This window comes from Xanthomonas maliensis (assembly GCF_009192945.1).
GTDB lineage: Bacteria > Pseudomonadota > Gammaproteobacteria > Xanthomonadales > Xanthomonadaceae > Xanthomonas > Xanthomonas maliensis.
The window spans coordinates 1-226,597 of sequence record NZ_NSET01000021.1 but is presented as its reverse complement, the minus strand read 5'-3'; the positions used below and the strand labels follow the sequence as shown (position 1 = coordinate 226,597).

Sequence of the window (226,597 nt, the reverse complement as noted above, 5' to 3'; positions counted from 1 at the left end):
CGCTGGTGAAGAAGGCCGACGAGTTGCTGACCACCAAGTACATCATCAAGAACGTCGCCTACCGCAACGGCAAGACTGCGACCTTCATGCCCAAGCCGATCGTCGGCGACAACGGCAGCGGCATGCACGTGCACCAGTCGCTGGCCAAGGGTGGCAACAACCTGTTCTCCGGCGACGGCTACGGCGGCCTGTCGCAGCTGGCGCTGTGGTACATCGGCGGCATCTTCAAGCATGCCCGTGCGATCAACGCGTTCGCCAACTCCGGTACCAACAGCTACAAGCGCCTGGTGCCGGGCTTCGAAGCGCCGGTGATGCTGGCCTACTCGGCCCGCAATCGCTCGGCCTCGTGCCGCATTCCGTGGGTGTCCAACCCGAAGGCGCGCCGCATCGAGATGCGCTTCCCCGATCCGTTGCAGTCCGGCTACCTGACCTTCACCGCGTTGATGATGGCCGGCCTGGACGGCATCAAGAACCAGATCGATCCGGGTGCGCCCAGCGACAAGGACCTGTACGACCTGCCGCCGGAAGAAGAGAAGCTGATCCCGCAGGTGTGCTCCAGCCTGGACCAGGCACTGGAAGCGCTGGATCAGGACCGTGAGTTCCTCAAGGCCGGTGGCGTGATGACCGACGACTTCATCGATGGCTACATCGCGCTGAAGATGCAGGAAGTCACCAAGTTCCGCGCGGCCACGCATCCGCTGGAGTACCAGCTGTACTACGGCAACTGAGTTCCACCGCGGCGGTGGTGGAGGTTTCCCCTCCCACCTCTCCCACCGCCGCACATGTTCGATGACCGACGGCGTGAGCCGGCGGTCGAAGAGAAGTTGAGAGAGACCGGATCGCGCTGCGCGGGCCTGACCTCTCCCACGAGGCGGATGCGCCGCATCCGTCGGGGTCTGCGCACGTCGCGAACGTTCGGATGCCGGGGTTGGCATCCAGGTGAATGACACCGCCGGTTGGCGCAATGCCGGCCGGTTCCTTCCACCATTCGGGGTATGCGCATGAAATTGATCACCGCCATCATTCGGCCGTTCAAGCTCGACGAGGTCCGTGAGGCCTTGTCCGCTGCCGGCGTGTCCGGTATCACCGTCACCGAGGTCAAGGGCTTCGGGCGGCAGAAGGGCCACACCGAGCTGTATCGCGGCGCCGAGTACGTCGTCGACTTCCTGCCCAAGATCAAGATCGAAACGGTGGTCACTGACGACCGGCTGGACGCGGTGGTCGAAGCGATCCAGAACGCGGCCGGCACCGGCAAGATCGGCGACGGCAAGATCTTCGTGACCGCGATCGAGCAGGTCGTGCGTATCCGCACCGGCGAAATCGGCGCCGATGCACTCTGAGTCCATCCTCCCCGGAGTCCTTATGAAGACAGGTCTTTTCGGCGGGTGGAAAGCCCGCTTCTACAGCGTCTGCCTGCTGATGCTGGTCAGTGCATTGCTGGCGCTGGCCGCTGGCAATGCGTCCGCACAATCGAGCGCCCAGCTCACGCCGTTGCCGACCGAGCCGGTCACCACCGAACCGCTGCCGACCGCGGCGCCGACGCCGGCCCCGGTCGCTGCCGCGCCGGCGGCTCCGGTGGTGGAGAAGGGCGATGTCGCCTGGATGCTCACCTCGACGTTGCTGGTGCTGCTGATGGTGGTGCCGGGCCTGGCGTTGTTCTATGGCGGCATGGTGCGCGCCAAGAACGTGCTATCGGTGCTGATCCAGGTCGCGGTGGTCTTCGCGCTGTTGACCGTGCTGTGGGTGATCTACGGCTACAGCCTGGCCTTCTCGGGCGAAGGCGCATGGGTCGGCAATCTCGACAAGGCCCTGCTCAAGGGCGTCACCATCGAGAGTCTGGCCGCGACCTTCACCAAGGGCGTCAGCCTGCCCGAATACGTGTTCGTGGCGTTCCAGGCGACCTTCGCCGGCATTACCGGCGCACTGATCGTCGGTGCCTTCGCCGAGCGCGCCAAGTTCGCCGCGGTGCTGCTGTTCTCGGTGATCTGGTTCACCTTCGGCTACCTGCCGTTGGCGCACATGGTCTGGGCGACCGGTGGCTATCTGTTCGGCCTGGGCGCGCTGGATTTCGCCGGCGGCACCGTGGTGCACATCAATGCCGGGATCGCCGGCTTGATCGGTGCGTACTTCGTCGGCAAGCGCGCCGGCCTGGGGCGCGAGGCGATCAAGCCGCACAACGTGACCTTGACCTTCGTTGGCGCCTCGTTGCTGTGGGTGGGCTGGTTCGGCTTCAATGCCGGCTCCAACCTGGAAGCCAATGCCGGTGCGGCGCTGGCCTTCCTCAACACCTTGCTCGCCACCGCCGCCGCCATCCTGGGCTGGTCGCTGACCGAGAAGATCGTCAAGGGCAAGTCCTCGGCGCTGGGCGTGGCGTCGGGCATGGTAGCCGGCCTGGTCGGCATCACCCCGGCCTGCGGCACGGTCGGCCCGTTCGGCGCCATCGTCATCGGCCTGGCCGCCGGCGTGCTGTGCGTGTGGGGTGTGACCGGTCTCAAGCGCCTGCTGGGCGCCGACGACAGCCTGGACGTGTTCGGCGTGCATGGCCTGGGCGGCATCATCGGCGCGATCCTGACCGGCGTGTTCTCGGCTGCGTCTCTCGGCGGCCAGAAGGGCGGCGACTACGACATGGTCCACCAGGTCGGCATCCAGGCGCTGGGTGTGGCGATCACCGTCGGCTGGATTGGCGTGGTCTCGGTGGTCGGCTTCCTGGTGGCCAAGCTGGTGTTCGGTCTGCGGGTGACCGAAGAGGCCGAGCGCGAGGGCCTGGATATCACCTCGCATGGCGAGGCCGCCTACGAGTCCTGAGCCTGTCTGCCCGCGGCCAAGGTCGCGGGCGCTTCACGGCCTGCCCGGCATGTCGGGCAGGCCAGCCCGGCGCCACGCGCCCGGCCAACGCAACGCATCGAGGTGCCCGCATGACCTGCCCCACGCCTAGCGCCGATGCGGCCGGCCGTCATTTGGTTCGCGCCGGGCACCGCGTCGCTTCGCATGTGGCGACCGACGCGCCTGGTTTGCTGGTTTGCACTAAATTGGTGCAATGACGATGACGCCTTCTACTCCCACGCTCGACAGCCTCGGCACGCCGGTGGCCTGGGCCGATCGCGACGGTCGCGTGCGGGGCGTGAATCCGGCGTTCGCGCGCTGGCTGGGCGTCAGCGCGCGGCGGCTGGTGGATCAGCCTTTGGCGGCGCTGGAGGTCCAGGGCGATGCGCTGGCGCGTTTCCTGCTCAACGATGAGCGCGACGTGCTGCGTCTGCACCGGCTGGCGCTGAGCCTGCCCAACGACACACCGCGCTTTGCCGAGGGCTGGCTGTCGCGGCTGGACGACGGCGGTTGGTTGCTGGAAATCCATCCCGTCGACGAGTTTCCCGCGCTGGATCCCACCCATGCCTTGCCCAACGCGCTCGGTGCCGCGCTCAAGGGGCTGGCGCATGAGCTGCGCAATCCACTGGCCGGACTAAAGGGTGCGGCGCAACTGCTGGCGCGGCGGGCGGCGGGCCGCGACGAGGACGAACGCGAGCTGATCGAGCTGATCGGCGCCGAGATCGAACGCCTCAACACCTTGCTCGAACGCCTGCTCTCGCCCACACCGCTGCGCCCGCACGATCGGCTCAATATCCACGTGGTGCTTGAACGGGTGCTGCGTCTGGCCGAGGCCGAGGGTGGCTGGTCGGTGCAGGTGCAGCGCGATTACGACCCCAGCATCCCCGACATCCTCGGCGATGGCGATCGCCTGACCCAGGCGGTCTGGAACCTGGTGCGCAACGCCTTCCAGGCCGGTGCCAGCCGGGTGACCTTGCGCACCCGGGTCGAGCACGGCCAACGCATCCGCGATCGCGTGCATGCGATGTCGTTGCGGCTGGAGATCGTCGACGACGGTGCCGGTGTCCCGGAAGAGTTGGCCGAGCATCTGTTCCTGCCGCTGGTCAGTGGTCGTGCCGAAGGCAGCGGCCTGGGGCTGGCGCTGGCCCAGCAGGTCGCGCGCGAACACCACGGCACGCTGACCTACCGCTCGCGCCCAGGCCATACCGTCTTCACCCTGCTGCTGCCCGAGCTGGCGGGCGATCACGACAAGGAACACGCGCATGCCTGAGACCGCCGCCCACCGCATCTGGGTCGTCGACGATGACCGCTCGGTCCGCTTCGTGCTGTCGACCGCGCTGCGCGATGCCGGCTATGCCGTGGATGGCTTCGAGAGCGCTGCCGCGGCCCTGCAGGCATTGGCGATGCGTCCCACGCCGGATCTGTTGTTCACCGATGTGCGCATGCCGGGAGAAGACGGGCTGAGCCTGCTCGACAAGCTCAAATCCAGGCATCCGCAGCTGCCGGTCATCGTGATGTCGGCCTACACCGACGTCGCCAGTACCGCCGGCGCCTTCCGCGGTGGCGCGCATGAATTCCTTTCCAAACCCTTCGATCTCGACGATGCGGTGGCCTTGGCGGCGCGCGCCTTGCCCGATGCGGATGCGGAAGCGAGCGACGAGGACGGGCCGGGATCGCTGCCGGCCGAAGGCTCGGCCGCGTTGATCGGCGACACCCCGGCCATGCGCGCGCTGTTCCGCGCGATCGGCCGGCTGGCGCAGGCACCGCTGTCGGTGTTGATCAACGGCGAGACCGGCACCGGCAAGGAACTGGTCGCACGCGCCTTGCACAGCGAGTCACCGCGCGCGCGCAAGCCGTTCGTCGCGCTCAACACCGCCGCGATCCCGGCCGAGCTGCTGGAAAGCGAATTGTTCGGCCACGAGACCGGCGCCTTCACCGGTGCCACCAAGCGCCACATCGGCCGTTTCGAGCAGGCCGATGGCGGCACGCTGTTCCTGGACGAGATCGGCGACATGCCGTTGCCGTTGCAGACCCGTTTGCTGCGCGTGCTGGCGGAAAACGAGTTTTTTCGGGTTGGCGGGCGCGAATTGATCCGCGTCGACGTACGGGTGATCGCCGCCACCCACCAGGACCTGGAAGCGCTGGTCGAACAGGGGCGCTTCCGTGCCGACTTGCTGCACCGGCTGGACGTGGTGCGGCTGCAGCTGCCGCCCTTGCGCGAGCGCCGCGGCGACATTGCCCAGCTGGCGGAGAACTTCCTGGCCATGGCCGGCCGTAAACTCGATATGCAGCCCAAGCGGTTGTCGGCCGCTGCGCTGGACGCACTGCGCCACTACGATTGGCCGGGCAACGTGCGCGAACTGGAAAACGTCTGCTGGCGGCTGGCAGCGTTGGCGACCGCTGACAGCATCGATGTGGTGGATGTAGAGGCGGCATTGACGCGGGGCGGGCGACGCACACGCAGCGGCCGTGGCGAAGAGCAGTGGGATGCCTTGCTGGCCAGCTGGGCCGCGCAACGGCTGAGCGAAGGCGCCCAAGGCCTGCATGCCGAAGCCCGCGAACGGCTCGACAAGACCCTGCTCGAAGCTGCGTTGCACCTGACCCAGGGCCGCCGCGCCGAGGCCGCCGCGCGCCTGGGCCTGGGCCGCAACACCGTCACCCGCAAGCTCGGACCGGGGCGCAAGCGACGCTGATCGCGCGCGGCGTGCAGTGGCGGCAGCGAGCCCTTGCCTCCTAGGTGGCCGGCTCAGCCAGTCGCCGGCGATGCCGCGGTTCGCTGCAGCCCACCACGCAACGGCGCGGTGCCGAGGAGAGGCTGCTGTCGCGCTGCACAGCGTTGCGCCGTTCGTGCGCCAGACGGATACGCCGCCATCTGCATCGGCGTGTGCCGGCGTAGATCATGGATGTGCAGCAGTGTGGTCACCCGCGCAAGGCGCGTCAGCAGTAATGAGCGCGGATCGATCATCCACGCGCTGACCGCTGACCGCTGACCGCTGACAGGTCGTGGCATCGCAAGCGCTTCGGTCGCTGCCAGCAGTCGCAGCGCCTGCCAGGACCGCGCCACCTTGCCATGACGCACTTGCCGTGACGAACAGCGGTATCGGGCCATGCGGTCGCGCCATCCACGCGTGGCAGCCATCCGTCCGACCGCAGTCATCGGCGCGCACGCGAACTCCTGCAGCTTGCATGACGCACGACAGCAAGGCAGTTGCGCGGGGCGGCGTTTAGACTGGCGCGCCCGGCCGTGTCTTCATGAGACTTGTACGGCCGCCCCTCTAGCGTGGCCCTATCCAGGAGATCGTCGATGCATCACCGGTTGTATGCGCTCATCGCCAGCACGGCCGTGCTCGCTGCCTGCAGCAGCACGCCACCTGCACCGCCGCCGCCACCTGCGCCCACGCGCGTGGTGCCGGCACGCGCGGTGCAGCAGGCCGAGGCGGTGCTGGCATCGGCCTCCGGCAGCTTGGTGAGCGGGCGGGTCGTACTGGTGCCTGCGCTGCATGGCATCCGCGTCACCGGTACCGTCGGTGGACTGCAGCCGGGCGCGGTTGCCGGCTTCCATGTGCACGAGCGCGGCGATTGCAGCGCTGTCGATGCCAGCAGCGCCGGTGCGCATTTCAACCCGACCGGCGCGCCGCATGGCCGCGCCGGCAGCAGCGCGCATCATCTGGGCGACCTGGACAATCTCCGCGCAGACGCCGAAGGCGTGGCGCATGTGGACATGATCGTCGCCGGCATCAGCCTCGGCGATGCGGCCGCTGGCGACGTGGTCGGCAAGTCGCTGGTCGTGCACGCCGACGCAGACGACTATCGTAGCCAGCCCAGCGGCAACGCTGGCGCGCGCCTGGCCTGTGGTGTCATTCGCGTCAGTCGCTGGGCCGCTGCATCTACACCGCCCTGAGCCGGGCATCCCCTGGCCGCCGCGGTGGCCGCTTCCACAGGAGTTTTCCATGCGCATCGTTAAGACCACTCTGTTTCTGGCCACGGCACTGGCCTTGACCGCGTGCAAGCGCGAGGAACCGGCAACACCCGAACCGTCGCCCGCGCCGCAAGCCGGGATGCCGGCCGATGCCGCCCATGGTGGCGAGCACGCGGCGGCGATGGTGAGCGAGGCCACCGCAAGCACCACCGCGACCGCCGAACTCAAGCCAACCCAGGGCAATGAGGTCAAGGGTACGGTGACGTTCAAAACCGTCGATGGCGCATTGCGCGTCACTGGCCAGCTCAGCGGCCTGAAGCCCAATAGCGAACACGGCTTCCATATCCACGAGAAAGGCGATTGCAGCGCGCCGGATGGCAGCAGCGCCGGCGGTCATTTCAATCCCGCGCAAACCGACCATGGCATGGTCAGCAACGATCCGCACCACGGCGGCGACATGCCCAACATCAAGGCGGATGCGCAAGGAAATGCCAGCATCGACGGACCGGTATCGAGCAACGTCAACCTCGGCAAGGCCGACCAATACGATATCGCCGGGCACGCGGTGATCGTGCATGCCGATCCGGACGACTACAAGACCCAGCCGACCGGTAACGCCGGTGGTCGTCTGGCCTGTGGCGTGATCACCACCGACAACGCGCCTGCGCCGACCCGCTGAGGCCATCAGCTCCGGACAACTGCGTGCGGCGCCTGCAGCAGCAGGCGTCGCGGCGGCCGGATGCGCGCTGACAGCGATGCACACGCGTCGATCGATGGCTGCTTGCAGCGCATCGGCACGCGGCCGCCAGCCTCAATCGTTTGGCCACAGACCAGGCGTGGCCAGCTCCAAGATGTCCGTCGGGATCGCGAACGTAGAGGCTGTGGCCACCGGCCGGCCAATGCGTACGGCCCTCGATCGCGATATGGCAGGCGGCCAGATGCGCTTCCCAGGCCTTCAGTGCATCGCTGGCGATCGCCAAGGCGTAGTGCTGATGGCCGCTGCCATCGTGCGGCGGAATCGTCCCGCCCGGTAATTGCACCGTTGTCGTCGTGCTGCCGCGTAGGAATAGCAACAACACCTGACCTGGCGCGATGGCATAGGCGGCCATGCGCGCATCGCGGTGCATCGGGCGCAGACCCAGCACGTCAGCGTAGAACGCGCAGGCCCGTTCCAGCTCGGCCACATACAGCCCGGTCTCCAGCACGCCTTGCAGGGCAGGTGCGCTGGCGACCGGTGCGGATGTCATGCTGCAAGTGTCATGCTGTCAGCGCCTGGCGCGGATTCTGGCCAGGCGGGACGTGCACGTACAGCACTGGCAGGCCGTGCGCTTCCAGCACCGCGGCCATCTGGCGCTGACGCGCGAGATAGTGCTCGTAGACGCCGCGCAGGCGATCACAATCGGCGCGATCGTGTGCGTAGTAGTCGCACCAGTCGGCTGGATCGAGCAGGGCGATGCGGACCTCGTCATCGTGATAGCGCAAGACCGGTTCAGGCCCTTGTTGCAGCCATTCTTCGCTGCGCGGAGCCAGCAGTGCGGCCTCGATCAGCGGCCACAACGGTGCCAGGCCCTGATTGTCGTATTGCATGGACACCATCGCCGCCAGGTCGTGCACCGTCAGATAGCGCGCGTGTTCGATGCGTGCGCCGAAGCTCTCCTGCGCCAGCAGCGCGGTGTCGGCCTGCGCCATGCCTTGCGCCAACAGCAGCTCTTCCATCGCCTCGCTGACGGTCGCCAGCGTCTGCGGCTCGCCGCTGAGCAGGAACGGCAGCACCCGCAGATTGCCGCCGGCCAGCGTCGCTTCGGCCTGGAACGGCAGCGGAACCTCGCCCTGTGCATCGGCACCAAAGGCCAGCACGCGCGGGCCATCCTCGCTGCCGGGTGCGCGTGCGCGCAATTCGTCCAACCGGCGATGCAGTGGCCAGCCCGGGCGCAGTACCTCGGCCGGATCGAAATGCGCCAGAGCCACGCTCAGCTCCAGGTCGCGCACCTCTGGAATCCACTGCGCCAGGTCGCGGCCGATGCGCTCGGCCAGCATGCCGGCTTGCGCCGGTGCCAGGGCAGCGCGCTCGGGTGCGGTTCCGCCCGTCAGTTCCAATGCCAGGACACCCATGGCGGTCATGCCGTGTTCGGTCTTGCTCATGATTTGCGGTTGGCCCATCACCGGCTCGCAGCTACACTGCGGCCATTATGCCTGTCCGTCCTGTGCAGGCCATGTCCCGAGTCCTTCATGCCTGGTCAACCGATGCCCGCAGCCCGTCCCGTCGCCATCCTGGGCGGCGTCCGTATCCCGTTCTGCCGCCAGAACACCGCTTACGCGGACGTCGGCAACCTCGGCATGTCGGTCCGCACGCTGGGCGCCCTGGTCGAGCGCTTCGGCCTGCATGGGCAGCAGTTGGGCGAAGTGGCGATGGGCGCGGTGATCAAGCATTCGTCGGACTGGAACCTGGCGCGCGAAGCGACGCTGTCGTCCGGTCTGTCGCCGCTGACGCCCGGCATCACCTTGCAGCGCGCCTGCGGTACCAGCCTGGATTCGATCATCACCATCGCCAACAAGATCGCGTTGGGCCAGATCGATTCGGGCATCGGCGGCGGTTCGGACACCACGTCCGAAGTCCCGATCGTCTACGGCAAGAAGCTGCGTGCGCGTCTGCTCGCCGCCAATCGCGCCAAGACCACCGGCGACAAGGTCAAGGCCTTGCTGCGCGGGTTCAAGCCTGGCGAGCTCAAGCCTGAGTTTCCTGGTGTGGCCGAACCACGCACCGGCAAGAGCATGGGTGATCACTGCGAGGACATGGCCAAGGAGTGGAACATTTCGCGCGATTCGCAGGACGAGTGGGCAGTGGCCTCGCACCACAAGCTCGCTGCTGCTTATGAGCGTGGGTTCTTCGATTCCCTGATCGCCCCGTTCCGCGGCGTCTCGCGCGACAACATCCTGCGCGCAGACACCTCGCTGGAAAAGCTCGCCACCTTGCGTCCGGCATTCGACAAGATCTCCGGGCGCGGCACGCTGACCGCGGCCAACTCCACGCCGTTGACCGATGGCGCTGCCGCGGTGCTGTTGGCCAGCGATGCCTGGGCGCAGGCCCATGGCCACACGCCGATGGCCTATCTGCGCGATGCGCAGGTCGCCGCAGTGGATTTCGTCCACGGCGAAGGCCTGCTGATGGCGCCGACCATCGCAGTGCCGCAGATGCTGGCGCGCCATGGCCTGACGCTGCAGGATTTCGACATCTACGAAATCCATGAAGCGTTCGCCGCCCAGGTGCTATGTACGCTGCGTGCCTGGGAAAGCGAGGATTACTGCCGCAACCGGCTGGGCCTGGATGCGCCGCTGGGCCGCATCGATCCGGACAAGATCAATCCGCTGGGCTCCTCGTTGGCCACCGGCCATCCGTTCGCCGCCACCGGCGCGCGCGTGGTGGCGACCGCTGCCAAGCAGCTGCAGGAGCGTGGCGGTGGGCGTGCGCTGATCTCGATCTGCACCGCCGGCGGCATGGGCGTGGTGGCAATCGTCGAGCGCTGAGGCGGCGTCGCTGCAGCGCGATTGCGCAGCGGTATATCGGGCTTGGGCAAGCGATCGGCTGCCGCGCATTTCTCGGCACGCGCACGCGCGTGTCCGCAGGTCGGCGATGCGGTGCGTGGCTCGGCAACGTTGAACTGACTACACGCACGGTGTAGCGAGCGTGAACGCGGTGCGTGGTCAGCATGCCGTATTTCGATCGGACGCCACGAGGCGCCGAGCGCGCTTGACCGATCAGCGACGAGGCCTGTTTGTGCGACGCCAAGGTCTGCGAGTGGACCACGACGATGTGACATTTACGCGCGCCCTACCGCCGCGGAGGGGCCGCTGTGTTCGGCTGCCTCTCGCCACCGCTGCGCACCACGGGGGGGCGAGCAGCGGCGTCGGCGATCACGGCAGGCGATCGTCCGGCGTCAGCGGATCGATCGGAGCGGTCGGCCCAAGCTGCACGATCGGCGCGGGCCCCGGATGCTGCGGCAGGACCTCGTGTACCGGCTCCCCACGTGCGGCACGCAGCGCATTGGCGTAGCAGTGCTGCGCCGACAGCAAGTCGCCAGCGGCGGAGAAGCCATGGCCCAACTCTTCCCAGGCATCGCTACCGGCGCCATTGGCGATGGCGCGGTGCAGGAATTCTTCGGCCTGCGACCACTGCTGCTGATGGCGTGCCAGCCGCGCCAGGGTCAGCAGCAAGCCGGGGCTGTCCGGGTACTGGGTCAGCCAGCGCTGCGCGCTGGCGCGGCGCGAATCGTATTTCTCCAATGGCAGCAGGCCGTACAGGCGCACCAACGATTCGTCCCACTGCGCATCCAGCGCCTGTTCCAGGCTGTGGACGGCAGCATCGTCCCAATGCAGCATGGCGGCGCGCTGGGCGTAGGCGGCCACCACGGCCGGCTGCGTACGCAAGGTCTTGGGCAAGGCTTCCCAGCGCTCGGCCAGCGCATTGGCATCGCTCGCCTGGGCCAGCGTCTGCTCGGCCAGCGTGGTCTCCAGCGCGGCATAGGCGGCTGGCGACAGCACCGCCTGCTGGCGCAGCGCGCCGAGCTGACCATAGGCTTCGTCGGCGCGCCCGATCTGGGTCAGCGCATGCGTGCGCAACAATAAACCGCGCGCCGGCAGTGGCTGTGCGGCGGCACTATCCAGCGCATTGATCGCATCGACCGGACGCTGTCGCGCCAGCAAGCGTTCGCCCTGCAACAGGGCATGGGCGGTGGCATCGCGTTCGGCCAACTGCTGGGCCAGCGCATTGGCGGCGGCTTCGTCGCCACGGGCGTCGGCCACGCGCACCGCACTGGCCAGTGCGATTCCGCTGACTTCTTCATCCTCGCTGGCGTTGACCAGCAAGCGTTCGGCACGCTGCCATTGTCCGTGATCGGCGGCGCGCAGGCCCTCGAGCAAACGCGCGCGGCCTTTCTTGCGACGGTACTTGCCCCATACCCGGAACGGCAGGCTGACCAGCGTCCAGAGTAACCACAGCAGCAACAGGCCGATGACCAGGATCAGGACCGCCTGCGGCATCGCTGCGCGGTAGTCGTTGCCGCCGACGCTGATCACGACCGTGCCCAGGTCATAGGTGGTCTGGTGTGAGAGCCATTGCGCGGCCAGCACGCCCAGTGCCACGGCGATCAGCAGGATCAGAACGGTACGCAATGCTTTCATCGGGTGGATCTCCCTTCACGCATGGCCTGCAATTGCTGCAGGGTGGTGCCCAGTTCCGGCAGGGACGGGCGCGGCGATGCCTGTTGCGCAGCGCGCAGACGCGCGCGAATTTGCCGCCGTTGCGGCGTCTCCGGCCATAGCCGGGTGGTCCAGGTGTCCACCCGGCGCAATGCCCGCGCCAGGCCGTCGGCGTCGCCGCGTTCGGCCGCTGCGCGGGCCAGGCTGATTTCGATCTGCAAGGCGTCGCGCGCTGCCGCGCGATCGCCTGCGGTCAGCAGGTTCTGGCCCCGGCTGGGATGGATTTCCACCAGTGGCGCCAGTGCTTTCTGCCACCAGGGTTGGGTGGCCAGGCGTTGTTGCTCGGTCTGCTCGGGCAGTCGCTGCAGGTCGTTGGCCAACTGGTCCAGTGCCTGCCCCAGCTGCGCCTGCGGCCCCGGACCCAGCTGGTCCAGTGCATTGCGCTCCTGTGCCAGGGTCTGCCGCAGATTGAGATAGCCCGGATCGTCGATGCCATTGAGCGCACCGCTGGCCAGCGCATAGGCGCGGCGTGCACCGTCCGCATCGCCGGCGATCGCCAGCCGTTGCTGGCCGAGCCGCAGCAGTGTTTCCACCTCATCCAGCCGCAAGGCCTGCGCACCGTGTCGATTGGGATCGGACAGCCGCTGCACGCTGTCTTCCAACAGGGCGCTGCGCTGGCTCAGGCCGAGCATTTCGTCGCGCAGAACACGGTTGGTGGCGGCGGCATCCTGCAGGCGCTCGTTGGCCAGCCGCTGGTCGCGACGCAAGGTCGACAGCAGTTGCTGGGTGTCCTCCCAGCGCTGTTGCTGCGCCTGCGCGTCTTCCGATTGCGCGAGCTGATAGCGCTGCCAGCCGCGCCAGCCCAGATAGCCTGCCGCGCCCAACAGCACCACGACGACCGCAAGCAGCCACCAGGCCAGGGGAACGCGGCGCGTGCGAGCAGGCGATTCGGTCATGCGGGGGCATCCTCGTGCGGTCACGGCAGGCGCGGGCGCGTGCCATCCGGTACAGCATGGCGTGACGCAATGCACGCCCGCAAGCTGCGCTCGGGTCCGCAGTTCAGCAAGATCGCGGCGGCGTCACGATCGCCGCCGCCGCACGGGCCAGCTGCAGTGGCAACGGGCCCTCTGCCCGCTGTACGTCGACGAAGCCAAGCTGATGCGCGTGTGCACAGAGTCGATCGCTGGACGCCACCAGTGGGCGCTGCTTCAGCGCCTCGGCCAGCGGCGCCGGCAACTGCTGCAGGACCTGGGTCAATGCCTCGCCACTGCTCACCGCGACCACGCAACGGGGCAGTGCCTGTTCCAGTGCGCGCACGGCCGTGTGGCGCAGGTGCAGCGGCTGACGGCGATACACCTCGGCGCGCAGGATGTACGCGCCACGCTGCTCCAGTGCCGGCGCCAGCAGGCCACGTCCTCCGGGCGCGGTGACCAGCCCAACGCTGGGCAACGGCGCCTGCAGCAGCGACAAGGCCAGCAGGCCTTCGCTGTCCATGCGCGTGGGCCGGACCACCTCGGTCACGCCGACGGCCTGCAGCGCGCGCGCCGTGCCTTCGCCGACGCTGATCCACTGCGACTGTGGCGGTCGTTGCAACGGAATCAGCCGATGCGCCGCGAGCACGGCCGCAGGGCTGGTGAACAGTACCAACGGTGCCGCCAGCGCCTGCTGCAGCGCTGCGCGCGCTTGCGGCGTCTGCAGCGTCTCGATTCGCCAAGGCGACATGGCCAGCACGCGGGCTCCCAGCCGGGCGGCGGCACGCCGCAGCGGCGCGTGCTCGCCGCTGGAGCGCAGCGAAATCAGGGTCCAGGCGCTGGCGGGTGCTGACGTGGGATCGGTCATATGGCGATTATGCGCATGTGCCGGCACGGTGCAGCTTGCACGCGCTTGGAGACACCGCCGCCGCGGCAACCACGGCGACGGGAGTGGCTTGGGCTTGCGCAAAGACCAGGGGTGGGAAGGGTAACTTCTTGAAATCCCCGCGGTTCCGGCGAGCATCGCGGCATTGCCAGCGAACCGGAGTGCCCGCGTGATCACGTCCTACGTCATCAACATGCAACGCAGCGGCGAGCGCATGCGCGCCATGGCCGCGCGCATGGACGCACTGGGATTGCCGTACGAACGGCTGCCAGCGGTCGATGGTGCCGAACTGACCGATGCGCAGGTGGCCGAGTTCATCGCCGCACGGCCATTGGAAGGCTCCGGCGACAGCTTCAGCAGTGGCCCGCGGGTGTGGACCCGGGCCAACATCGGGTGTTTCCTGAGCCATTACGCGGCCTGGCAGATCGCCGCCGACGCCGCGGCGCCGTATACGGCCATCTTCGAAGACGACATGCACCTGTCCGATGTGCTGCCCGCGTTGCTAAAGCAGACGCAGTGGCTGCCCGGCGGCTGCAGCGTGGTGCGGCTGGAGCCGTCCTACAACCGGGTGCGGCTGGGAGCCAAGGTGACCGACGTGGCCGGCCGCGCGCTGCGGCGGGTGGAACCGTCCCCGCATCAGCATTGCTGGCCGGTCTGCGCCGGTGCGCTGATCCTCAGCCGCGAGGCCGCGCGACGCCTGCTGGCCGCCGAGGCGCGCTGGCACACCATGGCCGACATTTTCCTGTTTGGCTGGAACGAGTCGCCGATGGCGCGCCAACTGCAGACCTATCAGCTCAGCCCGGCCGCCTGCATCCAGGACAAGTTTTTCCACGCCGCACCCGAACAGATCGTCTTCACCAGCACCATCGATGCGCCGTTGACCGCTGTTCAGAAGCAGCGCAGCGCGCATTGGAAAGCCAAGGCGACCGCGGCGTTACGGCTGGCCCAGGGCTACCGCAAGGTGCCGTTCGCCCCCTGAGCGCGGCGTTGTCACCGGCTGCGGCGGCGAGCGCTGCCACACAACCGTCATGCAGTGCACAAGAGGTTGACTACAGGAGTACGGCATCATGCCCGCCCCATCGTCGCCTGCCGTCCTTGCCGAATGTCCGCTTCCTCGCTTGCGTCCGCCCTGCAATCCCTGCAAACCCAGTTCGCCGCCATGCCGCCGGTCCTGTCGATGGGCGTGGCCGTCGATGGCCTGCATGCCGGAGCACTGCGACTGCGTGCTCCGCTGCAAGTCAACGTCAACGACAAGGCCAACGCCTTCGGCGGCAGCCTGGCCTCGCTGATGACGCTGGCCAGCTGGGGATGGCTCACCCTGCAGCTGCAACTGGCCGGGCATCCGTCCGAGGTCTACGTCGCCGATAGCCAGTTGCGCTACGTCGCGCCGGTCTACGAAGACCTGGTGGCCGATGCGCAGCCGGCCGAGCCGGCCGGCTGGGACAGGTTTCTGGCGACCTTCCGCCAGCGCGGCAAGGCGCGCATCGACATGCGTGCGCAGATCGCAGTGGCCGCCGGTGCCGCTGCCGCAACCCTGAGCGGACGGTTCGTGGCCTTCCCGAAGCGGTACGATGCGCCCTGAGATCGGGGGGAATCGGTATGCGTGGGTTGATCGGATGGATGCTGTTGCTGGGGCTGGCGACAGTGAGCGGGATCGCCACGGCTGGCAGCCGTGCACAGGCGCGTGCGCTGGAGCAGACCCAGTCCGCCTATGCCGCGGCGATTCGCTGGAGTGACTTCGACGCCGCCCAGGCCTTCATCGAGCCGGAGTATGCGCGGACGCATCCGCTCAGCGATCTGGAGCTCTCCCGCTATGCGCAGGTGCAGATCTCCGGCTACCGCGAAGTGCGGGTTGGCGAGGATCCGGCCGGCAACCTGCGGCGGGAGGTCGAACTGCGGGTGATCAACCGCAATACCCAGGCCGAGCGGACGGTCCGCAGCACCGAGATCTGGCACTGGGACGCGGAGGGCAAGCGCTGGTGGCTGCTCAGCGGGCTGCCCGACCTGTGGCAGGGCCAATAACCCCAACTGGTGGTCGCGCAGGCCAGCTGTGCGACAATTCCCGCCCGCTTCATCGACCCTGACCCCGTGAATTTCGAAGAGCTGCAGGCCTTTGTCGGCCGCAACCCCATGCTGTCGCTGGCCCTGGTGGGCCTGACCATCGCCATCATCGTCACCGAGGTTGCGCGTCTGTTCCGCGGCTACCGTGCGCTCAAGCCGGCCGAGTTGACGCGCCTGATCAACAGCGAGAACGCGCTGGTGGTCGACGTCTCGCCCAGCGCCGATTTCGAGAAGGGCCACATCGCTGGCAGCCGCAACCTGCAGATGGCCAAGTTCGATCCGGCTGCCAAGCCGCTGGCGGCCGCCAAGGCCTCGCCGGTGGTGGTGGTCTGCCGTAGCGGCACCACCTCGGCCACGGCTGCCAAGACCCTCAAGAAGGCCGGTTTCGAACAGGTCTATTGGCTGGATGGCGGCGTTGCCGCCTGGCAGGCCGCCGAACTGCCGCTGGTCAAAGGGCGCGCCTAGTCGCCTTGTGCGGCCCTGCCGCAGCCCCCATTGGGGACGTGAGATACTGCTTCTTTCACGTCCGCATCACTCACCGCTGTATCCATCGCACCGTTTCTGGAGTTTGGAATGTCCGACGAAATCATCAACGGCGCCGCTGCGCCTGCCGACGCCGCCGCTGGTCCCGCCTTCACCATCGAGAAGATTTACGTCAAGGACGTGTCCTTCGAGTCGCCGAACGCCCCGGCGGTCTTCAACGACGCCAGCCAGCCGGAGTTGCAGCTGAACCTCAATCAGAAGGTGCAGCGCCTCAACGAAAACGCCTTCGAAGTCGTGCTGGCGGTGACCCTGACCTGCACCGCCGGTGGCAAGACCGCCTACGTGGCCGAAGTGCAGCAGGCGGGCGTGTTCGGCCTGGTCGGCTTGGACCCGCAGGCGATCGACGTGCTGCTCGGCACCCAGTGCCCGAACATCCTGTTCCCCTACGTGCGCACCCTGGTCAGCGATCTGATCCAGGCCGGCGGCTTCCCGCCGTTCTACCTGCAGCCGATCAATTTCGAAGCGCTGTATGCCGAGACGCTGCGTCAGCGTTCGCAGCAGGGCGACACCTCGCTGGCCGATTCCGAGCCGGCCGGCAACGCCTGAGCCTTGCCTGATCGACGAATGAGCGATTCGAAAGCCAAGATCGCCGTTCTCGGCGCCGGTTCCTGGGGCACGGCCCTGGCGGCGCTGATCGCCCGGCACGGTCATCCGACCGTGCTGTGGGGACGCGATGCGGCGATGGTGCAGACCATCGACCGCTCGCACGAGAATTCCCGCTATCTGCCCGGCATTCCCTTGCCCGACAGCCTGCGTGCGACCACCGACCTGGCACAGGCGCTGGATGGCGCCGGCTGGATCCTGGTGGTGGTGCCCTCGCATGCGTTCACCGAAACCGTGCGGCTGGTGGCCCCGCTGCGGCCGGCCGATGCCGGCGTTGCGTGGGCGACCAAGGGCTTCGAGCCAGGCTCAGGGCGCTTCCTGCACGAGGTCGCGCGCGACATTCTCGGTCCCAGTGTGCCGCTGGCGGTGGTCACCGGTCCGTCCTTCGCCAAGGAAGTCACGCTTGGCCTGCCCACTGCGATCACCGTGCACGGCGACGATGCGAGCTTCGCCCAGGTGGTGGCCGACGCGATGCACGGCCCGACCTTCCGCGCCTACACCGGCGATGACATGGTCGGCGCCGAACTCGGTGGCGCGATGAAGAATGTGCTGGCGGTGGCCACCGGCGTGGCAGACGGCATGCAATTGGGCCTCAATGCCCGCGCCGGCCTGATCACCCGCGGTCTGAACGAAATGCTGCGCTTGGCGGCGGCGATCGGTGCACGCCCGGAAACCCTGATGGGCCTGGCCGGCCTCGGCGACCTGGTGCTCACCTGCACCGGCGATCTGTCGCGCAACCGCCGTCTGGGATTGGCGCTGGGGCGCGGACAGAGCCTGGCCGATGCCGTGCGTGAGATCGGCCAGGTCGTCGAGTCGGTGCAGACTGCCGACGAAGTGATGCGGCAGGCCGAGCAGCACGGCATTGAATTGCCGATTTCCAATGCGGTGCGCGCGGTGTTGCATGGCGAACTATCGCCGGAAGCCGGCCTGAAGGGACTGCTGGCGCGCGAGCGCAAGCCCGAATACCCGCAGACCTTGTTTACCTGAGCGCCGGCCGGCGCCGTGGCCGCGATCTCACCAACGCCCGGCATGCCGGGCGTTGCTGTGTGTGGGCCTGACGACGACATGCCGATGCGGACGCGGCGTCCGATAGCGCGTCAGACCCCGTGCGGCTTGTCGCGAGTACTGCAGTGACGGTGTTGCGATGGCGCCGAGCACACGCCGCTGCGTTCGCGCGATGTAGGAAGCGGTCAATGCAGTTGCTTCGACCACGCGTGTTCGAGTGCGTGTGTCCGTGCAGCGGTCCGGTTCATCGCAGCGAACGCTGGTGAGAAGGGCCAAAGAAAGAAGCCCGGTCGGGGGACCGGGCTTCCAATGCAGCGCGGGAGAGAGGTCGCGCTGCAGTTACTCCATCATCGTCTTACCAGCTGAAGCGCGGGCCAACCGACCATTCCTTGTTGCCATCGCGGTCCATCCGGATGTCGCCGTTAATGCCCCAGTTACGGTTCAACTTCACCTGCGCGCCCAGACGGCCGTAGACCGTGCTGTCCAGGTCGATGCCGCGCTTCTTGGAGAAATCTTCGTAACCGGCCAGCGCGTACACTTCGAAGTGCTCGCCGAAGGCGTTACGCAGACCGGCTTCGACGCTGTAGCCGTCGAAATTGATGTTCGGGGTGTCCAGATCCAACTTGCGGTAGGCGACACGGGCCACGAAGTCGGTGCTGGTGGCGATCTCGTGGTTGAAGCCCACGCCGACGCCCCACTGCTGGAAGTCCGAGTCGGTGTTTTCGAACAGGTTGTTGTTGTTGTCGGCGTTCTGCTTGCTGTAGTCGCCGAAGACATGGAAGTTCGGAGCAACGGCATAGGAGGCCTTCACGCCCCAACCGTCGGCGTCGCGGCCATCGGTCGGCGTGCGCACATAGTCGCCTTCGACGAAGTTGTAGGACAGATTTTCTGCGGCCGAAGCCGCAAACGGCAGCGCTGCGAGAAGGCCGAGGGCGAGCAGAGAAGTCTTCATGATCGAGATACCTGTACTTATTGGTTTGGGCCGGCGCTGTGGCGAATGCCGTTCGCTGCCGAGATGTAAATTCTCCGTTATGCGCTGGAACACGGCCTGAATTTTGAACTGTCTGGTGCATGAATCATCGCGCCAGGTTCAGTTGCGCTTCCAGGTCTCAACAAGCCTTTCGCAACGCGGTGCCGCTCACCAGTGTCGGCGTCGGTGCTCGCTTCGACAACGATCAATCGCCGCATTTGGCTTGATTGAACGAAACGAACAGGCGACCCGCGTCGACGAGCTACACGCGGCAATCAGATACGCTGCAGACCTACCGATCGGGCAGCAGCAGGGCGAGTCATAGGGCAAGCCGAGGGCCTGCGTGATCCAGTAAGTCGTGCTGCGTCGCCCAAGCCTGAGGCCCCAGCTGGCGCGCCTGAGCATGCAGAAGACGACGTACTGGAACCGGTAACGCAATGCCGGCGGTCGTTGGAGCAGGTCATTGCATTGCGCTTCTGCGGCTGTCACGAACGTCGATCACTGCCACGAGTGCTCATTGCACCTACTCTGATACCGGCTTTTTGCCAGTGGCGCGGGTGAAATGATGCGCTGTGCTGCGTCGGCGTGGTACCTGCAGTTCTCGAAGCAGACCCAAATGAAGGCAGCTCTCCAACGAGTACCCGTCTGCCTGCTGCCACCGTGTCACAGAGCTTCTGGTTCGGCTCCGGTAACTACTTCGCATTGGCGACACCACCTGGCATCTCGGCTGGTGTTCCAGTGACGAATACGGATCCGACGCACGCTACGGGCGCTATTCCTTCGATTTGGCGCAGACCGAGGGATTGCCGTATCGGCAACGGCAGCGAATGGCATGCGTGCGTTGAGCGAGCACGCGCCTGGGCCGGCGGTAAGCTGTTGTTGGGCGTCTCCGTACTTGCTGGCACGATCCAAAATACCCAGATGCAATGGGGCACGCTACCGGTACCGCGTGCCTGGTAATCGCATTGCGCTTGCTGTCTTCCAGGCGCCGTTCGAGATCGCTGCAATCGCGGTCGATCCTAATCTGTCGCTGTCGCTACCATCGCGCCCTCTGCATTGCGGCGCTGCGACCAACGTTTGTAGTCGAGCGGCGACATGCCGATGAGTTGCGAGAAGGCGCGGCGGAATGCGGTGTCGTCGGTGTAGCCGCACTGGGAGGCCACTTGTTTGATGCTGGCGCCGGGAGTGTCCAGCAGCATGCAGGCGGTTTCGATCCGCACGCGGGTCATGAAGGCCTTGGGGGATTCATTGACCAGTTCCTTCAAGCGGCGGTGCAGGGTGCGCTCGCTCAGGTGCAGCGCCTTGGCCAGCGCTTCGGCGGTCAATCCCGGCTGGGCGTGACGGACGAGTTGTTCGGCCTGCAGCAACAGCGGATCGGCGGTGTTGACGAAGCCGCGCGGTGCATAGACCACTTGCGGCAGCGATTGGCTGTCGGCCACCGAGATATCCGACGCCAGCTTGGCGACATCCGCGCCGGCATGGCGGCGGATGACATGGAGGGCCAGATCGACCCAGGACAGCGGCCCGCCGGTGGTCACGATGCCGTCCTGTTCTTCGACCGCGGTACCCCAGGCGACCAGCGCGTTGGGAAAGCGCCGTTTGAAGGCGTGATGCAGCCACCAGGTGGTGGTACAGCGCCGGCCATCCAGCAGGCCGGCCTCGCCCAGGATGAAGGTGCCGGCGCATGCGGCGCCAACGGTGACGCCTTGGCGGTGGCAATGCTGTAGCCAGGCGGCGGCGCGTTGGATGGAGGGCGACAGCGGCGGTAGGCCATCGGGGCCCAAGGCCATGCCGGTGACCAGCACCACATCGCAGTGCGCCGGATCCGGAAATGCGCCGTCGACCGGAATCCGACGGCCTTGCGGGTCGTGCAGGGGCTGGCCGTCTGCGCTGACGATGCGTGTCTCGAAGCTCAGGCCAGTGGGCAGCACCAGTCCCTGGGTCGCTTGCTCTGGCGGCGCACGCAAGGCCTGCTGGGTGATCCAGAACAGGTCGGACAAGCCGGCGATCGCCGACAGCAAGCTGCCGTCGACCGCGACGATGGCAATGCGCATGCGCTGTTCCGGAGAGTGAAGGGCTGGTGGCGAAGTTTGCATGGCCTCTGTCTGCTTTGCCATCTGATGCCGAGCGCAACCGCTCCCTAGACTGCCTCCCCATCGAAGACGGCGAGTGGTACCCATGACCTTCCTGCGCGGCCTTTCTCTCCCGCGGCAACACCTGCGCAGCTGGATGGCTGCACTGTGGCTCGGCCTGAGCGTGAGCAGCGCGCAGGCGCTGGCCGCCGAAGGCAGCGACCGGATCGATCGCATCGTGCTGGTGCATGGCGCCTTCACTGACGGCTCGATCTGGGCGCCGGTCATCAGCCGCTTGCAGGCGATGGGGTATCGGGTGACGGCCGTGCAGATTCCATTGCAATCGCTGGCCGACGACGTTGCCCACGTCGCGCGTGTCTTGCGTCGGCAGGACGGGCCAGTGCTGCTGGTCGGCCATTCCTGGGGCGGGGCGGTCATTACCCAGGCCGGTAATGCAGCCAATGTTGCAGGACTGGCGTATCTGTCTGCGCTGGCACCGGACAGCGGCGAATCGGTCGCCGGCCTGTTGCAGCGCTTGGGGACGCCCATGCAGGGTTTGCAGCCGGATGCGGACGGTCTGGTGTGGCTCGACGATGCCAGGCAGTTCCGGCAGCAACTGGCCGCTGATCTGTCGCCCGCGCGCGCACGCGTGCTGGCCGCGGTGCAGCAGCCGATTGCCGCGCAATGTTTCACCGCACCGGTGACCCAGGCGGCCTGGCGTCACAAGCCCAGTTGGTATCTGCAGACCGAAGACGATCAGGCGCTGCCGTTGGCCGCGCAACATGCGATCGCACGCCAGATGGGCGCTCACGTGCTGCGCCTGCCCAGCAGCCACCTGTCCATGCAAGCGCATCCCCGCGCGGTCGCGGCGTGGCTCGATCGAGCCGCCCGGCAGGCTGCGCATCCGGCATCGCCGCAGACCGCGCACTAACCCCTCCACCCACGCATGAGGCATCTTGATGAAGATCTTGCACATTGATTCGAGCATTCTTGCCGCCGACTCGGTTACCCGCGAGTTGACCGCCGCTACCGTCGCCAGGCTGCGGACGGCCCATCCTGCCGCCAGCGTGACCTATCGCGATCTGGTTGCCGACCCGATCAACCATCTGACCGGCGCGATCGCCGCTGGCTTTCGCCCCACCGGCGTGGACCACTTCGACGCGGCCACGCTTCGCGAACATGCAGTCTCGCAAACGCTGCTCGACGAATTCCTTGCCCACGACGTTCTCGTGATCGGTGTGCCGATGTACAACTTCTCGCTGCCCAGCCAGCTGAAGGCCTGGCTGGACCGGCTGGCCCAGGTCGGGCGCACCTTCAAATACACCGAAACCGGGCCGGTGGGGCTGGTTGGGGGCAAACAGATCCTGCTGGCATCAGGACGCGGTGGCTTCTACGCCGAGGGGCCGCTGACAGGAATGGACTTCCAGGAGCGCTACCTGCTCGCCTTCTTCCGTTTCCTGGGAATTACCGAGGTCCAGGTGGTGCGAGCGGAAGGGGCTTCCAAGGGACCGGCGGTCAGGCAGGCCGGGCTGGAGCGCGCGCACCTGGCCATCTTCGATGCGCTGGCGCAGTTCCAGGCGCGCTGACCCCTGCTTCCACCTGAGCGGAGACCATCATGCTCTTTGCCGTGACCTTGACTTATCTTCGCCCCGCGCCACAGATCCAGTTGCAACTAGACGCTCACAAGCAGTGGCTGCAACGCTACATCCAGGCAGGAACCATCCTCGTTGCCGGCCCGCTGCACGCGGAGGTGGGCGGTTTCATCCTCGCCCACGCCCCGGAGACGATGCAGGTGCGCGCGATGCTGGCACAGGATCCGTTCGTCATTCACCGCTTGGTTGAGGTCGACATCCAGGCCTGCGAGCCGGCGATTCGCGCGGTCGAATTTCCCGCTGCCTGGGCAGGGGCCGCCAAAGCCGTCCAGCCGCTCTGAGCAGCGTACCCCCAGCGCCCCGCGTCCGGCCCTAACCATGCCACCACATGGCGCAAACAGGCCGGTTGCGAGGATGCTGCCACCGAGACGGTGGAGTGGAACGTGGCGAAGAAGAAGACGGTGGCACGCTACCTGGCCGAGACCCTGGAAGCAGCAGGCGTGGCGCGCATCTGGGGTCTGACCGGCGACAGTCTCAATGGTCTGACCGATGCGCTGCGCGAGATGCAGACCATCGCGTGGATGCATGTGCGGCATGAGGAGGTCGCGGCATTTGCCGCCGGCGCCGAGGCCGCAGTGACCGGCCAACTGGCGGTCTGCGCCGGTAGCTGTGGCCCAGGCAACCTGCACCTGATCAATGGTCTGTTCGATTGCCATCGTAGCCGTCAGCCGGTGTTGGCGATTGCCGCGCATATTCCCTCCTCGGAGATCGGCCTGTCCTACTTCCAGGAGACCCATCCGCAGGAGCTGTTTCGCGAGTGCAGCCATTTCGTCGAATTGGTGACCAACCCGGCGCAGCTGCCGGAAGTACTGCACCGCGCGATGCGCACCGCCATCCTGCAGCAGGGCGTGGCGGTGGTGGTGCTGCCCGGCGATGTCGCCCTGCTGGAGGTGGACAAACACCTGCCGGTGGCGTGGCCGCCAGTGCGCGCGCCACGCCTCTTGCCTGCGGCCGACGACGTACAGCAACTGGCCGAGCTGCTGCAGCAAAGCGAGGCGGTGACGCTGTTGTGCGGGAGTGGCTGTGCCGGCGCGCATGATGCAGTGGTGGCGCTGGCCGACACCTTGGGCGCACCGATCGTGCATGCCTTGCGCGGCAAGGAGCATGTGGAGTGGGACAACCCCTTCGATGTCGGCATGACCGGGCTGATCGGCTTCAGTTCCGGCTATCACGCCATGCTCAATTGCGACACCTTGTTGATGCTGGGCACCGATTTCCCGTACCGACAGTTCTATCCCAAGGATGCGACCATCGTGCAGGTGGATCGCGATCCCGCCGCCTTGGGGCGGCGCACGCCGCTGCAGCTGGGCATCGTCGGCGATGTCGGCGAAACCATTGCGGCGCTGCTGCCGCAGTTGCAGCGACGCGAGCAGCGCGGCTTCCTCGACAAATCGCTGGCGCATTACCGTAAGGCGCGCGAAGGATTGGACGATCTGGCGGTGCCGTCGGCGCCGGGAGAGCCGCTGCATCCGCAATTCGTCACCCGCCTGATCAGCCAGATCGCCGACGAGGACGCGGTGTTCACGTGCGATGTCGGCACGCCCACGGTGTGGGCGGCGCGCTATTTGCGCATGACTGGACGCCGGCGTCTGCTGGGATCCTTCAACCATGGTTCGATGGCCAACGCGATGCCGCAGGCGTTGGGGGTGCAGGCCGCCTGCCCGGGCCGGCAGGTGATCTCGCTTTCCGGGGACGGCGGCTTTGCGATGCTGATGGGCGATTTCCTCTCGCTGGCGCAATTGAAGTTGCCGGTCAAAGTGGTGGTGTTCAACAACGCATCGCTGGGCTTCGTGGCAATGGAGATGAAGGCGGCCGGCTATCTGGATACCGGCACCGATCTGCAGAATCCGGACTTTGCGGCGATGAGCAATGCCATGGGTATCCTGGGCATCCGCGTGGATGACTCCGAGCAGTTGGAGCGTGCGCTGCGGCAGGCGTTTGCGCATTCGGGCCCGGCGTTGGTGGACGTGCGTATCGCCACCCAGGAGTTGGCGGTCCCGCCGGCCATCAAACTCGAGCAGGCCAAGGGCATGGGCCTGTACCTGCTCAAGGCCGTCATGAGCGGGCGCGGCGACGAAGTACTGGAGCTGGTCAAAACCAACCTGCGCTGATTCAGTTGCGCGCGCGCACACTGGAAGGCCCTCTTCAGGCCGCTTCGCCTATGCCCCGTTCGCTGCTACGGCAACTGCTGCTGATCTGGATGGTGGTCGTGGCGGCCTGCGTGGGCGTTGCCAGCGTGTTGTATGGGCTGTATCGCCAGACCGAGGGCGTGCGGCTGGAGGAGGCGCGACAGCAATTGCACGGGCAATGCGAGCGGATCGTCCAGCGCTATGCCGGTGCCAGCGAGGCGGCCCGCAAAGGTGACGATGGGGTAGGCCTGGCAGCGGTGGTGGTGCACTTGGTGCTGGCCGATGCCCCTGGTGTCGAAGGCGGTGTCTGGGACCTGCACAAAGGCTTCGTTGCCTATGCGTACCCGACCTACGACGGCAGCGATCACAAGACCGATATTCCTGCCGCCGAATGGCTCACCATCGTCAACACGGCGCGGCAGAGCGTGAGCGGGAAGAATGCGACACAGTACCGTCGCGATGGTCGCCGCGAGGTACTGTTGATCAGCGCCTGCCCGCTGGCATCCAACAGCGCGGCATGGACGATGACGCGGGTGCCCGCCAGCACGGCCGATGCCTGGCGGCCGTTGGTCGTCGGCATGCTGCTGATCTTCGCGATGGTGACCGGCTCGGCGATTGCGTTGGGTGTGGTGGTGCGACGCTGGAGCCAGCGCTTGCAGCGCATCCAGCAGGCGTTGGCCGCCGACAGCGAGACGCCGCATATCCCGCCGACAGGTGCGCCCGAGCTGGATCGGCTGGGCGCGGCGGTCAACGACTATGCGCAACGCAACGCACAGGCGTTGGCCCAGACCCGCCGTCTGGCCGACGAGCTGTCACGGCACGAACGGCTGGCCGCGCTCGGGCGGATGACGGCCACCGTGGCGCACGAGATCCGCAACCCGATTGCCACCATGCGCCTGGCAGTGGAGAACGAGATCGCCCAGCGCGACGCCACGCCCGACACTGCGGCGCATGCCGAGGTCATGCTGGCGCAGATCCGTCGCCTGGACGGGGTCGTCGAGAGCCTGCTCGGGATGGTGCAGCCGATCCGTCTGCAACTGGAGACGGTGGTGGTGCAGGAGTGGTTGGCAGGGCTCTTGGAGCCGGGCACGTTGCCACCGCAACTGCCAGCGCCGCACCTGCAGCTGCCGGCGGCGCCGCTGCGCTGGATGCTGGATCCGCAGCAGCTGGGGCGCGCGCTGCACAATCTGTTGCGCAACGCCGTGCAGCATGCCGATCCGGGCAGCGAGGTGACGCTGCAGGCGGCAGAGGCCGAAGGCATGTTGCAGCTGCAGGTCTCCAATCATGGCGCGGCGATCGCCGAGCCGATCGCCGCGCATCTGTTCGAGCCGTTCGTCAGCGGGCGCAGCGACGGCAATGGCCTCGGCCTGGCGCTGGTGCGCGAGATCGCGCGCGCGCATGGCGGCCAGGTGCGCTATGCACATCGCGACGGGCTCACCCATTTCATCGTGGAGTTGCCATGGCGCGCATCCTGATCATCGACGACGATGCGGCGTTTCGCGCGACCCTGCAGGCCACCTTGCGCTCGCTTGGCCACACGGTGGTCGCCGCCGACAACGGGCCGGACGGATTGGCGCGACTGAGCGAAGGCGGCATCGACATGGCGTTCGTGGACTTCCGCATGCCGGGCATGGATGGCATCGACGTGCTGCGTGCGCGCCTGGACGATGTGCAGGCGCGCCAGGTGCCGCTGGTGATGTTGACCGCCCATGTGTCCAGCGGCAACACCATCGAAGCGATGACGCTGGGCGCCTTCGATCATCTGGTCAAGCCGGTGGGCCGCGCCGACATCATCGAGGTGGTGCAACGCGCGCTGCTCAGTCGCGCCGATGCCCAGGCCGCGGCGACAGAAACGCCGTCTGCGCCGGCCGAAGATGACGATGCGCTGGTGGGGCACAGCCCGGCGATGCGCACCGTGCACAAGCGCATTGGATTGGCGGCTGCGTCCGATCTCCCGGTGCTGATCACCGGGGAAACCGGCACCGGCAAGGAATTGGCGGCGCGCGCGCTGCATCGCGCCAGTCCACGCGCAAGTGCGCCATTCGTTGCGGTCAATTGCGCGGCCATTCCGCTGGAGCTGATGGAAAGCGAGTTGTTCGGCCATCGCAAGGGTGCCTTTTCCGGCGCCAGCAGCGACCGTCTCGGTCTGATTCGCGAAGCCGATGGCGGCACGCTGTTTCTGGACGAGATCGGCGACATGCCGTTGCCGATGCAAGCCAAGTTGCTGCGGTTCCTGCAAGAAGGCGAGGTGACGCCGTTGGGCGGCAGCGGCCCGCAGAAAGTCGATGTGCGGGTGCTGGCCGCGACCCATCGCGACCTGGCGGCCTGTGTGGCCGAGGGACGCTTTCGTAGCGATCTGCGTTACCGCCTCAACGTGGTGCCGATCGAACTGCCGCCGTTGCGCGAGCGTGGCCAGGACATCCTGCTGCTGGCGCAGCACTTCCTTCGCGCCGATACGGCGCGTGCGCAGAACCTGTCGGCGGCTGCGCAGGAGCGTCTGCTCGCGCACAGCTGGCCGGGCAACGTGCGCGAGTTGCGCAATGTCATGCAACGCAGCCAGGTGCTGGTGCGCGGCGGCTGCATCGATGCGGCGGACCTGGACGAGGCACTGGCCGAGGCCAGCGAGTCGCCGCCCGCTGTCGCGTCGGAGCTCACCGGGACGCTGCCCGAGGCAGTCGCCCGGCTGGAAAAGCAGATGATCCAGGCGGCCTTGGCGCAGAGCCAGGGCAACCGCGCCGAGGCGGCGCGCCGGCTTGGAATCCATCGGCAACTGCTCTACCGCAAGCTGGAGGAATACGGCCTGTGACGGGCTGCTGCAGGTGTCTCCAAAGCAGACAGATTGGATGAAATGCAGACGGTTCCGTCTCCTGGGAAGCCTGGATAAGTCCTTTTAAAACAATAGGTTAGTGGTTGGCACGGATGCTGCTTTGGTATTGGCACGCGGCCCCTTCCCGCCGCGCTGGAGACATCCCCATGATGCGTCAGACCGTTCTTGCAATTGCCCTGGCTTGCACTATCGGCGCCGCCGCCGCGCAGGTTGGCGCCCCGCCGCCGCCGCCGGCTCCCAATGGCCCGATCGGCGGCCCTCCGGCCCCGCCGACCCCAGTCGCTGCCACGCCTGTCAGCGTGAGCGGCACCGTCGAGCGGTTCATGCTCAATCCCAATGGCGACGTCGATGGCCTGTGGCTGCGCGACGGCACCCAGGTTGGGTTTCCCCCGCATCTGTCCACCGAGGTGAAGGCGGCGGTGCGTGCCGGCGACAACGTGTCCGTGCAGGGCTTCCGCCTGGGTAATCTGCCGGTGCTGCAGGTCAGCTCGATCCGTTCCAGCCGGAGTGGCCGCGAAGTGGTCGATCGCCCGCCCACCTTCGGCGCGCCGCCGCCGCCGCCGCCGACCCCGGGTCAGCTGACCCCGCTGCAGTCCGACGGCACGATCCAACGCCTGGTCTATGGGCCTGCCGGCGAGGTCAATGGTGCGCTGGTCAGCGACGGTACGGTGGTGCGGATGCCGCCCCACCTGGCGTTGCAGTTCTCCGATCTGCTGCGCGTGGGCGCGCCGCTGAGCGCGAATGGCTTCGGCGTCGCCACCCCGGACGGCCGCGCGATCGAGGCCACCCAGCTGGGGCGTGACCGCTCCTCGCTGCGTGCGCTGTTCACCGCGCCGCGTCCGGACGGCCCGCTGCCGCCACCGCCGGGCGCTCCGGTCCCGCCGGCCGGTCGTTGAGTCGCACTGCACGCTTCCCGTTGTTCGTATCTGCCGCCGGCCACGCACCCGCGTGGTCGGCGGCCCGACCGGCATCGCCGGTTCTTTTCGGAGTATTCCATGCATTGGGTCGATCCTGATTTTCTCCCCGAAACCCGTGGCACGCTGGCGCGGTTCCTGCTCAATCCCAAGGCCGATATCGATGGCCTGCTGTTGGCCGATGGCACCGAAGTCCACACCCCGCCGCACCTGTCCCAGGCCTTGCACGCGGCGCTCGCGCCAGGTGCACGGCTGACCGTCCGCGGGCTGAAGCCGCGCGGTGTCGACATGCTGGTGGCGTTGGCAATCGATCCGGAAGGCGGCGCGCGCATCGTCGACGACGGTCCGCATGCGGTGCACGGCAAGCCCAAGCCCAAACCGCCGGCCCCCCCGGCGGGCAAGCCGCAGCGCACGCGCCACGCCGGCACCATCGCCCGCCTGTTGCATGGGCCGCATGGTCACGTGCATGGCGTGTTGCTGGACGACGACGTCACGGTGCGCTTCCCGCCGCATGCCGGTGAGCAGTTCGCCCGCCAGTTGGAAGTCGGCAAGTCCTTGACGGTGGATGGCGACAGCAAGGACACGCCTCACGGTGTGCTGATCCACGCCCATGCGTTGGGCGGCAAGACCGGGACGCCCACCGCGATCGCCGCGCCACGCGGCCCCGACGGCAAGCCGAAACCCAAACCCAAACCGAAGCACTAGGAGCCCGCACGATGTCGCCGCCGCGCTGCCGTTACCAGCCGATCGCCCCCGTCGCACCCTCGGTGCGCGCATGCTGCTGGACGCAGCGCGGCCCACGCAGGGCTGATTCATGAGCCGGCGCACGTCGCGCGCGCCGGGCACGCGGGCGTTGGAGGCGCTGCATTTCAGCGTCGCCGACGTGCAGGACGGGCTTGGGCCGTTCCTGAGCGTGTTTCTGCAATCCAAGGGCTGGTCGGTGGCGGCAATCGGTACGGTGATGAGTGCCGGCGGCATCGCCGGCATGCTCGCCACCACGCCGGCCGGCGCATTGGTCGACGCCACCCGTCGCAAGCGCGCGGTGGTACTGGTGGGATGCGTGGCGATCCTGTTGACCACCGCGCTGATCTGGCTGCAGCCCAGCTTTACCGGCGTGGTCGCAGCGCAAGTGATGGCGGCGCTGGCGGCGGCCGGCATCGGCCCGGCGCTGACCGGCATCACGCTGGGACTGGTGCACGCGCGCGGGTTCGATCATCAGCTGGCGCGCAACCAGGTCGCCAACCATGCCGGCAACGTGTTGGCAGCGGTGCTGGCCGGATGGCTGGGATGGCGCTTCGGGTTCGCCGCGGTGTTCGTGCTGACTGCGGTGTTCGGTGTCCTGGCCATCGTCGCGGTGCTGCTGATTCCGGCCTCGGCGATCGATCATGCGGCCGCGCGTGGATTGGGGCAGCATGCAGGGGATGCTGCCGTGAGCGGATGGCGGGTGCTGCTGACTTGTCGGCCGCTGGCCGTGCTGGCGGTGACGCTGGCGCTGTTCCATCTTGGCAATGCGGCGATGTTGCCGCTGTACGGCATGGCGATTGTCGCTGCGCATGCCGGCGACCCCAGTGCGTTGACCGCCACCACGATCGTGGTGGCGCAGGCCACGATGGTGGTGGTGTCCCTGGTCGCCATGCGCTGGATCCGTCTGCACGGGCATTGGTGGGTCTTGCTGGTGGCGTTTCTGGCGCTACCGTTGCGCGCGCTGGTGGCCTCGTCGCTGATCCACGCCTGGGGCGTGTTTCCGGTGCAGATCCTCGATGGTGTCGGCGCCGGCCTGCAGGCCGTGGTCGTGCCGGCGATGGTGGCACGGCTGCTGCAGGGCACCGGACGCGTGAATGTTGGACAAGGCGCGGTGATGACGGTGCAAGGCATCGGGGCGGCGCTGAGTCCAGCTTTCGGTGGCTGGCTGGTGCATCTGTATGGCTACCGGACGGCCTTCCTGGCCTTGGGCACGATCGCCCTGCTGGCTGCTGCCCTGTGGGTCGCCTGTCGCGGCATGCTGCTGGATGCCGCGCGCACGCCCACGCCCGCGGTGGCCTGAGGGCGCGTTCAACGGCCGCCGGCGAAGTCCCATTGGCGCCACGCCTCGAACACCATCACCGCCACGGTGTTGGACAGATTGAGACTGCGGTTGTCCGGGCGCATCGGCAGGCGCAGCCGATGGTGTGGCGGGATCGCTTCCAGCACCTCGCTCGGCAGGCCACGTGTCTCCGGTCCGAACAGGAAGGCATCGCCATCGGCGAACCGCGGCGTGTCGTAGCGCACCGTGCTGCGGGTACTGAGGGCGAACAGCCGCGTGGGCGCGATGGCCGCCAGCGCGGTGGGCAGGTCGGCATGCACCTGCAACTGAGCGTATTCGTGATAGTCCAAGCCGGCGCGCTTGAGCTGCTTGTCGCTGAGGTCGAAGCCGAGCGGCTCGATCAGGTGCAGGCGCGCGCCGGTATTGGCGCACAAGCGGATCACATTGCCCGTGTTGGGCGGAATTTCCGGTTGAAACAGGATGACGTCGAGAACGGGAGCAGGCATGCGCGCAGTGTAGCGGCGCGCATGCCGTTAGCGGCCGATGCTGGCGCCGATCAGCGCTTCCAGTTCGCTCGGCGACGGCTGCAGGTGCGGCACCGGCAGTTTGACGATGACCTGGCCGACCAGCGCACCGAAGGTGGCGGCTGCCTGCGAGGCGACCTGCGTGTCGGCGGTGCCGCGGGTCAGGACCGACGCGCGCTGCTCGGCCGACGGACGCACTTGCACGGCGGCCAGGGTGGTGATGCGCGGGGCACCCAGTTCGGCCAACTGGTCGGCCGAGGGGCGGACTTGCACCGCCGGCAGGGTCGGGATCGTGCTGTTGCGCTCCACGATCTGCTGGGCGAGCTGGTCGGCCGAGGGACGCACCTGCACGGCTTCCAGGGTGGTCACGGTGCCGGCGTGGGCAACGCCGACCAGGGAGCTGCCGGCGATCAGGGCGGTGGCGAGGGCGATGCGCAGGGTGTTGGCGTTCATGGCGAGGTCTCTTGGTGTGGGTGAGAAGTGGTGTGGTAGTAAGGTAGTACACCGCTTTGGTAAGCGCAAGGGCTTTGATGCGTTTTCGGTTTCTATTAAGCTTTTATTCACATTGGCGCCGCGCGGACGTTGGCTATTGGTATCTGAGCAATCGGTGTGCCAACTGCAAGTCACTGTTTCAAAATGACTTTTCGATTCCATTGGTGTCCGAGCGCGGACAGTCGGACGGTTCAACGCGCGATCGGACGTCCAGATGACGCCGCCAGCGGCTCCAGACAGCGGCCCGTCTTCGCCGGTTCAGCTATCTGCGGCACAATCCGGGCTTTCCACCGGAACCCTTCCCATGCGCCTACCGCTGCTGTCGTTGCTGTTCGTCACCCTCGCTGCGGGGTGTACCTGGGTCCCCATCGAGCAGGGCGGCAAGGCCGTGCGCGTGCTGCCGCCTGGCCCGCCGCCGGCCAACTGTCAGCAGCAGGGCGAGGTGGTCGTCACGGTCAAGAGCAAGGTGGGCTTCTACAACCGCAACCCGCTGCGGGTGCAGGAAGAGCTGGAGACCCTTGCCCGCAACGAGGCCCCCAGCGCCAACGCCAATGCGGTGCAGGCCCAGGGTCAGCCGGCCGATGGCAGCCAGCGATTCAGCGCATTTCGCTGCGCTCCGCGCTGAACGGTTATGCCGGGGCGAGGGGGTGGCAAGTGTAAAGATGCGGTAAAAGCAGCCAGCAGCTAGAATGGCGCCCCCTCGCCTGACGCCATGGCGCTACTTCGATGCTCTTCCAGAATGTCTCCATCGCGGGACTGGCGCATGTTGATGCGCCGCACACGCTGACTTCCAAGGAAATCAACGAGCGCCTGCAACCCACCTACGACCGTCTCGGGATCAAGACCGACGTTCTGGGCGATGTTGCGGGCATCCATGCCCGGCGCCTGTGGGATCAGGACGTCCAGGCGTCCGATGCAGCGACCCAGGCGGCACGCAAGGCGCTGGCCGATGCCGGGATCGGCGTCGAGCAGATCGGTCTGCTGGTCAACACTTCGGTCAGCCGCGACTACCTGGAGCCGTCCACCGCCTCCATCGTGTCCGGCAATCTGGGCGTGGGCGACCATTGCATGACCTTCGACGTCGCCAATGCCTGCCTGGCCTTCATCAATGGCATGGACATCGCCGCGCGGATGCTCGAGCGTGGCGAGATCGACTACGCGTTGGTCGTCGACGGCGAGACCGCCAATCTGGTCTATGAAAAGACCCTGGAGCGCATGACCTCGCCGGATGTCACCGAGGAGGAATTCCGCAACGAACTCGCCGCGCTGACGTTGGGCTGCGGCGCCGCCGCCATGGTGATGGCGCGCGCCGAGCTGGTGCCGGACGCACCGCGCTACAAGGGCGGGGTGACTCGCTCGGCCACCGAGTGGAACAAGCTGTGCCGGGGCAATCTGGACCGCATGGTCACCGACACCCGCCTGCTGCTGATCGAAGGCATCAAGCTGGCGCAAAAGACCTTCCTGGCCGCCAAGCAGGCGCTGGGCTGGGCGGTGGACGAGCTGGACCAGTTCGTCATCCACCAGGTCAGCCGGCCGCATACCGCCGCCTTCGTGAAGTCCTTCGGCATCGATCCGGCCAAGGTCATGACCATCTTCGGCGAGCACGGCAACATCGGTCCGGCCTCGGTGCCGATCGTGTTGAGCAAGCTCAAGGAGCTGGGCCGCCTGAAGAAGGGCGACCGCATCGCGCTGCTGGGCATCGGCTCCGGACTCAATTGCTCGATGGCCGAAGTGGTGTGGTGATCGCGCGGGCGCATGCCCAGCGCTGCTGATGCACGACCCGACGCCTGCGCCATCGCGACGCAGGCGTCGTTCTTTCTGCGGGTGACCCGATGACAGCTTCCCTTTCGCACCGCCTGCCCGGCTATCCCTTCACCCCGCAACGGCTGCAGGTACGCCCCGGCGTGACGATGTCGTATCTGGACGAAGGTCCGCGCGATGGCGAGGTCGTGGTGATGCTGCACGGCAATCCGTCGTGGAGCTATCTGTGGCGGCATCTGGTCAGCGGGCTGTCCGATCGCTACCGCTGCATCGTGCCGGACCATATCGGCATGGGCCTGTCCGACAAGCCGGACGATGCGCCCGACGCGCAGCCGCGTTACGACTACACCTTGCAGTCGCGCGTGGACGATCTGGACGCGTTGCTGCGGCACCTGGGCATCAGCGGCCCGATCACCCTGGCGGTGCACGACTGGGGCGGCATGATCGGGTTCGGCTGGGCGTTGTCCCATCACGCCCAGGTGCGTCGGCTGGTGATCACCAACACCGCCGCCTTCCCGTTGCCGGCAGCCAAGCCGATGCCGTGGCAGATCGCGATGGGGCGGCACTGGCGGCTGGGCGAGTGGTTCATCCGCACCTTCAACGCCTTCTCCGCCGGTGCCTCCTGGCTGGGCGTGTCGCGGCGGATGCCGGCGGACGTGCGCCGCGCCTACGTGGCACCGTACGACAGCTGGGCCAACCGCATCTCCACCATCCGCTTCATGCAGGACATCCCGCTGTCGCCCGCGGACAAGGCGTGGTCACTGCTGGAGCGCGCCGCGCGCGCCTTGCCGAGCTTTGCCGACCGTCCGGCCTTCATCGCCTGGGGGCTGCGCGACATCTGCTTCGACCAGCATTTCCTCGCCGGTTTCCGCGCGGCCCTGCCGCAGGCCGAGGTGACCGCCTTCGAGGATGCCAACCACTACGTGCTGGAAGACAAGCACGAATTGCTGGTGCCGGCGATTCGCGACTTCCTGCAACGCCATCCGCTGTAGCGCGCTGCGCTCAGTTGGCCGGCAGCGGATTGCGCTCGGCCTCGGCCACGCCGACCCAGTCGGCTTCGGTGAGCGCATGCAGCCCGTGCGCCAGCCGCGACTTGTCGCATTGCGCACTGCGCTGGCCGAACTCCAGCGACGCCGGCACCGCCGCACATACCGAGGGTCGTCGATCGTGGATGGTGCAGCGGCTGTAGCGGCCGATCTCCGCATCCAGCGCGATGCAGCGCGGCTGCGATTGCGAGGTGCCGCGCATCACCCGCTCATGGGTGCGCAAGGCCTCGGTCAGTTCCAGCGGCACCTGGCCGCCCAGCGCGGGGTCGGCCTCGCTCCAATGGAAGCTGACGCGGAAGTAGGCGCAGCAGGCGCCGCAGGTAAGGCAGGGGTGTGCCATGGGAAGCCGGGCCTTGCGCGGCAGGACAGACAGGAAAGCGCGGCATTCTGACCGAACCGTGGCGCGAAGCAAGCGCACCGGCGGCCGATGGATTAGCGGTTCACCAGGCGCGCGAGCGCCGACAGGACCAAGGGTGTCCCGAGCCGCAACCCGGCGATGGCGCCAAGCGGCGAATAGATCAGCAGGCCCAGACCAGGCCTTCTTCGCACGCTCTCCAACGGTGGAAGACGCAGAGCGCGCCGCGCTGGAGCAGCTCGGCGAGCGGCAGCACCCGCATGCCGGCCACCCCCAGCAACGGCCCGACCAGCACTGCCAGCCCCCACTGTTGCCCACGCGAGAGTTCCATCGTCCCAGCCCCTGCATCCGCGGCCGGCGCAATCGCCAACACGATATCCGTGATAATTGCGCGATGACCACTTCGTGCAATATCGCCGCCAGCTTGCCGCGCCTGGCGCGCGAGCGTCCCGATCAGATCGCCATCCGCTGCCCCGGGCGGCGCGGCGCCGACGGCCTGGCCGCCTACGATGTCACCTTGAGTTATGCCGAGCTGGATCGCCGCAGCGATGCGATCGCGGCCGGTCTGGCCGGCTACGGCATCGGGCGCGGCGTGCGGGCGGTGGTGATGGTGCGGCCGTCGCCGGAATTCTTCCTGCTGATGTTCGCCCTGTTCAAGGCCGGCGCCGTGCCGGTGCTGGTGGACCCGGGCATCGATCGGCGTGCGCTCAAGCAATGCCTGGACGAGGCCCAGCCGCAGGCCTTCATCGGCATCGCCCTGGCGCAGCTGGCGCGTCGCCTGCTCGGCTGGGCGCGCTCGGCGCGGCGGATCGTGGCGGTCGGCGGCATCTACGGCTGGGGCGGCGCCACCTTGGCGCGGATCGAGCGCAACGGCGCCGTGGCCGGCCCGCAACTGGCCGATACCGCGCCAGACGAGGTGGCCGCCATCCTGTTCACCAGCGGCTCGACCGGGGTTCCCAAGGGCGTGGTCTATCGCCATCGGCATTTCGTCGGCCAGATCGCCTTGCTGGGCGGTGCGTTCGACATGCAGGCCGGTGGCGTGGATCTGCCGACCTTCCCGCCGTTTGCGTTGTTCGATCCAGCGCTGGGGCTGACCTCGGTGATCCCGGACATGGATCCCACCCGCCCGGCCAAGGCCGACCCGCGCAAGCTGCACGACGCGATTGCCCGCTTCGGCGTGACCCAGCTGTTCGGCTCGCCGGCGCTGATGCGGGTGCTGGCCGACTATGGCCAACCGCTACCCGGCGTGCGGCGGGTCACCTCGGCCGGTGCGCCGGTGCCGCCGGACGTGGTGGCGGCGATGCGTCGCCTGCTGCCGGAGGATGCGCAATTCTGGACGCCGTACGGTGCCACCGAGTGCCTGCCGGTGGCCGCCATCGAGGCACGCATGCTGGAATCCACCCGGGCCGCTACCGAAGCCGGCGCCGGCACCTGCGTCGGTCCGGTCGTGCCGCCCAACCAGGTGCGCATCATCGCCATCGACGATGCGCCGATCGCCGAGTGGAGCGACGCGCGCGAATTGGCGGTGGGGCAGGTCGGCGAAATCACCGTGGCCGGGCCAACCGCCACCGACAGCTATTTCAATCGCGAGGCGGCCACGCGCATCGCCAAGATCCGCGAACGCCTGGCCGATGGCAGCGAGCGGATCGTGCATCGCATGGGCGATGTCGGTTACTTCGATGCGCAGGGGCGGCTGTGGTTCTGCGGGCGCAAGACCCAGCGCGTGGAAACTGCGCAGGGGCCGCTGTATACCGAGCAAGTGGAGCCGATCTTCAACGCACTGCCCGGCATGCGGCGCAGCGCCCTGGTCGGCATCGGCGAGCCGGGCCGGCAACGGCCGGTGCTGTGCTATGAGCAGGATGGCTATGCCTGGATGTCGAGCCCATTGGAGCAGGAGGATTTCGAGCAGCAGCTGCGCGCCACCGCCGCGGCGCATCCGCATACCGCCGGGATCGTCGATTTCCTCAACCACCCTGGGTTTCCGGTGGATATCCGCCACAACGCCAAGATCGGGCGCGAGAAACTGGCGCTGTGGGCCAGGGATCAGGTGCACTGAGCGCACGCCATGAACGAGCGCTACCGGCTGGACGATGTGCGCATCGATGTACAGCGGCAGTGGGTCGAGCGCGATGGTGTGGCGCTGGAAGTGAGCGGGCTGAGTTTCCGTCTGCTGCATTACCTGTTGCGGCAAGGACAGAGGGTGGTCACCTTTGATGAGCTGATCGCGCAGGTCTGGGCACCGGCGCTGGTCAACGAAGAAACCGTCACCCAGCGCGTGCGTCTGCTGCGGCAGGCGTTGGGCGATACCTCGCGGCAGCCGCGGTATCTGCGTTCGGTGCGCGGACAGGGCTATCAGTTGTGCGCACCGGTGCAGCGCGAATCCGATGCCGATCCGGTCGCCGATGCGTCGGCGCAGTCACGGCGTGGACGGTGGCGGGTATGGGCGATGGCGGCCTGCGTGCCAGTGGCGTGCATGGCCGCGCTGCTCTGGTATCGGTCGGCGACCCCGCCACTGCCGCAGTCGCCACTCTTGCAGCGTGCCGACTATTACGCCGGAATCGGCCAGCGCGACAACACCCTGCGTGCGATCGCGCTATACCAGCAGCGTCTGCAGCAGGCGCCGGAGGATGTTGCCGCGCTGGTCGGCCTCAGTCGTGCCTACAGCGTGCGTGTCTGCCAGTACGATGGCGATGCGCAGTTGGCGACCCGCGCGCGGCAACTCGCCGCGCAGGTGGTTGCCGCGCACCCAAGGCTGGCCGCGGCGCATGCCGCACTGGGATATGCAGACGATTGCCGCGGCCACAATGCCGCAGCCTTGGCGGAATACGAGCGCGCGCTGCAACTGGATCCGAGTGCCGATGCAGTGCGCGGCTCGGCCGCGCATCTGTACGAGCGGCAGGGGCGATTGGTGCAGGCGCTGGCGGCCAATCTGCAGATCACCGATCCGACGCGGGTGCGCTTCCTGCCGATCCAACTGGCCAGCAACCTCGACCTGCTCGGCTATGGTGCCGCTGCGGAGGCGCGCTATCGCGAGAGTTTCCAGCTGTATCCCGACAGTGCCTTCGTCAATCTGGCCTGGCCACGTTTCCTGTTCGCGCACGGCCGCCAGGCCGAGGCGCAGGCGGCACTGGATCAGGCGCTGACGCGCGGCACCGCGCACGCCGACCTGTTCCTGCTGCAGGCCGAACTGGCGCTGGCGCGTGGCGACCCGACACGGGCACGGCAGGCCAGCCTGCAGGCGCTGCGCCTGCGACCACAGAGCAGTCTGGCCCAGACCGTGGTCTGGACCCTGCAGGCGCAATCGCCACCTCCGGTGGCGCAGCTGCGCGCACGCGCGCAGGCATTGCTGGAGAGCGTGGCACGCGGTGCCGATCCGGTGGATGCGCTGGACGCCGGATTGCTGTTGCAATTGGCCGGTGCGCCGGACGACGCGCTTGCGGCCTTGCAGCGGGCGTGGAGCGCCGGGTATCGCGACAGCGCCTACCTGCGGGTGTCGCCGTTGTGGACACCGCTGCGCGTGCGACCGGCATTCGCCGCCTTGTTGGCGCAGATCGATGCCGACGTCGCCGCGCAGCGGGCGCAGGTGCGCCGCGCTGGCCTGTTGCCGCCGGATGCCGACGTGACGGCGGCGCGGTGATCTGCACGCTGCGGTCGTAAGGACGTGGATATCTGATCCGCCGGGCGGCGCGCTTGGTCAGCGCGCCAAGCGTGCCGACCGCCTGTGCGTGATCGGCACCGAGCTGTTACAGCGAGGCGAGCATGCGCGCTAAGGCAGCGCCTTGAGCACGTAGTCGGTCAGCAGCGCCTGCGATTGCGCATGCATCTGCGGCCGGTTGTAGGCACGGCGGGTGATCACCACGACCAGGCGCTCTTCCGGCAGCACGAAGACATCGTTGCCGCCGTTGCCGGACATCGCCCACACCCCGCGCGCGACGCCGCGGACCGGAAAGCGGAATCGCCATAGCTGATAGCCGTAGTCGGCATCGTCGCGGGCCTGGGCATGCACCTGCGTCATCGCCGCGATCCACGCGGCCGGCAGCACCTGCCGACCCTGCCAGCGGCCTTGATCGAGCAGCAACTGCCCGAACTTGGCCAGATCGCGGCTGCGATAGCGGGTACCGCCGCCGCCCATGCCCACGCCCTCTGCCGACCGCAGCCAATGCGCATCGACGATGCCCAGCGGTCGCTCCAGGGCCTGCGCGGCGAAGTCCTGCAACGGCTGCCCGGTGGCCTTCTCCAGCACTGCGCCGAGCAGGAAACTGCCGGCAGTGCAGTAGGAGAAGGCGCGGCCGTACGGACTGTCCTGCGGGCGCCGCATCCACGGCGCATAGCCCTTGATCGGCAGGTCGAGCGCGAACTGGGTCCAGTCCGCGCTGACATACATGCGTTCCTCGTTGCCGGTGGAGAAGGCGTTGTCGTCGTCGCATTCCCATTGCGAGCTCATCGTCAGCAGATCTTCCACGGTGATCGCGCGCTTGCGCGGGTCGTCGTGCAGCCACTGGCGGTCGCTGAAATAGGGATACACCTTGGCCTGCACACCGGGCAGCTGGCCGCGGGCGATCGCCGCACCGACCAGTAGCGCGGTCACGCTCTTGGTCGCCGAGCGGGCGTCGTGCAAGGTCTGGCGGTCGGCGCCACCGAAATAGTGCTCGTAGACCAGCGCGCCGTCGCGCACGATCAGGACGCTGCTGGTGTCCGGCGCCTTGCCATCGGCAATGGCCTGTTCCAGGCCGGCGAGGGTGGCCAGGTGCCAGCCTTGGGCGCCGGCATCGGCCACCGCCCAGCCGTCGTCCAGCGCCGGTGGGGCGGTCGCGCTGGACGACGTCACGGCAGGGGCTTGGGGAAGGGCGAGCGCGAGCGCGGCACAGAGCAGCCAGGGCAAGGGCGACATGATGGAACTCCGGTCGGAAGGGTGCGCGCACTGCGCCATGCCCCGTGCTGAAGTGCCTGATGCCACGATGAAGAATTATGAAGTCCAACAGGATCAAGGCCTTGCCGCGCTGCCTGGGCGGTCGCGCCAGGCCGGCATCGCCTTCGCCAGCGGCCCCGGCTATCGTGTGCGCCCTGGTGCAAGCGGTAGGACGCGATGAAGATTGTGGTGACGGGCGGCGGTGGTTTCCTGGGCCAGGCGCTCTGCCGCGGGTTGGTTGCGCGTGGGCATCAGGTCGTCAGCTACAACCGCGGCCACTATCCGGCGCTGCAGGCGTTGGGGGTCGCGCAGGTGCGCGGCGACCTCACCGACGCGCCCGCGCTGCAGCATGCATTGGCTGGCGCCGATGCGGTCTTCCACAACGCTGCCAAGGCTGGCGCCTGGGGCAGCTACGACAGCTACCACCAACCGAACGTGGTGGGCACGCAGCACGTGCTCGACGCCTGCCGCGCACACGGCGTGACGCGACTGATCTACACCTCCACGCCCAGCGTGACCCACCGCGCCACCCACCCGGTCGAAGGCCTGGGTGCCGACGAGGTGCCGTACGGAGATGACCTGCGCGCGCCATACGCGGCGACCAAGGCGATCGCCGAGCGCGCGGTACTGGCGGCCAACGATGCGCAGCTGGCCACCGTCGCATTGCGTCCGCGGCTGATCTGGGGGCCGGGCGACAACCATCTGCTGCCGCGGTTGGCGGCGCGCGCGCGCGCTGGTCGGCTGCGGCTGGTCGGCGATGGCGGCAACCTGGTGGACAGCACCTATATCGACAACGCCGCGCAGGCGCATTTCGATGCCTTCGATCATCTGCATCCCGGCGCTGCCTGTGCGGGTAACGCCTATTTCATTTCCAACGGCGAGCCGTTGCCGATGCGCGAGTTGCTCAATCGCTTGCTGGGCGCGGTGGGCGCGCCGCCGGTGACGCGCAGTCTGTCGTTCAAGACCGCGTATCGCATCGGCGCGGTGTGCGAAACGCTATGGCCACTGTTGCGTCTGCCTGGCGAAGTGCCGCTGACGCGCTTCCTGGTCGAGCAGCTGTGCACGCCGCATTGGTACAGCATGGAGCCGGCGCGGCGTGACTTCGGTTATGTCCCGCAGATCAGCATCGCGGAGGGATTGCGCCGGCTGGCATCCTCATCTGGCGGCGACATCTCCATCACCGATTAAAGACCGGCAAGTCCACAAGATACGCCTGCGCCGATTCGGCACGACAACTTCTGGACACTTGCCATGCTGCATTACGCCATCATCTTTTTCGTCATCGCCATCATTGCCGCCGTGCTGGGCTTCAGCGGCATCGCCGGTGCGGCGACCAACATCGCCTGGATCCTGTTCGTGGTGTTTCTGATCCTGGCCGTGATCTCGATGTTCCGCCGCGGCCGAGTGTAGTCGGCACGCCGGCTCGCAGTCGCGTCGCAGCCGGTGGCAGCGGCCCGTCTCTTCGGAGGCGGGCCGTTTGCGTTAGTGGCACCGCATGAGCGCAACGCAATGATTGCTCACAATGGATGAGTTTGCTTGTGGGCCGAGACGTCGCCATCGCGCTGCGGCCGTCGATTCGCTAGGCTGCCCGCGCCCTTCCTTGCCTGCCTGTCGGCGATGGCTCCCGCAGTGCGAGAACATCAGACAACCCCGGTAGATCAGCATGACCCCTCATGACCGCGCAAGCCATCTTGAAACCATCAAAGCCTTTGTCGAGGGATCACTCCCTGCACAGGACTTTGTGCGGTGGCTATATGAGTCCCCCGATTTACCGGAGTGTCTAGACACGGACTTCGTTCTGCCGGACTACGTTGTCGAACCCACCCTGCATGCGTTCCTCATTGTGCAGGACTACGCCAGTGCCGAGTCGCTGTTCAATACGCAGGCACTGCTCTCGGAATTTCTCAACAGCCAGGCCGTCGCCCATACAAAGGACCCACGGTACGAGCGGCTGTTCAATCTGCTACTCCAGGCGCAACCGAAGTGGTTGAGATTGACGGGCGACTACCTGGCTAACGTTCTGAATGGTCAATCCGATGATCATCCCAAGGCAGAACTCAGCAGGTTGAAGGCCAGAATCAAAGATGACTTCCGCTATCTGAAGAGGCCGCCCAACTGGCTGCAGTCGCCGGACTGGCCAATTGAAGAGGGCAAGCCCTTGATATTCGTCGGCCAGATCGATACCACTGGCCTACACCATGACAGCTCGCACGCCTATGTCTTTTTCAATCCAGACACACAAGGGTTTGTGACGTTGGGTCAGCGCTGTTGAGTGGGGGCGATGTCGGGAAGCCCGGTGCAGGTCCGGCGCGTTATCGAGACGGGTCCGTTGCACCGAGGAGCCGACGATCTGCAGTGGCGGATGAGTCTGCTTGTGCACTAGCGCCTCGTCGATCGTGATGCCGACCTGCCGCGGATCGGAGCTATACGCGCTGCCGCCTAATGCGATGGCGCGATCACGCTGCGCAGCAGGCGATCGTCGGCATGTCGCTCCAGCGCCAGCTCGATCAAGCGGGTGATCAGGCTGCGATAGTCCAGTCCGCTGGCCTCCCATAGCTTGGGATACATGCTGATGCGGGTGAATCCCGGCAGCGTATTGATCTCGTTGACGACGATGCGGCCATCCGCGCACAGGAACACGTCCACCCGCGCCATGCCGGCGCAGTCCAATGCCCGATACGCCTGCAGCGCGACCTGCTGGATGCGCTGCTGCGTCTGCGCATCGATGTCGGCGGGAATCACCAGCTCGGCACCGTCGGCGTGGATGTATTTGGTGTCGTACGAATAGAAGGCATCGTGCACCACCACCTCGCCGCAGACGCTGGCCTGCGGTGTGTGATTGCCGAGGATGGCGCATTCGATTTCGCGCCCGGCGATGGCGGCTTCGACCAGCACCTTGTGGTCGTAGCGCAGTGCCAGTTCCAGCGCCGGCCGCAGGGCGTCCGCGCTGCGGACCTGGCTGACTCCGACCGAGGACCCCTGGTTGGCCGGTTTGACGAACAGCGGCAGGCCGAGCTGCGCGCTCAGCGCCTCCGTGTCGGCCTGTGCGACCTCATGACGGTTGAAGCAGACGAACGGCGCAACGGCCAGGCCGGCATCGCGCAGCACCCGCTTGGCCATGTCCTTGTCCATCGCGACCGCCGAGCCCAGCACGCCGGAGCCGACGAAGGGCAGGTTGGCCATGCGCAGCAGACCTTGCAAGGCGCCGTCTTCACCCAGCGTGCCGTGCACGATGGGCAACACCACGTCGATCTGCGCCAGTGCCTGTCCGGAGTCGACCGCCTGCAGCTGCGCCTGTTCGGCGCCGGGCAGCACCGCCAACGCCCGCCCGCTGCGGTGCAGGGCGATGCGCGCCGGATCGTCGGCCGCCAGCAGGAAGCCATCGGCGGCACTGAGATGCCATTGGCCTTGCTTGTCGATGCCGATCAGCACGGGTTCGAACCGTGCCGGGTCCAGCGCCTGGAGAATATTGCGCGCCGATTGCAGCGACACCTCGTGTTCGGCCGACTTACCGCCGAAGATCAATCCCACCCGCAGCTTGCGCATTGCCTCTCCATCCGTCATGCCAGGCGGCAAGGATGCCTGCGCGCGATGGAGGCCGAAAGTGCGACGCCGGCCGGCTGTCACACGCCGGGGCGGTAGAATGGCCCGATGGCTGCCTCCTTCCTCGATTCGCTCAAACCGCTCGCCGGCCGCGCCTTGCAGGCCGCACTCAACCGCGCCCTGGCGCTGGATCCGGATACCCGCGATGCCTTGCTGCCGCTGGAAGGGCAACGCATTGCCGTGACCCTGGAGGCACCGGCGCTGGCCTTGCAGATCCAGGTGCACGATCGCGGCCTGCTGGTCGGGCCGGTGGATGCCAGCCAGGAGCCGGACCTGGCGGTGCGCAGCAGCCTGGCCGGCTTGCTCGGGCAATTGCCGCTGCTGGCCAACGCGCGCCGCCAGGGCGCGCCGGCGGGCCGGCTCAAGGTGTCCGGCGACGCCGAGTTGGCGCGTCAGCTGCAGCAACTGGCCGGCCGCTACGATCCGGACTGGCAGCTGCCGTTCGTGGCGGTGTTCGGCGAGATCGTCGGTGTGCAGGTGGCCATGGCAGTGCGCGCGGCGTTGCTGCAGGCGCGTCGCAGCGCCGCCGACCTGGCCCAGAGTGCGGCCGAGTACGTGACCGAGGAATCGCGCGATGTGGTGCCGCGCGCCGAGCTGGATGCCTTTTACGACGATGTCGATGCGCTGCGCGACGACGTCGAGCGTCTGGCGGCACGTGTGAGCCGCCTGGGTCAGCCAGGAGCGTCGGCATGAAGGCGATCGTGCGGGCCAGCCGGATCGGCCGGGTGATCCTGCGCTACCGCCTGGACGATCTGCTGCAGGGCACACCGGCCGAGCGCTGGCTGCGCCTGGCCAAGCCGTTCGTCCCGCGCGCCAGCGCCGAGATTGCTGCGCAGTCGCGCGGGGCGAGGCTGCGTCTGGCGCTGCAGGAGCTGGGACCGATCTTCGTCAAGTTCGGGCAGATCCTTTCCACCCGGCGCGACCTGATTCCGCCGGACGTGGCCGAGGAGCTGACCCTGTTGCAGGACCGGGTCAAACCGTTCGACGGGCAGGCTGCGCGCTTGATCGTCGAGCGCGCGCTGGGCCGGCCGATCGACGTCGCGTTCGCCGCCTTCGACACCACTCCGCTGGCCTCGGCCTCGATCGCCCAGGTGCACGCGGCCACGCTGCCGCCGGACACCGACGGTGTCCGGCGCGAGGTGGTGGTCAAGGTGTTGCGGCCGGACATCGAACGGCAGATCGATGCCGATATCGCCTTGCTGCGTTCGCTGGCGCTGCTGGTCGAACGCACCCACCCGCGCGCCGACAAGATCCGCCCGCGCGAAGTGGTGGCCGAGATCGAGTCCACCTTGTCGGCCGAACTGGACCTGCAGCGCGAAGGCGCCAACGCCAGCGTGTTGCGGCGCTTCTGGCAGGGCTCGGACGACCTGTATGTGCCGGAGGTGATCTGGTCGCATACCGCCGAGCGCGCGCTCACCCTCGAACGCGTCTACGGCATTCCGTCCGACGACATCGCCAAGCTGGATGCCGCCGGCATCGATCGCAGCGCGCTGGCCGCCAAGGGCGTGCGGGTGTTCTACACCCAGGTCTTCCGCGACAACTTCTTCCATGCCGATGCCCATGCCGGCAACATCTGGGTCGACAGCGATCCGCAGCGGCGGCTCAATCCGCGCTTCATCGCGCTGGACTTCGGCATCATGGGCCAGCTCTCGCAGGAAGATCAGTACTACCTGGCCGAGAACTTCATGGCGATCTTCCACAAGGATTACCGCCGCATGGCCGAGTTGCACGTGGAGGCTGGCTGGATGCCCAGCAACGTGCGCATCGACGAGCTGGAAGCGGCCGCGCGCTCGGTGTGCGAGCCGTATTTCACCCGGCCGTTGTCGGAAATTTCCTTGGCGCAGGTGCTGATCAAATTGTTCCGCGTGGCGCAGCGCTATGAGTTGACGCTGCAGCCGCAGCTGATCTTGCTGCAGAAAACGCTGCTCAATATCGAAGGCGTGGGCCGGCAACTCGACCCCAAGCTGGATATCTGGGCAGTGGCGCGACCGGTGCTCGAACGCATCCTGCGCGAGCGTTACAGCCCACGCCGCGTGCTGCGCGAACTGAGCAAGCGTCTGCCAGAGATCATGACCCATGCGCCGGACATGCCGCGGCTGGTGCACAGCTGGCTGAAGCAGCAGGTGGAAGGCCGTCATCAGATCGACATTCGCTCGCCCGAACTGCTCGCCCTGGACCTGAGCCTGCGCAGGTTGCAGACGCGCGTGGTCACTGCCATCACCGGCAGCGGGTTACTGGTCGTCGCGGCTGTGCTCTACGGCCTGCATCCGGATGGCTGGTATCTGGGCACGGTGCCGGTGTGGAGCTGGATCAGCGGCGGCGCCGGTTCGGCAGCGCTGCTGGTCGCCTGGTTGCGGCGCTGAAGCACTCAAGCACCGCGACAGGTAGCCTGCCGCATCCGGCTGGGTAGCGGCAGCGCCTACAGCGGCATGATGACGAAGCCGTCCCCTGCGAGGTGGTGATGATCGATCTGCAGGCATTGAAAGACGACCTGGCACGGTTCGGTAGCGACAACGATGCGCACCAGCTGGAGTATGGCCGGCGCATGCTCAATATCACGCCCGACACCGGGCAATTGCTGGCCGTACTGGTCCGTGCCACCGCTGCGCGGCGTGTGCTGGAAATCGGCACCTCCAACGGTTATTCGACGCTGTGGCTGGCCGAAGCGGCCGTCGCAATCGGTGGGCACGTCACCACGGTGGAGCTTGCGGCCGACAAGGTGGCCCTGGCGCAGGCCACGCTTGCACGCAGCGGCCTGGCGGCGTCAGTGGATCTGGTACACGGCGACGGCGGCACGTGGCTGACCCAGGCCGCCAGTGCCAGCATCGATCTGGTCTTCCTGGATTCGGCGCGTGGCGAGTACGTGCGCTGGTGGCCGGCATTGCGCCGCGTGCTGCGCGGCGGTGGCCTGCTGGTGGTCGACAATGCGCTCTCGCATGCCGACGAACTGGCGCCGTTCACCGCGCTGCTGGCTGACGATCCGGCAGTCACCTGCAGCGTGGTGCCGGTGGGCAAGGGCGAATTGCTGGCGGTGTGCGGTGCGGCTTGAGCCTATACCCGCCGAGCTGCCACGCCCTTCGCCTCAAGGCGCATGATCGGCATGCGCCATACGGCGCGGCGGCACAGTGGCATGCGGTGTCGACCACGCGGATAATCCCCCGGTGAGCATCGCCCCCGACCCGTTACAGATCCTCTACCAGGACGACGCCCTGGCCGTTGTCGACAAGCCTGCCGGTCTGATGGTCCACGACAGCAAGCTGGCCCGCGGCGAGGACGACTTCCTCGCCGACCGCCTGCGCGAGCAGTTGGGCCGGCCGATCTTCCTGGTGCATCGCCTCGATCGCGCGACCAGCGGTTGCCTGCTGCTGGCGTTCGATCGCGAGACCGCCAGTGCGCTGGGCAAGGCGCTGATGAGCGGGGACGTGCAGAAGGAGTATCTGGCCGTGTGCCGCGGCTGGCCGGCCGAGCTGCGATTCAGTGTCGATCACGACCTCGACGGCGGGCCCGGCAAGCCGGTCAAGAAGCCGGCGATCACCCATTTCCAGCGGCTGGCCACCGGCGAGTTGCAAGTGCCGTCCACCGGCTTTGCCACCTCGCGCTACGCCCTGCTGCGCTGCCAGCCGCAGACCGGGCGCTTTCGTCAGATCCGTCGGCATCTGAAGCACCTGTCGCACCATCTGATCGGCGATACCAGCCACGGCGACGGGCGCCACAACCGCACCTTCCGCATGCTCGGCATCCACCGCATGTTGCTGCATGCCGAGCGGCTGGGATTCGCGCATCCGCACGATGGCCGGCGGCTGCTGGTGTGTGCGCCGCTGGAAGGCGAGTTCGCCAAGGCCTGTGCGCTGTTCGACTGGGCGACGCCGCCAGCGCCGGAGGCGGTCGCGGCCGCCTGAGCTGGCATGCAGTGGCGACCGGCATTGCCGGCGATCACCGCGGCGTCTTGCGACCGGGCGATCGCCGCAGTGGTCAGGGCTTGGCAGGCGCCGCTGCCGGCGGGGGTGTGTTGACGATCTGCTCCAGGTCCTTCTGCAGGTCCGCGAACAACGGCAGCATCCGCTGCTGGATCGCGACCATCAGGTTCTGGGTCAGCGCCGGGGTCTTGTCCAGCAGGCTCTGCCCGGCCGAACTCTCGTAGAACTCGGCCATCGCCAGCACGTCCTCGCGCGAGAACGACCGTTTGTACAGGTCCACGTACATCGGCCGCAGCTCGGACCACGACAAGGCCTTGCGGATGGTCTGGCGGGTGCGCTCCTGGATGCGCTGCAGCTGCGCCTGCTGTTGCGCGTCGAGCGAGCGCTGGGCGGTGAGCTGGGCGAACTGTTGCTGCTGCATCGCCTCGATCTGCGGCAGCATGGTGTCGAGCATGGTCTGCGCACGCGAGGCGGCCAGCAGCCGGTTGATCTCGGCATCGCTGGGTGGCTGCGCAAACGCGCTCGGCGCGATCAGCAGGGCCAGCAGGCCGAGGCGGTAGGCGTGCGCGCGCAGCGCGGCGAAGGGGGCAAACGCGGTCATTGGCAGCATCCTGCAGGGGGAACCGCTCGCAGCATACGGGAGCGGCCGTTGGCGCGCGCGGCTACGCCGGTCCCGATACAATCCCGCGCATGGCCAGCGAACCGATCCAGATCACCCCGAGCCTGGCGATCCCGCCCAGCGAGCTCGTCGAGCGCTTCGTGCGCGCGAGCGGGGCCGGCGGGCAGAACGTCAACAAGGTGTCCACCGCGGTGGAATTGCGCTTCGACGTGGCCGCATCCACCGCCTTGCCCGAGCCGTTGCGGGCCCGGTTGCTGTCGCGGCGCGATCGCCGCATGACCGCCGAAGGCGTGTTGGTGATCGACGCACAGCGCTACCGGACCCAGGAGCGCAATCGTGACGACGCCCGCGAACGTCTGGCCGCGATCATCGCCGCCTGCCTGTCGGTGCCCAAGCGGCGCATCGCCACCAAACCGAGTCATGGTGCCAAGCTGCGACGGCTGGATGCCAAGCGTGAGCGCAGCCAGATCAAGCGTGGACGCTCGGCGTCCCACTGGGAGTGAGTGTGAGTCCTGTCGAACCTGCATTGCCGCCCGTGGCCGAGGCGGACATCCTGTTGCAACCGTCGCCGCCACGGATGCCGCGCGCCCACGGACGGTTCATCCGTTGGCTGGGCCGGACCGCGCTGCGGGTGACCGGCTGGCGCCTGCGCGGGCGCCTGCCCGACGAGCCCAAGCTGGTGATGATCGTCGCCCCGCATTCGTCCAACTGGGATGGCTTCCTGGGCTTTGCGGCCAAGTTCGCGCTCGGCTTCGAGGTACGCGTGCTGGGCAAGGCGCAGCTGTTCTGGTGGCCGCTGGGTCCGCTGTTGCGCAAGCTCGGCGGCATCCCGCTGGACCGCAGTTCGCCCCAGGGCACGATCGGCCAGGCGGTCCGGCTGATCCGCCAGTCCGAGCAGATGTGGTACGTGATCACTCCGGAAGGCACGCGCAAGCGCGTGGAGCAATGGAAGGCCGGTTTCTGGAAGATCGCCTCCGATGCCAAGGTGCCGATCCTGCCGGTGTATTTCGACTATCCCAGCAAGACGATCGGCATCGGCGAGCCGTTCTGGACCGGTACCGACATGGCCGCCGACATCGCCGCCGTCCGCCACTGGTACCGCCCCTGGCGCGGCAAGCATCGCGATACGCTGTGACGCGGCGCCTGCCTGCATTTCCGGCCATCGGCCGCCCCGCACGAGCAATGCCATGACCGTCCTGTGTGCCCGCCTGCTGACGTTATCGCTGTGCCTGGGTCTGGCGCTGCCGGCGCTGGCCGTCGAGCCGATGCTGGTTCTCCATGGCGGCGCCGGGGTCGAGAAGGCCGGGCTCAGTGCCGACGAACAGGCGCAGGCGCATGAGGCGATGCGGCGTGCGCTGCAGGCCGGGCATGCCGTGCTGGCCGACGGTGGCAGCGCGGTCGATGCGGTGGCGGCCACCATCACCGTGCTGGAGGATGCGCCGCAGTTCAACGCCGGGCGCGGGGCGGTGTTCACCCATGACGGCAAGAACGAGCTGGATGCGGCCATCATGGACGGCGCCAGCGGCAAGGCCGGCGCGATCGCCGGCGTGCATACGGTGAAGAACCCGATCCAGCTGGCACGGCGCGTGATGGACCGCTCCAAGCACGTGATGCTGGTCGGTGCCGGTGCCGAGCAATTCGCCCGCGAGCAGGGCATCGCCCTGGTGGATCCGGCCTACTTCCGCACCGACAAGCGCTGGCAGCAATTGCAGAAGGCCTTGCGTGCCGAGGCGGGCGACCGCCAGGCGCAAGCGGAGTTGGAGCTGGAGACCGCCAAGCACTTCGGCACGGTCGGCGCGCTGGCGCTGGACCGCGCCGGTCGCCTGGCCGCTGGTACCTCCACCGGCGGCATGACCAACAAGCGCTATGGCCGGGTCGGCGACGCGCCCATCATCGGCGCCGGCACCTACGCCAACACCCAGTGCGCGGTGTCCGGCACCGGCTGGGGCGAGTACTACATCCGCGCCGTGGCCGCCTACGACATCTGCGCACGGATGAAGTACGCCGGGCAGAGCCTGCAGCAGGCGGCCGAAACGGTGATCGACCAGCAGATTCCCGCCGCTGGCGGCGATGGTGGGGCGATCGCGCTGGATGCGCAGGGCAACGCGGCCTTCCCGTTCAACACCGAAGGCATGTACCGCGGCTGGATCGGGACCGATGGCGTGCCGCATGTGGCGATCTTCAAGGACGAGACGCTCTAGAGCGTTGGATGCCCGTCGAGATGAGAGGCGTTGGCCGTCGGCGGTGCGGCGCGCGCGCCGCACCGACCTGCGTCGTCCGGGGACTCCAGCGGTCGCGCTCGCCCATCCAACGGCACATGCCAGCACCGTGCAAACCCGCTAGGGTGCGCGATTGCCGTACCCCAACCATCAGGAATCCCACGCATGTCGCGCCCCGTCATCCTGGCTGCCGCCATCACCCTGGCGCTGGCCGCCTGTTCTGGACAACCGTCGCCTGGTAAGGAGGCCACCGTGCCCGAGAAGACTCCCGCCGCGCAGGCCCCGCAAGCCAGCGAGAACCCGCTGCTGAGCGCCAGCGCGTTGCCGTTCCAGGCGCCGCCCTTCGACAAGATCCAGGACAGCCATTACCTGCCGGCCTTCGACGAAGGCATGCGCCAGCACCTGGCCGAGATCCGCAAGATCGCCGACAGCAGCGAAGCGCCTACCTTCGCCAACACCATCGAGGCGATGGAGCGCAGTGGGCAAACGTTGACGCGCGTGTCCAGCGTGTTCTTCGGCGTGGTCCAGGCCGATACCAGCGATGCACGGCAGAAGATCCAGGAACAGGTCGCGCCCAAGCTGGCCGAGCACCAGGACGAGATCCACCTCGATCCCAAGCTGTTCGCCCGCATCAAGACCTTGTACGACCAGCGCGACACCCTGAACCTGGATGCCGAGCAGAAACGCCTGCTGGAGCGCCAATACGACAGCTTCGTGCGCGCCGGCGCACAACTGTCCGATGCCGACAAGGCCACCTTGCGCAAGCTCAACGTCGAGGAGACCACGCTGTCCACCCAGTTCCACACCCGTCTGGTGGCCGCCACCGCGGCCGGTGCGGTGGTGGTGGACGACAAGGCCAAGCTCGATGGCCTGAGCGATGGCGACATCGCCGCCGCTGCCGATGCGGCCAAGGCCCGCAAGCTCGACGGCAAGTACTTGCTGGCGCTGCAGAACACCACCCAGCAACCGGTGCTGGCCTCGCTGAAGGATCGCCAACTGCGCGCGGAGGTGCTCAAGGCCTCGGAAACCCGCGCCGAGAAGGGCGACGCCAACGATACCCGCCAGACCATCCAGCGGCTGGCGCAGCTGCGCGCGCAGAAGGCCAAGTTGCTGGGCTTCGACAGCTACGCCGCCTACAGCCTGGGCGACCAGATGGCCAAGACGCCCGACCAGGCGCTCAAGCTGCTGACCGACACCGTGCCGGCCGCCACCGGCAAGGCGCGCCGCGAGATCGGCGAGATGCAGAAGGTGATCGACGCGCAGAACGGCGGCTTCAAGCTCGCTGCCTCGGATTGGGACTTTTACGCCGAACAGGTGCGCAAGGCCAAGTACGACCTGGACGAGTCGCAGATCAAGCCCTACTTCGAGTTGGACAACGTGCTGCAGAACGGCGTCTTCTACGCCGCCAACCAGCTGTACGGTCTGACCTTCAAGCCGCGTACCGACATCCCGACCTACCACGCCGACATGAAGGTGTACGAGGTCTTCGATGCCGACGGCAAGTCGCTGGCGCTGTTCTACACCGACTACTTCAAGCGCGACAGCAAGTCCGGTGGCGCCTGGATGGGCAATTTCGTCGAGCAGGACGGCCTGACCGGCGCCAAGCCGGTGGTCTACAACGTCTGCAACTTCACCAAGCCGGCGGCTGGCCAGCCGGCGCTGCTGAGCTTCGACGATGTCACCACCATGTTCCACGAGTTCGGCCATGCGCTGCATGGCATGTTCTCGCAGGTGAAGTACCCGTCGCTGGCCGGCACCAACACCTCGCGCGATTTCGTCGAGTTCCCGTCGCAGTTCAACGAGCACTGGGCCTCCGATCCCAAGATCTTCGCCCACTACGCCAAGCACTATCAGACCGGCGAAGCCATGCCGGCGGCGCTGGTGGAGAAGATTCGCAAGGCCAAGACCTTCAATAGCGGCTATGCGACCACCGAGTACCTGGCGGCCGCGCTGCTGGATCTGGCCTGGCACACCCAGCCGGCCGATGCGCCGTTGCAGGACGTCAGCAAGTTCGAGGCCGATGCGCTCACGCGCTTCAAGGTCGATCTGGCCGAGGTGCCGCCGCGTTACCGCAGCACGTATTTCGACCACATCTGGGGTGGCGGTTATTCGGCCGGCTACTACGCGTACTTCTGGTCGGAAGTGCTCGACGACGATGCCTTCGAGTGGTTCAAGGAGCATGGCGGGCTGTCGCGCAAGAACGGCGATCTGTTCCGCGCCAAGATCCTCTCGCGTGGCAATACCGTCGACCTGGCGACGCTGTATCGCGATTTCCGCGGCAAGGATCCCAGCGTCAAGGCGCTGCTGGAAAACCGTGGCTTGACCGAGTAAGCAGCGACGCTGCGCTGACAATGGCTGCACGGAGACCGTGCAGCGTGCAGATCGAAACGGGATGGCCATCGGTCATCCCGTTTTCGTTCGTGCGGATCTGCCAGCGCTTGTCTTGCGTGCGCGAATGGGCGGCACACCGTCCAGGAACGGTGTCGGCCAGCACGAGCGCCACACCACAGAAAGCGTGGCTGTTGCGATGCCTTTACCGGCGCAGCGCAGTGCCGGCCGGCAGGACCTACAGACGCAGCCCAGGGCGACGCGTCCGCCGCCCCGACGGCATGATCAGAACGCCACGCCCGTCAGCGCACACGCCGTCTCCCACAAACGTGCCGCCACCTGCCGGTCGTGCGCCTGGCGGCCGATCTTGGCCGGCGCCGGGTGGCCTTTCAGCTCGAACAGGTCACCCGGTCCGCAGTAGCCGCCAGGCTGTGCCTGCGGCGCCGTTGCCGCATACAGTGTCGGTAGCGCACCCGCGCTGGCCGAATGGCCGAGGTAATGGGCCATCAGCCCAACCGCCACGCCGCTCGCGCTGCGCCGTCCAGCGCCGTCCGGCCCGTTGGCGATCAAGGCGGTCTGTGCGATGCCCGGATGCGCGGCGAGTGCGCGCACGCCCCAGCCATGCGCGTCGCTGCGGCGCTGCAATTCCAGGCTGAACATCAGCATCGCCAACTTGGATTGCCCATAGGCCTTCCAGGGACGGTATGGGCGTTCGCTCTGCAGATCGTCGAAATCGATCCGCGCCTGGCGATGCGCCAGGCTCGACAGGTTGACCACACGCGGTGCCGACGCCGCACGCAGCAAAGGCAGCACCTGCGCGGTCAGCGCGACATGTCCCAGGTAGTTGCTGCCCAGTTGCAGCTCCATCCCGTCGGCGGTGGTCTGCCGTTGCGGGGGCGCCATCACGCCGGCGTTGTTGATCAGCAGGTCCACCGCAGCGTGGCGCGCGGCCAGCCGCTCGGCGAATGCGCGCACCGACGCCAAATGCGCCAGGTCCAGCGCCTCCACACACACGTCCGCCTCCGGATGCTGGGCAAGCAGGGCCTGGCGTGCCGCTTCGCCCTTGTCGGGGTTGCGTGCGGTCAGCACGACACGGGCGCCGGCACCGGCCAGGGCAAGCGCGGTTTCGTACCCCAGCCCGCCGGGACTGGCGCCGGTCACCACGGCCACCCGGGCCCGTTGCGACGGTAGATCGGCCAGCGTCCAGCCGCTCATGACGCCAGCACCAGCGTTTCGGGCAGCGTGCGCCACCAGCGTTGATCGGTGTCCGGGCGGCGCACGTTCACCCGTTCGCCCATTTGCGGGATGGCCAGCGGTACCTTGGCGGCCGCCGCCAGCGCGACGATGCGCTCGAACGGTTCGGACCAGACATGCAGGGCCAGGTCGAAGGTGCCGTTGTGGATCGGCAACAAGCTGCGCCCGCCGAGATCGACGAAGGCCTGCATGGTCTGCTCCGGCTGCATATGCACGTCCGGCCACATCGCATCGTAGGCGCCGTTTTCGATCAGCGCCAGGTCGAACGGCCCCAGGCGCTGGCCGATGGTCTTGAAGTGCGGACCGTAGCCGCCGTCGCCACTGAAAAACAGGCGCAGGTCGTCGTCCTGGATCGCCCACGAGCACCACAGCGTGCGGTCGCGGTCGAACAGGCCGCGTCCAGAAAAATGTCGCGACGGGGTGGCGGTCAGGGTGATGCCACTGACATCCACCGACTGCCACCAGTCCAGCTGCTGCACCTTGGCCGGATCCACGCCCCAGCGCACCAGCAGGTCGCCCACGCCCAGCGGAGCGACGAACACACCGACTCGGCTGGCCAGGGCGCGAATGGTGGCGCGATCCAGATGGTCGTAGTGGTTGTGCGACAGGATCACGCCCGCCAATGGCGGCAGATCGTCCAAGGCGATGGGCGGCGCATGGAAGCGCTTCGGTCCGACGAACGGGACGGGCGAGGCGCGCAGGGAGAACACCGGGTCGGTCAGCCACAGGCCGCCCCGCAGTTTCAGTAGCACAGTGGAATGGCCCAGCCGGAACAGGCTGCGGTCGGGCGCATCTCGCAGCTGCGCCGCAGTCAACGGCACTACCGGCAGCGGCTGCGACGGTACGGCGCGCGCAGGCTTGTTGAACAGCACTTCCCACAGCAGGCGCACTCCCGCCAATAGGCCGGGCTGGCTGAGCGCGGTCGGCAGCGCATTGCGGAAGCGACCATTGCGAAACTGCGGCGAGGCGGCATACGGGGCGGTGCTCGGAGAGGTGGAAGAGCTGGACACGTGTGTCTCCATGGGTGAACGGCATCAGGCGACGGGCGATCTACACTACACAGTGTAGTTTTATGTTGGGAAATGTAAACTGCCCGGTGTAAAATTTCGCTATGTCGAGTTCATCTCCCATCGCAAAGACGCCGGTGCGGCTGACCGAGCGCAAGCGCCAGGCCATCGTCGAGGCGGCGATCGCCGAATTCCGCCAGTACGGCTTCGAGGCCACCAGCATGGACCGCATCGCGGCCAGTGCCGGCGTGTCCAAGCGCACCGTCTACAACCATTTCCCCAGCAAGGACGCGTTGTTCGACGAGATCCTGGTGCAGCTATGGCAGCGCAGCCTGGACACGGTCGGTGTGCCTTATGCCCCGCAGCAGCCGCTGCGCGCGCAGTTGCTGCAGTTGCTGCAGCAGAAGCTGCAGATGTTCGACGATCCCGCCTTCCTGGGTCTGTCGCGGATGGCGATGGTCGAGGGCCTGCGCGCGCCCGAGCGTGCGCGCGACCTGGTCGCGCGCCTGGGCAGCAAGGAGGAGGGCACCCTGGTGTGGTTGCGTGCGGCGCTCGCCGATGGGCGGCTCAAGCCACTGCAGCCCGAGTTCGCCGCGCAGCAGCTGCAGGCGCTGATCAAGGGCTTCGCGTTCTGGCCGCAGTTGAGCATGGGCCAGCCGCCGCTCAGCCCCGCGCAACAGGCCGAGGTCGCCGCGTCGGCGGCCGACATGTTCCTCGGGCACTACGCGCGCGATCCTGATTAGCGCGGCCGCATCGCCGCGCGTGTGCAGTGGGCATCAGCCCTCGCACCACACCGCCAGCTCGTAGCCGTCGCGGTCGGCGAAGTGAAAGCGGCGCCCGCCAGGGAAGTCGAACACGGGGCGCACGATGCGGCCACCGGCGGCTTCGATGCGGGCCTGGGTGGCGGCGAGATCGTGGGAATACAGCACCACCAGGGCGCCGCCGGGCTGCGGCGTGCCGTGGAAGAAACCGCCGCTCAGGCGGCCGTCGCGGAACTCGCAGTAGTCCGGGCCGTAGTCCTGGAACGTCCAGTCGAAGGCCTGGCCGTAGAAGGCCTTGGCCACGGCGATCGCGGCGACGGCGAATTCCAGGTAGTCGATGCGGTGATGCTGGTTGGCGTGGGACATGGGCGGCTCCTGTGGACGAGCCGCCAGTGTCCCGCGCAGCGGCGCGCCTGGCTTGGCGAAAACGGCCAACTCAGCGTGCGTGGCGCCGCACCAGTTCGCGCGGACTGAGCCCGGTCAGTTGCCGGCTGTCGCGCACCAGGTGCGGGGCGTCGCCATAGCCGGCCTCGAATGCCGCCGCGGTCAGGCTGGGGTGCTGGCGCACCAGGCCCAGGAAGCGCTGCAGGCGCAGGATGCGCGCCAGTGTCTTGACGCCGTAGCCGAACGCCTCGTGGCTGCGTCGCCGCAATGTGCGTTCGCTGATGCCGAGCGTGCCGGTCAACACGGCCAGCCGCGGCGGCGTGCTGCCGGCCAGTTGCGCGAACAGCCAAGCCATCGCGCGATCGGCCTGCAGCGGGCGGCTGGCGCACAGCGCGTGCAAGGCCGCCAGTGGGTCGGCGGCCTCTTCCAGTCGCGCCTGCCAGTCGTGGCCGCGGACGCCCCACAGCGCGTCCAGCGGCACGCGCTGGTCGGCGATGGCCTGCAGTGGCACGCCGAGCAGGCTGGCGCCGGCCCCAGCGGCCAGGCGCACGCCGCTGAGCACACTGCCAGGTGCCAACGTGGCGTCGGTGGCGCGGTGGTCCGGTCCGGCGACGAACAGCACCCGTCCGTCCCAGATCAGGTCGACGCAGCCGTCGGGCAGCACCTGCGTCGCTGCGGTGTCGGCCTCGCCCTGGCGGAAACGCCAACTGCAGCGCAGGCGCTCGCGCAGAACCAGTGGTGCGTCGACTTCGGCGTAGCGGGAGGGCAGGGACACGGGCGGTCGGCGTGCAGCGGGCGTGCCGCCACCGTAGCAGAGCCCAAGGGCGCCGCTGCCGCGCGCTGCCGTGGTGCGGCTACCGCTCCGACGGACCGCTCTCGTCGTAGCCACGCGGGGTGAACAGGTCCGGCTGGATCAGTTCGATGAAGGCGCGCGCCTGGGCCGACAGGACCTTGCCCTTGCGTACCACCACGCCGTAGCTGCGGGTTGGGAAGTAATCCTTCAGCGAGCGGGTGGCCAGCTTGTCGCGGTCGGCGTCGGTGAGACAGATCGCGGTGACGATCGAGATGCCCATGCCCATCGCCACGTATTGCTTGATGACTTCCCAGCCACCGACTTCCAGGGCCACCGTATAGGGCACGCGTGCCTGCTGGAACACCAGGTCCACCAAGCGGTAGGTGACCTGCCGGCGCGGCGGCAGGATCAGCGGATAGGGCGACAGATCCTGCAGCGAGACACTGGACTTGGCGGCCAGCGGATGATCGGGCGGAGTGATCAACAGCTGTTCGAAGCGATAGACCGGCGCGTAGTTCAGGTCGGCCGGGACGTCGAGCATCGAGCCGATCGCCAGGTCGACCGCATCTTCGCGCAGCAGATCGGTGCCGTCGGCGCTGATGGCGTTGTGCAGGGTCAGGCGGACATCCGGATGCCGGGCGCGGAAGTGCTCCACGATGCGCGGCAGCAGATACAGGATGGTGGAGCTGTTGGCGGCGATGTTGAGCTCGCCGGCGTCCAGGCCGCGCACCTTCTCGCGGAAGCTCGCCTCCAGCCCATCCAGGCTCTCCACCAGCGGCAGGGCCATGTCGTACAGCAGTTGGCCCTCGCGACTGGGCGTGAGCCGCCGTCCCGCACGCTCGAACAGCGGCACACCCAGGTCACGCTCTAAGGCCTGCAGCTGCAGCGTCACCGCCGGCTGGCTGACGTAGAGCGCCTCGGCAGCCCGCGACACCGACCCCAGGCGGACCGTCTGGCAGAACGCCCGCAGCGGTTTGAGCCGATCGGATTTGTAGGAAAAACGAGGGCTTGGCGCCATCGGCGTGTACGAGAAGTCACAAGTATAAAGTCAGCTTATTTACACCATTGCGAAAACTGCTTTGTCAAATAACTGATCCCGAGCGACGGTGGAGTCCCGGATACACAGGACCCCCACCTATGTCTGCCACCGCACTCGCTTCCCGTCCGCTGCGTCAGGCCACTCCCGGCCTGGCGTTGACCACCCAGATCGCCGGCCAGGCCGAGCTGCTGCCCGCCGGCGCCCTGGCCCTGCTGGTCTCCCTGCACCGTGCCATCGAGCCGGCGCGCCAACAGCGGTTGGCCGCTCGCCAACGGCGCCAGGCCGCCTTCGACGCCGGCCAACTGCCGGATTTTCGCGCCGACACCCTGGCCATCCGCGATGGCGACTGGACGGTGGCTCCGCTGCCGGCGGCGCTGCTGGACCGTCGCGTGGAGATCACTGGGCCGACCGATCCGAAGATGGTCATCAATGCGCTGAACTCCGGCGCCAAGGTGTTCATGGCGGACTTCGAGGACGCCACCGCACCGACCTGGCGCAATCTGCTGACCGGCCAGCGCACGCTGGCGGCGGCGGTGCGTGGCGACCTGCAGTTCGCCGCGCCCAGCGGCAAGCAGTACGCCTTGCGACCCGAGCACGAACGCGCGGTGCTGATCGTGCGCCCGCGCGGCTGGCATCTGGACGAGAAGCATGTCCTGGTCGACGGCCAGCCGATCGCCGGTGGCCTGTTCGATGCGGCACTGTTCGCCTTCCACAACGCCCGCCTGCTGATGGCCAAGGACCGCGGCCCGTATCTGTACTTGCCAAAGCTGCAATGCATGGAGGAGGCGGCGCTGTGGGAAACCGCACTGGCGCATATCGAAGCCATGCTCGGCCTGCCGCATGGCCAGATCAAGGTGACCGTGCTGATCGAGACGCTGCCGGCGGTGTTCGAGATGGACGAAATCCTGCACGCCTTGCGCAAGCGCATCGTCGGCCTGAACTGCGGCCGCTGGGACTACATCTTTTCGTATCTGAAGACCTTCCGCGCGCATCGCGACCGCGTGCTGCCCGAACGCGGCCAGGTCACCATGACCCAGCCGTTCCTGAAGGCCTATTCGGAACTGCTGATCAAGACCTGTCATCGGCGCGGTGCGCATGCGATGGGCGGCATGGCCGCGCAAATCCCGATCAATCACGACGAAGCCGCCAACGAGCAGGCGATGGCGCGCGTGCGCGCCGACAAGCTGCGCGAGGTGAGTGCCGGCCATGACGGCACCTGGGTCGCGCATCCGGCGCTGATCCCGGTGGCGATGCAGATCTTCGACGAGCACATGCCCGGCCCGCACCAGCAGCACGTGCTGCGCCATGACGTGCAGGTCAGCCGCGAGCAGTTGATCGCCCCGTCGCCAGGCAACATCACCCGTGCCGGTTTCGAGAGCAATGTCGAAGTCTGCGTGCGTTACCTGGCCGCGTGGCTGGATGGCAATGGCTGCGTGCCGATCCACAACCTGATGGAAGACGCCGCCACTGCCGAGATCAGCCGCGCGCAGTTGTGGCAGTGGTTGCATCACGGTCAGCGGCTGGACGATGGCACCGCCATCGATCTGCCGCTGCTGCAGGCCAGCCTGCGCGCGTTGCCTGCACGGCTGGGTGCGGCGGGCAGCTTCGTCGGTGCCGCCCGCGTGCCGGAGGCGATCGCCTTGCTGGAAGACCTCAGTCGTGCCGATGGACTGGCCGATTTCCTCACCGTACCGGCCTACCGTTTGATCGACTGATCCATCGTCCGCGCCGCTGACGCGCGCGGCTCCACCGCCACCTTTTTCGCTGCCGGGCGCCCCACAGGCGTCCAGGCCGGCCGCTGGCCGCGCGTTGCCCGGCCACTCCCTCCGTTGCATCCGCCGTGTCCGACTCCAAGGAGAACGCAAGATGAGCAGCAATCTGCAGACCGCCGAACAACTGCAGCAGCAGTGGGCCAACGACCCGCGTTGGGCCGGGATCACGCGCAACTACACCGCCGCCGACGTGGTGCGCCTGCGCGGCACCGTGCACGTCGAGCACTCGCTGGCGCGACTGGGCGCCGACAAGCTGTGGACATCGCTGCACTCCACGCCGTTCGTCAACGCGCTGGGTGCGTTGACGGGCAATCAGGCCATGCAGCAGGTCAAGGCGGGCTTGAAGGCGATCTACCTGTCGGGCTGGCAGGTGGCAGCCGATGCCAACCTGGCCGGGCAGATGTATCCGGACCAGTCGCTCTACCCGGCCGATTCGGTGCCGGCTGTGGTCAAGCGCATTAACAACACACTGTTGCGTGCCGATCAGTTGCATCACGCCGAGGGCGACGATTCGATCGACTTCCTGCAGCCGATCGTCGCCGACGCCGAGGCCGGCTTCGGTGGGGTGCTCAATGCCTTCGAGTTGATGAAGGCGATGATCGAGGCCGGTGCCGCCGGCGTGCACTTCGAAGATCAGCTGGCGTCGGTCAAGAAGTGCGGCCACATGGGCGGCAAGGTGCTGGTGCCGACCCGTGAGGCGATCGAAAAGTTGAATGCCGCGCGCCTGGCGGCCGATGTGCTCGGCGTGCCGACCGTGTTGATCGCCCGTACCGATGCCGAAGCCGCCGACCTGATCACCAGCGACGTCGATGCCAACGATCGCCCGTTCGCCACCGGCGAGCGCACCGTCGAAGGCTTCTTCCGCACCCGCAATGGCTTGCAGCAGGCGATCAGCCGTGGCCTGGCCTATGCGCCCTATGCCGATCTGATCTGGTGCGAAACCGGCAAGCCAGACCTGGAGTTCGCCCGCCGCTTCGCCGAGGCGATCCATGCCAAATTCCCCGGTAAGCTGTTGGCCTACAACTGTTCGCCCAGCTTCAATTGGAAGAAGAACCTCGACGACGCCACCATCGCCAAGTTCCAGACCGAGTTGGCCAGCTACGGCTACAAGTTCCAGTTCATCACCCTGGCCGGCTTCCATGCGCTGAACCACAGCATGTTCCAATTGGCACACGGCTATGCGCGGCGACAGATGAGCGCCTTCGTGGAATTGCAGCAAGCCGAATTCGCTGCAGCGGATCTGGGCTTTACCGCGGTCAAGCATCAGCGCGAGGTCGGCACCGGCTACTTCGACGCGGTGACTCAGGCGATCCAGCAAGGTCAGTCATCCACGACGGCCTTGCGCGGTTCCACCGAAGAAGCGCAGTTCCGCAGCGACAAGGCGGCCTGAGCGAGCTCTTGCCGATCGGTCATCCAGCCGGGTTCGGACGTGTCCGAACCCGGCTTTTTTGAAGGCGACCCGACGATTCGTCTCTAGGTGCGCGAGACTGGGTGTGATCTGGTTGTGAACGGAAGGTTCATGTACGATGGCGCCACGGATCGACGCTGCAGGTCGATCTAAGGGGCGCAAATGACTTGCCATCACACTGCCGGCGCAGTCGCAGCGACGGGTAGCGTTGTCAAAACGCTGACCGATGGATTGCATGCGCTGATGACCGCCGAAGAGCTTGCGTTCTTTGCGCGCTTCGGACGGACGCAGGATGTGTTGGCTGGGCAGGTCTTGTTCGAGCGCGGCACGGTGGGCACGCAGATGTACATCGTGCTCAGCGGCCAGATCGATCTGGACTTCGGCGAAGACCTGACACTCAAACACCTGGGCCCGGGCGAATTCTTCGGCGAGCTCGGGCTTCTGATCGGCGATCACGCACGCAGTGCCGGTGCCATCGCCGCCAGCGACAGTCGTCTGATCGAACTGAAGCATGCCGATTTCCAGCGCCTGGTCGATCACGATCCGGGCACGGTGGCGCATTTCCTGCGCCGCTCGATCGTGCGGGTGGTCAACAACGAACAATTGCTGATCCGCCAGCTGCGACGTCGCAACCACGATCTGGAGGCGGCGCTGGACAATCTCTACGTCACCTCGCACCAGCTCAACCACACCGAAGAGCTCAGCCGCACCGACGAGTTGACCGGCCTGCAAAACCGTCGCGGGCTGACCCTGCATCTGCAGGAGTGCCGCCGCACCGGCGCCTCGCCGGGCGTCGGGCTGATCCTGCTGGACTGCGACCGTTTCAAGCAAATCAACGATCAGCATGGCCATCTGGCCGGCGATCGCGTGTTGCAGAACGTCGCTCACGCGCTGCGCTCGGTGATCGCCGAAGGCGACCTGGCCTGCCGGCTGGGTGGCGACGAGTTCTGCGTGCTGGTGGCGCAAGGGTCGCTGGAGCTGGTTCGGCACATCGCCGAATCCATCGTCAACGCGGTCGAGGTCCGGCAAGGCGCCATGGCCGACGCGCAGCACGGCTGCTCGGTCAGCGTGGGCCTGTGCACCATCGATGCATCCACCTCTTACAACGATTGGTATACCCGCGCAGACGCTGCCTTGTACGAGGCCAAGCGGCAAGGGGGCAATCGTCTGCATGTGTTCGATCCGTTGCCGTCGGACAAGCGCTAGCGATGACCGTGGGTACGCAAGCACGCAAGGAAGCGGCTGCGGAAGCGATCCAAGCGCCGCGTTTGCGCACCTTGCTGCTGACCGACCTGTGCGACTCCACCGCCATGGTCGAGCGTATCGGTGATAGCGCCGCCGCCGAACTGTTTCGCGAGCACGATCATCTGGTCGTGCGGCTGCAGCAGCGGTGGCACGGCCGGCTGATCGATCGTTCGGATGGATTGCTGTTGTTGTTCGAACGGCCGATCGATGGCCTGGGATTCGCGCTGGATTACGCCCAGGGCCTGCTGACGTTGGGCAAGCGCCGCAACCTGCAGCTGCACGCCCGGCAGGGGCTGCATGTCGGCGAAGTGCTGACCTGGCGCAACAGTGACGAAGCGGTGCAGATCGGGGCCAAGCCGCTGGAAGTCGAAGGACTGGCCAAGCCCACCGCCGCGCGCTTGATGTCGATGGCCCGTCCCGGACAGATCCTGCTGTCGGCCGTCGCCGAATCGCTGGTGCAGCGCGCTGCCCGCGAACTGGGCGAACGCGCCGAGCGTCTGCTGTGGAAGTCGCACGGCCGCTGGCGTTTCAAGGGCGTGCCGACAGGGATGGAGATTTACGAGGTTGGCGAAGTGGGATTTGCGCCGCTGCGCATGCCCAGGACGTCTGCCAAGGCTTGGCGCGAGATTCCGTTATGGCGCCGTCCGTCCGCCTTGATCACCGAGACGGTGGTCTTCGCCGCTGCCGCATTCCTACTGTGGTTCTTCACCAGGCCGGAACCTGCGATTGCGTTCTCCGAAAGGGACTGGGTGGTCATGGGCGACCTGCGCAACCTGACAGGCAACGCAACGCTCGACGGGGCGGTCGATCAAGCATTCCGCATCAGTCTGGAGCAGTCGCGCTACGTCAATGTCCTCAGTGACGACAAAACCCGCGGTTTGCTTGGGCTGATGCGCAAAGATCCGAGCAAGGATTTACTGGACCGGGGGAATGCCTCAGCAGTTGCACTGCGTGCCGGCGCTCATGCCGTGCTGTTGCCGTCGATCGCGGATGTCGGCGGACGCAAGCGGTTTTCGGTCGAAATCATCGACCCGCGGACTCAGCAAACCCTGGCGGTGAGCTCCGCGTATGCGAACAATCGGTCCGTGCTGGATGCGGTCGATACGGTGACGGGCGACCTGCGCCAGCAATTGGGTGAAACCATCGGTAGCGTGCGTGACAACGCGATGCCGCTGCCGGAGGTCACGACCGCCAGCATGGATGCCTTGCGCGCTTTCGCCCTGGGTCAGAAGCGCTATTTCAAAGGCGATCCGCAGGGTGCGCTCGGTTTCTATAGCAGCGCGACCGATATCGACAGCAACTTCGCCCTGGCGTGGCTCGGTCAGGCGAGGGCGAATTTCCTCCTGGCAGACTATCCGCAGGCGAACCGGGCGTTGCGAACAGCCCAGAACCTGACCTCGCGGCTACCGGCGCGTGAGGCCATGTACGCCAAGATACTGAGCATCCGTCTTGTGGATCCGTTCGCAGCGGCCGACGCCTGGGCCCAAATGGCTGAGCTTTATCCCGACTATCAACCCGCACTGAATAACGCTGCACTCAGCTTCTACACCACTAATCGCTTCAAGCAGGCTATGCCGTATGCAAAAGCCTCAGCAGAGAGCAAGGTGGATTCTTCCTCGGTGGCCAAAGACATATTTGGAAGAATTCTGTTTGCACTCGGCGATTACGTTGGTGCAGATCGCGCGTTTAAAGCTGCCGCCGATGGCGGGTATGCATCGGCCACGGTACGCCGCGCTGCGGTTGCGGCAGCAAGACGAGATTTCCAGTTGGCAAAGCAGCTGCTGCAGCAGGTGGACCCGAATGACTTCCATGCTGATATGACGCGCGTGGCGATCGCAATTGATGCAGGTGAGGCGACTTACGCCCTGGCGTGCGCGGAGCGCGGGATGGCCGCGAGCGATCAGCAAAAGGGATTTAATCGCCTGAGTTATTACGTGCCGCTGGCAACTGCCCACCTGGCTGCGGGTGACGACCTTTCCGCGTCGAAGGTTGCGCGTGAAGGGGCAAAGCTTGCGGTAGCTGCGCTACGGAGTAACCAATTAATGGATGCAACAGACGACGTCGTTACTGCGCTGGCCGCGGCCTTGATCGCATTGCGCGCAGGTGACAGCTCTGGCGCAGCGACCATTGTGCGCAGCATCGAAGCCAGTGGAAGGGCGCCAGATAATCGACCGGTCAGGGAATTCAGTGCGGTGGTTGCAGCTGAAAGCCTTACCGCTGCTCACCATCCAGACCAGGCGCTAAAGCTGCTTGAGCCATTTTTGGATGATGCCTCGCGCTTCCAGACGCGAGTCGCTGCCATGAAGGCAGCCCAGCAACTTGGTGATGTTGGTCGTGCGCGTCTGCAAGCAGGATGGATCGCCGGGCGCGCGGGCTTGGCATATGCGGAAGTCGAATGTGGTTACTGCCTACAGTCGCTCAACGTCATTGATTTAAAGGCCATCACCGCCCAGGTTGGGGCCGAAAAATGATCCTATTGGAGTCACCGACGTCCTTGTCAGAAGCAAGTGGATCGACGGATTAAGGCGTAGACGCCAGGAGGCCGTTGATTAATTCTAATGACGCGCCTAGTGAAGAAATGACAAGCTGGCTTACTTCAGCGTTCGTGGTACACAAGATGTCCCACTGCCGATACTGGGCACGGTCTGATTGATGCCCTTGATTAGCATCGCTTGAGTCGCTTCGAGGGCGGCGGCGATAGCTGCTTTATCGGCCAGCTTGATGTCTTTGCAGCATTCCTTGGCGAACACTTCAAGGTCGTCACCAGGCACTGGCGTATAACCAGCCTGCAAGAGTGCGGCTACGGTATCGCTAACGAACAGTGCGCGGAACGCATCGTCAGTGGACAGGAGATCGACAAGATTCTTGGCGACTGCGGGTTGCATCGTAAGCATCGGTGCTCCAAGGACGACGAAAGGAAGATTAGAATGAGCGCGTCAAACGTGCTGCAACTATAGCCAGTTGCGGAGCTTCTGCAACAGCATTCTGGTGCTGGCGATGTTTACGACTACAAGGTGTCGCCTTCCTATGGGCTTGCCTTCAACTTAGTAGGTAGGACCGAGGAATTTTGATGCGTATCAAGCGATGTGCGGTGCTCCTGTTGGAGCCGAGCGAGAAGGTAACGTTCGCGGTTGAATCTCTGTTGCGCGGGGGTAATGGACTGTGCCATGAATTACAGTGGTTGGCCTTGGCGCCACATCTGGATGCACCGGTGCCAGTGGATGGACAGGAGCGCGAAGCGCTTGGGTTGCTGAGTGCGAACCGCTGGACCGAGCGGTCGTCCTTAGACTGCGACGCAGCGGTCGTCGATCGCTTGATCTCGGTGGGTCTGGTGTTGGACGAGTCGCAACCCGAATCTTCAGCCGCGCTGCAGGACAACAGGCTGCGGGCAGCACACTGGCATCCGCTCGCGGCCGTGCTGCATGCCTTCACCCGCTGGGAGGGGGTCGATTCGGTCAAGAATTCCCAGGATTCGGGGACCGAGACGATAGAACAAATGCGGCGGACGCTTGGGCCCCCTCCGGCGGAAGCGGAGGAGCGCGCTATCGCCGCCGACCAGGTAGTGACGCTCCCGACGGTCGTCTATGGCGATTTCGATGCGCTGCTCGGGCGCAGGGTTACTTGCCGCAACTTCGACCTCGATCGTGCGCTGCCCCTCGAAACCCTCTCCCACATGCTGCAGCGTGTTTTCGCCGCCAAGTCGAGCATCAAGATTGGGGAGGACCTGGTGTTCCTCAAGAAGAGTGTTCCTTCCGGCGGCGGCTTGCATCCGATCGAGGCCTATCTGCTCGTGCAAAACGTGGTCGGATTGGCGGCGGGTGTCTATCACTATCGTGCCGATACACATGTCTTGGAGCGATTGCCGGGGATCGACTTGACGCGCACGTTCGTCATGGAAGCCGTCGGGCAGCAGCACTGGTTCGCCGATGCGCAGGTGCTGGTCGCGCTGGTGCCGCGGTTCGCGCGCACGTTCTGGAAGTATCGGCAGCATGCGAAGGCCTACCGGGTGATTGCGATGGAGGCTGGTCACCTGTCGCAAACGCTCTACTTGGCTGCGACGGATCTTGGGCTGGGCGCCTTCATCACGGGGGCGATCAACGAGAAGTACCTGGAGCGTGCGTTGTCCTTGGATCCCATCACGCAAGGCGTCTTGGCGGTGTGCGGGTTCGGCCTGCGCGGTGCGCACATGGTCACCACGGAGCTGGATCCGGATGGAAGGATCTGGTCGTTGCCGGACGGCGACCCAGAACAGACTTCGGCAGTGGATATCGAAGGTGCCGACTCGGGTCCCTTGCGCGGATAGCGAATTGGCCGGGCCTATACGGCGATGACCGATGCGCGCATCAGGTGTCGCGCACCGTGCAACGCGCATGGCGTAACGTCTCCGGACGATGGGGTACGCCGTGCGATCTCTCTAGAGGATTCGCACGGCATACCATCGCAAGCCTGTCGAGGTCTGCGCCTTCCTTGGACCCGACGTCGCTACCGCTTGATCGCCTGCGTATGCGTCTTCAAGGCCTCGCTCAGGCCGTTGATCTTGTCGGCGCCTTCCGGCACGGTGATGCTGGAGCCTTCCAGATCCGCACCGATCGGTTGTAAGCGACCGCCCAGGCATTGGCTCAGGAAGCTTTCGGTCACTGCGTTGAACGCCTTGCTGTTTTCCGGGCGGCGGAAGCCATGGCCTTCGTCCGGGAACAGCACGTAGGTGACCGGAATGTTCTTGGCCTTCATCGCATTGACGATCTGGTCGCTTTCGGCCTGCTTGACCCGAGGATCATTGGCGCCCTGACCGATCAACAGCGGCTTGCTGATCTTGTCGACATGGGTGAGCGGGGAGCGTTCGGCCAGCCACTGCTTGCCGGCTTCGGTAGCGGGGTCGCCCATGCGCCGGGTCAGCTGCTTGTAGAAGCTGGCCCAGTACGGCGGTACGGTGCCGAGCAAGGTGTTGAGATTGGCCGGGCCCACGATGTCCACGCCGCATTTGAATGCGTCCGGGGTAAAGGTCATGCCGACCAGGGTGGCGTAGCCGCCGTAGCTGCCCCCCATGATGGCGACGTCATCCGGCTTGGTGACGCCTTGCTTGACCGCCCATTGCACCGCATCGAGCAAGTCGTCATGCATCTTGCCGGCCCACTCGCCATTGCCGGCATTGGTGAAGGCCTTGCCGAAGCCGGTGGAGCCACGGAAGTTCACCGATAGCACCGCATAGCCACGGTTGGCCAGCCATTGCTGGTACGGGCTGTAGCCGTAGCTGTCACGTGCCCACGGGCCACCGTGGACGAACAGCACCAACGGCACCGGCTTATCGGCCTTGCCGTCATGGTTGGTATCGGCTTCGGCGGGCAGGGTGAGGTAGCTGACCAGCTTGAGGCCATCGCGTGCGGTCAGCTCCTGCGGCCACATCGGCACCAGCGGCTTGCCATCCAGTGCAGGTCGCGCGGAGAACAGCTTGGTCAGCTTGCCGCCATCGGCGCGGTCATAGCGGTAGTAGGTGAGCGGGGTTTCTGCCGCGGAATAGCCAACGATCCAGATGCGGTCATCGAGCGTGCGCGCGGCCACGCTGGCATCGCCGCCGCCGAGCGACTTGAGTTTCTGCAGATCCGCGGCAATGCCGTTATCCAGCGGCTTCCACTCCTCGCGCAAATAGTCGGTGGACACCGCTTGCATCGCGCCGGTCTTGGGGTCGTTCAAGGTGGCGCCGACATCGGCGTGCGGGTTTTCGAACAGCAACGTACGCGCATTGCTCGTGGTGTCGATGGCGTACAGCGCGGCGGTATCGCGGTTGCGCGAATCCTGCATGTACAGCGTCTTGCCATCTTCGGTCAGGCCGTCTGGCGCAGTGTTGGAGACATCCTCGAACGGAATCCGGTCCACGCTCTTCCAGCGGTGGCCATCGGGCACCAGCAGCTCCCTGCCGGCATCGTCCGTAGCGCGGGTGGCGTAACGCAGCCGGTAGTCGCCGTCGAGCAGGTACGTATCCAGGCTGTCGGTATTCTTCTGCACCAGCGTGCGCGTGCCGGAGGCCAGGTCCACGCGATACAGGTCGTGCCACTTGGCATCGCGATCGTTCATGCCAACCATGATCGATTCGGGATGCTGTGCGCTGACCCGATACACCTCGGCATTGGTCTTGTCGAACGGGGTAAGATCCTTGCTGCTGCCATCGGCCAGATTGACCGAGTACAGATGGAAATCCTCATCGCCACCGTTGTCGCGCAGGTAGAGCAAGGTGTTGGCTTGATAGGTCCAGAAATAATTGCGGATACCGCGTGCGGTGTCCTTGGTGATCGCGCGTGCCTGATCGGGCGCATCCACCGGTGCAACCCAGACATTGAGTACGCCCTCCAGTGGCGCCACCCAGCTGAGGTATTTGCCGTCGGGGCTGATGCTGACATTGGCACGCTCGGGATTGCCGAACAGCGCATCGCGGGTGATCAGCGCAGGCGGCGCTGCGGGTGCCGCCGCCGCTGGCGCAGGCGTTGCAGCCTTTTCGGGGGCAGACCCGGCATTGTCCCCGCAGGCAGACAGGGCGAGCAGCATGCTGGAAACAAGAATCAGGCGTTGCATGGGGCCTCCGATGGCAATGCGGCCGGGCCGGCCGATGTGCCACGCTAACGGCGGCACGCGCGCAGGCGAACGTGCCGTTGGTCACCCTCGCATGCGCCGTTACGCAGAGGTGGACACAAATTCCACCAGCGCCGCACCGTCGGCCACCAGATCGCCTTCGGCCACCAGGTACGCCTGCACGGTGCCATCGCTGGGTGCATGCAGGGTGTGCTCCATTTTCATCGCTTCCAGTACCACCAGGGCCTGTCCACGGGCGACTGGCTGACCCACCGCTGCGGCCAGCGAAACGATCCGGCCTGGCATCGGCGCGGTCAGCCCACCCTGGTCCTGCGCGGGTTGATCGGCTTCCAGCAGCGCATCGTGGTGTCGGAAGGCTGCGCGTTGGCGTTCGCCGACCAGGGTCAGCAGGGTGTCATCGCGTAACGCCTGCGCGTGCCATTGCCGGCCGTCCATCTCCACGCGCAGCGCTGTGCCATGCAAGTGGTAGCGCAATGTATGCGTTTCGCTTGCCGAGGTGACGTGCCAGTCATTGGCATGTCGGCGCACATCGAGTGAGCGGCGCTCGCCGTTTGCCTCCAGGATCACCCGCTGCGCCGCATGCGCACCGATGCGCCACCCATCATGATGCTGCCACGGCGAGTACGGATCGGCCGGATCAACTGCCGCCGCCGGCAATGCATCGGCAATCAACACCGCCGCCAGGCACCACCATGCGCTGTCGGGGCTGCGCGCTTCGGGAAACAGGACGGCGTGTTCGCGCTCGATCAGGGCGGTGTCCAGATTGGCGGACGCGAAGGAATCGGTTGCGACCAGCCGCGACAGAAATGCCCCGTTGGTGGTCACGCCCACTGCATGGAACTGCGCCAATGCGGCGCGCATCCGCGCCAGCGCAGCGGAGCGGTCGTGATCCCACACGATCAACTTGGCGATCATCGGATCGTAGTAATGGCTGATGGTGTCGCCCTGCGCGACGCCGGCATCGACGCGGACATGCCGGCTCTCGTTGGGCAACTGCAGCTGGCGCAAGCTGCCGATCGAGGGCAGGAAGCCACGATCGGCGTCCTCGGCATACAGACGCGCTTCGATGGCATGACCGTGGATCTGCAGATCCTGCTGCGCGCAGGGTAGGGCCAAGCCAGCCGCCACCCGGAGCTGCCACTCGACCAGGTCGGTGCCGGTGATCAGTTCGGTGACCGGGTGCTCGACCTGCAGCCGGGTGTTCATTTCCATGAAATAGAACCCGCCGTCTGGGCCGACGATGAATTCCACCGTGCCCGCGCCGACGTAGCCGACCGCACGTGCGGCATCGACCGCGGCCTGGCCCATGGCCGCGCGTCGTGCTTGGCTCATGCCTGGGGCGGGCGCTTCCTCCAGCACCTTTTGATGGCGTCGCTGCACCGAGCAGTCGCGCTCGAACAGATACACCACCTCGCCATGGGTATCGCCGAACACCTGAATCTCGATATGACGCGGACGTTCGACGTATTTCTCCACCAGCACGTGTGCGTTGCCGAACGCCGACTGCGCCTCGCGCTGGCAGCTGGCCAGGGCCTCCTCGAACGCCTCGCCGGCATCGACCCGGCGCATGCCCTTGCCGCCGCCGCCGGCACTGGCCTTGATCAACACCGGATAGCCGATTGCATCGGCCTGCGCGCGCAGATGCGCCGGCGCCTGTTCGTGACCGTGGTAGCCCGGCGTCAGCGGGACGCCGGCCTGCTGCATCAGTGCCTTGGCTGCGCTCTTGTCGCCCATGGCGCGAATCGCCGCCGGCGGTGGTCCGATGAACACGACCCCGGCCTGCGCGCAGGCCTCAGCGAAGTCGGCGTTTTCCGACAGAAAGCCATAGCCAGGATGGATGGCCTGCGCGCCGGTGGCGCGCGCGGCAGCCAGGATCGCCTCGGCGCGCAAATAGCTCTGCTGTGCAGGCGAGGCGCCAATGTGCACGGCTTCGTCGGCCAGCCGCACGTGGCGCGCATCGCGGTCCGCATCCGAGTACACCGCCACCGTGGCGATGCCCAGCTTGCGGCAGGTGGCGATGACGCGGCAGGCGATCTCGCCCCGATTGGCGATCAGCACCTTGGCGAAGTAGCGCGGGTCGCTGGAGCCGGTGGAAGCATGCGCGGTCATGAGCAGGATCTCGGCAAGTCGCCGCAATGGCGGATGATCTGGCGACCGGTCGGTCGGCGGGTCGGGAAGGTCGGTGTCGCGACTAAAGCGTGTGCCGGTGTGGCGTGCTGGAATGCTTGGCTTCTACCGGCGCGCTGCCGACGTATCAGCCGCTGGTCGCAGGCGCGCGCCGATGAACCGGCGGCCGCAATCGACGCGCAGCCGTCGTGGCGGTGGGTTGCGACGGCGGCAAGCCGCACACTGCGCGCGCAGAAGCAAGCCGGCCTGCGTGCGGGCTCCATCGCCTCACATCCGGAACACGCCGAAGCGCGTGGCTGCGATCGGCGCATTCAAGGCAGCCGACAAGCCCAGGGCCAGCACGCGCCGGGTGTCGGCCGGGTCGATGACGCCGTCGTCCCATAGCCGTGCGCTGGCGTAGTAAGGGTGGCCTTGCTGTTCGAACTGTTCGCGGATGGGCGCCTTGAAGGCGTCCTCCTCCTCCGCCGACCATCCGCCGCCCTTGGCCTGGATGCCGTCGCGGCGCACCGTGGCCAGCACGCTTGCCGCCTGCTCTCCGCCCATCACGCCGATGCGCGCGTTCGGCCACATCCACAGGAAATTCGGCGAATAGGCGCGACCGCACATGCCGTAGTTGCCGGCACCGAATGAGCCGCCGATCACCACGGTGAACTTGGGCACCTGCGCGCAGGCCACCGCCATCACCAACTTGGCGCCATCCTTGGCGATGCCGCCGTGTTCGTACTTGCGACCGACCATGAAGCCGGTGATGTTCTGCAGGAACACCAGCGGAATGCCGCGCTGGCTGCACAGCTCGATGAAGTGCGCCCCCTTGAGCGCCGATTCGGAGAACAGGATGCCGTTGTTGGCGACGATGCCGACCGGGTAGCCATGCAGGTGGGCGAAGCCAGTGACCAGGGTGCTGCCGTAGCGTGGTTTGAACTCGTCCAGGCGCGAATCGTCGACGATGCGGGCGATCACCTCGCGCACGTCGAACGGCTTGCGCGTATCGGCGGGAATCACGCCGTACAGTTCTTCGGCTGCATAGCGCGGCGGCAATGGTGCGCGCACCGCCAGCGGAGCGGCGGGCTTGCGCCAGTTGAGGTTGGCGACGATGGCGCGAACGCGCGCCAGCGCCTGCAGGTCGTTCTCGGCGAAGTGATCGGCAACGCCGGAAATACGCGTGTGCACATCGGCGCCGCCCAACTCCTCCGCACTGACTTCCTCGCCGGTCGCCGCCTTCACCAGCGGCGGGCCGCCGAGAAAGATGGTGCCCTGCTCGCGGACGATCACCGTCTCGTCGCTCATCGCCGGGACATACGCGCCGCCGGCCGTGCACGACCCCATGACGCAGGCGATCTGCGGAATGCCCTGCGCCGACAGCGTGGCCTGGTTGTAGAAGATCCGCCCGAAATGGTCGCGATCGGGAAACACCTCGTCCTGCAGCGGCAGGAAGGCGCCACCGGAGTCGACCAGGTAGATGCAGGGCAGGCGGTTCTGCTGGGCGATCTCCTGCGCGCGCAGATGTTTCTTGACCGTCATCGGATAGTAGGTGCCGCCCTTGACGGTGGCGTCGTTGGCCACGATCACGCATTCGACGCCGCTCACCCGGCCGATGCCAGCCACCACGCCGGCACAGGGGACCTGATCGTCGTACATGCCATGTGCTGCCAGTGCGGCGATTTCCAGCAGTGCACTGCCTGGATCCAGCAGTGCGTCGATGCGCTCGCGCGCCAGCAGCTTGCCGCGCGCGGTGTGTTTGGCACGCGCGGCCTCGCTGCCGCCGAGCGCGGTCTGCGCCAGCGTGCGGCGCAAATCCTCCACGACGGTGCGCAATGCGGCGGCGTTGTGCTGGAAGCTGTCGCTGCCGACCTGCAGCTGGCTGGTGATCACGCTCATGGGACCTCCGTCAGGCGGTGCGTTCGAACAGCTCGCGGCCGATCAGCATGCGGCGGATCTCCGAGGTGCCGGCGCCGATTTCGTACAGCTTGGCATCGCGCCACAGGCGCCCGGTGGGATAATCGTTGATGTAGCCGTTGCCGCCCAGGATCTGGATCGCCTGGCCGGTCAGCCAGGTGGCCTTCTCGGCAGCGTAGAGAATGGCGCCAGCGGCGTCCTGGCGGGTGGTGCGGCCGGCATCGCAGGAGCGCGCCACGGCGTAGACGTAGGCACGGCAGGCATTGAGGCCCACGTACATGTCGGCCAGCTTGGCCTGCATCAGCTGGAAGCTGCCGATCGGTTGGCCGAACTGCTTGCGCTCATGGATGTAGGGCAGCACCACGTCCATGGCAGCGGACATCAGCCCGAGCGGGCCACCGGCCAGTACCACGCGCTCGAAATCCAGCCCGGACATCAGCACGCGTACGCCGCCGTTGACCGCGCCCAGCACGTTCTCGGCCGGTACCTCGCACTCGTCGAACACCAGCTCGCAGGTGTTGGAGCCGCGCATGCCCAGCTTGTCCAGCTTCTGTGCGGTGGAAAAGCCGGCCATGCCTTTTTCGATGATGAAGGCGGTGATGCCGCGGGCACCGGCGCTCGGATCGGTCTTGGCGTACACCACCAGGACGTCGGCATCGGGACCATTGGTGATCCACATCTTGCTGCCGTTGAGCACGTAGCGGTCGCCGCGCGTCTCGGCGCGCAACTTCATCGACACCACGTCCGATCCGGAACCGGTCTCGCTCATCGCCAGCGCGCCGACGTGCTCGCCGCTGCACAGTTTGGGCAGATAGCGCTGCTTCTGCGCATCGCTGGCATTCTTGCGCAACTGGTTGAGGCACAGGTTGGAGTGGGCGCCGTAGGACAGACCGATCGCGCCGCTGGCGCGGGAGATCTCCTCCATCGCCACCACATGGGCGAGGTAACCCATGCCGCTGCCGCCATAGGTGTCTTCGACGGTCAGCCCGAGCAGCCCTTGTTCGCCGAGCTGGCGCCACAACGGGGTAGGGAATTGGTTGTCCTGATCGGCCGCTTCGGCAAGCGGGGCGATATGGTGGCTGGCGAAGGCCGCCACGCTTTCGCGCAGCAGATCGATCTCCTCGCCCAGCTCGAAATTCAGGGACGGCACATGCATACAGCGACTCCACAAGGATGCGGGACGTGCCGGAGGGAGGCGGTGGTGACCGCGCGGCGTTGTGCGCAGCGTAGCGGTCCTGGAAAAAAAAGTGAACTAAAATTCAAAAATTGAACTACAAATCACACCTATGGCTTATCGACGCTCCGCCCTGATGGAAGAACGCCTGGCCGGCAATCGCGAGCGCATCCTGCGCGCGGCGCGCGGGTTGATCGCCGCCGGCGGCTACCGCAATGCTCCCATCACCGCGGTCGCGGCGGCTGCCGGGGTGTCCACCGGGCAGATCTATCGTCATTTTCCGTCAAAAGCTGACTTGTTCGTCGAAGTTCTCAATGCGGCCGTCCAGCACGAGCTGACCGTGTTGGGCGCTATCGTGCAGCAGCCTGGCAGTGCCAGCGCACGCCTGCGGCTGGCGATCGCGACCTTCGTGCGGCGTGCCCTGGCCGGCCCGGCGTTGGCCTACGCCTTCATCGCCGAACCGGTGGAGGGCGAGGTCGATGCCGAGCGCATCCGCGGCCGACGGCTGTTTGGCGAGGTGTTCCGCAATCTGCTTGCCGAGGGTGTCGATACCGGCGAGTTCGCCGAGCAGCCGCTGGATGCGGCGGCTGCTTGCATCGTTGGTGCCTTTACCGAGGCCCTGGTCGGCCCGATCGCGCCCAGCCGTGGCGATCGCCAGCAGGGCGATCAATTGGTGGAGGCCATCTGCGGGTTCTGCCTGCGCGCGGTCGGCGCCAGCGAAGGACGCTAAGTCGCGGCTGACCCCGGTTGGCGCTGTGCGTTCTTGTTTCCGATTAATGTGCGTATACTGTGCAAAACAAGGGAGCCGCACATGGTTGCCGTCCTCAATCCTCTGGCCTTGACCGAGCGCCTACGCGTTCCTGGCCGGACCATCCTGTCGCCGACCGCGATGGCCGGCTTGCTGGACCTGTCGCAACAGGAACTGGCCGAGCTGGCCGGTGTGCATCGCAATAGTCTGCGAGTGCATCCGGAGAGTCCACGCGTGCAGGACTTGCTGCGCAATCTATCGCGCTTGCTGGTGGCCATGGCACAGATTCAACCGGACGAGCGCCAGCTGGTCTTCCATCTCAAGAACACGCCGATTCCCGCGTTCGAATTCGCCACCTTGCTGGAAGTCGTCAAGCAGGGCCGTACCGACGACGCCTTGACCTATCTGCGCACCGTGGCTGCGGGAGCCGCTGGTTGAGGCTGAGCGCCCCGGCCGCGTGCACGCTGTATCGCGCCTTCACCCCGCGTTGGGCCGCCGAGCCGCTGAGCGGTGCCGGTGCGGCGCGCTCGGGCGGGCGCTTCAATCGCTTTGGACAACCTGCCCTTTACCTTGCGATGGAGCTGCAAACCGCCGCCGCCGAATATGGGCAAGCGGCACCGTTCCTGCCGCCGTTCACCCTGGTGACCTATGCCGCGCAGTTGCCGGCGCTGGCCGATCTGCGGCTGCTCGATGCCGACTGGGACCCGCTGTGGGCCGACTGGGCCGAGGATTGGCGCAAGGCGCTGGTCAACAAGGTCGAGCCGGTCAGTTGGGTGTTGGGCGACCTGCTGCGCGAGGCCGATATCCCTGGCGTGATCTTTCCCAGCGTGGCGCTGGCCGGTGGCGTCAATGTGGCGCTGTTCCTGGACAGGGTGCCGCCCGAACGCGTGCTGCAGGTGCTCGACGATGGTCGGCTGCCACGCGACGGCCGGAGCTGGGAGGTTCCTCCGCAGGCGCCGTAGGGCGCTGCGACCGCGTGGCTCAGCGCAACAGCAGCGTGGTGACCGCCGCCAGCAGCGGTGCGGCGACGGCTGCCGGCACGATCAGCCTGCGCCGATACGGCAGCAACCACAGCGCCAGCAACGCCGCGGTGGCGGTCAGCGTTCCCAGCCACAGCAGGCTGCCGATCCCCCAGCCTTGCGCGTGGACAGCCAGGGCGAAGGCGAGCAACAACACCAGCCAACCCAGCGCCCGCAATCGCTTGGCGCCGGCGGTCGTCGGTGTGCGTGCGCGGACCTCCACATGGTGCTTGTCCATCGCCAGGCACAACGCGACCAGGGCGGAAAAATTCAATGCCAAGACCGGTAGCGCGTTCATGCGCCCTCCTGTGCCGGCAGGTCGACGGGTGGAGTGGCGGCGGCAGCTGCGCGCGCGCGCCGCGCGGCTGCCGGTTGCGGGGCCTTCCAGCGGTGCAGCCGCCAGCCGGCCACGCCCAGGCACACGCCCAAGCCCAGGCAGACCAGGTCGACGCCGGCCAGCGCCCATTGCCCTGCCGGCAGCGTCGTGCCCAGATGGATCGAGGTGGTCGCAGCGTTGAGCAACGGGACCAGCGCGAACAAGGCCGCGCCCAGATACAGCTGCCAACTCCACATCGCTCGCCGCGGCCAGACGAAGGCGGCCAGCAGCGCGCCGCCCCAGGCAACGAAGAACAGATGCGCTTCCATCGCCGCACGCTCCGGCAACGCGATCGGCAGCAGGCGATTGGCCCAGAAGAAGCTGGCAAACGCGATCGGCAGGCCGGCGACGGTGCCGATGTTGAGCGCGTCGACCAAGCGCAGCCCAAAGCCGATGCGCCCGGCCTTCAAGTGCCGGGGACGCTCCTTCACCGCCCACATGACCACGCCACTGGCCACCATCAGGCAGCCGAGCAGGCCGGAACCGAAGAACAGCAGGCGCAGGCCGCCGCCAGCGAAGTGCGCCACATGCAGGCCCACCATGACCCCGCGGGTCTGGCTGGCCGCTCCCGGTGCGCCGCTGCGTTGCAGGCGTTGGCCACTGACCGCGTCGTAAAGCAGCGACGGCGCATCGACCGATAACGCGTCGGCGCGCTGGATCACTGCCACCGCAGCGTGCGCATCGTTGGGGGCGCTGACTGCCACTCCCCCGATCTGCCCGCCACGCAGATCGTTGCGTGCGCGTTCGACGAATTGCTCCAGTGGCAGCATTCGCGCGGGCGTGCCGGCCGCTGCGCGCGTGTCGGCAACGCGATTGGCCGCCTCTTCGTAGAAGTGCATCTCGCCATCGGGGTACTGCGCCTTGATGCCCCATGGCAGGTACATGAACATCAAGGTCACGATGCCGGTGTAGGTGATCATCGCGTGGTAGGGCAGGGCGGTGACGGCGCTGACATTGTGGAAGTCCAGCCACGAGCGCAGGCCTTTGCCGGGGCGGAAGGTGAACAAGTCCTTGAAGATTTTCTTGTGGGTGATCACGCCACTGATGATGGCCACCAGCATGAACATCGCGCAGAAGCCGACGATGTAGCGTGCCCACACCACTGGCAGGTAATGCAGGTCGAAATGCAGGCGGTAGAAGAACTCGCCGCCCAGCGTGTCGCGCGCGGCGATCGGCTCGCCGTTGGCCGGATCGACGATGGCCGTGCCATACGCTGCGCGCGTACCCCACGCAGCACCGGCCGCAGGTGCAGGGTTCTGCCAATACATCGACAGCACCGGATTGCGTGCCTCCGGCAGGGTGATGTTCCAGCTCACCGCATCGGCGGCATGCGTCTGCAGGTAGCGCTCGGCACTGCGCAAGGCGGTCTGCTGACTGACCGTGGTGGTGGGCAGCTCCGGGCGCATCCAGCGACTGATCTCGTCGCGGTAGTAGCTGGCCGTGCCGCCCATGAAGATCAACAGCAGCACCCAGCCGACCAGCAGGCCGGTCCAGGTATGCAGCCAGGCCATCGACTGGCGAAAGCCCTGTTTCACGCGGCACTCCGTTGCAGCCACGCGGCCAGCGCGAACAGGATCGCCGTCGGCACGGTGATCCCCCAGCATGCCCGCCAGACGCTGGCGGTGGCGAATGCCCACAACGGCGCACACGCGCACACCACGATGCCGACCAACATGCTGGTCAGCACCGCTTCGCTGCGTGGCATCGGCAAGGCCAGCGCCAGCAGCAGATTGGTGGCGCTGGCCAGCGCATAACCGCCAACGATCGCCACCAGCGTGCGCGCAAGCACGCCCAGCCAGGGGCGCTTGAACCAGGGCAGCGACGATGACATGGCGGCGGACATCGAGCGGCGGAGATTATTCGGCCAGGAACGTCAGGGTGCTGATGTGGTGGACCAGGCTGACCGGCTTGCCGCCGACCTCGCGGCTGACCGGTTCCTTGTGGCTGACCACCAGGATGTGGCGGCCGGAACGCAGCGCAGGCAGCGTCACCTTGCCCTGTGCGTCGGCGACCAGCGTCTTCTGCCATTTCTGCGGATCGATGAGCGTCACCTCGGCCTTGGCCAACGGCGCATTGCGGTAGAGCACGCTCAGCGTGTCGGCATTGGCAGCGGTGGGCACCAGCTCCAGGTCGAGCTTGGCCGAGGGCGTGGTGCGCCCGGCGCGGGCGTAATAGCTCACCGCCTCGTAGCTGCCGGACTCGCCCTTCCAGGGCTCGAACACCGCGTCGTCGCGCAACCAGGCATCGCCAGCACCGGACAGCGGCGCGGTGAGGTAGTCGCTGCCGCGCTGCAGCGGGCCGGCTTTGCCGACGCTGCCGAACACGCTGGGTCTGGTCACGCGCTTGATCTCGTCCTGGCCATGGTCGAGCGTTTCCTGCGCCGGCTCGCCGAAATAGATGCGCACCGGGCCGCTGCCATCGCGTTCGATCCAGATTTCATGCGCATGGGCGGACAGGCTCAGGCTGGCCAAGGCCAGGCAGGACAGCAACAGGGATTTCATCGCGGGCTCCTCCAAAGACGGGACCGGTCTGCCACGGCGCGTGGGTCCGGGATTATTGGGAATGATACGCAATTCCAGCAACGACACCAGCGCACCATGCGGCATTGCCGCAATTTCCGCTGGGTGCCGGTGCCGATGTGTCGGTCTGATGCGCTGTAATGCGCACGCCGTGCGGCTTACGTGCGTTGCACGCCGCAACAGTGGTCGGAGCGGTGCGCACTGTGCTTATACTCCGGCGTCAGCAGAGGTCCCGACCAATAAGCCAGGAGTGAGCGCGTGCGGAATTACGACCTCGAGTTCCTGAAGAAATTCTCGATGGTGATTGGATTGCTGGTACTGATCACCCTGGGCTTGATCGCCCTGGCCGCCTACCTGCAACGCGTGATCCCCGACGAAGTGTCGCCCACTGCCGCCAAGCGCGTGCAGGAACGTATCGCACCGTCCGGCGCCGTCTATGCCGGCACCACCGGTGCCGCTGCACAGGCCGCCGCACAAGCGGCCGCGCTCGCCAAGGCCGCGTCGCAGACCGCCTACGGTGGCACCACCGATGGCAAGACCATCTTCAACAACCTGTGCACGGCGTGCCATACCAATGGCGTGGGCAAGGCGCCGACGCTGGATCATTCGCACTGGGATGCGCGCATCGCGCAGGGCAAGGACACCTTGTACAAACATGCCATCGAGGGCTACACCGGTCCGGACGGTGGCATCATGCCGCCGAAGGGCGGCAACCCGGCGCTGACCGAAGAGCAGGTCCGTGCCACGGTGGATTGGATGCTGTCCAACCTGAAGTAAGCCCCCGAGCCGTGTCGCCAGACGCCGCCTTCCGGGCGGCGTTTGCGTTTGTCTTCCCAGCCTTTGGAGTCTTTGATGGTGCGTCGTTCGCTGGCCGTGCTCGGCCTGATCAGCCTGCTCAGTCCTCTACTCTGCCATGCCGCCGATCCGGCGCCGCAGCGGCTGTCCATCGCCGACGTGCAGGGCGAGGACACCCGCAGTCCCTTCGATGGGCGGCGGGTGGAGGTGGAGGGCATCGTGACTGCCGATACCCGCGTCGGTCTGGGTGGGCTGTTCGTGCAGCAACCCGGCAGCGAGCCGCGCCGCTCGCACGGTCTGTTCGTCACCGGTGCCGGCAATGCCGAACTGGCCGTGGGCGATCGCGTGCGCATCGTCGGTACCGTGCGCGAGGTGAGCGCCGGCGGCGATGGGAGTCTGACCACGGTGGACGCCGAGACGATCGAGCGGCTTGCCAGCGGCCAGCCGGTCCCGGTGCGCATGCTCAGTGGCCCGCCGGCGAACTGGGAGGCGTTGGAGGGCGAGCATGTGCGGATCCCGGTGCTGACGCTCAACGGTGGCGATCGCTTGGCGCAGGATGGCGAATTGGTCGCTGCTTTCGGTGGACGCTTGTGGCAACCCAGCGAAGTGGCGGCCATCGGCAGCCCTGCGTTCGCGGAGGCAGAACAGGATGTGGCGCGTCGTCGGGTGTTGCTCGACGATGGCCGGCGTGGCCGTGCGGCCAAGGGCGCCGGCTACCTGCCTGGCGATGCCGAGTTGCAGGTCGGCAGCTTGCTCAAGGGTATCGACGGCATCGTCGATCAACGCTACGACGGCCGCTACCGTATCCAGGTGCTGGCGCCGCTGACGCTGTCCCGGCAGCCGATACCCGCCGCGCCGCAGGTGGCGGGCGATCTGCGTATCGCCTCGTTCAACCTGGAGAATTTCTTCAATGGCGATGGCCGCGGCGGTGGCTTTCCGACCAAGCGCGGCGCGCGCACGCCGGCGCAATTCCATGCTCAACTCACCAAGTTGGTGGCGACCATCGTGCCGTTGCAGGCCGATGTCGCTGCGCTGATGGAGCTGGAGAACGACGGCTATGGGCCCGACGCCGCGCTCGCGCAATTGGTCGATGCGCTCAACGCGGCCGGCCCGCACAAGGACTGGCACTTCGTCGATGCCGGCAATGGTCCCGGCCAGGACGCCATCCGGGTCGGCATCATCTATCGCAGCGGCGAGGTCACTCCGGTGGGCGCGCCGGCCACCCTGACCGGCGGTCCGTTTGAGGACCATAGCCGCGTGCCGCTGGCGCAGGCGTTCCGGAGCAAGCGCGGCGCGACCTTCGTGATGGTGGCGACCCACCTCAAGTCCAAGGGCTGCGGCAAGGCCAGTGGCGCCGATGCCGACCAGGGCGATGGCCAGGCCTGCTGGAATGCCACGCGCACCGAGTCGGCCAAGCGGCTGCACCAGTGGCTACAGACCGATCCGACCCATGCGCAGACCCGGCTGGCGGTCATGCTCGGCGACTTCAACGCCTATGCGATGGAAACCCCTGTGCGCAGCCTGCGCGCCAGCGGTTGGCAGGATGCCTTTGCGGTCGCCGGGGTCAGGCAGCCCTACAGCTACGTCTACAACGGGCTGAGTGGGCGGCTGGATCATGCGCTGCTGAGCCCGGCGATGGCCAAGCAGTTGCGCGGCGCCGCCGAGTGGCATGTCAACGCGGACGCGATGGACGATGCCGGTTACGCGGAACGCAACGTGCCTGGCCCGTGGCGCAGTTCCGATCACGATCCGTTGCTGTTGGGCTTCGCGCTCTAACTCGCCCAGCGCAGGCGCGTGCCGAAGGGCGCGCCTGCGTGGTACCGACGTGGCGCCGCTTGCGCGACGGTGAGTGGATGGGGTGCGCCCTCTGCCTGTGCCGCCCATGCCGTTGCCACACGATGTCGTCGCGATGCACGGCCTCCCGACCGGCGCGCATGGCGTCTGTGGCATGGATCTGACGCCAAGCTGCCGCTACGCGGCAATCCATGCCCGTCACCGCTGCAGTGGCGTCACCGCGGGTTGCTGGACCGCTCGCCTGACCGTGGTCGGTGCCGGCACGCTGGCCGGCCACGCCAACGCAGGTTGAGCAGATGCGCGCTGGCCAGCAGCAGGCTGCCGCCGACGGTGATGCGGGTTTCCAGCCATGGCGGGACCTGCTCGCTGGCACCCAGCACCAGAGCGGCCAATCCCAGGATCGCCAACGTCCAGACCGCCAGCGGCAGGGCCTGGCGACGATGGGTGCTCCATAGAGCATAGCCACTCAGCGGGACGGCGAGGGTGGCGAACACCACGTGCACCCATTCGGCCTGGCTCCATGTCCCCAACAGTGGCAGCGCGCTGGCCAGCAGCGGCAGCGCCAGGCAATGCAGCAGGCACAGGCTGGACAGCGCGATGGCCGAGCCATCCAGCAGGGCGGTGGGGGGGCGCATCGATCGTGCTCCAGGGCGCAAGTGTTATAGAGTAACACTTTTCACTGAGGCCACGCGTATGCCCCTTTCTCCGCCGCGCGACCCGCGCCTGCCTGTCACCGTGCTGTCCGGCTTCCTGGGTGCCGGCAAGACCACCCTGCTCAACCGTCTGCTGCACAACCGCGAGGGCCTGCGGGTGGCGGTGATCGTCAATGACATGAGCGAGGTCAACATCGATGCGCAACTGGTGCGCGACGGCGGCGCTGCGCTGCGCCGTACCGAGGAGACCCTGGTGGAGTTCAGCAACGGCTGCATCTGCTGCACCTTGCGCGACGATCTGCTGCAGGAAGTGCGTCGATTGGCCGAGCAACGCCGTTACGACTATCTGTTGATCGAATCGACCGGCATCGCCGAGCCGATGCCGGTGGCGGCCACCTTTGCGGTGCGCGATGCCGATGGCTTCAGCCTGTCGGATATCGCCCGGCTCGACACCATGGTGACGGTGGTCGATGGCAGCCGGTTCCTGGACGATTTCGGCTCGGCCGCGACGCTGGCCGAGCTCGGCCAGCAAGCCGGTCCGGACGATACGCGCGGGCTGGTGCAACTGCTCGGCGAACAGGTCGAGTTTGCCGATGTGCTGGTGATCAGCAAGTGCGACCTGATCGACCCCGCCCAACGCGCGCGCCTGCATGCCGTGCTGCGCGCGCTCAACCGCCAGGCACAGATCGTCGAGGCGCAGCGCGGCGAAGTGCCGCTATCGGCCCTGCTGGACACTGGACGTTTCGATTTCACCCGCGCCCAGCTGGCACCTGGCTGGATGCAGGAACTGCGCGGCGAGCACACCCCGGAGACCGAGGAATACGGCATTACCAGCTTCGTCTACCGCGCGCGCCGGCCGTTCCATCCGCAGCGGTTCGCGCAACTGGTGCACAGTGGTCTACCGCAGGTGATCCGCAGCAAGGGGTTCTTCTGGCTGGCCAGTCGCATGGATTGGGTGGGCGAATTGTCCAGCGTGGGCGGGGCGACCCAGACCCATGCCGCCGGCTTCTGGTTCGCTGCGCGTCATCGTGTCGATGCGCAATGCGTCGGCCAGCCGGTACAGACCGGGCCGACGCCGCTGCCGTACACGGATCTCGGCTGGCAGCGTCAGCAGACCCGCTGTTGGACCGCACCGCTGCCGGAGGTGCACGAGGTCGGCGATGCCGGCGAATACGCGGCGATGCAGCGCTTGTGGCACCCGCTCTGGGGCGATCGTCGACAGGAGCTGGCGGTGATTGGTGTCGACATGGATGCGCCGCGCACGCGCGCTGCGCTGGATGCCTGCCTGCTCAGCGACCAGGAATTGCGACAAGGCCCGATCGGTTGGCTGGACTTGCCCGACCCGTTTCCGCACTGGGCGCGTTGAGCGGACCGCCGCCGGAGCGTGCGCCTTTAGCGCGCGCTCCAGGCGATGAGTCCGATCGCCAGCACTGACAGCCCCAGCCCGATCCGGGTGGCCGGCGTGGTGCGCTCGCCGAAGGCGGCAATTCCGACGATGGCGCCGAGCGCGACCACGCCGATATTCATGGTCGCGAACACAGTGGCCGGGCTGTCGGGAAGAGACTGGTGCGCACGCACGTAGAACAGGATATTGCCGAAGTTGAGCACGCCCAGCAGCAGGCCGGCAGCGAGGCTGCGGAGATCCGGCCGGCGCGCTGCGCGCGGACGCAGGCACTGCGCGCCCAGCAGCCAGACGAAGGCCAGCACAAAACACAGCGTCAGCGCGGTCAGCGACGGCGTGCCGGAGCGCGCCACCGTCTTCAGCAATACATCGATCAACGCAAAGCCGGCCCACACGCCGAGCAACCACGGCCAAGCGCGCGCTGGCACCTCGTCGTTGCCGCGCGCAACCGATGCCGGCGCGGTCGTGCGTGGACGTTGCACGATGCCGGCCATCGCCAGCACGCCCAAGACCAGGCCGGCCAGTTTCTCCGTGCTGGCGGTTTCGCCGAACAATACAAAGGCGGCAGCCAGCGATAGCAGCAGCGACAGCCGTTGGGCGACATCGCTGCGCACGATGCCGGCGCGTTGTACCGAACCCGCCAGCACCAGGAAAATTCCGGGCAGCGCCAGCGACAACGCAAACAGCGCGCCCCAGGGCGTATGCGGATCGCGCAGCGCAGCGAACGATGGCCGCAGCAGCAGTGCGGCCAGCACGCTGGCCATGGCGTAGTTCCAGGCGATCGCCTGCATCGCGTCGATGCGATGGCGTGGCGCCAGCTTCAGCAGGACCGACACCAACACGCTGCAAAGGACGGCAAAGACCAGGAAGTGCATGGGCAGGACGCTGAAGTGTGCAGGCCGGGCGATGAAGCTGGCCGGCGGGGCGGCTATTATGACGCGATGTCCAATCCCTCATTTCCCACCGAATCCACCGCACTGACGCTGGACGGGCCAGTCGGTCCGCTCGAGGTGGCCGTCGACCTGCCTGAGCCGGACGTCATCCCGCAAGCGATCACGGCCATCGTCTGCCATCCGCTCTCTACCGAGGGCGGCAGCATGCACAACAAGGTCGTCACCATGGCGGCGCGCGCGCTGCGCGAGCTGGGCATCACCGTGGTGCGATTCAACTTCCGCAGCGTCGGCGGCTCGGCCGGCAGCTTCGATCACGGCGAGGGCGAGCAGGAGGACCTGCGCGCGGTCACCGACTGGGTGCGTCGCCAGCGTCCGCAGGATGCGCTGTGGCTGGCCGGTTTCAGCTTCGGCGCTTATGTATCGCTGCGTGCGGCCGAGGCCTTGGCGCCGCAGGCGCTGATCTCGATCGCACCGCCGGCTGGGCGCTGGGATTTCAGCGATCTGCAGCCGCCGGAGCAGTGGTTGGTGATCCAGGGTGATGCCGACGAGATCGTCGATCCGCAGGCAGTCTACGACTGGCTGCAGACGCTGGAGCAGCAGCCCGAGCTGGTGCGTATGCCCGATACCAGCCACTTTTTCCACCGCAAATTGATCGACCTGCGCGGGGCGATCCAGCATGGTGTCCGGCGTTGGTTGCCGGCCGCAGTCTGACCGCGGCATGGCCCATGCGCATCGCCTGGCGATGCGCCGTTGAGCGGGCAAGGCCGCCGCCGGCCCGCGGAGAGACACGATGAGTGACATGACCCCTTCGCAGCGCTACGCCGCCGGCGTGCAGCGCGGCGACTGGCGCGCCGATCCGGCGCAGCAGCCGGCGCTGGCCGAGCTGGATCGGATCCACGAGGCGCTGGTGGACAGCGCGCAGGACGGCTGGCTGGATCGCCTGTCGGCATTCTGGAAGAAGCCCGAGCCGGTGCGCGGGCTGTATTTCTGGGGCGGAGTGGGGCGCGGCAAGACCTTCCTGGTGGACTTGTTCTACGACGGGCTGCCGATCAAGCAGAAGTACCGCACGCATTTCCATCGCTTCATGCGCGGTGTGCACGAGCGGCTGCGCGAGCATGCCGGCCAGAGCGATCCGTTGGCCAAGATCGCCCAGGAATGGCGCGAGAATCTGCGCGTGCTGGTGCTGGACGAGTTTTTCGTCACCGACATCGGCGATGCCATGTTGCTGGCGCGCCTGCTGGAGCGGTTGTTTGCCGAAGGGGTGACTCTGGTCACCACCTCCAACACCGCCCCGGACAATCTGTACGCCAACGGCCTGCAGCGCGACAGTTTCCTGCCGGCGATCGCGCTGCTGCAGAAGTTCTGCGTCGAGCTCTATGCCGAAGGCACCGAAGACTACCGCATGCGCGCGCTGACCCGCTCGCCGGTCTACCGCACGCCGCTGGATGCGCAGTCCGACCCGTGGCTGGCACAGCGCTGGGCCGAACTCAGCGGCAATGCCGAGGCGCGCGCCGGCAATATCGAGATCGAAGCGCGCAAGATCGCTGTACGTGCACGCGGCAAGAGCATCGCCTGGTTCGACTTCACGGCCTTGTGCGAGGGGCCGCGCGGGCCCTCGGATTACATCGAGATCGCGCGCGAGTTCACCACCGTGTTGTTGGGCGGCATCCCGCACTTCGATCGCATGAACGAGGACGCCGCGAGGCGCTTCGTCAATCTGATCGACGAGTTGTACGACCGCCACGTCAACCTGGTCTGCACGGCGCACGCTGCACCGCCGGGCTTGTACAGCGGCCAGCGCTTGGCCGGCGCGTTCGAGCGCACTGCCTCGCGGCTGATCGAGATGCAGAGCGCCGAGTACCTGGCGACGGGCCACCGCGCCTGAGCGCGATCAACGGGCGCGGCGCTCAGTGCGCCGTGTCGGCTGCGCACAGCCTGGCCACAAAGCGCGGCATCAGGCCGGCACCGGCGATTTCTTCCAGATAGGCCTCACCCGGGCAACTGGCGCCATTGCGTTGCGCGCAGCGCGCCGGGCCATCGCGATCCTGCGGCAGTTGCCGATCCAGCCGTTGCCGCTCGGCGGCCGACAAGGCGTCGCGGAAGCGCTCCTCGGCATCGAGCAGGTCGGCCGGCGCCAATCGGTCGATCGCCATCGATGGACACTGGCGTCCTTGCTCGGCCTGAAGCGCCTGCATTCCGGGGCCGATGACGCTAGGTCCGACGGCCACCGTCTTGCTGGGCGTCGACGCCAATACCGGCATGCCCAACAACAACGCCAGCACTGCCAGCACACCGAGAGGGCGACGCATGGGGCTTCTCCACACAGGGTTGCCCATCCTAGGACGAGGCTGGCGAGACACAGAGGACACCGCCTGCCGACATTCAGCCAATAGCAGGCTCGGACAAATAAATCGCTTGCTATTTAATTTTCTGCGATCTAAATTAGCCGCATGGAACGCAGCGACACTCCCACCGAAGCCGCTCTGCTCAAGCTGGACAACCAGCTGTGCTTTGCGCTGTATTCGACGAATCTGGCGATGCACAAGCTCTATCGTGGCCTGTTGAAAGACCTGGAGCTCACCTATCCGCAGTACCTGGTCATGCTGGTGCTGTGGGAACAGGACAGCCGCAGCGTGTCGGACATCGGCCAGCGTCTGTCGCTGGATTCGGCGACGTTGACGCCGCTGCTCAAGCGGCTGCAGGCTGCCGGCCTCGTCAGCCGGACGCGAGCGGCCAGCGACGAGCGCCAGGTCATCGTCGCTCTGACCGATGCCGGACGCGCACTGCGCGCCAAGGCGGGCAAGGTGCCAGCGCAGGTCTTCTGCGCCTCTGCCTGCTCGTTGGAAGAATTGCGTCACCTCAAGCAGTCACTGGAGCAGCTACGCTCCAATCTGGAGACCGTTTGACGGGCACACCACCCAAAAACCGTCAGATAAATATAGCGCACTATTTAGTAGTGTATTAATCACCGCGCAATCGCGCTCACCCTGGAGAACCACCATGGCCTCACCCGAAAAGATCCTCTACACCGCCCACGCCACTGCGACGGGTGGCCGCGAAGGCCGTGCCGTGTCCTCGGACAAGGCGTTGGACGTCAAGCTGTCGACCCCGCGCGAGCTGGGCGGCGCCGGTGGCGATGGCACCAATCCCGAACAGCTGTTCGCTGCCGGTTATTCGGCCTGCTTCATCGGTGCGATGAAGGCGGTGGCAGCGCAGGACAAGCTCAAGCTGCCGGGCGAGATCAGCATCGATGGCAGCGTCGGCATCGGCCAGATTCCGGGCGGCTTTGGCATCGCGGTCGAACTGCGTATCGCCGTGCCGGGCATGGACAAGGCCGAGCTGCAGGCGCTGGTCGACAAGGCGCACCAGGTGTGCCCGTACTCCAACGCCACCCGCGGCAATATCGATGTGACCCTCACCCTGGCCTGATCGCTGCGTGTGCCTGCATCGCGCCGCCGGCGCGATGCAGGCACGACCTCACCGCTATCGTCCCGCGTCGAACGATCGACCGGATGGGTCGCTGGCGGTACGTGTTGGCCTTGTGGCCGTGGCCGCTGCTCGGACACATCGGCCGCTGTCGAGATGACGCCCCGAGCGGGTGTCTTCCGTTCGCCTGTCGCCCGTGCCGCTGGCCGCATTCAGCGGCACCAAAGATCGATCCGCCGCATGTGATGCGCAGTCGCCTTCACATGATCGGCGCCCCAAGATGCCCACCTCCGTTCGCGCCGCTGCAGGACCTCCCTGGCAAAGCGTGAACCCTGTCTGAGATCGCTGCACTGACGTCGCCCAAACGTCTGGCTCACCGAATTCTCACGGGGTATGGTGAAGTATGTTGCATAGCAGCATCGGAGGTCGGCAATGCTTGATTCACGCATCGAGAAAGTGGACAGGGCACTCACCGAGATCGCCCAGGATCCCTCGGAAAAGCTGGCGCTCTGGCAATGGGCGTGCCGGGAAATGTTGCATGAGACCTTGATCGGCATGCACCAGCTGTCGCATCTGGCTGGCATCGCCCAGCATGTGGCCGACGACTGGCGGGCACCGGTGGATGTGATCGCGCCGGAGAAGCCGTATCTGGCGCCCTCGGCATTGGCCGACCGTCGCTTGCCGCAGGTGCTCGACGGCCTGGGCAATGCACAGGACGCAGGCGACCGCGCCCAGCTCTGGCGCCTGCGCTATGCCAGCTTGATCACCGCGACCTTGCAGGGCATGCAGGCGTTAGCGGACAAGCACCGTCTCGACAGGCAGGCGGTTGCAGCCGGTTTGCCGCACTGACGACAATCCGTGGATACCGCATTGGCGGTGTCCCTTGCCGATGGCCTGGCTAGCGGGCGCTAGCCGACCACTGCCACGGTAGCCCAGGGCGATTCCGCCTGGGCGCAGGCGTGCCATCCTGCCCGCTTTCAATGGCGCACTGCGGATTCTTCTAGATGATGCCAGGCGTGGCGCACGATCCATCGTGCCTGGTCCCAGGGAATCGTCAGCATCGGCAACGCACGGTAATAGCCATCCTGCAGTACGCGGTACAGCTGCGCTTCGCTGGCGCGCGGATAGGCCAGATAGATGTCATAGCCCAGCGTCAGCAGACGGGCGTAATCGCCAAATTCATAGCCGCCGAGATGGCCCTCGGCATGCACGTTGCGCCAATAGGCGAGTTCGGCATCGACGTCGAAACGGGAACTGCGGCGGGTCTGAACGGACGTGGTCTGCATCGGTCGGACTCCGTGAGTGGAACGGCCCCTGTGGCGGCACCCTAGCAGCGCTCATCACCTGCAAGCCAGCACGCGGCGACGAGCGGTCGCGCGCCGAGACCTGCACCATCGTTCGATGGCGCAGGACACGTTCGAAACGAGGACTCAGTCCCAGTCAGGAGCGATGGCGCGCGGATTGGCCAGCCGCTGCCCGCGGTCCAACGTGGCGATCTCGGCCATGTCCTGCGCGCTCAGCTGCAGCTGTTGTGCTTTCAGGTTGCTTTCCAGATTGGCCCGCTTGGTCGAGGACGGGATCACCGAATATCCCTGCTGCAGCGCCCAGGCCAGCGTGACCTGCGCAGGCGTGGCGTCATGGCGTTGGGCAATGGCCTGGATCACCGGATCCTTCAGCACCTCGCCGACCGCCAGCGTCATGTACGAGGTCACATGGATGCCTTGTTCGCGCAGAAAGGCGATCAGCGCACGATTCTGCAGGTAGGGATGCACTTCGATCTGGTTGGTGGCGATCGCCTCTGCACCGAGGATGTCGATCGCCTCGCGCATCAACGCGATGGTGAAATTGGACACGCCGATCGCGCGCGTCAGCCCGTCTCGCTGGGCATCGGCCAGGGCCTGCAGATACTCGCGCATCGGCACCTCGCCCTTGGGCGAAGGCCAATGAATCAAGGCGAGGTCGATATGGTCGGTGCCGAGCTTGTGCAGGCTCTCCTGCAGGCTGGCCCGCAGCGCATCGCGCTGGAACTTGTCGACCCAGATCTTGGTGGTCAGGTAGATCTGCTCGCGCGGCACAGGCGCCGCGGCAATGGCCTGGCCGACCTGGGCTTCGTTGTCATAGATCTGCGCGGTGTCGATCGCGCGATAGCCAAGCTCCAGCGCGTGACGGACCGAGTCGATGACGACCTGATCCTTGAGACGAAACGTGCCAAGGCCGAAGGCGGGGACAGTCATGATGCTCCTTTGCGTCAGGGGAAAGCGGGGCAGGGTGGCGGCGCTCAATCCAGCGCGACGACCACCTTGCCGAAGTTGTCGCCGCGCAGCAGGCCGATCAGGCCTTGCGGTGCGCTATCCAGACCATGCAGCAGATGCTCGCGGTAGTGGATGCGGCCCTCGCGTAGCCATTGGCCCATCTCGCGCACGAAGGCCGGCATCAGGCGAATGAAATCCTGCTGCAGGAAGCCACGCACGGTCAGGCGCTTGCGCAGCATCAAGCCCATGAAGTCCGGCAGGCGGTCGGGGCCGGGCAGCGTCTGGCCGCGACGGTTGTAGGTGGCGACCATGCCGCAGACCGGCATGCGGGCAAACGTGTTGAGCTGCGGCAGCACGGCATCGAATACCTTGCCGCCGACGTTTTCGAAATAGATGTCGATACCGTTGGGGGTCGCGGCGCGGAGCTGCGCTGCGAAGTCCTCCGCACGGTGGTCCAGCGCAACGTCCACCTGCAACGTGTCGCGCAGGTAGGCGACCTTTTCCGCACCACCGGCAATGGCGACCGTCCGCAAGCCTTGCAGGCGCGCCAATTGCGCAACGGTTGCGCCGACCGGCCCGCTGGCCGCGGCCACCACCAGCGTTTCGCCGGCCTGCGGCTTGCCGATCTCGTGCAAACCGGCATAGGCGGTGAAGCCAGGCATGCCATAGACACCGAGTGCGGTACTGGCCGGCACGCCCTGCTCCTTTGGCAGCTTGCGCAGCGGCGCAGCGGGCGTGAGCAAGGTATGCGTCTGCCAGCCGCCGGGCAGGACCAACAGATCGCCAGCCTGGTAATCGGGATGATGCGATTCCAGTACCTCGCCAACGGTACCGCCCTCCATCACCGCATCGATGGCGACCGGTGCCGCATAGGAAGGGCCATCGTCCATGCGTCCGCGCATATAGGGATCCAGCGACAGGAAGCGGTTGCGGACCAGGATCTGATCGTGGCCGGTTGCCGGCAGTGCGACGTCTTCCAGGCGAAAATTGTCGGCGGTCGGTTCGCCTTGTGGGCGTGACGCCAGGACGATACGGCGGTTGATGACGGGGGACATCGGAACTCCTTGCAAAAAAACGCGGGTGGGCGCGAAGGCGCGCCACCCAGGGTGAGGTCGTCAAGCGCGCACGCCGGCCTGCGCGTCCAGCGGTGGCTCAGACAGCGGCGTCCGAGGCCTGCGCGCTGGCATCGTCGAGCTGGGAGATCTGCGCCTGACTCAGCGCGATGCGCGCCGAAGCGAGCACATCGTGCAATTGCTCGACGCTGGTGGCGCTGACGATCGGGGCGGTCAGGCTGGGACGCGCGATCAACCACGCCAGCGCAATCTGCGCAGGCGTGGCCGTGTGGCTGGCGGCGATATCGTCCAGTGCTTGCAGAATGCGCAAGCCACGTGGATTGACGTATTGCTTGACCACCGCCGCGCCGCGCGCGGTGCTCTTGCCGGCATCGTCGGCACTGCGGTATTTGCCGCTGAGAAAGCCGCTGGCCAACGAGTAATAACTGATCACGCCCAGTCCGCGCTCGCGCACCAGCGGCTCCAGTTCCGCTTCGTAACCGGCGCGATCGTAGAGGTTGTATTCCGGCTGCAAGCTCTCGTAACGCGGGAGCGCATATTGCTCGGAAACATCCAGCGCATCGCGCAGGCGTGCAGCGCTGTAATTGGATGCACCGATCGCGCGCACCTTGCCTTGTTCGATCAAGCGGCCGAACGCGGCCAAGGTCGCCTCCAGCGGGATCGACTCGTCGTCCTCGTGGGCTTGGTACAGATCGATCACATCGGTCTGCAGACGACGCAGCGAATCCTCCACCGCCGCGGCGATGTTGTCCGGCGATAGTCCGGGATGCTCGCTCCACTTGGCGACCTTGGTCGCGATCACGACCTGGTCGCGCTTGCCGCTGCGCGCCAGCCAGCGGCCGATGATGGTTTCCGATTCGCCCCCGCGATTGCCGGGCACCCAGCCGGAATAGGCGTCGGCAGTATCGATCAGGTTGAATCCCGCATCGACGAAGGCATCGAGCAAGGCGAACGAGGTCGCCTCGTCGGCACTCCAGCCGAACACGTTACCGCCGAAGACGATCGGTTGGATCTGCAGGCCGGAGCGGCCAAGCGCACGGGATTGAGGCATCACACGGCTCCTGTTGCGAACCGGCACAGGATAGTCATCGCCACCTAAGTTGCGTGTGATTCGGGGCGTGGATGCAGCGTTCCGTCCATCGCGCTGCTCGACTCACGTGAATTGAACGGGTGCATCACACCCATCTACAGCGCCGGCCCATCGCCGCCGCCCGTGGCCGCGGTCACGTGCTAGGCTCGCGCTACTTTTTCCGCGGAGGACGCTGCAATGATCGGCAACAAGCTGGCCTGTGCATGTGTGATGAGTCTGGCAGTGGCACTGTGCGTGCCGGAAGCGGCAGCCACCAAACCCGCCGATACCGCGAGTCTGCCGGCACCGGACGCCGCGCTGCAGGCGGCAATCAATGGTAGCTGGCGCGACCAGGTCTATGCCAAGCGCGACATCTATCGCCATCCGGGCCAGACCCTGGCCTTCTTCGGCATCAAGCCCACCCAGACCGTCATCGAGATCACGCCCGGGGGCGGTTGGTATTCGGAAATCCTGGCGCCCTATCTGCGCGAGAAGGGCAAGTATGTGGCGGCGGTCGTCGATCCGGGTGCGGTGCCGGAAGGTCGCAGTCGCGATTACGCGCAGCGCGCGCGCGACGAGCTGGAGAGCAAGCTCAAGGCCAAGCCGCAGATTTATGGCGCGCCGACCATCGTCGCCTATGCGCCCAGTGCGCCGGTGTTCGGGGCGGACAATTCCGCCGACCTGGTGCTGACCTTCCGCAACGTGCACAACTGGCGCATGGCCGGCAACGCCGAGGCGATGTTCCAGGGCTTTTACAAGGTGCTCAAGCCGGGTGGTGTGCTGGGGGTGGTGGAGCACCGCGCCAAGGCCGATGTACCGGCCGACGACAAGAGCGGCTACGTTGGCCAGGCACAGGTGATTGCGATGGCCGAAGCCGCCGGTTTCAAGCTGGCGGGCAAGAGCGAGCTCAATGCCAATCCGCGCGATACCAAGGACTACCCCAACGGGGTGTGGACCTTGCCGCCGAGCAATAACCACGAGAAGGCCGACGACGCCAAGTATCAGGCGATTGGCGAGAGCGACCGCATGACGCTCAAGTTCGTCAAGCGCTGAGCGCTGGCAGGTCCCGATCGTGCTGGCGCGTGGGGGCGTGTGCGACGGCCCGCCCCCGCGTGCGCGTGTCAGGCACACGGCACCGACGCTGTCGCATTGCGGTTCGAATGCTTTGTTGTTGACTCATTGCCCGTGATGGACCGCGCATGCTGGTGCTGTTGAACAAACCCTATGGCGTGCTATCGCAGTTCAGCGATCGCTCGCAGCCACCACGGCGCACCCTGGCCGAGTTCGGATTGCCTGCTGAGATCTATCCGGCCGGGCGGCTGGACCACGACAGCGAAGGCTTGTTGCTGCTCACCGACGATGGCGCACTGGCGCACCGCTTGACCGATCCTCGGCACAAACTGCCCAAGACCTACTGGGTGCAGGTCGAGGGGCAGCCGCAGCCGAGCCAGGTGCAGGCGCTACGCGACGGCGTGCTGCTCAACGATGGCCCAACCCGTCCGGCCAAGGTTCGCGCGCTGGAACCGGCGCCCACGCTGTGGCCGCGCGATCCGCCGATCCGTGTACGCAAAAGCGTGCCCGACAGCTGGCTGGAGCTGACGATCAGCGAGGGACGCAATCGTCAGGTGCGCCGGATGACCGCGTCGGTCGGTTTACCCACGCTGCGATTGGTGCGGGTGGCGATCGGCGACTGGACGCTGGAGACCTTGCAACCGGGCCAGTGGCGTGTCGCGCAAGCACAGGCGATGCAGTCGCCGCGCCAGCCGGATGCGGCGCGCAGACGGCCGCGACGCGTGCGCTAGCCTCTGCATGCGGAACGGTTGCTCGCCGTCAGCGCAGCAGCGCAGGCCTCGATCGAGCCAGTGATGTGATGGGCGCGCCGCAGACGTGGGGTGCGTGGCTTGCAGGATGCATTTTTGGTGGCGTGCAGGGAGGCAATCCTGTCGCGTGCTGTGATCTGCGAGCGCTGGTGATCGCATGCGATCGGCAGGTCACAAGCGCGAAGGGCTGCTGCCCGGCCTGCGCGGTTGCAGCGCTGAGGCCACGCCGCCGAGCGAGGCCGGAAACGACAACGCCACGGCGCGAGCCGTGGCGTTGCCTGATGCAGTGACAGCTTTCGGAGCGAGCGACTTACTCGATGCCGTCGCTCGGCGTCACCGCATTGCGGCGCTGAAACGCGGCCCGGCGGGCGTTGGCGTTGCCAGCGCTGTCGCGGTCCAGACGATGCACATTGCCGCCGATCACGTCCTGGTCGCGCTTGCGCTTGCGATAGACGGCATAGCCGATCAGGCCCAGGCCAGCGACCGCGGCGGCAACCGTCACCGCAGGATTGCGCTTGACCAGGCGGGTCGCCGCCTTGCTGCCGGTCCGCACCGCACCGAGGGCAGCGCCGGTCTTGAGCCAGTCGCTGGCGCCCGGGCCAAGGTGGCGCAGGCTATTACCCGCATGACGGGCCTGGTCGCCGGCGTTCGAGGCGGCATGGCGCAGGTGGTCGCCCGCCGTGCCTGCCAGTTCCAGGGCGCGTTCCAGCGCGCGTTCGGTGATCACAGTCAGCTTGCTCATGGGGGCGGCTCCTTTCTGAGTATCGTGGCCGCAGTCTGTGGGGTCGGACGTATAAAGGGTGTCAGCACAGGCCCGGCGATTTGGCTGCCGTTCGGAAAACCACGCGTGCGAGCTCAGGTGCCACGCGGCTTGGCGCGGTGGGTGGCAGTGGCGGTCCAGGGATCGTCGGGCCACGGATGCTTCGGATAGCGGCCCTTCATTTCTTTCTTCACGTCGGGATAGGTGTTGGCCCAGAAGCTCTTCAGATCCTGGGTGACCTGCAGCGGACGGCCACCGGGCGAGAGCAGGTGCAAGGTGAGCGCAATGTGGCCGTCGGCCACCCGGGGACTGTCGGCCAACCCGAACAGTTCCTGCAGCTTGACCGCCAGCACCGGCGACAGCGGCTGACCGAGGTGGTCGAGCGCATAGCTGATCGGCCGCTCCATGCCCGAGGGCACGCCGATCCGCGCTGGCGCGTGGCGATCGATGGCCTGGCGCCGCTCCCACGGCAGCGCCGCCTTGAGCGCATCGCCCAGGCTGGCTTCGTCCAACGCGTCCAGCCGGGTCTTGCCGACGAAGGCGGGGCGCAGCCAGTCGTCGAGCGTGGCCAGCAGGGCATCGTCGGACAGGTCCGGCAGCGCCAGCTCGGGCATCCAGGTACGGAGCGACTGCACCCGCGCGCGCCATTGGCGTAGCCCTTCGGTCCAGGGCAGCGCGTCCAGGCCGAGCTGGCGCACCGCCTCGGTGAGCGCGCCTGCCGCCTGCGCGGGATCGACCCGCCCGGCCGGGCGGCTGTCGAGCACGATGCGGTCGAAGCTGGATTGCCGGCGCGCCACCAGCGCACGTTTGTCGGCATCCCACAGCACCACGTCCTGTTGCACGAAGCGGTCGGGGAAGGTCTGTCGCAGGTAGGCCTCATCCACCGGCGCACCCCGCAGCAACAGCGCGTCCTTGGCCTCGTGGCGGAGCTCGCTGATCACCAGCCAGGGCTCGCCGCGCAGGTCGCTGTGCTCGAACAGGCGCGCGCTGCGGCCATTGGCCAGCAGGTAACGCAGCGGATCGCCGGGATGGCGTGCGGCGATCCGATCGGGGAAGGCATGCGCCAGCAGATCGCCGAGCGCATGTGCCTCCACGCTGTTCGGTGGCGCCAGGTCGCAGCGCAGCCGGCGCCGCCATTGCTTGGCCGCACTGTCGATCGCCGCCAGTGCGCTGCGGCTGGCCTCGGCACCGCTGCGCCCGTGGCGGAAGCCGGCCAGCGCACGCCAGCGCGCCGCCAGCGCATCGCCGCCCTGCCGCAGCGGGTCGCGGGCTTCCAGCAGCGCCGCCAGGTCGCAGGCCAGCGCCAGCCGTGCTGGCGCGCCGGCTTGCGCCAGCATCGCCGCCAAGCGGGGATGGGTGCCCAGCGCCAGCATGCGTCGCCCCAGCGCGCTGATTCCACCGGCCGCGCTGAGGGCACCCAGCCGCTGCAGCAGTTCGCCGGCAGCGGCCATCGCGCCGGCCGGTGGCGGATCGACGAAACGTAGCGCCGTGCTGCCCCAGGCCGCCAGCTCCAGTGCCAGTCCGGCCAGTTCGACCTGGCCGATCTCGGCGCGCCGCTGCGGCTCCAGCCGCTGCGATTGCGGCCACAAGCGGTAGGCCCAGCCGCTGGCGACGCGGCCGGCACGGCCGGCGCGCTGGTCGGCCGAGGCTTGCGAAATGGTGACCACGTCCAGTCGCGAAAACCCGCTGTTCGGGTCGTACTGCGGCTCGCGCGCCTGGCCGCTGTCGATCACCACTCGCACGCCGGGCAAGGTCACCGAGGATTCGGCGACATTGGTCGCCAACACCACGCGTCGGCGACCCTGCGGATCGGGCTGCAGCACCTGGCCTTGTGCTTCCACCGACAACTCGCCGTGCAGCGGCAGCACCTGCAGCGCCGGGTCCAGCGCGCTCTGCAGTACGCCAAGCACGCGCGCGATTTCGCGTTGACCGGGCAGGAACACCAGGACATCGCCGGGATGGGTGGTGAGCGCATGTTCGACCGCACGCCGCGTTTGCGCTTCCAGCGCCTCGTCGCGCCGTGCGGGGAAATGCGCGATCTCCACCGGGAAGCTGCGTCCGGCGCTGCTCAGCCGTGGAGCCTCCAAAAACTCGGCCAGGCGCTCGCCGTCGAGCGTGGCCGACATCACCACGATACGCAGGTCGTCGCGCACCTGTGCCTGCACATCCAGCGCCAGCGCCAGCCCGAGGTCGCCGGCCAGATGGCGTTCGTGGAATTCGTCGAACAGCAGCGCGCCGACCCCCTCCAGCATCGGATCGTCCTGCAGCATGCGGGTCAGGATGCCTTCGGTGACGACTTCGATCCGGGTGCGCGCCGAGGTCTTGTTATCGAAGCGGATGCGATAGCCGACCGTCTCGCCGACTGGCTCGTTGAGCTGGCGCGCCATGAACTGCGCGGCGCTGCGCGCGGCGACCCGGCGTGGCTCCAGCATCACGATGCGGCGCCCGTCCAGCCAGGGTGCATCCAGCAGGGCCAGCGGTACCTGGGTGGTTTTGCCGGCGCCGGGCGGTGCTTCCAGCACCAGGCGCGGGTGGCGGACGAGACTGGCGCACAGCTGCGGCAGCAGCGGCGAGATCGGAAAGGCGGGAGCATTCATGCGCGGCAAGGATAACGGGCCGCACCGGACCGGCGCGACGCCGCCCCTGCGCATCAGCGCCACTGCGGCGGCTGGCCGTTGCGGCGGTATGCCGCCGCGCCCAACGTCGCTGGCGCGGCGTGGCTCAGCCGGCTTCGCGCATGCGCGCGGTCAGGCCCTTGAGGAAGGCGCGCAGCAACTGGTCGCCGCAGGGCCGGAAATTCTTGTGACCAGGCTGACGGAACAACGCCGACAACTCCGGCTTGGACAGCGGGAAGCCGGCGCCGGCGAAGATGGCATGCATGTCCAGGTCCTTCAGTTCGAAGGCCACGCGCAGCTTCTTCAGCACCAGGTTGTTGTTCACCCGCGTCTCGATCGGGCGCGGCGGCTGGCTCTCGTCGCGGCCGCGGAAGCGCAGCACCAGGCCATCGAGGAAGCGCGCCAGCATCGCGTCCGGGCAGGCTTCGAAACCAGGCTCGTCCTCCTTCTTGAGCCAGGCCTGCACCTGCGGCCGCTCGACGGCGTAGTCAGGATCGGCCTGCCGGGCGATGTCCACCACCCGGTCCTCGCTCAGATCGAGCATGTAGCGAATGCTGCGCAGTACATCGTTGTGGATCATGTCGATTCCGGGGCCCGGCCGCTTGCCGGAGCGCGCCATTGTACCGGCCGCCGGTGACAGCCGGTGTGTGCGCCGTGGTCCGTCGACGCCGATGCTGCGCTCAGCTGCCGCGATAGGTGGAATAGCCATAGGGCGAAAGCAGCAACGGCACGTGGTAATGGCCCGGCTCAGCGATGCCGAAGGCGATCGGAATCAGGTCGAGGAAGGGAGGCTCGGCCAGCGGTACGCCGGCAGCGCGCCAATATCCGGCAACCTCGAACTCCAGGCGATACCGGCCCGGCGGCAGCGCCAACGCCGCCAGGGCCGGGCAGCGCCCGCCGGCATCGGTGATCCCGTCGAACGCCAGCTGGTCTCCGGCAAACAGCCGCAGCACGATGCCGGCCGCGGGGCGGCCGCGGGCGGTATCCAGCACGTGAGTGGATAGTGTGCTCATGCCACCGCCTGGGTCGGCTGCGGCCATTGGCCGACGAACTCGGCCTGGTCGTAGGCCAGATAGCGCTCGACGATGCTCTGGCGGTCGTCGACGAACAACTGGTCGGCCACTGCGCGCGCCAACCGCGGCAGCGCGACCTTCAGGCCAGACAATGCAGCGGCCGATGGACCATGGTTGATCAGCGCCGAATAGTTGAAGGCGAACAGGCCATGCAGTGCGGCAGCGTCGTCGTCGCTACGCGGCAGCAGCTCGAAGCCCGGGCCGAGGTAGGGATGGGCGTCGAGCATCGCGTTGGCCTGGCCAGCCGGTGGTCGATAGCGGTCGGCCCAGCAGGCGATGCGCCCGGACAACGCGGCCAGCTCCGGACGCAGCTGCGGATCGGTGACCAGGCCGGTGGCGATGGCCAGGAAATCGAAGTGGTGTTCGCCCTGCGGGGTGCGCACCACCACCGCGTCGTCGCGCTCGACCAGCGACAGCCAGGGCGCGCCCAGATGCAGCGAGAATCCCGGCTGCGCACAGGCGCGCTGGAAGGTGTCGTTGGTCGGCGGCTGGTTGTGCGCAAAGAAGCTGGCCATCATCCGGTACTTGTCCGCATCCGGCAGCGCCAGGAAGCGCGGAATGATGCCGGCCTGCTCCATGTGACGGAACGGATTGATACGCGGCAGTTCGCTGCGGCGGACGAACACCTCTGCACAGGCGGCGCCTTGCTCCAGCGCATGGCAGGCGTTGTCGAACGCCGAGGCGCCGCCGCCGAGGATGCCGATTCGCCGGCCCGCCAGCGCGGCGTAATCGATGTGGCTGGAGGTGTGCGCATAGCGCTGCGCCGGCAGCGCCTGCACGATCTCCGCCGGAACCTGCCATTGGCCGCCGCCCTGGATGCCGGTGGCCAGGATCAGCTTGCGCGCGAGCAGCGGCGCGCCCATTGCCAAGTGCAGCCGGTGGATGCCAGGCGCCACGTTGGGCTCGACCCGCGCCAAGCGCGTGTGATTGCGGACCGGTAGCCGCAGCACCGTGCGGTACCAGCGCAGATAGTCCATCCAGCTGCCGCGCGGGATCTTGTCCAGCGCGTCCCAGCTGGCGGTGCCGTGCTGCGCTTCCCACCAGGCGCGAAAGGTCAGCGCCGGTATGCCGAGATCGATCGAGGTGATGTGCTTGGGCGTCCGCAAGGTCTGCATGCGCGCGTAGGTCACCCATGGGCCTTCTAGCCCCGGCGGGTTCTCATCGATGACCAGCAGGTTGTACACGCGCTCGCGCTGCAGTGCGAAAGCTGCGCCCAGGCCGCTCTGGCCGGCGCCGACGATCACCGCGTCGTAGACATGCCCGGCCGGGTGCACGCGTGCCTGCACCCAGGCTTCGCCCCCGTGAGCCAATTGCTGCAGTTCGCGTGCGAGTTCGCGTTCGAGTTGGGCCAGGCTCATGGCAATGCCTCCAGGCGCAGGTGCACGATCTTGCCGATCTCGGCGATGGCGGTGGCGATCTCGGTATCGGGTGAGGATTGCAACCGACGTTCCAATGCTTCCAGGATGGCCGCTTTGTCGTGCAGCCGCACGCAGATCACGAACGGAAACCCAAAACGCTCGCGATAGGCATGGTTCAGTGCGTGGAAACGCGCGAACTCGTCCTCGCTCAAGCGATCCAGGCCGGCCGCCGCCTGCTCGGCCGCCGATGCGGCCGTGAGCGTGCGATCGACCATCGCCTTGCCGGCCAGTTCCGGGTGGGCGCGGATCAGCGCGAGCTGATCGTCCAACGACGCCTCCCACACCACCTGCATCAAGCCGCGATACACGTCGTCGAACGGACGTCGTTCCACGGCGCGCTCGACCACCCATGGCGAATGCTCGAACAGCGCGCGGTAGCGCGCCACGAACGCGGCGGCCTCCAGGCTGTTGTGCTCGACCAGGCTCATGGTGGGTGCACCTGCAGCCAATGGCGGGCGATATCGATGCGACGCGCGACCCACGCATCGCCGCTGGCGAGCACGTGGTCGATGAAACGCGCCAGCGCCGCCGCGCGTGCCGGCCTGCCGGCGATGCGGCCATGCAGGCCGACCGAGAACATGCGCCCACCCTCACTGCGCAATTGTTCGAAGCCATCGCGCAGGTAGCGGAAGAACGACTCGCCGTCGGCGAATCCGTTGTAGGCGACGAACTTCATGTCGTTGGCGTCCAGGGTGTAAGGCACGATCAGCTGCGCGCGACCATGGCGACGGTCGTAGTAGGGCAGGTCGTCGGCATAGCTGTCGGCGTCGTAGAGAAAGCCGCCGTCCTCGGCGATCAGCCGCGCGGTGTTGGGGCTGCTGCGGCCCTGATACCAGCCCAGCGGCCGGGCGCCGGTGATGCGGGTGTGGAGGGCGATCGCCTCGGCGATGTGTGCGCGTTCGACGTCTTCGGCGATGGTCTGGTAGTCGATCCAGCGCAGCCCATGGCTGGCGATCTCCCATTCGGCCGCTTGCATGGCGGCGACCGCCTCCGGATTGTGGGCCAGGGCGCTGGCCACCGCGAACACCGTCACCGGCACCCTGCGCGCGCTGAACAGCCGGTGCAGCCGCCAGAAGCCGGCACGGCTGCCGTATTCGTACAGGCTTTCCATCGCCATGGCGCGCGCCGGATGCGATTGCGCGCCGACCATGTCCGACAGGAATGCTTCGGAGCCGGCATCGCCATTGAGCACGCAGTTTTCCGCGCCTTCTTCGTAGTTGACGACGAACTGCACGGCGATGCGCGCACCGCCAGGCCACTGCGCGGGCGGTGGAGTGGCGCCGTAGCCGACCAGGTCGCGCGCCGCGCTCATGTCACCGGCTCCATGTGCCAGGCGGCCAGCGCGGCGTCCACGGCCAGCCCCGGGGTGCAGACGTGGCCCTCGGCGCGCAGCACCGCTTCCAGTGCGGCCAGGGTGAGCAGCACCTTGTGCTTCATCGCGTTGTAGCCCATCGCACCGATGCGCCAGATGCGCCCCTGCAGCGGCCCGAACGCGGTGCCGATCTCGATCTCGAAATCCTCGCGCATGCGCCGCCGCACGGCCTCGCCATCGATGCCGGCCGGGATCACCACGCCGGTGACGTTGTGCATGCGTTGCGCATCGTCGCCGAAGACCTGCAGCCCCAGTGCACGCACGCCGGCCACCACCGCGCGGCCGGCGGCGGCATGACGGGCGAAACGCGTCGGCAGGCCTTCCTGCAACGCGACACGCGCGCACTCGCGGGCGGCGTACAACATGCTGGTGGCCTCGGTATGGTGATTCAGGCGCTTGTCCGACCAGTAATCCATGATCATCGCCAGATCGAAATAGTTCGAGCCGATGCGCAGGCCGCTGCCATCGGCGATATCGGCACGGGCGATACCGCGCTCGACATGGCGCCGCGCGAAGATCGCCTCGGCCGCCTGCGCGGAGACCGTGATCGGCGCCGAGCCGGATGGCCCACCCAGGCACTTCTGCAGGCCGCCGGTGACCACGTCCACGTCCCAGCGGTCGCTGGCGATCTCCATGCCGCCGAGGGTGGCGGTGGCATCGACGTAACTCAGCGCGCCGGCTGCACGACACAGCGCACCCAGGCCATCGAGCGGTTGCGCCATGGTGGTGGATGTATCGCCATGCACGGTGGCGACCACGCTGGGCGCGACCCGTTCGATCGCATCGGCGATCGCCGCCTGCGGCACCACCTCGCCCCAGGGCGCGTCGACGCTCTGCACCTCTGCACCGATGCGCTGCAGGATTTCGGTGAGCAACAGGCCGAAGCGGCCGAAGTTGATCACCAGCACGCGGTCGCCCGGGCGCACCAGCGACACCAGCGCCGCCTCGATGCCGGCGCGGGCGGTGCCATCGACCATAAAGGTCCAGCGGTTCTCGGTGCCGAAGAGCGGCCGGTACAACGCCATCACCTCGTTCATGTAGGCGGTCATTTCCGGATCGAATTGGCCGAGCAGGTCGGCCGCCATCGCGCGCAGCACCCGCGGATGGGCGTTGACAGGACCCGGCCCCATCAGCAACCGTTGCGGTGGATCGAGTTCGCCAAAGGTATGCAGATGCCGCAGATCAGGTGACAAGAGACGCTCCCAGGTGATCGATGAAGTGGCGCATGACCGCCAACGCGACCTCGGCATCGGCCGGGTCGACATGTTCGTCCGGATGGTGGCTGATGCCACCGGCGCAGCGCACGAACAGCATCGCCGTCGGGCACAGTGCGGACATCACCATCGCATCGTGGCCGGCACCGGAGACCAGCCGACGTACCGGCAGTCCCTGCGCGCGCACCGCGGCCTCCACCTGTGCCACCAGGGCCGGTGCGCAGGGACTGGCCGGCAGCGCCTGCACGGTCTGCACTTCGACACCCACGCCACGGGCGTCGGCAATGGCCTGCAGGCGCTGCTGGATCTGCGTGGCGGCAGCATCGCGGACATCGGCGCTGGCCGCGCGCACGTCCAGCGAGAACTCCACCCAGCCGGGCACCACATTGGTCGCTCCCGGGCGCAGCGCCAGTCGGCCGACGGTGGCGACCAGATCGTCGCTGCCCGCACGTGCCACCGCTTCGGCGGCAAGCACGCCTTCGGCGGCCGCAGCCAGCGCGTCCTGGCGCAAGTGCATCGGGCAGGTCCCGGCATGGCCGGCCCGGCCGTGCACGCGGACCTGCAGGCGCAGCTGTGCGGCGATGCCGGTGACGACGCCGACCGGCAGCGCTGCCGCCTCCAGCACCGGTCCCTGCTCGATATGCGTCTCCAGATAGCCGATGACCTCATGCGGTCGCCGTGCGGCCTCGCCCAAGCGCGCGGCATCCAGACCCCAGGCGGCCAGCGCCTGCGGCACGCTGATGCCTTCGCTGTCGCAGATCGCCTCCAGCGCGGTTGGCGCCAGGGTGCCCGCGACCGCGCGACTACCGAACATCGAAGCCGGAAAGCGCGAGCCTTCCTCGTCGCCGAACCCGAGCACCTCCAGCGCGAACGGCAGGCGTCGATCCTGCGCATGCAGGGCGGCCACGCACTCGATCGCCAGCATCACTCCCAGCGGCCCATCGTAATAGCCGGCGTCGCGCACGCTATCCAGATGGCTGCCGAGCAGCAGGGCCGGTGCGCCTGGCTGGGCGCCCTCGTAACGGCCAATCAAGGTGCCCAGCGGATCGAGGCGGACCTGCATGCCGGCACCTTCCATCCACTCGCCGACCTGGCGGACGGTGGCGCGATGGCCGGGACTGAGCCAGCCGCGAAACAGCCCGCGCGCACTATCGCTATACGGCGCCACGCCCAAGCTCACGCAACGCGCGACCGCGCGTGCGCCAGCGGTCAGGGCGGCGTCGCCGGCAGTGGGGCAGGACTGGATGGCGACAGGCATCGACAAGACCGATCATGGCCCGCGAGACATCGACGACAGTCCGGACGCGGGCGGCAGGGGATGGCTCGACTATAGGGAGACGCCACTGTCGCCATCAACGAGTTTTTTCGCGCGGTCGTGCTGCAAAAAATGCAACGGGTGGGCCGTTGATCGACGTGGATGCCCCGTGCCGGGTGCGGTCGCTGATGTGCGGCGTGCGGATGCGGTGTGCCGTGCTGTCGTGGTCTGCGGAGCAACGCCGCAAGCCGGTGGCGCCTGGTGCTTATGCGTTGGCTGCTGCACCTGCGTGTCGCCTCCCATCGTCCCTCGCCCCGGAGGTGGTATGACGTCGCTCTCGTCGCTGTTTGTTGCAGCGCTTGCGCTGCAGGCTTTCCTGCGTTTGCCGTCGGGACGTCCTCCTCGCCGCTGGAAGGGCGCTGGCCGCTGCAGACCGCCGGCCTGACCATCCAGCCGTCGAGCGCCCCAAGCAGGTCACGTTGGAGTTCACGCGCGCCGGCAGCGACAAGTGGCATTCGCACGCAGAGATCGTCTTTCAGGACGGCGAAGTGATGAGCGCCGATGCCACGCCACCCCTGGATGGGACGCCCACACCGATGACTGGCAACGACGACGCCAACGTGACGACCGTGCGGATGCCGGCACCGAACACGCTGGTCATGCAACGGGTGGACCACGGCACGCCAACGTCCACGCGGATCTCCACCGTGGCCTCCGACCGCACCACCATGACCGCAACCAAGGCGTATCTCAGCCACGACGGACAACCGTTGTTGCCGTACAAGTGCATTCCCGAGCCGGTGATCGCTCTGGCAGAGCGGTGGCGCCGATGCACCCGCCATCACTGGGGAGCGTGCGGACCGCCGCGCCGCAACCGGCTCGCGGCGATCACCGAGCAAACATCGACGCTCCGTCGATCACGCGGTGTGCGTCGCGCGCGCGGCCGCGTTCGCCATCGGCGCCTCGCCTGGTAGAGAACGCTGCTGACCGCTTGTCGACGGGCGCACCCGCATTGTCCGGATCTTTGCTCAGGAGACCGCCATGTCGCATCACGTCGCGTCCCGCGTCAGCTTCGCAACCCAGCAGGTCGGCGAGGTCGAGGTGTTCTACCGCCAGGCCGGTCCGCGCGATGCGCCGGTGCTGTTGCTGCTGCATGGCTTTCCCAGTGCCAGCCACATGTTCCGCGACCTTATCCCGCTGCTGGCCGATCGCTATCGGCTGATTGCCCCGGATCTGCCCGGCTTCGGCAATACCCGCGCGCCGGCGCGGGGTCAGTTCGACTACAGCTTCGACACTCTCTACAAGATCATCGAGGGCTTTACCGAAGCGCTGGATCTGCAGCGCTACAGTCTGTACCTCTTCGACTACGGTGCGCCGGTTGGACTGCGCCTTGCGGTGGCCAATCCACACAAGGTCAGCGCCATCATCAGCCAGAACGGCAATGCCTATCTGGAAGGCTTCAGCGATGCCTGGGGCGAGTGGCAGGCCTATTGGCGCGAGCCCACGCCGGAACATCGCGAGGCGTGCCGCGCGTCGTTGTCGCCACAGACCATCCGCGACTGGCAGTACGGCACCGGTGCCGACCCGCAGCGGCTCTCGCCGGATGGCTACACCCTGGATATCGCCTACATGGCACGGCCCGAGGCCGAAGAGATCCAGCTGGACCTCATCCTGGACTACCGCAGCAATGTGGCCGCCTATCCGCAGTTTCAGCAGTACTTCCGCGACCATCAGCCGCCGTTGCTGGCGGTGTGGGGACGTCACGATCCGGCCTTCCTGCCGGCAGGCGCGCAGGCCTATCGCAAGGACTTGCCGCATGCCGAGATCCATTTGCTGGAGGCGGGTCACTTCGCGCTGGAGACGCACGCGCCGGAGATCGCGCAATGTATCGGGGAGTTTCTCGCACGCGTGCCGGCTGGCAGCGCATAACGCAATCGCTTGCGGTCGCGGCGACACCGCTGCGCACGTGCTGGACACCTAGACCACGTCCACTGCTACGGTAACCCGTTCACCACCACAGGGGATCGGGTCATGACGATGTTGCGCCATTGGCGTCAGCTGTTGGTGTTTGTCAGCGTGTTGCCCGGCTCGGTGCTCTGCGCCACGCCCGACGGCGGCTATCGGCAGCCACCGGAGCCGCTGCTGAGTGTGATGCGGGCGCCGCTCTACCCGTTGCCACGACCGGATCCCACCGGCACAACCCTGCTGTTGGCGCAGCGGACGCAGTATCCGCCGATCGCCCGTGTGGCCGAGCCGTATCTGAAGTTGGCCGGAGTACGGGTGGAGCCGCGCACGCACAGTCGGCACGACATGTCCAAGGGCTACGGCATTCGCACCTGCCTGGCAGGCCTGACCCTGGTGGACATCGCCAGCGGCAGGCAAACGGCGTTGGCGCTGCCTGCCGATGCCTGTCCATCGTTGCCGGCCTGGTCGCCGGACGGACGCCGATTCGCCTTCGGCAATACAGCGGCGGACCGCGTCGAGCTGTGGATCGGCGATGTCTCCAGCGGTCGCGCGCAGCGCGTTGAGGGCGTGCAGTTGAATCCGGTGCTGGGCGGCGAGATCCGGTGGTTGGGCGGCAGCGACACCCTGCTGGTGAAGGCGGTGCCACCGGACCTGGGCGCTGCGCCGCGCACGGCGGACGTGCCGCTCGGGCCGCAGATCAAGGAGACGATCCAGGGCAAGGGCGAGAGCAGTACGTACGAAGCGCGCGACACCTTGTCCAGCCCGGAAGACGAGGCCCTGTTCACCTACTACGGCACCTCGCAACTGTTGACGGTCAACGCGGCCACCGGCGCTGCCACCAAGGTGGGTGCGCCCGCGGTGTACTCGGAGGTGGACGCTGCGCCCGATGGGCGCCATGTGCTGGTGCAACGCCTGCGGCAGCCATATTCGTATGTGACCACCTACGAGCGCTTTGCGCATGATGTCGCCGTTCTCGATCTGCGCGATGGCAGGTTGCAGGTGCTGGCCGATCTGCCGGTCGCCGACCGCGTGCCGGTCGAAGGTGTGCCGACCGGGCCACGCGCCTATTCCTGGCGTGCCAACCAGCCAGCCACCCTGGTGTGGGCAGAGGCGCTGGATGGTGGCGACTGGAAAACCACGGTGCCAGCACGCGACAAGCTGCTGACCTGGTCGGCGCCATTCACCGGCAAGCCACGCGAACTGGTGCGCGTGCGTCAGCGTTACGCCGGCCTGTCGTGGTTCGCGCAAGGCGGACAGACCCTGCTCGACGAGTACGACGAAAACCGCCACTGGCGACGGACCACGCTGCTGGACGCCGACCATCCCAGCAAGCCAGGCAAGGTGCTGTTCGATCTCTCCAGCGACGATCTCTATGCCGATCCCGGGACGCCGGAGCTGCAGATGCTGGCCAACGGACAGCGAGCCGTGCGTGAGGTGCAGGGCGCGATCTTCCTGAGCGGGCAGGGCGCATCGGCCACTGGCGACCGGCCCTTCCTGGATCGCTACGTGTTGGCCACGGGCGCCACGACACGGTTGTTCCGCAGTGCGGCCGATGTGGACGAGCTGTTCTTCTTCTTCGCTGGCGATACCTCGCGTCTGCTGACCTGGCATCAATCGCTGACCGATCCACCCAACGTGTATCTGCGCACCCTGGGGCAGCCGCTGCCCGATGCTGCGGCAGGCGAGGCCGCCTACGCCTCCACGGCCGTGGCCGTCACCCATTTCCCCGATCCGACCCCGGTGGTGCGGCAGATCAAGAAGCGCCTGGTCAGCTACAAGCGCAAGGATGGCGTGGAATTGTCGTTCACCCTGTACACGCCGCCTGGCTATCGCGAAGGCACGCGTATCCCGGCCATTCTCTACGCCTATCCGCTCGACTATGCCGACGCCTCCAAGGCAGGGCAGGTCAGTGGCGCCAGCGAACGCGACTTCACCCGGCTGAGCAACTACCAGCTGCTGTTGCTGGCCGGCTACGCCATCATCGACGAGGCGGCGTTCCCGATCGTCGGCGATCCCAGGACTGCCTATGACACCTATCTGCAACAGCTGGTGGACGATGCGTCTGCGGCGGTCGACAAGGCGGTGGAGATCGGCGTGGTCGATCGCGATCGCATCGGCGTCACTGGACACAGCCATGGCGCGCTGATGACGGCCAATCTGTTGGCGCACACCGATCTGTTTCGTGCCGGAGTGGCCACCAGCGGCAGCTACAACAAAACGCTGACGCCGTTCGGTTTCCAGAGCGAGCGGCGTTCGTTCTGGACCGCGCCGCAGGTGTATGCCCAGGCGTCGGCGTTCTTCCATGCCGACAAGATCAACGAACCGTTGTTGATCGTGCACGGCATGGACGATGCCAATCCCGGCACCGAAACCACGCAGGCGCCGCGCCTGTTTCAGGCGATCCGCGGCAACGGCGGCACCGCGCGGCTGGTCTTGCTGCCGTACGAGCCGCATTGGTACACCGCCCGCGAATCCAATGAGGACCTGGTCGCCGAGATGCTTGCGTGGTTCGACCGTTACGTCAAGAACGCGCCGGCGCGGGCATCGTCATCCGCCGGTCCGCATGCCGCTGCCGGTAGCGGCTGACCGACGGTGAGAGGCACGCTACCAGCCCGCTGCTGCGCCATCGCAGCGCGGATCGCTGGCACCGCTGAGCGTGCCGTCCAGCGCGCGCACGAGCGCGCCGGCATGCCCCATGACCGCGCTATAGGCCGGCACGTGTTCGACGACGTGGCCGGCCGTGCGCAAGGCCTGCACCACCGCAGGATCGAAGCGGCTTTCCAGTTTCAAATTGGTGCTGTCCTCGCCCCAGGTGCGGCCGAGCAACCAGCGCGGCGCGCTGATCGCCTGCTGTAACGGCATGCCGAAGCGCGCGTAGCGACTGAAGATCGCTGCCTGCGTTTGCGGTTGCCCCTCGCCGCCCATGGTGCCGTAGGCCATGACCCGGCCATCGTCGAAGCGTGCCAGCGCCGGGTTGAGGGTGTGGAAGGGTTTGCGTCCTGGCGCCAGCGCGTTCCAGCCCGCTGCGGCCAGGCGAAAGCTGCTGCCGCGGTTTTGCCAGGTGATGCCGGTGCGTGGCAGCACCAGTCCGGAACCGAATTCGAAGTAGGTCGACTGGATGCAGCTGACGGCCTGGCCGTGGCCATCGATGGCACCGAACCAGACCGTGTCGCCGGCCTGGGAGGGCTGCGGCCAAGGAAGCGCGCGCATTGGGTCGATGCGCGCGGCCAGCGCGTCGAGCGCGCTGGCGTCGTCGAGCAAGGCCTGCGCATCGAGCGTCATCCAGGCCGGGTCGCCGATGTGTGCGTCGCGGATCAGGAAGGCCTGCTTGGTCGCCTCGATCAGCCCGTGTAGATGCGCGTAGCTGTCGACGGCATCGACCTGCAGGCGGTCGAACAGCGCCAGGATCAGCAGCGAGGCCAGGCCCTGGGTGGGCGGTGCGTGGTTGTACAGGCGCGCGCCGGCGATGGCGACCGATAGCGGGGTGCTGGCCTCGGCACGGTGATCGGCCAGATCCTGTGCCAGCAGCGGACTGCCCAGCGCGTGCAGATCGGCGGCGATGTCGGCGGCCAGCGCGCCGCGGTAGAAGTCCTCCAGACCGTCGCTGGCCAGGCGATGCAGCGTGCGTGCGAGCTGTGGCTGCCGCAGTCGCGCACCTTCCTGCAGCGGCACGCCCTGCGGTGCGAAGATCTGTGCGTAGGCGCCAGGCTGGGCGCACAGTTCGGCGTGCTTGGTTGCAGCCACCTGCGCGCCGCCCGAGGTGATCGCCACGCCGTCGCTGGCATGATGGATCGCGTCGCGCAGCAGCCGTTGCAGCGAGAGACCTGCGCCGCCGTGTTGCAGTGCCTGTGCCCAGCCGGACACGGTTCCGGCCACCGTGTTGGCAGCTGCGGGTCCGCGCCAGGGAATGCTGGCGTGGTCGCGATAGAACGCCAGCGTCGCGGCCTGCGCCGCGCGTCCGCAGGCATCGATGGCATGCACACGGCCGTCCGCTTCATGGATCAGCCAGAAGCCGTCGCCGCCGATGCCGGTCATGTGTGGGTACACCACCGCCAGGCAGGCGGCAGTGGCCACCGCTGCCTCGATGGCGGTGCCGCCATCGCACAGCACGTCGCGCCCGGCCTGCGCGGCCAGGTGATGCGGGGCCACCACCATTCCGCGATGCGCGTGCGTGGTGTGCAGCATCAATGCGCCTGCGCGGGAGGACTGAAGGCCAGCAGGCCGTCGCGCTCCAGCTGCGCAGCCAAGGCGAACAGGCGATCCTCGCGGCCCGGTGCGGCGATCAGCTGCACGCCCAGCGGCAGCCGTCCCGGACGCGGTAGCGGAGCGGCCAGCACCGGACAGCCGGCCAGGCCGAGCGGCTGGGTGAGCACGCCCAGGTTGGCGCGTGCGGACACCGGCAGCCCATCGATCTGGATGGTGTCCTGGTCGATGCGCGGCGCCACGCAGGGCACGGTCGGGGCGATGAGCACGTCCACCGTGTCCCACAATTGGCGCATGGCACCGACGAACCAGTGCGCGAAGCGCTGCGCATCGGCCACCGCGCAGGCAGGCAATTGCAGGCCTGCGAGCAGGCGGTCGCGGGTCGCCGGATCGAACTGTTCGGCATGCGTGCCCAGGCTGGCACGATGGCGATGACCGCCCTCGGCGGCGGTGAGCACGAAGGCCGCTGCGCGCGCGCGCTCGGCTTCCGGTAACTCGACCACCTCGCTGCTGCGGCAGCCGCTCAGCACCGCGGTCAGCCCGTTCTCCAGTTCCGGATCCAGATTGCGCTGGAACCAGCCACCCAGGCGTGCCACCCGCAAGCCAGCGCTGTCGCAGCAGGGCACCGACGTGCCGAGCATCACCTCGTACACGCGGCGCAGATCGGCCACGCAGGTGGCGAACGGCCCCACCACGTCCAGCGCATCGACGAACCCGAACACCCCTTCCAGCGGCAGGCTGCCATGGGTGGGGCGCAGGCCGTAAACGCCGCAGAGCGCCGCCGGCACGCGGATCGAGCCATTGGTGTCCGAGCCGAGCGCGAATGGCACCAGGCCCGCGGCCACCGCGGCTGCCGAGCCGCCGGACGAGCCGCCGGCCAGATGCAGCGGATCGTGCGGGTTGGCGGTCGCGCCGTAGTGCGCGTTGACGGTGGCGAAGCCGTAGGCGAATTCGTCCATGTTGGCGGTACCGACCAACACTGCACCGGCATCGGCCAGGCGCTGCACCACGGCGGCGTCGCGGCTGGCCGGCGGACAGTGGGCGCGGACTTGCGCGCCGGCGGTGGTGACCTGGCCGGCGATGTCGAACAAGTCCTTGACCACGTATGGCACGCCCGCCAGCGCGCCGCCGTCGCTACCGCCCGCCAGCGCCGCCTGCACGCGCGCCGCATCGGCGGCCGCACGGGCCGGCAGCAGACGGGTGATCGCGCGCAGGTGGTCGTTGGCCTGGTGGATGCGGCTCAGCGTTTGCGTGGCCAGACGCGCGGCCTGCGCTGGCTGGCTACGGGTCTTGGCGACGATGGCGGCCAGGTGTCCGCGTGGGCCGCCGGTGTCGGCCGCCGCGTTGCGCGGGGCGCTGAAGCCGGACAGCAATTGTGCGTGGCCGCGCAGGATATCGGCGTTGCGTGCGATGCCGGCCTGCCACTGCATGGGGATCTGCATGGGTTACCTCTGTGAGGAGAACGGGGCGGTGTGCGCAAAGCGAGGATCACAGCATGTTGGCGACCGACACAGGTGTCATTTTGTCTCAGCGTCGCGGTGCCGGCGGCGTGGGTGAGCGACGATCGCCGTGCCCGTTCGCCGCTGGGGCGCAGCGTCATACGGGCGCGGAGCCGACCTCATGGTAACGGCGCACCGACCGCCGGCGGTTGCGCAGCCGTCAGGCGGTCGACCAGCAGCTGCTCGAACGCTGGCACGTCGACCGCATGCACCACCGTCTGCGCCTGTTCGCCCAGGCCGGGCTGGTAACCCGGTGCCCACGACAGGATGTCGCCATAGCCGGCATCGAAGGCCGTATTGGTATCCACGTACAACGTCTCGGTGCGGGTGGCCAGCGCCGGTTGCAGCCATACCGCGGTCGCCAGTTCATCCCACATCGGGAAGCCCGGTTCGCGGCGCCGCAACGCTTGGCCGATCGGCGTATCGGCCGCGCTCATGCGCGCCAGCAGCGCCGGGGTGAGTTCGGTGGCGGTGGACGGATCCACCGGCACCATGGTGATCTTGCGCCACGGCGCGCGCATGACGATGCGCGCGGCCTCCGGATCCCAGCGGATGTTGAATTCGCGCCGTGGCGAGTTGACGAACTCGCGGGCGAATTGCTGCGCGCTGACGCTGTCGCGCTGTCGGCGCGGATTGAGGCTGCCGCCCATGTAGACCAGCTCGCGCGCCAGCGTGGCGAAGCTCGGATCCAGCGACTGCGCCAGCGCCAGGTTGGTCATTGGGCCGGTGGCGACGATGCTGATCTCGCCAGGATGGGCGCGCAGCATGCGCAACATGAAGAGCGCGGCCGGCTCGTCGGCCGGGCGCACCACGCTGGGGTTGCCCAGCGGCAGGTCGGGCACGACATCATGGGCGTGGTAGCGCGGCGCACTTTGCACGGTGTCGCCGTCCACCCATCGCCGTGTCCACGCGCCCTTCCACACCAGCTTGCCGTAGAGCGCCTCCCAGCGTTCGGTGGCCAGCTCGCTATTGAGCAGCGGATGCACCGGCCCCGGCAGCACCGGGATCTGCGGCTGGCCCGCCAGTTCGAGCAAGCGGCAGCTATGCGCCAGCACCGCGTCGCGCCAGATGTTGCCGCTGACCGCACTGATGCCGAGCACCTCGACCTCGGGCGATTGCAGCAGCAGCAACTGGGCGGGCGTGAAGCCGTCGATGTCGTCTTCGAGGATGACTTTGCGTCTAGAAGTGGGCGAGCTGGAGGTCATGGCGTCGAACGGAGCGCGGGAACGATCGGAGTGAGCGGACGTTGCGGTGCAATGCGATGCCGCAGTGGGGACGCGCGCGCACGCGGCGGGTCGATGGCGGCGTCGCCTGCGCAGCCATCGACGTGGTGTCCAGACGCGCCAGCCGGTTGCGGGATTGCACCCATCGCCAGCGACGGCGTTGAGCCCTGCCGCGGCAGGGCCTTGGGCACGCACCGTGCTGAAGTCATTGCGGTGGCCCGGCGAGCAGGTCGCGTTCGTAGCGGACCAGCGCCTGCTCCAACTGCCATTGCTGTTGCGCCTTGACGCTGCCCTGGCGGAAGCGCCGGCAGGCGGCCTCATCGCGCTCCTCGGCCAGTGCGCGGGCACACGCCGCGACGGCGTGGCCGTCGGCGCTCCACAGATCGGCGCCCGGCAGAAAACTGTACCGCAGGCCATTGCGCGCCAGTTGTTTGAGCGTCGGGTAATCGATGCCTTTTTCCTGCATGGCCCGTTGGTATTCGTGGGTCATGTCCGAGCGCGCCACCCCGGCATCGTCGGTGGACAGCACCACCGGCACGCCGGCGCGCAGATACAAGGCCAGCGGATGGGACGCGCCGCGCACGCCAAGGATCACATCGTTGCTGGTGAGGTTGATCTCCACCGCCACCTGCATGCGCCGCATCTGCTGCAGCAATGCCGCCGGCGCGTCTTCGTAGGGCAGGTCCACGCCGTGACCGATGCGGCGGGCGCCGGCATCCACCGCCTGGCGGATATGCGAGCGCAGGTGTGCCGGCGGCACCAGGCCCAGGCTCAATTCGCCGGCGTGCAGGCTCAGCGGCACGTTGCGATAGCGCTGGGCGAAGAAACGGAACATCGCCATATGGCGCGTGTAGTCGGCCAGGGCCACCGGGTTGTCTTCGGGGGCGACGATATTCACTGCGACCGCGCGGCTGCCACCCGCTGCAACCAAGGCATGCGCCAACGCCATCTGTGCGAACACCTGCGGCTCCGGCAGCACGCGCAGCACATAGGGCAGATAGCGGTAGTCGACTGCACAGCCTGGGCGCGCCTGCGGTTGTCCGCACTGCAGCCGCGTGCGGACGTCGGCATCGAGGCTGGCGAGGTCGCGCTGCGCGTCCTGCACCAGTGCCGGCAAGGCGTCCTGCAGTTCGCGCAGATTGGCGGCATCGTCCTCGCCATGCCACGGCAGGCTCCGCATGCGCTTGGCTACCTGTTCCATCTGCGGTGGATTGGCGATGATTTCCACGTAGGGCACGCGGTCGCGCGCGGCCTGTTCCAGCACCGCACCCAGGGTGTCGGCGACGCGCGCACGCACCACCGCGTCGAACTTGCCGAAGGTGCTGAAGAAGCGATCGTGCCCGGATGCCTGCGGTTGACCGGGCACGTAGTTGCGGGTGGACAGGGCATCCACCAGGCGGGCGTACAGCGCGGCATCGCGCGCGGCCAATCCACGCGCAGGTTGCTGGCCGTCGGTGCAGGGCGGTGCGCGCAGGCTCACGTCGTCCAGCTGCACGCAGGCGCCGTCTTCGTCGGCCCAGCGCAGGTAATCCTCCGCATAGACCGAGCCGGAAAGATGGTTATGCAGATCGCCGCCCTTGGGCATGGCCTGGAGCAGGATGCGCAGTTGCGCGGGTCGTGCGGCGGCCTGGCGGAAGATCGCTGCGACCTGCTGCTCGCGCGTCGGCGCCGCAGTCGGGCGTGCCTGCGCCAGCGTCGGCAACAGCAGCCAGAGGGTGAACAGCAACAGGCGGTGAGGCGTCGGCATGCAGGCAGGGACTCGCGAAGGTGGGCGATGCGGCGAAGCCGCAGACAGGACGGGCCGGCAACGCGCGGCGGACAGAACGACCGCAGCGTCCGGCGCTTGGCCTGAGTGGCATCGTAACCGCTGCGGCAGGGGCATCGCGCGCGTCTGGCTGTCGTCACCAGCGGGCCTGCTGCTCATTCCATTGCGAAACGCAGCAAGAACAGGCCGGCGATCACCCAGGTTGCCGGATGGACGCCGCGCCAGCGTCCACGGCACAGCTGCAACGCGGCGTAGCTGACAAAGCCCAGCGCCAGGCCGTTTGCAATCGAATACGTCAGCGGCATGGCCAGCATGCACAGACTCGCGGGCAGGGCGTCGCCAACGTCGTCCCAGCGGATATGGGCGCATTCGCGCAGCATCACCGAGGCCAGGTAGATCAGGGCCGGTGCGGTCGCGTAGGCCGGCACCATGGCTGCCAATGGCGAGAACAGCAATGCCAGCAGGAACAGCGCGGCGACCGTCAGCGCCGTCAGGCCGGTGCGTCCGCCGGCCTGCACGCCAGCGGCGCTCTCCACGTAGGCGGTGGTGCTGGAGGTCCCCAGCAGCGCCCCGGCCACGATCGCGGTGCTGTCGGCGAGCAGGGCGCGATCGAAACGCTGCCGCTGCTCGGCCGTGCGCAGCAGCCCGGCGCGCTGCGCCACTCCCATCAAGGTGCCGGTGGCATCGAAGATCTCCACCAGCACGAACACCAGCACCACGTGCAACAGCGCGGTGACTGCACCGCTGCCGCCCTGGCGCTGCAGCGCACCGAGCGGGTCCAACTGCAGCAAGGTTGGCGCCAGGCTTGGCGGCCGCGCCAGCACGCCCTGGAACTGCACCAGTCCCAGCGCCAGTGCGGCGACGGTAACGGCGAGGATGCCCAGCAACATGGCCGCGTGCACACGCCACAGCTCCAGCGCGCCGATCAACAGCAGGCCACCCAGCGCCAGCAGCGGCTCGGGTCGGTGCAGGTCGCCCAACGTCAGCAGCGTCTGCGGATGGGCCACGATCAGCCCGGCCTTCTGCAGACCGATCACGGCCAAGAACAAGCCGATGCCGGCCGCGATGGCGCTACGCAGTGGTGGCGGAATGCCATCGACCAGCCAGCGTCGCGCGCCGGTCAAGGTGAGCAGCAGGAATACGCCGCCGGACACGAACACCAAGCCCAGCGCCTGTTGCCAGGAATAGCCCAGCGCGCCGACCACGCCGAACGCGAAGAACGCATTCAGGCCCATGCCGGGCGCCATGCCGATCGGATAATTGGCCAGTAGCGCCATCACCAACGATCCCAGCGCAGCGGCCAGGCAGGTCGCGACGAACACCGCACCATGGTCCATGCCGGTGCTGGCGAGGATGTCGGGATTGACGAAGACGATGTAGGCCATCGTCAGGAAGGTGGTGAACCCGGCCAGCACTTCGGTGCGCACATCGCTGCCGTTGGCAGCCAGGGCGAAATCGGGCCAGCGCATTAGCAGCGGTGCGGCGCAGACGCGGTGCATGCAAGGAACGTGGACATCGACTGGCCTCTCGTCGGAATGGAAGCACGGACGCGCCGCGACGGCACGCTGCTGCGATCTTGCCCCCACACGGCAGCGCATGCCAGCCGCACGCTAGGCGGCCGATCGCGTTTCGCGTGATCGCGTTGGCGCCGATGAACGGGCGCGCACGGCCATCCATCGCGCGCACGCGCGATTGGCGTGCGCGCCGAGGGGTGCGCCTTAACCTCACAGGGCCAGCACCAACCTCGGCGAATGGCTGCGCGAGCAGCACAGCGTCATCTGGTGGTGGCTGGCGCGCTCGGCATCGCTGAGCACGCTGTCGCGATGGTCGGGCATGCCGGCCAGCACGCCGGTCAGGCAAGCGCCGCACATCCCTTGCTCGCACGACAGTGGCACGTCGATACCGGCGTCCAGCAGGGCGCTGGCGATGCTGCGATCGGCCGCGACCTGCACCACGCGGCCGCTGCTGGCCAGTTCGACCTCGAACGCGGCGTCGGGCTCGGTGCCTGGGGTGGCGACGGCAGAAAAATGTTCGCGATGCAGCTGCGCGTCGGTCCATCCATGTCCGCGCGCCACCTTCGTGGCGTACTCCATGAAGGGCGCTGGACCGCACAGATACAGATGGTCGCGCGGGCCGACCTGCCGCAGCGCGGACGGCACTTGCACACGCAGGCTCTCACCGGCCTCGCTCGGGTGCAGGTGGACCTGGCCGTGCGCGAAGCCTTGCTGCAGCCGTGGCAGAAAGGACAGCTCGGCCTGCCGCCTGACGTAGTAATGCAGCACGAAACGCTCGCCGCCGGCGTCCAGCGCCTCGGCCATCGACAGCAGCGGGGTGATGCCGATGCCGGCGGCCAGCAATACGTGGCGATCGCCCGGGTGCAGGGGAAACAGATTACGCGGGCTGGAGATGCGCAGCCGGTCGCCGGCGCGGACCCGCTCGCACAGATGACGCGAACCGCCCCGCGAGGCTTCTGCCAGTTTCACGCACAGCAGGTAATGATCGCGCGCGTGTGGCGCACTGGCGATCGAATACTGCCGCACCAGGCCATCGGGCAAGTGCACGTCCACGTGCGCGCCAGCTTCGAAGGAGGGCAGCGCATGCGCGATCGGCTCCAGCCGGAAGGCACGCTGACGATGGCCTTGTTCGGTCACTGCGGCGACGCGGACCTCATGCAGGTTCATACCGCCTCCAGAAGGTTCAACGCAGGAAGAAGTCGCTATAGCCCTGGTTGCGCAAGGCCCGGCGGTAGGCGATCGAACTGCGGTCGGCGGGGATGTGCACCTCCAGCAGCGGGTCCAGCGGCAGGTATTCGGGCCGTTGCGCTTCGACCATGGCACGGTCTTCCTCGAACACCCGCAGGTTGAAGGCATGCACGTCCGCCACCGGCAGATGGGTGTCGAAATTGCGGGCGATCGGCACCAGCAGCCGGGTGCGGTGCTTGGAGACCGGGCTGGCGGCATTCATGATCACCAGCCGCTTGCCGGGATGCGGAAAGTGGATGGTCAAGGTGGCGGTGAATGGCAGGTGCACTTCGAAGTGGCGCAACCACTGGAAGTCCGGCGGAATCTCCGGCAACGGCATGTCCACCGAGAAATTGGCCACCGTGCTGTAGTAGTCGGCATTGAACCCGGTGGGCGTTTCGCTGGTGGTGTAGGCCGGCACCTCCTGCTTGTCGGGTTGGGCAAAGGTGGCGGTGTGCACGAAGGCGAAATGCGCCACATCGATGAAGCCTTCCAGTTGCCGCGCTGCGCTGCCGGCGATATCGAAACCGGGACAGACGATCTGCTGGAAGCCCGGATCGTCCCAATGGGGCATCGGCGGCAGTTGCACCTCGGCCGCCTCCACGCCGGCCGGCTTGGCCAGGCAGACCCAGATCAGCCCGTAGCGCTCGGCCACCGCGTAGGTGTGCAGGCGCATCTTGGCGGGAATGTTCTGGCTGGGGCTGGCGGGGATGTGGTTGCAGCGGCCACCGGCGCCGAAGCGCAGGCCGTGATAGGCGCAGACCACGCCGCGGCCATCGGCACGGCCCATGCTCAACGGCACGCCGCGATGCGGGCAGATATCGCGCGCGGCCACCAGGTCGCCGGCCACCCGGTACAGCACCAGCGGCTCGTCGAGCAGGGTGGCCTTGAACGGCGCCTCGCCCACCTCGCTGCTCAGCGCCACCGCATGCCAGTGCTGCGCCAGGCGTTGCCAGTCGGCGGCATCGAAGCTGCAGTGCACGGGGGGAATCGGGGCGGCGACATCCATCAGGGCGGTCTCGAGCATCTGCACGGGGACGTGCCGATTGACTCTAGGAACGGCTGGGTGTGTGATCAAACGCCGTTTTTCAGTCTCGCCGATGCAAAAAATGCAACGCGACCCCGGAGTGGCCCGATGCTGACCTTCTCGCGCTTCACCCGTTACTTCATCGAAGTGGCCCGCTGCGGCAGCATCCGCAAGGCCTCGGAGGTGCTGCACGTGTCCGCCTCGGCGATCGACCGGCAGATTCTCAAGGCCGAGGAGGAGCTGGGCGCACAGCTGTTCGAGCGCCTGCCCGGGCGGCTGCGCCTGACCGCCGCTGGCGAGCTGCTGCTGGTGGATGTGCGGCAATGGGAGAAGGCCTATGCGCGCACGCTGGAGCGCTTCGACGAGCTGAAGGGCCTACGCCGCGGCCATGTCGAGATCGCCATGATCGATGCCCTCAGTGAGGGGTTGGTGCCGGCAGCGGTGGCTGCGCTGGTGCAGGACTATCCAGGCGTCACCTTCAACCTGTCCACTGCGCGCAACCAGCAGGTGATGGACATGGTGACCTCGGCCGACGTCGACATTGGCCTGCTGCTGGACCCAGTCAGCAGCGTGGATCTGGAGGTGCGCGCGTTCGCCGACGTGCCGCTGGGGATCGCCATGCCGGTCGGTCATCCGCTCAGCACCCGTGGCGCGCTGCAGCTGAGCGAGACGCTGGAGCATCGCCTGCTGCTGCCGGCGGCACCGTTGATCGTCGGCGAGCATGCCAAGGTGCTGTACCAGCGCCAGCACATCGACGTGAAGCGGCTGACCCATTGCAACGATGTGCGCACCCTGCGCGGACTGGTGCGCGCAGGAGCGGGGGTGGGCCTGATGTCGTGGCTGGACGCCGCGCCGGACGTGGCCGAGGGCCGCCTGGCCTTCGTGCCGTTTCGTCAGCATCTGACCACGCCGATGACCCTGGCCTTGTGCGTGGCGCCGCAGCGCCAGCTGTCGCGTTCGGCACAATTGACGATCCAGGCATTGGCCGCGCGGATCGAGGCGATGACGATTCCCATGCCGGCCTAGAACGGGTGATGGACGTTGAGGTGGTTGTGAAGCATCTCACAGTGCATCACACGCGCTAGCGGGCGCGCTGCACGCTGGCAGGCGCTGCGTCAGATGGCTGCGCGCCAGACATCCGTGACGCGTGGGGGGCGTGCCTTTCTGCACGCATCGCCAACACGCGTGCAGCGTCATTGCCGGTTCTCTCGCGCCCCATGCCCAAGGTGCCGTCATCACCGCCGGGCCGTACAATCAGCGCTGTTCCTGAGGCGATACCCCGTTCCATGCAGTTGATCGACATTGGCGCCAATCTCACCCACGACTCCTTCGATCGCGATCGCGACGCAGTGCTGCAACGCGCCCATGCCGCCGGCGTGGCGCAGCTGGTGATCACTGGGGCCAGCCGCGAGCATTCCCCGCTGGCCTTGCAACTGGCACAGCAGCATCCCGGCGTGCTTTACGCCACGGCCGGCGTGCACCCGCATCATGCGGTGGAATACACCGACGAATGCGACCGCGAAATGCGAGCCCTGCACAGTCACGCCGAGGTGGTGGCGGTGGGTGAGTGTGGGCTGGACTATTTCCGCGATTTCGCACCGCGTCCGGCGCAGCACAAGGCGTTCGAACGGCAGCTGCAATTGGCCGCCGAGATCGGTAAACCATTGTTCCTGCATCAACGCGACGCGCATGCCGACTTCCTGTCCATCCTGCGCAGCTTCGATGGCAAGCTGGGGGCGGCCGTGGTGCATTGCTTCACCGGCACGCGCGAAGAACTGTTCGACTACCTGGATCGCGACTACTACATCGGCATCACCGGCTGGCTGTGCGACGAACGGCGCGGCGCACACCTGCGCGAGCTGGTGCGGCATATCCCCGCCAATCGGTTGCTGATCGAAACCGACGCGCCATACCTGCTGCCGCGCACGCTCAGGCCGATGCCCAAGGATCGCCGCAACGAACCGATGTTCCTGGCGCATATCGTCGAAGAGCTGGCGCGCGATCGTGGCGAAGACGTCAGCATCACAGCGGCCAACAGCACGGCGGCGACGCGCACGTTCTTCCGCCTGCCGGAGCCGGCGGTCGCGAGCTGAGCGATGCGAGGCGATGTCGACCGCATCCGCCGTCCGCCGGTCTCACAGCTGTTCGGCCAGCTCCCATAGATGCCGCACCAACGGCGTGGTGTCGTGCGCTCCCGGGCACGCCGCCAATGCCAACCGCGCCAGCGGCATGCGGCCTTCGATATCGAGATAGCGCACGCCCGCTCGCTGCAGCTGCGCGGTGGAGGCGGGAACCACCGACACGCCCAGCTCGGCCGCCACCAGATTGATGATCGAGGACATCTGTGGCGCCTCCTGGGTGATGTGCAAGGTCACCCCGGACTCGCGGCAGGCGGCGAGAATTTCGTCGTACAGGCTCGAGCCGAAGCTGCGCGGGAACAGGATGAAGGGCTCGCCGGCCAGCGCCGCCAACGGGGCACTGTCGCGCGCGGCCAGCGGATGCGCGGCGGGCACGGCGATCTTCATCGGCTCGTCGGCAAAGCGCAGCAACTGCAGGTCTGGCGGCGTGCTCAGGCCGTAGCGCACGAAGGCCGCGTCCAGGCGACCGTCGACCAGTCCTTGCAGCAGACTGGTGGTGTTGGTCTCGTCGAGCAGCAGCTCCACCTGTGGCCAGCGCCGACGGAAATCGCGGATCAACCGCGGGACCACCGGACTGAACGCGGCCGAGGCGGTAAAGCCCAGGCGCAAGCGGCCGGACTCGCCACGCGCGACCCGGCGGGCAGTTTCGGCGGCGCGGTCCACGTCGGCCAGCACCCGTCGCACTTCGCCCAGAAAGGCGGTCCCTGCCGGCGTCAATTCCGCGCCGCTGTGCGTGCGGCGGAACAGCGGCGTGCCCAGCTCGCGCTCCAATGTCTGGATCTGTTGGCTCAGCGGTGGCTGGCCGATGCCGACCCGCAGCGCGGCGCGGGTGAAGTTGCCTTCCTCGGCCACAGCCAGGAAATAACGCAGGTGACGCAGTTCCATGCCATCTGTTTCACATATGGATGCTGCGACCATCATATATTGGACAGAGGGTCACGGCGGGCGAATACTGGCCGCCCCACGTCTCGATCGCGCACCTGTGTCCTCTCCCGATCATCGCTCCCACGCCTCGCTGGACCCGGCTGCTGCCATGGCCGCAGGCGCGCCCGCCGCGGTGCGGATCCGCCTGGCGCTGTTCCTGGCCGGCTTTGCCACGTTCTCGCTGCTGTACAGCGTGCAGCCGTTGCTGCCGGAGTTCGCGCGCGCCTTCGGTGTGGATGCGGCCACCTCGTCGCTGCCGTTGTCGCTGGCGACCGGCGCGCTGGCACTGGCGATCTTCTGCGCGGGCGCGGTCTCGGAAAACCTCGGGCGGCGGGGTTTGATGTTCGCCTCGATCGCGCTGGCGGCCGTGCTCAATCTGATCGCTGCCTTTCTGCCGCACTGGGAGGCGCTGGTGGTGGTGCGCACGCTGTCCGGGATTGCGCTCGGCGGCGTGCCGGCGGTGGCGATGGTCTACCTGGGCGAAGAGCTGCCGCCGGACAAGCTGGGCGCGGCTACCGGCCTGTACGTCGCCGGCAACGCCTTTGGCGGCATGAGCGGGCGCATCGTGATGAGCCTGTTGACCGATCAGATCGGTTGGCGCCATGCGCTGGCAACGCTGAGCCTGTTCGATCTGCTGTGCGCGCTGGCCTTCGTCTGGTTGCTGCCGCCGTCACGCCATTTCGTGCGCCGGCATGGCATCAACCTGCGCTTCCACCTGCAGGCGTGGCTCGGCCACCTGCGCGACCGCAATCTGCCATGGCTGTTCGCGTTGCCGTTCCTGCTGATGGGCGTGTTCGTCAGCCTGTACAACTATGCGGGCTTTCGCCTGAGCGGGCCGGAGTTCGGGTTGAGCCAGAGCCAGATCGGCCTGATCTTCAGCGCGTACGTGTTCGGCATCGTCAGCTCGTCGGTGGCTGGCGCGGCGTCCGATCGGTTTGGCCGCGGTCCGGTGGTGATCGCCGGTATCGCGCTGTGCATGCTCGGGATGGCGCTGACGTTGGCGCAGGTGTTGACGCTGGTGGTGGCCGGGATTGTCTTGGTGACCATCGGCTTCTTCATCGCCCACTCCGCGGCCAGCGCCTGGGTCAGCCGACTCGGTGGCAGCCATCGCAGCCACGCCGCGTCGTTGTACCTGCTGGCCTATTACGCCGGCTCCAGCATCGTCGGCGCTGCGGGAGGCTGGTTCTGGCAGCACGGCGGCTGGGCGGCGCTGATCGGTCTATGTCTGAGCCTGCTCGCTGCCGCGTTTGCCGCTGCAACGATTCTGCGTCGGCGCGCCGATGACAGCCGGCCCTATGGACGCTTCGCGCCACATCCCGCCCGTGGCGAATGAGCCTGCACGGCCCGCGCTGACTTGGAATCGCCGCTCGGGCCACCATAATGATCGCAGCGCCGCTGCATCGGCGGTGGCAGCGGACGTGTCCCAGCAATGCGCGGTGGCGAGGTTGTGATCCCGTTGCTGCGCTTGCGAGCCGACAGCCCGCCGCGTGATCGCTGTACGGCGACGGCTTTCGCCTGCGATTTGTAGTCGCCGGTCTCGGTGGACGACCGACGGGGTAGACGGAACCGTGCGCTACGGTCGCGGCATCGGCTGTTCGCCTGCAGTACACGCAACACGGACGGTGCGCAGGGCCATGATGGCGTCCACACTGCCGCTTGTTCGTCCACCAAACGCCGGAGTCGCACGATGCTCGCCCAGCCTGCTGCCGCCAATGACACCTTGCAGGCGTTCATCGCGCGCCACCGCCGGCTGTTCGTGCTGAGCGGTGCCGGTTGCAGCACCGATTCCGGCATTCCCGATTATCGCGATCTGCATGGCGGCTGGAAGCGCCCACAGCCGGTCACCTTCCAGGCCTTCATGGGTGAGGAAGCCACGCGCCAGCGCTACTGGGCGCGCAGCCTGGTCGGCTGGCCGCGCTTCGGCCAGGCACGGCCCAATGCCACCCATCACGCATTGGCAGCGCTGGAGGCCGGCGGCCAATTGGAGCTGTTGCTGACCCAGAACGTCGATCGCCTGCACCAGGCGGCCGGCAGCCAGGCGGTGATCGACCTGCATGGACGCTTGGATGTGGTGCGTTGCATGGGCTGCGAGCGTCGCATGCCGCGCCAGGAGTTCCAGCAGCTGCTGGAACGGGACAACCCGGACTGGGCCGCGCTGGAAGCGGCACAGGCGCCCGATGGCGATGCCGACCTGGAAGCGGTGGCCTTTGACAGCTTCGTGGTGCCGGCCTGTCCTGCCTGCGCGGGCGTGCTCAAACCGGATGTGGTGTTCTTCGGCGAGAATGTGCCGCGCGAGCGGGTCGAACGCGCGTTTGCGCATCTACAGGCGGCCGATGCGATGCTGGTGGTAGGCTCGTCGTTGATGGTCTATTCCGGCTTCCGTTTCGTGCAGGCGGCCGCGCGTGCCGGTCTGCCGATCGCCGCGCTCAACTTCGGGCGCACGCGTGCCGACGATCTGCTCACGCTGAAGGTCGAACAGTCCTGCGCGCAAGCGCTGGCGTTCCTGTTGCCGTCGGTCGAGCCCGGGCAGCGTAGCTGCGACAGCTGGGACAATGCACGCCCGGCATGACGCAGTGATCCATCGCGGTGGTTGTGCAGCGGCGCGTGGCGCAGTGCAATGAAGCGCCCATCGATCAGGATTCCTGCGTGAGCCATCTGTTCACTCCCATCCGCTTCGGCCCGCTTGCCCTGTCCAATCGCATCGTGATCGCGCCGATGTGTCAGTACTCGGCAAGCGCCGGATGCGCCACCGATTGGCATCACATCCATCTGGGCACGTTGTCCCAGTCCGGCGCCGGGCTGCTGATCCTGGAAGCGGCCGCGGTGCAGCCGCAGGGCCGCATCACCTACGCCGACCTGGGCCTGTACGACGACGCCAACGAACAGGCGCTTGCCGGTGTGCTGGGCTCGCTGCGGCGCTGGTCGTCGATGCCGATCGGCATCCAGCTGGCGCATGCCGGCCGCAAGGCGTCCACCGATCTGCCCTGGCATGGCGGCCAGGCCTTCGCACCCGATCATGCCAATGGCTGGCAGACAGTGGCGCCCTCGGCGCTGCCGTATAGCGCTGGCGAGCCGGCGCCGCAGGCGCTGGATGCTGCCGGTATCGAGGCGATCGTCGCCGACTTCGTCGCCGCTGCAGTGCGCGCCGAGCGCCTGGGATTGCAGTTGATCGAACTGCATGCCGCGCATGGCTATCTGCTGCATCAGTTCCTGTCTCCGCTGAGCAATCGGCGCGACGATGTCTATGGCGGCTCGCTGGAAAACCGCATGCGGTTGACGCTGCAAGTCTTCGATGCAGTCCGCGCGGCAGTGTCCGAGCAGGTTGCCGTCGGCATCCGAATATCGGCCAGCGACTGGGTCGACGGCGGCTGGGATCTGGAGCAAAGTATCGCGCTGTCGCGTGCACTGGATGCGCGCGGCGTGCACTACATCCATGTCTCCAGCGGTGGATTGGATCCACGCCAGCAGATCCAATTGCAGCCCGGCTATCAAATCCCGTTTGCCGCGCAGATCCGCGCGCAGGTGGAAGCGCCGGTGATCGGCGTGGGCCTGATTACCGAACCGGCACAGGCCGAGGCGATCCTGCAGCAGGGGCAAGCCGATGCAATCGCCTTGGCGCGCGGCATCCTCTACGATCCCCGTTGGCCGTGGCACGCTGCCGCCGCTCTCGGCGCGAGCGTCAAGCCGGCGCCACAATATCTGCGCAGCGAGCCACGCCAGGCGCGTGGTGTGTTTGCCAACTGACGCGGTCGTTGATGTCTAGCCAGGAGAGGATGCGCATGCCGATAGGATTTCTGGGCTTGGGAACGATGGGACTGCCGATGGCGCATAACCTGCTGCGCGGCGGCCTGGAATTGAGCGTCTGGAACCGCAGCGCGCAGCGGGCCGAGCCCTTGCGCGAAGCCGGTGCGCTGGTCGTCGATGCCGCTCGCGACGCTGCGCATGGTCCGTTGTTGTTTTCGATGCTCGCCGACGATGCCGCGGTGCGCCAGACCGTGCTGGACGCTGGCGTGCTCGACGCGCTGCCGTCCGGCAGCGTCCACGTCAACATGGCCACGATCTCGGTGGCGCTGGCGCACGAGCTGACCGCCTTGCATGCCGAGCGCGGAGTCGCCTATGTCGCAGCGCCAGTGCTCGGGCGGGTCGATGCGGCCAGCGCCGGTGCGCTCAACATCCTGGCAGCGGGTGACGAGGCTGCGTTGGCGCGCGTGCAACCCATGTTCGACCTGCTGGGGCAACGGACCTGGCGCATCGGGACTGCGCCTGAGCAGGCCAATGCAGTCAAGCTGGCGGCCAACCTCTGCCTGGCAAGCGCCATCGGGACCATGGCCGAGGCCAGTGCGCTGGCGCGCGGGCATGGTGTGGCGAGCAGTCAGTTCCTGGACATGCTCACCAGCACGCTGTTTGCCGCGCCGGCCTACCAGGGCTACGGGAAGCTGATCATGCAGCGGCAATACACGCCGGCTGGTTTCACCGCGACGCTGGGACGCAAGGACGTGGACCTGGCCATCCAGGCCGGCGCCGACAAGCAAGTGCCGATGCCGTTGGGGGAGCTGCTGCGCGCCGGGCTGGATGCGGCGATTGCCCACGGCGATGGCGACGCCGACTGGGCGGTGCTCGCCGAGGTTGCCGCGCGTCGCGCCGGACAGGCGTAATCCAGCGCCATCGCCAAACCCGATGCCCGCGCGCCGATGCGCCGCTGGCGGCCTGACGCGCGGGCAGCGTGCAGTCTTGGCGACAGGCGGCAATGGTTACCGCGGCAATCACTGCGCGCAAGCGTGCACGCTTTGGCTATCATCGTGACGATGCGCGCCGACTCCATTCTCACGCTGTCCTGTCCCGATCGCACCGGCATCGTCTACCGCGTCAGCGGCGTGTTGTTCGAGGCCGCCTGCAACATCCTCGATGCGCAGCAGTTCGGCGATGAAGAGAGCGGGCGCTTCTTTTTGCGCGTGCACTTCGATCGTCCGCCGGCGACCACGGTCCATGCGCTGGAGCAGCGATTAGCCGCGCTGGCCAACGATTTCCAGATGACCTGGCAATTGCACGACGCCCGCCGGCGTGCGCGTCTGCTGGTGATGGTCAGCAAACAGGGGCACTGTCTCAACGATCTGCTGTTCCGTACGCATAGCCGGCAACTGCCGGTGGAAATTGCCGCGGTGGTGTCCAACCACGCGGACTTCGCCAGTCTCGCGGCCTCTTATGGCATTCCCTTCCATCACCTGCCCGTGGATGCACAGAGCCGTGCCGCGCAAGAGGCGCAGGTGATGCAACTGGTCGATCACCTGCGCATCGATCTGGTGGTGCTGGCGCGCTACATGCAGATTCTTTCGCCTGCGTTATGCCGTGCGCTGACTGGGCGCGCGATCAACATCCACCATAGCTTCCTGCCCAGCTTCAAGGGCGCGCAGCCTTACCACCAGGCGCACGCGCGCGGGGTCAAGCTCATTGGCGCCACCGCGCACTACGTGACCGAAGACCTGGACGAAGGCCCGATCATCGAACAGGACGTCGCGCGAGTGGACCACACGATGACCCCGCGCGAATTGGTCCGCCTGGGCAGCGATATCGAATCGTTAGTGCTGGCGCGGGCGGTGCGTCGGCATGTCGAGCACCGCATCGTGCTCAACGGCCATCGCACCGTGGTGTTCCGCTAGCACGCCTGTCGCGCGTCGAGGCCGCCCTTCCGGCCGCGCACATCGAGATGACGTGCGCGGCCGGTGCTGCGGCATCGCTGTCGCTTCAGTGGGCCGCGTTGGCGTTCATCTCGGCATTGCGATTGGCATCCAGGTATTGCGCCGGATCGTGCATGCCGGTGCTATGGCACTCGCCGACCGTATGGCCGCGATTGTCGCCGCCAGGCAGCTGTGCATTGACCTCTTCCACGACGCCGTCTTCGGGATCCTTCAACACCAGCGCGGTGGCGGTATTGCAGTGGTCGTTGCTGTACCAGTGGGCCTTGGCGGACGAGGTCGTGTAATAGCTGACCTTGGCGCGTGCAGCGACGGGAATGCCGGCCAGCCAGGCCTTGGCGCCATCGTAGGTCATGTCGCTGTTGCTGCCGCAGCCGGCCCCGAACCACGAGCCGACCACCGCCAGCACGCCGGCGATGTTGGTTCCCTGGTACGGTGCGCCCACCGACTGCATCACACGGCCACCGCTGGCGTTATCCAGTCCGCTCCAGTAATAGGTGTACAGATGCAGCGCGGCCATGCCGCCCTGGCTGTGCGCAACCGTGCCGAACGACGCCCATTGGCTGCCGAACTGCGCCAACAGCTGCGCGAACTGGTCGTTGCTGCGGTTCTGGTTCAGATCGAGAAAGGTCGAAGCGTTGCTGAATTGCGCTTCCGGCCAGACCGCCTTGCTGGCGCAATAGCCATGCACCAGCACCAGCTGCGAACCGCTGGCTTGCGCTTGTGCGTCCATGCGGGCCAGCGTGGACGGGCGCGGTCCCATGCGCATGCTGTCGTCGATCCCGGCGCTGCTGCGCGCGATGCTGGCGCGCCGTAGCGCCGGCAGCTGCAAGGGCAAGCGCTCGGCCTGCGCCAGCTGGATGAAGTGATCCGGATCTTCGATCCGCAGCGCACGCAGCGTGAATGGTGCACGTGCGCCGGCACGCGCAACCCAGCGTTCGTCCAGATGCAGCGGGAGCTGCCCCTGCACCGGCGCCACCATGCCGCCGATCCAGGCTACCGGCACGTCCTGTCCCTTCGCATTGGTGCCCCACACCTGGCCGAAGACCCGGTAATGCGAAGGCGCCTTGCCGCCCGCTGCCACCGGCACATCGATACGCAGCCGGGTGTCCTGCTCGGCACGCGCGACCAAGGCGTTGTCGCGCAGACGCAAGGACGTGTCCAGCACCGGCAGCAGGTGTTCGCTGGTGCGCACGAAGGCCTGGCCCGCTTGATCGTGACCACGCACGATCACCTGCGCGATCCAGCTGCCTTCGCCACTGGGCTGGAAGCTGCCGCCGTAGACCCCATCGCCGGCGGCGCCGTCGTCATGGCGGCCGTCGTCGTACATCGGCAGGACGCGCGCCTGCCCTCGCGGGTCGATCACCCGCAGGCTGGCGCTGTCGATGCGTCCGGCCTGTGTCGCGAGCAAGGTGGCGCCACGTGCATCGCTGCCGCTGAGCATGGCGTTGAGTGTCAGGGTCTGGCCGACCTGCTGTCGGCGGTGGCGTGGATACGAGGCCAGCTCGGTGCGCGCATCGCCCTCCATCAGCACATAGCCATGTTGCGCTACCGGTGCGGCCGACTGCAGGCGCAGCGACCACTCGCCGTTCTGCGCGGTGTCCACCGTATAGCGCACGCCCTGCGCGCCGTTCTCGGCGTTGCCGAGCAGCGCGTGCTGCGCCTGGAGTTGCGGAGTGGCGGCGCTTTTACGCGCGCCTGCTGTTTGCGGTGCTTCCACCGTCGCCTGCCAACCCTGCGCACCATCGAGCACCATGAAACTCAAATGCCCGCTCTCCACCGGCAAACTGCCCTGCCAACGCGCGGCACCGCCGCTCGGGGTCAGCTCCACCGGCAACAGCGCACTCTTGGACAGGATGGCGGCTTCGGCCGGCTCGGGCACGCGCATCTGCGCGAACTCTTCCGGTGGCCCGGCCAGTTGCTTGGGTTGCAGTTCGGCGGCGGCCAGCGGTGCGCTGGCCAGCGATAGGCAGCACAGCAGTGGCATTAGCGAATGCGTCGGCATGGCGGCATCTCCTGAGACGTTGCAGGGACGATGCCGTCGTGTAGTGGGGCGCGGCATCGGACGCAGCGCCCCCTCGCCGCGGTCGCTGCCGGTTATACCGCGGCCGTGTGACAGTCGCGCTGTGCGCTGCAACACCAGCAGCGCACAGCGCACAGCGCCCATGCGGCAACGGCGCGGATACCGTCGCCGTTGACCGCTATCGCGATGGCCGTCAGGCCGCTCGTCGATCTGGATGACGCCGATGCCGGCCGCTTGCAGGTCGCGCATTTCGTCGCGCGAGGCCAACGCGCTCTGCCGGGCGGGTTTGCGCGCGCTCCTGGTCGTCGCGCACGAAGGACGATTGCAGCACCGTCATCGGGCCGGTCGGCATGTCCTTCATCGGCTGCTCGGTCAACGACTGCGCATAGCGCGACCACGCCAGCGTCATCGGTGCCGGACGTACCTTGATGCATGCGAAGCATGCTGTGGCGCGTCGAGACAAGGCATGCGTTGCGGCCCAGGCGAAGGCGCGCAACGCGGTTTCGGCGCGCCAGCGGCAACTTCCCGGAGGGTTGGCCGCAGCGCTCGCCCACGCACAGACGGCGCGGCCTGCCCAGGTGCAAGCCGGCCGTACACCGCATGTCCGGCGACGCCTGGACGTCTGCGCGGTCAGACAGATGCAGCGCGCTGACGCACCTTGCGCGCATGCAGCGCGGTCAGCAACGGCACCAGCAGCGAGGTCACGATCACCGCGCTGGCCACCAGGGCGGTGGCTGCTGGCGCGGCCGGCGCGAACTGCGGTGCCATGCCGGCGATCAAAGCCGGCGTCGCCACCGCAGCACCCGCCGTGCTGGACGCCGCCACCCCGGCGGTGCCGTCGCCACCGCCGATCACACGATCGGCCAGCCACAACGGCACTCCGGTGATGACGATGACGGCCACGCCCAGCAGCACGCCGCTCATGCCCGTGCTGGCGATCGTCGCAAAGTCCAGCGTGTTGCCGAGCGCGAAGCCGAAAAAGGGCACCAGCGTGTGCGTTGCCTGCGCCAGGAACTGCCGTAGCGCGGCATCGAGATTGCCGAGGACAAAGCCCAGCACCAGCGGCAGCATCGCGCCGACGAACAGGCGCGGCTCGAATGTGGCCATGCCGCTGGCACCCAGAATCAGCATGGAGACCAACGGGCCGGATTCCAGCGACATCAGCACGACCGCGCCGGCATCCTCGCTACTGCCGTACTGCTGCATCAGCGATGCATATAACCCGCCATTGGTCATATCCATCGCCGCCACCAGCGCCAGCACCGACAAGCCGGCCAGCGGTCCGCTGGCGATACCGTCGACCGGCAGCAGCGGTGCGCACAGCACCGCGACCAGCCACGCCACCGCGATCTTGGTAAATACCAGGGTGCCGGAGCGGCGCAGCACGCGAGCGGTGGCGCGCAGCTGGATGGTAGCGCCCATGCAGAACAGCCAGACTGCCAGGATCGGGATGGTGCCGGTGATCAAGCCATTGCTGAAAGACCCCAGCGTGCTGCCGGCGGTTGGCCAGAAGGTATGGCAGAGCGCACCCAGCAACAGGGGCACCAGCATCATTCCGCCGGGAAACCGCTCGACCGTGGCCTTGATGCGCATGCGCACTCCAGTGAGCGCACGAGTGCGCGTCGGGCCGGCAGCATCGCCCAGGCGCCGCGTTCGATGCGGATCCCGGCGCGAACGCGTGCGGCTGCACGCGAACGCGCCGGTCAGAGCTGCCGCAAGCGTCGATCGGCGGGGCTATCCGCCCTGTGCACGGCGCAGGTCAGTAGTTGACCTGCAATTGCAGCCGCAACAAGTCGCCTTCCACCACGGGGTAGGGCGCGGTGGACACGTCGGTGCGCTTCATCTTGGAATAGGCGAACACCAGCTCCAGTGCGTCCATCGGCTGCCACTCCACGCCGGCCTCCCATTCGTCGACCTGCATGCGCGGCGCGTTGGTGTCGAATTTGGAGCCACCGCGGTAGGTCTGCCACTTCAGGTACGGCAGCAAGGTGCCGTAACGGCCATCGTGCTTGTACATGGTCTGCACATAGCCGCCCTGCAACGAGCGGGTGCGAATGCGGCGCTGTGCTACATCCAGCTCGGGACCGCGGCCGACCGTCCACTCGGCCTGCAGGCCGAACGGTTGCGGATAGTAGATGACGTGCGCAGCCACGCGCTGATCGGTATAGCCTTCCGGCTCGGTGATGGCGGGCGTGAAGCTGCGGCCATCGATGGTCACTGCGGCGTTGCTCGGGACGAAGCGCCCGGCGTAGGCATCGGCACCCACTTCCAGGTACTGGCCATTGGCGAACTTGAACGGGTAGGTCGCATGCACCACCGCATGCATGCTGTCGTTGCGCTCGGCGCGATTGGCGCCCTGGCCGTTGTAGACGCCGGCACCCAGCACGCCATAGTCGCCCGAACCCTTCAGGCCGGATTTGACCAGATCCTGGAAGCGGCCCTTGGCGACAGTCGGGCTGTAGTAGAACACCGCGCCGATATCGCGTTCGTCGCGCAATCCCGAGTTGAGCGCGTCGGCGCGATCCAGGGTCAAGCGGTTCTGGCTGGACTGCAGGTTTTCCCAGCCGTAAGGCATCTTCGACTGACCCACGCGCACGCGGTACTCGCGCTTCTTGTCGAAGAAGATGTCGGCATAGGCGTCGCGCAACTGGGCGAAGTTGGAGGTGCTCGAGCCGGTCGGCGTACTGGCGAAATCGGGCTGGAAATACAGCGAGACATGCTCGTTGAGATCCCCGCTCAGCACCAGGCGCGCACGCCGGATGCCCAGGCTCTGGTTGTCGCCGATGAAGCGATCGCCCGGCGCACGCAGGTCCTCGGCGTCGCCGCCGACGCCCTGGTTGTAGCGAATCTGGGTGTAGCCGCGCAGGCTGAGGCGGTCATACCACTTCTTGCCGGCATCCCCGGCTTTGGGTGCTGCTGCGGGCGCAGGGGCCGCTTGTGTGGGCGCCGTGGCCTGGGCCACGGCGGTCGGTGCCGGCGCCGCGACCGCCGGCGTCGGGGCGGCGGGCGCGGCTGGCAGTGCCGATGCCGGCAGTTTGCCGTTTTCGTCGACCTGCACGAAGGTGCCCAACTTGTCGCGACCGGGAGCGGGCTCGGCGAAGATTTGCTTGGTCTTGCGATCGACGTAGAGCTCGAGCTCGGCCGCCAGGGCGTTGCCGCTGACGGTACTGCCGAGGGCGCAAAGAACGGTGGCGAGATTGCGTCTTTTCATGGTCCGACTCTGGCAAGGGAAACGCGATGCCGGCGCCCGCCCGGATGTCCCACGGGTGCAGCGCCGAGATGCCAGCAGCGACGGTCGCCACGCTGGCGGTGCAGCAATGGCGTGCAGTTATATGTAGGTTTAATGTCAGCCTTGTGACATTCGGCTGCAAATGTGTCGAATTGCGTCAGGCGCGTGTCTGAAAGATGTCATTGTTGCAATGACTCGACATGCATAAGTCACTGCCAAGCCATGCGCAGCGCAGCCGTCTGGGCGGTCTTGGTCTTGGTCTTCGTCCCGTCGCCGCTGCGGGCGAGATGTGCCGGATCGGTCACGGAGGGCGAAGGCAATGCGCAGCGCGGCGGGCAGGCCCGCCGCCCAGGCCATCAGGTGGGCGGCGCCCACCTTGGCTTCCGACAGGTCAGTGATCGCGAGGCACGGCGGCCAACGCCGCTGCGACCACGTCGCGCCATGGCGTGGTCGGGCGACCGATCAGCCGCCGCAGGCTGTGGCTGTCGTCGAACAGGCTGCCGCCGCGTGCAGAGGCCGAGCACTGGGCCAGCACTTGCGCAAAGCCCGACGGCAGGCCGATCTGGACCAACGCTGCGGCATAGTCGGCTTCCGGCAGGTCGTGATACGCCACCGGCGTGCCGCTCTGGCGACTGAGCTCGGCAGCGTACTCGGCCATGGTGAAGGACTCATCGCCCGCCAACTCGTAGACCTGTCCGGCCTGTTGGGCGTCGCTGGCCAAGACTGCCGCCGCGGCCGCGGCGTAATCGGCGCGGGTGGCGGGACTGAGGCGGCCATCGCCGGAGCTGCCGATCACCGCGCCGTGCGCGACTTCCGCGCTGCTGCTGCCGGTGTAGTTCTCGGTGTACCAGCCGTTGCGCAGCAGGGCGTGCGGTATGCCGCTCTCGCGGAGCAGTGCTTCGGTGGCACGGTGCTCTTCGGCCAGCGACAGCGTGCTGGTATCGGCGCGCAGGACGCTGGTGTACGCCAGCAGGGAGACGCCAGCACGCTTGGCGGCTTCGATCACGTTGCGATGCTGCGCCACCCGCGCACCGACCGCGTTGGACGAGACCAGCAGCACGCGATCCACGCCGGCCAGGGCCCGATCGAGGCTATCGGGCGCGTCATAGTCGGCTTGACGTACGTTGATGTCGCGTTTTGCGAATGCGGCAAGTGACGAGGGATCGCGTGCCGTTGCTACGATGCGGCCAGCCGGAACCTGGGTCAGCAATGCGTCCACGACCAGTGCTCCCAGCTGTCCGCTGGCGCCAGTGACAAGTATCGAAGGGGACGTCTGTGCCATGATGTGCTCCGTTAAGTATCGATTTGAGGATTGGTCTATTCTCTAGACCGCTGAACGGCGTCCCTATTGTCAGGGACGCATGTCACGGCGCAAGGAGGCAGTTTTATTCCCCCTGGTTACTGTGAGATTTCCTCGTGAATGCCATCGCCTTGTTCCCGCCGCCGCCGTCCCTGCAGGGGATGCCGTTCGATGCCACCAAGTGCCCGGTTCGGGATGTGCTCGACCAGATCGGCGATAAGTGGACCCTGTTGATCCTGTTGACGTTGATTCCTGGCCCCTCCCGCTTCAGCGCGATCCAGCGTGCGGTGCCCGATATTTCCAAGCGCATGCTGACGCAGACGCTGCGCAATCTGGAACGCAACGGCATGATCACCCGCAAGGTCTACGCGACCAAGCCGCCGAGCGTGGAATACGCACTCGCCAAGTTGGGTGCGGATCTGCTCGGTCCGGTATCGCAGCTGCTGAACTGGGCCGATGCCAATCACGCCGCCATCCACTCTGCCCGTGAGCGCTTTGATCGCGCGCAGACCGCGCAGCTGATGGAAGCCGAGGCGCTGGACTGATAACGACGGCCCGCCCGAACGGCGGGCCTCGTCCTGCGTGTGGAGCAGCCGGCGCAGGACGACTCTTGCCTTGGCAAGCGAAGGCGTCGCGCGTGCCGCCAAGCTCGCTGTGGTGGCGGCTATCGTATCCGCCAGGCCACTGGCGCAGCGATCCACGTCGCCGTTGCAGAGATCGCCGCATGCGCTGGCCAGGCCTGGACAGAACGATGCTCCGTGCCCGCGCCGGCGGTGAGAAGAGCAGGGTCGTGGCGACCTCGGTACGTGCGGTATGCCAGGTGTTGCGCGGCACCAGCACGTAGTCGCCCGTCGCACGAAGATCGACCGCCCGTCCTCACCGTTGTCCTCTAGCACCAGGGCCGCTGCGCCCGAGCGCGTGAGGAAACGTGGGCGCGCTCGTATCGCTAGTCCTGATGGCGGGTTGCCGCTCGCATCTCCGGCGTGTCCTGGCAGATCGCGCAATGGTGTCCCCGGCGCGCCTGGAAGTAGCGGGCGACGGTGAAAACGAGCGAGGAGAGCGGACCCCAGATGGTCGCCTGTGTCAGCGAGTACTCAAGACCACGCCCCTTCAACAACTGCGCCACGCAGATGATGGTGAAGGCCAGTGCAAGGACGACCAGGAATCGCCTGATCCAGAACGCAGTGCTCAAGGTGTACTCCCAATCAGGTCTAAGGTGAATCAGGCCCCGTCTGCCACGCTCAGACGTTAGCGGCAGCATTCCTCGCCGCATCATGCCAGCGTCGCGTCGCGGCCAACACGCGGTCGCCGCAGCCCGGATGCAAATTGCGACCCTTGAACGGCGAGTGGCTACCGAGCACGCCTGGTGCCGAGTTCTGCACCTGATCGGCAAGGCGATTCAGGAACTCGCGCCCATTCTCCAGATACCCGCTAGTTTCATCCTGGCTGAGCGCCATCGTCCAGCAATAGTCCACCGGTCCATGGCTGCAATGGACATCGAGCAAGAGCGTGCCCTCATCTTGCAGCAAGTACCAGCGATGCGGCTCGTGGTCCAAGACGTTCATGCCAATCCTCTGTTTGCGAACCCAATGACGCGACAGCGTACAGGTGTGCTGTCGCGACCTGTTCGCGTTGCATCACAGCGGCCCGGCCGGAGCGCCGCACCCAGGCCGGTGCGCGGTCGCCGCGGCCGTGCGGGCTCGCGCTGAAACAAGCGGCCCGCGCGGGCGATCGACGCACCCTGGGCCACTGCGATTGCCGGCAATCCCAAATCACAACGTGCCGGTGGCGAAGCCTCCATTGCCTGGCGACAACGGCATCGCGTCCAGCCACCAGCGGCCTGGCTCCAGCTGGACGGCGGGTGCCGTGCCTCGGATTCGCCTCACCCGTCCAGCAAGGCCTTGTCCCGTACCGCGCCCTTGTCGGCGCTGGTCGCCAGCAATGCGTAGGCCTTCAAGGCGGTACTGACCTTGCGCGTGCGCGGCTGTACCGGTCGCCAGCCCTTGGCATCCTGCTCGGCGCCACGTGCGGCGAGTTCTTCGTCGGAGACCAGTAGATGGATGCTTCGCTGCGGGATGTCGATGCGGATGCGGTCGCCATCGCGAACCAGGCCGATCGCCCCGCCTGCCGCGGCCTCGGGCGATGCATGGCCGATCGACAGCCCGGAGGTGCCGCCGGAAAAGCGGCCATCGGTCAGCAGGGCGCATTGCTTGCCCAGGCCCTTGGACTTGAGATACGAGGTCGGATAGAGCATTTCCTGCATGCCGGGTCCGCCCTTGGGGCCTTCGTAGCGGATCACCACCACATCGCCCGCCTGCACGGCATTGTCCAGAATGCCGGTCACCGCAGCGTCCTGGCTCTCGAACACCCGAGCATTGCCTTCGAAGACATGGATCGATTCGTCGACGCCGGCGGTCTTCACCACGCAACCGTCGCGGGCGATGTTGCCGTACAACACGGCCAGGCCACCTTCCTGCGAATAGGCATGGGCCACGTCGCGGATGCAGCCGGCAGTGCGGTCGCGATCGAGCGCTTCCCAACGTGTGGCCTGGCTGAAGGCAATCTGGGTGGGAATGCCGGCGGGTCCGGCGCGATAGAAGGTGTGAACCGCCTCATCGTCGCTGACGCCGATGTCCCAGCGTGCGATGGCATCCGCCAGCGACGGCGCGTGCACCGTCGCCGCATCGGCATGCAGCAGGCCGCCGCGAGCCAGTTCACCGAGGATCGCCAGGATACCGCCGGCGCGGTGCACATCCTCCATGTGATACCGCGGGTCATTGGGAGCAACCTTGCACAACTGCGGCACGCGGCGCGACAGCCGGTCGATATCGCGCATGCTGAAGGGCACCTCCGCTTCCTGCGCGGCAGCCAGCAGATGCAGGATGGTGTTGGTCGAGCCGCCCATGGCGATGTCCAGTGTCATCGCGTTCTCGAATGCCTCGAAGGTGGCGATGCCGCGCGGCAGCGCGCGCGGATCCTCGGCGCCATACCAGCGGTGGCACAGTTCCACCACGGTGCGGCCGGCACGCAGGAACAACTGCTCGCGATCGGCATGGGTGGCCAGCACGCTGCCATTGCCTGGCAAGGCCAGCCCCAGCGCCTCGGTCAGGCAATTCATCGAATTGGCGGTGAACATGCCGCTGCAGGAACCGCAGGTGGGGCAGGCGCTGCGTTCGAACTCGGCGACCTTCTCGTCGGATGCGTTCTCGTCGGCGGCGATCACCATCGCGTCGATCAGATCGAGCTTGTGCTCGGCCAACTTGGTCTTGCCGGCTTCCATCGGGCCGCCGGAAACGAACACGGTGGGAATATTGAGCCGCAATGCAGCCATCAACATGCCGGGGGTGATCTTGTCGCAATTGGAAATGCACACCAGGGCATCGGCGCAATGCGCATTGACCATGTACTCGACCGCGTCGGCGATGATCTCGCGGCTGGGCAGCGAGTACAGCATGCCGTCGTGCCCCATCGCGATGCCGTCGTCCACGGCGATGGTGTTGAATTCCTTGGCCACGCCGCCGACGCGTTCGACCTCTCGCGCGACCAGTTGGCCAAGATCCTTCAGATGCACGTGACCAGGCACGAACTGGGTGAAGGAGTTGGCGATGGCGATGATGGGTTTGTGGAAGTCGCCATCCTTCATGCCGGTGGCGCGCCACAAGGCGCGGGCACCAGCCATGTTGCGGCCGTGGGTGGAAGTTTTTGAGCGGTACTCGGGCATGGCGTGTCAGTGGCGAGGCGAGCGGTAATCGATGATTAGACCGTGTCGCGACTGTTGCTGCTGCAACAGTCGCGCGAGGTCAGTGCTGCCAGCATCGCACGCCCCGGTGTGCGCAGCGATCACCGTGCTGGCGCGCGCTTCAGGGCGCCGTTGGAGGCGTTGCGACATGGCGATGCCCGGGCGGACGCTGCACGGGCTACAAGCCTGGGTGCTGCAGAGCAGTCATGTAATGCCGTGAAAACGTATGCAGTCGCACATGCAGTGCGTGGAGTGGCGAGCCGGTCGCAGACGCTGCCCGGTACCGGCCAGCATGCTCGGGCAGACGTAGTCCCGAAGGATTCCATCACGGCACCGCAGGAGGCGCCCATGTCCTACCCATCCCATCCTCGTCCCGCGGCTGCACCGACCCCGCGCGAGCACGACACCGTGGCCACCGGTGGCCTGTCGCGGCGCCGCTTTCTACAGGGCAGCGCCAGCGCCGTCGTGTTGGCCGCTGGCGGCTGGAGCCGGCATGCGGCAGCCCAGCGCGCCAGCCTGCCGTTCGCCGGACTCAATCTCTCCGGGCTGGCGTCCAACAGCTACGTCGAAAACGCCGTGATCGGCACCCACTATCGCGCCATTACCGATCAACATATCGCCGCGGCCGGCGCCTGCCCGTTGTTCCGCCTGCCGACCACCGCTGCGCGGTTCTCGCGCGGGCAGGGCATCTCCTTGAACGAGGACTACTGCAAGCAGGTCGAGGCGGCGCTGGGGGCCATCGCCTCACGCGGCAAGCTTGCCATCCTGGAGCTGCACGATTACATGCGCCTGCCGCAGCGAGTGGCGAGCAAGTCCGGATTCCATCGCGACAGCAGCGGCACCATCGTCGATTCGCGCGGCAACCCGGCCGGCGATCTGGCTGCGGCAACGCTGTGGGCCGATACCTATCGCCAGGGCGACTTTCAGTATCTGGGCTATTTCGATGGTCGCGATGGTCTGCTCAAGTTGTACGAGTACCGGGTGATTGGCACGCCGGGCTGCACGCTGTACAACGATGCCGGCCTGCCCGACCTGTGGTCGCGCATCGTCAATCGCTTTCGTCAGCATCCGGCGATCTTCGGCTGGGGCTTGATGAACGAACCCTACCAGGGCCGCGAGCGCGCTGCCGACGGCAGTCCGCTGGTGATGGCCACGCATTGGCAGAAAACCGCCACCGCAACGTCCAAGGCCATTCTGGAGCGCGATCGCTCCCACTTCGTCTTCATCTGTGGCAATGGCTATGCCAGTGCCCGCCTCTGGCAGCAGGATTCGATGGGCTTGTTCGACATCCCCGATCCCTACGACCGTATTGTCTATGAGGCGCACAATTATCTGGACAGCAACGGCAGTGGTGGTGGCAATTGGGTCGGCCCTGGCGGCCGCGATGAAAACGTGCGCCCACAGACCGGGATCGAGATGGTCACGCCCTTCATCGAGGCGCTGAGCCAGGCGGGCAAGCGTGGCTACCTGGGCGAGCACGGCTATCCGGCGGGTAACCGTAGCGCGGAGATCGCCACGACGCAGATGCTGGCGCACCTGCAGGCGCACAATATTCCCAGCACGCAGTGGTGTTTCGGTCCAGGCTGGCCTGAGGACGATGTGCTGGGGATGAGCAAGGACGTCGGCGCCGACATCCAGGCCAAGAGCAACCTGGCGGCCGTGCAGGCGTTCTTCGACGTGCGCTTGTCCAGCTACGTGCCACCACGCTGATTCCGTCCGCAAGCCGGCTGCCGCCCACGTTGGCGGCGGCGGCCTTCTATACTGCGCGCATGACCGCCGAGATTCCGTGCCGTGCAGGCTGTGCGGCCTGCTGCATTGCGCCGTCCATCAGTTCGGCCATTCCCGGCATGCCGCACGGCAAGCCGGCGGGCGTGCCGTGCGTGCAGTTGGACGCCGATGGTCGCTGCCGGCTGTTCGGCCTGCCGGCGCGGCCGGCCGTCTGCGCCAGCCTGCGTCCATCGCCGGAGATGTGCGGGAGCTCGCGCGCGCAGGCGCTGGCCACGCTGGATGCCCTGGAGCGCGCGACCCAGCCCTGAGCCGTCAGTGGTGGTGACGCCGCCGGGAGCGACCTGGACACCGCAGTCCTGCAGCGCGTGCGACACATGCCGACGCGCCCGCAGAGGGGCCTCAACCGCGTTGTTGCGGCTTGCCTCCGGCGAACAGTCGCTTGATCCCCGCGCCCAGCGCCACCACGCCGATCAGCAGCAGTTTCCAGCCCTTGGCCAGCACCAGTCCCAGCTTGGCGAACAGCCCGGCCTTGGCCGCCAGGCCTCCGCCGATCAGGCCGGCCAGGCCATAGCCGGCGATCTTGTCGGTCGAGGGATTATGGTCGGCGTAGCGTGCACCTTGGTCGAAGTCGGTCATCGGCAGCAGCTGCTGCATGCCGGCCCGGACCTGCGCCAACTGCCCCATGCCGGCCACCGCGTTGAGGCTGAGATAGCCGCTCCGGCCGAGCACGCGGATGTCGTAGTTCAGCGTGTGCTGCTGGTTACCGTCGAAGCGTAGCTCCTTGGCCCAATACAGTTTCTTGCTGGTGGCGTCGTAACGCGGCGGCACCGCCCAGCCGAGCAGGTCCACGGTGCCGTAGCCCTGCGCGCGGCGCTCGGTATTGTCCTCGGCCGTGCCCTTCTGCATCTTCGCCAACAATGCGCTGTAGTCGATCTTGGCGGCATCGTCGTCGGAGACATAGCCGTCGTCGGCATAGGTCACCACCACGGCCCAGCTGTCGGCCGCATCCAGCGCTGGCGCGCGCGGCGCGATTCTGCCATGTGTGTCGGCGCACCGACAACGGTTCATTCGGCGCTGGGCATGCCCAGGTACTGATCCTTCAACCGCACATAATGCTGTGCCGAATAATGCAGGCTCTCGATTTCCTTGTCGCTGAGCCGGCGTGACGGACGCGCGGGATTGCCGAGCCACAACTCGGCCTCGCCGACAACCTTGCCCGGGCCGACCACTGCGCCGGCACCGACGAAGCCGTAGCGCTTGACCGTCGCGCCATCCAGCACGCAGGCACCCATGCCGATCAGGCACAGGTCCTCGATGGTGCAGGCATGCAGGATGGTGCCGTGACCGACGGTGACGTCTTCGCCGATCACGGTCGGATAGCCCGCCTTGTTGAACGGACTATGGTGGCTGACGTGGATGATGGTGCCGTCCTGCAAGTTGGTGCGTGCGCCGATCTGGACGTGATTGACGTCGCCGCGGATCACCGTGCCCGGCCAGACCGACACATCGTCGCCAAGCGCCACTTGGCCGATGATGCTGCAGGACGGATCCAGATAGACGCGGGCGCCCAGCTGCGGCTGATGTTGCAGAAACGGACGGATCGGATGCAATGCGGTCTCCTGCAGGATGGGTGCGGTGATGCCTGCCGACCATGATAGCCGTTGACGCATGGGCGGCCGGTGCGTGCGATGGATGACCCTCGCCAGCGGTGTCGCAGGCGGCGCGACCGCTCTGAAGCGTGTGATGCAGAGCGCGGCGATGGGCTTCAAGCCGGGGCGCTTGGGCGCAATGGGTGCGGTGCGCGAAGCGGTGCGGAGAGGCGCGAAGACGCTCGCCACCTCGTGCGATAAGCGCACAACAGTGGGACGAGCCGCCTTGATCGCTCGCCGGGATCGGCCTAGCGTGCGCCGCAGTGTTGCGTCCTACGCCATGCATGGCGCGTCGATGCGAAGCCGCCGACCAGCGCCCATTCAAGGCGCAATCGGAAGCGGCTGCAGCACCGGCCCGGTTTCGCTGGTCCCGCCCATTCCCTGGTGATGGAGTTCGACATGTCGCAGGTTGCCGCCGTCCCGTCCACGCTGGTGCTGGAGCAGATGACGCCGTTCCAATGGCGCGCGGTGGCGCTCTGCGTGCTGCTCACCATGCTCGACGGGTTCGACGTCATGGCGATGGCGTTTACCGCGCCGCATGTTTCGGCCGAGTGGGCGCTGTCGGGCAAAACCCTCGGCATGCTGTTCAGTGCCGCCCTGGTGGGCATGACGGTCGGATCGCTGGGGTTGGCGCCGCTGGCCGATCGGATCGGTCGGCGGCCGATGATCCTGTGGTGCCTGGCCATCCTCACCGTCGGCATGGCCGCATCCGCGTTGGCGACCAGCGCCTGGCAACTGGCGGCGCTGCGGGCGCTCACCGGGCTTGGCATCGGCGGCATGCTGGCCTGCGTGGCGGTCATCACCGCCGAGTACGCCAATCCGCGCTGGCGCAATACCGCCCTGGCGCTGCAGGCGACCGGCTACCCGATCGGCGCGACCGTTGGCGGAGCCCTTGCGGCCGAGTTGCTGCTGCACTGGGGCTGGCCGTCGGTCTTCCTGCTGGGCGCGGCCGGGTCGCTGCTCTGCATCCCGCTGGTCAGCGCCCTGCTGCCGGAGTCGTTGGCGTTCCTGATCGCCCGCCGGCCGACCGACGCGCTGACCCGCCTGAATGCCTTGCTGACGCGCATGCGCATGTCGCCGCGTGGCGTATTGCCGCCTGCGGCAACGCAGGATGGGGCGGCGCGCGGCTATGCGGCGTTGTTCACCGCCACGCAATGGCGGCAGAGCGTGTTGATCGCACTGGCGTTCTTCATGCTGATGTTTACGTTCTACTTCGTGCTGAACTGGACGCCCAAGCTGCTGGTGAACGCAGGACTGTCGGCGGCACAAGGTGTCACCGGCGGGGTCCTGCTCAATCTGGGCGGCATCGCCGGTGGCGCGATGTTGAGCGCCTTGGCCGCGCGGGTGCCGATGACGCGGCTGACTGCCGTCTCCTTGCTTGGCTCGGCTGCGGTAATGGTGGCCTTCGGTGCCTACAGCGCACGCCTGGATTGGGCGTTTGGCCTGGCGGTGTTGACCGGCGTGCTGATGTTCGGCGCGATCGCCGGCATGTATGCGGTCGCGCCCTGCCTCTACGACGCGACGGTGCGCTCCACCGGCATGGGCTGGGCGATCGGCGTCGGGCGGATCGGCGCCATCCTCTCACCGCTGTGCGTCGGCGTGCTGGTCGATGCGCAGTGGCCACCGAGCACCCTCTATCTGGTGTGTGCCGCGCCGCTGCTGCTGGCCACCGCTGCGGTGCTGGGCGTGCGCCGAACGTAGTGTAGAACGGTCCAGTCCGCTGGCGGCGTGTGTGTGTGTCGCGGTTGCAAAGAATTCCCCACTTCTGCCGATACTCCCTCAGACCCGTCACAGCAATGGCGGGGCTTGGCGGATTTCACGCAGATCAGTGCGGGTATGCTCAGAACCATTGACTCCAACCAGTTGCGCCCCGGCATGTACGTCCACAAGCTGCTGGGCGCCTGGGTGCACCATCCTTTCTGGAAGACCTCGTTCCTGGTCGACGCGGATGCCGTGGCCAAGATCCATGACAGCCGGATCGAGCAGTTGGTGATCGACACCACGCGCGGCCTGGATCTGGAGAGCGGTGCTGCGCGCAACGATCACGTGACGGAGGCGCCCGCCGATCCGCAGCCCGACAGTGCGCCGTCGGAGAGCCACAGTGCGGCGTCGACGCGCAGCGCACAGGTGCAGACCCAGATCGGGATCGAAGCGGAAGTCGTGCGGGCGCGGCGCATCTTCGAGGATGGCCGCGATACCGTCGAAGCGATGTTTCGCGACATCCGGCTGGGACGCACCGTGGATACCGAGGCGGCGATGCCGCTGGTGGAGGCGATCAATGCGTCGGTGCTGCGTCATCCGCAGGCGCTGATCAGCGTGGCACGGCTGAAGACCGCCGACGACTACACCTATCTGCACTCGATGGCGGTGGCCGGGTTGATGAGCGGGCTGGCACGCCAATTGGGCCTGTCCGATGGGCAGGTGGTGGAAGCGGCGATGGGGGGATTGCTCCACGACATGGGCAAGGCGGTCACGCCGCTGGAGATCCTCAACAAACCCGGTCGGCTGACCGATGAGGAAATGGACGTCATGCGGCAGCATCCGGTCGACGGCCATCGCCTGCTGGTCGCCGGTGGCGTGCAAAACGCGGTGGTGCTGGAGATCGCCATGCATCATCACGAGAAGATGGATGGCAGCGGCTATCCCGACCGGCTGGCCGGCGATGGGATTTCGCTGATGTCGCGCATGGGCGCGGTGTGCGATGTCTACGATGCCATCAGCTCCGATCGTCCCTACAAGCGCGGCTGGGATCCGGCCGAGTCGCTCAAACGCATGGCGTCCTGGCACGGGCATTTCGATCCGGTGGTGTTCCAGGCCTTCGTGCGCCGCTTGGGCATCTACCCGGTCGGCTCGCTGGTGCGGCTGGAGTCGCAGAAACTGGCCGTGGTGATCGAACAGACGCCCGATGCCTTGCTGCGGCCCAAGGTGCGCGTGTTCTACTCGGCCAAGCTGCGTAGCCATGTCCTGCGGCAGGACATCGATCTGTCGCGTGCGGACTGCCAGGACCGCATCGTGCAGATGGAAACCCCCGCCGACTGGGGCTTCCGCGATATCGAAAAGCTCTGGTTGCCCTAACGCGGGCTGCCATCGGGGCGAGAGGGCAGAGCGGACGCACCGCCGGCGAGAGCGGTGATGGGCCAGCGCTGCGCAGCGCTCGGAAGGGGCCGGCGTTCTGTCGCTTAGCGGACACGACTATGCTGCGGTGCAGCTTGGCAATGTAGTTATGATAAATAACTATTCGGCATCGCAACCAATTGCCGACTTGCTATGCCGCGATCGCGCCCGCCCCACGGTTACCGTCCATCCGGTGTTTGCGTTGCCGGGTCTGGCGTTCGCCGCGGCGATGCCTTGCAGGCGAGCGCAGCGGCAATCTGCTGCCTGCAGCAAAACGTGCACCCCTCAGCCTTGTCTACAATGCGGTGCATGCCGCGGAACGGCGGTATGTACCGTGAGCCGGCCACGTGCCAGGTTCGTCTCCGTCCTTCCCGCGAGAGCCGCCATGTCCGCCGATCCAACTTCCATGCTGCCGTCCGATGCGGTGACCAGCGTCGATCAGTCGCGGTTGCTGCGGATGTTGGGCTATCGCATCACCCGCACCGAATTGATGGTGCGGCGAATGTTCCAGGACTGTGTGGCCGCCTTCGACCTGAAGCCGGTCGATTTTTCGCTGCTGATGCTGGTGGACACCAATCCTGGAATCAATCAACGCCAGATCGGCGAGGTCCTGCGCGTCTCACCGCCCAATCTGGCCATCGTGGTGGCGCGGTTGGTCCAGCGCCGGCTGATCCGTCAGGTCCGTGGCAGCCAGGACCGACGCATGCAGCACCTGTCACTGACCGCCACCGGGGCCAGCGTGCTGGCGCAAGCCGAACAGCAGGTCCTGCGCATGGAGCAACAATTGAGCGCCGTGCTCGGTGTCAGCGAAGCGCCGTTATTGCGGGCGCTGGATCGACTGGACCGGCTCGACACGCCGTAGGCGCGAAGCGCGCGGCGCTGGCCGCGGCGATCCCTGGTGGCGTCATCGGCGCGTCTGCCGCGTCGGCATGCGCGTGCGCCGCGCGGCCACGCGATGGGCATGCGATCCGGTGCGCGCGGTCGCCGCGGCATCGCCTGTTGTCGCTTGCGATGTCGTCGTCTGCAGGCAGCAACGCCTGCGTCCCATCCCACCGCGCGTCAGCCCTGGCGCATGCGGCCCTGTCTGCCTTTGTCCCAGCACCGGCATTGCCGGTTCCATCCCCTGACGGAGAGTGGTAATGAGCTTGCACAACAAGACGATCGTGGTCACCGGTGTGGCATCGGGCATCGGCGCGGAGGTGGCGCGGCTGGCGCGCTTCCACGGCGCCACGGTCATCGGCGTGGATCGCACGCCGGTCCAGATGACGCTGCACGGGTTCCATCAGGCGGACCTTGGCGATCCCACCTCCATCGATACCTTGGTCAAGGCCTTGCCCGAGCGCATCGATGCGCTGGCCAATATTGCCGGCGTGCCGGGCACTGCGCCGCCGGACGTGGTGGCGCGGGTGAATTATTTGGGTCTGCGCCATCTCAGTCATGGCCTGTTGCCGCGCATCGTGCCGGGCGGCGCAATCATCAACGTGGCCTCCATCCTGGGTGCCGAGTGGCCGCAGCGCCTGGACTTGCACAAGCAGCTGGCGGCGGCCGACACCTTCGAGGCCGGCACGGCCTGGCTCAAGGCGCATCCGGTGCCTGACGAGACCTGCTACCAGTATTTCAAGGAAGCGCTGATCGTGTGGACGCTGATGAAGTCCTGGCCGTGGTTCGGTGACCATGGCGTGCGCGTCAACAACGTTTCGCCGGGGCCGGTGTTCACTCCCATCCTCAACGACTTTGCCACCATGCTCGGACCCGAGCGCGTCCAGGCCGATGCCAAGCGCATGAAGCGGCCGGCCTTTGCCGACGAGGTTGCCGAGGCGATCGTCTTCCTGGCTTCGGACGCGGCACGCTGGATCAACGGCATTACCTTGCCGGTCGATGGCGGCCTGGCGTCGACCACGCTGTAACCCTTACGACAACCGATGACTGCAGGAGACTGGACCATGAATGCTCTGCCCAGCGTACCGGATACCGCCACCGATGCTCCCGCCTGGCACGGCCGTATTTTCAATGGCGATTGGGTGCCCGGTGGCGCCGGGGTTGCGCAGATCCGCGAGCCTGCCACCGGCGCCGTGCTGCACGAGGTTGGCAAGGCCGACCTGGCCGATGTCGCCGCGGCCGTCGCCCAGGCCAAACAGGCCCAGCGTGCCTGGGCGGCGCTGCCGCCGCGCGAACGCGCCGCGGTGTTCTACCGCGCTGCGCAGTTGCTGGAAGCGCGCGCGGAAGAGGCGGCACTGCTGATCGCCCGCGAGACCGGCGGCATCCTGCCCAAGGCCCAGCGCGAAGTGGGCGAAGCGATGGTCATGCTGCAACAGGCAGCAGCGATGCCGCTGCAGGCGCAAGGCCAGGTGCTGCCGACCGATGCCGGGCAGCTCAGCCTGGCACGGCGGGTTCCGCTGGGCGTGGTGGGCGTGATCTCGCCATTCAACTTCCCGCTGATCCTGTCGATGCGCTCGGTCGCGCCGGCGCTGGCGGTGGGCAATGCCGTCATCCTCAAGCCCGATCCGCGCACGCCGTACACCGGCGGCGCGATCATCGCCCACGTGCTGCAGGATGCAGGCCTGCCGAAGGGGCTATTGCACGTGCTCAATGGCGACGGTCAGATCGGCCAGGCGATCGTGGAAGCACCGGACGTGCCGATGATCGCCTTCACCGGTTCCACCGCCGCCGGCCGGCGGATTGGCGAGATCGCAGGACGTCATCTGAAGAAGGTCGCGCTGGAACTGGGTGGCAACAATGCGGTGATCGTGCTCGACGATGCGGACCTGGACAAGGCCGCATCGGCAGTGGCTTTTGGCGCCTACATGCATCAGGGCCAGATTTGCATGGCGACCGGACGCGTACTGGTGCAGCGCAAGGTGGCGCAGGCGTTGACCGAACGCCTGGCCGAGAAGGCACGTCATCTGCCCGTGGGCGATCCGGCCAGCGGCACGGTAGCACTGGGGCCGATCATCGACGAGCGACAGCTACAGCACGTGGTGGACATCGTGCGCGACAGCGTCGCTGCCGGTGCCGTCGTCGAAGCCGGCGGCAGCCACGAGGGCCTGTTCTACGCTCCGACGGTGTTGTCCAACGTCCGTCCCGGCATGCGCGTGTTCGACGAGGAAGTCTTCGGGCCGGTGATCAACATCGTTGCCTTCGACAGCGACGAAGAGGCGGTGGCGTTGGCCAATCAAGGCGAGTACGGCCTGGCGACCGGTATTCTGTCGGCGTCACTGACGCGGGCGATGGCGCTAGGCGAGCAATTGCACAGCGGCATGCTGCATATCAACGATCAGACCGTTGCCGACGAGGTGGTCAACCCGTTCGGAGGTACCGGTGCATCGGGCAATGGCACCAGCATGGGCGGACCGGCCGACTGGGAGCAGTACACCCACTGGCAGTGGATGACGATCAAGACCAACATCCCGCATTACCCGTTCTGATTGCGGTGGCGGCCTGCTCAGCCGGCACTGCGGAACTGCGTCGGCGAGCAGCCCGCGTGGCGGGCGAAGAAGCGGCTGAAGTAGGCCGCGTCGAAGAAGCCAAGGCTGGCGGCAATCTGCTGCACGCTCAAGGTCGTGTAGCGCAAGGTACGCCGCGCCTCGAGCATGAGCCGGCGCTGCAGCAACTGCAGCGCCGACGCACCGGCCAGTCGCTTGCATAAGGCATTGAGGTGGCCGGGGCTTACGCCCAGCCGATCGGCGTAGGCCGACAGCGGCCAGTGTTCGCGGTAGTGCTGGTCGATCAGCGCTTGATAGCCGCGCAGATGACGTAATCCCGGATCGGCCTGAGCGTCGATCATGGCCGCGTCCTGGGCGCGTTCCAAGGCAATGCGCGCGGTCCAGATCAGGATCTGCGCAGCGGTGGCCTGCAGCAACGCGTCGCGACCGACCCGCTGCCGTGCGTGATCGTCGGCCAGGCTGCCGAACAGCACATCCAGCAATTGCCGCGTCCCCTGGACCGGCAATATCTGTGGCGTCGTCAATGCTGTCTGCAAGGCCGTGGAAGCCGCAAGCACACTGCGCACCAGCGGCATGCACAAGGTGATGACATGGCCGCGCACGCGCGGGTCGAACAGGAAACCATGCACGCAGAGCGGTGGCAGCCAGAGCATGCTGGCGGCACTGATACGGTGATTCTGGCCATCCAGCTGCAGCGTTGCCGGGCCGCGTTGCACATACAGCAACTGCGCGAGATCTTCGTGCCGGTGCGGCGTGATGCGCCAATCGTGCAGACGACTCCGTGCGGCGATCGATTCCCAGTGCAACAGGTCCGGTCCGTCGGCGACCAGCTCGCCATACAAGCCGAATGCCGGCACCGGTGTACCTGAATGTGGTGCAGGCGACAGTCTTGGCATCGTCGAAAAGTCCAAGTGTTGCGGTCAATCATCCCTTCAAAGCCGTCGTTTGGCTACCGACACTGCGCTCATCTCCTTTCCTTGGCAGAACGACGTCCATGCGTACCGAGATCGCGATCATTGGCGCCGGCCCCTCCGGCTTATTGCTAGGTGAGTTGCTGCGTCAGGCCGGTATCGACACTGTACTGATCGAACGGCAGACGTCGGACCATGTGCGTAGTCGCATCCGCGCTGGCGTACTGGAACAGGGCAGCGTCGAGCTATTGCAGCGCGCCGGGGTCGGTGAACGCCTGCGGCGCGAGGGCCTGCCGCACACCGGCTTCGAGCTGTCGCTGGATGGACGCCGCGAGCGGATCGATCTGGTGCAAGGCTGCGGCCGCGGGGTGGTGGTGTACGGGCAGACCGAGGTCACCGCCGATCTGATGCAGGCGCGTGTAGCGAGCGGCGCGCGCAGTTACTACCAGGCCGAGGACGTCCGCCTGGGAGAGCTTTGCGGCCAGCGCCCGACGGTCGACTTCACTCATGAAGGTGTCGACGTTCGAGTGGAATGCGATTATGTCGTTGGCTGCGACGGCTACCACGGCGTCAGTCGCGCGAGTATTCCGCGCGAGCGCCTGAGCATCTTCGAGCGCGTCTACCCGTTCGGCTGGCTGGGCGTCTTGGCCGATACTCCGCCAGTCCACGACGAACTGATCTACGCACGCCACGCGCGTGGCTTTGCCCTGTGTTCGATGCGCTCACCCAGCCGCACCCGCTACTACGTGCAGGTGCCGGCTGACGCGCGGGTGCAGGACTGGAGCGATGCCGCATTCTGGACCGAGCTGCGCGCGCGTCTGCCGGCGGAACTGGCAGCCAAGCTGGTCACCGGGCCGTCGATCGAGAAGAGCATCGCGCCGCTGCGCAGCTTCGTCGCCGAGCCGATGCAGTACGGCCGGCTATTCCTGGCCGGCGATGCCGCGCATATCGTGCCGCCGACCGGCGCCAAGGGACTGAATCTGGCGCTGGCCGACGTCGGTCTGCTGGCGCAGCTGCTGACGCGCTGGAAGCACGACGGCGACAGCGAGTGCCTGCAGCAGTATTCGGCACTGGCGCTGCAGCGGGTATGGAAAGCCGAACGCTTCTCGTGGTGGATGACGAGCCTGCTGCACCGCTTCGATGACGAAGATCCCTTCACTGCGCGCATCCACAGTGCCGAACTGGATTATCTGCTGGGAAGCGAGGCCGGCCGCGCCACGCTAGCGGAGAACTATGCAGGGTTGCCGCTGGTCACCTTGCCGCAGCGTCAACGTCCACGGATGCAGGTCACCGCGTGATTACCTGGTGCGTTCAAGCGCCACTTGAGCGCCTGCATGTGGCTAGCGACGCGCTGAACGGCTCGCTACGGTAGCGACGATGCAGCGGCGCAGTCACGCGTGCTGCATCACATCCCCCAATCGCGGATTGCTGCAGGTGTCGTTGCGCCGCTGGCCTGTACCGTCCGCCGCCACCCAGGAGTGCTCCCATGAAACGCCTGTTGACTCGCTTGCTGTTGCTGACCCTGTTGCTTGCGCCGGTTGCCGGCTTTGCGCAAACGGCGGTGACGCCCAATCCCAACCACGAAAAATTGCTGGTGGGCTCCAACTGGTATGAGACCGCCAACAAGCGCCTGGTTTACGACTTCTGGCGCATCGTCTTCGAAGCCGGTCAGGTGCAGTACGCGCCGATGTACATGGACAAGAACTACATCCAGCACAACCCCAACGTCGCCAATGGCCGCGATGCCTTCATCGCGTTCCTGACCTCCTTCGTCAAGCCCTCGCCGATCAAGCCGCGCGTGCAGTTGCCGCTGGTCGCCATCACCGCTGACCATAACCTGGTGACGCTGGTGTCGGTACGCACCCTGCCGGATCCGCGCGATGCGTCCAAGACCTACACCACGACCTGGTTCGACATGTTCCTCATCGAGAACGGGCTGATCAAGGAACACTGGGACGCGGACACCCTTCGCGCCAATAACAGCGGACAGTAGACGGCCGCATGACCTGCTGTCGGCCCCGCAGCCATGGGCCGACGGTGTTGGCGGTCATTCGGCGCTATGGAGGCGTTGGCGCCCTGCGCCGGGGCGCGCCGACATGTTGCCGGCACCGATCGAGCGGTTGCAGTCGGGAACGCGCCAGCCCCATCGCACGCAACACCTGTCACGGCGATGGGTGACTGGCGCATGCTAGGTCAACTGATCCGAAAGCCCATCGTTGCTTCCACCGCCTGTTGCCAGCCGGCATAGAGTTGCCCGCGTTTGTCTTCGCTCATCTGCGGTTCGAAGCGACGATCCACCGCCCACTGCGCCGCGATTTCCTCGCGGCTGCTCCAGAAGCCGGTTGCCAGCCCGGCCAGATAGGCGGCACCCAGCGCGGTGGTTTCGGCGACCTGCGGCCGCAGCACCGGCACGTCGAGGATGTCGCTCTGGAACTGTGCCATGAAGTCGTTGGCGATCGCACCGCCATCGGCCCGCAGCTCCTTCAGCTCGATGCCGGAATCGCTCTGCATCGCGGTCAGCACGTCGCGGGTCTGGTAGGCCATCGATTCCACTGCCGCCCGCACGAAATGCTCCTTGCTGGTGCCGCGGGTCAGGCCGAACACCGCGCCGCGAATGTCGCTGCGCCAATACGGCGCACCCAGGCCGACGAAGGCCGGCACGAAGTAGACCCCGTCGTTATCGCCCGCACGCTCGGCATAGGCCTGCGAATCGCTGGCCTTGCCCAGCATGCGCAAGCCATCGCGCAACCACTGCACGACCGAACCGGCGACGAAGATCGCGCCTTCCAGCGCGTACTCGACCTTGCCGTCGACGCCCCAGGCGATGGTGGTCAGCAGGCCGGCCTTGGACGCTACCGCCTTGTCGCCGGTGTTCATCAGCATGAAACAGCCGGTGCCATAGGTGTTCTTGGCCATGCCCGGCTCGAAACAGGCCTGGCCGAACAAGGCCGCCTGCTGGTCGCCGGCGATACCGGCGATCGGCACCTGCTCGCCGTAGAAGTACTGGGTCTGGGTCATGCCGTAGACCTCGCTGGAGGAGCGCACCTCCGGCAGCATCTGCACCGGCACGTCCAGCATCTGCAGCAGCTCGGCGTCCCATTCCAGCGTGTGGATGTTGTACATCATCGTGCGCGAGGCATTGGTGTAGTCGGTGACGTGCACCTTGCCGCCGGTGAGGTTCCAGATCAGCCAGCTGTCGATGGTGCCGAACGCCAGCTCGCCCTTGCGTGCGCGCTCGCGGGCACCATCGACATGGTCCAGGATCCACTTGACCTTGGTGCCGGAAAAATACGCATCGATCAGCAGGCCGGTCTTCTCGCGCACCATCGGCTCATGGCCGGCTTCCTTGAGCTGGGTGCAGATGTCCTTGGTCTGCCGCGATTGCCAGACGATGGCGTTGTAGATCGGTTGACCGGTGGCGCGGTCCCAGACCACCGCGGTCTCGCGTTGGTTGGTGATGCCGATACCGGCGATGGCGCGGGCGTCGATCTGCGCGTTGTTGAGCAACTCGGTGATGGTGGTGTACACGCTGGTCATGATTTCGCGAGCGTTGTGCTCCACCCAACCGGGGTGCGGAAAGATCTGGGTGAACTCGCGCTGGGCCATACCCACGATCTGCCCCTGGCGATCGAACAGCATCGCGCGCGAGCTGGTGGTGCCCTGGTCGATCGCAAGGACGTACTGCTTTTCCATCGAAGCCTCCTCAAGCGGTGCCGGCGGCTGGCGCGGCAGAATAGGGTAGGGGCGATGCGCTGGCCGCATCGATGCGGATCACGGCGGATCCAGCGGTGGCGTGTGCCCTTGCAGATGGCGGACGCGCGCCGGTAGGAACGGCAGGATCAACCATTGGTAGGCCAGCGCACCCAGTGGTCCGCCGATCAGCGGGCCGACGATCGGCACCCACCAGTAGTTGTCCTTGGCGGGCAACGCCGACTCGCCCCAGCCAGCCAGATAGGCAAACAAGCGCGGGCCGAAGTCGCGCGCCGGATTCATTGCCCAGGCTTCCAGATATCCCATCGAGGCGCCCAGCGTGGCCACCAGCAGGCCGATCATCAACGCGCCGGAATTGGCGGTCGGTGCGGCCTCGTTGAAACGCTCGGTGATGGCGAAGATGCCGAACAGCAGCAGCGCGGTCATGATGATCTGGTCGACCAACGCATGCATCGGCGTCACTGCCAGGCCCGGTGCGGTGAAGAATACACCGGCGGCACCGCCAGCGTCGCGGGTGAGTTGGTGCAGCTGGTTGTAATGATCGATCACCGGCCCGTAGAGCTGGTGCACGAGCGCCGCGCCGATGAAGGCGCCGACGACCTGGGCGACCCAGTACGGCACCACCTTGCGCCACGGAAACTCGCGAAACATCGCCATTGCCAGGGTGACAGCGGGATTGGCGTGGGTGCCGGACACCGAGCCGGTGGCGTAGATCGCCAACGTGACGGCCAGGCCCCAGGCGATGCAGACCCCCCAGTACGCGTTTTGATACGGACTGGGGTCGTAGAGGATGTACATCGCCGCCACCGAGTCGCCCAGCGCGATGATGATGAACATCGCCACCGCTTCGGAGATCAGTTCTCCCAGCAACTGGCGGTTCATGCGTATACCCTCGTGCGGGCGCGGCGAGTGGAAGCGTGTGGTGCGCCGGTACGCGCGCAGGGGTCGTTGCTGGTGCCCATCGTGGTTACCCTCCAGTGAATCGATGAAGATGCCGGTGCGGTGATCGGCCTTGCCTGGCGACCCTCCTCGCCGGCAAGCCCGCAGCGGTCAGGCAGGAAGCGGTGACGCCTCGCGCTGCACGCGCGCATCCAAGCGGGCCTGCAGCCGTTGTTGGCCGTCGGCGGCGATGCGCAAACCCAGTTTGCTCCGCCGCCACAGGATGTCCTCGGCAGTGACCGCCCACTCGCGGTCGCAGAGATAGTCCACCTCGGCTTGATAGAGATGCGCGCCAAAGTGCTCGCCCAGATCCGCCAGTTGCTGCGCCTGGCCGAGCAGTTGTTCGGCACACGTGCCGTAGTTGCGGACCAGGCGGTGCGCCATGTCGGCAGGCAGCCAGGGCCGGGTACTGCGGACGCGCTCCAGCAGGGCCGGAATATCGCGCTGATCGCCGCCCGGCAGCGGCGCACCACGCGCCGTCCACGACGGAAGCCGTTGCGCCAAGGCCTGCGCCAGGCGATCAACGGCTTCTTCGGCGAGTTTGCGATAGGTGGTCAGCTTGCCGCCGAACACATTGAGCAGCGGCGCGCCGTCGGTGAGCAGATCCAACTGGTAGTCGCGGGTGACCTCGGAGGCGTTGTCCTCGGCATCATCGAGCAGCGGACGCACGCCGCTGTAGCTCCACACCACGTCGTGCGGTGCGATCTGCTGCTGGAAATACAGATTCGCGGCATCGCACAGGTATTGCACCTCGGCGGCGTCGATGCGCGGCGACGCCGGATCGGCCTCGTAGTCCACATCGGTGGTGCCGATCAAGGTGAAGTCGCTCTCGTACGGAATGGCGAAGACGATACGCCGGTCCGGCTGCTGAAAAATGTAAGCGTGGTCATGATCGAACAGTTTGGGCACCACGATGTGGCTGCCCTTGACCAGGCGCAGCGTGTGCTGATGCGGCACCTCCGCGACCTGGTCCAGAAAGCGCACGGCCCAGGGGCCAGCCGCATTGGCCAGGGCGCGTGCCCGTACCGTGCGGCGGCGGCCATCGCGCCCTTCCAGTTCGGCGTACCAGTGGCCGCTGTCGCGCCAGGCGCCGACGCAGCGCGTGCGGGTGTAAATCTGCGCGCCGCGTTGGGCGGCATCCATCGCATTGAGCACGACCAGGCGCGCATCCTGCACCCACGCATCGGAGTAGACGAATCCAGTCCGTAGCGACTCCTGCAGCGGCTGGCCCACCGCATGCGTGCGCAGCGACAGCCGCCGCGAGCGCGGCAGACTGCGCTTGCCGCCGCCCAGGTGGTCGTAAAGGAACAGACCCGCGCGAATCATCCATGCCGGGCGCAGATGCGGCTGGTGCGGCAGCAGGAAGCGCAGCGGCCAGATGATGTGCGGGGCTAGCCGCAGCAGCACTTCGCGCTCGGCCAATGCCTTGCCGACCAGGGCGAACTCGTACTGCTCCAGATAACGCAGGCCGCCGTGGATCAGTTTGGTGCTGGCGCTGCTGGTATGGGCAGCCAGATCGTCCTGCTCGCACAGGCACACCGACAGTCCGCGACCGGCCGCATCGCGGGCGATGCCGACACCGTTGATGCCGCCGCCCACCACCAGAAGATCGTACGTTTCGCTCATACCGCGCCTCGCTCGCCCGTCGGATCGAACTGAATGTCTCAAGTCCGAACATAATCGAACATGGCACCTTGCGGAAGCGTGAAGGCCTGGCAGACGGGCCTAACGCGGTGTTCCTTCTATCGACTCGAAATCTTCTATTGATGCAACGTATCAAAAGTGGCCGGCACGGCTCAGGCGGTGCGCAAACCGCTCACAAACGAACATCGGCCTAGCGGCCAGACCCGTCTGTCGCCAGGTGGACCCGGGTGCCGGCACTGGTCAGCAGCTCGCTCAGTTCGGCCGGCGGTGGGCGGTCGGTGAACCAGTCGTGGACCTGGGCGATGCTGCCCAGCCGCACCATGGCGTTGCGGCCAAGCTTGCTGTGATCGGCCGCCAGCAGCACCTGCCGCGAGTGCGCAATGATCGCCTGGGCCACCCGCACTTCCTGGTAGTCGAAGTCCAGCAGCGTGCCATCCAGATCGATGCCGGAGATGCCGATCACGCCGAAGTCGACCTTGAACTGGCGAATCAGCTCCACAGTCGCCTCGCCGGTGACGCCTTGGTCGCGCCCGCGGACCACGCCGCCGGCCACGATCACCTCAAAGCCGGGGTTGGCGCTGAGCATCACCGCGACGTTGAGGTTGTTGGTGATCACCCGCAGGCCGCGATGCTGCAGCAACGCCCGCGCCACTTCTTCGTTGGTGGTGCCGAGGTTGATGAACAGCGAGGCATCGTCGGGGATGAAGCGCGCGACCTGCGCGGCGATGTGCTGCTTTTCGCGGGCTTGCAGCGCCTTGCGCGCGGCATAGGCGAGGTTCTCCACGCTGGAGGGCGTGCTGACGCCGCCGTGATAGCGGCGCAACAGACCGGCATCGCACAGCAAGGTCAGATCGCGACGAATGGTCTGCGGGGTGACGTCGAAACGCGTGGCGAGCCCTTCCACCTCGGCAAAGCCCTGTTGGTGGACCAGGGCCACCAATTGTTCCTGGCGCGGGTTCAGTGCCGGCGCCTGGACGGTCCTGTAGTGAGTCGGCTCCATGCACAGATCATCGCCCATGTGCGCGAGGATGCAAGCGCGGCGGCAGCAGCGCCCGATGCCAGCCGCGCTGCCTTGCCTTGTTCACGCAGGTTCGGGTCGGTAGCCGGTGTCGATGCTGATGGTGCCGCCGACCGCGCGCGAAACGCAGGCGCAGAGCTTGCGATTCTCGCGGTGTTCGGCGTCGCTGAAGAACACGTCGCGATGATCGATGTCGGCCGACCGGTCCAGAACCTGGACCGCGCACAGCCCGCATTCGCCGCGCCGACAGTCGGCGATCAGTTCCACGCCGGCATCGGTCAGCGCATCGAGCATCGAGATGTTTTCCGGCACCGGCACTTCCAGGCCCAGCTGCGGCAATCGCACTACGAAGGCCTGCGCCGGCACCCGGCCGCTATTGCCGAAGGTCTCGAAGTGCAGGCGTGCCCGCGAGCGCCCACCGGCCTGCCAAAGCTGCCGCACCGCTTCGAGCATGCCCAGCGGCCCGCAGACATAGACCTCGGCATTGGGCGAGAGCGGCGCCAGCGCGGCGGCCAGGTCCGGCGTGCCGGACTGCGCGTCGCAATGCACCTGCAGGCGCTCGCCGAGCAAGGTCTCCAATTCGGCGACATAGGCCATGGTCTCGCGCGAGCGGCCCACATAGAGCATGCGGAAGGCGCGATGGCTGCGAGCCAACCGCTGCGCCATGCCGATGATCGGCGTCACACCGATGCCGCCGGCAATCAGCAGGATCTCTTCGCCGGATTCGTCGAGCGCAAAGTTGTTGCTGGGCGGTGAGATCTGCACTTCGTCGCCAGGCGCCAGCGTCCACATGTGGCGCGAGCCGCCGCGGCTGTCGGGCATCTGCCGCACGGCGATGTGATAGTGGCCATCGGCGCGCGGCTCGCCAACCAGCGAATACGAACGCACGTCCTCGCGGCCATGCAGCTGCAGGCGGATGTCCAGGTGGCTACCGACCTCGAAGCTGCGCGAGGCCGGGCCTGGATCGAGCACGATCTCGCGGACCTCGGCGCAGGCGTCGGCGACGCGGACCACGCGGGCGGGATGCCATTGGGTGTCTTTACGCATGCGAAGCTCCGGACAGGGACCGGCGGCGACGGCCGCCGTTGGAAAGGGGGACGGGCTCGATCAGCGCGCCACCGCGGACCTGTTCGCGCGCTGCAGGGCTCTGCAGGACCTGCTGCAGATTGCGGTGGGCCAGTCGCGCGTGTTCGCGCATCAACGCCTCGGCACGCGCGCCCTGACGGTGTTCGATGGCGGTGACGACATCGCGATGTTGCTGCTGGGCCAGCAGCAGGATCTGCCGTGAGTGGCGATCGGTGGTCTGCGCCTGCACCATGCCGCTGGGCGAGGCGAACGGCAACCGCACCGTACGCGCCATTTCGCGCTCCAGGATTGCGCTGCCGGCCATGCTGCACAGGAGGGCGTGGAAGTGTTCGTTGGCTTGCAGATAGGCGATGACGTCGATGCATTCGATCGGCACGGCGACGATGGCATCCAAGGTCTCGAGCAGCGCGTGTGCCTGTTGCAGGTCCGCCGCTGCGACACCGCGTTCGGCGGCCAGGCGGGCCGCCAGGCCTTCCAGGGTGCCGCGCAGCTCGATGGCGTCGTGCACGTCGGCCTCGCCGAACGCCTGCACCGCATAGCCGCCACCGGGCAACGCGCGCACCAGGCCTTCTTCGCACAGGCGCTGCAGGGCCGCACGGACCGGCGTGCGCGACACGCCAAGACGTTGCACCACCGCCAGTTCCGACAGCCGTGCCGTCACCGGCAGTTCGCCGGCGAGGATCTGTTCGCGCAGCGCCAACAGCGCGCGCGTGGTTTGCGCCGCGCTGCTGCGGAACGGACCGGTCGGGACGGGGCCGCTCATGCCGTCCTCAGCCGACCATGCGCAGCGACAGGTCCTGCACGCGCTGCTCCTGGGCGATCAACCGGTCGATTACCCGGCGTGCCCACATGCCGCCGGCATCGACGTTGAGGTTGTAGAACACGTGGTCCGGGTGGGCATCGATGGCGCGCTGCTGCGCCTCCAGCACCACTTCGTCTTCGCCGAAGATGCCGGTGACGCCATCGCGGGTGGTGGTGGTCAGCGATTGATCGTGCAGCGCATAGTTGCGCATGAAGGCCCAGTAGTAATGGCAGCTGCGATCGGTTTCCGGGGTCACGGTATTGAGCACATAACCATTGACGCCCTGGCTGCGGTCGCCTTCCGGCGCACCGGTGCCGGCGATCGCCACGCCGACATCGATGGCGATGGTGGCGGGTGCTTCGAAGCGAATGATCTGCCAGCGATCGACCTTGCCGTGGTAGCCGAGATGACGGGCGATCTGGCCGCCCCAGAACGGCGGCGGGTCGATGTTGTGCATCCAGCGCGAGACGGTGACGGTGCGCTCGCCATGCACGACATCGAACGGCGTTTCGGCCACCGCATCCTGACCGATGCTCGAGCCATGCACGAAGGTTTCGTGGGTCAGGTCCATCAGGTTGTCCAGCACCAGCCGGTAGTCGCACTTGGCATGGATGGTGCGGCCATCGCCGGCCCAGGCCGGGTCGTGCGCCCAGTGCAGATCCGGGATCAGTCGCGGGTCGGCCTTGGCCGGATCGCCGGGCCAGACCCAGACATAGCGGTGCTTCTCGGCGACCGGGAACGCGCGCACGCAGGCCGAGGGGTTGATCGTCTCCTGCGAGGGCATGTGCACGCAGCGCCCTTGGGCGTCGTAGGCCAGGCCGTGGTAGCCGCAAACCACGTCATCGCCGCGCAGCCGTCCCAGCGACAGCGGTACCAGCCGATGCCAGCAGGCGTCTTCCAGCGCCACCACCTTGCCGGCGCTGGTGCGGTAGACCACCACATCCAGATTGCACACCTTGCGGGGCGCGAGCGCGTGCTTGATCTCGTGGTCCCAGGCGATGGCGTACCACGCATTGAGGGGAAACAACGGTTTGGACTCGGACATGACCGGACTCCACGGGTTGTATACAAGCGCCGACGACAGCGGGGGGGCGGCGGAAGGACGGGGGACGCCGCGGCAATGCTGGCGTCTGCTTGCGAGCGACGTTATGTATACACCGGAGACAATCTGAGCGCGCAGCGATGCGCACGGTTTTGTTCGATTATCGAATCAGTGAGGCGATAATCGGATTGACCAGGTTCGTCTCCGGCCTCTACCTTGGCGCCGTGCCCGCGCTGCAAGGAGTGATGCCATGGCCGAAATCGTGTCCCTGTCCACTGCCGTTGCGCAGTTGATCGCCGATGGCGATTGCGTGGCGATGGAGGGCTTCACCCACCTGATTCCGCACGCGGCCGGGCACGAAGTGATCCGCCAGCGCAAGCGCGGACTGCAGCTGGTGCGCATGACCCCCGATCTGATCTACGACCAGCTGATCGGCGCCGGCTGCGCGGCCAGCCTGCGCTTCTCCTGGGGCGGCAACCCTGGGGTCGGCTCGCTGCATCGGCTGCGCGATGCGGTCGAGCATGGCTGGCCGCAACCGCTGCAGCTGCGCGAGCACAGCCATGCCGACCTCGCCAACGCCTACGTTGCCGGCGCCTCCGGGCTGCCGTTCGCCGTGCTGCGCGGCTATGTCGGCTCTGACCTGCCGCGCGTCAACGACAGCATCCGTTTCCTGCAGTGCCCCTATACCGGCCAGACCCTGGCGACCTCGCCGGCGATCAATCCGGATGTCACGGTGATCCATGCCCAGCAGGCCGATCGGCGCGGCAACGTGCTGCTGTGGGGCATCCTCGGCGTGCAGAAAGAAGCGGCACTGGCCGCGCGCAAGGTGATCGTGACGGTGGAGGACATCGTCGACACGCTCGATGCCCCGCCCAATGCCTGCATCCTGCCGCGCTGGGTGGTCAGCGCGGTGTGTCACGTGCCCGGCGGCGCGGCGCCGTCGTATGCGCATGGGTATTACGCCCGCGACAACCGCTTCTATCTGGCCTGGGACGCGATCGCACGCGATCGCGAACGTTTCCAGGCCTGGGTCCAGACCCACGTACTGGACACCGAGGATTTCGCCGACTACCAGCGCGTGCAGGCGCAGACCCTACAGCAGGCTGCCGCATGAGCGACTACACCACCAACGAAATGATGACCGTCGCGGCCGCGCGGCGCCTGCCCGACGGCGCGGTGTGCTTCGTCGGGATCGGGCTGCCGTCCACCGCCGCCAATCTGGCCCGTCTCACGCATGCGCCCGATGTCACCCTGATCTACGAATCCGGGCCGATCGGCGCGCGTCCGGACGTGTTGCCGTTGTCCATCGGCGATGGCGAGTTGGCCGAGACCGCCGACACCGTGGTGTCCACGCCGGAGATCTTTCGCTATTGGCTGCAGGGCGGACGGGTGGACGTGGGTTTTCTCGGCGCCGCGCAGATCGATCGCCACGCCAATCTCAACACCACCGTGATCGGACCCTACGACGCGCCACGCACACGGCTGCCGGGCGCCGGCGGAGCGCCGGAAATCGCCACCAGCGCCAAGCAGGTCTTCATCATCCTGCGGCAGTCGCCGCGGACGTGCGTGCCGAAGCTGGATTTCGTCACCACGGTCGGTCATCTGGACGGCGGCGATGCGCGCCAGCGTGCCGGGCTGCCGGGCGCCGGCCCCACCGTGGTGGTGACTGACTTGTGCGTCATGGAGCCCGATCCGGTCACGCGCGAGCTGACCGTTACCTCGCTGCATCCGGGCATCAGTCGCGAACAGGTAGTGGCGGCGACGGGTTGGCCGCTGCGCTTTGCCGACGTGGTGAGCGAGACCGCGCCGCCCAGCGAGACAGAATTGCAGGCCTTGCGCGCGCTGCAGGCACGGACTGCTGCCGCCCACGGCACCCAGAGCGCGGGAGCAGAGGCATGAGCGAGGTCTATCTGGTCGATGGCTTGCGTACCCCGATCGGTCGTTATGGTGGCGCGCTGGCACGGGTGCGCGCCGACGACCTGGCGGCGTTGCCGATCGCCGCGCTGCTGGCCCGGCATCCGCAGTTGCCGGCCGCGGCGATCGACGAGGTCTGCCTGGGCTGTGCCAACCAGGCCGGCGAAGACAATCGCAATGTCGCGCGCATGGCAGCGTTGCTGGCCGGGCTGCCGAGCACGGTGCCCGGCAGCACCGTCAACCGCCTGTGCGGTTCCGGCCTGGATGCGGTGGCGGCGATGGCGCGCGGCATCGCCAGCGACGAGCTGTCCCTGGCTATTGCCGGTGGCGTGGAATCGATGTCGCGCGCGCCGTGGGTGATGGGCAAGGCCGAGACCGCGTTCGCCCGCGGTCAGCAACTGGAAGACACCACCATGGGCTGGCGCTTCGTCAATCCGCGCATGCGGGCCACCTATGGCGTGGACACCATGGGCGAGACTGCAGAGAACGTCGCCGAGCGCCATGGCATCAGCCGTGAGGACCAGGATGCGTTCGCGCTGCGCAGCCAACAGCGGACCGCGGCCGCGCAGGCCGTTGGCTTTTTCGACGGCGAGTTGTTGCGCGTGGATGCACCCGCCGGCAAGCGCGGCGAGACCGTGCAAGTCGTCCATGACGAACATCCGCGGCCGGAGACCACCGCGGCGATGCTGGCCAGGTTGGCACCGGCGTTCCGCCAGCCGGGAACGGTGACGGCCGGCAATGCCTCCGGCATCAATGACGGCGCCGCCGCCTTGCTGTTGGCATCGGCGCAGGCGGTGCAAACGCATGGTTTACGGCCACGCGCACGCGTGCTCGGTTTCGCGGCGGCCGGCGTCGAGCCGGCCTACATGGGCATCGGCCCGGTGCCGGCGACGGAGCGCTTGCTGGCCCGCCTCGGGCTGCGCATCGACCAATTCGATGCGATCGAACTCAACGAAGCCTTCGCCGCCCAGGCGCTGGCCTGCACGCGCGCGTTCGGGCTGGCCGATGACGCCGCCCACGTCAACGCCAACGGCGGCGCCATCGCGCTGGGGCATCCGCTCGGCATGAGCGGCGCGCGGCTGGTGTTGACCCTGTTGCGGCGGCTGGAAGCCGACAACGGACGCCGCGGCCTGGCCACCATGTGCGTCGGGGTCGGGCAGGGCGTGGCATTGGCGATCGAACGGATCTGAGCATGCGCCTGCAACCCGCTTGTCGCGCGTATTCCCCACTGCCATTCTCGCCCTTGCCGCTGCGGCGGCCGACGGAGATTGCCGATGTCCACCCCTGAGCCAGTCTCACCTCCCAGCACCACGCCCTCGGGCTATCGCCGCGAGCGCGCCGGCACCCAGCCTGCATTTCGCCACGCGCCGTACGCGTCCACCGCACTGCGCGCGCCGACCCAGGCGCCGATCGACATGCCCGCGACCCTGTCCGAACTCACCGGGCCGCGCATGGATCGGCTCACCCTGGGTGAGCACGCTGCCGATCTCACCGCCGGCTTCGCTGGCGAACCGCTGGGCGAGCGCATCGTCGTGTCGGGCCGCGTGCTCGACGAGAATGGGCGACCGGTGCGCGGCAGCGTGGTGGAGATCTGGCAGTGCAATGCGGCCGGCCGCTATCAACACGAGGGCGACCGTCACGACGCGCCGCTGGACCCCAATTTCCGTGGCACCGGCCAGGTGCTCACCGATGCCGATGGCCGCTATCGCTTCCAGACCATCAAGCCGGGTGCGTATCCATGGCGTAACCACTACAACGCCTGGCGGCCAGCGCATATCCACTTCTCGCTGCACGGCGATGGCATCGGCCAGCGGCTGGTGACACAGATGTATTTCCCGGGCGATCCGCTGTTGGCACACGACCCGATCTACAACTGCGTGGACGACCCACTGGCACGCGAACGCATGGTCTCGCATTTCGACTGGGAACATGCGATCAGCGAATACGCCCTGGCCTATCGCTTCGACATCGTGCTGCGCGGCCGTAAGCAAACCCTCTGGGAGTGAGGCGATGAGTCTGTGTGCAACCCCTTCGCAAACGGTCGGGCCGTACTACCGTCTCGGCCTGGAGCCGCTGTACCGCAACACGCTTGTGCCGGCGACGGCGGGCGCTGCGCAAGTGCAGGTCAGCGGGCGCATCCTCGATGGTGCCGGCGCGCCGGTCACCGACGCCGTGCTGGAACTGTGGCAGGCCGATGCCAACGGCCGCTACGCACAGGCGACCGATCCCGGCGCTGCTGCGCAGTCCGCGCCCTTCGATGGTTGGGGGCGGGTGCCCAGCGATGCGCAGGGGGAGTTCTCTTTCTCCACCATCAAGCCCGGCAGTGTTCCCGGCCCCGACGGCAAAGCGCAGGCCGCACATCTGGTGGTGCTGGTGTTCATGCGCGGGCTGTTGCGGGCAGCGCCGACGCGCATGTACTTCGGCGACGACCCGCTGCTGGAACACGATCCGATCCTGGCGCTGGTCCCGGCCGCGCGCCGCGACACGCTGCTGGCCAAGGCGCAGGGGCCGGGCCGCTATCGCTGGGACATCCACATGCAGGGCGATGCGGAAACGGTGTTCTTTCGCTATTGAGATGCGGGCCGTGCGAGCACCGGCACGCCGGGCCGCCGCTGCTGGCAGCAGCCCGGCAGCGTGGGGTGGTCCAGCGCTGCCAGCCGGGTGTTGGCACCCCGGCGCAACGGTGCCATCCTCGCCGTACGCCAAGAGATGCAACGCATGAGTGTGACGTCCTCCCTGCTGGGATCGCTGTTCGGTGAGCCGGCGTGCGATGCATTGTTCGATGACGCGGCCGGCGTGCAGGCCATGCTGGACTTCGAGGCAGCGCTGGCGCGGGCGCAAGCGCGCTGCGGCATCGTGCCGGCCGACGCGGCCGATACCATCGCCGCCGCCTGCCAGGTTCGCCACTACGATCTGTCGGAACTGGCGCAGGCCACGGCGATTGCCGGCAACCCGGCGATTCCCCTGGTCAAGGCGCTGACCGCGCAGGTGGCCACCACCGACCCGGAGGCGGCGCGCTGGGTGCATTGGGGCGCCACCAGCCAGGACGTCATCGATACCGGCAGCGTGCTGCAGCTGCGCGCGGCGCTGGATCTGCTGCTGCCCCGCCTGGACAGCCTGTGTGCCGATCTCGCCGATCTTGCGGTGCGCGAACGTGACACCGGCATGCCCGGACGCACCTTGTTGCAGCAAGCGGTGCCGGTGACCTTCGGATTGAAGGCGGCGCGCTGGCTGGACGCGCTGCAACGTGCACGTGGCCGCTTACAGGGTCTGCGTCAGGATGCGCTGGTGCTGCAGTTCGGCGGGGCCGCCGGCACGCTGGCCTCGCTGCAGGGGCGCGGGCTGGAGGTAGCGCAGGCGCTGGCGATCACGCTGGCCTTGCCATTGCCGGCGCTGCCCTGGCATACCGCCCGCGACCGCATCGTCGAGATCGGTTGCGCCTTCGGTCTGCTGGCGGGGGTGTTGGGCAAGATCGGCGGCGACGTGGTGCTGTTGATGCAGTCGGAAGTCGGCGAAGTGTTCGAACCGGCAGCGGCCGGCAAGGGCGGTTCCTCGGCGATGCCGCACAAGCGCAATCCGGTGTCCAGCGTGGTCGCGGTGGCCGCCGCCACCCGCGTGCCCGGGCTGGTCGCCACCTTGTTCGCGGCGATGGCCCAGCCGCATGAGCGTGCCGCCGGGCAATGGCATGCCGAATGGCAGACCGTGCCGGAGATCGTCCGGCTGACGGCCGGCAGCCTGGCGCAGATGCAGGCCTGCCTGGCCGAGCTGGAACTGGACCGCACGCGCATGCGCGCGCATCTGGCCGGTCACGGCGGCGTGCTCTACGCCGAAGCGGCGGTGTTTGCGCTGGCACCGCACCTGGGCAAGGCCAAGGCGCATGCGCTGGTCGAGCAGGCCGTGGTCGAAGCGCAGTCGCAGAACCGTCATCTGCACGACGTACTGGCCGATGACGATCAGGTGGCGGCGGTGCTCACGCCGACGCAACTGCGTGCGGTGTTCGATGCGAGCAGTTGGTGCGGCATGTCTTCGGTCTGGATCGATCGCGTCCTGGCCGCCAGTTCCCGCTGAAGGTGTTCCTGATGGCCGAGTTGCAATTACCGACACACCGCCTGCATTACCGGGTGGACGGGACCGAGGGCCGGCCCTGGCTGACCTTCTGCAACTCGCTGGGCACCGACCTGCATATGTGGGACGTGCAGATCGGCGCATTTGCGCCGTATTACCGCATCCTGCGCTACGACCGGCGCGGCCATGGCTATTCGGACACACCGCCCGGGCCCTACAGTGTCGCCGACCTGGGGCAGGACGTGCTGGCGTTGTGGGATGCGCTGCAGATCGAGCGCAGCGATTTTTGCGGGCTGTCGATCGGCGGGTTGACCGGGCAATGGCTGGGCCTGCACGCGCCGCAGCGTCTGCGCAAGCTGGTACTGTGCGCCACTGCACAACGGATCGGCACCCCCGACGGCTGGCAGACGCGCATCGAACAGGTACGCAACGAGGGCTTGCCGGGACTGGTCGACGCGACCTTGCAGCGCTGGTTCACTCCGCGTTTTGCGAGCAGCTACGCGCAGCGTCTGGACATGGTGGTCGCGGCCTTCGTCTCGACCTCGCCTGCCGGCTACATCGCCTGTTGCCAGGCGGTGGCCGATGCCGACTTCCGCGGTGCGCTGGATTCGCTGGAGCTGCCGTTGCTGGCGGTGGCGGGCGACGACGATCCGGTGTGTCCGCCGCCGGACCTGCGCGAGATCGCCTACGCCTGCGCGCATGGGGAGTACGCCCAGGTCCCAGGACGGCACATCTGCAATCTCGAATCGCCAGCGGAATTCAACGCAGCAGTGCTGGCGTTTCTGCAGGCCGACTGAACCGGTGGGTTGCGTCAGCGACGTGATCCCAGCGTTTCCCCATGCGCATGTGCGAGGACGATCGATGGATGAAGCAGAGCGTTACCAGGCGGGCATGAGCGTGCGCCGCCGCGTCTTGGGCGACGCCCACGTGGACCGCGCGTTGGCTGCGCGCACTGCGTTTAACGAGGAATTCCAGGAGCTGATCACGCGCTACGCCTGGGGCACGGTGTGGACGCGCGACGGCCTGCCGGCGCATACACGCTCGCTGCTGACGCTGGCGATGATGGTGGCGCGTGGGCATGACGAAGAGTTCAAATTGCATGTGCGGGCGGCACGCAACAACGGCGTGACTGCTGACCAGATCAAGGAAGTGCTGCTGCAGGCGGCGATCTACTGCGGGGTACCGGCTGCCAATCATGCGTTCGCGCTGGCAGCGCCGATCCTGGCCGAGCAGGCGGCCGAGAACGATCAGGGCTGATCAGCGAGCGGTGCAGCATGCGCGATGCCGGCGCTGCAATCGAGCGATGGTGAGCAGTGCGATCGCCACCTCGCAGCAGTGGACAGCTGCGTCATCCGCGTCGGTCTCAGCTCAGCAAGGCGCCCAGCCGCTGCGCAGCCTGTTGCAGCGGTTCCAGCAGCTGGCTTTGCATGGTCTGCAGGCTGACGCGTCCTGCCTGCGCACCGATGTTCAGCGCGGCGATCACCTCGCCACGTAGATTGCGCACCGGCACCGCGATCGAGCGCAGCCCGATTTCCAGCTCCTGATCGGTCAGGCACATTCCCTCGCGACGCGTACGTGCCAACACCTCGCGCAGCACCGTCGGTTGGGTCAGGGTGCGGTCGGTGCGCGGGCGCAGCGTGGTGCGCTCCAGATACGCGCGCAAGGTGTCCTCCGGCAGGGCGGCCAGCAGCACCCGCCCCATCGAGGTGCAATACGCCGGCAGGCGCGTGCCCGGCCGCAGGCCGATCGACATGATGCGCACGGTCTCGGCACGCGCCACGTACAGCAGGTCGTCGCCATCGAGCACGCCGAGCGAGCAGGATTCGTGGACCTGGTCGCGCAAGCCGTCCAGCACCGGCTGCGCGGCGGCGGTCATCGACGAGGATGCGGCATAGGCGCCGCCGATGCCGAGCACGCGCGGCAGCAACACATAGCCGCGGCCTTGCTCGCCGACGTAACCCAGCTTGGCCAGGGTATGCAGCACGCGCCGCACTGCTGCACGCGAGATGCCGGTTTCCAGGCTGATCTGCGACATCGTCACTTCGCGCGCATGCTGGGCGAACACGCTCAGCACCACCAGCCCGCGTCCCAGCGAGGTCATGAAATCCGGGTCGCCTTGTGCAGCGGCGATCTGTCGCATCAACTCGTGCGGCAACCCGCGTTCGTGGCTGGCGGCAGTGGCAGATGGACGTGGACGGGAGGCGGGCTCGGACATGGGGTTACGCACGGACCAGAGGCCTGCATGGTAAGCGTTCGCGCTGGGCCCTGCTGTGGCCCGCTGCCTGACGACGTGGAGCGTGTGCTTCATCTGGCTTGCCGCATAATCACCCCTGGTATCGCACGCGGTCCTTTTCCGTTCATGAAAACTCCCCAGGGCCTGCAGCCGTTGATCGACGACGGCGTCATCGATCAGGTGCTCCGTCCACTCAAGAGCGGCAAGGAGGCCTCGGTCTACGTGGTCGCCGCCGGCGATGAGGTGCTGTGCGCCAAGGTCTACAAGGATATGGCGCAGCGCAGCTTCCAGGCGCGTGTGCAATACCAGGAAGGCCGCAAGGTGCGCGGTAGCCGGCAGGCGCGTGCGATGGGCAAGGCGACCAAGTTCGGGCGCCGGGAGGCGGAAACCGCGTGGAAGAATACCGAGGCCGAAACGCTGTACCAGCTGGTCGATCTCGGCGTACACGTCCCGCGGCCGCGTGGCTATTTCCACGGCGTGCTGCTGATGGATCTGGTCACCGACGAGGCCGGACATAGCGCACCCCGCTTGGCCGAGGTCGAGCTGGATGCCGAGCAGGCGCTGGCCTTCCATGCCAGCCTGGTGGGCGACGTGGTCAAGATGCTGTGCGTGGGCCTGGTGCATGGCGACCTGTCCGAATACAACGTGCTGGTATCGCCCGCTGGCCCGGTGGTGATCGATTTTCCGCAGGTGGTCAGCGCCGCCGGCAACAATGCCGCGCGCAGCATGCTGCTGCGCGACGTGCACAACCTGCGCGACTACCTGGGCCGGTTCGCGCCGGACCTGCTGCAAACCCACTACGGCGAGGAGATGTGGGCGCTCTACGAGAAGGGCGACTTGCAGCCAGAGACGGTGCTGACCGGGCGTTTCCGCTTCGATACCCGACGCGCGGACGTGCGGGCGGTGCGCGCCTCGATCGAGGACGCTCGCCAGGAAGCGCTGATTCGCCAGCAGGGCCGCGAAGCCGCCGCCAGCGAGGACTGAGCGCAATCCCCACCGCCTGTTGGCGCGCGTCCATGCTGCGATGCAGTGCGAAGTGGCGCTGCTTGGGTGTGCGGGGCCACGCAGGAAAGCGTGCGCGTGGCCGCGGCGGGCTTGTGCCACGCGGTTTTCGCCACGGTTGTCAGCGTCATCCCGGTGAAAACCCGATGGCGGCACGCAGTGTCCGGATTTCGCTTATTTGCGAAAACAGTTATGAGGCATAACAATCCGGTCGACTTCGCTTGCACAGCCGCCCGGGAGGGCCATCCATGTACTTCGATCCAGACGTCGTCCGTTTCTTCGCCATCGCCCAGCAGTCGGGGCAGCCGCCGATGGAGCAACTGCCGCTGTCCGATGCGCGGGCGATGATGCGCGGACTCGCTGCGCAGTTCGGCTTCCCGCGCGCGGAGATGGCCGAGGTCCGCGATCTGCAAGCCCCGGGACCGGCCGGAGCGATTCCGCTGCGGCTGTATCGCCCGCATGGCCTGGACAGCGGTCCGGCGCCCACCTGCGTCTTCCTGCACGGTGGCGGCGGCGTGGTCGGCGACCTCGATTCGCATGACGACGTGTGCCGGGCGCTGGCCGCGCGCGCCGGCTGTCAGGTGTTGGCGGTGGACTATCGCCTGGCGCCCGAGCATCCGGCACCGGCAGGCATCGAGGATGTCATCGCCGTCGTGCATTGGCTTGCGGCCCATCCGGCCGAGGTCGGCGCCGATCCGCAGCGCCTGGCCGTCGCCGGCGACAGCATGGGCGGTGCGCTGGCCGCCGCCGCTGCCCTGGACGCGCGCGATGCGGGCATCGCCCTGCGCTGCCAGGTGCTCATCTATCCGCTGACCGATGTGCGGCCGGACAATCCTTTCCCTTCACGGGTGCACAACGCCGGCATCCCGCCGCTGACTGAGGCGGCGATGCGCTTCTTCGATCGCCAGTTGCTGCCGGATCCGTCGCTGGCTTTGGACTGGCGTATTTCGCCGGCGCTGGTACCCGACGTGACCGGGGTCGCGCCTGCGCTGGTGGTGCTGGCCGATCGCGATGCGCTGCATGACGAGGGGTTGCACTATGCACAGCGCCTGCGCGAGGCGGGCGTGGAGACGATCGTGCGGGTCTGCCCCGGCATGATCCACGGCTTCATCAACATGGGCGGCATGATGCGCGTCGCTGGCGAAACGCTGGACCTGGCCGCGCTGCTGCTGCGTCAGCGCCTATTGCCGGTGGCCGCGCAGGAGTGAGCATTCACGCAAGGACGCGTCCGCCGGTCATCGATGACGGCGCCGCGCTCCGTGACTGATGCGTGTCGATGCTGCATCGCCGGGCCGATCGGTGCCCGGCAATGCGGCTCACGCCACCTGGCTGCGGCGTGCGCGCTCCAGGTGGACCAGCAACAAGGAAATCGCGGCCGGCGTCATGCCGGCGATACGCTGCGCCTGGCCGATGCTTTGCGGCCGCACGCGTTCGAGTTTTTGCTGCACCTCGGCCGACAGACCGCGTACGCCGGCATAGTCGAAGTCGGCCGGGATCGGTGTCGCCGCATGGCGCTGCTGGCGGGCAATCTCTTCATTCTGGCGGTCGAGATAGCCGGCGTACTTGACGCCGATCTCCACCTGCTCGGCTACCTGCGCATCCTCCACGCCCGGTCCCAATGCCGGCACCCGCATCAGTGCGGCATAGCCCAGCTCGGGGCGCTTGATCAGATCCAGCACGCAGGTCTCGCGACTGACCGCCACACCGAGTGCTTCGGAGACCTCGCGGCCCAGCGCATTGCCCGGCGTCGCCCACAATCCGGCCAGACGCGTGCGCTCGCGCTGCACGGCTTCCTGCTTGGCGGTAAAGCGCGCCCAGCGGGCATCGTCGACCAAGCCCAGGTCGCGGCCGATCGCGGTCAGGCGTAGGTCGGCGTTGTCCTCGCGCAGTTGCAGGCGGTACTCGGCGCGGCTGGTGAACATGCGGTATGGCTCGGTGGTGCCGTGGGTGATCAGGTCGTCGACCAGCACGCCCAGATAGGCTTCGTCGCGGCGCGGCGACCATGCCGGCAGCGCGCGCGCATGGCGGGCGGCATTGAGGCCGGCCAGCAGCCCCTGTGCGGCCGCTTCCTCATAGCCGGTGGTGCCATTGATCTGCCCGGCGAAGAACAGACCGGCCACGCTCTTGGTCTCCAGCGAAGCCTTGAGTCCGCGCGGATCGAAGAAGTCGTACTCGATCGCGTAGCCGGGGCGGGTGATATGGGCCTGCGCAAAGCCGCGGATCGAGCGCACCAGCGCCAGCTGCACGTCGAACGGCAGCGAAGTGGAGATGCCGTTGGGGTAGATCTCCATCACCTCCAGCCCTTCGGGCTCGACGAAGATCTGGTGGCTGGCCTTGTCGGCAAAGCGCACCACCTTGTCCTCGATCGACGGGCAGTAGCGCGGCCCGATGCCCTCGATCTGGCCCGAGTACAGCGGCGAGAGATGCAGCGCGCCGCGGATGATGGCATGGGTCTGCTCGGTGGTGTGGGTGATCCAGCAGCTGACCTGGCGCGGGTGGTCGGCGGCCGTGCCCAGGAAGGACATCACTGGCAATGGATTGTCGCCGGGCTGCTCCTCCATCACGCTGTAGTCGAGCGTTCGCCCATCGATCCGCGGCGGGGTGCCGGTCTTGAGCCGGTCGATCACGAACGGCCGCTCACGCAGGCGGGCGGCCAGCGTGGTGGCCGGGGGGTCGCCCATGCGGCCTGCCGCGTACTGCGTTTCGCCGACGTGGATCTTGCCGGCCAGGAAGGTCCCGGCGGTCAGCACGACCGCCGATGCCTCGAAGCGCAAGCCGGTCTGAGTGATCACGCCGCGCACGACGTCGTTGCCGCTGGCCGCGTTGTCGATCAGCAGGTCGTCCACCGCAGCCTGGAAGACGGTCAGGTTGGGCTGGGCCTCGACGAGGCGACGGATCGCGCTGCGATAGAGGTTGCGGTCGGCTTGGCAGCGGGTCGCCCGCACCGCCGGGCCCTTGGATGCATTGAGGGTGCGCCACTGGATCCCGGCCAGGTCGGCGGCATGCGCCATCGCGCCGCCCAGTGCGTCGATCTCCTTGACCAGGTGGCCCTTGCCGATCCCGCCGATGGCCGGGTTGCAGCTCATCGCACCGACCGTCTCGATGTTGTGCGTCAGCAACAGCGTCCGCACACCGGTGCGCGCCGCCGCCAGGGCCGCTTCGGTGCCGGCATGGCCGCCGCCGATCACGATGACGTCGTAGCGATGGAAGGAATCAGACATAGCGGTACCGGCAAGTGAGGCGATGGGAGAACAACGGCGGCAGAAGTATCGGCTGTAGGGCGGCTGCCGTCATTCTCAAGCCATAAATGTGATTCAAATCACACTTTAGAACATCCGCCCTCAAGTTGGCATGCTTCGTGCGGATATCCCCACTGCACCCGTCATGGCATTGCGACATGGGCGCAAGGCTGGAATTGGAACAGGGGCCAGCCGCGCGCATGACGGGGTCGCATAAGGGCCGGTAGTCGGGGGACTGCCGGCCCTTAGTTTTTTTCGCCGACCGCACAACCACAGGCCAGCCTGCGCCTTGGCTGGCCCGCTCGCGACGCTAAACGCATAAAGCCCCGGCTGGCCGGGGCTTTATGCGTTGAAGGCGCCGATATCCGACAGGGCCGGAACAGGGGGGATCCAGATTTCCCTGTCGGACATCGACATAGACGGGTGTGGATCGGTCCGGGTCAGAAAACGACGCGGCAGGTCACACAGTGCACCTAGCTTGCAGCCAAGTGTTGGCTGAACGCAAGCCCCCAATCCTCGCAACTGTGGGCGCTGTCGCAGTCAGCTGGCTACGGAATCTGCTGACGGATGTTACGTGGCGCGGTTTGCCGTTCGATCTGCCGGATCACGCCTGGAGGACCACTGGGACGGGGCGCCGGACGCGGCGGCGACTGCATGGCCGGACGGGGAGGTGTGGCGTTCTGCGGACGCGGCGGACGGTACTGCGGCCGACGGTCGTAGGGCCGGTAGTAATAGCCACCGCGATACACCGGATACACCGGGTAGTCGTACAGGCCGATCCAGCCGGCGCCATAGGGGTTGCCATAAAAATAGGGCGAGTACCCGGGCGGGTAGCGATACTGCACGGCTGGCGCACCGCGGTAATAACCGCCCGGGCCCACGCCAGTGGAGCTGTAGGTGGCGCAGCCGCCCAGGGCCAACAGCCCGGCGGCGAACAGCAAACGAAGTTTCATACGATGGCGCCCTCCTGCAACCATGGTGTCACTTTCGAACCATGCTTTTGAATTGGTCCTTAACTCTGCCGTTCTGCGCGCTGCGCGCACCGGATCAGAGTGCGTCGGGCGCGTGCGTACGACCGTGAAGAAGCGGACGATACGCTAATCTTGGCGCATGATCGAAACGGTTCTCCCTGCGCACCGCGACCTGCTTCAGGCCGCCGCGCGCATCGCCCCGTATACTGTGCCGACGCCGCTGCTGACGTCGCAGACGCTGGACGCCCTCAGCGGCGCGCAGCTCTGCTTCAAGGCCGAACATCTGCAGCGCAGCGGCGCCTTCAAGTTCCGCGGGGCCTGCAATGCGGTGTGGTCGTTGCCGGAGGCCGTGGCCAGGCGCGGGGTGGTCACACACTCGTCCGGTAACCATGGCGCTGCGCTGGCGCTGGCGGCCCGCACCCGTGGCATCGCCTGCCATGTGGTGGTGCCGGAAGGCGCCGTCGCGGCCAAGTTGGCCAACATCACCCGCCATGGCGCCACCTTGTGGCGTTGCCCGCCGACCATGGCCGCGCGCGAGCAGTTATGCGCGGAGGTGCAGGCCAGCAGCGGCGCGACCTTGGTGCATCCCTATGCCGATGCCGCGGTGATCGCTGGCCAAGGCACCGCCACGCTGGAGCTGTTGCAGCAGAGTGGCGGAGTGGATGTGCTGGTGGCGCCAGTCGGCGGCGGCGGCCTGGCGGCCGGTGCCGCACTGGCGTTGCAGACTGCCCCCGATTGCGCGTTGGTCCTGGCCGAACCGGCCGGTGCTGCCGATACCGCGCGCTCGCTGGCCGCCGGGCAGCGGCTGGTCGATGGCGTGCCCGAGACAGTGTGCGACGGCCTGCGTGGCACGCTCGGTGTCCCGAACTTTGCCATCCTGCAGGCTGCCGGCGCGCAGGTGGTCACCGTTGACGATGCGGCGGTGGTGCAGGCGATGCGCTTGCTGTGGCAGGTGCTCAAGCAAGTGGTCGAGCCGTCCTCGGCGACCGTCCTGGCCGCTGTGCTTGCCGAGCCGGCGCGGTTTGCCGGCCGACGGATCGGCCTGCTGCTGTCCGGCGGCAATGTCGATCTCGATGCCTTGCCATGGGCGGGCGCGTGAGTCGGCGCAAGCGGGGACTCGGCCTGTGGGGTTGGTGCTGGCGGTTGTGCATGTTGGCACTGATCTGGCTGGTGGCGGTGGCCGGCTGGATCGTCTGGGTCGGCGATCGCGATCAGGCCGCGCCGGCAGACGTCATTATCGTGCTGGGCGCGGCGGCCTACGACGCGCGCCCGTCGCCCGTGTTCGAGGAACGGATCCGGCATGCGCTGGATCTCTACGCGCAGGGCTATGCGCCGCGGCTGCTGTTCACCGGTGGCTTCGGCGACGGCGCGCGGTTTTCCGAATCGCAGGTCGCCCGCCGTTATGCGTTGCGGCATGGCGTGCCCGCCGAGGCGATCATGATCGAGACGCGCTCGCGCACCACGCGCCAGAACCTGGAGCAGGCGCGCGCGCTGATGCAGCAGAACGGCATGCAGCGGGCGATCATCGTCAGCGATCCGCTGCACATGGCGCGCGCGCTGCGCCTGAGCCAGGAGCTGGGCGTGGAGGCCTTGGCATCGTCGACCCCGAGCACGCGCTTCCGTAGCTTCCATACCAGCTGGCGCTTCCTGCTGCAGGAGGTCTATTACTTCCATCGCGATCTGGTGATGCAGGGCGGCTGAGCGCAGGCCTATGATGGGCGCTTTCCAAGCGGCAGGTCCGACATGAGCGAGAGCAATCGGCAACGCGCCACCGGCCTGGTTCAGGCCTACTACGCAGCGTTCAACCGCGGCGATTGGGAGGGCATGCTGTCCTTCCTGAGCGAGGATGTCGCCCACGATCTCAACCAGGGGCCGCGTGAGGTCGGGCGGGAGGCTTTCGCCGCCTTCCTGCAGCGCATGAACGACAGTTACCGCGAGCAGCTGCAGGACATCGTGGTGACCGCCAGCGAGGACGGCACACGGGTCGGTGCCGAGTACGTGGTGCATGGGGTTTACCACAGCACCGACGAGGGGCTGCCGGAAGCCACTGGGCAAACCTACGTCCTGCCGGGCGGTGCATTCTTCGACGTGCGCGACGGCAAACTGACCCGCGTCACCAACTACTACAACCTGCAGGACTGGATCGCCCAGGTCTCACGCTGAGCGTTGCCGGGCGCTGTCCGTTGGACGGCCGTCGATCGCGACACAGCATGGCTGCAATGCAGCGCAGGGCGAGGATGGCGCCTGTCTGCGGCAGGTATCGTTTCGCCGACGCATCCGGGCGCTGTGCCGCAGCGCCCACGATGCCCACGCCCCGTCGTCATTGTCGCCCGCCCGACACCGGCAAGGCGGTGAGCGCCTTGTGCATGCCCATTGTTGGCGTCGGCGGCGGGCGTTGTCGCGCTCTGCGCTAAAGGATGAACCCGTAGAAGATCCCGCGCGGGAAACTACAGCCGCACGATGGCGACCACCACCAGCACGAACAGGCCCCACTTCAGGATCTGATACAGCGGGTTGTTGCGCTCCTTCAGCGCCTTGGCCTTCAGGCGTGCGGCGTAGAAATAGCGGAACACGCGGTTGATGCCGCCGGTCTGGTCGCCGTCCTGGTTGGGCGAGGCGCCGGCAGCCAGCAGGGTCTTGCCGACCAGACGGTTGAGCGCCTGTGCCCAGCGCCAGCGCATCGGCCGCTCGATATCGCAGAACAGGATGATGCGGTCCTGGTCGGTATCGTTGCGTGCGTGGTGGATATAGGTTTCATCGAACATGGTCCACTCGCCGTCGCGCCAGCTATGGCGTTGGCCGTCGACTTCGATGAAGCAGCGGTCGTCGTTGGGCGTGGCCAGGCCGAGGTGCAGGCGCATGGAGCCGGCGAACGGGTCGCGGTGCGGACGCAGCTCGCTCCCCGGCGGCAGCTCGGCGAACATCGCTGCCTTGACGGTAGGGATGGAGCGCAGCAACGCGGTGGTCTGCGGGCATAGCTCGGCAGCGGACGGATGCGCGGTGCCGTACCACTTCAGATAGAAGCGCTTCCAGCCACGACGGAAGAACGAGTTGAAGCCGATGTCGGTATAGCCGTCGGCCGCACGGATCTTCTGCATCTGCTGCAACGCCACCGCCTCGTCGCGGATCTGCGGCCAATGCGCGCGCAACGGCGCCAGCTCCGGGAACTCACGGCCCGGATCGATGAAGGGCGTGGTCGGTACGCGCGAGCACAGGTACATCAGCGCATTGACCGGCGCCATGAAGGTGGAGTGGTCCAGCAGCTGCCGGCTCAGCCGGTGGCGCACGCGACCGCGGTAATGGATGTAGAGCGCCGATGCGATGAACAGCGCGATGAGAAGCCACTTCAACATGAGCAAGGCCGGTTGGTGGGCGGGGGCCGCAACAGCGGAAGTTTACTCGCTGCCATCGCCACGCCTGCCCGATCGTGATGGATGGGACGTAATGCTGTGTCCTATCGGTGAGCGGCGACACCCGCCGCAGGGTGTGTACAGCCTGGAGCGTGACACGCTCTAGTCGCGACGCCGGCGGATCGGAATGGACGCGACCGGTACGCTGGCCACCTCCTGGCCGCGCTCGCGAATCGGCGCGCCCGCTGCGGGCGCCCACGCGTGCGCGTAGATCACTTCCCAGGAGCTGGGCAGGGTGCCGTCGGGGCGGCGCAGGGATTCATAGGCGGCGCTGGCGGCCGCGAAGCGGCCGCGGCCGGTCAGCGTGCTGCGGCGCGTGCTGAGCGCGTTGGTGGCCCCCATCGCGCGCAGCTCGCGCATCAGCGCCGGCAGGTCGCGATAGGTCAGGGTGAACAGATCGCGATCCAGCACCGGATCGCGGAAGCCTGCTTGCATCAAGCCATCGCCGAACTGCGCGATCGGTGCGAAGCGGCTCACGTGCGGCGCCGGATCGGCCTGCGCGAAGGCCTCGCGCAGCTCGATCAGCGTGTCCGGGCCGAAGGTCGAACACAGCAATAGGCCGCCGGGACGCAAGGCACGCCGAAAGCCGGCGAAGACCGCTGGCAGATCGTCCACCCATTGCAGGCACAGATTGCTGAAGATGACATCGACGCTGCCATCGGCCACTGGCAGGGCGCGCGCATCGGCGCAGACCTGGGTGAATGGTTTCCACCAGCCGGCGGCCTTGCGCGCTTGTCGCAGCATCGGCAACGCCTGGTCGAGCGCGATCACCTGCGCTTTGGGCCAACGCTTCTTGATCGTCGCACTGGCGTGGCCCGGACCGGCGCCGACATCGAGCACGACCTGGGGCTGGCGGTCGCCGAGATAGTCGAGCGACTCCAGCAGGCGGCTTTCCACCTCGCCTTGCAGGGCGGCGGCAGCGGCATAGGTGTTGGCGGCACGCGCGAAGGCGCGCCGGACGTGGCGGGAATCGAAAGTACTGTCCATTACCCCGCTATTGTCGCCGCTGCGACGGGGCGAGGGAATCGCCACGTCGGTCCGCTGGCTGTGCCTGCCTGCGCGTGTTCATGCGCAGGCAGGCACGGCCCGGTCAGAAGGTGCCGGGATAGGCGCCGCCATCGATCAGCAGATTCTGGCCGGTGATGTAGCTGGCCTGGGCGCTGCACAGGAAGGCGCAGGCCGCGCCGAACTCGTCGGCCTCGCCAAACCGTCCCGCCGGAATACGCGCGCGCTGCTGCTCGGCCACGGCCTCCACGCTGCTGCCCTGGCGGGCGGCGGCGGCCGCGAAATTGTTGCGCAGGCGGTCGGTGGCGAACTGCCCGGGCAGCAGGTTGTTGAGGGTGACGTTGTCGGCGACCAGCGTGCGCGCCAGCCCGGCGACGAAACCAGTCAAGCCGGCACGTGCGCCATTGGACAGGCCGAGCGACTCGATCGGCGCCTTGACCGCGCTGGAGGTGATGTTGACGATGCGGCCGAATCGACGCGCGCGCATCGCATCGACGGTGGTGCGGATCAGTTCGATCGGTGCCAGCATGTTGGCGTCCAACGCACGCATCCAGTCGTTGCGTTCCCACTGGCGAAAGTCGCCCGGCGGCGGGCCGCCGGCATTGTTGATCAGGATGTCCACCTGTGGGCAGGCCGCGAGCGCGGCGGCACGGCCATCGACGCTGGTGATATCGGCCGCCACGGTGCGCACCTGGCCGGCACCCGGCAGTTGCCGGAGCGCGTGCGCAGCCTGCTCCAACGCCTCCTGGCCGCGCGCCACCACCACCACGTTGACGCCTTCGCCGACCAAGGCGCGCGCGCAACCCAATCCCAGTCCCTTGCTGGCAGCGCACACCAGCGCCCAGCGTCCGGCGATTCCGAGTTGCATTGCTAACCTCCTGGCGCAAGCGCGCCGCTGTATGGGAAGACGGTGGCCAGCGTCATGGCAGCCCCTGTGCGTCCGACTACTGGGATGCCCGCACGCGGCCGTACGCGCGTCAGTGCGCCTGCAGTCGCCTGTCAAAGGCCATGATCGCCTGGAAGGCGGCGGACGCGCTGCGCGCCTGGCCGCGCTTGCTGGCCGCGTCGCGCGTCACGGCACGGACGTGGCGAAGCCGCGCAGCGCCTCGGCGACCTGATCGGCCTGGCCAAGAAAGGGCGCATGCCCGCCGCCGGCGAGCGCGAGCACCTGGCCGCCGGGTGCGATCGCGGCGGCGGCCTGCATGCCGGCTGCCGGCACCAGACGATCGCGTTGGCCGGCGATCCACAGGCTGGGCCGCGCCAGTTGCGCAAGCGCACGCCGCAGATCGGTGCGCTCCAGCAGCAGCAAACCGTCCTGCAAGGCGCTGGGTGCGGGCGTTCCGCGGGCGGTGAGGGTGTCGCGCAAGCTGCGCAGCTCGCTGCGCCCATGCGCTGAGCCAAGCGTGTCCAGCGCCAGGAAGCGGTCCAGGGTGCCGCGGTAGTCGCGCTCCAGGTCCTGGCCGAACTGCGCGAACACGCTGCGTTCGACGGCGTCGGGCCAGTCGCTGCTCCGCACGAAGCGCGGCGTTGCGGCGATCATCGCCAGGGCGCGCACCTGCGGTTGGGTCGCGGCTGCGTGCAGCGCGAACAGCCCGCCCAGCGACCAGCCGATCCACACCGCCGGCGGGGTGGCCGCAGCAATGGCCGCCACCACATGTGGCAAGGCGAGCGGAGTGGCGTCGTCGTGGCTGTGGCCATGGCCAGGCAGATCCACCACATGCAGTTGGAAATGCGGCGCCAGCCGTTCGATCAGCGGAGCGAACACCCCACCGTGCAGCGCCCAGCCGTGCAGCAGGACCAGTGCCGGCCCCTGGCCGATGACATCGATATGCATGTCGCCATTGTCGCCGATCCGGGCGCCCGCGCGTTTGTCGTCTGTGGCGCGCGTGTGCGGATGGGTCACACGATGGAGCGCTATCGCGCCGCGTATGTGAGGCTGCACGGCGTTGCGTCCGTGGTCGTTCGCTTACGTCGGCGGTGCGGAGGCGGGCGCGTGCCGGCGTCGCGCGGCGATGTGCGGCGCCAGCCATGCCCAATGCCGGCGAGCCTCGCCGCGCCAACAGCAGCGGTCAGGCCAGCGCCAGCGACGGGCGCGGAATGCGCAGATCGCCTGTGCCAGCCAGTCGGCGTCGAAGCCGTCCCACACGCCGGCCGCGCTGCGCAGGTTGCCGATCAACACCGGGTGCACTTCGTGCAGCAGCATCTGCCGCAACTCGGTCAATGCAAAGGGGGCGTTGGCCAGCGTGCGGACGATCGCCTCGCGCTCGGCCTCGCACGGAACATCCAGATATAGCCGCGATAGCGCTTCCCACACCTGCCGCTGGGCCGGCGTGGGGACGGACATGCTCAGGCCGAGGCGCGCAGCTCAGGCTGATCCAGGCGGTCGCGCGCCTGCGCGATCGCCTCGACCAGTGCCTGTACCTGCTGCGGCGTGTGCAGCGCCGACAACGTCACCCGCAGTCGCGCCTTGCCTTCCGGGACCGTCGGTGGACGGATCGCGCTGACCAGGAACCCGGCCTGCTCGAGCGCGGCCGACATCGCCAGCACCGTGCTTTCCTCGCCGCATAGCAGTGGCTGGATGGCAGTGTCGGAGGCCATCAACTCCAGGCCATGCCGGCGCGCGCCATCACGGAAGGCGCCGACCAATTCGACCAGGCGAGCGCGTCGCCACTCGTCGCGGCGTGCCAGCCGCACCGCAGCCAGACTGGCGGCCACCTGCGCCGGCGGCAGCGCGGTCGTGTAGATATAGGGGCGTGCGGTCTCGGCCAGATGGCCGACCAGCGCCTGCTCGCCGACGACCACCGCGCCGTAGCCGCCCAACGCCTTGCCCAAGGTCACCAGTTGCAGCGGCACCTCGGTCACGCCCAGTCCGGCGTCGGCGACGCTGCCGCGCCCCTGCGGGCCGAGCACGCCCACGCCATGCGCGTCGTCGACATAGAACAGCGCCTGTTGCATGCGTGCGACCAGGCTCAGGGCGCGCAGCGGCGCAACATCGCCATCCATGCTGAAGACGCCGTCGCTGGCCAGCATCGCCGCGCCTTCGGGCGACCCCTTGAGCTGACGCATGGCACCTTCGACGTCTAGGTGCGGATAGCGGCGCAAGCGGCAGCCGGCCAGGCGGGTGGCATCCAGCAAGCTGGCGTGATTGAGCCGATCCTGCACGCAGACATCGTCTTCCTCGCTCAGCAAGGCTTGCTGCACGGCGAGATTGGCGATGAAGCCGCTGCCGAACAACAGCGCCGACGGATAGCCCAGCCACTCGGCGATCTCGCGCTCAAGCGCTTCGTGCGCGCTGTGATGGCCGCAGATCAGATGCGAGGCGGTGGCGCCGGCGCCATCGCGCGCTGCAGCGTCCTGCAATGCGGCGACCACTTCGAACTGTTGCGACAGGCCGAGATAGTCGTTGGAACAGAAGCCGGTCAGCCAGCGGCCGTCGAGCTCCAGCCGCACCCCGTCACGACGACCGACCTGCCGCCGCACCCGGACACGTTGCTGGGCCACGCGCAACGTGCGCAGCGACGAAATCCGTTCGTGCAGATTAGGGCGGTCCATGAGGGGTGTCGTCGAAAGGGAAGAGCGCTAGCGTAGCGTGACGCCGGTAACTCCCACCAGCCACCTGCCGTTCGTCCCAGACCGACGGTCGTGCTCGCTAGCGCGGCGGGCCAGGCCGCGGCCTGGCCAGTGGGGCTGCTCGGCCGATCAGCGACTGGCCGGGCAGGCGGGGTCCTTGCCGGCCACATTGGCGCAGACCTTGCGCCGGCACTCCATGCCTTCGACGGTGTTGGCTTTGGGGCAACGCCGCAACTGCGCCTGGATCCCCGAGTCGTTGGAGGTCCGGCCGGCGGACGGATCGATGGTGTCCATCGCCGCGTCGCCCTCGGCCGCGGCGCGCTTGTCGTCGGCCTGGATCTGCGCGACGAGCGCGTCCATCGACTCGTGCTTGGGCTTGTTCGGGTCCTGCTTGATGATGCCCAACAGGGTGCCGAGCAGATCCTCGCTGTCCTCGCGGCCTTGCTTGGCGGGGGGAGCGGCCGCCTTGCCGCCGGCGGGCCGGGGCTTGGTGGTGGCTGCGGTGGCCGGCTTGCCGGCGTCGCCGGGGACTGCGGCCAGCGGCTCGCCGGCAGCGCCTGCCGGCGGCGGCACCGTCGGTGCTGGCGTCAGGGCTTCTGCCGCGGCGGCGTGGGCGGCCGGATCCTCGACGATCATCGCACCGGCGGCATCGGACGAGGCATGGTCGCTGACGCTGGCCGGCAGCGGCGTGGACGGCTCGGCGCTGTCGCCACCGGCGAATTCGTCCTTGGGTTGGCTCAGCCAGCTCCACAGGGCAATGCCAGCCAGAGCGAGCAAGGTGGCCAGGACGGCGAACAGCAGCCACTTGCGTGGTGCCGCAGGCGCACGCACCGGTGCGCGGACTTTTTGCGCAGGTCCTGCCGGCGCACGTCCCTCCATGTCGGCCAGGATACGGCTGCTACCAGCAGCTGCCGGCTTCTGCTGTCCCTCGCCAGAAAGAAGACTTGGACGATTTATTCCGCCATTATTCAAGTGCATCCAGCCCTTGCGTTGGATCGGCATTTTGCCGGAACGGTCCCTGCCGCATTCTAGTGGCTGGGGGTGTCGCGTCAACCAAGGAGCTGTCGGGGACATGGGGAGTGTGTTTGTTGCCGTAGGCGCCGTCGTGTTCCTGCTGTTGGTCGTGGTGGTCTGTGGCCTGCTGGTGTTTCCGGCTGCCGGTGAGCGCGCGTTGGACCGCTGGGAGCGGGTGCGTGGCTGGATCGGCGCCCGTCTCGGTGGGGCGGGGCGCAGTGCCTCGCGCCACGGCGAAGTGTTGCGTGGCAGCGTGCGCCACGAGCTGAGCGGCCTGGGCGAGGGGCTGCGCCGTCATGCCTGGGTGATCGCCGCCGCGGCGCTGCTGCTGGTGGTCCCGCCCGCGGTGATCCTGTTGACGCGCCAGAACGTGGTGCTGGACGACTTCCAGAGCGAGGACATGAACGAATCCAGCACGATGATCGCGCAGTTGCTGCGCGGCGAGCGTCTGATGCCGCCCGCGCCGCCGCCGCCGCAGGTGTTCACCACCGAAGAGATTCGTCGGGTGATGCCGGAGATCGTCACCGCCGATCGTAAATGGGAGCGCATCGATGCCGACCTGCAGCAGCGTGTATTGGCCATCTTCGAGGTCATGCGCCGCCAATACGGCTACGAAATGGTGCTGGTGGAGGGGTTTCGCAGCCCCGAGCGCCAGGCCGAGCTGATGAGCGGCGGCAAGGCGACCCGTGCCGGTGCGTGGCAGAGCTGCCACCAATACGGCCTGGCGGTGGACGCCGCGCCCATCCGCGACGGCAAGCTGCAATGGAACATGGAAGACCCATGGACCGGCAAGGCCTATGCAGTGTACGGCCAGTTGGCGCAGCAGGCCGGCCTGGACTGGGGTGGGGCCTGGCGCAGCATCAAGGACTATGTCCACGTCGAGTTGGCCCAGCAGTGCCGCAGCGCGCGCGCCGCCAAGCGCGCCGAGCTGGCCAGGGGGTGATCCTGCGGGCCCAGTGCTGGTATCGTTGTCCGACCAATCCGGCTCGCCGCGTGGGCGACGATGGCGATGGACCTGCCGGGCTATGCCAAATCAAGGAGCACGACCGATGTCACGACCATTCATTGTGGTGGGCGACAAATTGGATCACGGCGGCAGCGTCGTGGCCGGATCCGGGGAAACAGATATCAATGGCAAGCCGGTCGCGCGCATCGGCGACAAGGTCGTTTGTCGCCGGCACGGCAATACCACCATCGTCAGCGGCGATGCCACGGTCGTGATCGACGGCAATCCGGTTGCCAGGCATGGCGACAAGACCGCTTGCGGCGGCACCCTCATCTCTTCGCAAGGAGCCACTGGCATCGGCTGATGAGCCGATTGGCAATGGCACGTGGGCCCTGGAATCACTGAGGGAGCTGGACGCAAGCATGTCTGCGATTGTGCGCAACACCTTATCCACCCTGACGGTCTTCGGACTGGCCTGGGCGGGAAGCATTTTCTACTGGCGCAGTAGTGGCGCCACGCCGTCCGGCATGGAGATGCTGACCTACCTGGGCCTGGTGCCGGCCGGGGTGCTTGGAGGCGGGTGGGCGCTGCGCAGTCTGGGGCAGCGCGCGCTGGATCGGGCAGGGCAGGCGTTGGAGAGCGACGCATCCGCTGGGCAGGATGCCGCGCCGGTGCCGGCCAAGGACGCCGCCGCGTCAGCCGCGCCGGCGACTCGGGTGCTGGGCGTGTTGGCCGCGGATGCGTGGTTGCCTCCTGCGCGCGAGCCGGCTGCGCTGCTCGGGCAGCTGCCGGCGCCGCCCCGGCCCGGCCTGCATCCGCACTTTCGCGATCGCGATGGCCTGCCGGTGTATGCCGCGCATGTCGCCGACCTGGACCCCGCAGTCTCGCCGCTCTCCGTCGATGAGCACGACGTGCTGCCGCCGGCGCACGCGCGCGCCCTGGTGTTGCTCGAGCCGGTGCTGGAGAACGTGTTGCCGCCGACGGTGGCGGCCTTGCCGGTGCTGGAGACGGTGGAGGAACGCGTGGTGGCTGGATGGCGTCAGCAATCCAGCCAACAGGTCGAGCAAGTGCTGGCGATCGACCTGCTGGTCCCGCTCGACTGGCCGGCCGAGTTGCGCGATCGCGCGCAGGACTGGTTGCAGGCGCGTGTCGTCGACCATGGCCTGGATGCGCGACGCTTCGCCGTCAACGTGATCCCTGCCGCCGATGCCAACGCCACCTGGCGTTACCTGCAGCAGGCCGCCCAGCTTGCCGGCGCACCAGCGTGGCGGCTGCTGTTGGCCTGCGCCTCGGCCATCGATCCGGTCGTCATCGAACAGTGGCAGCAGCGCGGCCGCCTGTGGGATCGCCTGCATCCCGATGGTCGCGTCCCGGGCGAAGCGGCAGCCGGCGTGTTGCTGACCTCCACGCCCGCCACCGACGGCGTGTGCCTGCATCCAGCCCGCATGCAGGAGGTGCCGGCACCGGCCGCGTTGGCGCAGTGCGCGCGCGCCACCAGCCAGCTTGCCAGCGATGCCTTGACGGCCGCAGCGGTGGAGCCTGCACGCGTGGATCTGGTGATCAGCGACGCCGACCAACGTGGTGGCGTCGCCGCCGAAGCCTATGGCGCCGCGTCGTCGGCTTGTCCCGATCTGGACACTTCCCTACAGTGCCTCGCCTTCGCGGCCACCAGCGGCGAGACCGGTCCGGTCGCGCCGCTGGCCATGCTGGCGTTGGCACAGGCCCATCTTGCTGCCGGCACCGACGCGGCCACTCTGCTGTTGGGAGTGGACCAGGGCCCGGCGCGCTGGGCTGCCGTTGTCGCTCTCTCCACCTTGCCCCCCGCAGACTCCGACTCCGCGTCGGCTGCTGTCGCCTAACTCCTCCGGAACCCCCCACCGATGTTCAGCAATCTCAGGTACTACCTCGGCGACTACCGCGTGTGGATGGTGCTCGGCCTCATTGCCGCTGCGGCCCTGGCGTACTTCGGTTCGGATGCCTTGAGCCGGATCGGGATCTGGGCCGCGGTGGTGTTGGTGGCGTTGCTGGTGGTCGCGCTGATCGTGTGGATCGTGCGCCGCATCCTCGCGCGCAGGGCTGCCAAGCGGCTGGACGCGATGGTGCGCGACCAGGCCGACCAGGCGGTCGCCAGTTCGCAGCCGGCCCAGCGCGGCGACACCGAAGCCTTGCGCACGCGCATGCTCGAGGCGGTCAAGGCGATCAAGTCCTCGCGCATCGGTGTGCTCAAGGGCAAGGCCGCGCTGTACGAGCTGCCGTGGTACGTGATCATCGGCAACCCGGCGGCCGGCAAGAGCACGGCCATCCTCAACTCCGGCCTGCAGTTCCCCTTCCAGGACAATCGCAGCAACGTCATCCAGGGCATTGGCGGTACCCGTAACTGCGACTGGTACTTCACCACTACCGGCATCGTGCTGGATACCGCCGGCCGCTATTCGGTCAGCGTCGAAGACCGGCTGGAGTGGCTGACCTTCCTGGGCCTGCTGAAGAAAAACCGTCCGCGCGCGCCGATCAATGGCGTCATCATCGCCGTCAGCATCGCCGAGCTGTCCGGCAGCAAGCCGGAATTTGCCATCGAGCTGGCCAAGAGCCTGCGCCAGCGCGTGCAGGAAATCACCGAGCGGCTGGAAGTCTTCGCGCCGGTGTATGTGGTGTTCACCAAGGCCGACCTGATCGCCGGCTTCGCCGAGTTCTTCCGCGGCCTGGATCCGTCCGAGCGCGATGGCGTCTGGGGCGCGACCCTGCCCTACGATCCGAAATCCGAAGTCGATGCGCTGGCGGCCTTCGATAGCCGTTTCGACGAACTGGCCGAAGGCCTGAAGGAAATGAGCCTGGCGCACATGGCCATGCAGCGTGGCCGCGAAGTCTCGCCGGGCCTGCTGACCCTGCCGCTGGAATTCGTCGGCATCAAGCCGGCATTGCGTACCTTCATCGCCACGCTGTTCGAAGAGAATCCCTACCAGTTCAAGCCGGTCTTCCGTGGTTTCTACTTCAGCAGCGCGCTGCAGGAAGGCCATTCCGTGCACCACGCTTCCGAGCGCGTCAGCCGTCAGTTCGCGTTGCAGGCACGCTCGAACATGGTCGACGAAGCGCCGGTCGGACAGACCGCTTTCTTCCTCAAGGACCTGTTCCGCAAGGTCATCTTCTCCGACAAGGAACTGGTGCGGCAGTATTCCAGCCCGCATCAGAACCGCCTGCGCTATGCGGTGTTCTTCGGCGCGGTGGGCGTGCTGGCGCTGGCGCTGGGAATGTGGACCTGGTCCTACACCACCAACGTGCAGCTGGTGAACAACGCCACCAAGGATCTGGCGCAGGCGGTCAAGCTGCAGTCCGATCGCGTCGACCTGAAGTCGCGCATCGACGCCTTGCTGTTGCTGCAGGACCGGCTCGAGCAGCTGGAGCGCTACGACAGCAACGGCGGCATCACCACCAGCCTGGGCCTGTATCAGGGCAACAACATCCGCGAGAAGCTGCTCAAGGAGTACTACCACGGCATGCGCCAGGTGATGCTGGCCCCGACCACCGCCAGCCTGGAGAGTTTCCTCGCGCAGGTGGTGAGCGAACGCGCCAAGCTGGGCCAGGCCGGCCAGCAGGCCGCGCAGACCAGCACCTTGTACCAGGAAGCCTCGCCGACCAGCACCAACGATGCCTATAACGCCCTCAAGACCTACTTGATGCTGGGCAATCGCAAGAATGTCGAGAGTTCGCATCTGGCCCAGCAGCTGACGATGTTCTGGCGTGGTTGGCTGGACAGCAATCGCGGCCAGATGACACGCGAAGACATGGCGCGCGCGGCCGAAAAGCTGATGACGTTCTACGTCAACCACTCCGAAGACCGCGACTGGCCGCAGATCGAAACCAAGATCGCGCTGGTCAACGATAGCCGCCAGGCACTGACCCAGGTCATGAAGGGACAGCCGGCGATGCAGCGCGTGTTCGCGCAGATCAAGGCACGCGCTGCCGCGCGATTCCCGACGGTGACGGTCAATTCGCTGCTCGGCGAGCAGGGCAATCGTGGCGCGATTTCCGGCAGCTACGCGATCTCCGGCGCCTTCTCGCGCGAAGCGTGGGAGGAGTACGTCAAGGATGCGATCAAGGAGGCCTCCAACACCCAGCTCAGCACCAGCGACTGGGTGCTCGACACCACCGAGCAGAGCGACCTGTCGCTGGCTGGCAGTCCCGAGCACATCGCACGCGAACTGGTCACCCTGTACAAGCAGGAGTACGCCAAGGAATGGTTGAAGTTCCTGCAGGGCGTGAGCGTGGCCAAGTTCGAGGGCTTCGATCAGGCGGTGACCCGCATCAACCAACTGGGCGATCCGGCCAACTCGCCGCTGCGCACGCTGCTGCAGAAGGTCAACGAACAGACCATCTGGGACAACCCGGGCGCCAATGCAGTGGCCGAGAAATCGTCCGGCGGCTTTGTTGCCTGGTTCCAGCGGGTGATCCTGCGGCGCAATCCGGCCGATGCCGGCAAGGGCGCGCAACCGGTCGGACCGATCGGCAAGACCTTCGAGGGGCTGGCGCGCCTGACCATCAAGCGCGGCGAAGACCCGGCGATCATCGACGGCTACTTCAATACGCTCGGCAAGCTGCGTAGCCGCCTGAACAGCATCAAGAGCCAGGGGCAAGCCGGCAGTGGCACGCGCAAGCTGATGCAGGACACCTTCAGCAACGAAGGCTCGGAGCTGAGCGCCGGCCTGAGCCAGGTGGACGAGCAGATCCTCACCGGTCTGGACGATGCCTTGCGCGATGCACTGCGTCCCTTGCTGCTGCGGCCGCTGACCCAGACTTTCTCGGCGTTGGTGCCGCCGACCGAGGAAGAGATCAATCGCGCCTGGGTCGCGCAGGTCTACGATCCGTTCCGCAACGGCGTCGGCCGGCAGTATCCGTTCAACTTGAATTCCGACGTGGATGCCGCGCCCGGCGACGTCGGCGCAATCTTCGGCGCCACCGGCGCGATTGCGGCCTTCAACAAGGACGCGCTGGGGACCTTGGTGATCCAGCGTGGCAATCTGCTCGAGCCGCGGCGCTGGGCGGGAATCGGCATCAACCTCTCCAGCGAGCTGGTCGCCAAATACGGCAACTGGGTCAGCGGTCAGGGCGGCAACGTCGCGCGCGATGTCAATATCTTCCAGATCCTGCCGGCCCCGGCGACCGGTGCGGTGGAATACACCATCGATATCGATGGCCAGCAGTTGCGTTATCGCAATACGCCGCCGCAATGGGTGTCGATGCAGTGGCCCAACCCGGGTTCGGTACCTGGCGCCAAGATCACCGCCGTCACCAGCGATGGTCGCACCGTGGAGATCCTCAACGCGCCCGGCGCCCAGGGCTTTACTCGCTTGATGAGCGCGGCCCAGGCCGAGCGCCTGGACGACTCCAGCCGCATGACCTGGTCCGACCAGGGCGTGGTGGTCACGGTGGAGATGCGGATGGTCCAGCGTGCTGGCGCGGCCAGCGGCAACAACGACGCCAGCTGGCAGCGTGGTCTGCAATTGCCTGCGACCGTGGCCGGTGGCCAACCGGTCGCTGCGCCCAGCGCTGCCCCGGTCCCGGGTGCAGCGGTCGACACGGCACCTGCGGCCACGGCCGCCGGCGCGCCGACGGGAGAACGCCGATGAGTCGCGAAGTCACTGCTGGCGTTTCGTATTTCGGCAAGGTGCCCTCGCGCGGGGATTTCGTCCGCGCGGCCGACAACCACCAATTGCTCGGCTGGCTGGATCGTTGGGCTGGCCTGAGCGTGGAATTGCTCAGCCAGAATCCGGATTGGAAGCGCGTCTATGACGAGGCGCCGGACATTCACTTCGCCTTCCTCGGCTCACGCAGCAAGATGGTGTTGTGCGGTCACTTCCAACCCAGCGGCGATGCCTCGCAGCGGCGCTTTCCGTTGTTGTCGGCCCTGCGTCTGGAAGCGCAGGACCCGCTGGCCTTCATCGGCCGCAGCCCGCTGGCAATGACCAAGGCCTGGGCCGGTCTGGCACGCATGGCCAAGCAGGCGGTGAGCGAAGCCGATGCCGGGCCGGTGTTGAAGGAACTGGCGGAGACCCGCTTCGTCCTCAACGTCGACACCGCCGCCTACAACGCCACCTTCAACGACTTCCTGGAGATGCAGACGCTGGGTTCTTTGGAGCATCTGCTGGAGGCGGCCGGTCATAGCGGCATCGCGCTCAGGCAGGTGTTGCCGGGGCTGGGACTGTTGCTGCAGCCAATCCTCACCGGCGGCAATGTGTCGGTCGATCGCGCGCTGGAATTCCCGCTGCCGCGCGACTCGCTGTATCGCCCGCTGGTAGCGGCGTTCTGGCTCGACATCGTGTCCAGCTTCGTGGCGCGTGGCGACTTCGAACTGGCGGTGTTGATCCGTAACGATGCCGCGCCGCGGATGGTGGTGGGTTTCAATGGCGCCGACCACCAGGCCTTGCGCGCCGTGCTCGACCCCCGCGAAGCTGGCGAATTCCTGATTCGTGTCCAGGATGCCGGCTGGGTGGACGACTATCTGCAGGGCGACTATCACCTCAACCGCTTCGCCAGTTATCTGGATCGCGACGATCTGGCGTTGAAGACGGCCCGCAAGCTGTTCGGCGAGACTTTTCTGGGAACCTGATCGATGCGCCTCCAACTAGCCACCGCGTTGGCACTGCTGTCCCTGCCGCTGCTCGCCGCCGGACAGGCCCAACCCGCTGCACCCACCGCCGGTACCGACCTGCCGATCGTGGTCGAAGGTGTGGTGCCCGACCAGGCCACCAAGTCGCGCATCCTCAACAACCTGCGTGGGGTCTATGGCGAAGCGCGCATCGTCGACCGCGTGCAGGTCGAGGCCATCGCCACGCCGCCGAACTGGAGCGAGTACGTTTCCAGCATGATCACGCCCGGGTTGAAGCGGGTGTCCGGCGGCAAGCTCGAGGTCAATGGACAATCGGTGCGCATCAGCGGCCAGGTCGCCAACGAAGCGCAGCGCCAGCAGGTCGCCAGCGACCTCAGTCTGGCCAGCAACACTTCGTACACCGTGACCAACTCGCTCAAGCTGGGCGCGTCCGAGCAGACCGTGCTCGATCAAACCCTGGCCAACCGCATCATCGAGTTCCAGAGCGGCAGCGCCAAGCTGACCCCGCTGGGCATGAGCATCCTCGATGAGATGGTGGCCAAGATGACCCAGATGAGCGATGCCCGCTTCCTGATCGTCGGCCATACCGACAACGTCGGCCAGCGCGAGAGCAACCTGGCGCTCAGCCAGGCGCGCGCCCAGGCGGTGAAGGCCTATCTGGTGCAGAAGGGGTTGTCGGGCATGCGCCTGGACGTGCTGGGCAAGGGCCCGGACGAGCCGGTGGCCGACAACACCACGGCCGACGGTCGCGCGCGCAACCGCCGCATCCAGTTCAAGATCGTGCAATAGCGCGCGTCGTCGACGCGGGCCGGGCCAGCGTTACTGGGCGTCCTGGTTGACGTCCAGCATCTCTTCCATCTGACTGAGCACGCTGTCGTCCTTGATGACGCGCTTCAGCCATACGTGCAGCGGCATTTCGCCCCAGCGCGCGGCTTTCTCGGCCAGATAGGCGACCGGGCTATGCGGCTCGGTGCGGCGGAAGAATTCGGCCACCTGGCGCAGCTGCACCAAGGCGTCCTTGCGGGTGGTCGGCGGGCCGCCAGGTCCACGTGCCGCTGCAGGCGCCTCGCTGGCCGGCGTCGTGGCGGCCGGGGTCCAGTCCGAGGCGGTGCTGGTGGCAACCGGTTCCGGTTCGACATGACCGTCGATCAGCAGGCCCGACTCACGTGCGAAGCGCTGCACGCTGCGCTGCAGGTGTTCGAGCTGTTCGCGCACTGCACTGAAGCTTGGGCCATCCAGGCCCAGGCGATCGTCGATCACGCCTTGCAGCGTCGCCAAGGCCTCCGCGCAATCGGGCAGCGCCTCCAGCAACTGCCGGTAGAAGTCCGACGGCGTATCGCGGCGTGCGGCCTCCAACTGCTCCAGCGTCGGTTGTCCCGGCTGGTAGTCGGCGCCGTCGCCGCGCAGATGCGCCACCTCGTAGTCGTTGAGTCCGAAGCGACCCTGCGGCGCCGACACCACCGGCACATTGCGCATCCATTGCAAGGCATTGGACAGCAGCCAGCTCAGGTTGCCGATGCGCTCCTCCTGATCGCCATCGATGGCGATCGGATGCAGCGCGTCCCAATAGCGCTCGCAGAGCCCGGCGATCAGCCGGAAACCAAGCGCCATGCCGGGAAAGCCGTCGATCTGCGTCGTGGCCTCGGTCAGCCAGCCGGCCAACCGGAGATCCTTGGTGCGGTTCTGCAGCAGGTCGGCGCATTGGCGCGCAACCACCGACCAATCGGCGTACTTGATGTCGGTCTGCCATTCGCCCTGATCCAGCGTCGGGTCATCGGAACGCCGCGCCTCCTGGATGCGGTCGAACTCGGTGGAAAACGACAGGTCTTCGCCGGTAGGCGCGTGATCGGCAATCGGGGCCAGCAGGGCATCCAGATCCAGCATGGCAACTCTCTCAACGGGATTTGCGCCATTCTAGCGCGGCACCCTCGCGTGGGCGTCAAACGCGCGCGAGCTGCGTGAGCGATGTCGGCATGCGGCGCCCATGCGAGATCACCGTGCAGAGGGCCGCGCAATGCGGCGAGTTCTACGGGGCGATCAGTGATTGTGCTTTGCCACCTGCCGGCTGGCGTCTGGCCCGTGTGGCGTTGCGCCACCGCTCGATGGCGAGGGGTCACTGTTCTCCGATCACCACGTCGATCAGGTCGCCGATGCGGCAATGGGCTTCGAGCGGGTGCCTGAGCGCGATGTTGCGATTGATCCGATAGGTGTTCTGCCGACCATCGCGGCGACGCACGACCACGCCCGCCGCTTCCAGTTCGGCCACGATGCGCTGGACCGCACGCTCGGTCACGCCCACCTTGCCCGCGACTTCGCGCAGCGTCTGTTGGGGGTCGGCCGCCAGGCAGAACAGCACGTGGCTGTGGTTACTAAAAAACGTCCAACTATTGGAATCCGCCATACCGTTCGTCCGGAACTTGCGTTGGCGCAAGCCTAGCCTATTGACATCCGGGTTGCACGCTACAAAATACGCGACACACATGTCGTGTATTGGAGATCGTATGTCTGCTCAGCTCAAGCCGGTGCCGCTCAGCTACCCCGCTCGCACGATTGCTGTTGCCGAAGGGGACGGTATCGGGCCGGAGATTACCCGCGCCGTCATGCGGGTGTTGGCCGCGGCCGACCCCGCACTCACCTTCAAGCCGCTTACCGTCGGACTGGCGGCCTATCAAGCGGGTCACGCCGCCGGCTTCGATCGCCATGTCACCGAGACCGTCGCCGAACACGGCGTCCTCTTGAAGGGCCCCATCACCACGCCCCAGGGCGGCGGCTACAAGAGCGTCAACGTCTCCTTGCGCAAGACCTTCGGTCTCTACGCCAATCTGCGTCCCTGCGTCGCCTACCACCCGTTCGTCGCCACCCATCACCCGGGCATGGATGTGGTGATCGTGCGCGAGAACGAGGAAGACACCTACGCCGGCATCGAACACCAGCAGACCGATGAAGTCGTGCAGTGCCTGAAACTGATCTCTCGCCCCGGCTGCGAGCGCATCGTGCGCTACGCCTTCGAGTACGCACGGCGGCATGGTCGTCGCAAGGTCACCTGCATGACCAAGGACAACATCATGAAGCTCACCGATGGCCTGTTCCATCGGGTGTTCGACGAGATCGCCAAGGAATATCCCGATATCGCAAACGACCACATGATCATCGACATCGGCACCGCCAAGATGGCTGTCGATCCGCGTCGATTCGATGTGGTGGTGACGCCGAATCTGTATGGCGACATCCTCTCGGACGTGGCCGCTGAAGTTGCCGGATCGATCGGCCTGGCGCCCTCGGCCAATATCGGCCGCGGCTGCGCCATGTTCGAAGCGGTCCACGGCTCGGCGCCGGATATCGCCGGTCACGATCTGGCCAACCCCTCGGGCCTGCTGCTCAGCGCGGTGATGATGCTGGTGCACATGGGCCGCCCTGGTCCGGCCACCGCCATCCACAACGCCTGGTTGCGCACCCTGGAGGAAGGCGATCACACCGTCGATATCTTCGGAACCCACAGCCGCCGCAAGCTCGGGACGCAGGCATTCGCCGACGCCGTCATCGGCCGGCTCGGCCAATTGCCGCAGCATGTGCCCGCAATCGACTATCCCGAGCAAGCGAGTGCCGAGGTACAGATGGCCGAGGTACAGATGGCCGAGGCATCGGCACCGCCGCCGCGAGTGAAGACCCTGGAAGGTGTGGACGTCTTCCTGCACTGGGACCACGCAGAGCGCGACGCGAATGTCCTGGGCAACCAACTGCAGGCATTCGCCGGCCCGGACCTGCGCCTGGCCCTGATCACCAATCGCGGAGTGAAGGTCTATCCGCAGGGCTTGAAGCAGACCACGCGCACCGACCATTGGCGCTGCCGGTTCGTTTCCACCGGCGAGCAGGCGCCCACACCGACGCAGATCTGCTCGCTGCTGCTGCGCCTGGCCGAGTCCGAATGGGACGTGGTGAAGACCGAAAACCTGTACGCCTTCGACGGCGTACGGGGCTACTCGCAAGCGCAAGGCGAGTGAGCATGCGGAAGGAAGCTCGCCGGTCGAGCTTCCTCCGGATGTACGCTTAAGCGCTCGATGCGTCCAGACAGCGCGACAAGGATGTCGTGTTGGCTGCTTAGGCGGCCGAGGCCTGGAATAACGGGGGATTGATCAGACGTCCTGCGCTTCCGTCGGGTTGCGATGTATCGCGTGGCAGAGCATCGGCGTCCGCATGCGGCGCCTCATTCGATCCGCATCCGAATGTGAATCGCACCAACCCGGGTCGAAAGCGCTCATCGCGCTGTCGCTGCTGCGGCTAGCGATCGGCGGGGAAGCTCATCCGCCCGACGGTGGCAAAACCACGCAACACGCAGCACAGGTGCGACGGACGCTTCGTGCGCTGTCGGCACCCCTCTCATGGTTGCGCGAGCGCTTCGAGGCGTCGACGTAGCGCAGCACGTGCCGATTGGTCCAGGCCGAAGGTGTTGTCCTTCAGGATGTGTCGATAGGCGTCCCGGTTGGTCGCGCTGGGTAGATCGCAGGCCAACAGGTTCTCCAGCGTTGCTTCCGGTGCGTCCCCTGGCGCGCGCTTGCCGTCGATGTAGTCGCGTGCCGTTGGGGCGCTTGCATCCAGGTCATCGTGACCGGAAACCGGATTCTCCCATCCACCATTTGCGGTGAATGTCCCGCCGCAAAACTCGCCCGTCTCGTGCGCAACGATGCAGCCGCTATCGGTCCTGACGAGGCTGCAATACGCCAGCTCGCGAAAGGTGGTGCCTTGTTCGGTCTCGAGTTCGCCGGCTTGAATCTGCGTCAGGAAGACGAAGCGGTGATCCGGCGACAATCGTGCAGGCGATTCCTTCTCGACGTCTCGCCGAGTGCTACGGGGCTGCGGAGGACCCGAACCTTGCTTCCGTTTCTCACCAGGGCTGCTGCGGCGAAACGATTGCCGACCGGATCGCCATAATCGATCTGTACCGACGGTAGTTTGGCATCCTCGGCCGACGCCCGTGCCTGCCCCTGTGCCATCGCAACCGGCCAGCTCGTAGCCATGTAGGCGAGAAGCACAGCGCCGATCAGCAGCGTACCAAGGCGACAGGCGTGCGCAGCGAGTCGCCACGGTTGCTGTGGTAGCGACGCCTGCGAATCACAAGCCCGGCCGGACCTCAGCTCAAGGCGATGCAGTGGATGGCGTTGCATATCGCACGGTCCTCGCATCGATCCAGCCTCGTGTGATCTGCTTTCCCCGATACTCGAACCGATAGTACAGCTGTCCATCGATCGTCTTGAAATCGGTCAGCGTCAGCCGATCGCCACGGACGAGATAGGATCTCTGCCTGGTCATGCCCTCTCCAGTCGAGGGCTGGAAGACGACGGCCTTGGGCACGATGACGCTCGCCGCCACCGCTTGACCGGAGGCGGAATCCATCAGGCGCGCGGCACTGCAGGTTCCGTCGGGAACGCAGCGGGAGACACGCTCGATCCGATCGTCGAGCGCGTCGCGTTTTTCGCACAGGTAAGGTGTGCCAGTGGCGGCAAGACAGAGAACCTCCTGATGCCAGCGGGCCGCGTCGCGGTAACTGCTGATTACGACACCGTCCTTGAAGTCCGGATCGATCAAGGTTGGAAGCGAGGCCACCTTGACCGGAGCCGCGACCGTGCTGACCTCATACGCGACGTAAGACGTGTTGACATCGCTCTCGGCGACCTTGATCGCAACGAAGCACCTGCCATTCCCCCAGAAATCTCCCGCCACGACCTCCGGCTGTCCACCGTCCAGCTCATCGGCCAAGGTAACCGCGCCCGCCTTGCTGGCCAGTCGAATTCGATCGCCTTCCAGCGTGACCTTGAAGGGCGCCTTTGCGCAGAGCGCTGTCCCATTCAAAGGCTTGCCCGGCCCGAATTCGGCGTAACCGTAGGACTGCCGTAGATCGGCCGCCACCAGGCATCCCGACCACAGCGATACACATAGCACCGCCGCCGAAAGAAAAGCGGTAATGGTGCGTCCTGGTACCACTGGTGCTGTCATGCTCATGGAATCGTGATTGCGCGTATGTGCACCGATGTTGGTTGGCGCCCAACCCTCATGACCATCGCTGGCGCTGTCGCAGCGTAATCGCTTATTCGGCGATTTGCACGACGGCAAACGACACGTTGCGGCGCAGTATCCTCCGCGCCGAGGTGCGGCCGTCTCGCTGTACAGGCGAGCTCGGTATTGGTCTGTCCGGAGCGGTATCCAGCGCTGGTGAAAGAGAAGGATAGGCGTCGGTCTGGCTTGCATTCCGCGCTGCCTTCCAGGTTCGTGATAGCACTAAGAGCGGCTAACAAAACGTAGCGAGCAGCCGTCAGGTGGGCGCGGACGGCGCGCAGGAACCGCAGTGTACGCGTGGTACATGAGGATTCCGAGCACCGGCCGCGCCCGCCTGGCGGCTGCGCAGTAGTTTTGTTAGTTGCTCTTAGTGGGCTACCGGCGAACGGGTCCCGTGGAGCGCATCCGCAGCCGCATCCAGTCGGTCGCACTCCAACCATCTGATGATCGAAGTATTCTTGGACCTGAACCTGATCTTGCACCAACCTGTGCTCGCCTCCAGCACAGTCACCCGATCTCCGGCAATCAAGTAGCTCTTGCTCGACTCCCTGGAGTTTGCTTCCGGATACAGGAATGCCTTGTCGGTGACGGTTGCTGCCAGTCCCGCTCCGGCGGGCAAATCGAATATCTTGGAGTTGAGCGCGGCAATCACTTTGTCGCGCGTCTTGTAGGGATAGCGATGGTTGACCTTGCCGTCGCTGCTCACGCTATCCCCGCCGATACCGAAGAACTTCCTGCCTGCTTCGCTGACAGCAGCGTGACCGTCTGCGACATCGATCACCGTGACATCGTACAGCCGGCTGCTGATCTCGAAGGTGCTGGGAGTGTCGCTGCTATGAATGATCGTCAGCCGTTCCATGCCACTCGTCGGAACGACGAAGGCATCATCGATTCTGCTTTCGGTTCCCGAGTAAGGGAGTTCATAAAGGAAGGTGGGTTTCGAGCTCTTCGAGGAACGGTAGACCGAAATGGCGTCTGGATCAGCTGCCGTTCCACCCTCGGGCTTGCTAAATGCAAAGCAAAAGATCGTCGCCTGCACATGCACGGGGCTGCGTGCTTGCCTTAGCCCCAGTTGTCCGCATGGCGTCTGCTGCGCGGACAGTGTGGGAGGTAAGCCCAGAAGCGTCAGTAGGAGAAGCCGGATCACTTTTATTTACTCAGTTTGCAGGCGCTGGTCTGGATGCAAGTCTGCGACTTCCCGCAACTCCGCTCAAGGAGCGCTGATCCCCAACAGCAGCGCTCTACAGTCCACGCTGCGTGGGCGCGCGGACAGCGTGTCCAGCGTTTGGCAAGCTTCTGGATTGAACGTCCGGCTTGCCTTTTCCAGCCGATAGGTGACTTTTGTGATGGGAAATCCGGGAGGAGGCGTGTCCATCGAATTTGCGGTCTCCGGCAGCGCATGATCGACGAGCCTGAGCTCAATCTCGCTGGCATGAGGGGAATACAGGATTGCGCAGGCCCGAGATGCCTCTTGTCGAAAAAGGATCCTGGTGACGTTCGTCTCGGGCGTCGTATCGATCACCCAGAGGTATGCAGGCATGTGATAACCGCCATCATCTTCAACAACGACCTTGATGTTCTCGCCCTCTCCCTCTGTCGTCCAAGGGAATTGTGACTTCACATAGGCATCGACACTTTCGTAACACCGACCGACGGGAGAGTCGGCCCAGTCAAGGTGCGCGTATCTGCTGTTGCCGGCGCTGGCGTCGCGCAGACGATAAGACGCAAATGAATTGGAAGCTTTCGAAGCCTGGCATCGCTGCTCACGGTTCGTGGGGTTCTAAGAAGGTCGTCAAGGCTGCCTGGATCTTGATGGCATTGACATCATCCTTATCCCTCTTCAGCGCAGCAATCAACTGCTGGTAGGTGTTCGTATTCGTTGTGCCAGGTGGGTCGCAGACCAGTAAATTATCCACCGTCGTTCCAAATTCCAGATAGGCAAGGATCCGTGGGCTGGTGACGAAGGTTGCATCCTTCAACCCGGCTGCGTAGCCCTTGTAGACCTTGGAGACGTGAGGGGGATCGTTGTCGATCTTCGCTGCTGGCCCGTCTGGCGTGGTGTGCCAATGCCCATCGGTGCCCCATGCGCCGCCGCAGATCTGCCCCTCGGACACCTTGACGACACATCCATCGGCCATCCTGACGAAAGCGCAGTAATAGAGTGACTCGGTACCGCTGGTTCCTTGCCCTCCAGTCAGTTCGCCGTTTTCGCTGAATTGAACGACGGAGTAGGCTCCTCCACGCGACGTATTGCTGGTGTCGTCTGCCTTGTCGTAGGAGAAATCAAAGCCCTGCTCAAAGATTGCGATCTTTGCCCCGTCAGGTCGTTTAAAAGCGAGTGATGTGGGCGTGCCACTACGCTCGCTTGCATAAACGAGTTCACCGTGGGGGAGGGCGGCAACGGCTGCGCCGGTGACCGAGCTCATGAGTAATGCGCCGGTTAAGGTGAATGCTTTCATTTCGATTCCAGCGCCAGGGTAGCCGTCTTCTAACGGCGTGAAGGACGCGGCATGAGTCATCGCGTGTGTTTGACCACGGGCGCGGAGCCGTCGCATGCAATAAATTCCTTGTGTTCACTGCTGACGATGTCCTTGACGGTCTGAATCGGCAGAACAGCATTCGCGGCATCCACGCTGGGATCAAAAAACGCTGAAACGACCGAGCTCAGATCTCTGGAAAACATGACGCGATAGTAGCTCCTGCGAAGAATGTCGTCGTTGGCTTCCGGCCCTAACTGAAGGACGACATCGATCGACGCCGACCCGCAGCCATGGCTTTCCACATAAAAGAGTCGTTCGATGTTTGAGAAGCCTGCCGGGCCTAGCGCTACAGATTGTTCTTTGCCTGCCGGCGATTTTGCCAAAAGAGACGTCGTCTCCTCGTCCCTGACGATCTCGAAGCGGTATCCGTGGGAATCTAGTGACATTGCTCGGCTCAACGTCTCTGGCGTGAATGTCTCTGATTGCTGCATGGCGCCTGCATGCAGGCTGCAAAATAAAAAAAGCAGGAATAACCAGGGGGTTGCTTTGGTGCGACTGGTGCGAGCCGCTTTTTGACTTGGATGCATGGCTGACATGGCACGGAACATCTCAAGCGGCGTCGACTAAGGGTGGAATGTTACCTGCCAGATTTCAAGTAGTCTTCGATAAGTGCCGCTGACCACCCGCTTGATGGCGAAGTAGCCCTTCTTCTTCGGGTTTTCCTCGCCCAGCTCCAGCTTTGCGCCGCGGGCGGCATAGCCGGCCGCATCGCCCGGAGAATTCGCCAAGGCCAATGGCCACGCCCCCACGCCTGGTTCACTGACACCCTGGCCAGGCGACCCACCACCCTGGACCGCGATATCGACACCCTGCTGCCGCTGCGGAAGCCGTAGCCAGCGCAAAGGCCAGGCGAGGTGGACGGACGCTTACGAATGAGTAGTCACTTGGGGCCGCAGTAGTTGATACTTTCGCAGCGTATCCAGCGCTCCAAAATTTTGCCTGACTTGAGTGTGTAGCGTGATTGCATGAAACCATTTGCCTGCGGCGGCTGCACTGAGACAACGTCCCCCCTCACCAAGTAAGCCTTCGTTACTGCTGAGGAATTGGGAGATGCATAAAGTTCAGCCTTGTTAACAGTTACTGTGTGTTCTGTCCAAGTGGCGCTTTTAGTTTCGGTTGCTGCATTGTCGTCCCTTGAGGATGCCAGGGCCTTTTGAATTTTCACTGCGTTGGCCTCATCCCTGTCTCTCTTTAGTTCAGTAATCAGCTGCTGGTAGATATTTTTGTTTGCTTTGTTTGGGGGGTCGCAGACAAGCAAATTTTCTACCGTTGTTCCGACCTGCAGATAAGCAAGGATTCGCGGTTTGGTGATGGTGGTCCCGTCCTTTAACCCGGAGACATAACTTTTGTACACCTTCTCTGCTTGAGGGGGGGCGTTGTCGATCTTAGCTGGCGGGCCGTCCGGCGTGATGTGCCAACGTTCATCGGCGCCCCATGCTCCGCCACAGATTTGCCCTTCAGATACATTGATCACGCATCCATCTGCCAATCTGACAAACGCGCAATAATAAAGTGACTCGGAAGTACTGGTTCCTTGCTCTCCGGTCAGCTCTCCACTCTCGCTAAACTGAACGACGGAGTAGGTTTTCCCGGGCGACGTGTTGGTGGTGTCGTCAGCCTTGTCGTAGGAGAAATCAAACCCGTCGGAAAAGATCTTGACTTTTGCGCCGCCAGGATTTTTATATGCTAGGGATCTGAATATACCATGGCTTTCGTCGGAATAGACAAGCTCACCCTGCCGAGAGTTAGATGTCGCCGCATCAGCGGCGACTAGACTCAACAGCGCTATGGCTAAGATGCCGGTTTTCATCTTAAATCCTATAGTAATCCGCGTAGATGCTCATATCGCTCGGCCGGACTATTCATGTTTCTAGATGGCCCGTAAATTTCGATTAGCTCTTGCTCATAAGTTGAACGGTTAGCCCCCCAAAGGGCTGGGTTATTTTGCAAGCCTGGATGATTGGCTTTAAGCTTATCCAGAGATTTTCCGATGTCGCGGACTACATTTCCTGGGGCGTTTACATCGTGGTCTAATACCAGTGCTCTGCCGAGGCGGCTTTGAAAATATTCATTAGCCGCATACGGATAGCCTCTGGGCTTTTTTAGGAGTGCAGACCTCATCCTTCCGATGAAGTCTGCAACTTGTTTCTTTTGATATTCTTCATGGATCATTGCGGCAGAAATGGCTGCCAGCGGCTTAGACTCCTTTGGAAATCCGGAATCTTCAAGTTGGAATCCTTCTTTTATGAAATCGTATAGCTTCTCGCCAGTAATCTCAGAATTATTTGTCGCTTCCGAGGAGTAGTAAATCCTCGCTCCACCGGTTTCTTCTTTAATTGACCACCCGCAGTCGCCGAAGATTTCATCGAATAGCGCAGGGTTTTCCTTTTTGAATTCGCTAATTTGCTGTGGTAATTCGCCATAACCTTCTGGCGTCACGGTTTTCTGCATGGCGCCAGCGCTCAATGTTTGCCAGTCCCAGGCTTGGACTGCATCCATCGCTCCCTCATTTGAAGACATCGCGATGACGACAGCCTTTTCATCTTCGGTGGCTTTTCCTTCATTGATAAGTGATTCCCAGCCAGTAAAAGAATTAAGCTTCTTCTTGCCTGCGTACACTGGGCCATAGTAAATCTTATCTGGAAAGTTTTGTCGCTTGCGAGTCCACTTATATCTGGAGAATATCTTGCCCATGCATGATCCGCATTTGCAATCTCCTTGGGCGGTGAAATTACTAATCAACCCAATCGGATGAAAGTAATAAACCTTCGCATCTGCCGGCAGCTTCGCCGGCCCAGCCACATCCTTCCACCACTGCAGTGACTGGATGCGCTGCTTCTCCTTCTCCCAGTCGGCCTTGCGCGGTTCGGGGATGTCCTTGTCGATGGCATCCCACTGTTCTTTCGGGGTGCCCCATTCACTGGTGTGATGGATCACCAGGCGGGAAATCGCCTCGGCTAGCCACGGTTGCCGCAGGGCCTTGCGGAGTTCGTCCGTGGTGAGCTTGCGGTCGTGATCCAGGTCGATCACGTCGCAGACGCGCGAGAACAGCGGGCCGCCGTCCGCTTCGGCGGCCTTGGCCTGCAGTGCGGCCTGTTCGTCCGGGCGGGCTTGTTTGGTCGTGACCACATGGCGGGCATACAGCACTTCCGGTGTGGTGGTGTCGGCTTCGACGTACTCAAAGCCCGGCCAGTCCCACGGCGAGCACAGCGTGACCTTCGGGTGGTCCTTCTCGCAGGCCCAGCCCATCTTCGAGCTGCCGTCGGTCTGGCCGACGTCGATCTCCCACCAGCGCACGCCATTGGCATCGGTCGCGCTGTTTTTGAGGTGCTTGATGGCCGCCACGCGGATGAAGCCGGCGCCGGGACCGTCGCCTTGTCCGACGTTCAGCGGGAACTGGCTCCAGGCCGCCAGCGCGCGCCCGGTGGTGGCGCCGCTGGTGTTGAGCTGCGCCTTTTCCACCCACACGGTGGCCCCGCTGGACGTGCGTTTGGCCTGGACCCACTTGCCGGCGCCCTTGCCGCCTGCCGGCGTCAGCGTGTCGCTGGCGTCGATCTGCTGGTCGGGCTGCGTCGGCGTCGCTAGCTTGGCACCCACGTCCACCTTGAGCAGCGTGCGTTGCTTGGCATCGAGCAACTTGGCGCGCTCGCGGCTCTTGCTCATGAAGGCCTTGATGTCCTCGGCGGTGAAGACATCCACCTGCACCAGTGGCCGTAGGGTCTTGTCGGCCAGCGGGCTGGTGTCGATGTAGCGCTGGTAGGTGCCCAGGTAGCCGATCAGCGCGCCGGCGCTGATCTTGACCGGTTCCGGCAGCACATAGACCTGGTCCTTGGCGGCGGGCTCGCTGCCGGCTTCGGTCAGTTCCTTCTTGTAGGCGAACAGCCCCGTGGCCTCGGCCGGGACGACGGTGCCGCTGACCACCCGCTTGATGGCGAAGTAGCCCTTCTTCTTCGGGTTTTCCTCGCCCAGTTCCAGCTTGGCGCCGCGGGCGGCATAGCCGGCCGCATCGCCCTTGGCATTGCGCAGGTTCAAGCCCACCCCGCCTTCGGGGATGAAGGGGTTCTTGGTGCGGTCCTGGTCCTTGGCCTTGTCGCCCACCGCATAGGTGGCCTTGCCCCAGTACGCCGGCCGCGGCTTGTTCTTGTCCAGCGCCTGGTAGCCCGCCCAATCCAGCAGGTGCAGGTAGGCGCTGTAGAAGATCAGCGAGGGTTCTTCGGTTTTGGCGGGAGTCGGCTCGCTCTTGCTGGCCGCAGGACTGCTGGCCGGTTGCGTGGTCGCGGGGGCGGCAGCTGGCGTGCCGCCCGCAGGCGCTGGGGTGTTGCCCGGCGTGGCCGTGGTCTTGGGTGCAGGCGGCAACTCCAGGCGGTGGCGCACCAGCACGAAGCCGCGCGAGTAGGCGGCCTTGCCGGTGCCGTACTCCACCTCTGCATACTTGGACTCGACCTGGTAGGCGACCACTTCGCCATCGCCGATGCAGCGCACGCCCTCGGCCTGCGCCAGCGCAGTGCCGGTCTGTGCATCGAAGTGGATGCCACCGTGCCATTGGCCGTTGGCACCGATCGGATAGAAGCCGTCCTGCGCGTTGGACAGTGCGCTGAAGTACACCTGCGGATCGTCGATCTCGGTCGGCTTGGCGCCGGATTTTCCCGCCTCGGCCGCCTTCTGGAACGGATAGACCAGCTTGCCGATCTTCGCCGGTGTCTTCTTCTTGGTGTCGTTGTCAGCCATGGGATGCCGTCCTTGTCATTAGCCCGAGAAATCCAACATCCGCTCCGGTTCCAGATGGACCAGGCCATCGGGCAGCGAGAAGCTGGGCGTGGCGCTTTCCCCGCCCATAAACGGATGCTGCCCCGCCTTGACCGTAAACGTGCCCGGGCAGGCGAAGGTGATGTTGCCGCCTTCCAGGGTGATGGCGGTCTGGCCGGCCTGCAGCACGATCTTCTGCTGGGCCAGCACGTCGATGCGGGTGTCGGTGGCGGTGACCGTCACCGCCTGGTCGGCCAGGATGTCCAGCGGGCCGCTGTGCGCCTGCAGGCTGACCGGGCCGGCGGCGGCGATCGCCTTGAGCGGGCCGGCCTGCGCAAACAGCGCGGCGTGCTGGCCGACCGCGGCCGAGAGGGTCTGGCCGGCGGTAGCATGCAGGTCGTCCTGCGCGGTCAGCTGCAGCTGTTGCCCGGCATAGCTCACCGCGCTGTTGGGCGTGGTCCAGGCCAGGTGGTCTGGCGACTCGGCCAGCAGCCGCGCATCGGCGAAGCGCTCCACCGGGTCCTGGCCCTGGCGGCTGCCGGCCGTGGGCTTGGTCGCCGGCTGGCCGCCGACGCTGCCGCTGTACTTGCCCTGCGCCTGCGGGTCGATCGCCTGGTGCAGCGCGCTGACGCTTGTGCGTGCCTCCAGCCCCGGCACCTGTTGCGCCTGCAAGGTGTCGTGCAAGGCATCGGCGGTGCGTTCGGCGCCCTTGAGCTGGCTCACCGCCTCGGCGACATCCAGTTGGGTCGAGGCGCCCTGGGCGCGGGCCGTGGTCGACAACAACAGCCCCTGCGCCGCATGCACGTTGCCCCAGCCTTGCGTGGCCAGCGCGAAGCCCTGGCCGTACAAGGCGCCGCGGCTGGCGCCGCCGCCTTGCAGCAGATACCCCAGTTGCAGCGCGCTATCGGCCAGGCTGGTGTGCAGGCGCGTGCGCAGTTGCCCCGGCGTGTCGTCTACCAGCCACTGTTGCGTGCCGCTGCCATCGTGCGCCTGGGTGTGCAGGCCACTGAGCGTGCCGGGATGATTGCTCTGCTCGGCCTGCAGCCCGCCGCCGAAGGGTGGGGCCACCTCGCCGTTGTACAGCTGCCCGGTCACCCGTGGCTGGTCGATGTCCCCGTGCAGGAACTCCACCAGCACTTCGGCGCCGATGCGTGGCAAGAAGTGCGTGCCCCAATTGGGGCCGGCCACCCACTCGGCCACCGGCACCCAGCTGCCGCTGCGTTGGTCGCCCGGGGCGTGGCCGTCGTCGGCGCTCAGGCCGCCGGGATTGGGCGCGCTGCCGCGCTGCCAGGCGAACTGCACGCGCACCTGATGGTCGCGGTTGGGCGTGACTGCCGCGTCGGACAGGCCGACCACGCGCGCGGTCTGCGGGCCGTGCACCTGCGGGCGATCCTGCGGCAGGGCGCGCAGTGGGGTGGCGGCAGGGGCAGCGACGAAGCGATTGCGGTAGCCACCGCGCTCGCTGCCATCGGCGCCCAGCAACTGCGCGATGCCGGTGTCGAAGTTATTGCGTGCGCTGTGCTCCAGCGCCAGCACGGTGAAGCGCTGCTCGCCGTACTGCGGGTGCTGGCTCAGCGTGAAGCTCTGGCCGGCGGCCAAGGTGCGTACGCTGCCGCTGCCGGCATGCAGCATGGCCGGCACGCGTAGCGCATCCAGCCGTGCTTGCGCCGCGTCCTGTGCCCAGGCGCCTTGCGCAAAGCGCCCGGCGCGCGGCTGCACATAGACCTCCAGCGGCGGCAGCTCACCGGCCTCGGCGCTGGCCTGGCCACTGACGGCGGTGAGTTGCTCGCTGTGCCAGCTGGTGGCACTGGCAGTGGTCGGGGTGATGCGTTGCTGCGCACCGAAGGCGGTGATGGTATCGGTGGCTTCGGTGATGTCGGCGCGGTGGAAGCGCAGCGTGCCGCCGTCCGGGCGCTGCGCCTGCGGGTCGAACACCACCAGCGTGTGGGCGGCCTCCTGCTCGCCGTCGGCCTGCTCCACGCACCAGGCCAGGCCGGCATCGGCCAGCAGGCGGGTGACGAAGTCCCAGTCGCTCTCGCGGTACTGGGTGGTGATCGCGCGTGCGGGCAGGGTCTGCTGCACGTCGAAGCGGAACACCGCCTGCGGATACGCCGCAAACAGCCGCTCGCAGATCGCCCGCGTGTCCAGGTCCTGGAAGATCACCGCATTGCGGCGCAGGGCCAGCAACGCCGTCCACGGCTCCAAGGTCAGGCGATACCGCACCAGACCGCCATCGCCGCCGAGCGCAGCCACTGCGGTACACAGCCCATGCCAGCGCCGCATCGCGCCGTCGGCCTGGCGCAGCTGCAAGGTCAGCGGCTGCTCGAGCAAACCGTCCAGGTCCACGTCATTGCGCGTGGACAGGCAGTCGATCTCGAAGCGGAAGCCGGCACAGACGGCTTCGGTACCGGTGAAGCGTTCGACGACCCAACCGTCCATGGGGGCTTGCAGTTGAATCAGGCGCGCCTGCTGGGAGGGAAGCGCAAGGGTCGCTAGCTGTGCAGCGACCGAGCTGACGATGTCCATATCGAATGCCTCACGGCAGAGTGATCGTGATGTGTGCAGTACGCTGCGGCATCTGCACGATGTCGTTGTACGCGGCCATGCGGGTTTCGGTCTGGTGATCCAGATAGAAACGCAGGCCGAAGAAACCCAACACGCCAAAACCGGCCACCAGGGCTGCCGGCAGCCACAGCGGGACGACCCGGCGCAGGCCGTGGCGGATGTGGTCCGGCGGCAAGGCATGCGGCGCGAAGCCGTTGCGCTTGCCCTTGAGATAAATGATCTCGTCGCCCAGGCGCGCGGTCAGATAGCCGAGCTTTTCCGGGCCTTCCAGCCGGTACTTGCCTTCGAAGCCGAGCAACAGGCAGTAGTGGTAGACCTCCAGCGACGGCAGCCGCGGCGCGCCCTGGCGGCGCAGGTCTTCCAGCCGATCGAAGAAGTGCTCGCCTGCCAGGTGCTCGCCGAACAAGCGCAGCTGCAGCGGGTTGCGTTCCCAGGCCTCGTGCAGCGGCGACGGCTGCGAGAGGATGGCTTCGTCGACGGCCGCGCAGAACGCGTACTTGGCGGCATAGACGTCTTCCGAGGCGATCCCCATCTTGATCGCGCCACGCTCCACGCCATCGAGGAACTTCTGCACGGACTGCACGAAGGATTCGCCATCGGATGGCACCTGGCCGCGCTTGAGCAGCAGCAACAGGTAAAACCCGTCGGCCATCAGGTCCTGCAGGCTCTGCGGGGTGGTGGTCTGCGAGGGCAGGGCGACCGGGCCTGCAGAGGTCAGCGACGGCATCGGGCCCGGGGTCGGAGGCAGGTTGGAGTTCATCATGAGGTCACCGCGATCAGTTCCATCTTCAGATCATTGATGCCGGCCGGCACGTAGATCATCATCGATTGCGTCTTGAGCATGCGCTCGTACAGCGCGCCACGCGCATCCACTTCGAAGTAGTAGCTGCCCGGGCGCACCGGAATGGCAGCGGGAACCTGGGCGGCGTGACTGAGCTTGACGCCGGGCAAGGCCGACAGCACGCATTTTTCCACGTCGTCCGGCGCGCCGACCTTGAACCGCACCGGCACGGTCTGCACCAGTTCCTGCGCCGGCATATCGGCCGACACGCCGAGGTAGAACGAGGCGTTGTCGTCGATACGCTGGGAATCGATCCGGCCCAGGTGGAACGACGGCTTGACCTCGGACAAGGCGATCTTGAAGTAGCGCGCCGAGATCACCGTATCGAGCAGCGTGCGTACGATTTCGAACAGGCGCTGGAAGCCGGCTTCCGGCGCCTTGTGCTGATAGCGTGGCAGGTCATTGAGCTGGAACGCATTGGAGAACGTCAACAGCGCACCGGCCATCCGCAGCAACTCCTGATGCAGGCGCTCGGGGTGCAGTTGCGGATGATGGAACAGATGCGAGAGCGCGCCGAACGAGCCGTTGATGGTGTGCAGCAGCCAGAACGAGGCGATGTCGCCGGAGCGGAATTCGATGATGTTCTGCGACGGCTGGCGATGCAGGCCGTAGAGCGCATCGACCTTGGCCTGCAGCGAATCCAGCAGGCCGCGCAGATTGCGATGCAGTGCCTGCGACGCTTCCACCTGCGCGCACGGCGGGATGAAGTCCTCATCCAGCTCGAAACCGCCGGTGGCGGTGCGGCGCACGCGTGCGATCGGCATGCTGACGTAGGCGTCGCGCGGCTGATCGTCGGTCAGCAGTTTCACGGCCTTGCCGAGATAGGCCATCTCTGCCTCGGCCGCATCGGTGAACAAGTCGTTGGTCGGATGATTGACCTGGCGATAGCGCGCCAGCTGCGACTCGCCATCGCCGACGTTGTCGCCGTCATCGCGCAGCAGCGGCAGCGCGAGATGGATATGGGTGGCCTGGATGCCGGCCGGCAGGTCCTTCAGCGACAGCGCATCGGGCAAGGGATCGTGCGCCGGTGCGTCGTAGGACTCGCCATCGGCGAAGACTGCCGATAGATCCAGCGGGCGTAGCGTGCCGCCGTTGAGCGCCTGCGGGTCGAAGCGGACCCGCCGACATCCCCAGGCATACGGATGCAGGGTCTGGGCGAGATCCTGCAGGCGCGCTTCGTGATAGGCGTCCTGACGCTGGAAATGCTGCGGTCGGAGGAACAGCCCCTCTCCCCAGAGCACCTTGGACATCCTGCTGACATGAGACACGGTTCGATCCTTGAAGAAGTTCTAGGACACCTGCAAAAGCCGGTGAAGAAGGCGACAAGGCCGCGGGCATCGCCGGCGGCCAGGACAGACACGCTGCCCGAATACTAACGCAGCCGCTCGTGAGTCGGTGTCAGCGCGTCGCCGCGCAGCGCACCGACGCCAGACTGCCAGGATCGCCGGAAATCTTGGTGAGCAAGGCCGCACTGTCGGTGGTCAACGCACAGCCGTGAATGCCCACCGTGATGCCATCGCGGGACAGGTTCTTGCGCTTGGCGTCGAAGGCGAGCCGCCAGCGGCCCTCGGCCGGTGCACGGAACAGGGCGACCACGCCGATCACCGCGGTCCCCTCGGACAGCTGTTCGTCCAGCGACTGCTTGTTGCCGGGCATCAGCACGATCTCGTTGACTGACAGCAGGTCGGCGCCCAGCGCGGCCTGCTCGCCGGCCGAATCGAGGAAGGAATTGAAGGCGGCCTGTTCGAACCGCTGCGCGCTGCGCAGGTGGTAGATCTTCAGGACCGCTGCCGAGGCGCGACCGTCGTTGCCGGCGTTGAGGTTGGTGCCGGCGAACAGCCGGAGCGGGATGACCGGCGGCGCGTCTGGTGTCGCGTCCTTCACACCCACTGCCTGTAGAGTTTTGTCGACGGCTTTGCCCAGTCCACCACTGGCACAGCCTGACAGTGTGACGGTGATCGCAATTATCGAGAGGGTAACCAGCCAGCGGGCGGTCGGGATAACGAAGCGAGCCTGTTTATTCATTGCTGACCATGGCGAGGTGGGCGCCAGTCGCAATCGCAGCGCTTTCGGACAGCAATGTCCGGGGTGCACCAGGATCGGACTTCCTTGACGCGTGGCGCGGCGCTGCACTATACCGCTGGATACTTGCGTGTGTACACTTGAGGGCACAACTGCTTACCGATCTTTGCATCCATAGCGGCCGGATCGGTGCTTACCTTTAGGATTTTTTGTCGAGGGAGTTTTATGAAGGTGATCAAGGGGATGGCCGCTGCACGGCCGGTGCTGGCGCTGGTTCTGTTGTCTGCTCTTGCCGGTTGCGCCAGCGCACCGAAGAAGGCACCGCCGCCGTCGTTCGACGCGACCATGGCCAGGGCCGAATCGCAGGTGGGTACCGTGGGGGCCGATACTGCCATCAAGACCTTCGAAGACGCCGCACGCGCCGATCCGACCAAGAAGGAACCGTGGGTGCGCATTGCGCAGTTGCAGTTCGATCGCAATAACTACGCCCGCGCCATCGTGGCTGCCGAGGAAGTGCTGCAACGCGATCCCGACGACATCGTCGCTGACGGCGTGATGACGGTGGCGGGTTTCCGCATCGCCAACCAGTCGCTGCAGCGCCTGCAGGGCCGTGGCGCGCTCGCCTCCGATACCGCCCGCAAGGAAGCCGAGACCCTGGCTGCCACGCTGCGCGCCACCATGGGCGACGCGATCCTGGCGCCGGAAAAGCCCAAGAAGCCGGTCAAGCGTCCGACCACCCGTCGCGGCGCCGCCGCTCCGGCCAGCAGCGCTGCGCCCGCCGGCACCACCACGCCGCGTTCGTCCTCCGACGATGCCGGTTCCGACCCGTTCAAGAACCTGGGCGGCAACTGATCCGCACACGGATTCGGTTCCCCCATAGTCAAGGAGACACCCATGGCCAAGAAGGACAGCATCCAGAAACGACTGCAGAAGGTGCGGCCGCCACGCGTGCAGCTCACCTACGACGTCGAGAAGGGTGACGCGATTGAACAGAAGGAACTGCCGTTCGTCGTCGGCGTGCTCGGCGACTTCAGCGGCAATCCGGAGGAACCGCTGCCGAAGGTGAAGGACCGCAAATTCGTCAACGTCGACATGGACAACTTCGACGAAGTGATGGAAGGCGTGGCTCCGCGTGCGGTCTATCGCGTCAAGAACAAGATCAGCGACGCCGGTGGCGAGTTCGGGGTGGAACTGAAGTTCAAGTCGATCGACGACTTCCGCCCGGAAGCCGTCGTCGAACAGGTCGAGCCGCTGCGCAAGCTGCTGGAATCGCGGACCAAACTGGCCGACCTGCGCAACAAGCTGGCCGGCAACGAAAAACTGGAAGATCTGCTGACGGACGTGCTCAACAACACCGAGCAGCTCAAGAAGCTGGGCACGGAAAAGGGAGAGTAAGTCATGGCAGAAGCCACGAGTGCCGCTGAACAAACCGCGCAGGCCGCAGTGACCGAAATCGGCCTGCTCGACCAGATCGTCGAGCAGAGCAAGGTCGCCAAGTCCGAGACCGAGCATCAGCGCGCCAAGGACATCATCTCCGAGCTGGCCAAGGAAGTGCTGGAAGGCACCGTGGTGGTCTCGGACAACCTCAACCTGACGCTGGATGCGCGCATCGCCGAGATCGATCGGATGATTTCCGAGCAGCTCAGCGAGGTCATGCACGCGGCGGAGTTCCAGAAGCTGGAGAGCACCTGGCGCGGGTTGCATTACCTGTGCCAGCAGACCTCCACCGGCGTCGGGATGAAGATCAAGGTCCTGAACGCGAACAAGAAGGATCTGGTGCGCGACTTCAAGTCGGCCATCGACTTCGACCAGAGTTCGCTGTTCAAGAAAGTCTACGAAGAAGAGTTCGGCACCTTCGGTGGTGCGCCGTTCGGCGCGCTGATCGGCGACTACCACTTCGGGCGTCAGCCCGAGGACATGTATTTCCTGGAGCAGATGTCGCACGTCGCCGCTGCGGCGCATGCGCCCTTCATTTCGGCCGCCTCCGAGCAGATGTTCGGCCTGGAGACGTTCACCGACCTGGGCAAGCCGCGCGATCTGGCCAAGGTGTTCGACACGGTCGAATACGCCAAGTGGAAGTCGTTCCGCGAGTCGGAAGACAGCCGTTACGTCGGCCTGACCATGCCGCGCTTCCTGGGCCGCCTGCCGTACAACCCGAAGGATGGCACCACCGTCGAGGGCTTCAACTTCGTTGAGGACGTCGACGCTGCCGACCATAGCAAGTACCTGTGGTGCAATAGCGCCTATGCAATGGGTGCGCGTCTGACCCAGGCCTTCGAGAACTACGGCTGGTGCGCGGCGATCCGCGGCGTGGAAGGCGGTGGCCTGGTCGAGGACCTGCCGACCCATACCTTCCGTACCGACGATGGCGAAGTGGCGCTGAAGTGCCCGACCGAAATCGCCATCACCGACCGGCGCGAAAAGGAACTCAGCGATCTCGGCTTCATGCCGCTGGTCCACTGCAAGAACACCGACTATGCGGCGTTCTTCGGTGCGCAGTCGGCGCAGAAGCCGAAGAAGTACAACACCGACTCGGCCAACGCCAACGCCATGTTGTCGGCGCAGTTGCAGTACATCTTCGCCGTGTCGCGTATCGCCCATTACCTGAAGGCGATGATGCGCGAGAAGATCGGCAGCTTCGCCTCGGCGCGCAATGTCGAGGATTTCCTCAACCGCTGGATCTCCCAGTACGTGCTGCTGGATGACAACGCGGGTCAGGAAGCCAAGGCGCAGTTCCCGTTGCGGGAAGCGTCTGTCCAAGTTTCGGAAGTGCCGGGCAAACCCGGTGTTTACCGTGCTGTGGCCTTCATCAGGCCGCATTTCCAGCTCGATGAGCTGAGTGTTTCGTTGCGCTTGGTGGCCGAATTGCCAGCCGGCTCCAAGAAGTAACGTTTTAGTGATTTGTTGTGGCGTCGAAGGGACGGAGATCCCGGCTGTTTGTTTCCAGTTAGACGCTGCCCGTCAGGGCAACCAACCGTTGGCCGCCAGGCCGACACACCAATCTCACGGAAGACCGGAATTTAGGAGACCAGATCATGCAGCACTCGTTCCTTCAGATCGATACCATCAATGGCGAGTCCAACGACAGCGCTCACGCCAAGTGGATCGAAATCAAATCCTTCTCGCAGGACCTGATGCAGCCGCGTTCGGCGACCGCATCCACCTCCGGCGGCGCCACCGCTGCCCGCGTCAACCTGTCCCCGATCGAAGTCGTCAAGTCGATCGACCTGGCGTCGACTGCGCTGAACCAGGCGTGCGCCAACGGCACCACCTTCCCGAAGGCCCGCATCGAGTTCATGCGCGCTGACAAGGACGGCAAGGCCATCAACTACTACCTGGTGGAGTTGATGAACGTGCTGGTGCACCGCGTCACCACGACGGTCGACGAAGAGGGGATGCCGCAGGAAGTCGTGCAGCTGAGCTTCGGCGCCATCAAGTGGACCTACCAGCAGCAGAAGCCGGAAGGCGGCGTTGGTGGCAAGGCCGTGGCGCAGTGGAGTGCGACCAAGAACATCCCGAACTACACGGTCTAAGCGTTGCCTGCGATGGCGCCAATGGCGCCATCGCAGTCGCCGGGGATCGGCGATGAAGTGGCAAGACGATCACCGCCGCCTCGCGTCGAGTCGGTTACCGTATCTGGCACGGATCTGCCACGCACGAGATTGCCAATGAAGGGACTCGAACCCAGTCTGCTCGAGAAGCTGTTCGACGACGCACCCAAGTCCAGCGCAAGCGGACCCGTGTTCAAGGCGGTGTCGCTGGAACAGCACAAAGAGTCGATCGCCCGCGATCTGGAAGGGCTATTGAACGCGCGCGCCGCGTTCGCCGAAGACGACCTGGGCGAGTTCCCCAACTGCAAACAGTCGCTGATGACCTACGGGCTCGGCGATTTTTCTTCGATGAGCCTGGCCAATGCCTACGACCGCGCGGCCATCTGCCGCTCGCTGGAGCAGGCCGTGGCGCGTCATGAGCGCCGGCTGCGCAATGTCACCGTCAAGCTCGACGCCAATACGCAATTCAGCGGCGGCCTGCATTTCACCATCCACGCCGTGCTGGACTTGCAGCTGGCACGCGAGCCGGTGAGCTTCGACGCCATGCTGCAACCCTCCACGCTGCAATATTCGGTCAGCCGCCTGCGGCGCCAGGCCAGCTGACATGCAAGATCTTCTGCCTTACTACGAGCGCGAACTGGCGTACCTGCGTCGCTACAGCCGCGAGTTCGCCGACCGTTATCCCAAGATCGCCAGCCGCCTGCAGCTGTCTGCCGATGGCAGCCAGGACCCGCATGTCGAGCGGCTGATCGAAGCGTTCGCCTTCATGGGCGCGCGGATCTCCAAGCGCATCGAGGACGACTATCCCGAGTTCACCGATGCCTTGCTGGATGTGCTCTATCCGCATTATCTGCGGCCGTTTCCTTCCTGCTCGATCGCCTTCTTCGACATGGAAGGCGTGGCCGCCAAGCTGAGTGCGCCGGTCCGCGTGCCGCGCGGCACGCAGTTGCAGACGCGCCTGGTGCGTGGCGTCAGCTGTCGCTTCCGCACCACCTACGATGTGGTGCTGGCGCCGATCGGCGTGCGCTCGGCCGAATACCGCGCGGTTGCCGACGCGCCGATGGCCACCACGCTGCCGGCTGGCAGTGGCGCGCAGATCTCGCTGTCGTTCGGGCTGTTGTCCGACCAGGTCAGTTTCGATGGCCTGGGGACCGATGCGCTGCGGTTCTTCGTCGACGGCGAGCCGTCGTTCTGCGCCGCCTTGCGCGATGCGCTGGCCTTCGGCGTCAAGGCCGCCTACGTGGAGGCGGACGGCAATGGCCGTTGGCGTCGCCTGCCCGAGGCACCGCTGCAGCCTGTCGGTTTCGCCGAAGACGAGGCCCTGGTGGAATTTCCCGCCCGCAGTCACCCGGCCTACCGCTTGCTGACCGAGCTGTTCGCCTTCCCGGAGAAATTCGGTTTCTTCGATCTGCCGTTGAAGGATGTCACCGCAGGCGCCAGCCGCGTGTTCACCTTGCACCTGATCCTGCAGGCCACGCCGCCGGACCGTTCGGCAAATGTGGTGCTGGAGGAACTGGGCAGCAAGCACATTCGCCTGGGCTGCACTCCGGTGGTCAACCTGTTCAAGCAGAATGGCGAACCGATCCGGGTGACCCACCGGACCGTCACCTATCCGGTGCTGGCCGATGCGCGCCGGGCATTCGCCTACGAGGTGCATTCGATCGATTCGGTGCACCGCGTGCGTCAGACGCCGCAGGGCGAGACCTTGCACGCCTTCCGGCCGTTCTATTCCCTGCACCACGGCGAAGATCCCGAGCGCACCGGGCAATACTGGGTGGCGCGTCGCGACGAGGATGTCGCCCGGCAAAGCCCAGGCTACGAGACTGAATTGAGCTTCGTGGACCTGGAATTCAATCCGACCGCGCCGCAGACCGACGTGATCAGCGTGCAGCTGACCTGCAGCAATCGCGACCTGCCCAACCAGCTGGCGCATGGCGTGGCCGGTGGCGATCTCACCATCGAAGGCGGCACCCCGGCGCGGGCGATCAGCCTGCTGCGCAAACCCAGTCGCCCGATGCGCTTCCGCCAGGGCAAGGGCGCGCAGTGGCGATTGATCTCGCACCTGTCGCTCAACCAGCTGTCGTTGACCGGGAGCGGATTGCCGGCGCTGAAGGAAATGCTGCGCCTCTACGACCTGTCCGGCAGCAGCGTGTCGTCGCGGCAGATCGACGGCATCGTCGGCCTGGAACAGCACCCGGTGACGACCTGGATGTCCGGCAAGCACTTCGCCTCGGCGGTGCGCGGCATCGAGGTGCGTGTGACCGTCAGCGAAAACCATTTCGTCGGCAGTGGCATCGCTGCATTCGCCCAGGTCATGGATCATTTCTTTGCCCTGTATGTCCATGCCAACAGCTTTACCCGCCTGGTGCTGATCTCCAACGACACCGGGGAGGAACTTGTCAGATGTCCACCGCGAAGCGGCGAATCGATCCTGGCGTAGCCCAGCAACTGCTCGCCGAGCCGCATCGCTTCCAGTTCTTCCAGGCGATCCGACTCCTCGAGCAGACCTTCCAGCGGCAAGGCGTGCGGCCGGATCAGGTCGTGCCGACGCGCGTGCGTTTTCGCAACTCGCTGTCGATGGGGTTCCCCGCGACCGAGCTGGATGCAGTCAGCGAGGCGTTTTCGGCGCTGGGCGACAAGCTCGATAGCGAAGCGGCCGTGGGCCACGCCTTGGAGACCGAGGCGCTGGGCGAGGTCCACCTGACGCCGCATTTCATGGGCTTGCTGGGCACCTCGGGTGCCTTGCCGCTGCACTACACCGAGACCTTGCAGGAGCGCGAGGTCTATCAGCGCGATCGCACGCCGCGTGCGTTCTTCGACATCTTTTCCACTCGCGCCGTCACCCTGCACTATGCGGCGTGGAAGAAGCACCGCCTGGCCCTGCAGTACGAACTGGATCGCCGCGAGCGCTTCCTGCCGCTGGTGCTGTCGCTGCTGGGCCTAGGCCTGCCCGGCCTGCGCGATCGCATGATCGATGGCCAGGGCGATGTCTTCGACCAGGCGGTGGCCTACTACGCTGGCGCCGTGCGGCAACGGCCGGTGTCGGCGGTATTGCTGCGGCGGGTGTTGTCGGACTACTTCCACGTGCCGATCGAGCTGGAGCAGTTCGTCGGCGCCTGGTACAACGTTCCGCCCGGCCAGGCCACGAAGCTGGGTCAAGCCAATGCCACCCTGGGCTCCAGTGCGCTGGCCGGCGACCGGGTATGGCAGCGCGACCTGCGCATGCGATTGCGCATCGGCCCGCTGCATCGGCAGGCCTTCGACGATTTCCTGCCCGGCGGCAGCGCGGCGCAGGCGTTGGCCAAGTGGCTGACCTTGTTGACCGGCGCCAGCCTCGAGTACGAAGTCCGGCTGGTGCTGCGCGCCGAAGACGTGCGCGGCTCGGGCATCGGCGAGGGCGCCGGTGCACGCCTGGGCTGGGACAGCTACCTGTGCTCGCGACCATCCACCGAAGCGCGCGCCGATACCACCTACGGCATCCATTCTCTGCAGTGATCGGCGCACGCCGATCACCTCGACCCCCGCAAGGAGCGTTTCCATCGCATGAGCATCAATCTCAAGACCCTGATCAGCAAGCTCGACGACACCTGTCGCCTGGCCGCCGAGCGCGCAGCGAACCTGTGCATGGCGCATGGCAACTACGAGGTGGACCTGGAGCATCTGTTCCTTGCGTTGCTGGAGCAGCCGCAGAGCGATTTCGTGCTGATCGCGCGCCGCAGCGGGGTCGCCCCGGATGTGCTGCAGCGCGATCTGAGCGAAGAGGTGGCGCGCTTCAAGACCGGCAACACCCGCACCCCGGTGTTCTCGCAGCACCTGCCCACGTTGTTCGAGAACGCCTGGCTGATCGCCTCGCTGGATTCGGAAACCACCCGCATCCGCAGCGGCCACCTGCTGCTGGCGTTGTTGACCGCACCGGACCTGTCGCAGCTGGCCTATCGCGGCTCCAAGCAGTTCGTGCGTTTCAAGCTGGAAGAACTCAAGCACGACTTTGCCAAGCTCACCGAGGGTTCGCAGGAAGCCGGGCAGGGCGTGCGCTTCGCCGATGCCGGCAAGGGCGAAGGCGATAGCGACCCGGTCGATACGCTGACCGGCGCGCCCGACGGCAAGGGCGGGCTGAGCAAGACCCCGGCGCTGGACCAGTTCACCAGCAACCTGACCGCGCGTGCGCGCGAGGGCAAGATCGATCCGGTGATCGGCCGCGATGCGGAGATCCGCCAAGTCGTCGACATCCTGATGCGTCGGCGCCAGAACAATCCCATCCTCACCGGCGAGGCCGGCGTCGGCAAGACCGCGGTGGTGGAAGGCCTGGCGCGGCGCATCGCCGACAACGACGTGCCCGAGGTGCTGCAGGGCGTGGAGCTGCACGTGCTGGACATGGGTCTGTTGCAGGCCGGAGCCAGTGTCAAGGGCGAGTTCGAGAACCGCCTCAAGAACGTGATCGACGAGGTCAAGAAGAGCCCGCACCCGATCATCCTGTTCATCGACGAAGCGCACACCATGATCGGCGCCGGCGGAACCGCCGGCCAGAACGATGCGGCCAACCTGCTCAAGCCGGCGCTGGCGCGCGGCGAACTGCGCACCATCGCCGCCACCACCTGGGGCGAGTACAAGAAATACTTCGAAAAGGATGCCGCGCTGGCTCGCCGCTTCCAGGTCGTCAAGGTCGAAGAGCCCAGCGAGACGCTGGCCTCGGCGATGCTGCGCGGCATGGTGCCGCTGATGGAGAAGCACTTCGGCATCCGCGTGCTGGACGAAGCGGTCACCGAGGCAGTGCGGCTGTCGCACCGTTACATCAGTGGCCGCCAGCTGCCGGACAAGGCAGTCAGCGTGCTCGATACCGCTTGCGCCAAGGTCGCCTTGGGCCAAAGCGCCACCCCGGCGATCATCGAGGACACCCGCAAGCACCTGGACCGGCTGGCCGCCGAGCTGGCCGCCTTGCAGCGCGAAGTCGCCGGCGGCGCCCGTCACCACGCCGAGCGGCTGGCCGAGTTGACCCAGGCACAGGCGCAGGCGCAGCAGGTGCTGGACGACAACCAGGCACAGTTGGTGCGCGAGCGCGAACTGGCCGACAAGGTGCGCGCCCTGCGCGCGCAGATGGAAGCCGAGCCGGTGGCCCCTGCCGCGGTCGACGAGCCGGCCGGCGATGCCGCCAAGCCGGCCAAGGGCAAGAAGGCCCCCGCGCCGCTGTCGCCGCAGCACGCCGAGCTGGACACGCTGCTCGGCCAGTTGCGCGAATTGCAGGGCGAGACGCCCATGGTGCCGCTGCAGGTGGACGGCGGGGTGGTGGCGGAGATCGTCTCGGCCTGGACCGGCGTGCCGCTGGGGCGCATGGTCAAGGACGAGATCCGCGTGGTGCGCAATCTCAGCAGCTTCCTGGTCGAGCGCGTGATCGGCCAGGACCACGCGCTGGACGCGATCGCTCAGCGCGTGCGCACCGCCAGCGCCAAGCTCGAAGATCCCAACAAGCCGCGCGGCGTATTCATGTTTGTCGGCCCATCCGGCGTCGGCAAGACCGAAACCGCGCTGGCCCTGGCCGACATCCTCTACGGCGGCGAGCGCAAGCTGGTCACCATCAACATGAGCGAATACCAGGAGGCGCATAGCGTCTCCGGCCTGAAGGGCTCGCCGCCGGGCTACGTCGGCTATGGCGAAGGCGGCGTGCTCACCGAAGCGGTGCGGCGCAATCCCTACAGCGTGGTGCTGCTGGACGAGGTCGAAAAGGCCCACCCGGACGTGCTGGAGATGTTCTTCCAGGTGTTCGACAAGGGCGTGATGGACGATGCCGAAGGCCGCGAGATCGACTTCCGCAACACCTTGATCATCCTGACCTCCAACGTCGGCTCCTCGCAGATCATGCAGGCCTGCCTGAACAAGACCGCCGAAGAACTGCCCAGCGCCGACGCCCTGGCCGAGGCCCTGCGCCCGGTCTTGATGAAGACGTTCAAGCCCGCGTTCCTGGGCCGAATGAAGGTCGTGCCGTATTATCCCATCAGCGACGACGTGCTGGCGCAGATCATCGCGCTCAAGCTGGGCCGCATCCGCGACCGCGTCGCCGCCAACCACAAGGCCACGTTCCAGTGGGACGAGAGCCTTGTGGAGGCCGTGTTGGCACGTTGCACCGAGGTCGATTCCGGCGCGCGCAACGTCGATCACATCCTCAACGGCACGTTGCTGCCCGAGATCGCCGAAAGCGTCCTGGCAGCGATGGCCGAAGGGAACAAGATCAATGCCATCAAGGTGACCGCCGGCAAGAATGGCGCCTTCAAGTACAAGTTGACCTGACACGCTCTACAGCAAGGAGAAGCACATGGACTTTTTTGGATTGGACCGTAGCAAGGCCATCGCCAATTGCGACAGCATCGCGCTTGGCCGTGCCGGACGCGACACCGATATCGTGCGTGGATGGAACCGCCTGCGTCCGGAAAACATCCTGGATCTGCTCGGTGGCGCATCGGAAGACGCGCGTCGCGACGCCCACGCCCTGGCCGCACTGATGGTGCGCGGCCCCTGGCGTCTGCACATGCAGGTACCGGTGCAGGGCAAGGCCACCCAACTGGTGGGCAATGTGCGCGAGGTCGGCCTGACGGTGACGGGGCGCGAGTATCGGTTGCAGCTGACCGAAGGGTCGCGCCTGCAGCTCGAGCGCATCGTCCAGGCCGCCTGAACTGCCTGACCGGCGCCGCCGTGCTGGGGCACGGCGGCGCATTGCATTCTGCATCTACGTAAGGAGCTTCCATGGATCTGGTCGCCACCGTGTTGTCCGCCCTGGCCGCACCGGGCCAGCAGGAGCGCTTGCTGCGCTTGCACACCCCTTTCGGGGGCGAGCGTCTGGTGGCCGAGCGTTTCGCCGGCACCGAGCGCATCGACGGCGGCGGGTTCCGCTTGGAGATCACCGCGCTATCCACCGACGCCGGTCTGCCGTTGGCGCAGGCGCTGGGCAAGCCGGTGCTGCTGGAGTTGCTCACCGCCGATTCGCGCACCGAGTTGCGGCCGTTCCATGGCCACGTCACCGCCATCGCGCAGGTCGGCAGCAATGGCGGCCTGGCGCGCTACCGCTTGACGGTGGAGCCGTGGCTGGCGCTGTTGGGCCAGCGCGTGGACAGCTACGTCTTCCACGACATGAGCGTGGTGGAGATCGTCGAGAGCGTGTTCTCCGACTACGCCGACCAGGGTGCGGTGACTGCGGCCTGGCGTTGGTCGCTGGCCGATGCCAGCGTTTACCCCAAGCGCAGCCTGACCACGCAATACCAGGAGACCGACCTGGCCTTCGTACAGCGCTTGCTGGCCGAGGAAGGCATCTACTTCTGGTTCGAACACCGTGGCGATGCAGCGTCCGAGCGGCTGGGCAGCCACACCCTGGTGCTGGCCGACCAGGTGGATGCCGCCCCGGCGATCGGCAGCGTGCGCTATCACCGCGCCGATGCCACCGAGCGCGAGGACAGCCTGCAGCAATGGGCGGTCATGCGCCGCGCCTGCACGGCCAAGCTGGCGCGCGCCAGCTGGGACTACCGCAGCCTGGACCTGCGCCCGGCCAGTGCCGAGGCCAATGCGACTGACGGCATCGCCGCCGAGGATGCCGACACCAGTGGCCCGTACGGCTGGGTGGACCGCGCCCAGGGCCAGCGCCGCGCGCAACAACATCTGGATGCGCAGCGCGTGCGCAGCCAGTTGATCCACGCCGCCGGCCACTGGCGCCGCGCCGCCCCCGGCACCCGCTTTGCGCTCAGCCAGCATCCGGGCGTGGACGCCGATGCGCAGTTCCTGTGCCTGCAGGTCGAGCATGCCGCGCGCAACAACCTCGGCGCCGAGGTGTTCGACGCGCTGGAGCAATTGCTCGGCCCGCATGCCGCGCCCGGTGTCGCCCTGCCGCCAGCGCTGCGCGGACTGGCCGACACCGACACCCCGCTGCCGGCCGAGAGCGACTTTTACGACAACCGGCTGCTGGCGCTGCCGCAGACGCTGACCTATCGCCCGCAAACCGAAGACGGCCACGGCGCCCGCCTGCATCCCAAGCCGACCGTGACCGGCACGCTGAGCGCGATCGTGGTCAGCGACGGCGCGCCGCTGCAGTCCGACCGCGACCACCGCATCAAGGTGCAATTCCCCTGGCAGCGCGGCGGCAACGCCAGCGGCGGGCAGGCCCACCCCAGTGGCGAGGACAACGCCCCCGGCAGCGGTCAGGCCTGGACCTGGGTGCGGGTGATGACGCCCTGGGCCGGCGACAACTGGGGCGGCGTGGTGCTGCCGCGCCAGGGCCAGGAAGTGCTGGTCGGTTTCCTGGAAGGCGACATCGACCGCCCGGTGGTGGTCGGCGCGCTGTACAACGGCCGCGGCCAGGACAACGCCGCGCACAACCAGCTCGGCGGCGGCGGTGCCGGCGCCACCGGCAATGCGCCGGCCTGGTTCGACGGCAACGACCACGGCGCAGTGTTCACCGGTTTCAAGAGCCAGGCGCTGGCGCAGAGCCAGTCCGGCACCGGCGGCTACCAACAGCTGCGGCTGGACGACACCCCCGGCCAGGGCCGCGCCCAGCTGTCCACCACCCAACATGCCAGCACGCTGACGCTGGGCCATCTGAAGGGCGGCGCCGACAACCTCCGCCAGGACGAGCGCGGCTTCGGCGCCGAGCTGTCCAGCCAGGCCGCTGGCGCCCTGCGTGCCGGCCAAGGCCTGCTGCTGACCAGCGAACCGGGCAACACGCAACTGGCCGCCACCGGCGCGCTGAGCCAGCTGCAGCAGGGCAGCGACCTGCTCAAAAGCCTCAACGACGCCGCCCGCACCCAGCAGGCGGGCCTACCGAGCGAGGCGGAGGCGCTGCCGACCCAGGACGGCCTGAAGACCTTGCAGGAGCACCTGCAGGCCACCCACAGCGGCAGCGCGGCCGGCGAGATCGGCGGTGGCGCTGGCGAGGTGCCCGGCTGGAGCGCCCCGGTGCTGCTGGGCAGCGGCCAGGCCGGCGTGATGAGCCTGACCCCCGCCGACCAGGTGTGGGTCTCGGGCACCCAGACCACGCTGCTGGCCGGCAGCGCACTGAACTGGCTGAGCCAGGGCCACCTGGTGCTGGCGGTGGCCGGTGGGCTGGTGCTGTACACCCAGGGCAGCAAGGCCGCCGCCGGCAGCCCCAACCAGGAAACCGGCATCGCCCTGCACGCCGCCCAAGGCACGGTCAGCGCACGCGCGCACAAGAACACCGCCACCCTGGCGGCCAAGACCCAGGTGCGCATCGTCAGCACCACCGCCGACATCGCCTTGTCGGCACCGACCAAGCACCTGCTGGCCACCGCCGCCGGCGCCTACCTGCGGCTGGAAGGCGACAACATCGAACTCGGCGCACCGGGCAAGGTGGAGTTCAAGGGCGGCAAGCGGGAGTGGTTGGGGCCGCAGGGGGCTTCAACCAGTATCCTGATACCCACGAGTGGCCTCAAAGATTGCTCTAAAGATATCGCGGCAAAAGCTGCGGGCGGCGCGGCCTACATATAGGTGTCATCTCGAATGTTGGAAGCGATGATTGAACAACTCAGCGAGCTCCTGCTGCGAGATGAGGAAAAGGCCGCCTATCTCTTCGTCGATCCAATCCTTAGGGAGCCGTTCCCTCTGGATTGGCCCCACGTCGCGTGCGCCGCATCCTGGGACATTCCCATTAAGCACCCAGCATTTGAAAGGAGCCAGCAACCAAGGCTGATTGTGCTGGACCGTCCCAATCTTGCCTTGCTGGAAGCAAGCGTCTTTGCGGCTGTCCAGGAGCAGCGTATCCCATCTGATGAGGCGGAAGCGGGATTCACCATCGGTGGCTGGCTGCTAATCGACAAGCAGGTAGATCCAGTAGCGCTCGCCCACCATCTGAGCCGCTGCATCCAATTGCCAGTTGCGGGGGACGGAGGGCGACGCGTCTTGCGTTGGAATGATCGGCGCGTCATGGAGTGGATGTGGCCCGCCTTATCGCGTGAACAACGTGCCGCCTTGCTTGGGCCCGTCTCCAGTTGGATTGCGCTGGACCGCCGCAATAACCTTGTCATCTACCAGGCTGATCCGGATGTTGCGGCGCCGTCGCTTCGTCTGACGACGCAGCAGTGGGATCGCGCAAAAATGAGCGAGATCGTACAAGAACTGCTGAGAGGCTGGTTGAGCTTTGCCGACGAACTGCCTAGCGATTATCTGCAACGCACGGGCGATGCAGTGAGCGCTATTGCCGCATCGGGAGTGACTAGCCGGCAGGATCGCGCGCTGCTGGCTGCCTATATTTTTCAGGTGCATCCTCGTGTGCTGGAGCATCCACGCATTGAATCGGCAATTGCGCGGGCACTCGCCGGAGAGCAGAGCTTGAGCCAGTTGCTGCAAGACATCCCAGATCCTGATGGCTGGAACCAGATTCGCGAAGCACTCAGTCATCTGGTCCGCCGTGACGGCGTTGATATCGATAAGGAAATCCGACATGGCTGACGGTCAACAAGGTCCCTACTCCTCCAACGCGCAGAAAGCCGCCGCGGCGACACCAGACGGGCAGGGGACAGGTTGCCCTGCGTGCGTTAAGGCCGGGCTACCATTCTTGCTGGTTAGGCCAGGGTTGGCGGATGCGGTGTATGGCGAGGCAAAGCAGCAAAAATGTGCTGCTTTGCTAGACAAAGATGTCGCTGGTCCAAAGCTGGAGTTCGGCCGCTATGTCATGCGGACGCTTCGTGCCGGTTATGTGATGGTGTACTACGCCACGCCACATACAGCAGCACTCAAGCAAACCAGGGGCTGGCAGGCCTTTCAGGTATCAGACGGTGGCTATCTCTCGCCTTATCCCTTGCCCTTGATCGAGAGCGCAGGCGCAAAAGCGGAGACAGGATTCACCTGTCAACGCACAGTAGCCTATGCCAGTGCCATGCTGTTGGTCATTCCAGAGCCCAAGAGCGCCGGCCAGATCTGGGTGGGATACAGCGATCATCCGTGGTCGGCTCCTGTGCGTGATTTCTATGCGGCGAACACCAGTCAGCGCAACGCCCGTATGACGTTAATCGATGTGCCAAAGGTTGAGTGCGCGCGTTCGTTACAGCTGACGGAAAATACAATCGCCAACGTCGTAGCCGATTATGACGGCGCACCACCGGATAATCATTTGCTGCAGACGCCATATCCGCCGCTAGTCCTTGCCCGGGATAAACCCGGCAATGGGAGCATACGCCCAGAAAGTGCTGCGGATCTAATGCAGGAGGCGCAGAGGCTGGTCAAAGCAAGCAACGGCCAGTTCACTGTCGAGCAACTCAAGATCGTCAGCGTGCCTGACGCGGTGGGAATGACCGCGGAGACTGCCTCTGCTCGCCTGACGCAGTGCAACAGTGCAAAGGCTTGGCTCTACGATAAGGAAAAGCAAAGCCAGAATCACCCCTGGCGGCTTCAGAGTGCGCTCACGATTGAAGGTCTGCTCAAAGAGATCGACGCGCAGAACGCTGCCAAGAAACAACAGATCGCGACCCTGAAGCAAAATGGTGTCGGTGGAAAACAGGTCTCGCGCGTCGAATTTGACCGAATGATGGCTGCCAAGGAGCTGCCTGCGGGCACGTTCTTTCAGCCTGGCGGGAAAATCGATGCGCGCGGCGAGTACATGCCTGATTTCAGCAACGGCACCATCGTCCTGCAGAATAGTCGAGGATTGGATAAGGACACTGCCGAGCTCAAGCAGCAGGTGCTGGACAAGCTCAAGTCGAAGAACGGCGATTACCCCTTTCGTACGTTCTTGAAGGGTTACAACGCATTGTTGCAAGCCGATGCCAAGAAACTGGCACGGGTGGAACTCGACCATAAAGCCTGGATCCAGTCGGCAGCGCGCAAGCTGGTGACGGACAACGATTGCTCCGGGCAGGTGAGGATGGATGGCTTGCATTTTGCAAGCATCGTTGCAGACATCACCAATGGCGGCGCAATGACCGACAATGGTCTGGAGTGGTACGGCGATTTTATCAAGGACGATCCCGAATTGAAGGAAGCGCTTCTCACGCGCGCCCTGCTGGGCAACCAGGACGCCTTCCACAAGGCATTCAAAGAAACCAAGATTCACAAGGAAGCCAAGAATCTCTTCAAGTTGTTTGAAGACACCAGTAAGGCCGCCGAGGGCCAAATGAAGGCCGATCAGCGTCTGATCAAGGCCTTCCCGTTTTATGACAAGACAGTAAGCTCGCTGCCCACCCTGAAAACGCTCGCCGCTGCCATTGGTCACCCGCTGATCGTTGTTGCTGGTGGTGTGGCTTTGAGCATGGAGAAGAAAAAGGCGTGGTCCACGGCCGCTGGTGCAGCGTTTGAGCGCTTGATGGCAGGTCTTGTGGAGGCTGCGGGCCCAGGCAAGGAAGCAATACGGATGGACCTGCGGTTTGGTCAGGCTGCTCAGTTCTGGCAGTTGGCGGGCGAGCGTCTGCGCCAGAGCAGTGCCGAAACGGCGAGTCAGGCCGCATCCGCGGTACCGCGCCAAAGTGGCAAGGTGAAGAGCCTGATGCTGGCCGGCTCCTTGGCGATGGCGATCAACACCCCTGATGCGCTGTCGAAGCAGGTCGTCAGAGTCTGGGCCTTTGGCGAGAAAATGGGTGAAAAGGTTGGAAAAGGCACAACGCTGGCTGGCAACGAGCTCAAGCTATGGGGGGATTCGACGGCGAAGGCGCTGCGCGAGGGATCAGCCGCGTTTTCCGCAGCAGGGGGAGTGCTGCAGGCCTATTCCATTGCCAAGGCAATGCATACGCTGACGTTTGGGACTGAGAAAGAGCGCGAGATCGCTTACGCCAGTTTGCTCGGCGCCGGTATGGGGCTTGTCGCGGCAAGCCTGGAGGTCGGCGAGGCCATCTACAAACACCTGGACAAGGCGAAGGGGATCGATGCGGCAGTAGGGCGCGCGCGCGTGCTGAAATGGACGGCGGGAAGGCTTTCTGCTGCGGGGCTGTTAATTGATGTGTGCTTATCTATTTTTTCAGCTCTTTCCAGAATTAAAACGAGTGATAGAGATGCTGCCCTCTCATACGGAATCCAAGGGGCTTTCTTTCTTGGAGCTATGTATGCGTCATGGATGGGGGCTAAGACAACTTTTATTGCTTCTGGCGCTGCCGCCGCAGATGCCGCAGCAGCGTCTGCGGGCGCTGCGTCTGCAGGTATGCTTGGTCTGTCGTGGACAGGCTGGGGCCTCATACTGATCGGGCTCGGCCTGCTGGCAGGTTATGTAGCGATGCGTCTGCAAGACACTCCGACCGAGGAATGGGCTGCTAAGAGTATCTGGGGTATTGCGGATGCAGATGTAAAGTGGGGAAGTCCGCAGCGCGAACAAGAAGAGCTCAATAAGTTGCTGATGGGTATTCGCGTTGAGTTTGAATGCGGCACGGAATGGCTCAAGAGCCTCGGCGCGTCCGCCGCTGCGGCAGACGCATTGGCTTTCGGTAACGACGATGACCGGATATGGTCAAAATCCGTGATCACGCGGTTGTGGATGCCGCAGGAGCTGCGCACGCATCTCAGCTATATGCTTGCCGTTGTCCTTGCCGATAACCGGGGTATTTCGTCCACAGTCTATACGTACAGCAACGGACAGGGCGCCATGCAGGCAAAACTCCCAGGCGTGGATCAGGCCAGGCTGCAGTCGGAGGCCGACGTGGTGGTCATCCAGATCGGTGTGGACGGCGCTTTGTATAGAAGCGCACAGCTCGAAGTGACCATTGGCGAATCGTCCGGTGAGAGGCAAGTGCTGGTCCAACAAATAGTCAAAGGGTGAGTCGGGCAATGAATGATGTCAAAAATCCCGCCTATCGGGTGCTGTTGCCAGAGTGGCAGGGAGGCGAGCCGCAGTTCGAGCTATCTCAGGAACAGCTGAAGTTGATGCTCAGTCCTACGCCTTATCGAGTTGCGCCTGTTGACAAGCGTCAGCCGGTACACGAACAAGTGAGCAGCTGCGACTCATTAGTAGCCGTTTACCCCGATGCCATCAGTGTCGGAAGTGTTTTAGGCGCAGGGGCCGAGCGTGGAGATGTCGGGTTCGGTGGTTGGATGACATTGATTGGATCCGGCGGTTTTTTCTGGCTGGGTCTATCTGGTTTTGGAATATTTGATCCAATCACTTGGTTTATGTGTCTGCCAGTTGGATTTTTTTTCCTGATTGGTGCAGTTCATTTGCTGAAAATTAACTATCTTTATCCGAAGGATCAGCCGGTATTATTCAATCGCAAAACGAAGCAGGTATTATTTTCGCGCATCCGCCATGTTTCTTTTTGGAAGTTCTGGGCCATGCCTGGCTTCCTTCCACCTCAATCAGCAGATTGGCAGACGCTGCAGGCGCGGACTTACAAGTTCAATCAGCTCATGGGAGAGACGATGCGCGACTCATATCGATTGGAGCTGTGGGCACCGCACCCGGATGACCCGAAGAAGCTCTATGCGCGTGAATCGATCGGCTATCTCGGTTGGTACGAAGACGAATTGTTGTGGCGGCTCTACGAGCACATTCGCCGCTATATGGAAGAGGATGGCCCGCCAATCCAGCCAGGCGAGGCACTCCGCAAACGCCGTGCGGGCAGGGACCTGGAGCCGTTCACCGCCGAGGTGATGGCAACCGTTGGCGGTCCTGCATTGAGCATTGAACAAGTAGAAGCGTTGGCCGCCACACAGAGCCACAGTTCGACCTAACTGCGGAGCCGAGTTTGGCAAGCGCGGAGCTGCGTTCCGAAGCCGGCGTGGATCTTGGATAAGCCGCCGCAATGATCCAGTCCGCTTCCCAAGGCCTTGGTGCCGAGGACGCCAACGAACGCCTGCACGCACTCGCCGCGCAAGCGGGCAGTGCGCACTGCTACCTGTTGATGCAGCCCAGCGGCGGCAACGACGCGCACGACACCCGCTTCCGGCAGCACATCGAGGATGCGGCGATGACGCCGGTGGCGGTCAGGATCGACAAGCTGCCAGAGCGCTTCTGGCCGGTCGTGTTCGCACTGGATCTCGAGCGCGGCGCGCATGCAACCTTGTCCGCCCTGGCAGTCGACATGGCGCTGGCCGACACCACGCCGCAGGCGATGGAGCGCGGGCAGATTCAGCGCACCTGCGCGTGGATCTTCTCCGACCTGTCGATCGGCCAGTTGACGCGCCAGTTGGCGACCACCGCCGTGACTCGCCACCCCGTAACCCACATGGCGCGCTGGTTGCGCTATTACGACCCGCTGGTCGCGGATATGTTCTGGTCGACCTGCGCGCCGGCGCAGTTGGCCTACTTTCTCAACGGAATTGCGTCCCTCGCCTATATCGATCGTTGGCAGAGCCTGCAGGTCGTCAGTGGTGAATTCGATGTCACTCCCAGCGCGGTCTTGCCGCCGTCGGCCTGGGAGCGTCTGGACGGCATCGGCGCACTGAACCAGGCATGGGTCCGCGCCCACAGCGAAGGCGCGCAGATCGTGCGCGAGCAGTTCTCCGCGGCGGTGCTTGCCGTCCAGCACGGCGTTCGCCGAGGTCTGCGTCCCGGTGCCGGCCTGGATCTGTTCGCATGGCAGGCCTTGCATCTGGGCCCCGGTTTTTATCGACACCGGCAGGTGCAGGCCCTGCTGGAACAGGTCAGCGCCGGCGAGGATTACACCGAGCTGGCCAATCAACTGGACGATGCCCATTGGCAGGGCATCGGAATGGAAGCGGGCAACTTTCAGGCCCCCTCGACGCAGGAGCGCATCACGCCATGACACAGAACGCCACTTGCACCCCATGCGATGTCTGCAATAGCGCCGGCCTGGTCATCCTGCCGGTGCGCTATACGGTAGTGCCGACCTCCTGCCCGGGTGCGGGCCTGGGGCCGTTCGCCAAAGGCCGTGGTACCCAGGAAGACGTCTCGTCCGCCGGCTACACCTACGCGGTGCGCACCTTGCGGCAGGGCATGCTGTATCTGTTCTACGAACAATCCGGCCCGTACGGCGCCAAGCAATGGGAAGCCTATGCGATTGCCCAGAATGGCACCTTGTGGCGGCAACCGTCGGCGGCCGCGGCGCAGCCGCTTGTCGGTGCCGGTCTACCTGCGTGCTCGCGTTCGGAACACAACGCCGAGCGCATGGAGTTCATCACCCTGCGTCAGCCGCAGCTGTGCGGTACGGTGTGGGTCATGTTCTCCGAGCATGTGCTGACGCCGGCCACGCTCAAGCGCTATGCCAACGACGCCACCCTGCGCGCCGAGCGCATGCAACCGATCATGCCCAAGCAGTGGATCGGTGCGCCGCAGGCCAGGGGCGACACGGTGCCGCTGTCGAGCGCCGACGACCTGAAGGCGGCGATGGAGTATCGCGGGTTTGCCGGCGAGCTCAGTGAGCCGGCGCAACTGCCGCACGACCGCAAGGCGGCGGTGGTCAGCACGTCGAGTGGCGGCTACAAGGTCGAGGTGTTGCGCGCCAATAGCACACGCTACCCCTGGGCGCTGC

Annotated in this window: 205 protein-coding genes, 1 other RNA gene and 3 pseudogenes (1 of these 209 cut by a window edge); 113 read left to right on the top strand and 96 right to left on the bottom strand. The window is 66.5% G+C overall.

Annotation, left to right across the window (positions count from 1 at the left end; all coding sequences use genetic code 11):
* The 7 genes from glnA to CKY51_RS06635 all read left to right on the top strand — a co-directional run.
* Positions 1-728 carry the 3' portion of a type I glutamate--ammonia ligase gene (gene glnA, locus CKY51_RS06665; protein WP_152249007.1) on the top strand. 682 nt of this gene lie to the left of the window's left edge, so the window shows 728 of its 1,410 coding nt (coding positions 683-1,410); the start codon falls outside the window, past its left edge; its stop codon occupies positions 726-728.
* 273 nt (positions 729-1,001) lie between these two features.
* Positions 1,002-1,340, top strand: coding sequence for a P-II family nitrogen regulator (locus tag CKY51_RS06660; RefSeq protein ID WP_002808480.1), 339 nt, complete (start codon positions 1,002-1,004; stop codon positions 1,338-1,340).
* Positions 1,341-1,362: 22 nt separating this feature from the next.
* Positions 1,363-2,805 (top strand): ammonium transporter, encoded by a 1,443-nt coding sequence (locus CKY51_RS06655; RefSeq protein WP_031340466.1) that lies wholly within the window; start codon positions 1,363-1,365, stop codon positions 2,803-2,805.
* Between the two features lie 232 nt (positions 2,806-3,037).
* The gene (locus CKY51_RS06650) at positions 3,038-4,093 is read left to right on the top strand and encodes a two-component system sensor histidine kinase NtrB (RefSeq protein WP_031340465.1); all 1,056 of its coding nucleotides are present in this window, start codon (positions 3,038-3,040) and stop codon (positions 4,091-4,093) included.
* A complete protein-coding gene (gene ntrC / locus CKY51_RS06645) occupies positions 4,086-5,516 on the top strand; it encodes a nitrogen regulation protein NR(I) (protein ID WP_022973699.1) in 1,431 nt (476 codons plus the stop codon). Before CKY51_RS06650 ends, ntrC begins: the two co-directional genes overlap by 8 nt.
* A gap of 611 nt (positions 5,517-6,127) precedes the next feature.
* Positions 6,128-6,724: a superoxide dismutase family protein gene (locus CKY51_RS06640; RefSeq protein ID WP_031340464.1), complete on the top strand. Its 597-nt coding sequence runs from the start codon at positions 6,128-6,130 to the stop codon at positions 6,722-6,724.
* A gap of 49 nt (positions 6,725-6,773) precedes the next feature.
* Positions 6,774-7,421 (top strand): superoxide dismutase family protein, encoded by a 648-nt coding sequence (locus CKY51_RS06635; RefSeq protein WP_022973696.1) that lies wholly within the window; start codon positions 6,774-6,776, stop codon positions 7,419-7,421.
* A 132-nt stretch (positions 7,422-7,553) separates the two neighbouring features.
* On the opposite strand, the pseudogene CKY51_RS06630 reads toward CKY51_RS06635, so the two are convergent.
* Together CKY51_RS06630 and CKY51_RS06625 are read right to left on the bottom strand one after the other, a co-directional pair.
* A pseudogene (locus CKY51_RS06630) lies at positions 7,554-7,989 on the bottom strand (VOC family protein).
* A gap of 10 nt (positions 7,990-7,999) precedes the next feature.
* A complete protein-coding gene (locus CKY51_RS06625; RefSeq protein WP_031340463.1) occupies positions 8,000-8,884 on the bottom strand; it encodes a hypothetical protein in 885 nt (294 codons plus the stop codon).
* An 87-nt stretch (positions 8,885-8,971) separates the two neighbouring features.
* On the opposite strand from CKY51_RS06625, the gene CKY51_RS06620 reads away from it, so the two are divergent.
* A complete protein-coding gene (locus tag CKY51_RS06620; RefSeq protein WP_022973693.1) occupies positions 8,972-10,267 on the top strand; it encodes an acetyl-CoA C-acetyltransferase in 1,296 nt (431 codons plus the stop codon).
* Between the two features lie 387 nt (positions 10,268-10,654).
* On the opposite strand, the gene CKY51_RS06615 is transcribed toward CKY51_RS06620, so the two are convergent.
* The 3 genes from CKY51_RS06615 to CKY51_RS06605 form a co-directional block, all read right to left on the bottom strand.
* The gene (locus CKY51_RS06615; RefSeq protein WP_022973692.1) at positions 10,655-11,920 is read right to left on the bottom strand and encodes a heme biosynthesis protein HemY; all 1,266 of its coding nucleotides are present in this window, start codon (positions 11,918-11,920) and stop codon (positions 10,655-10,657) included.
* Positions 11,917-12,894: a uroporphyrinogen-III C-methyltransferase gene (locus tag CKY51_RS06610; protein WP_022973691.1), complete on the bottom strand. Its 978-nt coding sequence runs from the start codon at positions 12,892-12,894 to the stop codon at positions 11,917-11,919. The genes CKY51_RS06615 and CKY51_RS06610 overlap by 4 nt, the downstream gene beginning before the upstream one ends.
* Positions 12,895-12,997: 103 nt before the next feature.
* A complete protein-coding gene (locus tag CKY51_RS06605) occupies positions 12,998-13,804 on the bottom strand; it encodes a uroporphyrinogen-III synthase (protein ID WP_272944142.1) in 807 nt (268 codons plus the stop codon).
* A gap of 160 nt (positions 13,805-13,964) precedes the next feature.
* Here CKY51_RS06605 and CKY51_RS06600 point away from each other — a divergent pair, with 160 nt between their 5' ends.
* The 6 genes from CKY51_RS06600 to CKY51_RS06575 all read left to right on the top strand — a co-directional run bounded on the left by CKY51_RS06600 (position 13,965) and on the right by CKY51_RS06575 (position 17,989).
* Positions 13,965-14,774: a glycosyltransferase family 25 protein gene (locus CKY51_RS06600; RefSeq protein WP_022973689.1), complete on the top strand. Its 810-nt coding sequence runs from the start codon at positions 13,965-13,967 to the stop codon at positions 14,772-14,774.
* Between the two features lie 123 nt (positions 14,775-14,897).
* Complete coding sequence (locus CKY51_RS06595; RefSeq protein ID WP_022973688.1) at positions 14,898-15,377, top strand: YiiD C-terminal domain-containing protein; 480 nt, start codon at positions 14,898-14,900, stop codon at positions 15,375-15,377.
* A gap of 17 nt (positions 15,378-15,394) precedes the next feature.
* On the top strand, positions 15,395-15,817 hold the full coding sequence (locus tag CKY51_RS06590; RefSeq protein WP_022973687.1) for a hypothetical protein: 423 nt from the start codon (positions 15,395-15,397) through the stop codon (positions 15,815-15,817).
* A 66-nt stretch (positions 15,818-15,883) separates the two neighbouring features.
* Positions 15,884-16,321: a rhodanese-like domain-containing protein gene (locus CKY51_RS06585; RefSeq protein ID WP_022973686.1), complete on the top strand. Its 438-nt coding sequence runs from the start codon at positions 15,884-15,886 to the stop codon at positions 16,319-16,321.
* Between the two features lie 108 nt (positions 16,322-16,429).
* Entirely contained in the window at positions 16,430-16,945 is a 516-nt protein-coding gene (secB, locus tag CKY51_RS06580; protein ID WP_022973685.1) for a protein-export chaperone SecB, read from the top strand.
* A gap of 18 nt (positions 16,946-16,963) precedes the next feature.
* Entirely contained in the window at positions 16,964-17,989 is a 1,026-nt protein-coding gene (locus CKY51_RS06575) for an NAD(P)H-dependent glycerol-3-phosphate dehydrogenase (RefSeq protein ID WP_022973684.1), read from the top strand.
* A 373-nt stretch (positions 17,990-18,362) separates the two neighbouring features.
* Here CKY51_RS06575 and CKY51_RS06570 read toward each other — a convergent pair whose 3' ends face one another.
* Positions 18,363-18,959, bottom strand: coding sequence for an OmpO family porin (locus tag CKY51_RS06570; protein WP_152249005.1), 597 nt, complete (start codon positions 18,957-18,959; stop codon positions 18,363-18,365).
* 1,037 nt (positions 18,960-19,996) lie between these two features.
* The gene (locus tag CKY51_RS06565; protein ID WP_022973682.1) at positions 19,997-21,031 is read right to left on the bottom strand and encodes a GlxA family transcriptional regulator; all 1,035 of its coding nucleotides are present in this window, start codon (positions 21,029-21,031) and stop codon (positions 19,997-19,999) included.
* 124 nt (positions 21,032-21,155) lie between these two features.
* On the opposite strand from CKY51_RS06565, the gene CKY51_RS06560 reads away from it, so the two are divergent.
* The 9 genes from CKY51_RS06560 to CKY51_RS06520 all read left to right on the top strand — a co-directional run bounded on the left by CKY51_RS06560 (position 21,156) and on the right by CKY51_RS06520 (position 30,615).
* Positions 21,156-21,980 carry an alpha/beta fold hydrolase gene (locus tag CKY51_RS06560; RefSeq protein WP_022973681.1) on the top strand — a complete coding sequence of 275 codons (825 nt, stop codon included), beginning with the start codon at positions 21,156-21,158 and terminating at the stop codon, positions 21,978-21,980.
* Positions 21,981-22,008: 28 nt separating this feature from the next.
* On the top strand, positions 22,009-22,635 hold the full coding sequence (locus CKY51_RS06555) for an FMN-dependent NADH-azoreductase (RefSeq protein ID WP_022973680.1): 627 nt from the start codon (positions 22,009-22,011) through the stop codon (positions 22,633-22,635).
* 29 nt (positions 22,636-22,664) lie between these two features.
* A complete protein-coding gene (locus CKY51_RS06550) occupies positions 22,665-22,982 on the top strand; it encodes a YciI family protein (protein WP_022973679.1) in 318 nt (105 codons plus the stop codon).
* A 120-nt stretch (positions 22,983-23,102) separates the two neighbouring features.
* On the top strand, positions 23,103-24,812 hold the full coding sequence (gene poxB / locus CKY51_RS06545) for a ubiquinone-dependent pyruvate dehydrogenase (RefSeq protein ID WP_031340460.1): 1,710 nt from the start codon (positions 23,103-23,105) through the stop codon (positions 24,810-24,812).
* A gap of 50 nt (positions 24,813-24,862) precedes the next feature.
* Positions 24,863-26,305 carry a sensor histidine kinase gene (locus CKY51_RS06540; RefSeq protein ID WP_022973677.1) on the top strand — a complete coding sequence of 481 codons (1,443 nt, stop codon included), beginning with the start codon at positions 24,863-24,865 and terminating at the stop codon, positions 26,303-26,305.
* On the top strand, positions 26,290-27,636 hold the full coding sequence (locus CKY51_RS06535; protein ID WP_022973676.1) for a sigma-54-dependent transcriptional regulator: 1,347 nt from the start codon (positions 26,290-26,292) through the stop codon (positions 27,634-27,636). The genes CKY51_RS06540 and CKY51_RS06535 overlap by 16 nt, the downstream gene beginning before the upstream one ends.
* Positions 27,637-27,803: 167 nt before the next feature.
* Positions 27,804-28,553: a hypothetical protein gene (locus CKY51_RS06530; protein ID WP_031340459.1), complete on the top strand. Its 750-nt coding sequence runs from the start codon at positions 27,804-27,806 to the stop codon at positions 28,551-28,553.
* Between the two features lie 99 nt (positions 28,554-28,652).
* Complete coding sequence (locus CKY51_RS06525) at positions 28,653-29,276, top strand: hypothetical protein (RefSeq protein ID WP_022973674.1); 624 nt, start codon at positions 28,653-28,655, stop codon at positions 29,274-29,276.
* Positions 29,277-29,385: 109 nt separating this feature from the next.
* The gene (locus tag CKY51_RS06520) at positions 29,386-30,615 is read left to right on the top strand and encodes an MFS transporter (protein WP_022973673.1); all 1,230 of its coding nucleotides are present in this window, start codon (positions 29,386-29,388) and stop codon (positions 30,613-30,615) included.
* A gap of 8 nt (positions 30,616-30,623) precedes the next feature.
* On the opposite strand, the gene CKY51_RS06515 is transcribed toward CKY51_RS06520, so the two are convergent.
* Positions 30,624-31,100 (bottom strand): tRNA (cytidine(34)-2'-O)-methyltransferase, encoded by a 477-nt coding sequence (locus tag CKY51_RS06515; protein WP_022973672.1) that lies wholly within the window; start codon positions 31,098-31,100, stop codon positions 30,624-30,626.
* Positions 31,101-31,127: 27 nt separating this feature from the next.
* Positions 31,128-31,571 (bottom strand): XAC0231 family protein, encoded by a 444-nt coding sequence (locus CKY51_RS06510; protein WP_022973671.1) that lies wholly within the window; start codon positions 31,569-31,571, stop codon positions 31,128-31,130.
* A 343-nt stretch (positions 31,572-31,914) separates the two neighbouring features.
* On the opposite strand from CKY51_RS06510, the gene CKY51_RS06505 reads away from it, so the two are divergent.
* The 3 genes from CKY51_RS06505 to CKY51_RS06495 all read left to right on the top strand — a co-directional run bounded on the left by CKY51_RS06505 (position 31,915) and on the right by CKY51_RS06495 (position 34,363).
* Positions 31,915-32,235, top strand: a complete 321-nt coding sequence (locus tag CKY51_RS06505; protein WP_022973670.1) for a DUF4156 domain-containing protein — start codon at positions 31,915-31,917, stop codon at positions 32,233-32,235.
* A gap of 101 nt (positions 32,236-32,336) precedes the next feature.
* Positions 32,337-33,353, top strand: coding sequence for a 3-oxoacyl-ACP synthase III (locus CKY51_RS06500; RefSeq protein WP_022973669.1), 1,017 nt, complete (start codon positions 32,337-32,339; stop codon positions 33,351-33,353).
* 89 nt (positions 33,354-33,442) lie between these two features.
* Complete coding sequence (locus tag CKY51_RS06495; protein ID WP_022973668.1) at positions 33,443-34,363, top strand: alpha/beta fold hydrolase; 921 nt, start codon at positions 33,443-33,445, stop codon at positions 34,361-34,363.
* Positions 34,364-34,373: 10 nt separating this feature from the next.
* Here CKY51_RS06495 and CKY51_RS06490 read toward each other — a convergent pair whose 3' ends face one another.
* Both CKY51_RS06490 and CKY51_RS22380 read right to left on the bottom strand, forming a co-directional pair.
* Positions 34,374-34,757 carry a YkgJ family cysteine cluster protein gene (locus tag CKY51_RS06490; RefSeq protein WP_022973667.1) on the bottom strand — a complete coding sequence of 128 codons (384 nt, stop codon included), beginning with the start codon at positions 34,755-34,757 and terminating at the stop codon, positions 34,374-34,376.
* Between the two features lie 178 nt (positions 34,758-34,935).
* Complete coding sequence (locus CKY51_RS22380) at positions 34,936-35,103, bottom strand: hypothetical protein (RefSeq protein WP_022973666.1); 168 nt, start codon at positions 35,101-35,103, stop codon at positions 34,936-34,938.
* A gap of 63 nt (positions 35,104-35,166) precedes the next feature.
* On the opposite strand from CKY51_RS22380, the gene oleC reads away from it, so the two are divergent.
* A complete protein-coding gene (gene oleC / locus CKY51_RS06485; RefSeq protein WP_022973665.1) occupies positions 35,167-36,828 on the top strand; it encodes an olefin beta-lactone synthetase in 1,662 nt (553 codons plus the stop codon).
* Positions 36,829-36,837: 9 nt separating this feature from the next.
* Positions 36,838-38,409 (top strand): winged helix-turn-helix domain-containing protein, encoded by a 1,572-nt coding sequence (locus CKY51_RS06480; protein ID WP_022973664.1) that lies wholly within the window; start codon positions 36,838-36,840, stop codon positions 38,407-38,409.
* 129 nt (positions 38,410-38,538) lie between these two features.
* On the opposite strand, the gene CKY51_RS06475 is transcribed toward CKY51_RS06480, so the two are convergent.
* Entirely contained in the window at positions 38,539-39,663 is a 1,125-nt protein-coding gene (locus CKY51_RS06475; protein ID WP_031340456.1) for a serine hydrolase domain-containing protein, read from the bottom strand.
* A 195-nt stretch (positions 39,664-39,858) separates the two neighbouring features.
* Between CKY51_RS06475 and oleD the strand changes: the two genes are divergently transcribed.
* From oleD to CKY51_RS06460, 3 genes are all read left to right on the top strand, one after another.
* Entirely contained in the window at positions 39,859-40,869 is a 1,011-nt protein-coding gene (gene oleD, locus CKY51_RS06470) for a 2-alkyl-3-oxoalkanoate reductase (RefSeq protein ID WP_022973662.1), read from the top strand.
* Between the two features lie 63 nt (positions 40,870-40,932).
* Entirely contained in the window at positions 40,933-41,091 is a 159-nt protein-coding gene (locus tag CKY51_RS06465) for a DUF1328 domain-containing protein (RefSeq protein WP_022973661.1), read from the top strand.
* Positions 41,092-41,344: 253 nt separating this feature from the next.
* The gene (locus tag CKY51_RS06460) at positions 41,345-41,953 is read left to right on the top strand and encodes a hypothetical protein (RefSeq protein WP_152249004.1); all 609 of its coding nucleotides are present in this window, start codon (positions 41,345-41,347) and stop codon (positions 41,951-41,953) included.
* Positions 41,954-42,120: 167 nt separating this feature from the next.
* Here the strand turns inward: CKY51_RS06460 and ddlA are convergent, their stop codons facing one another.
* Positions 42,121-43,227, bottom strand: coding sequence for a D-alanine--D-alanine ligase (ddlA, locus tag CKY51_RS06455; RefSeq protein WP_022972121.1), 1,107 nt, complete (start codon positions 43,225-43,227; stop codon positions 42,121-42,123).
* 105 nt (positions 43,228-43,332) lie between these two features.
* Between ddlA and CKY51_RS06450 the strand changes: the two genes are divergently transcribed.
* From CKY51_RS06450 to CKY51_RS06435, 4 genes are all read left to right on the top strand, one after another.
* Positions 43,333-43,977 carry a ubiquinone biosynthesis accessory factor UbiJ gene (locus tag CKY51_RS06450; protein ID WP_022972120.1) on the top strand — a complete coding sequence of 215 codons (645 nt, stop codon included), beginning with the start codon at positions 43,333-43,335 and terminating at the stop codon, positions 43,975-43,977.
* A complete protein-coding gene (gene ubiB / locus CKY51_RS06445; RefSeq protein WP_022972119.1) occupies positions 43,974-45,647 on the top strand; it encodes a ubiquinone biosynthesis regulatory protein kinase UbiB in 1,674 nt (557 codons plus the stop codon). Before CKY51_RS06450 ends, ubiB begins: the two co-directional genes overlap by 4 nt.
* Positions 45,648-45,745: 98 nt before the next feature.
* Positions 45,746-46,333, top strand: coding sequence for an O-methyltransferase (locus CKY51_RS06440; RefSeq protein WP_022972118.1), 588 nt, complete (start codon positions 45,746-45,748; stop codon positions 46,331-46,333).
* A 58-nt stretch (positions 46,334-46,391) separates the two neighbouring features.
* Positions 46,392-47,183, top strand: a complete 792-nt coding sequence (locus CKY51_RS06435; protein WP_238319474.1) for a pseudouridine synthase — start codon at positions 46,392-46,394, stop codon at positions 47,181-47,183.
* 73 nt (positions 47,184-47,256) lie between these two features.
* On the opposite strand, the gene CKY51_RS06430 is transcribed toward CKY51_RS06435, so the two are convergent.
* A complete protein-coding gene (locus CKY51_RS06430; protein WP_052172250.1) occupies positions 47,257-47,802 on the bottom strand; it encodes a DUF2059 domain-containing protein in 546 nt (181 codons plus the stop codon).
* A gap of 89 nt (positions 47,803-47,891) precedes the next feature.
* Between CKY51_RS06430 and arfB the strand changes: the two genes are divergently transcribed.
* The 4 genes from arfB to dcp all read left to right on the top strand — a co-directional run bounded on the left by arfB (position 47,892) and on the right by dcp (position 52,370).
* Positions 47,892-48,323, top strand: a complete 432-nt coding sequence (arfB, locus tag CKY51_RS06425) for an alternative ribosome rescue aminoacyl-tRNA hydrolase ArfB (protein WP_022972122.1) — start codon at positions 47,892-47,894, stop codon at positions 48,321-48,323.
* A 74-nt stretch (positions 48,324-48,397) separates the two neighbouring features.
* Complete coding sequence (locus tag CKY51_RS06420; protein ID WP_425479864.1) at positions 48,398-48,955, top strand: lysophospholipid acyltransferase family protein; 558 nt, start codon at positions 48,398-48,400, stop codon at positions 48,953-48,955.
* A gap of 52 nt (positions 48,956-49,007) precedes the next feature.
* Positions 49,008-50,021, top strand: a complete 1,014-nt coding sequence (locus tag CKY51_RS06415) for an isoaspartyl peptidase/L-asparaginase family protein (protein ID WP_022972115.1) — start codon at positions 49,008-49,010, stop codon at positions 50,019-50,021.
* A 183-nt stretch (positions 50,022-50,204) separates the two neighbouring features.
* Entirely contained in the window at positions 50,205-52,370 is a 2,166-nt protein-coding gene (gene dcp, locus CKY51_RS06410) for a peptidyl-dipeptidase Dcp (protein ID WP_022972114.1), read from the top strand.
* Positions 52,371-52,652: 282 nt separating this feature from the next.
* Here the strand turns inward: dcp and CKY51_RS06405 are convergent, their stop codons facing one another.
* Complete coding sequence (locus CKY51_RS06405; RefSeq protein ID WP_022972113.1) at positions 52,653-53,582, bottom strand: oxidoreductase; 930 nt, start codon at positions 53,580-53,582, stop codon at positions 52,653-52,655.
* Positions 53,579-54,643 carry an MBL fold metallo-hydrolase gene (locus CKY51_RS06400; RefSeq protein ID WP_022972112.1) on the bottom strand — a complete coding sequence of 355 codons (1,065 nt, stop codon included), beginning with the start codon at positions 54,641-54,643 and terminating at the stop codon, positions 53,579-53,581. Before CKY51_RS06400 ends, CKY51_RS06405 begins: the two co-directional genes overlap by 4 nt.
* A gap of 89 nt (positions 54,644-54,732) precedes the next feature.
* Between CKY51_RS06400 and CKY51_RS06395 the strand changes: the two genes are divergently transcribed.
* Positions 54,733-55,371, top strand: a complete 639-nt coding sequence (locus CKY51_RS06395; protein ID WP_022972111.1) for a TetR/AcrR family transcriptional regulator — start codon at positions 54,733-54,735, stop codon at positions 55,369-55,371.
* A 33-nt stretch (positions 55,372-55,404) separates the two neighbouring features.
* Here CKY51_RS06395 and CKY51_RS06390 read toward each other — a convergent pair whose 3' ends face one another.
* The 3 genes from CKY51_RS06390 to CKY51_RS06380 form a co-directional block, all read right to left on the bottom strand.
* Positions 55,405-55,755, bottom strand: coding sequence for a VOC family protein (locus CKY51_RS06390; RefSeq protein ID WP_022972110.1), 351 nt, complete (start codon positions 55,753-55,755; stop codon positions 55,405-55,407).
* Positions 55,756-55,825: 70 nt separating this feature from the next.
* Positions 55,826-56,548: a helix-turn-helix domain-containing protein gene (locus CKY51_RS06385; RefSeq protein ID WP_022972109.1), complete on the bottom strand. Its 723-nt coding sequence runs from the start codon at positions 56,546-56,548 to the stop codon at positions 55,826-55,828.
* A gap of 79 nt (positions 56,549-56,627) precedes the next feature.
* On the bottom strand, positions 56,628-57,584 hold the full coding sequence (locus tag CKY51_RS06380) for a LysR family transcriptional regulator (RefSeq protein WP_022972108.1): 957 nt from the start codon (positions 57,582-57,584) through the stop codon (positions 56,628-56,630).
* 119 nt (positions 57,585-57,703) lie between these two features.
* Here CKY51_RS06380 and aceB point away from each other — a divergent pair, with 119 nt between their 5' ends.
* The 4 genes from aceB (at position 57,704) to CKY51_RS06360 (ending at position 64,501) form a co-directional block, all read left to right on the top strand.
* A complete protein-coding gene (aceB, locus tag CKY51_RS06375; RefSeq protein WP_022972107.1) occupies positions 57,704-59,320 on the top strand; it encodes a malate synthase A in 1,617 nt (538 codons plus the stop codon).
* A 151-nt stretch (positions 59,321-59,471) separates the two neighbouring features.
* On the top strand, positions 59,472-60,767 hold the full coding sequence (gene aceA / locus CKY51_RS06370) for an isocitrate lyase (protein ID WP_022972106.1): 1,296 nt from the start codon (positions 59,472-59,474) through the stop codon (positions 60,765-60,767).
* A 180-nt stretch (positions 60,768-60,947) separates the two neighbouring features.
* Positions 60,948-61,991 (top strand): GGDEF domain-containing protein, encoded by a 1,044-nt coding sequence (locus tag CKY51_RS06365; RefSeq protein ID WP_031339602.1) that lies wholly within the window; start codon positions 60,948-60,950, stop codon positions 61,989-61,991.
* 2 nt (positions 61,992-61,993) lie between these two features.
* Complete coding sequence (locus CKY51_RS06360) at positions 61,994-64,501, top strand: putative peptide modification system cyclase (protein WP_152249003.1); 2,508 nt, start codon at positions 61,994-61,996, stop codon at positions 64,499-64,501.
* A gap of 120 nt (positions 64,502-64,621) precedes the next feature.
* Here CKY51_RS06360 and CKY51_RS06355 read toward each other — a convergent pair whose 3' ends face one another.
* Positions 64,622-64,924 carry an NHLP-related RiPP peptide gene (locus CKY51_RS06355; protein WP_152249002.1) on the bottom strand — a complete coding sequence of 101 codons (303 nt, stop codon included), beginning with the start codon at positions 64,922-64,924 and terminating at the stop codon, positions 64,622-64,624.
* A gap of 176 nt (positions 64,925-65,100) precedes the next feature.
* On the opposite strand from CKY51_RS06355, the gene CKY51_RS06350 reads away from it, so the two are divergent.
* Positions 65,101-66,333, top strand: coding sequence for a putative peptide maturation dehydrogenase (locus CKY51_RS06350; protein WP_152249001.1), 1,233 nt, complete (start codon positions 65,101-65,103; stop codon positions 66,331-66,333).
* Between the two features lie 179 nt (positions 66,334-66,512).
* On the opposite strand, the gene CKY51_RS06345 is transcribed toward CKY51_RS06350, so the two are convergent.
* The 4 genes from CKY51_RS06345 to CKY51_RS06330 form a co-directional block, all read right to left on the bottom strand.
* Complete coding sequence (locus CKY51_RS06345) at positions 66,513-68,597, bottom strand: S9 family peptidase (RefSeq protein ID WP_152249000.1); 2,085 nt, start codon at positions 68,595-68,597, stop codon at positions 66,513-66,515.
* Between the two features lie 99 nt (positions 68,598-68,696).
* The gene (locus tag CKY51_RS06340) at positions 68,697-70,724 is read right to left on the bottom strand and encodes an acetyl/propionyl/methylcrotonyl-CoA carboxylase subunit alpha (protein WP_022970904.1); all 2,028 of its coding nucleotides are present in this window, start codon (positions 70,722-70,724) and stop codon (positions 68,697-68,699) included.
* Positions 70,725-71,009: 285 nt separating this feature from the next.
* On the bottom strand, positions 71,010-72,620 hold the full coding sequence (locus CKY51_RS06335) for a carboxyl transferase domain-containing protein (RefSeq protein ID WP_022970905.1): 1,611 nt from the start codon (positions 72,618-72,620) through the stop codon (positions 71,010-71,012).
* Between the two features lie 10 nt (positions 72,621-72,630).
* Positions 72,631-73,794, bottom strand: a complete 1,164-nt coding sequence (locus tag CKY51_RS06330) for an isovaleryl-CoA dehydrogenase (RefSeq protein WP_022970906.1) — start codon at positions 73,792-73,794, stop codon at positions 72,631-72,633.
* Positions 73,795-73,924: 130 nt separating this feature from the next.
* Between CKY51_RS06330 and CKY51_RS06325 the strand changes: the two genes are divergently transcribed.
* The 3 genes from CKY51_RS06325 to CKY51_RS06315 all read left to right on the top strand — a co-directional run bounded on the left by CKY51_RS06325 (position 73,925) and on the right by CKY51_RS06315 (position 75,522).
* Positions 73,925-74,542, top strand: a complete 618-nt coding sequence (locus CKY51_RS06325) for a TetR/AcrR family transcriptional regulator (RefSeq protein WP_022970907.1) — start codon at positions 73,925-73,927, stop codon at positions 74,540-74,542.
* An 81-nt stretch (positions 74,543-74,623) separates the two neighbouring features.
* Positions 74,624-74,998 carry a hypothetical protein gene (locus CKY51_RS06320; protein ID WP_031338519.1) on the top strand — a complete coding sequence of 125 codons (375 nt, stop codon included), beginning with the start codon at positions 74,624-74,626 and terminating at the stop codon, positions 74,996-74,998.
* The gene (locus CKY51_RS06315; RefSeq protein ID WP_022970909.1) at positions 74,995-75,522 is read left to right on the top strand and encodes an RES family NAD+ phosphorylase; all 528 of its coding nucleotides are present in this window, start codon (positions 74,995-74,997) and stop codon (positions 75,520-75,522) included. The genes CKY51_RS06320 and CKY51_RS06315 overlap by 4 nt, the downstream gene beginning before the upstream one ends.
* Before the next feature lie 19 nt (positions 75,523-75,541).
* On the opposite strand, the gene CKY51_RS06310 is transcribed toward CKY51_RS06315, so the two are convergent.
* The 4 genes from CKY51_RS06310 to CKY51_RS06295 are packed head-to-tail and all read right to left on the bottom strand — an operon-like array spanning position 75,542 to position 78,456.
* Positions 75,542-75,877 carry a DUF3325 domain-containing protein gene (locus CKY51_RS06310; protein ID WP_022970910.1) on the bottom strand — a complete coding sequence of 112 codons (336 nt, stop codon included), beginning with the start codon at positions 75,875-75,877 and terminating at the stop codon, positions 75,542-75,544.
* Positions 75,874-77,490 (bottom strand): PepSY-associated TM helix domain-containing protein, encoded by a 1,617-nt coding sequence (locus tag CKY51_RS06305; protein ID WP_022970911.1) that lies wholly within the window; start codon positions 77,488-77,490, stop codon positions 75,874-75,876. Before CKY51_RS06305 ends, CKY51_RS06310 begins: the two co-directional genes overlap by 4 nt.
* Positions 77,487-77,798 carry a DUF3649 domain-containing protein gene (locus CKY51_RS06300; RefSeq protein ID WP_022970912.1) on the bottom strand — a complete coding sequence of 104 codons (312 nt, stop codon included), beginning with the start codon at positions 77,796-77,798 and terminating at the stop codon, positions 77,487-77,489. The genes CKY51_RS06305 and CKY51_RS06300 overlap by 4 nt, the downstream gene beginning before the upstream one ends.
* 13 nt (positions 77,799-77,811) lie before the next feature.
* Positions 77,812-78,456: a hypothetical protein gene (locus CKY51_RS06295; protein ID WP_031338520.1), complete on the bottom strand. Its 645-nt coding sequence runs from the start codon at positions 78,454-78,456 to the stop codon at positions 77,812-77,814.
* A gap of 276 nt (positions 78,457-78,732) precedes the next feature.
* Here CKY51_RS06295 and CKY51_RS06290 point away from each other — a divergent pair, with 276 nt between their 5' ends.
* Both CKY51_RS06290 and CKY51_RS06285 read left to right on the top strand, forming a co-directional pair.
* Positions 78,733-79,251 (top strand): c-type cytochrome, encoded by a 519-nt coding sequence (locus CKY51_RS06290; protein WP_031338521.1) that lies wholly within the window; start codon positions 78,733-78,735, stop codon positions 79,249-79,251.
* A 75-nt stretch (positions 79,252-79,326) separates the two neighbouring features.
* Complete coding sequence (locus CKY51_RS06285) at positions 79,327-81,045, top strand: ExeM/NucH family extracellular endonuclease (protein WP_152248999.1); 1,719 nt, start codon at positions 79,327-79,329, stop codon at positions 81,043-81,045.
* Positions 81,046-81,278: 233 nt separating this feature from the next.
* On the opposite strand, the gene CKY51_RS06280 is transcribed toward CKY51_RS06285, so the two are convergent.
* The gene (locus tag CKY51_RS06280) at positions 81,279-81,698 is read right to left on the bottom strand and encodes a MerC family mercury resistance protein (RefSeq protein WP_022970917.1); all 420 of its coding nucleotides are present in this window, start codon (positions 81,696-81,698) and stop codon (positions 81,279-81,281) included.
* 58 nt (positions 81,699-81,756) lie between these two features.
* Between CKY51_RS06280 and CKY51_RS06275 the strand changes: the two genes are divergently transcribed.
* Positions 81,757-83,082, top strand: a complete 1,326-nt coding sequence (locus CKY51_RS06275) for a GTP-binding protein (protein WP_022970918.1) — start codon at positions 81,757-81,759, stop codon at positions 83,080-83,082.
* A 26-nt stretch (positions 83,083-83,108) separates the two neighbouring features.
* On the opposite strand, the gene CKY51_RS06270 is transcribed toward CKY51_RS06275, so the two are convergent.
* Positions 83,109-83,993: an EamA family transporter gene (locus CKY51_RS06270; protein ID WP_031338527.1), complete on the bottom strand. Its 885-nt coding sequence runs from the start codon at positions 83,991-83,993 to the stop codon at positions 83,109-83,111.
* A 66-nt stretch (positions 83,994-84,059) separates the two neighbouring features.
* Between CKY51_RS06270 and CKY51_RS06265 the strand changes: the two genes are divergently transcribed.
* Positions 84,060-84,722, top strand: coding sequence for an alpha/beta hydrolase (locus tag CKY51_RS06265; RefSeq protein WP_038219343.1), 663 nt, complete (start codon positions 84,060-84,062; stop codon positions 84,720-84,722).
* A 79-nt stretch (positions 84,723-84,801) separates the two neighbouring features.
* Positions 84,802-85,896 (top strand): cell division protein ZapE, encoded by a 1,095-nt coding sequence (gene zapE / locus CKY51_RS06260; RefSeq protein ID WP_022970921.1) that lies wholly within the window; start codon positions 84,802-84,804, stop codon positions 85,894-85,896.
* Positions 85,897-85,918: 22 nt separating this feature from the next.
* On the opposite strand, the gene CKY51_RS06255 is transcribed toward zapE, so the two are convergent.
* Positions 85,919-86,320 carry a hypothetical protein gene (locus CKY51_RS06255; RefSeq protein ID WP_031338531.1) on the bottom strand — a complete coding sequence of 134 codons (402 nt, stop codon included), beginning with the start codon at positions 86,318-86,320 and terminating at the stop codon, positions 85,919-85,921.
* Between the two features lie 141 nt (positions 86,321-86,461).
* On the opposite strand from CKY51_RS06255, the gene CKY51_RS06250 reads away from it, so the two are divergent.
* The 3 genes from CKY51_RS06250 (at position 86,462) to CKY51_RS06240 (ending at position 88,286) form a co-directional block, all read left to right on the top strand.
* Positions 86,462-86,917, top strand: a complete 456-nt coding sequence (locus CKY51_RS06250) for a MarR family winged helix-turn-helix transcriptional regulator (protein ID WP_022970923.1) — start codon at positions 86,462-86,464, stop codon at positions 86,915-86,917.
* Positions 86,918-87,011: 94 nt separating this feature from the next.
* Positions 87,012-87,440, top strand: a complete 429-nt coding sequence (locus tag CKY51_RS06245) for an organic hydroperoxide resistance protein (protein WP_022970924.1) — start codon at positions 87,012-87,014, stop codon at positions 87,438-87,440.
* A 429-nt stretch (positions 87,441-87,869) separates the two neighbouring features.
* Complete coding sequence (locus CKY51_RS06240; RefSeq protein WP_022970925.1) at positions 87,870-88,286, top strand: hypothetical protein; 417 nt, start codon at positions 87,870-87,872, stop codon at positions 88,284-88,286.
* A 128-nt stretch (positions 88,287-88,414) separates the two neighbouring features.
* Here CKY51_RS06240 and CKY51_RS06235 read toward each other — a convergent pair whose 3' ends face one another.
* The 4 genes from CKY51_RS06235 to CKY51_RS06220 all read right to left on the bottom strand — a co-directional run bounded on the left by CKY51_RS06235 (position 88,415) and on the right by CKY51_RS06220 (position 91,813).
* Positions 88,415-88,723: a hypothetical protein gene (locus tag CKY51_RS06235; protein ID WP_022970926.1), complete on the bottom strand. Its 309-nt coding sequence runs from the start codon at positions 88,721-88,723 to the stop codon at positions 88,415-88,417.
* Positions 88,724-88,867: 144 nt separating this feature from the next.
* On the bottom strand, positions 88,868-89,671 hold the full coding sequence (dkgB, locus tag CKY51_RS06230) for a 2,5-didehydrogluconate reductase DkgB (protein ID WP_022970927.1): 804 nt from the start codon (positions 89,669-89,671) through the stop codon (positions 88,868-88,870).
* A 44-nt stretch (positions 89,672-89,715) separates the two neighbouring features.
* Positions 89,716-90,744, bottom strand: a complete 1,029-nt coding sequence (locus CKY51_RS06225; protein WP_022970928.1) for an NADP-dependent oxidoreductase — start codon at positions 90,742-90,744, stop codon at positions 89,716-89,718.
* A gap of 97 nt (positions 90,745-90,841) precedes the next feature.
* Entirely contained in the window at positions 90,842-91,813 is a 972-nt protein-coding gene (locus CKY51_RS06220; protein ID WP_022970929.1) for an aldo/keto reductase, read from the bottom strand.
* A 216-nt stretch (positions 91,814-92,029) separates the two neighbouring features.
* On the opposite strand from CKY51_RS06220, the gene CKY51_RS06215 reads away from it, so the two are divergent.
* Positions 92,030-92,884 carry a class I SAM-dependent methyltransferase gene (locus CKY51_RS06215; protein WP_022970930.1) on the top strand — a complete coding sequence of 285 codons (855 nt, stop codon included), beginning with the start codon at positions 92,030-92,032 and terminating at the stop codon, positions 92,882-92,884.
* A 146-nt stretch (positions 92,885-93,030) separates the two neighbouring features.
* Positions 93,031-93,633, top strand: coding sequence for a pseudouridine synthase (locus CKY51_RS06210; protein ID WP_022970931.1), 603 nt, complete (start codon positions 93,031-93,033; stop codon positions 93,631-93,633).
* Between the two features lie 328 nt (positions 93,634-93,961).
* Here CKY51_RS06210 and CKY51_RS06205 read toward each other — a convergent pair whose 3' ends face one another.
* From CKY51_RS06205 to CKY51_RS06165, 9 genes are all read right to left on the bottom strand, one after another.
* Complete coding sequence (locus tag CKY51_RS06205) at positions 93,962-94,393, bottom strand: hypothetical protein (RefSeq protein WP_022970932.1); 432 nt, start codon at positions 94,391-94,393, stop codon at positions 93,962-93,964.
* A gap of 113 nt (positions 94,394-94,506) precedes the next feature.
* Positions 94,507-97,008: an ATP-dependent helicase HrpB gene (gene hrpB, locus CKY51_RS06200; protein WP_170292296.1), complete on the bottom strand. Its 2,502-nt coding sequence runs from the start codon at positions 97,006-97,008 to the stop codon at positions 94,507-94,509.
* 124 nt (positions 97,009-97,132) lie between these two features.
* Positions 97,133-97,606, bottom strand: a complete 474-nt coding sequence (locus CKY51_RS06195; RefSeq protein WP_022970631.1) for a YehS family protein — start codon at positions 97,604-97,606, stop codon at positions 97,133-97,135.
* 100 nt (positions 97,607-97,706) lie between these two features.
* Positions 97,707-98,066 (bottom strand): hydroxyisourate hydrolase, encoded by a 360-nt coding sequence (gene uraH, locus CKY51_RS06190; protein ID WP_031338254.1) that lies wholly within the window; start codon positions 98,064-98,066, stop codon positions 97,707-97,709.
* Positions 98,036-99,457 (bottom strand): FAD-dependent urate hydroxylase HpyO, encoded by a 1,422-nt coding sequence (gene hpyO / locus CKY51_RS06185; RefSeq protein ID WP_022970629.1) that lies wholly within the window; start codon positions 99,455-99,457, stop codon positions 98,036-98,038. Before hpyO ends, uraH begins: the two co-directional genes overlap by 31 nt.
* Complete coding sequence (gene uraD, locus CKY51_RS06180) at positions 99,454-99,945, bottom strand: 2-oxo-4-hydroxy-4-carboxy-5-ureidoimidazoline decarboxylase (protein ID WP_022970628.1); 492 nt, start codon at positions 99,943-99,945, stop codon at positions 99,454-99,456. Before uraD ends, hpyO begins: the two co-directional genes overlap by 4 nt.
* Entirely contained in the window at positions 99,942-100,829 is an 888-nt protein-coding gene (gene puuE / locus CKY51_RS06175) for an allantoinase PuuE (RefSeq protein ID WP_022970627.1), read from the bottom strand. Before puuE ends, uraD begins: the two co-directional genes overlap by 4 nt.
* Positions 100,826-102,082 (bottom strand): pyridoxal-phosphate-dependent aminotransferase family protein, encoded by a 1,257-nt coding sequence (locus CKY51_RS06170; RefSeq protein WP_022970626.1) that lies wholly within the window; start codon positions 102,080-102,082, stop codon positions 100,826-100,828. The genes puuE and CKY51_RS06170 overlap by 4 nt, the downstream gene beginning before the upstream one ends.
* Positions 102,072-103,361, bottom strand: coding sequence for an allantoate amidohydrolase (locus CKY51_RS06165; RefSeq protein WP_022970625.1), 1,290 nt, complete (start codon positions 103,359-103,361; stop codon positions 102,072-102,074). The genes CKY51_RS06170 and CKY51_RS06165 overlap by 11 nt, the downstream gene beginning before the upstream one ends.
* A 344-nt stretch (positions 103,362-103,705) precedes the next feature.
* Between CKY51_RS06165 and CKY51_RS22635 the strand changes: the two genes are divergently transcribed.
* The 3 genes from CKY51_RS22635 to CKY51_RS06150 all read left to right on the top strand — a co-directional run bounded on the left by CKY51_RS22635 (position 103,706) and on the right by CKY51_RS06150 (position 107,909).
* On the top strand, positions 103,706-104,332 hold the full coding sequence (locus CKY51_RS22635) for a hypothetical protein (protein WP_244952516.1): 627 nt from the start codon (positions 103,706-103,708) through the stop codon (positions 104,330-104,332).
* Positions 104,333-104,399: 67 nt separating this feature from the next.
* On the top strand, positions 104,400-105,287 hold the full coding sequence (locus CKY51_RS06155) for an alpha/beta fold hydrolase (protein ID WP_022970624.1): 888 nt from the start codon (positions 104,400-104,402) through the stop codon (positions 105,285-105,287).
* Positions 105,288-105,389: 102 nt separating this feature from the next.
* Positions 105,390-107,909, top strand: a complete 2,520-nt coding sequence (locus CKY51_RS06150) for a prolyl oligopeptidase family serine peptidase (protein WP_022970623.1) — start codon at positions 105,390-105,392, stop codon at positions 107,907-107,909.
* Positions 107,910-107,927: 18 nt separating this feature from the next.
* On the opposite strand, the gene CKY51_RS06145 is transcribed toward CKY51_RS06150, so the two are convergent.
* From CKY51_RS06145 to CKY51_RS06115, 7 genes are all read right to left on the bottom strand, one after another.
* Entirely contained in the window at positions 107,928-109,508 is a 1,581-nt protein-coding gene (locus tag CKY51_RS06145; protein ID WP_022970622.1) for a gamma-glutamyltransferase family protein, read from the bottom strand.
* On the bottom strand, positions 109,508-110,968 hold the full coding sequence (locus tag CKY51_RS06140; RefSeq protein ID WP_152248997.1) for an AtzE family amidohydrolase: 1,461 nt from the start codon (positions 110,966-110,968) through the stop codon (positions 109,508-109,510). The genes CKY51_RS06145 and CKY51_RS06140 overlap by 1 nt, the downstream gene beginning before the upstream one ends.
* Before the next feature lie 176 nt (positions 110,969-111,144).
* On the bottom strand, positions 111,145-112,230 hold the full coding sequence (locus CKY51_RS06135; RefSeq protein WP_022971333.1) for a nucleoside hydrolase: 1,086 nt from the start codon (positions 112,228-112,230) through the stop codon (positions 111,145-111,147).
* A gap of 223 nt (positions 112,231-112,453) precedes the next feature.
* Positions 112,454-113,995, bottom strand: coding sequence for an adenosine deaminase family protein (locus CKY51_RS06130; protein WP_022971334.1), 1,542 nt, complete (start codon positions 113,993-113,995; stop codon positions 112,454-112,456).
* Positions 113,996-114,168: 173 nt separating this feature from the next.
* Positions 114,169-115,482: an NCS2 family permease gene (locus CKY51_RS06125; protein ID WP_022971335.1), complete on the bottom strand. Its 1,314-nt coding sequence runs from the start codon at positions 115,480-115,482 to the stop codon at positions 114,169-114,171.
* Positions 115,483-115,737: 255 nt separating this feature from the next.
* Positions 115,738-116,694, bottom strand: coding sequence for a PDR/VanB family oxidoreductase (locus tag CKY51_RS06120; protein ID WP_022971336.1), 957 nt, complete (start codon positions 116,692-116,694; stop codon positions 115,738-115,740).
* Between the two features lie 16 nt (positions 116,695-116,710).
* A complete protein-coding gene (locus CKY51_RS06115; protein ID WP_031338895.1) occupies positions 116,711-117,763 on the bottom strand; it encodes an aromatic ring-hydroxylating dioxygenase subunit alpha in 1,053 nt (350 codons plus the stop codon).
* Between the two features lie 126 nt (positions 117,764-117,889).
* Between CKY51_RS06115 and CKY51_RS06110 the strand changes: the two genes are divergently transcribed.
* Both CKY51_RS06110 and CKY51_RS06105 read left to right on the top strand, forming a co-directional pair.
* A complete protein-coding gene (locus tag CKY51_RS06110; protein WP_022971338.1) occupies positions 117,890-118,807 on the top strand; it encodes a LysR family transcriptional regulator in 918 nt (305 codons plus the stop codon).
* Positions 118,808-119,067: 260 nt separating this feature from the next.
* Complete coding sequence (locus tag CKY51_RS06105) at positions 119,068-119,874, top strand: TatD family hydrolase (RefSeq protein ID WP_022971339.1); 807 nt, start codon at positions 119,068-119,070, stop codon at positions 119,872-119,874.
* A gap of 42 nt (positions 119,875-119,916) precedes the next feature.
* On the opposite strand, the gene CKY51_RS06100 is transcribed toward CKY51_RS06105, so the two are convergent.
* Entirely contained in the window at positions 119,917-120,804 is an 888-nt protein-coding gene (locus CKY51_RS06100; RefSeq protein WP_022971340.1) for a LysR family transcriptional regulator, read from the bottom strand.
* A 97-nt stretch (positions 120,805-120,901) separates the two neighbouring features.
* Between CKY51_RS06100 and CKY51_RS06095 the strand changes: the two genes are divergently transcribed.
* The 5 genes from CKY51_RS06095 to purU all read left to right on the top strand — a co-directional run bounded on the left by CKY51_RS06095 (position 120,902) and on the right by purU (position 126,500).
* Entirely contained in the window at positions 120,902-122,176 is a 1,275-nt protein-coding gene (locus CKY51_RS06095) for an MFS transporter (RefSeq protein ID WP_031338898.1), read from the top strand.
* A 354-nt stretch (positions 122,177-122,530) separates the two neighbouring features.
* Positions 122,531-123,412, top strand: coding sequence for an NAD-dependent protein deacetylase (locus CKY51_RS06090; protein ID WP_022971342.1), 882 nt, complete (start codon positions 122,531-122,533; stop codon positions 123,410-123,412).
* 77 nt (positions 123,413-123,489) lie between these two features.
* Entirely contained in the window at positions 123,490-124,587 is a 1,098-nt protein-coding gene (locus tag CKY51_RS06085) for an NADH:flavin oxidoreductase/NADH oxidase (protein ID WP_038219744.1), read from the top strand.
* A gap of 35 nt (positions 124,588-124,622) precedes the next feature.
* Complete coding sequence (locus CKY51_RS06080) at positions 124,623-125,498, top strand: NAD(P)-dependent oxidoreductase (protein ID WP_022971344.1); 876 nt, start codon at positions 124,623-124,625, stop codon at positions 125,496-125,498.
* A gap of 150 nt (positions 125,499-125,648) precedes the next feature.
* Positions 125,649-126,500, top strand: a complete 852-nt coding sequence (gene purU / locus CKY51_RS06075; RefSeq protein WP_022971345.1) for a formyltetrahydrofolate deformylase — start codon at positions 125,649-125,651, stop codon at positions 126,498-126,500.
* An 85-nt stretch (positions 126,501-126,585) separates the two neighbouring features.
* Here purU and CKY51_RS06070 read toward each other — a convergent pair whose 3' ends face one another.
* The 5 genes and pseudogenes from CKY51_RS06070 to CKY51_RS06050 all read right to left on the bottom strand — a co-directional run bounded on the left by CKY51_RS06070 (position 126,586) and on the right by CKY51_RS06050 (position 133,070).
* Complete coding sequence (locus CKY51_RS06070) at positions 126,586-128,541, bottom strand: choice-of-anchor X domain-containing protein (protein WP_031338901.1); 1,956 nt, start codon at positions 128,539-128,541, stop codon at positions 126,586-126,588.
* A 219-nt stretch (positions 128,542-128,760) separates the two neighbouring features.
* Positions 128,761-128,983: pseudogene (locus CKY51_RS06065) on the bottom strand (hypothetical protein); the annotation flags it as partial.
* 206 nt (positions 128,984-129,189) lie between these two features.
* A complete protein-coding gene (kdgT, locus tag CKY51_RS06060) occupies positions 129,190-130,152 on the bottom strand; it encodes a 2-keto-3-deoxygluconate transporter (RefSeq protein WP_031338902.1) in 963 nt (320 codons plus the stop codon).
* 166 nt (positions 130,153-130,318) lie between these two features.
* Positions 130,319-131,770 carry an OprO/OprP family phosphate-selective porin gene (locus CKY51_RS06055; RefSeq protein ID WP_152248996.1) on the bottom strand — a complete coding sequence of 484 codons (1,452 nt, stop codon included), beginning with the start codon at positions 131,768-131,770 and terminating at the stop codon, positions 130,319-130,321.
* 409 nt (positions 131,771-132,179) lie between these two features.
* Positions 132,180-133,070, bottom strand: coding sequence for an SDR family oxidoreductase (locus CKY51_RS06050; RefSeq protein ID WP_022971351.1), 891 nt, complete (start codon positions 133,068-133,070; stop codon positions 132,180-132,182).
* A 134-nt stretch (positions 133,071-133,204) separates the two neighbouring features.
* On the opposite strand from CKY51_RS06050, the gene CKY51_RS06045 reads away from it, so the two are divergent.
* The gene (locus CKY51_RS06045; protein WP_152248995.1) at positions 133,205-133,633 is read left to right on the top strand and encodes a winged helix-turn-helix transcriptional regulator; all 429 of its coding nucleotides are present in this window, start codon (positions 133,205-133,207) and stop codon (positions 133,631-133,633) included.
* 401 nt (positions 133,634-134,034) lie between these two features.
* Here the strand turns inward: CKY51_RS06045 and CKY51_RS06040 are convergent, their stop codons facing one another.
* The 3 genes from CKY51_RS06040 to ilvD form a co-directional block, all read right to left on the bottom strand.
* Positions 134,035-134,280 carry a hypothetical protein gene (locus CKY51_RS06040; RefSeq protein ID WP_022971353.1) on the bottom strand — a complete coding sequence of 82 codons (246 nt, stop codon included), beginning with the start codon at positions 134,278-134,280 and terminating at the stop codon, positions 134,035-134,037.
* A gap of 49 nt (positions 134,281-134,329) precedes the next feature.
* Positions 134,330-134,653 carry a hypothetical protein gene (locus CKY51_RS06035; RefSeq protein ID WP_022971354.1) on the bottom strand — a complete coding sequence of 108 codons (324 nt, stop codon included), beginning with the start codon at positions 134,651-134,653 and terminating at the stop codon, positions 134,330-134,332.
* Between the two features lie 317 nt (positions 134,654-134,970).
* Positions 134,971-136,809 carry a dihydroxy-acid dehydratase gene (gene ilvD, locus CKY51_RS06030; protein ID WP_022971355.1) on the bottom strand — a complete coding sequence of 613 codons (1,839 nt, stop codon included), beginning with the start codon at positions 136,807-136,809 and terminating at the stop codon, positions 134,971-134,973.
* A gap of 366 nt (positions 136,810-137,175) precedes the next feature.
* Between ilvD and CKY51_RS06025 the strand changes: the two genes are divergently transcribed.
* Positions 137,176-138,537 carry a glycoside hydrolase family 5 protein gene (locus CKY51_RS06025; protein ID WP_342354107.1) on the top strand — a complete coding sequence of 454 codons (1,362 nt, stop codon included), beginning with the start codon at positions 137,176-137,178 and terminating at the stop codon, positions 138,535-138,537.
* A gap of 59 nt (positions 138,538-138,596) precedes the next feature.
* The gene (locus tag CKY51_RS06020; RefSeq protein WP_031338916.1) at positions 138,597-138,863 is read left to right on the top strand and encodes a YkgJ family cysteine cluster protein; all 267 of its coding nucleotides are present in this window, start codon (positions 138,597-138,599) and stop codon (positions 138,861-138,863) included.
* Between the two features lie 91 nt (positions 138,864-138,954).
* Here the strand turns inward: CKY51_RS06020 and CKY51_RS06015 are convergent.
* Both CKY51_RS06015 and CKY51_RS06010 read right to left on the bottom strand, forming a co-directional pair.
* A pseudogene (locus CKY51_RS06015) lies at positions 138,955-139,593 on the bottom strand (DUF2167 domain-containing protein); the annotation flags it as partial.
* Between the two features lie 26 nt (positions 139,594-139,619).
* On the bottom strand, positions 139,620-140,165 hold the full coding sequence (locus CKY51_RS06010; protein WP_031338918.1) for a gamma carbonic anhydrase family protein: 546 nt from the start codon (positions 140,163-140,165) through the stop codon (positions 139,620-139,622).
* Between the two features lie 438 nt (positions 140,166-140,603).
* Here CKY51_RS06010 and CKY51_RS06005 point away from each other — a divergent pair, with 438 nt between their 5' ends.
* From CKY51_RS06005 to CKY51_RS05985, 5 genes are all read left to right on the top strand, one after another.
* Positions 140,604-141,905: an MFS transporter gene (locus tag CKY51_RS06005; protein WP_031338919.1), complete on the top strand. Its 1,302-nt coding sequence runs from the start codon at positions 140,604-140,606 to the stop codon at positions 141,903-141,905.
* Between the two features lie 135 nt (positions 141,906-142,040).
* A complete protein-coding gene (locus tag CKY51_RS06000) occupies positions 142,041-143,279 on the top strand; it encodes an HD-GYP domain-containing protein (protein ID WP_031338921.1) in 1,239 nt (412 codons plus the stop codon).
* Between the two features lie 424 nt (positions 143,280-143,703).
* Positions 143,704-144,180 carry a MarR family winged helix-turn-helix transcriptional regulator gene (locus CKY51_RS05995; protein WP_038219760.1) on the top strand — a complete coding sequence of 159 codons (477 nt, stop codon included), beginning with the start codon at positions 143,704-143,706 and terminating at the stop codon, positions 144,178-144,180.
* A 277-nt stretch (positions 144,181-144,457) separates the two neighbouring features.
* A complete protein-coding gene (locus CKY51_RS05990; protein WP_022971363.1) occupies positions 144,458-145,225 on the top strand; it encodes a coniferyl-alcohol dehydrogenase in 768 nt (255 codons plus the stop codon).
* Between the two features lie 36 nt (positions 145,226-145,261).
* Positions 145,262-146,743: a benzaldehyde dehydrogenase gene (locus tag CKY51_RS05985; RefSeq protein ID WP_022971364.1), complete on the top strand. Its 1,482-nt coding sequence runs from the start codon at positions 145,262-145,264 to the stop codon at positions 146,741-146,743.
* Positions 146,744-146,760: 17 nt separating this feature from the next.
* On the opposite strand, the gene CKY51_RS05980 is transcribed toward CKY51_RS05985, so the two are convergent.
* A complete protein-coding gene (locus CKY51_RS05980) occupies positions 146,761-147,657 on the bottom strand; it encodes a helix-turn-helix domain-containing protein (RefSeq protein WP_052172226.1) in 897 nt (298 codons plus the stop codon).
* 98 nt (positions 147,658-147,755) lie between these two features.
* Between CKY51_RS05980 and pobA the strand changes: the two genes are divergently transcribed.
* On the top strand, positions 147,756-148,970 hold the full coding sequence (pobA, locus tag CKY51_RS05975; protein WP_022971366.1) for a 4-hydroxybenzoate 3-monooxygenase: 1,215 nt from the start codon (positions 147,756-147,758) through the stop codon (positions 148,968-148,970).
* 188 nt (positions 148,971-149,158) lie between these two features.
* Positions 149,159-149,665: a nuclear transport factor 2 family protein gene (locus CKY51_RS05970; RefSeq protein ID WP_022971367.1), complete on the top strand. Its 507-nt coding sequence runs from the start codon at positions 149,159-149,161 to the stop codon at positions 149,663-149,665.
* A 200-nt stretch (positions 149,666-149,865) separates the two neighbouring features.
* On the opposite strand, the gene glpK is transcribed toward CKY51_RS05970, so the two are convergent.
* The 7 genes from glpK to CKY51_RS05935 all read right to left on the bottom strand — a co-directional run bounded on the left by glpK (position 149,866) and on the right by CKY51_RS05935 (position 157,917).
* The gene (gene glpK / locus CKY51_RS05965; protein ID WP_022971368.1) at positions 149,866-151,365 is read right to left on the bottom strand and encodes a glycerol kinase GlpK; all 1,500 of its coding nucleotides are present in this window, start codon (positions 151,363-151,365) and stop codon (positions 149,866-149,868) included.
* 78 nt (positions 151,366-151,443) lie between these two features.
* A complete protein-coding gene (locus CKY51_RS05960; RefSeq protein ID WP_022971369.1) occupies positions 151,444-152,265 on the bottom strand; it encodes an MIP/aquaporin family protein in 822 nt (273 codons plus the stop codon).
* 168 nt (positions 152,266-152,433) lie between these two features.
* Positions 152,434-153,948 carry a glycerol-3-phosphate dehydrogenase gene (glpD, locus tag CKY51_RS05955; protein ID WP_022971370.1) on the bottom strand — a complete coding sequence of 505 codons (1,515 nt, stop codon included), beginning with the start codon at positions 153,946-153,948 and terminating at the stop codon, positions 152,434-152,436.
* A 208-nt stretch (positions 153,949-154,156) separates the two neighbouring features.
* Positions 154,157-154,984 (bottom strand): DeoR/GlpR family DNA-binding transcription regulator, encoded by an 828-nt coding sequence (locus CKY51_RS05950; RefSeq protein WP_022971371.1) that lies wholly within the window; start codon positions 154,982-154,984, stop codon positions 154,157-154,159.
* Between the two features lie 63 nt (positions 154,985-155,047).
* On the bottom strand, positions 155,048-156,031 hold the full coding sequence (locus CKY51_RS05945) for a PDR/VanB family oxidoreductase (RefSeq protein WP_022971372.1): 984 nt from the start codon (positions 156,029-156,031) through the stop codon (positions 155,048-155,050).
* The gene (locus CKY51_RS05940; RefSeq protein ID WP_022971373.1) at positions 156,024-156,833 is read right to left on the bottom strand and encodes a GntR family transcriptional regulator; all 810 of its coding nucleotides are present in this window, start codon (positions 156,831-156,833) and stop codon (positions 156,024-156,026) included. Before CKY51_RS05940 ends, CKY51_RS05945 begins: the two co-directional genes overlap by 8 nt.
* A 7-nt stretch (positions 156,834-156,840) precedes the next feature.
* A complete protein-coding gene (locus CKY51_RS05935) occupies positions 156,841-157,917 on the bottom strand; it encodes an aromatic ring-hydroxylating dioxygenase subunit alpha (protein WP_022971374.1) in 1,077 nt (358 codons plus the stop codon).
* A gap of 247 nt (positions 157,918-158,164) precedes the next feature.
* Between CKY51_RS05935 and CKY51_RS05930 the strand changes: the two genes are divergently transcribed.
* The 8 genes from CKY51_RS05930 (at position 158,165) to pcaC (ending at position 165,150) form a co-directional block, all read left to right on the top strand.
* Positions 158,165-159,028 carry a CoA transferase subunit A gene (locus tag CKY51_RS05930; RefSeq protein ID WP_022971375.1) on the top strand — a complete coding sequence of 288 codons (864 nt, stop codon included), beginning with the start codon at positions 158,165-158,167 and terminating at the stop codon, positions 159,026-159,028.
* On the top strand, positions 159,025-159,813 hold the full coding sequence (locus CKY51_RS05925; protein ID WP_022971376.1) for a CoA-transferase subunit beta: 789 nt from the start codon (positions 159,025-159,027) through the stop codon (positions 159,811-159,813). Before CKY51_RS05930 ends, CKY51_RS05925 begins: the two co-directional genes overlap by 4 nt.
* A complete protein-coding gene (pcaF, locus tag CKY51_RS05920) occupies positions 159,810-161,018 on the top strand; it encodes a 3-oxoadipyl-CoA thiolase (RefSeq protein WP_022971377.1) in 1,209 nt (402 codons plus the stop codon). Before CKY51_RS05925 ends, pcaF begins: the two co-directional genes overlap by 4 nt.
* An 84-nt stretch (positions 161,019-161,102) precedes the next feature.
* The gene (pcaH, locus tag CKY51_RS05915) at positions 161,103-161,834 is read left to right on the top strand and encodes a protocatechuate 3,4-dioxygenase subunit beta (protein ID WP_022971378.1); all 732 of its coding nucleotides are present in this window, start codon (positions 161,103-161,105) and stop codon (positions 161,832-161,834) included.
* Between the two features lie 4 nt (positions 161,835-161,838).
* On the top strand, positions 161,839-162,402 hold the full coding sequence (gene pcaG / locus CKY51_RS05910; RefSeq protein ID WP_022971379.1) for a protocatechuate 3,4-dioxygenase subunit alpha: 564 nt from the start codon (positions 161,839-161,841) through the stop codon (positions 162,400-162,402).
* A gap of 144 nt (positions 162,403-162,546) precedes the next feature.
* Entirely contained in the window at positions 162,547-163,896 is a 1,350-nt protein-coding gene (locus CKY51_RS05905; protein WP_038219767.1) for a 3-carboxy-cis,cis-muconate cycloisomerase, read from the top strand.
* 11 nt (positions 163,897-163,907) lie between these two features.
* Positions 163,908-164,690, top strand: coding sequence for a 3-oxoadipate enol-lactonase (gene pcaD, locus CKY51_RS05900; protein ID WP_031338931.1), 783 nt, complete (start codon positions 163,908-163,910; stop codon positions 164,688-164,690).
* A 64-nt stretch (positions 164,691-164,754) separates the two neighbouring features.
* Entirely contained in the window at positions 164,755-165,150 is a 396-nt protein-coding gene (gene pcaC, locus CKY51_RS05895) for a 4-carboxymuconolactone decarboxylase (RefSeq protein WP_022971382.1), read from the top strand.
* A gap of 106 nt (positions 165,151-165,256) precedes the next feature.
* Here pcaC and CKY51_RS05890 read toward each other — a convergent pair whose 3' ends face one another.
* Positions 165,257-166,108, bottom strand: coding sequence for an IclR family transcriptional regulator domain-containing protein (locus CKY51_RS05890; RefSeq protein ID WP_022971383.1), 852 nt, complete (start codon positions 166,106-166,108; stop codon positions 165,257-165,259).
* 144 nt (positions 166,109-166,252) lie between these two features.
* Between CKY51_RS05890 and CKY51_RS05885 the strand changes: the two genes are divergently transcribed.
* Complete coding sequence (locus CKY51_RS05885) at positions 166,253-167,110, top strand: PA4780 family RIO1-like protein kinase (RefSeq protein ID WP_022971384.1); 858 nt, start codon at positions 166,253-166,255, stop codon at positions 167,108-167,110.
* 266 nt (positions 167,111-167,376) lie between these two features.
* Positions 167,377-168,336: an alpha/beta hydrolase gene (locus tag CKY51_RS05880; protein WP_022971385.1), complete on the top strand. Its 960-nt coding sequence runs from the start codon at positions 167,377-167,379 to the stop codon at positions 168,334-168,336.
* A gap of 108 nt (positions 168,337-168,444) precedes the next feature.
* Here CKY51_RS05880 and mnmG read toward each other — a convergent pair whose 3' ends face one another.
* Positions 168,445-170,349, bottom strand: a complete 1,905-nt coding sequence (gene mnmG / locus CKY51_RS05875) for a tRNA uridine-5-carboxymethylaminomethyl(34) synthesis enzyme MnmG (protein ID WP_022971386.1) — start codon at positions 170,347-170,349, stop codon at positions 168,445-168,447.
* Between the two features lie 566 nt (positions 170,350-170,915).
* On the bottom strand, positions 170,916-171,320 hold the full coding sequence (locus tag CKY51_RS05865; RefSeq protein ID WP_022971387.1) for a hypothetical protein: 405 nt from the start codon (positions 171,318-171,320) through the stop codon (positions 170,916-170,918).
* 157 nt (positions 171,321-171,477) lie between these two features.
* Between CKY51_RS05865 and CKY51_RS05860 the strand changes: the two genes are divergently transcribed.
* From CKY51_RS05860 to CKY51_RS05850, 3 genes are read left to right on the top strand one after another with little or no spacing between them, the layout of a single operon-like run.
* Positions 171,478-172,437, top strand: a complete 960-nt coding sequence (locus tag CKY51_RS05860) for a pyridoxal-phosphate dependent enzyme (RefSeq protein ID WP_022971388.1) — start codon at positions 171,478-171,480, stop codon at positions 172,435-172,437.
* Positions 172,422-173,039, top strand: coding sequence for a YdcF family protein (locus CKY51_RS05855; RefSeq protein ID WP_022971389.1), 618 nt, complete (start codon positions 172,422-172,424; stop codon positions 173,037-173,039). The genes CKY51_RS05860 and CKY51_RS05855 overlap by 16 nt, the downstream gene beginning before the upstream one ends.
* 42 nt (positions 173,040-173,081) lie before the next feature.
* Positions 173,082-173,501, top strand: coding sequence for a nuclear transport factor 2 family protein (locus tag CKY51_RS05850; protein WP_022971390.1), 420 nt, complete (start codon positions 173,082-173,084; stop codon positions 173,499-173,501).
* A gap of 284 nt (positions 173,502-173,785) precedes the next feature.
* Here the strand turns inward: CKY51_RS05850 and lpxO are convergent, their stop codons facing one another.
* From lpxO to CKY51_RS05815, 7 genes are all read right to left on the bottom strand, one after another.
* Positions 173,786-174,691 (bottom strand): lipid A hydroxylase LpxO, encoded by a 906-nt coding sequence (gene lpxO / locus CKY51_RS05845; RefSeq protein WP_022971391.1) that lies wholly within the window; start codon positions 174,689-174,691, stop codon positions 173,786-173,788.
* Positions 174,692-174,850: 159 nt separating this feature from the next.
* Positions 174,851-175,735, bottom strand: coding sequence for a malonyl-ACP O-methyltransferase BioC (gene bioC, locus CKY51_RS05840; RefSeq protein ID WP_022971392.1), 885 nt, complete (start codon positions 175,733-175,735; stop codon positions 174,851-174,853).
* 103 nt (positions 175,736-175,838) lie between these two features.
* Positions 175,839-176,621, bottom strand: coding sequence for an SDR family oxidoreductase (locus CKY51_RS05835; protein WP_022971393.1), 783 nt, complete (start codon positions 176,619-176,621; stop codon positions 175,839-175,841).
* 204 nt (positions 176,622-176,825) lie between these two features.
* Entirely contained in the window at positions 176,826-177,587 is a 762-nt protein-coding gene (gene bioH, locus CKY51_RS05830; RefSeq protein ID WP_031338937.1) for a pimeloyl-ACP methyl ester esterase BioH, read from the bottom strand.
* Positions 177,588-177,719: 132 nt separating this feature from the next.
* Positions 177,720-178,097 carry a DUF7079 family protein gene (locus CKY51_RS05825; protein ID WP_022971396.1) on the bottom strand — a complete coding sequence of 126 codons (378 nt, stop codon included), beginning with the start codon at positions 178,095-178,097 and terminating at the stop codon, positions 177,720-177,722.
* Positions 178,098-178,099: 2 nt separating this feature from the next.
* Positions 178,100-179,305, bottom strand: coding sequence for an 8-amino-7-oxononanoate synthase (gene bioF, locus CKY51_RS05820; RefSeq protein ID WP_022971397.1), 1,206 nt, complete (start codon positions 179,303-179,305; stop codon positions 178,100-178,102).
* Between the two features lie 147 nt (positions 179,306-179,452).
* The gene (locus tag CKY51_RS05815) at positions 179,453-180,325 is read right to left on the bottom strand and encodes a hypothetical protein (RefSeq protein WP_152248994.1); all 873 of its coding nucleotides are present in this window, start codon (positions 180,323-180,325) and stop codon (positions 179,453-179,455) included.
* Positions 180,326-180,395: 70 nt separating this feature from the next.
* On the opposite strand from CKY51_RS05815, the gene CKY51_RS05810 reads away from it, so the two are divergent.
* The 6 genes from CKY51_RS05810 to CKY51_RS05785 all read left to right on the top strand — a co-directional run bounded on the left by CKY51_RS05810 (position 180,396) and on the right by CKY51_RS05785 (position 188,673).
* Complete coding sequence (locus CKY51_RS05810; RefSeq protein ID WP_022974747.1) at positions 180,396-181,280, top strand: M15 family metallopeptidase; 885 nt, start codon at positions 180,396-180,398, stop codon at positions 181,278-181,280.
* Between the two features lie 106 nt (positions 181,281-181,386).
* Positions 181,387-181,647 carry a PAAR domain-containing protein gene (locus CKY51_RS05805; protein WP_022974748.1) on the top strand — a complete coding sequence of 87 codons (261 nt, stop codon included), beginning with the start codon at positions 181,387-181,389 and terminating at the stop codon, positions 181,645-181,647.
* A 58-nt stretch (positions 181,648-181,705) separates the two neighbouring features.
* Positions 181,706-183,142 (top strand): hypothetical protein, encoded by a 1,437-nt coding sequence (locus CKY51_RS05800; protein WP_022974749.1) that lies wholly within the window; start codon positions 181,706-181,708, stop codon positions 183,140-183,142.
* Between the two features lie 21 nt (positions 183,143-183,163).
* Positions 183,164-186,904, top strand: coding sequence for a type VI secretion system membrane subunit TssM (tssM, locus tag CKY51_RS05795; RefSeq protein WP_152248993.1), 3,741 nt, complete (start codon positions 183,164-183,166; stop codon positions 186,902-186,904).
* Positions 186,901-187,884: a type VI secretion system-associated protein TagF gene (gene tagF / locus CKY51_RS05790; protein WP_022974752.1), complete on the top strand. Its 984-nt coding sequence runs from the start codon at positions 186,901-186,903 to the stop codon at positions 187,882-187,884. Before tssM ends, tagF begins: the two co-directional genes overlap by 4 nt.
* A 3-nt stretch (positions 187,885-187,887) precedes the next feature.
* Positions 187,888-188,673: an OmpA family protein gene (locus CKY51_RS05785; RefSeq protein ID WP_031341079.1), complete on the top strand. Its 786-nt coding sequence runs from the start codon at positions 187,888-187,890 to the stop codon at positions 188,671-188,673.
* A gap of 30 nt (positions 188,674-188,703) precedes the next feature.
* Here CKY51_RS05785 and tssA read toward each other — a convergent pair whose 3' ends face one another.
* Both tssA and CKY51_RS05775 read right to left on the bottom strand, forming a co-directional pair.
* Positions 188,704-189,768, bottom strand: a complete 1,065-nt coding sequence (gene tssA / locus CKY51_RS05780; protein WP_022974754.1) for a type VI secretion system protein TssA — start codon at positions 189,766-189,768, stop codon at positions 188,704-188,706.
* A gap of 229 nt (positions 189,769-189,997) precedes the next feature.
* Positions 189,998-190,315, bottom strand: a complete 318-nt coding sequence (locus tag CKY51_RS05775; protein ID WP_202902295.1) for a winged helix-turn-helix domain-containing protein — start codon at positions 190,313-190,315, stop codon at positions 189,998-190,000.
* A gap of 70 nt (positions 190,316-190,385) precedes the next feature.
* Between CKY51_RS05775 and CKY51_RS05770 the strand changes: the two genes are divergently transcribed.
* Positions 190,386-191,885: an NADP-dependent isocitrate dehydrogenase gene (locus CKY51_RS05770; protein ID WP_152248992.1), complete on the top strand. Its 1,500-nt coding sequence runs from the start codon at positions 190,386-190,388 to the stop codon at positions 191,883-191,885.
* A gap of 376 nt (positions 191,886-192,261) precedes the next feature.
* Here CKY51_RS05770 and CKY51_RS05765 read toward each other — a convergent pair whose 3' ends face one another.
* The 14 genes from CKY51_RS05765 to tssJ form a co-directional block, all read right to left on the bottom strand.
* Positions 192,262-192,690, bottom strand: a complete 429-nt coding sequence (locus CKY51_RS05765) for a hypothetical protein (protein WP_022974758.1) — start codon at positions 192,688-192,690, stop codon at positions 192,262-192,264.
* Between the two features lie 327 nt (positions 192,691-193,017).
* On the bottom strand, positions 193,018-193,881 hold the full coding sequence (locus CKY51_RS05760; RefSeq protein WP_152248991.1) for an SH3-like domain-containing protein: 864 nt from the start codon (positions 193,879-193,881) through the stop codon (positions 193,018-193,020).
* A gap of 284 nt (positions 193,882-194,165) precedes the next feature.
* A non-coding RNA gene (locus tag CKY51_RS05755) (sX9 sRNA) lies at positions 194,166-194,241 on the bottom strand.
* Positions 194,242-194,302: 61 nt separating this feature from the next.
* On the bottom strand, positions 194,303-194,980 hold the full coding sequence (locus CKY51_RS05750; RefSeq protein WP_152248990.1) for a hypothetical protein: 678 nt from the start codon (positions 194,978-194,980) through the stop codon (positions 194,303-194,305).
* Between the two features lie 165 nt (positions 194,981-195,145).
* Complete coding sequence (locus CKY51_RS05745; protein ID WP_152248989.1) at positions 195,146-195,556, bottom strand: hypothetical protein; 411 nt, start codon at positions 195,554-195,556, stop codon at positions 195,146-195,148.
* A gap of 142 nt (positions 195,557-195,698) precedes the next feature.
* On the bottom strand, positions 195,699-196,394 hold the full coding sequence (locus CKY51_RS05740) for a hypothetical protein (RefSeq protein ID WP_152248988.1): 696 nt from the start codon (positions 196,392-196,394) through the stop codon (positions 195,699-195,701).
* Positions 196,395-196,450: 56 nt separating this feature from the next.
* Positions 196,451-197,011 carry a hypothetical protein gene (locus CKY51_RS05735; protein WP_170292295.1) on the bottom strand — a complete coding sequence of 187 codons (561 nt, stop codon included), beginning with the start codon at positions 197,009-197,011 and terminating at the stop codon, positions 196,451-196,453.
* 27 nt (positions 197,012-197,038) lie between these two features.
* A complete protein-coding gene (locus tag CKY51_RS22375; RefSeq protein ID WP_170292294.1) occupies positions 197,039-197,203 on the bottom strand; it encodes a hypothetical protein in 165 nt (54 codons plus the stop codon).
* A 152-nt stretch (positions 197,204-197,355) separates the two neighbouring features.
* Positions 197,356-198,285, bottom strand: a complete 930-nt coding sequence (locus CKY51_RS05730; protein ID WP_152248986.1) for a hypothetical protein — start codon at positions 198,283-198,285, stop codon at positions 197,356-197,358.
* An 8-nt stretch (positions 198,286-198,293) separates the two neighbouring features.
* Positions 198,294-201,203 (bottom strand): calcium-binding protein, encoded by a 2,910-nt coding sequence (locus tag CKY51_RS05725; RefSeq protein WP_152248985.1) that lies wholly within the window; start codon positions 201,201-201,203, stop codon positions 198,294-198,296.
* Between the two features lie 18 nt (positions 201,204-201,221).
* Entirely contained in the window at positions 201,222-203,747 is a 2,526-nt protein-coding gene (locus CKY51_RS05720) for a type VI secretion system Vgr family protein (protein ID WP_022972613.1), read from the bottom strand.
* A 10-nt stretch (positions 203,748-203,757) separates the two neighbouring features.
* Positions 203,758-204,546, bottom strand: coding sequence for a type IVB secretion system protein IcmH/DotU (gene icmH / locus CKY51_RS05715; RefSeq protein WP_022972614.1), 789 nt, complete (start codon positions 204,544-204,546; stop codon positions 203,758-203,760).
* Positions 204,546-205,877: a type VI secretion system baseplate subunit TssK gene (gene tssK, locus CKY51_RS05710; protein ID WP_022972615.1), complete on the bottom strand. Its 1,332-nt coding sequence runs from the start codon at positions 205,875-205,877 to the stop codon at positions 204,546-204,548. Before tssK ends, icmH begins: the two co-directional genes overlap by 1 nt.
* Positions 205,878-206,025: 148 nt before the next feature.
* On the bottom strand, positions 206,026-206,760 hold the full coding sequence (gene tssJ / locus CKY51_RS05705) for a type VI secretion system lipoprotein TssJ (RefSeq protein ID WP_244952515.1): 735 nt from the start codon (positions 206,758-206,760) through the stop codon (positions 206,026-206,028).
* A 114-nt stretch (positions 206,761-206,874) separates the two neighbouring features.
* Here tssJ and CKY51_RS05700 point away from each other — a divergent pair, with 114 nt between their 5' ends.
* The 15 genes from CKY51_RS05700 to CKY51_RS05630 form a co-directional block, all read left to right on the top strand.
* Positions 206,875-207,501 carry a tetratricopeptide repeat protein gene (locus tag CKY51_RS05700; RefSeq protein WP_022972617.1) on the top strand — a complete coding sequence of 209 codons (627 nt, stop codon included), beginning with the start codon at positions 206,875-206,877 and terminating at the stop codon, positions 207,499-207,501.
* Positions 207,502-207,543: 42 nt separating this feature from the next.
* Entirely contained in the window at positions 207,544-208,044 is a 501-nt protein-coding gene (gene tssB, locus CKY51_RS05695) for a type VI secretion system contractile sheath small subunit (RefSeq protein ID WP_022972618.1), read from the top strand.
* Between the two features lie 3 nt (positions 208,045-208,047).
* Positions 208,048-209,538 (top strand): type VI secretion system contractile sheath large subunit, encoded by a 1,491-nt coding sequence (gene tssC / locus CKY51_RS05690; RefSeq protein ID WP_152248984.1) that lies wholly within the window; start codon positions 208,048-208,050, stop codon positions 209,536-209,538.
* Between the two features lie 146 nt (positions 209,539-209,684).
* Complete coding sequence (locus CKY51_RS05685; protein WP_152248983.1) at positions 209,685-210,182, top strand: Hcp family type VI secretion system effector; 498 nt, start codon at positions 209,685-209,687, stop codon at positions 210,180-210,182.
* 135 nt (positions 210,183-210,317) lie between these two features.
* On the top strand, positions 210,318-210,803 hold the full coding sequence (gene tssE / locus CKY51_RS05680; protein ID WP_152248982.1) for a type VI secretion system baseplate subunit TssE: 486 nt from the start codon (positions 210,318-210,320) through the stop codon (positions 210,801-210,803).
* 1 nt (position 210,804) lies between these two features.
* The gene (gene tssF / locus CKY51_RS05675; RefSeq protein WP_152248981.1) at positions 210,805-212,640 is read left to right on the top strand and encodes a type VI secretion system baseplate subunit TssF; all 1,836 of its coding nucleotides are present in this window, start codon (positions 210,805-210,807) and stop codon (positions 212,638-212,640) included.
* Complete coding sequence (gene tssG / locus CKY51_RS05670) at positions 212,604-213,695, top strand: type VI secretion system baseplate subunit TssG (protein ID WP_022972623.1); 1,092 nt, start codon at positions 212,604-212,606, stop codon at positions 213,693-213,695. The genes tssF and tssG overlap by 37 nt, the downstream gene beginning before the upstream one ends.
* 48 nt (positions 213,696-213,743) lie before the next feature.
* A complete protein-coding gene (gene tssH, locus CKY51_RS05665; RefSeq protein WP_022972624.1) occupies positions 213,744-216,482 on the top strand; it encodes a type VI secretion system ATPase TssH in 2,739 nt (912 codons plus the stop codon).
* A 25-nt stretch (positions 216,483-216,507) separates the two neighbouring features.
* Positions 216,508-216,864 (top strand): hypothetical protein, encoded by a 357-nt coding sequence (locus tag CKY51_RS05660; protein WP_022972625.1) that lies wholly within the window; start codon positions 216,508-216,510, stop codon positions 216,862-216,864.
* Positions 216,865-216,935: 71 nt separating this feature from the next.
* Positions 216,936-219,680, top strand: coding sequence for a type VI secretion system Vgr family protein (locus CKY51_RS05655; protein ID WP_152248980.1), 2,745 nt, complete (start codon positions 216,936-216,938; stop codon positions 219,678-219,680).
* A gap of 24 nt (positions 219,681-219,704) precedes the next feature.
* On the top strand, positions 219,705-220,640 hold the full coding sequence (locus CKY51_RS05650) for a DUF4123 domain-containing protein (RefSeq protein ID WP_244952514.1): 936 nt from the start codon (positions 219,705-219,707) through the stop codon (positions 220,638-220,640).
* Positions 220,633-223,929 carry a T6SS effector BTH_I2691 family protein gene (locus CKY51_RS22630; RefSeq protein ID WP_244952513.1) on the top strand — a complete coding sequence of 1,099 codons (3,297 nt, stop codon included), beginning with the start codon at positions 220,633-220,635 and terminating at the stop codon, positions 223,927-223,929. The genes CKY51_RS05650 and CKY51_RS22630 overlap by 8 nt, the downstream gene beginning before the upstream one ends.
* A gap of 8 nt (positions 223,930-223,937) precedes the next feature.
* Positions 223,938-224,837, top strand: a complete 900-nt coding sequence (locus CKY51_RS05640; protein ID WP_152248978.1) for a DUF6708 domain-containing protein — start codon at positions 223,938-223,940, stop codon at positions 224,835-224,837.
* 71 nt (positions 224,838-224,908) lie between these two features.
* Positions 224,909-225,871 carry a DUF4123 domain-containing protein gene (locus tag CKY51_RS05635; protein ID WP_152248977.1) on the top strand — a complete coding sequence of 321 codons (963 nt, stop codon included), beginning with the start codon at positions 224,909-224,911 and terminating at the stop codon, positions 225,869-225,871.
* Positions 225,868-226,597: T6SS effector BTH_I2691 family protein (locus CKY51_RS05630; RefSeq protein ID WP_280524681.1), on the top strand; the 730-nt coding region annotated here is incomplete at its 3' end. The genes CKY51_RS05635 and CKY51_RS05630, both read left to right, overlap by 4 nt.

Coding starts and splice junctions, on each gene's coding strand:
- CKY51_RS06660 (WP_002808480.1), top strand. CDS start 1,002: ATGAAATTGATCACCGCCATCATTCGGCCGTTCAAGCTCGACGAGGTC.
- CKY51_RS06655 (WP_031340466.1), top strand. CDS start 1,363: ATGAAGACAGGTCTTTTCGGCGGGTGGAAAGCCCGCTTCTACAGCGTC.
- CKY51_RS06650 (WP_031340465.1), top strand. CDS start 3,038: ATGACGATGACGCCTTCTACTCCCACGCTCGACAGCCTCGGCACGCCG.
- ntrC (WP_022973699.1), top strand. CDS start 4,086: ATGCCTGAGACCGCCGCCCACCGCATCTGGGTCGTCGACGATGACCGC.
- CKY51_RS06640 (WP_031340464.1), top strand. CDS start 6,128: ATGCATCACCGGTTGTATGCGCTCATCGCCAGCACGGCCGTGCTCGCT.
- CKY51_RS06635 (WP_022973696.1), top strand. CDS start 6,774: ATGCGCATCGTTAAGACCACTCTGTTTCTGGCCACGGCACTGGCCTTG.
- CKY51_RS06625 (WP_031340463.1), bottom strand. CDS start 8,884: ATGAGCAAGACCGAACACGGCATGACCGCCATGGGTGTCCTGGCATTG.
- CKY51_RS06620 (WP_022973693.1), top strand. CDS start 8,972: ATGCCTGGTCAACCGATGCCCGCAGCCCGTCCCGTCGCCATCCTGGGC.
- CKY51_RS06615 (WP_022973692.1), bottom strand. CDS start 11,920: ATGAAAGCATTGCGTACCGTTCTGATCCTGCTGATCGCCGTGGCACTG.
- CKY51_RS06610 (WP_022973691.1), bottom strand. CDS start 12,894: ATGACCGAATCGCCTGCTCGCACGCGCCGCGTTCCCCTGGCCTGGTGG.
- CKY51_RS06595 (WP_022973688.1), top strand. CDS start 14,898: ATGTCCGCTTCCTCGCTTGCGTCCGCCCTGCAATCCCTGCAAACCCAG.
- CKY51_RS06590 (WP_022973687.1), top strand. CDS start 15,395: ATGCGTGGGTTGATCGGATGGATGCTGTTGCTGGGGCTGGCGACAGTG.
- secB (WP_022973685.1), top strand. CDS start 16,430: ATGTCCGACGAAATCATCAACGGCGCCGCTGCGCCTGCCGACGCCGCC.
- CKY51_RS06575 (WP_022973684.1), top strand. CDS start 16,964: ATGAGCGATTCGAAAGCCAAGATCGCCGTTCTCGGCGCCGGTTCCTGG.
- CKY51_RS06570 (WP_152249005.1), bottom strand. CDS start 18,959: ATGAAGACTTCTCTGCTCGCCCTCGGCCTTCTCGCAGCGCTGCCGTTT.
- CKY51_RS06565 (WP_022973682.1), bottom strand. CDS start 21,031: ATGCGCATTGCCATCGTCGCGGTCGACGGCAGCTTGCTGTCGGCGATC.
- CKY51_RS06560 (WP_022973681.1), top strand. CDS start 21,156: ATGACCTTCCTGCGCGGCCTTTCTCTCCCGCGGCAACACCTGCGCAGC.
- CKY51_RS06555 (WP_022973680.1), top strand. CDS start 22,009: ATGAAGATCTTGCACATTGATTCGAGCATTCTTGCCGCCGACTCGGTT.
- CKY51_RS06550 (WP_022973679.1), top strand. CDS start 22,665: ATGCTCTTTGCCGTGACCTTGACTTATCTTCGCCCCGCGCCACAGATC.
- CKY51_RS06540 (WP_022973677.1), top strand. CDS start 24,863: ATGCCCCGTTCGCTGCTACGGCAACTGCTGCTGATCTGGATGGTGGTC.
- CKY51_RS06535 (WP_022973676.1), top strand. CDS start 26,290: ATGGCGCGCATCCTGATCATCGACGACGATGCGGCGTTTCGCGCGACC.
- CKY51_RS06530 (WP_031340459.1), top strand. CDS start 27,804: ATGATGCGTCAGACCGTTCTTGCAATTGCCCTGGCTTGCACTATCGGC.
- CKY51_RS06525 (WP_022973674.1), top strand. CDS start 28,653: ATGCATTGGGTCGATCCTGATTTTCTCCCCGAAACCCGTGGCACGCTG.
- CKY51_RS06520 (WP_022973673.1), top strand. CDS start 29,386: ATGAGCCGGCGCACGTCGCGCGCGCCGGGCACGCGGGCGTTGGAGGCG.
- CKY51_RS06515 (WP_022973672.1), bottom strand. CDS start 31,100: ATGCCTGCTCCCGTTCTCGACGTCATCCTGTTTCAACCGGAAATTCCG.
- CKY51_RS06510 (WP_022973671.1), bottom strand. CDS start 31,571: ATGAACGCCAACACCCTGCGCATCGCCCTCGCCACCGCCCTGATCGCC.
- CKY51_RS06505 (WP_022973670.1), top strand. CDS start 31,915: ATGCGCCTACCGCTGCTGTCGTTGCTGTTCGTCACCCTCGCTGCGGGG.
- CKY51_RS06500 (WP_022973669.1), top strand. CDS start 32,337: ATGCTCTTCCAGAATGTCTCCATCGCGGGACTGGCGCATGTTGATGCG.
- CKY51_RS06495 (WP_022973668.1), top strand. CDS start 33,443: ATGACAGCTTCCCTTTCGCACCGCCTGCCCGGCTATCCCTTCACCCCG.
- CKY51_RS06490 (WP_022973667.1), bottom strand. CDS start 34,757: ATGGCACACCCCTGCCTTACCTGCGGCGCCTGCTGCGCCTACTTCCGC.
- CKY51_RS22380 (WP_022973666.1), bottom strand. CDS start 35,103: ATGGAACTCTCGCGTGGGCAACAGTGGGGGCTGGCAGTGCTGGTCGGG.
- oleC (WP_022973665.1), top strand. CDS start 35,167: ATGACCACTTCGTGCAATATCGCCGCCAGCTTGCCGCGCCTGGCGCGC.
- CKY51_RS06480 (WP_022973664.1), top strand. CDS start 36,838: ATGAACGAGCGCTACCGGCTGGACGATGTGCGCATCGATGTACAGCGG.
- CKY51_RS06475 (WP_031340456.1), bottom strand. CDS start 39,663: ATGTCGCCCTTGCCCTGGCTGCTCTGTGCCGCGCTCGCGCTCGCCCTT.
- oleD (WP_022973662.1), top strand. CDS start 39,859: ATGAAGATTGTGGTGACGGGCGGCGGTGGTTTCCTGGGCCAGGCGCTC.
- CKY51_RS06465 (WP_022973661.1), top strand. CDS start 40,933: ATGCTGCATTACGCCATCATCTTTTTCGTCATCGCCATCATTGCCGCC.
- CKY51_RS06460 (WP_152249004.1), top strand. CDS start 41,345: ATGACCCCTCATGACCGCGCAAGCCATCTTGAAACCATCAAAGCCTTT.
- ddlA (WP_022972121.1), bottom strand. CDS start 43,227: ATGCGCAAGCTGCGGGTGGGATTGATCTTCGGCGGTAAGTCGGCCGAA.
- CKY51_RS06450 (WP_022972120.1), top strand. CDS start 43,333: ATGGCTGCCTCCTTCCTCGATTCGCTCAAACCGCTCGCCGGCCGCGCC.
- ubiB (WP_022972119.1), top strand. CDS start 43,974: ATGAAGGCGATCGTGCGGGCCAGCCGGATCGGCCGGGTGATCCTGCGC.
- CKY51_RS06440 (WP_022972118.1), top strand. CDS start 45,746: ATGATCGATCTGCAGGCATTGAAAGACGACCTGGCACGGTTCGGTAGC.
- CKY51_RS06430 (WP_052172250.1), bottom strand. CDS start 47,802: ATGACCGCGTTTGCCCCCTTCGCCGCGCTGCGCGCGCACGCCTACCGC.
- arfB (WP_022972122.1), top strand. CDS start 47,892: ATGGCCAGCGAACCGATCCAGATCACCCCGAGCCTGGCGATCCCGCCC.
- CKY51_RS06420 (WP_425479864.1), top strand. CDS start 48,398: ATGCCGCGCGCCCACGGACGGTTCATCCGTTGGCTGGGCCGGACCGCG.
- CKY51_RS06415 (WP_022972115.1), top strand. CDS start 49,008: ATGACCGTCCTGTGTGCCCGCCTGCTGACGTTATCGCTGTGCCTGGGT.
- dcp (WP_022972114.1), top strand. CDS start 50,205: ATGTCGCGCCCCGTCATCCTGGCTGCCGCCATCACCCTGGCGCTGGCC.
- CKY51_RS06405 (WP_022972113.1), bottom strand. CDS start 53,582: ATGAGCGGCTGGACGCTGGCCGATCTACCGTCGCAACGGGCCCGGGTG.
- CKY51_RS06400 (WP_022972112.1), bottom strand. CDS start 54,643: ATGGAGACACACGTGTCCAGCTCTTCCACCTCTCCGAGCACCGCCCCG.
- CKY51_RS06395 (WP_022972111.1), top strand. CDS start 54,733: ATGTCGAGTTCATCTCCCATCGCAAAGACGCCGGTGCGGCTGACCGAG.
- CKY51_RS06390 (WP_022972110.1), bottom strand. CDS start 55,755: ATGTCCCACGCCAACCAGCATCACCGCATCGACTACCTGGAATTCGCC.
- CKY51_RS06380 (WP_022972108.1), bottom strand. CDS start 57,584: ATGGCGCCAAGCCCTCGTTTTTCCTACAAATCCGATCGGCTCAAACCG.
- aceB (WP_022972107.1), top strand. CDS start 57,704: ATGTCTGCCACCGCACTCGCTTCCCGTCCGCTGCGTCAGGCCACTCCC.
- aceA (WP_022972106.1), top strand. CDS start 59,472: ATGAGCAGCAATCTGCAGACCGCCGAACAACTGCAGCAGCAGTGGGCC.
- CKY51_RS06365 (WP_031339602.1), top strand. CDS start 60,948: ATGACTTGCCATCACACTGCCGGCGCAGTCGCAGCGACGGGTAGCGTT.
- CKY51_RS06360 (WP_152249003.1), top strand. CDS start 61,994: ATGACCGTGGGTACGCAAGCACGCAAGGAAGCGGCTGCGGAAGCGATC.
- CKY51_RS06355 (WP_152249002.1), bottom strand. CDS start 64,924: ATGCTTACGATGCAACCCGCAGTCGCCAAGAATCTTGTCGATCTCCTG.
- CKY51_RS06350 (WP_152249001.1), top strand. CDS start 65,101: ATGCGTATCAAGCGATGTGCGGTGCTCCTGTTGGAGCCGAGCGAGAAG.
- CKY51_RS06345 (WP_152249000.1), bottom strand. CDS start 68,597: ATGCAACGCCTGATTCTTGTTTCCAGCATGCTGCTCGCCCTGTCTGCC.
- CKY51_RS06340 (WP_022970904.1), bottom strand. CDS start 70,724: ATGACCGCGCATGCTTCCACCGGCTCCAGCGACCCGCGCTACTTCGCC.
- CKY51_RS06335 (WP_022970905.1), bottom strand. CDS start 72,620: ATGAGCGTGATCACCAGCCAGCTGCAGGTCGGCAGCGACAGCTTCCAG.
- CKY51_RS06330 (WP_022970906.1), bottom strand. CDS start 73,794: ATGCATGTGCCGTCCCTGAATTTCGAGCTGGGCGAGGAGATCGATCTG.
- CKY51_RS06325 (WP_022970907.1), top strand. CDS start 73,925: ATGGCTTATCGACGCTCCGCCCTGATGGAAGAACGCCTGGCCGGCAAT.
- CKY51_RS06320 (WP_031338519.1), top strand. CDS start 74,624: ATGGTTGCCGTCCTCAATCCTCTGGCCTTGACCGAGCGCCTACGCGTT.
- CKY51_RS06310 (WP_022970910.1), bottom strand. CDS start 75,877: ATGAACGCGCTACCGGTCTTGGCATTGAATTTTTCCGCCCTGGTCGCG.
- CKY51_RS06300 (WP_022970912.1), bottom strand. CDS start 77,798: ATGTCCGCCGCCATGTCATCGTCGCTGCCCTGGTTCAAGCGCCCCTGG.
- CKY51_RS06295 (WP_031338520.1), bottom strand. CDS start 78,456: ATGAAATCCCTGTTGCTGTCCTGCCTGGCCTTGGCCAGCCTGAGCCTG.
- CKY51_RS06285 (WP_152248999.1), top strand. CDS start 79,327: ATGGTGCGTCGTTCGCTGGCCGTGCTCGGCCTGATCAGCCTGCTCAGT.
- CKY51_RS06280 (WP_022970917.1), bottom strand. CDS start 81,698: ATGCGCCCCCCCACCGCCCTGCTGGATGGCTCGGCCATCGCGCTGTCC.
- CKY51_RS06275 (WP_022970918.1), top strand. CDS start 81,757: ATGCCCCTTTCTCCGCCGCGCGACCCGCGCCTGCCTGTCACCGTGCTG.
- CKY51_RS06270 (WP_031338527.1), bottom strand. CDS start 83,993: ATGCACTTCCTGGTCTTTGCCGTCCTTTGCAGCGTGTTGGTGTCGGTC.
- CKY51_RS06265 (WP_038219343.1), top strand. CDS start 84,060: ATGTCCAATCCCTCATTTCCCACCGAATCCACCGCACTGACGCTGGAC.
- zapE (WP_022970921.1), top strand. CDS start 84,802: ATGAGTGACATGACCCCTTCGCAGCGCTACGCCGCCGGCGTGCAGCGC.
- CKY51_RS06255 (WP_031338531.1), bottom strand. CDS start 86,320: ATGCGTCGCCCTCTCGGTGTGCTGGCAGTGCTGGCGTTGTTGTTGGGC.
- CKY51_RS06250 (WP_022970923.1), top strand. CDS start 86,462: ATGGAACGCAGCGACACTCCCACCGAAGCCGCTCTGCTCAAGCTGGAC.
- CKY51_RS06245 (WP_022970924.1), top strand. CDS start 87,012: ATGGCCTCACCCGAAAAGATCCTCTACACCGCCCACGCCACTGCGACG.
- CKY51_RS06240 (WP_022970925.1), top strand. CDS start 87,870: ATGCTTGATTCACGCATCGAGAAAGTGGACAGGGCACTCACCGAGATC.
- CKY51_RS06235 (WP_022970926.1), bottom strand. CDS start 88,723: ATGCAGACCACGTCCGTTCAGACCCGCCGCAGTTCCCGTTTCGACGTC.
- dkgB (WP_022970927.1), bottom strand. CDS start 89,671: ATGACTGTCCCCGCCTTCGGCCTTGGCACGTTTCGTCTCAAGGATCAG.
- CKY51_RS06225 (WP_022970928.1), bottom strand. CDS start 90,744: ATGTCCCCCGTCATCAACCGCCGTATCGTCCTGGCGTCACGCCCACAA.
- CKY51_RS06220 (WP_022970929.1), bottom strand. CDS start 91,813: ATGCCTCAATCCCGTGCGCTTGGCCGCTCCGGCCTGCAGATCCAACCG.
- CKY51_RS06215 (WP_022970930.1), top strand. CDS start 92,030: ATGATCGGCAACAAGCTGGCCTGTGCATGTGTGATGAGTCTGGCAGTG.
- CKY51_RS06210 (WP_022970931.1), top strand. CDS start 93,031: ATGCTGGTGCTGTTGAACAAACCCTATGGCGTGCTATCGCAGTTCAGC.
- CKY51_RS06205 (WP_022970932.1), bottom strand. CDS start 94,393: ATGAGCAAGCTGACTGTGATCACCGAACGCGCGCTGGAACGCGCCCTG.
- hrpB (WP_170292296.1), bottom strand. CDS start 97,008: ATGAATGCTCCCGCCTTTCCGATCTCGCCGCTGCTGCCGCAGCTGTGC.
- CKY51_RS06195 (WP_022970631.1), bottom strand. CDS start 97,606: ATGATCCACAACGATGTACTGCGCAGCATTCGCTACATGCTCGATCTG.
- uraH (WP_031338254.1), bottom strand. CDS start 98,066: ATGGCCGCAGCCGACCCAGGCGGTGGCATGAGCACACTATCCACTCAC.
- hpyO (WP_022970629.1), bottom strand. CDS start 99,457: ATGAGCCTGGCCCAACTCGAACGCGAACTCGCACGCGAACTGCAGCAA.
- uraD (WP_022970628.1), bottom strand. CDS start 99,945: ATGAGCCTGGTCGAGCACAACAGCCTGGAGGCCGCCGCGTTCGTGGCG.
- puuE (WP_022970627.1), bottom strand. CDS start 100,829: ATGAGCGCGGCGCGCGACCTGGTCGGCTACGGCGCCACTCCACCGCCC.
- CKY51_RS06165 (WP_022970625.1), bottom strand. CDS start 103,361: ATGCCTGTCGCCATCCAGTCCTGCCCCACTGCCGGCGACGCCGCCCTG.
- CKY51_RS06155 (WP_022970624.1), top strand. CDS start 104,400: ATGTCGCATCACGTCGCGTCCCGCGTCAGCTTCGCAACCCAGCAGGTC.
- CKY51_RS06150 (WP_022970623.1), top strand. CDS start 105,390: ATGACGATGTTGCGCCATTGGCGTCAGCTGTTGGTGTTTGTCAGCGTG.
- CKY51_RS06145 (WP_022970622.1), bottom strand. CDS start 109,508: ATGCTGCACACCACGCACGCGCATCGCGGAATGGTGGTGGCCCCGCAT.
- CKY51_RS06140 (WP_152248997.1), bottom strand. CDS start 110,968: ATGCAGATCCCCATGCAGTGGCAGGCCGGCATCGCACGCAACGCCGAT.
- CKY51_RS06135 (WP_022971333.1), bottom strand. CDS start 112,230: ATGACCTCCAGCTCGCCCACTTCTAGACGCAAAGTCATCCTCGAAGAC.
- CKY51_RS06130 (WP_022971334.1), bottom strand. CDS start 113,995: ATGCCGACGCCTCACCGCCTGTTGCTGTTCACCCTCTGGCTGCTGTTG.
- CKY51_RS06125 (WP_022971335.1), bottom strand. CDS start 115,482: ATGCGCTGGCCCGATTTCGCCCTGGCTGCCAACGGCAGCGATGTGCGC.
- CKY51_RS06120 (WP_022971336.1), bottom strand. CDS start 116,694: ATGAACCTGCATGAGGTCCGCGTCGCCGCAGTGACCGAACAAGGCCAT.
- CKY51_RS06115 (WP_031338895.1), bottom strand. CDS start 117,763: ATGGATGTCGCCGCCCCGATTCCCCCCGTGCACTGCAGCTTCGATGCC.
- CKY51_RS06110 (WP_022971338.1), top strand. CDS start 117,890: ATGCTGACCTTCTCGCGCTTCACCCGTTACTTCATCGAAGTGGCCCGC.
- CKY51_RS06105 (WP_022971339.1), top strand. CDS start 119,068: ATGCAGTTGATCGACATTGGCGCCAATCTCACCCACGACTCCTTCGAT.
- CKY51_RS06100 (WP_022971340.1), bottom strand. CDS start 120,804: ATGGAACTGCGTCACCTGCGTTATTTCCTGGCTGTGGCCGAGGAAGGC.
- CKY51_RS06090 (WP_022971342.1), top strand. CDS start 122,531: ATGCTCGCCCAGCCTGCTGCCGCCAATGACACCTTGCAGGCGTTCATC.
- CKY51_RS06080 (WP_022971344.1), top strand. CDS start 124,623: ATGCCGATAGGATTTCTGGGCTTGGGAACGATGGGACTGCCGATGGCG.
- purU (WP_022971345.1), top strand. CDS start 125,649: ATGCGCGCCGACTCCATTCTCACGCTGTCCTGTCCCGATCGCACCGGC.
- CKY51_RS06070 (WP_031338901.1), bottom strand. CDS start 128,541: ATGCCGACGCATTCGCTAATGCCACTGCTGTGCTGCCTATCGCTGGCC.
- kdgT (WP_031338902.1), bottom strand. CDS start 130,152: ATGCGCATCAAGGCCACGGTCGAGCGGTTTCCCGGCGGAATGATGCTG.
- CKY51_RS06055 (WP_152248996.1), bottom strand. CDS start 131,770: ATGAAAAGACGCAATCTCGCCACCGTTCTTTGCGCCCTCGGCAGTACC.
- CKY51_RS06050 (WP_022971351.1), bottom strand. CDS start 133,070: ATGGCACAGACGTCCCCTTCGATACTTGTCACTGGCGCCAGCGGACAG.
- CKY51_RS06035 (WP_022971354.1), bottom strand. CDS start 134,653: ATGAACGTCTTGGACCACGAGCCGCATCGCTGGTACTTGCTGCAAGAT.
- ilvD (WP_022971355.1), bottom strand. CDS start 136,809: ATGCCCGAGTACCGCTCAAAAACTTCCACCCACGGCCGCAACATGGCT.
- CKY51_RS06025 (WP_342354107.1), top strand. CDS start 137,176: ATGTCCTACCCATCCCATCCTCGTCCCGCGGCTGCACCGACCCCGCGC.
- CKY51_RS06020 (WP_031338916.1), top strand. CDS start 138,597: ATGACCGCCGAGATTCCGTGCCGTGCAGGCTGTGCGGCCTGCTGCATT.
- CKY51_RS06005 (WP_031338919.1), top strand. CDS start 140,604: ATGTCGCAGGTTGCCGCCGTCCCGTCCACGCTGGTGCTGGAGCAGATG.
- CKY51_RS06000 (WP_031338921.1), top strand. CDS start 142,041: ATGCTCAGAACCATTGACTCCAACCAGTTGCGCCCCGGCATGTACGTC.
- CKY51_RS05995 (WP_038219760.1), top strand. CDS start 143,704: ATGTCCGCCGATCCAACTTCCATGCTGCCGTCCGATGCGGTGACCAGC.
- CKY51_RS05990 (WP_022971363.1), top strand. CDS start 144,458: ATGAGCTTGCACAACAAGACGATCGTGGTCACCGGTGTGGCATCGGGC.
- CKY51_RS05985 (WP_022971364.1), top strand. CDS start 145,262: ATGAATGCTCTGCCCAGCGTACCGGATACCGCCACCGATGCTCCCGCC.
- CKY51_RS05980 (WP_052172226.1), bottom strand. CDS start 147,657: ATGCCAAGACTGTCGCCTGCACCACATTCAGGTACACCGGTGCCGGCA.
- pobA (WP_022971366.1), top strand. CDS start 147,756: ATGCGTACCGAGATCGCGATCATTGGCGCCGGCCCCTCCGGCTTATTG.
- CKY51_RS05970 (WP_022971367.1), top strand. CDS start 149,159: ATGAAACGCCTGTTGACTCGCTTGCTGTTGCTGACCCTGTTGCTTGCG.
- glpK (WP_022971368.1), bottom strand. CDS start 151,365: ATGGAAAAGCAGTACGTCCTTGCGATCGACCAGGGCACCACCAGCTCG.
- CKY51_RS05960 (WP_022971369.1), bottom strand. CDS start 152,265: ATGAACCGCCAGTTGCTGGGAGAACTGATCTCCGAAGCGGTGGCGATG.
- glpD (WP_022971370.1), bottom strand. CDS start 153,948: ATGAGCGAAACGTACGATCTTCTGGTGGTGGGCGGCGGCATCAACGGT.
- CKY51_RS05950 (WP_022971371.1), bottom strand. CDS start 154,984: ATGGGCGATGATCTGTGCATGGAGCCGACTCACTACAGGACCGTCCAG.
- CKY51_RS05945 (WP_022971372.1), bottom strand. CDS start 156,031: ATGCGTAAAGACACCCAATGGCATCCCGCCCGCGTGGTCCGCGTCGCC.
- CKY51_RS05940 (WP_022971373.1), bottom strand. CDS start 156,833: ATGAGCGGCCCCGTCCCGACCGGTCCGTTCCGCAGCAGCGCGGCGCAA.
- CKY51_RS05935 (WP_022971374.1), bottom strand. CDS start 157,917: ATGTCCGAGTCCAAACCGTTGTTTCCCCTCAATGCGTGGTACGCCATC.
- CKY51_RS05930 (WP_022971375.1), top strand. CDS start 158,165: ATGGCCGAAATCGTGTCCCTGTCCACTGCCGTTGCGCAGTTGATCGCC.
- CKY51_RS05925 (WP_022971376.1), top strand. CDS start 159,025: ATGAGCGACTACACCACCAACGAAATGATGACCGTCGCGGCCGCGCGG.
- pcaF (WP_022971377.1), top strand. CDS start 159,810: ATGAGCGAGGTCTATCTGGTCGATGGCTTGCGTACCCCGATCGGTCGT.
- pcaH (WP_022971378.1), top strand. CDS start 161,103: ATGTCCACCCCTGAGCCAGTCTCACCTCCCAGCACCACGCCCTCGGGC.
- pcaG (WP_022971379.1), top strand. CDS start 161,839: ATGAGTCTGTGTGCAACCCCTTCGCAAACGGTCGGGCCGTACTACCGT.
- CKY51_RS05905 (WP_038219767.1), top strand. CDS start 162,547: ATGAGTGTGACGTCCTCCCTGCTGGGATCGCTGTTCGGTGAGCCGGCG.
- pcaD (WP_031338931.1), top strand. CDS start 163,908: ATGGCCGAGTTGCAATTACCGACACACCGCCTGCATTACCGGGTGGAC.
- pcaC (WP_022971382.1), top strand. CDS start 164,755: ATGGATGAAGCAGAGCGTTACCAGGCGGGCATGAGCGTGCGCCGCCGC.
- CKY51_RS05890 (WP_022971383.1), bottom strand. CDS start 166,108: ATGTCCGAGCCCGCCTCCCGTCCACGTCCATCTGCCACTGCCGCCAGC.
- CKY51_RS05885 (WP_022971384.1), top strand. CDS start 166,253: ATGAAAACTCCCCAGGGCCTGCAGCCGTTGATCGACGACGGCGTCATC.
- CKY51_RS05880 (WP_022971385.1), top strand. CDS start 167,377: ATGTACTTCGATCCAGACGTCGTCCGTTTCTTCGCCATCGCCCAGCAG.
- mnmG (WP_022971386.1), bottom strand. CDS start 170,349: ATGTCTGATTCCTTCCATCGCTACGACGTCATCGTGATCGGCGGCGGC.
- CKY51_RS05865 (WP_022971387.1), bottom strand. CDS start 171,320: ATGAAACTTCGTTTGCTGTTCGCCGCCGGGCTGTTGGCCCTGGGCGGC.
- CKY51_RS05860 (WP_022971388.1), top strand. CDS start 171,478: ATGATCGAAACGGTTCTCCCTGCGCACCGCGACCTGCTTCAGGCCGCC.
- CKY51_RS05855 (WP_022971389.1), top strand. CDS start 172,422: ATGGGCGGGCGCGTGAGTCGGCGCAAGCGGGGACTCGGCCTGTGGGGT.
- CKY51_RS05850 (WP_022971390.1), top strand. CDS start 173,082: ATGAGCGAGAGCAATCGGCAACGCGCCACCGGCCTGGTTCAGGCCTAC.
- lpxO (WP_022971391.1), bottom strand. CDS start 174,691: ATGTTGAAGTGGCTTCTCATCGCGCTGTTCATCGCATCGGCGCTCTAC.
- bioC (WP_022971392.1), bottom strand. CDS start 175,735: ATGGACAGTACTTTCGATTCCCGCCACGTCCGGCGCGCCTTCGCGCGT.
- CKY51_RS05835 (WP_022971393.1), bottom strand. CDS start 176,621: ATGCAACTCGGAATCGCCGGACGCTGGGCGCTGGTGTGCGCTGCCAGC.
- bioH (WP_031338937.1), bottom strand. CDS start 177,587: ATGCATATCGATGTCATCGGCCAGGGGCCGGCACTGGTCCTGCTGCAC.
- CKY51_RS05825 (WP_022971396.1), bottom strand. CDS start 178,097: ATGTCCGTCCCCACGCCGGCCCAGCGGCAGGTGTGGGAAGCGCTATCG.
- bioF (WP_022971397.1), bottom strand. CDS start 179,305: ATGGACCGCCCTAATCTGCACGAACGGATTTCGTCGCTGCGCACGTTG.
- CKY51_RS05815 (WP_152248994.1), bottom strand. CDS start 180,325: ATGCCGATCCAACGCAAGGGCTGGATGCACTTGAATAATGGCGGAATA.
- CKY51_RS05810 (WP_022974747.1), top strand. CDS start 180,396: ATGGGGAGTGTGTTTGTTGCCGTAGGCGCCGTCGTGTTCCTGCTGTTG.
- CKY51_RS05805 (WP_022974748.1), top strand. CDS start 181,387: ATGTCACGACCATTCATTGTGGTGGGCGACAAATTGGATCACGGCGGC.
- CKY51_RS05800 (WP_022974749.1), top strand. CDS start 181,706: ATGTCTGCGATTGTGCGCAACACCTTATCCACCCTGACGGTCTTCGGA.
- tssM (WP_152248993.1), top strand. CDS start 183,164: ATGTTCAGCAATCTCAGGTACTACCTCGGCGACTACCGCGTGTGGATG.
- tagF (WP_022974752.1), top strand. CDS start 186,901: ATGAGTCGCGAAGTCACTGCTGGCGTTTCGTATTTCGGCAAGGTGCCC.
- CKY51_RS05785 (WP_031341079.1), top strand. CDS start 187,888: ATGCGCCTCCAACTAGCCACCGCGTTGGCACTGCTGTCCCTGCCGCTG.
- tssA (WP_022974754.1), bottom strand. CDS start 189,768: ATGCTGGATCTGGATGCCCTGCTGGCCCCGATTGCCGATCACGCGCCT.
- CKY51_RS05770 (WP_152248992.1), top strand. CDS start 190,386: ATGTCTGCTCAGCTCAAGCCGGTGCCGCTCAGCTACCCCGCTCGCACG.
- CKY51_RS05760 (WP_152248991.1), bottom strand. CDS start 193,881: ATGAGCATGACAGCACCAGTGGTACCAGGACGCACCATTACCGCTTTT.
- CKY51_RS05740 (WP_152248988.1), bottom strand. CDS start 196,394: ATGAAAGCATTCACCTTAACCGGCGCATTACTCATGAGCTCGGTCACC.
- CKY51_RS05735 (WP_170292295.1), bottom strand. CDS start 197,011: ATGTCAGCCATGCATCCAAGTCAAAAAGCGGCTCGCACCAGTCGCACC.
- CKY51_RS05730 (WP_152248986.1), bottom strand. CDS start 198,285: ATGAAAACCGGCATCTTAGCCATAGCGCTGTTGAGTCTAGTCGCCGCT.
- CKY51_RS05725 (WP_152248985.1), bottom strand. CDS start 201,203: ATGGCTGACAACGACACCAAGAAGAAGACACCGGCGAAGATCGGCAAG.
- CKY51_RS05720 (WP_022972613.1), bottom strand. CDS start 203,747: ATGGACATCGTCAGCTCGGTCGCTGCACAGCTAGCGACCCTTGCGCTT.
- icmH (WP_022972614.1), bottom strand. CDS start 204,546: ATGAACTCCAACCTGCCTCCGACCCCGGGCCCGATGCCGTCGCTGACC.
- tssK (WP_022972615.1), bottom strand. CDS start 205,877: ATGTCCAAGGTGCTCTGGGGAGAGGGGCTGTTCCTCCGACCGCAGCAT.
- CKY51_RS05700 (WP_022972617.1), top strand. CDS start 206,875: ATGAAGGTGATCAAGGGGATGGCCGCTGCACGGCCGGTGCTGGCGCTG.
- tssB (WP_022972618.1), top strand. CDS start 207,544: ATGGCCAAGAAGGACAGCATCCAGAAACGACTGCAGAAGGTGCGGCCG.
- tssC (WP_152248984.1), top strand. CDS start 208,048: ATGGCAGAAGCCACGAGTGCCGCTGAACAAACCGCGCAGGCCGCAGTG.
- CKY51_RS05685 (WP_152248983.1), top strand. CDS start 209,685: ATGCAGCACTCGTTCCTTCAGATCGATACCATCAATGGCGAGTCCAAC.
- tssE (WP_152248982.1), top strand. CDS start 210,318: ATGAAGGGACTCGAACCCAGTCTGCTCGAGAAGCTGTTCGACGACGCA.
- tssF (WP_152248981.1), top strand. CDS start 210,805: ATGCAAGATCTTCTGCCTTACTACGAGCGCGAACTGGCGTACCTGCGT.
- tssG (WP_022972623.1), top strand. CDS start 212,604: ATGTCCACCGCGAAGCGGCGAATCGATCCTGGCGTAGCCCAGCAACTG.
- tssH (WP_022972624.1), top strand. CDS start 213,744: ATGAGCATCAATCTCAAGACCCTGATCAGCAAGCTCGACGACACCTGT.
- CKY51_RS05660 (WP_022972625.1), top strand. CDS start 216,508: ATGGACTTTTTTGGATTGGACCGTAGCAAGGCCATCGCCAATTGCGAC.
- CKY51_RS05655 (WP_152248980.1), top strand. CDS start 216,936: ATGGATCTGGTCGCCACCGTGTTGTCCGCCCTGGCCGCACCGGGCCAG.
- CKY51_RS05650 (WP_244952514.1), top strand. CDS start 219,705: ATGATTGAACAACTCAGCGAGCTCCTGCTGCGAGATGAGGAAAAGGCC.
- CKY51_RS22630 (WP_244952513.1), top strand. CDS start 220,633: ATGGCTGACGGTCAACAAGGTCCCTACTCCTCCAACGCGCAGAAAGCC.
- CKY51_RS05640 (WP_152248978.1), top strand. CDS start 223,938: ATGAATGATGTCAAAAATCCCGCCTATCGGGTGCTGTTGCCAGAGTGG.
- CKY51_RS05635 (WP_152248977.1), top strand. CDS start 224,909: ATGATCCAGTCCGCTTCCCAAGGCCTTGGTGCCGAGGACGCCAACGAA.